213 protein-coding genes and 4 tRNA genes (2 of these 217 running past the window's edge) are annotated in these 225,069 nt (G+C 70.9%); 90 read left to right on the top strand and 127 right to left on the bottom strand.

The window, feature by feature from the left end:
• On the bottom strand, positions 1 to 1,439 hold the 5' portion of the coding sequence (locus tag M3190_RS04535; protein WP_251578732.1) for a helix-turn-helix transcriptional regulator. It extends 34 nt beyond the left edge of the window; only the first 1,439 of its 1,473 coding nucleotides appear in the window; it begins with the start codon at positions 1,437 to 1,439; the stop codon falls past the left edge of the window.
• A gap of 123 nt (positions 1,440 to 1,562) precedes the next feature.
• Here M3190_RS04535 and aceA point away from each other — a divergent pair, with 123 nt between their 5' ends.
• Positions 1,563 to 2,879: an isocitrate lyase gene (gene aceA, locus M3190_RS04530; RefSeq protein WP_251578730.1), complete on the top strand. Its 1,317-nt coding sequence runs from the start codon at positions 1,563 to 1,565 to the stop codon at positions 2,877 to 2,879.
• 43 nt (positions 2,880 to 2,922) lie between these two features.
• A complete protein-coding gene (gene aceB, locus M3190_RS04525) occupies positions 2,923 to 4,554 on the top strand; it encodes a malate synthase A (RefSeq protein ID WP_251578728.1) in 1,632 nt (543 codons plus the stop codon).
• Positions 4,555 to 4,617: 63 nt separating this feature from the next.
• Here the strand turns inward: aceB and M3190_RS04520 are convergent, their stop codons facing one another.
• The 4 genes from M3190_RS04520 to M3190_RS04505 are packed head-to-tail and all read right to left on the bottom strand — an operon-like array spanning position 4,618 to position 8,744.
• On the bottom strand, positions 4,618 to 5,595 hold the full coding sequence (locus M3190_RS04520; protein ID WP_251578726.1) for a glycoside hydrolase family 43 protein: 978 nt from the start codon (positions 5,593 to 5,595) through the stop codon (positions 4,618 to 4,620).
• Positions 5,592 to 6,479: a carbohydrate ABC transporter permease gene (locus tag M3190_RS04515; RefSeq protein WP_251578724.1), complete on the bottom strand. Its 888-nt coding sequence runs from the start codon at positions 6,477 to 6,479 to the stop codon at positions 5,592 to 5,594. The genes M3190_RS04520 and M3190_RS04515 overlap by 4 nt, the downstream gene beginning before the upstream one ends.
• Positions 6,476 to 7,453: a carbohydrate ABC transporter permease gene (locus M3190_RS04510; protein ID WP_251578722.1), complete on the bottom strand. Its 978-nt coding sequence runs from the start codon at positions 7,451 to 7,453 to the stop codon at positions 6,476 to 6,478. The genes M3190_RS04515 and M3190_RS04510 overlap by 4 nt, the downstream gene beginning before the upstream one ends.
• Positions 7,443 to 8,744, bottom strand: a complete 1,302-nt coding sequence (locus M3190_RS04505; protein WP_251578721.1) for an ABC transporter substrate-binding protein — start codon at positions 8,742 to 8,744, stop codon at positions 7,443 to 7,445. Before M3190_RS04505 ends, M3190_RS04510 begins: the two co-directional genes overlap by 11 nt.
• Before the next feature lie 164 nt (positions 8,745 to 8,908).
• Between M3190_RS04505 and M3190_RS04500 the strand changes: the two genes are divergently transcribed.
• A complete protein-coding gene (locus tag M3190_RS04500; RefSeq protein WP_251578719.1) occupies positions 8,909 to 9,928 on the top strand; it encodes a LacI family DNA-binding transcriptional regulator in 1,020 nt (339 codons plus the stop codon).
• Between the two features lie 48 nt (positions 9,929 to 9,976).
• Positions 9,977 to 11,788, top strand: coding sequence for a glycoside hydrolase family 2 protein (locus M3190_RS04495; protein ID WP_251578717.1), 1,812 nt, complete (start codon positions 9,977 to 9,979; stop codon positions 11,786 to 11,788).
• A gap of 168 nt (positions 11,789 to 11,956) precedes the next feature.
• Here M3190_RS04495 and M3190_RS04490 read toward each other — a convergent pair whose 3' ends face one another.
• Positions 11,957 to 13,771, bottom strand: coding sequence for a DEAD/DEAH box helicase (locus M3190_RS04490; RefSeq protein WP_251578716.1), 1,815 nt, complete (start codon positions 13,769 to 13,771; stop codon positions 11,957 to 11,959).
• Between the two features lie 91 nt (positions 13,772 to 13,862).
• On the opposite strand from M3190_RS04490, the gene map reads away from it, so the two are divergent.
• Together map and M3190_RS04480 are read left to right on the top strand one after the other, a co-directional pair.
• Entirely contained in the window at positions 13,863 to 14,636 is a 774-nt protein-coding gene (gene map, locus M3190_RS04485) for a type I methionyl aminopeptidase (RefSeq protein ID WP_251578714.1), read from the top strand.
• Positions 14,637 to 14,685: 49 nt separating this feature from the next.
• A complete protein-coding gene (locus M3190_RS04480) occupies positions 14,686 to 15,885 on the top strand; it encodes a pyridoxal phosphate-dependent aminotransferase (protein WP_251578712.1) in 1,200 nt (399 codons plus the stop codon).
• A 22-nt stretch (positions 15,886 to 15,907) separates the two neighbouring features.
• Here the strand turns inward: M3190_RS04480 and M3190_RS04475 are convergent, their stop codons facing one another.
• Genes M3190_RS04475 through M3190_RS04460 form a run of 4 tightly spaced genes read right to left on the bottom strand, consistent with a single transcriptional unit; the run spans position 15,908 to position 18,739 of the window.
• A complete protein-coding gene (locus tag M3190_RS04475) occupies positions 15,908 to 17,044 on the bottom strand; it encodes a UDP-N-acetylmuramate dehydrogenase (RefSeq protein WP_251578711.1) in 1,137 nt (378 codons plus the stop codon).
• Positions 17,044 to 17,451: a MaoC/PaaZ C-terminal domain-containing protein gene (locus tag M3190_RS04470; protein ID WP_251578709.1), complete on the bottom strand. Its 408-nt coding sequence runs from the start codon at positions 17,449 to 17,451 to the stop codon at positions 17,044 to 17,046. Before M3190_RS04470 ends, M3190_RS04475 begins: the two co-directional genes overlap by 1 nt.
• Complete coding sequence (locus tag M3190_RS04465; RefSeq protein ID WP_251578708.1) at positions 17,448 to 17,894, bottom strand: FAS1-like dehydratase domain-containing protein; 447 nt, start codon at positions 17,892 to 17,894, stop codon at positions 17,448 to 17,450. Before M3190_RS04465 ends, M3190_RS04470 begins: the two co-directional genes overlap by 4 nt.
• Before the next feature lie 38 nt (positions 17,895 to 17,932).
• Complete coding sequence (locus M3190_RS04460; RefSeq protein ID WP_251578706.1) at positions 17,933 to 18,739, bottom strand: sulfite exporter TauE/SafE family protein; 807 nt, start codon at positions 18,737 to 18,739, stop codon at positions 17,933 to 17,935.
• An 84-nt stretch (positions 18,740 to 18,823) separates the two neighbouring features.
• Between M3190_RS04460 and M3190_RS04455 the strand changes: the two genes are divergently transcribed.
• Positions 18,824 to 19,858, top strand: coding sequence for a lactonase family protein (locus M3190_RS04455; RefSeq protein ID WP_251578705.1), 1,035 nt, complete (start codon positions 18,824 to 18,826; stop codon positions 19,856 to 19,858).
• 6 nt (positions 19,859 to 19,864) lie between these two features.
• Here the strand turns inward: M3190_RS04455 and M3190_RS04450 are convergent, their stop codons facing one another.
• From M3190_RS04450 to M3190_RS04440, 3 genes are all read right to left on the bottom strand, one after another.
• On the bottom strand, positions 19,865 to 20,422 hold the full coding sequence (locus tag M3190_RS04450) for an NYN domain-containing protein (RefSeq protein WP_251578703.1): 558 nt from the start codon (positions 20,420 to 20,422) through the stop codon (positions 19,865 to 19,867).
• A gap of 93 nt (positions 20,423 to 20,515) precedes the next feature.
• On the bottom strand, positions 20,516 to 22,243 hold the full coding sequence (locus tag M3190_RS04445) for an ABC1 kinase family protein (RefSeq protein ID WP_251578701.1): 1,728 nt from the start codon (positions 22,241 to 22,243) through the stop codon (positions 20,516 to 20,518).
• 5 nt (positions 22,244 to 22,248) lie between these two features.
• Positions 22,249 to 22,860, bottom strand: a complete 612-nt coding sequence (locus M3190_RS04440) for a PadR family transcriptional regulator (protein ID WP_251578699.1) — start codon at positions 22,858 to 22,860, stop codon at positions 22,249 to 22,251.
• A 246-nt stretch (positions 22,861 to 23,106) separates the two neighbouring features.
• Here M3190_RS04440 and M3190_RS04435 point away from each other — a divergent pair, with 246 nt between their 5' ends.
• The gene (locus M3190_RS04435; protein ID WP_251578697.1) at positions 23,107 to 24,135 is read left to right on the top strand and encodes a hypothetical protein; all 1,029 of its coding nucleotides are present in this window, start codon (positions 23,107 to 23,109) and stop codon (positions 24,133 to 24,135) included.
• A gap of 67 nt (positions 24,136 to 24,202) precedes the next feature.
• Here M3190_RS04435 and M3190_RS04430 read toward each other — a convergent pair whose 3' ends face one another.
• Positions 24,203 to 25,498 carry a M18 family aminopeptidase gene (locus tag M3190_RS04430; protein WP_251578695.1) on the bottom strand — a complete coding sequence of 432 codons (1,296 nt, stop codon included), beginning with the start codon at positions 25,496 to 25,498 and terminating at the stop codon, positions 24,203 to 24,205.
• Between the two features lie 102 nt (positions 25,499 to 25,600).
• On the opposite strand from M3190_RS04430, the gene ligD reads away from it, so the two are divergent.
• The gene (ligD, locus tag M3190_RS04425; protein WP_251578693.1) at positions 25,601 to 26,833 is read left to right on the top strand and encodes a non-homologous end-joining DNA ligase; all 1,233 of its coding nucleotides are present in this window, start codon (positions 25,601 to 25,603) and stop codon (positions 26,831 to 26,833) included.
• On the opposite strand, the gene M3190_RS04420 is transcribed toward ligD, so the two are convergent.
• Complete coding sequence (locus M3190_RS04420; RefSeq protein ID WP_251578691.1) at positions 26,794 to 28,407, bottom strand: DHA2 family efflux MFS transporter permease subunit; 1,614 nt, start codon at positions 28,405 to 28,407, stop codon at positions 26,794 to 26,796. The genes ligD and M3190_RS04420 overlap by 40 nt on opposite strands.
• Before the next feature lie 67 nt (positions 28,408 to 28,474).
• Positions 28,475 to 28,969, bottom strand: a complete 495-nt coding sequence (locus M3190_RS04415; RefSeq protein WP_251578689.1) for a metallophosphoesterase family protein — start codon at positions 28,967 to 28,969, stop codon at positions 28,475 to 28,477.
• Between the two features lie 118 nt (positions 28,970 to 29,087).
• Between M3190_RS04415 and M3190_RS04410 the strand changes: the two genes are divergently transcribed.
• Positions 29,088 to 29,345, top strand: coding sequence for a hypothetical protein (locus M3190_RS04410; RefSeq protein WP_251578687.1), 258 nt, complete (start codon positions 29,088 to 29,090; stop codon positions 29,343 to 29,345).
• Positions 29,346 to 29,434: 89 nt separating this feature from the next.
• On the opposite strand, the gene M3190_RS04405 is transcribed toward M3190_RS04410, so the two are convergent.
• Positions 29,435 to 30,598 (bottom strand): MFS transporter, encoded by a 1,164-nt coding sequence (locus M3190_RS04405; protein ID WP_251578685.1) that lies wholly within the window; start codon positions 30,596 to 30,598, stop codon positions 29,435 to 29,437.
• A 41-nt stretch (positions 30,599 to 30,639) separates the two neighbouring features.
• Between M3190_RS04405 and M3190_RS04400 the strand changes: the two genes are divergently transcribed.
• Positions 30,640 to 31,203 (top strand): TetR/AcrR family transcriptional regulator, encoded by a 564-nt coding sequence (locus M3190_RS04400; RefSeq protein WP_251578684.1) that lies wholly within the window; start codon positions 30,640 to 30,642, stop codon positions 31,201 to 31,203.
• 73 nt (positions 31,204 to 31,276) lie between these two features.
• On the opposite strand, the gene rhaS is transcribed toward M3190_RS04400, so the two are convergent.
• Genes rhaS through M3190_RS04380 form a run of 4 tightly spaced genes read right to left on the bottom strand, consistent with a single transcriptional unit; the run spans position 31,277 to position 35,935 of the window.
• Entirely contained in the window at positions 31,277 to 32,320 is a 1,044-nt protein-coding gene (rhaS, locus tag M3190_RS04395; RefSeq protein WP_251578682.1) for a rhamnose ABC transporter substrate-binding protein, read from the bottom strand.
• A gap of 41 nt (positions 32,321 to 32,361) precedes the next feature.
• Positions 32,362 to 33,441 (bottom strand): ABC transporter permease, encoded by a 1,080-nt coding sequence (locus M3190_RS04390; protein WP_251578680.1) that lies wholly within the window; start codon positions 33,439 to 33,441, stop codon positions 32,362 to 32,364.
• Complete coding sequence (locus M3190_RS04385; protein ID WP_251578678.1) at positions 33,438 to 34,469, bottom strand: ABC transporter permease; 1,032 nt, start codon at positions 34,467 to 34,469, stop codon at positions 33,438 to 33,440. Before M3190_RS04385 ends, M3190_RS04390 begins: the two co-directional genes overlap by 4 nt.
• Positions 34,466 to 35,935, bottom strand: a complete 1,470-nt coding sequence (locus tag M3190_RS04380; RefSeq protein ID WP_251579000.1) for a sugar ABC transporter ATP-binding protein — start codon at positions 35,933 to 35,935, stop codon at positions 34,466 to 34,468. Before M3190_RS04380 ends, M3190_RS04385 begins: the two co-directional genes overlap by 4 nt.
• A 219-nt stretch (positions 35,936 to 36,154) precedes the next feature.
• Here M3190_RS04380 and M3190_RS04375 point away from each other — a divergent pair, with 219 nt between their 5' ends.
• Positions 36,155 to 37,162 (top strand): LacI family DNA-binding transcriptional regulator, encoded by a 1,008-nt coding sequence (locus M3190_RS04375; RefSeq protein ID WP_251578676.1) that lies wholly within the window; start codon positions 36,155 to 36,157, stop codon positions 37,160 to 37,162.
• Between the two features lie 445 nt (positions 37,163 to 37,607).
• Here M3190_RS04375 and M3190_RS04370 read toward each other — a convergent pair whose 3' ends face one another.
• Positions 37,608 to 38,135, bottom strand: a complete 528-nt coding sequence (locus tag M3190_RS04370; protein WP_251578674.1) for a hypothetical protein — start codon at positions 38,133 to 38,135, stop codon at positions 37,608 to 37,610.
• A 253-nt stretch (positions 38,136 to 38,388) separates the two neighbouring features.
• Between M3190_RS04370 and M3190_RS04365 the strand changes: the two genes are divergently transcribed.
• A complete protein-coding gene (locus M3190_RS04365) occupies positions 38,389 to 38,718 on the top strand; it encodes a hypothetical protein (RefSeq protein ID WP_251578672.1) in 330 nt (109 codons plus the stop codon).
• Positions 38,719 to 38,999: 281 nt separating this feature from the next.
• Here M3190_RS04365 and M3190_RS04360 read toward each other — a convergent pair.
• The 4 genes from M3190_RS04360 to M3190_RS04345 form a co-directional block, all read right to left on the bottom strand.
• Positions 39,000 to 39,073: transfer RNA gene (locus M3190_RS04360), tRNA-Met, on the bottom strand.
• A 23-nt stretch (positions 39,074 to 39,096) separates the two neighbouring features.
• A tRNA-Thr gene (locus tag M3190_RS04355) sits at positions 39,097 to 39,168 on the bottom strand.
• 64 nt (positions 39,169 to 39,232) lie between these two features.
• A complete protein-coding gene (locus M3190_RS04350; RefSeq protein ID WP_251578670.1) occupies positions 39,233 to 40,564 on the bottom strand; it encodes a M23 family metallopeptidase in 1,332 nt (443 codons plus the stop codon).
• Between the two features lie 198 nt (positions 40,565 to 40,762).
• A complete protein-coding gene (locus tag M3190_RS04345) occupies positions 40,763 to 41,551 on the bottom strand; it encodes an inositol monophosphatase family protein (RefSeq protein ID WP_251578669.1) in 789 nt (262 codons plus the stop codon).
• Between the two features lie 31 nt (positions 41,552 to 41,582).
• Here M3190_RS04345 and M3190_RS04340 point away from each other — a divergent pair, with 31 nt between their 5' ends.
• Positions 41,583 to 43,148, top strand: coding sequence for a phytoene desaturase family protein (locus M3190_RS04340; protein WP_251578667.1), 1,566 nt, complete (start codon positions 41,583 to 41,585; stop codon positions 43,146 to 43,148).
• Positions 43,149 to 43,151: 3 nt separating this feature from the next.
• Here the strand turns inward: M3190_RS04340 and M3190_RS04335 are convergent, their stop codons facing one another.
• The 6 genes from M3190_RS04335 to M3190_RS04310 form a co-directional block, all read right to left on the bottom strand.
• Positions 43,152 to 44,132 carry a hypothetical protein gene (locus tag M3190_RS04335; protein ID WP_251578666.1) on the bottom strand — a complete coding sequence of 327 codons (981 nt, stop codon included), beginning with the start codon at positions 44,130 to 44,132 and terminating at the stop codon, positions 43,152 to 43,154.
• A 174-nt stretch (positions 44,133 to 44,306) separates the two neighbouring features.
• Positions 44,307 to 45,116 carry an alpha/beta hydrolase gene (locus tag M3190_RS04330; RefSeq protein ID WP_251578664.1) on the bottom strand — a complete coding sequence of 270 codons (810 nt, stop codon included), beginning with the start codon at positions 45,114 to 45,116 and terminating at the stop codon, positions 44,307 to 44,309.
• Positions 45,117 to 45,199: 83 nt separating this feature from the next.
• Positions 45,200 to 45,284: transfer RNA gene (locus M3190_RS04325), tRNA-Tyr, on the bottom strand.
• An 87-nt stretch (positions 45,285 to 45,371) separates the two neighbouring features.
• Complete coding sequence (locus M3190_RS04320; RefSeq protein ID WP_251578662.1) at positions 45,372 to 45,860, bottom strand: FBP domain-containing protein; 489 nt, start codon at positions 45,858 to 45,860, stop codon at positions 45,372 to 45,374.
• 52 nt (positions 45,861 to 45,912) lie between these two features.
• On the bottom strand, positions 45,913 to 46,227 hold the full coding sequence (locus tag M3190_RS04315) for a hypothetical protein (RefSeq protein ID WP_251578660.1): 315 nt from the start codon (positions 46,225 to 46,227) through the stop codon (positions 45,913 to 45,915).
• Between the two features lie 51 nt (positions 46,228 to 46,278).
• Positions 46,279 to 47,124 carry a LysM peptidoglycan-binding domain-containing protein gene (locus tag M3190_RS04310; protein WP_251578658.1) on the bottom strand — a complete coding sequence of 282 codons (846 nt, stop codon included), beginning with the start codon at positions 47,122 to 47,124 and terminating at the stop codon, positions 46,279 to 46,281.
• Between the two features lie 64 nt (positions 47,125 to 47,188).
• Between M3190_RS04310 and M3190_RS04305 the strand changes: the two genes are divergently transcribed.
• The 3 genes from M3190_RS04305 to M3190_RS04295 all read left to right on the top strand — a co-directional run bounded on the left by M3190_RS04305 (position 47,189) and on the right by M3190_RS04295 (position 48,467).
• Entirely contained in the window at positions 47,189 to 47,680 is a 492-nt protein-coding gene (locus M3190_RS04305; RefSeq protein ID WP_217530714.1) for a YajQ family cyclic di-GMP-binding protein, read from the top strand.
• Positions 47,681 to 47,775: 95 nt separating this feature from the next.
• Positions 47,776 to 48,027 (top strand): hypothetical protein, encoded by a 252-nt coding sequence (locus M3190_RS04300; RefSeq protein WP_251578656.1) that lies wholly within the window; start codon positions 47,776 to 47,778, stop codon positions 48,025 to 48,027.
• Positions 48,024 to 48,467, top strand: coding sequence for a BLUF domain-containing protein (locus tag M3190_RS04295; RefSeq protein WP_251578654.1), 444 nt, complete (start codon positions 48,024 to 48,026; stop codon positions 48,465 to 48,467). Before M3190_RS04300 ends, M3190_RS04295 begins: the two co-directional genes overlap by 4 nt.
• Positions 48,468 to 48,525: 58 nt before the next feature.
• On the opposite strand, the gene M3190_RS04290 is transcribed toward M3190_RS04295, so the two are convergent.
• Positions 48,526 to 49,653, bottom strand: a complete 1,128-nt coding sequence (locus M3190_RS04290) for a Gfo/Idh/MocA family protein (RefSeq protein ID WP_251578652.1) — start codon at positions 49,651 to 49,653, stop codon at positions 48,526 to 48,528.
• Positions 49,650 to 50,474 (bottom strand): sugar phosphate isomerase/epimerase family protein, encoded by an 825-nt coding sequence (locus tag M3190_RS04285; protein WP_251578650.1) that lies wholly within the window; start codon positions 50,472 to 50,474, stop codon positions 49,650 to 49,652. Before M3190_RS04285 ends, M3190_RS04290 begins: the two co-directional genes overlap by 4 nt.
• 109 nt (positions 50,475 to 50,583) lie before the next feature.
• Between M3190_RS04285 and M3190_RS04280 the strand changes: the two genes are divergently transcribed.
• On the top strand, positions 50,584 to 51,183 hold the full coding sequence (locus M3190_RS04280) for a TetR/AcrR family transcriptional regulator (protein ID WP_251578648.1): 600 nt from the start codon (positions 50,584 to 50,586) through the stop codon (positions 51,181 to 51,183).
• Positions 51,180 to 52,379, top strand: coding sequence for a multidrug effflux MFS transporter (locus tag M3190_RS04275; protein ID WP_251578646.1), 1,200 nt, complete (start codon positions 51,180 to 51,182; stop codon positions 52,377 to 52,379). The genes M3190_RS04280 and M3190_RS04275 overlap by 4 nt, the downstream gene beginning before the upstream one ends.
• Positions 52,380 to 52,388: 9 nt before the next feature.
• Here M3190_RS04275 and M3190_RS04270 read toward each other — a convergent pair whose 3' ends face one another.
• From M3190_RS04270 to M3190_RS04260, 3 genes are all read right to left on the bottom strand, one after another.
• Entirely contained in the window at positions 52,389 to 53,762 is a 1,374-nt protein-coding gene (locus M3190_RS04270) for an FAD-dependent oxidoreductase (protein WP_251578644.1), read from the bottom strand.
• Positions 53,763 to 53,823: 61 nt separating this feature from the next.
• The gene (locus M3190_RS04265; protein WP_251578642.1) at positions 53,824 to 54,885 is read right to left on the bottom strand and encodes a polyprenyl synthetase family protein; all 1,062 of its coding nucleotides are present in this window, start codon (positions 54,883 to 54,885) and stop codon (positions 53,824 to 53,826) included.
• 23 nt (positions 54,886 to 54,908) lie between these two features.
• Positions 54,909 to 55,655 carry a demethylmenaquinone methyltransferase gene (locus tag M3190_RS04260; RefSeq protein WP_251578640.1) on the bottom strand — a complete coding sequence of 249 codons (747 nt, stop codon included), beginning with the start codon at positions 55,653 to 55,655 and terminating at the stop codon, positions 54,909 to 54,911.
• A 79-nt stretch (positions 55,656 to 55,734) separates the two neighbouring features.
• Between M3190_RS04260 and M3190_RS04255 the strand changes: the two genes are divergently transcribed.
• On the top strand, positions 55,735 to 56,979 hold the full coding sequence (locus M3190_RS04255) for an isochorismate synthase (RefSeq protein WP_251578638.1): 1,245 nt from the start codon (positions 55,735 to 55,737) through the stop codon (positions 56,977 to 56,979).
• Between the two features lie 12 nt (positions 56,980 to 56,991).
• Here the strand turns inward: M3190_RS04255 and M3190_RS04250 are convergent, their stop codons facing one another.
• Genes M3190_RS04250 through M3190_RS04240 form a run of 3 tightly spaced genes read right to left on the bottom strand, consistent with a single transcriptional unit; the run spans position 56,992 to position 59,097 of the window.
• On the bottom strand, positions 56,992 to 57,636 hold the full coding sequence (locus M3190_RS04250) for an alpha/beta fold hydrolase (protein WP_251578636.1): 645 nt from the start codon (positions 57,634 to 57,636) through the stop codon (positions 56,992 to 56,994).
• Positions 57,637 to 57,640: 4 nt separating this feature from the next.
• The gene (locus M3190_RS04245) at positions 57,641 to 58,330 is read right to left on the bottom strand and encodes an esterase/lipase family protein (protein ID WP_251578634.1); all 690 of its coding nucleotides are present in this window, start codon (positions 58,328 to 58,330) and stop codon (positions 57,641 to 57,643) included.
• Positions 58,327 to 59,097, bottom strand: coding sequence for an alpha/beta fold hydrolase (locus M3190_RS04240; RefSeq protein ID WP_251578632.1), 771 nt, complete (start codon positions 59,095 to 59,097; stop codon positions 58,327 to 58,329). The genes M3190_RS04245 and M3190_RS04240 overlap by 4 nt, the downstream gene beginning before the upstream one ends.
• Positions 59,098 to 59,317: 220 nt before the next feature.
• On the opposite strand from M3190_RS04240, the gene M3190_RS04235 reads away from it, so the two are divergent.
• Genes M3190_RS04235 through M3190_RS04225 form a run of 3 tightly spaced genes read left to right on the top strand, consistent with a single transcriptional unit; the run spans position 59,318 to position 61,947 of the window.
• A complete protein-coding gene (locus tag M3190_RS04235; protein ID WP_251578630.1) occupies positions 59,318 to 60,670 on the top strand; it encodes an HNH endonuclease signature motif containing protein in 1,353 nt (450 codons plus the stop codon).
• Positions 60,671 to 60,693: 23 nt separating this feature from the next.
• Positions 60,694 to 61,149, top strand: coding sequence for an NUDIX domain-containing protein (locus M3190_RS04230; RefSeq protein ID WP_251578628.1), 456 nt, complete (start codon positions 60,694 to 60,696; stop codon positions 61,147 to 61,149).
• A 9-nt stretch (positions 61,150 to 61,158) separates the two neighbouring features.
• Positions 61,159 to 61,947 carry an alpha/beta fold hydrolase gene (locus M3190_RS04225; protein ID WP_251578626.1) on the top strand — a complete coding sequence of 263 codons (789 nt, stop codon included), beginning with the start codon at positions 61,159 to 61,161 and terminating at the stop codon, positions 61,945 to 61,947.
• 5 nt (positions 61,948 to 61,952) lie between these two features.
• Here the strand turns inward: M3190_RS04225 and M3190_RS04220 are convergent, their stop codons facing one another.
• The 3 genes from M3190_RS04220 to M3190_RS04210 are packed head-to-tail and all read right to left on the bottom strand — an operon-like array spanning position 61,953 to position 65,043.
• Positions 61,953 to 62,810, bottom strand: coding sequence for a PPK2 family polyphosphate kinase (locus M3190_RS04220; RefSeq protein WP_251578624.1), 858 nt, complete (start codon positions 62,808 to 62,810; stop codon positions 61,953 to 61,955).
• 48 nt (positions 62,811 to 62,858) lie between these two features.
• Positions 62,859 to 64,646 (bottom strand): 2-succinyl-5-enolpyruvyl-6-hydroxy-3-cyclohexene-1-carboxylic-acid synthase, encoded by a 1,788-nt coding sequence (gene menD, locus M3190_RS04215; protein ID WP_251578622.1) that lies wholly within the window; start codon positions 64,644 to 64,646, stop codon positions 62,859 to 62,861.
• A gap of 1 nt (position 64,647) precedes the next feature.
• Entirely contained in the window at positions 64,648 to 65,043 is a 396-nt protein-coding gene (locus tag M3190_RS04210; protein ID WP_251578620.1) for a PLD nuclease N-terminal domain-containing protein, read from the bottom strand.
• A gap of 76 nt (positions 65,044 to 65,119) precedes the next feature.
• Between M3190_RS04210 and M3190_RS04205 the strand changes: the two genes are divergently transcribed.
• Positions 65,120 to 65,377, top strand: a complete 258-nt coding sequence (locus tag M3190_RS04205) for a DUF4229 domain-containing protein (protein ID WP_251578618.1) — start codon at positions 65,120 to 65,122, stop codon at positions 65,375 to 65,377.
• A 3-nt stretch (positions 65,378 to 65,380) separates the two neighbouring features.
• On the opposite strand, the gene M3190_RS04200 is transcribed toward M3190_RS04205, so the two are convergent.
• A complete protein-coding gene (locus M3190_RS04200) occupies positions 65,381 to 66,358 on the bottom strand; it encodes a 1,4-dihydroxy-2-naphthoate polyprenyltransferase (protein WP_251578616.1) in 978 nt (325 codons plus the stop codon).
• A gap of 73 nt (positions 66,359 to 66,431) precedes the next feature.
• Between M3190_RS04200 and M3190_RS04195 the strand changes: the two genes are divergently transcribed.
• Complete coding sequence (locus M3190_RS04195) at positions 66,432 to 66,836, top strand: VOC family protein (RefSeq protein ID WP_251578614.1); 405 nt, start codon at positions 66,432 to 66,434, stop codon at positions 66,834 to 66,836.
• Here the strand turns inward: M3190_RS04195 and M3190_RS04190 are convergent.
• Positions 66,804 to 67,970, bottom strand: coding sequence for an AMP-binding protein (locus M3190_RS04190; protein ID WP_251578612.1), 1,167 nt, complete (start codon positions 67,968 to 67,970; stop codon positions 66,804 to 66,806). The genes M3190_RS04195 and M3190_RS04190 overlap by 33 nt on opposite strands.
• Positions 67,971 to 67,978: 8 nt before the next feature.
• Positions 67,979 to 68,881, bottom strand: coding sequence for a 1,4-dihydroxy-2-naphthoyl-CoA synthase (locus M3190_RS04185; RefSeq protein ID WP_251578610.1), 903 nt, complete (start codon positions 68,879 to 68,881; stop codon positions 67,979 to 67,981).
• Positions 68,882 to 68,973: 92 nt separating this feature from the next.
• Between M3190_RS04185 and M3190_RS04180 the strand changes: the two genes are divergently transcribed.
• The 3 genes from M3190_RS04180 to M3190_RS04170 are packed head-to-tail and all read left to right on the top strand — an operon-like array spanning position 68,974 to position 72,704.
• Positions 68,974 to 69,513 carry a hypothetical protein gene (locus tag M3190_RS04180; RefSeq protein ID WP_251578608.1) on the top strand — a complete coding sequence of 180 codons (540 nt, stop codon included), beginning with the start codon at positions 68,974 to 68,976 and terminating at the stop codon, positions 69,511 to 69,513.
• Positions 69,510 to 72,248, top strand: a complete 2,739-nt coding sequence (locus M3190_RS04175; RefSeq protein WP_251578606.1) for an ATP-binding cassette domain-containing protein — start codon at positions 69,510 to 69,512, stop codon at positions 72,246 to 72,248. Before M3190_RS04180 ends, M3190_RS04175 begins: the two co-directional genes overlap by 4 nt.
• A gap of 42 nt (positions 72,249 to 72,290) precedes the next feature.
• A complete protein-coding gene (locus M3190_RS04170; protein WP_251578603.1) occupies positions 72,291 to 72,704 on the top strand; it encodes a glucose-6-phosphate dehydrogenase in 414 nt (137 codons plus the stop codon).
• A gap of 7 nt (positions 72,705 to 72,711) precedes the next feature.
• Here M3190_RS04170 and M3190_RS04165 read toward each other — a convergent pair whose 3' ends face one another.
• Positions 72,712 to 73,290, bottom strand: coding sequence for a hypothetical protein (locus M3190_RS04165; RefSeq protein ID WP_251578601.1), 579 nt, complete (start codon positions 73,288 to 73,290; stop codon positions 72,712 to 72,714).
• A gap of 218 nt (positions 73,291 to 73,508) precedes the next feature.
• Between M3190_RS04165 and M3190_RS04160 the strand changes: the two genes are divergently transcribed.
• Positions 73,509 to 74,402, top strand: a complete 894-nt coding sequence (locus tag M3190_RS04160) for a zinc-ribbon domain-containing protein (RefSeq protein WP_251578599.1) — start codon at positions 73,509 to 73,511, stop codon at positions 74,400 to 74,402.
• 1 nt (position 74,403) lies between these two features.
• Here the strand turns inward: M3190_RS04160 and M3190_RS04155 are convergent, their stop codons facing one another.
• The 3 genes from M3190_RS04155 to M3190_RS04145 form a co-directional block, all read right to left on the bottom strand.
• Positions 74,404 to 74,949 carry a hypothetical protein gene (locus M3190_RS04155; RefSeq protein ID WP_251578597.1) on the bottom strand — a complete coding sequence of 182 codons (546 nt, stop codon included), beginning with the start codon at positions 74,947 to 74,949 and terminating at the stop codon, positions 74,404 to 74,406.
• A 28-nt stretch (positions 74,950 to 74,977) separates the two neighbouring features.
• The gene (gene arfA, locus M3190_RS04150) at positions 74,978 to 76,489 is read right to left on the bottom strand and encodes an arabinosylfuranosidase ArfA (RefSeq protein ID WP_251578595.1); all 1,512 of its coding nucleotides are present in this window, start codon (positions 76,487 to 76,489) and stop codon (positions 74,978 to 74,980) included.
• A gap of 206 nt (positions 76,490 to 76,695) precedes the next feature.
• Positions 76,696 to 77,697: a LacI family DNA-binding transcriptional regulator gene (locus tag M3190_RS04145; RefSeq protein ID WP_251578593.1), complete on the bottom strand. Its 1,002-nt coding sequence runs from the start codon at positions 77,695 to 77,697 to the stop codon at positions 76,696 to 76,698.
• Between the two features lie 76 nt (positions 77,698 to 77,773).
• On the opposite strand from M3190_RS04145, the gene M3190_RS04140 reads away from it, so the two are divergent.
• Positions 77,774 to 78,586, top strand: coding sequence for a DUF1206 domain-containing protein (locus M3190_RS04140; RefSeq protein WP_251578591.1), 813 nt, complete (start codon positions 77,774 to 77,776; stop codon positions 78,584 to 78,586).
• A gap of 7 nt (positions 78,587 to 78,593) precedes the next feature.
• Here M3190_RS04140 and metH read toward each other — a convergent pair whose 3' ends face one another.
• Positions 78,594 to 82,220 carry a methionine synthase gene (metH, locus tag M3190_RS04135; protein ID WP_251578589.1) on the bottom strand — a complete coding sequence of 1,209 codons (3,627 nt, stop codon included), beginning with the start codon at positions 82,218 to 82,220 and terminating at the stop codon, positions 78,594 to 78,596.
• An 85-nt stretch (positions 82,221 to 82,305) separates the two neighbouring features.
• Here metH and M3190_RS04130 point away from each other — a divergent pair, with 85 nt between their 5' ends.
• Positions 82,306 to 83,292, top strand: coding sequence for an o-succinylbenzoate synthase (locus M3190_RS04130; protein ID WP_251578587.1), 987 nt, complete (start codon positions 82,306 to 82,308; stop codon positions 83,290 to 83,292).
• 3 nt (positions 83,293 to 83,295) lie between these two features.
• Here the strand turns inward: M3190_RS04130 and M3190_RS04125 are convergent, their stop codons facing one another.
• Positions 83,296 to 83,892 (bottom strand): TetR/AcrR family transcriptional regulator, encoded by a 597-nt coding sequence (locus M3190_RS04125; protein ID WP_251578585.1) that lies wholly within the window; start codon positions 83,890 to 83,892, stop codon positions 83,296 to 83,298.
• A gap of 106 nt (positions 83,893 to 83,998) precedes the next feature.
• Here M3190_RS04125 and M3190_RS04120 point away from each other — a divergent pair, with 106 nt between their 5' ends.
• Together M3190_RS04120 and M3190_RS04115 are read left to right on the top strand one after the other, a co-directional pair.
• Positions 83,999 to 86,860 carry an MMPL family transporter gene (locus M3190_RS04120; protein WP_251578583.1) on the top strand — a complete coding sequence of 954 codons (2,862 nt, stop codon included), beginning with the start codon at positions 83,999 to 84,001 and terminating at the stop codon, positions 86,858 to 86,860.
• A complete protein-coding gene (locus M3190_RS04115) occupies positions 86,857 to 89,160 on the top strand; it encodes a YhgE/Pip domain-containing protein (protein ID WP_251578581.1) in 2,304 nt (767 codons plus the stop codon). Before M3190_RS04120 ends, M3190_RS04115 begins: the two co-directional genes overlap by 4 nt.
• Positions 89,161 to 89,196: 36 nt before the next feature.
• On the opposite strand, the gene M3190_RS04110 is transcribed toward M3190_RS04115, so the two are convergent.
• From M3190_RS04110 to M3190_RS04080, 7 genes are read right to left on the bottom strand one after another with little or no spacing between them, the layout of a single operon-like run.
• The gene (locus tag M3190_RS04110; RefSeq protein WP_251578579.1) at positions 89,197 to 90,066 is read right to left on the bottom strand and encodes a metal-dependent hydrolase; all 870 of its coding nucleotides are present in this window, start codon (positions 90,064 to 90,066) and stop codon (positions 89,197 to 89,199) included.
• Positions 90,067 to 90,070: 4 nt separating this feature from the next.
• Positions 90,071 to 91,099, bottom strand: a complete 1,029-nt coding sequence (ccsB, locus tag M3190_RS04105) for a c-type cytochrome biogenesis protein CcsB (RefSeq protein WP_251578577.1) — start codon at positions 91,097 to 91,099, stop codon at positions 90,071 to 90,073.
• A gap of 27 nt (positions 91,100 to 91,126) precedes the next feature.
• Positions 91,127 to 92,872 carry a cytochrome c biogenesis protein ResB gene (resB, locus tag M3190_RS04100; RefSeq protein WP_251578575.1) on the bottom strand — a complete coding sequence of 582 codons (1,746 nt, stop codon included), beginning with the start codon at positions 92,870 to 92,872 and terminating at the stop codon, positions 91,127 to 91,129.
• Positions 92,853 to 93,662 (bottom strand): cytochrome c biogenesis CcdA family protein, encoded by an 810-nt coding sequence (locus M3190_RS04095; protein WP_251578573.1) that lies wholly within the window; start codon positions 93,660 to 93,662, stop codon positions 92,853 to 92,855. The genes resB and M3190_RS04095 overlap by 20 nt, the downstream gene beginning before the upstream one ends.
• The gene (locus M3190_RS04090; RefSeq protein WP_251578571.1) at positions 93,659 to 94,258 is read right to left on the bottom strand and encodes a TlpA family protein disulfide reductase; all 600 of its coding nucleotides are present in this window, start codon (positions 94,256 to 94,258) and stop codon (positions 93,659 to 93,661) included. The genes M3190_RS04095 and M3190_RS04090 overlap by 4 nt, the downstream gene beginning before the upstream one ends.
• On the bottom strand, positions 94,255 to 94,884 hold the full coding sequence (locus tag M3190_RS04085) for a histidine phosphatase family protein (RefSeq protein WP_251578570.1): 630 nt from the start codon (positions 94,882 to 94,884) through the stop codon (positions 94,255 to 94,257). Before M3190_RS04085 ends, M3190_RS04090 begins: the two co-directional genes overlap by 4 nt.
• 24 nt (positions 94,885 to 94,908) lie before the next feature.
• Positions 94,909 to 95,583, bottom strand: a complete 675-nt coding sequence (locus M3190_RS04080) for a DedA family protein (RefSeq protein WP_251578568.1) — start codon at positions 95,581 to 95,583, stop codon at positions 94,909 to 94,911.
• A gap of 111 nt (positions 95,584 to 95,694) precedes the next feature.
• On the opposite strand from M3190_RS04080, the gene aspS reads away from it, so the two are divergent.
• From aspS to M3190_RS04050, 6 genes are all read left to right on the top strand, one after another.
• On the top strand, positions 95,695 to 97,035 hold the full coding sequence (gene aspS, locus M3190_RS04075) for an aspartate--tRNA(Asn) ligase (protein ID WP_251578566.1): 1,341 nt from the start codon (positions 95,695 to 95,697) through the stop codon (positions 97,033 to 97,035).
• 88 nt (positions 97,036 to 97,123) lie between these two features.
• The gene (locus tag M3190_RS04070; protein WP_251578564.1) at positions 97,124 to 98,287 is read left to right on the top strand and encodes a mechanosensitive ion channel family protein; all 1,164 of its coding nucleotides are present in this window, start codon (positions 97,124 to 97,126) and stop codon (positions 98,285 to 98,287) included.
• Positions 98,288 to 98,428: 141 nt separating this feature from the next.
• A complete protein-coding gene (locus M3190_RS04065; protein ID WP_251578562.1) occupies positions 98,429 to 99,565 on the top strand; it encodes an ABC transporter substrate-binding protein in 1,137 nt (378 codons plus the stop codon).
• On the top strand, positions 99,562 to 100,506 hold the full coding sequence (locus tag M3190_RS04060; protein WP_251578560.1) for an ABC transporter permease: 945 nt from the start codon (positions 99,562 to 99,564) through the stop codon (positions 100,504 to 100,506). The genes M3190_RS04065 and M3190_RS04060 overlap by 4 nt, the downstream gene beginning before the upstream one ends.
• Complete coding sequence (locus M3190_RS04055) at positions 100,494 to 101,306, top strand: ABC transporter permease (RefSeq protein WP_439958000.1); 813 nt, start codon at positions 100,494 to 100,496, stop codon at positions 101,304 to 101,306. The genes M3190_RS04060 and M3190_RS04055 overlap by 13 nt, the downstream gene beginning before the upstream one ends.
• Positions 101,303 to 102,409, top strand: a complete 1,107-nt coding sequence (locus tag M3190_RS04050) for an ABC transporter ATP-binding protein (protein WP_251578556.1) — start codon at positions 101,303 to 101,305, stop codon at positions 102,407 to 102,409. The genes M3190_RS04055 and M3190_RS04050 overlap by 4 nt, the downstream gene beginning before the upstream one ends.
• 7 nt (positions 102,410 to 102,416) lie before the next feature.
• Here M3190_RS04050 and M3190_RS04045 read toward each other — a convergent pair whose 3' ends face one another.
• The 5 genes from M3190_RS04045 to M3190_RS04025 all read right to left on the bottom strand — a co-directional run bounded on the left by M3190_RS04045 (position 102,417) and on the right by M3190_RS04025 (position 103,943).
• Complete coding sequence (locus M3190_RS04045; protein WP_251578554.1) at positions 102,417 to 102,716, bottom strand: Dabb family protein; 300 nt, start codon at positions 102,714 to 102,716, stop codon at positions 102,417 to 102,419.
• Positions 102,713 to 102,970 carry a glutaredoxin family protein gene (locus M3190_RS04040; RefSeq protein ID WP_251578552.1) on the bottom strand — a complete coding sequence of 86 codons (258 nt, stop codon included), beginning with the start codon at positions 102,968 to 102,970 and terminating at the stop codon, positions 102,713 to 102,715. The genes M3190_RS04045 and M3190_RS04040 overlap by 4 nt, the downstream gene beginning before the upstream one ends.
• A 96-nt stretch (positions 102,971 to 103,066) precedes the next feature.
• A complete protein-coding gene (locus M3190_RS04035; RefSeq protein WP_003792170.1) occupies positions 103,067 to 103,165 on the bottom strand; it encodes a 30S ribosomal protein bS22 in 99 nt (32 codons plus the stop codon).
• An 81-nt stretch (positions 103,166 to 103,246) separates the two neighbouring features.
• On the bottom strand, positions 103,247 to 103,438 hold the full coding sequence (locus tag M3190_RS04030) for a helix-turn-helix domain-containing protein (RefSeq protein ID WP_018186843.1): 192 nt from the start codon (positions 103,436 to 103,438) through the stop codon (positions 103,247 to 103,249).
• A gap of 100 nt (positions 103,439 to 103,538) precedes the next feature.
• Positions 103,539 to 103,943: an ArsR/SmtB family transcription factor gene (locus tag M3190_RS04025; protein ID WP_251578550.1), complete on the bottom strand. Its 405-nt coding sequence runs from the start codon at positions 103,941 to 103,943 to the stop codon at positions 103,539 to 103,541.
• Between the two features lie 67 nt (positions 103,944 to 104,010).
• Here M3190_RS04025 and M3190_RS04020 point away from each other — a divergent pair, with 67 nt between their 5' ends.
• Both M3190_RS04020 and M3190_RS04015 read left to right on the top strand, forming a co-directional pair.
• Entirely contained in the window at positions 104,011 to 105,453 is a 1,443-nt protein-coding gene (locus tag M3190_RS04020; protein WP_251578548.1) for a TrkH family potassium uptake protein, read from the top strand.
• Positions 105,446 to 106,117 carry a potassium channel family protein gene (locus M3190_RS04015; RefSeq protein ID WP_064003900.1) on the top strand — a complete coding sequence of 224 codons (672 nt, stop codon included), beginning with the start codon at positions 105,446 to 105,448 and terminating at the stop codon, positions 106,115 to 106,117. Before M3190_RS04020 ends, M3190_RS04015 begins: the two co-directional genes overlap by 8 nt.
• A 6-nt stretch (positions 106,118 to 106,123) precedes the next feature.
• Here M3190_RS04015 and M3190_RS04010 read toward each other — a convergent pair whose 3' ends face one another.
• On the bottom strand, positions 106,124 to 106,621 hold the full coding sequence (locus M3190_RS04010; RefSeq protein WP_251578546.1) for a MarR family winged helix-turn-helix transcriptional regulator: 498 nt from the start codon (positions 106,619 to 106,621) through the stop codon (positions 106,124 to 106,126).
• A gap of 64 nt (positions 106,622 to 106,685) precedes the next feature.
• Between M3190_RS04010 and M3190_RS04005 the strand changes: the two genes are divergently transcribed.
• Positions 106,686 to 107,933 (top strand): MFS transporter, encoded by a 1,248-nt coding sequence (locus tag M3190_RS04005; RefSeq protein ID WP_251578544.1) that lies wholly within the window; start codon positions 106,686 to 106,688, stop codon positions 107,931 to 107,933.
• Positions 107,934 to 107,942: 9 nt separating this feature from the next.
• Here the strand turns inward: M3190_RS04005 and proC are convergent, their stop codons facing one another.
• The gene (gene proC / locus M3190_RS04000) at positions 107,943 to 108,776 is read right to left on the bottom strand and encodes a pyrroline-5-carboxylate reductase (protein ID WP_251578542.1); all 834 of its coding nucleotides are present in this window, start codon (positions 108,774 to 108,776) and stop codon (positions 107,943 to 107,945) included.
• Positions 108,777 to 108,819: 43 nt separating this feature from the next.
• Between proC and M3190_RS03995 the strand changes: the two genes are divergently transcribed.
• Positions 108,820 to 109,932, top strand: a complete 1,113-nt coding sequence (locus M3190_RS03995; RefSeq protein ID WP_251578540.1) for an alpha/beta fold hydrolase — start codon at positions 108,820 to 108,822, stop codon at positions 109,930 to 109,932.
• Between the two features lie 8 nt (positions 109,933 to 109,940).
• Here the strand turns inward: M3190_RS03995 and M3190_RS03990 are convergent, their stop codons facing one another.
• Positions 109,941 to 110,369 carry a nucleoside deaminase gene (locus tag M3190_RS03990; protein ID WP_251578999.1) on the bottom strand — a complete coding sequence of 143 codons (429 nt, stop codon included), beginning with the start codon at positions 110,367 to 110,369 and terminating at the stop codon, positions 109,941 to 109,943.
• Between the two features lie 67 nt (positions 110,370 to 110,436).
• Between M3190_RS03990 and upp the strand changes: the two genes are divergently transcribed.
• Complete coding sequence (upp, locus tag M3190_RS03985) at positions 110,437 to 111,069, top strand: uracil phosphoribosyltransferase (RefSeq protein WP_251578538.1); 633 nt, start codon at positions 110,437 to 110,439, stop codon at positions 111,067 to 111,069.
• Here upp and M3190_RS03980 read toward each other — a convergent pair.
• The gene (locus M3190_RS03980) at positions 111,054 to 114,599 is read right to left on the bottom strand and encodes a TM0106 family RecB-like putative nuclease (protein ID WP_251578536.1); all 3,546 of its coding nucleotides are present in this window, start codon (positions 114,597 to 114,599) and stop codon (positions 111,054 to 111,056) included. The two genes, upp and M3190_RS03980, sit on opposite strands and share 16 nt — an antisense overlap.
• A 101-nt stretch (positions 114,600 to 114,700) precedes the next feature.
• On the opposite strand from M3190_RS03980, the gene M3190_RS03975 reads away from it, so the two are divergent.
• The gene (locus tag M3190_RS03975; RefSeq protein ID WP_251578535.1) at positions 114,701 to 116,767 is read left to right on the top strand and encodes an NAD(+) synthase; all 2,067 of its coding nucleotides are present in this window, start codon (positions 114,701 to 114,703) and stop codon (positions 116,765 to 116,767) included.
• Between the two features lie 23 nt (positions 116,768 to 116,790).
• On the top strand, positions 116,791 to 117,348 hold the full coding sequence (locus M3190_RS03970; RefSeq protein WP_251578534.1) for a nucleosidase: 558 nt from the start codon (positions 116,791 to 116,793) through the stop codon (positions 117,346 to 117,348).
• A 25-nt stretch (positions 117,349 to 117,373) separates the two neighbouring features.
• Here the strand turns inward: M3190_RS03970 and M3190_RS03965 are convergent, their stop codons facing one another.
• The 3 genes from M3190_RS03965 to M3190_RS03955 form a co-directional block, all read right to left on the bottom strand.
• Positions 117,374 to 117,553 (bottom strand): hypothetical protein, encoded by a 180-nt coding sequence (locus tag M3190_RS03965; RefSeq protein ID WP_251578533.1) that lies wholly within the window; start codon positions 117,551 to 117,553, stop codon positions 117,374 to 117,376.
• Between the two features lie 41 nt (positions 117,554 to 117,594).
• Complete coding sequence (locus M3190_RS03960) at positions 117,595 to 117,984, bottom strand: hypothetical protein (RefSeq protein WP_251578531.1); 390 nt, start codon at positions 117,982 to 117,984, stop codon at positions 117,595 to 117,597.
• Positions 117,985 to 118,046: 62 nt separating this feature from the next.
• A complete protein-coding gene (locus M3190_RS03955; RefSeq protein WP_251578529.1) occupies positions 118,047 to 119,198 on the bottom strand; it encodes a phosphotransferase in 1,152 nt (383 codons plus the stop codon).
• A gap of 91 nt (positions 119,199 to 119,289) precedes the next feature.
• Here M3190_RS03955 and M3190_RS03950 point away from each other — a divergent pair, with 91 nt between their 5' ends.
• Both M3190_RS03950 and M3190_RS03945 read left to right on the top strand, forming a co-directional pair.
• Entirely contained in the window at positions 119,290 to 120,768 is a 1,479-nt protein-coding gene (locus M3190_RS03950) for a sensor histidine kinase (protein ID WP_251578527.1), read from the top strand.
• A gap of 2 nt (positions 120,769 to 120,770) precedes the next feature.
• Positions 120,771 to 121,430 (top strand): response regulator transcription factor, encoded by a 660-nt coding sequence (locus M3190_RS03945; RefSeq protein ID WP_251578525.1) that lies wholly within the window; start codon positions 120,771 to 120,773, stop codon positions 121,428 to 121,430.
• On the opposite strand, the gene M3190_RS03940 is transcribed toward M3190_RS03945, so the two are convergent.
• The 5 genes from M3190_RS03940 to M3190_RS03920 are packed head-to-tail and all read right to left on the bottom strand — an operon-like array spanning position 121,415 to position 127,769.
• The gene (locus M3190_RS03940) at positions 121,415 to 124,426 is read right to left on the bottom strand and encodes an AAA family ATPase (protein ID WP_251578522.1); all 3,012 of its coding nucleotides are present in this window, start codon (positions 124,424 to 124,426) and stop codon (positions 121,415 to 121,417) included. The genes M3190_RS03945 and M3190_RS03940 overlap by 16 nt on opposite strands.
• The gene (locus M3190_RS03935) at positions 124,423 to 125,571 is read right to left on the bottom strand and encodes an exonuclease SbcCD subunit D (RefSeq protein WP_251578520.1); all 1,149 of its coding nucleotides are present in this window, start codon (positions 125,569 to 125,571) and stop codon (positions 124,423 to 124,425) included. Before M3190_RS03935 ends, M3190_RS03940 begins: the two co-directional genes overlap by 4 nt.
• Before the next feature lie 55 nt (positions 125,572 to 125,626).
• Positions 125,627 to 127,108: an MFS transporter gene (locus tag M3190_RS03930; RefSeq protein ID WP_251578518.1), complete on the bottom strand. Its 1,482-nt coding sequence runs from the start codon at positions 127,106 to 127,108 to the stop codon at positions 125,627 to 125,629.
• Between the two features lie 46 nt (positions 127,109 to 127,154).
• Complete coding sequence (locus M3190_RS03925) at positions 127,155 to 127,472, bottom strand: DUF2277 domain-containing protein (protein WP_251578516.1); 318 nt, start codon at positions 127,470 to 127,472, stop codon at positions 127,155 to 127,157.
• A 39-nt stretch (positions 127,473 to 127,511) separates the two neighbouring features.
• Positions 127,512 to 127,769: a hypothetical protein gene (locus M3190_RS03920; RefSeq protein ID WP_251578514.1), complete on the bottom strand. Its 258-nt coding sequence runs from the start codon at positions 127,767 to 127,769 to the stop codon at positions 127,512 to 127,514.
• A 119-nt stretch (positions 127,770 to 127,888) separates the two neighbouring features.
• Between M3190_RS03920 and M3190_RS03915 the strand changes: the two genes are divergently transcribed.
• Positions 127,889 to 128,221, top strand: coding sequence for a hypothetical protein (locus M3190_RS03915; RefSeq protein WP_251578513.1), 333 nt, complete (start codon positions 127,889 to 127,891; stop codon positions 128,219 to 128,221).
• A gap of 5 nt (positions 128,222 to 128,226) precedes the next feature.
• Here the strand turns inward: M3190_RS03915 and M3190_RS03910 are convergent, their stop codons facing one another.
• Positions 128,227 to 128,526 carry a GNAT family N-acetyltransferase gene (locus M3190_RS03910; protein WP_251578511.1) on the bottom strand — a complete coding sequence of 100 codons (300 nt, stop codon included), beginning with the start codon at positions 128,524 to 128,526 and terminating at the stop codon, positions 128,227 to 128,229.
• Between the two features lie 424 nt (positions 128,527 to 128,950).
• On the opposite strand from M3190_RS03910, the gene M3190_RS03905 reads away from it, so the two are divergent.
• The 3 genes from M3190_RS03905 to M3190_RS03895 are packed head-to-tail and all read left to right on the top strand — an operon-like array spanning position 128,951 to position 130,906.
• Positions 128,951 to 129,676 (top strand): winged helix-turn-helix domain-containing protein, encoded by a 726-nt coding sequence (locus M3190_RS03905; RefSeq protein ID WP_251578509.1) that lies wholly within the window; start codon positions 128,951 to 128,953, stop codon positions 129,674 to 129,676.
• 37 nt (positions 129,677 to 129,713) lie between these two features.
• A complete protein-coding gene (locus M3190_RS03900) occupies positions 129,714 to 130,673 on the top strand; it encodes a DNA-3-methyladenine glycosylase 2 family protein (RefSeq protein WP_251578507.1) in 960 nt (319 codons plus the stop codon).
• A gap of 20 nt (positions 130,674 to 130,693) precedes the next feature.
• Complete coding sequence (locus M3190_RS03895; protein WP_251578505.1) at positions 130,694 to 130,906, top strand: hypothetical protein; 213 nt, start codon at positions 130,694 to 130,696, stop codon at positions 130,904 to 130,906.
• Here the strand turns inward: M3190_RS03895 and M3190_RS03890 are convergent.
• The 4 genes from M3190_RS03890 to M3190_RS03875 are packed head-to-tail and all read right to left on the bottom strand — an operon-like array spanning position 130,903 to position 134,633.
• Positions 130,903 to 131,658, bottom strand: coding sequence for an iron ABC transporter ATP-binding protein (locus M3190_RS03890; protein ID WP_251578503.1), 756 nt, complete (start codon positions 131,656 to 131,658; stop codon positions 130,903 to 130,905). The genes M3190_RS03895 and M3190_RS03890 overlap by 4 nt on opposite strands.
• Positions 131,655 to 132,668: an iron chelate uptake ABC transporter family permease subunit gene (locus M3190_RS03885; RefSeq protein WP_251578501.1), complete on the bottom strand. Its 1,014-nt coding sequence runs from the start codon at positions 132,666 to 132,668 to the stop codon at positions 131,655 to 131,657. The genes M3190_RS03890 and M3190_RS03885 overlap by 4 nt, the downstream gene beginning before the upstream one ends.
• On the bottom strand, positions 132,661 to 133,650 hold the full coding sequence (locus tag M3190_RS03880; RefSeq protein WP_251578499.1) for an ABC transporter permease: 990 nt from the start codon (positions 133,648 to 133,650) through the stop codon (positions 132,661 to 132,663). Before M3190_RS03880 ends, M3190_RS03885 begins: the two co-directional genes overlap by 8 nt.
• Positions 133,647 to 134,633, bottom strand: coding sequence for a siderophore ABC transporter substrate-binding protein (locus M3190_RS03875; RefSeq protein ID WP_251578497.1), 987 nt, complete (start codon positions 134,631 to 134,633; stop codon positions 133,647 to 133,649). The genes M3190_RS03880 and M3190_RS03875 overlap by 4 nt, the downstream gene beginning before the upstream one ends.
• A gap of 110 nt (positions 134,634 to 134,743) precedes the next feature.
• Between M3190_RS03875 and M3190_RS03870 the strand changes: the two genes are divergently transcribed.
• A complete protein-coding gene (locus M3190_RS03870) occupies positions 134,744 to 135,532 on the top strand; it encodes a siderophore-interacting protein (RefSeq protein ID WP_251578495.1) in 789 nt (262 codons plus the stop codon).
• A gap of 8 nt (positions 135,533 to 135,540) precedes the next feature.
• Here M3190_RS03870 and M3190_RS03865 read toward each other — a convergent pair whose 3' ends face one another.
• Positions 135,541 to 136,665 carry a zinc-binding alcohol dehydrogenase family protein gene (locus M3190_RS03865; RefSeq protein ID WP_308222233.1) on the bottom strand — a complete coding sequence of 375 codons (1,125 nt, stop codon included), beginning with the start codon at positions 136,663 to 136,665 and terminating at the stop codon, positions 135,541 to 135,543.
• A gap of 85 nt (positions 136,666 to 136,750) precedes the next feature.
• Between M3190_RS03865 and M3190_RS03860 the strand changes: the two genes are divergently transcribed.
• Positions 136,751 to 137,317: a TetR family transcriptional regulator gene (locus M3190_RS03860; RefSeq protein ID WP_251578493.1), complete on the top strand. Its 567-nt coding sequence runs from the start codon at positions 136,751 to 136,753 to the stop codon at positions 137,315 to 137,317.
• Positions 137,318 to 137,679: 362 nt separating this feature from the next.
• Positions 137,680 to 138,849 carry an RtcB family protein gene (locus M3190_RS03855; protein WP_251578492.1) on the top strand — a complete coding sequence of 390 codons (1,170 nt, stop codon included), beginning with the start codon at positions 137,680 to 137,682 and terminating at the stop codon, positions 138,847 to 138,849.
• A gap of 15 nt (positions 138,850 to 138,864) precedes the next feature.
• Here M3190_RS03855 and M3190_RS03850 read toward each other — a convergent pair whose 3' ends face one another.
• The 14 genes from M3190_RS03850 to M3190_RS03785 form a co-directional block, all read right to left on the bottom strand.
• Entirely contained in the window at positions 138,865 to 139,695 is an 831-nt protein-coding gene (locus tag M3190_RS03850; RefSeq protein ID WP_251578490.1) for an aldo/keto reductase, read from the bottom strand.
• A 4-nt stretch (positions 139,696 to 139,699) separates the two neighbouring features.
• Positions 139,700 to 140,299 (bottom strand): 2-phospho-L-lactate guanylyltransferase, encoded by a 600-nt coding sequence (gene cofC / locus M3190_RS03845; protein ID WP_251578488.1) that lies wholly within the window; start codon positions 140,297 to 140,299, stop codon positions 139,700 to 139,702.
• Positions 140,296 to 141,306, bottom strand: a complete 1,011-nt coding sequence (gene fgd, locus M3190_RS03840) for a glucose-6-phosphate dehydrogenase (coenzyme-F420) (protein ID WP_251578486.1) — start codon at positions 141,304 to 141,306, stop codon at positions 140,296 to 140,298. Before fgd ends, cofC begins: the two co-directional genes overlap by 4 nt.
• Entirely contained in the window at positions 141,303 to 142,772 is a 1,470-nt protein-coding gene (locus tag M3190_RS03835) for a flavin-containing monooxygenase (protein ID WP_251578484.1), read from the bottom strand. The genes fgd and M3190_RS03835 overlap by 4 nt, the downstream gene beginning before the upstream one ends.
• Positions 142,769 to 145,018 carry a 7,8-didemethyl-8-hydroxy-5-deazariboflavin synthase CofG gene (cofG, locus tag M3190_RS03830; RefSeq protein WP_251578482.1) on the bottom strand — a complete coding sequence of 750 codons (2,250 nt, stop codon included), beginning with the start codon at positions 145,016 to 145,018 and terminating at the stop codon, positions 142,769 to 142,771. The genes M3190_RS03835 and cofG overlap by 4 nt, the downstream gene beginning before the upstream one ends.
• Before the next feature lie 10 nt (positions 145,019 to 145,028).
• Complete coding sequence (locus tag M3190_RS03825) at positions 145,029 to 146,537, bottom strand: CoA-acylating methylmalonate-semialdehyde dehydrogenase (RefSeq protein WP_251578480.1); 1,509 nt, start codon at positions 146,535 to 146,537, stop codon at positions 145,029 to 145,031.
• 22 nt (positions 146,538 to 146,559) lie between these two features.
• The gene (locus tag M3190_RS03820) at positions 146,560 to 147,864 is read right to left on the bottom strand and encodes an aspartate aminotransferase family protein (RefSeq protein ID WP_251578478.1); all 1,305 of its coding nucleotides are present in this window, start codon (positions 147,862 to 147,864) and stop codon (positions 146,560 to 146,562) included.
• A gap of 64 nt (positions 147,865 to 147,928) precedes the next feature.
• Positions 147,929 to 149,107: an ABC transporter substrate-binding protein gene (locus M3190_RS03815; RefSeq protein WP_251578477.1), complete on the bottom strand. Its 1,179-nt coding sequence runs from the start codon at positions 149,105 to 149,107 to the stop codon at positions 147,929 to 147,931.
• A 70-nt stretch (positions 149,108 to 149,177) separates the two neighbouring features.
• Positions 149,178 to 149,942, bottom strand: coding sequence for an ABC transporter permease (locus tag M3190_RS03810; protein WP_251578475.1), 765 nt, complete (start codon positions 149,940 to 149,942; stop codon positions 149,178 to 149,180).
• A gap of 7 nt (positions 149,943 to 149,949) precedes the next feature.
• Entirely contained in the window at positions 149,950 to 150,744 is a 795-nt protein-coding gene (locus M3190_RS03805) for an ABC transporter ATP-binding protein (protein ID WP_251578473.1), read from the bottom strand.
• A gap of 31 nt (positions 150,745 to 150,775) precedes the next feature.
• The gene (locus M3190_RS03800) at positions 150,776 to 151,657 is read right to left on the bottom strand and encodes an ABC transporter permease (RefSeq protein ID WP_251578471.1); all 882 of its coding nucleotides are present in this window, start codon (positions 151,655 to 151,657) and stop codon (positions 150,776 to 150,778) included.
• Positions 151,654 to 152,670, bottom strand: a complete 1,017-nt coding sequence (locus M3190_RS03795) for a TIGR03842 family LLM class F420-dependent oxidoreductase (RefSeq protein WP_251578469.1) — start codon at positions 152,668 to 152,670, stop codon at positions 151,654 to 151,656. Before M3190_RS03795 ends, M3190_RS03800 begins: the two co-directional genes overlap by 4 nt.
• Positions 152,671 to 152,693: 23 nt before the next feature.
• Entirely contained in the window at positions 152,694 to 154,130 is a 1,437-nt protein-coding gene (hydA, locus tag M3190_RS03790; protein WP_251578467.1) for a dihydropyrimidinase, read from the bottom strand.
• A 13-nt stretch (positions 154,131 to 154,143) separates the two neighbouring features.
• On the bottom strand, positions 154,144 to 154,992 hold the full coding sequence (locus tag M3190_RS03785) for a nitrilase-related carbon-nitrogen hydrolase (protein ID WP_251578465.1): 849 nt from the start codon (positions 154,990 to 154,992) through the stop codon (positions 154,144 to 154,146).
• A gap of 114 nt (positions 154,993 to 155,106) precedes the next feature.
• Between M3190_RS03785 and M3190_RS03780 the strand changes: the two genes are divergently transcribed.
• The gene (locus M3190_RS03780; protein WP_251578463.1) at positions 155,107 to 156,453 is read left to right on the top strand and encodes an aminotransferase class I/II-fold pyridoxal phosphate-dependent enzyme; all 1,347 of its coding nucleotides are present in this window, start codon (positions 155,107 to 155,109) and stop codon (positions 156,451 to 156,453) included.
• Between the two features lie 10 nt (positions 156,454 to 156,463).
• On the opposite strand, the gene cofD is transcribed toward M3190_RS03780, so the two are convergent.
• Entirely contained in the window at positions 156,464 to 157,441 is a 978-nt protein-coding gene (gene cofD / locus M3190_RS03775; RefSeq protein ID WP_251578461.1) for a 2-phospho-L-lactate transferase, read from the bottom strand.
• A gap of 33 nt (positions 157,442 to 157,474) precedes the next feature.
• On the opposite strand from cofD, the gene cofE reads away from it, so the two are divergent.
• The 4 genes from cofE to M3190_RS03755 all read left to right on the top strand — a co-directional run bounded on the left by cofE (position 157,475) and on the right by M3190_RS03755 (position 161,094).
• Positions 157,475 to 158,245, top strand: a complete 771-nt coding sequence (gene cofE / locus M3190_RS03770) for a coenzyme F420-0:L-glutamate ligase (RefSeq protein WP_251578460.1) — start codon at positions 157,475 to 157,477, stop codon at positions 158,243 to 158,245.
• A gap of 64 nt (positions 158,246 to 158,309) precedes the next feature.
• Positions 158,310 to 159,581, top strand: coding sequence for a sensor histidine kinase (locus M3190_RS03765; RefSeq protein ID WP_251578458.1), 1,272 nt, complete (start codon positions 158,310 to 158,312; stop codon positions 159,579 to 159,581).
• Positions 159,569 to 160,243: a response regulator gene (locus M3190_RS03760; protein WP_251578456.1), complete on the top strand. Its 675-nt coding sequence runs from the start codon at positions 159,569 to 159,571 to the stop codon at positions 160,241 to 160,243. Before M3190_RS03765 ends, M3190_RS03760 begins: the two co-directional genes overlap by 13 nt.
• Complete coding sequence (locus tag M3190_RS03755; protein ID WP_251578454.1) at positions 160,240 to 161,094, top strand: DUF4097 domain-containing protein; 855 nt, start codon at positions 160,240 to 160,242, stop codon at positions 161,092 to 161,094. Before M3190_RS03760 ends, M3190_RS03755 begins: the two co-directional genes overlap by 4 nt.
• A gap of 87 nt (positions 161,095 to 161,181) precedes the next feature.
• Here M3190_RS03755 and aztD read toward each other — a convergent pair whose 3' ends face one another.
• Genes aztD through aztB form a run of 4 tightly spaced genes read right to left on the bottom strand, consistent with a single transcriptional unit; the run spans position 161,182 to position 165,315 of the window.
• Positions 161,182 to 162,369: a zinc metallochaperone AztD gene (gene aztD, locus M3190_RS03750; protein ID WP_251578452.1), complete on the bottom strand. Its 1,188-nt coding sequence runs from the start codon at positions 162,367 to 162,369 to the stop codon at positions 161,182 to 161,184.
• Between the two features lie 23 nt (positions 162,370 to 162,392).
• The gene (locus M3190_RS03745) at positions 162,393 to 163,289 is read right to left on the bottom strand and encodes a metal ABC transporter substrate-binding protein (RefSeq protein ID WP_251578450.1); all 897 of its coding nucleotides are present in this window, start codon (positions 163,287 to 163,289) and stop codon (positions 162,393 to 162,395) included.
• A complete protein-coding gene (locus M3190_RS03740; RefSeq protein WP_251578448.1) occupies positions 163,286 to 164,473 on the bottom strand; it encodes a hypothetical protein in 1,188 nt (395 codons plus the stop codon). The genes M3190_RS03745 and M3190_RS03740 overlap by 4 nt, the downstream gene beginning before the upstream one ends.
• Positions 164,470 to 165,315 (bottom strand): zinc ABC transporter permease AztB, encoded by an 846-nt coding sequence (gene aztB, locus M3190_RS03735; RefSeq protein ID WP_251578446.1) that lies wholly within the window; start codon positions 165,313 to 165,315, stop codon positions 164,470 to 164,472. The genes M3190_RS03740 and aztB overlap by 4 nt, the downstream gene beginning before the upstream one ends.
• Positions 165,316 to 165,369: 54 nt before the next feature.
• On the opposite strand from aztB, the gene aztA reads away from it, so the two are divergent.
• From aztA to M3190_RS03720, 3 genes are all read left to right on the top strand, one after another.
• Entirely contained in the window at positions 165,370 to 166,074 is a 705-nt protein-coding gene (gene aztA / locus M3190_RS03730) for a zinc ABC transporter ATP-binding protein AztA (RefSeq protein ID WP_251578444.1), read from the top strand.
• Positions 166,071 to 167,753 (top strand): glucose-6-phosphate isomerase, encoded by a 1,683-nt coding sequence (gene pgi / locus M3190_RS03725; protein ID WP_251578442.1) that lies wholly within the window; start codon positions 166,071 to 166,073, stop codon positions 167,751 to 167,753. Before aztA ends, pgi begins: the two co-directional genes overlap by 4 nt.
• Positions 167,754 to 167,845: 92 nt before the next feature.
• A complete protein-coding gene (locus M3190_RS03720) occupies positions 167,846 to 168,175 on the top strand; it encodes a DUF6176 family protein (RefSeq protein WP_285875851.1) in 330 nt (109 codons plus the stop codon).
• 85 nt (positions 168,176 to 168,260) lie between these two features.
• Here M3190_RS03720 and M3190_RS03715 read toward each other — a convergent pair whose 3' ends face one another.
• A complete protein-coding gene (locus M3190_RS03715; protein WP_251578437.1) occupies positions 168,261 to 169,493 on the bottom strand; it encodes an HNH endonuclease signature motif containing protein in 1,233 nt (410 codons plus the stop codon).
• A gap of 123 nt (positions 169,494 to 169,616) precedes the next feature.
• On the opposite strand from M3190_RS03715, the gene M3190_RS03710 reads away from it, so the two are divergent.
• Both M3190_RS03710 and M3190_RS03705 read left to right on the top strand, forming a co-directional pair.
• Positions 169,617 to 170,228 carry a hypothetical protein gene (locus tag M3190_RS03710; RefSeq protein ID WP_251578435.1) on the top strand — a complete coding sequence of 204 codons (612 nt, stop codon included), beginning with the start codon at positions 169,617 to 169,619 and terminating at the stop codon, positions 170,226 to 170,228.
• A gap of 61 nt (positions 170,229 to 170,289) precedes the next feature.
• Positions 170,290 to 170,664 carry a VOC family protein gene (locus tag M3190_RS03705; protein WP_251578433.1) on the top strand — a complete coding sequence of 125 codons (375 nt, stop codon included), beginning with the start codon at positions 170,290 to 170,292 and terminating at the stop codon, positions 170,662 to 170,664.
• Positions 170,665 to 170,670: 6 nt separating this feature from the next.
• Here M3190_RS03705 and M3190_RS03700 read toward each other — a convergent pair whose 3' ends face one another.
• Positions 170,671 to 171,252, bottom strand: a complete 582-nt coding sequence (locus M3190_RS03700; RefSeq protein WP_251578431.1) for a hypothetical protein — start codon at positions 171,250 to 171,252, stop codon at positions 170,671 to 170,673.
• 32 nt (positions 171,253 to 171,284) lie between these two features.
• Positions 171,285 to 171,836, bottom strand: a complete 552-nt coding sequence (locus tag M3190_RS03695) for a helix-turn-helix domain-containing protein (RefSeq protein ID WP_251578428.1) — start codon at positions 171,834 to 171,836, stop codon at positions 171,285 to 171,287.
• Between the two features lie 67 nt (positions 171,837 to 171,903).
• Here M3190_RS03695 and M3190_RS03690 point away from each other — a divergent pair, with 67 nt between their 5' ends.
• On the top strand, positions 171,904 to 172,839 hold the full coding sequence (locus M3190_RS03690) for an NAD(P)/FAD-dependent oxidoreductase (RefSeq protein ID WP_251578426.1): 936 nt from the start codon (positions 171,904 to 171,906) through the stop codon (positions 172,837 to 172,839).
• On the opposite strand, the gene M3190_RS03685 is transcribed toward M3190_RS03690, so the two are convergent.
• Complete coding sequence (locus M3190_RS03685) at positions 172,822 to 173,460, bottom strand: YdeI/OmpD-associated family protein (RefSeq protein ID WP_251578424.1); 639 nt, start codon at positions 173,458 to 173,460, stop codon at positions 172,822 to 172,824. The two genes, M3190_RS03690 and M3190_RS03685, sit on opposite strands and share 18 nt — an antisense overlap.
• 33 nt (positions 173,461 to 173,493) lie before the next feature.
• A complete protein-coding gene (locus M3190_RS03680; protein ID WP_251578422.1) occupies positions 173,494 to 174,195 on the bottom strand; it encodes an NRDE family protein in 702 nt (233 codons plus the stop codon).
• 42 nt (positions 174,196 to 174,237) lie between these two features.
• Here M3190_RS03680 and coaBC point away from each other — a divergent pair, with 42 nt between their 5' ends.
• Genes coaBC through M3190_RS03665 form a run of 3 tightly spaced genes read left to right on the top strand, consistent with a single transcriptional unit; the run spans position 174,238 to position 178,236 of the window.
• Positions 174,238 to 175,455 carry a bifunctional phosphopantothenoylcysteine decarboxylase/phosphopantothenate--cysteine ligase CoaBC gene (gene coaBC, locus M3190_RS03675; protein ID WP_251578420.1) on the top strand — a complete coding sequence of 406 codons (1,218 nt, stop codon included), beginning with the start codon at positions 174,238 to 174,240 and terminating at the stop codon, positions 175,453 to 175,455.
• A 59-nt stretch (positions 175,456 to 175,514) separates the two neighbouring features.
• Positions 175,515 to 177,317: an AMP-dependent synthetase/ligase gene (locus M3190_RS03670; protein WP_251578419.1), complete on the top strand. Its 1,803-nt coding sequence runs from the start codon at positions 175,515 to 175,517 to the stop codon at positions 177,315 to 177,317.
• Between the two features lie 19 nt (positions 177,318 to 177,336).
• Positions 177,337 to 178,236, top strand: a complete 900-nt coding sequence (locus M3190_RS03665; RefSeq protein ID WP_251578417.1) for a DUF1295 domain-containing protein — start codon at positions 177,337 to 177,339, stop codon at positions 178,234 to 178,236.
• A 125-nt stretch (positions 178,237 to 178,361) separates the two neighbouring features.
• Here M3190_RS03665 and M3190_RS03660 read toward each other — a convergent pair whose 3' ends face one another.
• Genes M3190_RS03660 through M3190_RS03650 form a run of 3 tightly spaced genes read right to left on the bottom strand, consistent with a single transcriptional unit; the run spans position 178,362 to position 181,933 of the window.
• Positions 178,362 to 180,446 (bottom strand): S9 family peptidase, encoded by a 2,085-nt coding sequence (locus tag M3190_RS03660; RefSeq protein WP_251578415.1) that lies wholly within the window; start codon positions 180,444 to 180,446, stop codon positions 178,362 to 178,364.
• 44 nt (positions 180,447 to 180,490) lie between these two features.
• Positions 180,491 to 181,063, bottom strand: a complete 573-nt coding sequence (locus M3190_RS03655; protein WP_251578413.1) for a cysteine hydrolase family protein — start codon at positions 181,061 to 181,063, stop codon at positions 180,491 to 180,493.
• A 36-nt stretch (positions 181,064 to 181,099) separates the two neighbouring features.
• A complete protein-coding gene (locus tag M3190_RS03650; protein WP_251578411.1) occupies positions 181,100 to 181,933 on the bottom strand; it encodes a DUF72 domain-containing protein in 834 nt (277 codons plus the stop codon).
• Between the two features lie 95 nt (positions 181,934 to 182,028).
• Here M3190_RS03650 and M3190_RS03645 point away from each other — a divergent pair, with 95 nt between their 5' ends.
• A complete protein-coding gene (locus M3190_RS03645) occupies positions 182,029 to 183,678 on the top strand; it encodes a RecQ family ATP-dependent DNA helicase (protein WP_251578409.1) in 1,650 nt (549 codons plus the stop codon).
• A 4-nt stretch (positions 183,679 to 183,682) separates the two neighbouring features.
• Here M3190_RS03645 and M3190_RS03640 read toward each other — a convergent pair whose 3' ends face one another.
• Both M3190_RS03640 and M3190_RS03635 read right to left on the bottom strand, forming a co-directional pair.
• Positions 183,683 to 184,570: an aldo/keto reductase gene (locus tag M3190_RS03640; protein WP_251578407.1), complete on the bottom strand. Its 888-nt coding sequence runs from the start codon at positions 184,568 to 184,570 to the stop codon at positions 183,683 to 183,685.
• Between the two features lie 79 nt (positions 184,571 to 184,649).
• Positions 184,650 to 186,359 carry a long-chain-fatty-acid--CoA ligase gene (locus M3190_RS03635; RefSeq protein WP_251578404.1) on the bottom strand — a complete coding sequence of 570 codons (1,710 nt, stop codon included), beginning with the start codon at positions 186,357 to 186,359 and terminating at the stop codon, positions 184,650 to 184,652.
• 93 nt (positions 186,360 to 186,452) lie between these two features.
• On the opposite strand from M3190_RS03635, the gene M3190_RS03630 reads away from it, so the two are divergent.
• From M3190_RS03630 to M3190_RS03615, 4 genes are all read left to right on the top strand, one after another.
• On the top strand, positions 186,453 to 186,977 hold the full coding sequence (locus M3190_RS03630; RefSeq protein ID WP_251578402.1) for a DUF2087 domain-containing protein: 525 nt from the start codon (positions 186,453 to 186,455) through the stop codon (positions 186,975 to 186,977).
• A gap of 46 nt (positions 186,978 to 187,023) precedes the next feature.
• Positions 187,024 to 188,091, top strand: coding sequence for a sodium:calcium antiporter (locus tag M3190_RS15485; protein WP_251578400.1), 1,068 nt, complete (start codon positions 187,024 to 187,026; stop codon positions 188,089 to 188,091).
• An 88-nt stretch (positions 188,092 to 188,179) separates the two neighbouring features.
• Positions 188,180 to 190,234: a PhoX family protein gene (locus M3190_RS03620; protein WP_285875848.1), complete on the top strand. Its 2,055-nt coding sequence runs from the start codon at positions 188,180 to 188,182 to the stop codon at positions 190,232 to 190,234.
• Positions 190,235 to 190,335: 101 nt separating this feature from the next.
• On the top strand, positions 190,336 to 191,094 hold the full coding sequence (locus M3190_RS03615) for a GNAT family N-acetyltransferase (protein WP_251578396.1): 759 nt from the start codon (positions 190,336 to 190,338) through the stop codon (positions 191,092 to 191,094).
• Between the two features lie 22 nt (positions 191,095 to 191,116).
• On the opposite strand, the gene M3190_RS03610 is transcribed toward M3190_RS03615, so the two are convergent.
• The 3 genes from M3190_RS03610 to M3190_RS03600 form a co-directional block, all read right to left on the bottom strand.
• The gene (locus tag M3190_RS03610; protein ID WP_251578394.1) at positions 191,117 to 191,701 is read right to left on the bottom strand and encodes a TetR/AcrR family transcriptional regulator; all 585 of its coding nucleotides are present in this window, start codon (positions 191,699 to 191,701) and stop codon (positions 191,117 to 191,119) included.
• Positions 191,698 to 192,438, bottom strand: a complete 741-nt coding sequence (locus tag M3190_RS03605) for an SDR family oxidoreductase (protein WP_251578392.1) — start codon at positions 192,436 to 192,438, stop codon at positions 191,698 to 191,700. Before M3190_RS03605 ends, M3190_RS03610 begins: the two co-directional genes overlap by 4 nt.
• A 265-nt stretch (positions 192,439 to 192,703) precedes the next feature.
• On the bottom strand, positions 192,704 to 194,515 hold the full coding sequence (locus M3190_RS03600) for an acid phosphatase (protein ID WP_251578390.1): 1,812 nt from the start codon (positions 194,513 to 194,515) through the stop codon (positions 192,704 to 192,706).
• Between the two features lie 191 nt (positions 194,516 to 194,706).
• Here M3190_RS03600 and M3190_RS03595 point away from each other — a divergent pair, with 191 nt between their 5' ends.
• Positions 194,707 to 195,135 carry a MarR family winged helix-turn-helix transcriptional regulator gene (locus tag M3190_RS03595; RefSeq protein ID WP_251578387.1) on the top strand — a complete coding sequence of 143 codons (429 nt, stop codon included), beginning with the start codon at positions 194,707 to 194,709 and terminating at the stop codon, positions 195,133 to 195,135.
• A gap of 74 nt (positions 195,136 to 195,209) precedes the next feature.
• Here M3190_RS03595 and M3190_RS03590 read toward each other — a convergent pair whose 3' ends face one another.
• Positions 195,210 to 195,659 carry an Hsp20/alpha crystallin family protein gene (locus M3190_RS03590; RefSeq protein ID WP_251578385.1) on the bottom strand — a complete coding sequence of 150 codons (450 nt, stop codon included), beginning with the start codon at positions 195,657 to 195,659 and terminating at the stop codon, positions 195,210 to 195,212.
• A 138-nt stretch (positions 195,660 to 195,797) separates the two neighbouring features.
• Between M3190_RS03590 and M3190_RS03585 the strand changes: the two genes are divergently transcribed.
• Together M3190_RS03585 and M3190_RS03580 are read left to right on the top strand one after the other, a co-directional pair.
• Complete coding sequence (locus M3190_RS03585) at positions 195,798 to 197,849, top strand: prolyl oligopeptidase family serine peptidase (RefSeq protein ID WP_251578383.1); 2,052 nt, start codon at positions 195,798 to 195,800, stop codon at positions 197,847 to 197,849.
• A 45-nt stretch (positions 197,850 to 197,894) separates the two neighbouring features.
• Positions 197,895 to 199,331 (top strand): hypothetical protein, encoded by a 1,437-nt coding sequence (locus tag M3190_RS03580; RefSeq protein ID WP_251578381.1) that lies wholly within the window; start codon positions 197,895 to 197,897, stop codon positions 199,329 to 199,331.
• A 12-nt stretch (positions 199,332 to 199,343) separates the two neighbouring features.
• On the opposite strand, the gene M3190_RS03575 is transcribed toward M3190_RS03580, so the two are convergent.
• From M3190_RS03575 to M3190_RS03545, 7 genes are all read right to left on the bottom strand, one after another.
• A complete protein-coding gene (locus M3190_RS03575) occupies positions 199,344 to 199,766 on the bottom strand; it encodes an organic hydroperoxide resistance protein (protein ID WP_251578378.1) in 423 nt (140 codons plus the stop codon).
• A 13-nt stretch (positions 199,767 to 199,779) separates the two neighbouring features.
• Positions 199,780 to 200,220, bottom strand: a complete 441-nt coding sequence (locus M3190_RS03570) for a MarR family winged helix-turn-helix transcriptional regulator (RefSeq protein ID WP_251578376.1) — start codon at positions 200,218 to 200,220, stop codon at positions 199,780 to 199,782.
• Positions 200,221 to 200,326: 106 nt separating this feature from the next.
• Positions 200,327 to 200,399, bottom strand: a tRNA-Arg gene (locus M3190_RS03565).
• A gap of 62 nt (positions 200,400 to 200,461) precedes the next feature.
• On the bottom strand, positions 200,462 to 201,106 hold the full coding sequence (locus M3190_RS03560) for an asparagine synthase (protein ID WP_251578374.1): 645 nt from the start codon (positions 201,104 to 201,106) through the stop codon (positions 200,462 to 200,464).
• A 39-nt stretch (positions 201,107 to 201,145) separates the two neighbouring features.
• Positions 201,146 to 202,621, bottom strand: coding sequence for a serine hydrolase domain-containing protein (locus M3190_RS03555; RefSeq protein WP_251578372.1), 1,476 nt, complete (start codon positions 202,619 to 202,621; stop codon positions 201,146 to 201,148).
• 29 nt (positions 202,622 to 202,650) lie between these two features.
• Positions 202,651 to 203,604, bottom strand: a complete 954-nt coding sequence (locus tag M3190_RS03550; protein ID WP_251578370.1) for an aldose 1-epimerase family protein — start codon at positions 203,602 to 203,604, stop codon at positions 202,651 to 202,653.
• Positions 203,601 to 204,635: a zinc-binding dehydrogenase gene (locus tag M3190_RS03545; protein ID WP_251578368.1), complete on the bottom strand. Its 1,035-nt coding sequence runs from the start codon at positions 204,633 to 204,635 to the stop codon at positions 203,601 to 203,603. The genes M3190_RS03550 and M3190_RS03545 overlap by 4 nt, the downstream gene beginning before the upstream one ends.
• Positions 204,636 to 204,687: 52 nt before the next feature.
• Between M3190_RS03545 and M3190_RS03540 the strand changes: the two genes are divergently transcribed.
• A complete protein-coding gene (locus tag M3190_RS03540) occupies positions 204,688 to 205,932 on the top strand; it encodes an NAD(P)/FAD-dependent oxidoreductase (RefSeq protein ID WP_251578366.1) in 1,245 nt (414 codons plus the stop codon).
• 3 nt (positions 205,933 to 205,935) lie between these two features.
• Here the strand turns inward: M3190_RS03540 and M3190_RS03535 are convergent, their stop codons facing one another.
• Together M3190_RS03535 and M3190_RS03530 are read right to left on the bottom strand one after the other, a co-directional pair.
• Positions 205,936 to 206,778, bottom strand: coding sequence for a sulfurtransferase (locus tag M3190_RS03535; protein ID WP_251578364.1), 843 nt, complete (start codon positions 206,776 to 206,778; stop codon positions 205,936 to 205,938).
• 180 nt (positions 206,779 to 206,958) lie between these two features.
• Positions 206,959 to 207,567, bottom strand: coding sequence for a hypothetical protein (locus M3190_RS03530; RefSeq protein WP_251578362.1), 609 nt, complete (start codon positions 207,565 to 207,567; stop codon positions 206,959 to 206,961).
• 486 nt (positions 207,568 to 208,053) lie between these two features.
• On the opposite strand from M3190_RS03530, the gene M3190_RS03525 reads away from it, so the two are divergent.
• Genes M3190_RS03525 through M3190_RS03495 form a run of 7 tightly spaced genes read left to right on the top strand, consistent with a single transcriptional unit; the run spans position 208,054 to position 215,635 of the window.
• Entirely contained in the window at positions 208,054 to 209,205 is a 1,152-nt protein-coding gene (locus M3190_RS03525; RefSeq protein ID WP_251578360.1) for an ABC transporter ATP-binding protein, read from the top strand.
• Positions 209,206 to 209,242: 37 nt separating this feature from the next.
• Positions 209,243 to 210,430: a polyamine ABC transporter substrate-binding protein gene (locus M3190_RS03520; RefSeq protein WP_251578358.1), complete on the top strand. Its 1,188-nt coding sequence runs from the start codon at positions 209,243 to 209,245 to the stop codon at positions 210,428 to 210,430.
• Positions 210,423 to 211,307 (top strand): ABC transporter permease, encoded by an 885-nt coding sequence (locus M3190_RS03515; RefSeq protein ID WP_251578356.1) that lies wholly within the window; start codon positions 210,423 to 210,425, stop codon positions 211,305 to 211,307. The genes M3190_RS03520 and M3190_RS03515 overlap by 8 nt, the downstream gene beginning before the upstream one ends.
• The gene (locus M3190_RS03510) at positions 211,304 to 212,215 is read left to right on the top strand and encodes an ABC transporter permease (RefSeq protein ID WP_251578354.1); all 912 of its coding nucleotides are present in this window, start codon (positions 211,304 to 211,306) and stop codon (positions 212,213 to 212,215) included. Before M3190_RS03515 ends, M3190_RS03510 begins: the two co-directional genes overlap by 4 nt.
• A 2-nt stretch (positions 212,216 to 212,217) precedes the next feature.
• The gene (locus M3190_RS03505; protein WP_439957999.1) at positions 212,218 to 213,870 is read left to right on the top strand and encodes an amidohydrolase; all 1,653 of its coding nucleotides are present in this window, start codon (positions 212,218 to 212,220) and stop codon (positions 213,868 to 213,870) included.
• Positions 213,867 to 215,303 (top strand): NAD(P)/FAD-dependent oxidoreductase, encoded by a 1,437-nt coding sequence (locus tag M3190_RS03500; protein WP_251578350.1) that lies wholly within the window; start codon positions 213,867 to 213,869, stop codon positions 215,301 to 215,303. Before M3190_RS03505 ends, M3190_RS03500 begins: the two co-directional genes overlap by 4 nt.
• Complete coding sequence (locus M3190_RS03495) at positions 215,300 to 215,635, top strand: cupin domain-containing protein (RefSeq protein ID WP_251578348.1); 336 nt, start codon at positions 215,300 to 215,302, stop codon at positions 215,633 to 215,635. The genes M3190_RS03500 and M3190_RS03495 overlap by 4 nt, the downstream gene beginning before the upstream one ends.
• Before the next feature lie 7 nt (positions 215,636 to 215,642).
• On the opposite strand, the gene M3190_RS03490 is transcribed toward M3190_RS03495, so the two are convergent.
• Complete coding sequence (locus M3190_RS03490) at positions 215,643 to 217,226, bottom strand: PucR family transcriptional regulator (protein WP_251578347.1); 1,584 nt, start codon at positions 217,224 to 217,226, stop codon at positions 215,643 to 215,645.
• A 137-nt stretch (positions 217,227 to 217,363) separates the two neighbouring features.
• Here M3190_RS03490 and M3190_RS03485 point away from each other — a divergent pair, with 137 nt between their 5' ends.
• Positions 217,364 to 218,710 carry an NAD(P)/FAD-dependent oxidoreductase gene (locus M3190_RS03485; RefSeq protein WP_251578346.1) on the top strand — a complete coding sequence of 449 codons (1,347 nt, stop codon included), beginning with the start codon at positions 217,364 to 217,366 and terminating at the stop codon, positions 218,708 to 218,710.
• 77 nt (positions 218,711 to 218,787) lie between these two features.
• Here the strand turns inward: M3190_RS03485 and M3190_RS03480 are convergent, their stop codons facing one another.
• The gene (locus tag M3190_RS03480; protein ID WP_251578343.1) at positions 218,788 to 219,411 is read right to left on the bottom strand and encodes a TetR/AcrR family transcriptional regulator; all 624 of its coding nucleotides are present in this window, start codon (positions 219,409 to 219,411) and stop codon (positions 218,788 to 218,790) included.
• A 67-nt stretch (positions 219,412 to 219,478) separates the two neighbouring features.
• Here M3190_RS03480 and M3190_RS03475 point away from each other — a divergent pair, with 67 nt between their 5' ends.
• The 4 genes from M3190_RS03475 to M3190_RS03460 are packed head-to-tail and all read left to right on the top strand — an operon-like array spanning position 219,479 to position 225,008.
• Positions 219,479 to 220,513 carry an agmatine deiminase family protein gene (locus tag M3190_RS03475; RefSeq protein ID WP_251578341.1) on the top strand — a complete coding sequence of 345 codons (1,035 nt, stop codon included), beginning with the start codon at positions 219,479 to 219,481 and terminating at the stop codon, positions 220,511 to 220,513.
• Positions 220,510 to 222,222 (top strand): amidase, encoded by a 1,713-nt coding sequence (locus M3190_RS03470; protein ID WP_251578339.1) that lies wholly within the window; start codon positions 220,510 to 220,512, stop codon positions 222,220 to 222,222. Before M3190_RS03475 ends, M3190_RS03470 begins: the two co-directional genes overlap by 4 nt.
• Positions 222,219 to 223,580, top strand: coding sequence for a pyridoxal phosphate-dependent decarboxylase family protein (locus M3190_RS03465; RefSeq protein ID WP_251578337.1), 1,362 nt, complete (start codon positions 222,219 to 222,221; stop codon positions 223,578 to 223,580). The genes M3190_RS03470 and M3190_RS03465 overlap by 4 nt, the downstream gene beginning before the upstream one ends.
• Positions 223,581 to 223,625: 45 nt before the next feature.
• Positions 223,626 to 225,008 (top strand): aspartate aminotransferase family protein, encoded by a 1,383-nt coding sequence (locus tag M3190_RS03460; protein WP_251578335.1) that lies wholly within the window; start codon positions 223,626 to 223,628, stop codon positions 225,006 to 225,008.
• A gap of 15 nt (positions 225,009 to 225,023) precedes the next feature.
• Here the strand turns inward: M3190_RS03460 and M3190_RS03455 are convergent, their stop codons facing one another.
• On the bottom strand, positions 225,024 to 225,069 hold the 3' end of the coding sequence (locus tag M3190_RS03455; protein WP_251578332.1) for an ABC transporter permease. Its footprint extends 2,804 nt past the window's final position; the window shows 46 of its 2,850 coding nt (coding positions 2,805-2,850); its start codon lies beyond the right edge, outside the window — the gene reads right to left on this strand; the stop codon is at positions 225,024 to 225,026.

Below are 225,069 nucleotides of genomic sequence, written 5' to 3'. Positions count from 1 at the left end.
AGGTCCGTCGTGTCGACCCCGGGAAAGGCCCCGGTCGGCAGGGTCGCGAGCAGCGTGCGGGGCGTCCGGACGTTCGGCCAGGCCTGGTCGCGCCAGGTGCGCTCGAGCTCGGCGGGAGGGCGCCGGCAGCAGACGTCGACGCCGTGCCGCGACACCCCGCGGTTCGCTGTCTCGCGCCCGATGAACCACTTCGTGTCGTCGAAGCGCACGCCGACGCTGACCGAGTGGGCGCCGTCGCTCGAGGACTCCACTCGCGCGGTGCACCAGTACGTCCCGTTTCCCGTGTCGGTGTACTGGTAGTACGGATTGAACTTGTCGGGGATGTCGAAGACGACCCGGCTCGTCCACCGACGGCAGCAGAGCTGGCCCTCGATCGACCCGAACCGGTCGGCCGGGAAGTTCACGTCGTCGTTCTCGTACGCCTTCGTGATCGTGCCGGATTCGTGCACCTTCAGGAAGTGGACCGGGATGCCGAGGTGCCGCGTCGCGAGGTTGGTGAAGCGGTGCGCGGCGGTCTCATACGAGACGGAGTATGCGTCGCGCAGGTCCTCGATCGAGATCGCCCGGCGCGACTTCGCGTCCTGGAGGAACGCCGCGGCGTGCGACTCGGGCACCATGAGCGCCCCGACCAGGTAGTTGGTCTCGACGCGCTGCCGCAGGAACTCGGCGTACGAGCGCGGCTCGACGTGCCCGAGGATGCGACCGGCGAGGGCCTGCAGCACGGGGGTGCGCGAATCGCCCCGCCCTGGAATCGTGCTCGAGAGGTACAGCCGCCCCGTGCGGTTGTCGGCGACGGAGCGGGTGGATGCCGGCAGGTCAGACACGTAGTGCAGCGAGTAGCCGAGGTGCGCCGCGATCTCGGACGCGGTCCGCTGCGTGAGCGGTCCGCCGGGGTGGTCGACGGCCGCGAGGATGCGCTCGGCCTGCTCCTCGAGTTCGGCGAAGTAGTTGTCCTGCCGGCGCATGAGGTGCCGGAGCTCGACGTTCGCGCGACGTGCCTCCTCCGGCGTCGCCGACCGCTCGTCGTTCAGCCGCTCGATCTCGCCGTGCAGGGAGAGCAGGGTCTCGAGCACTGCGTCCGGTACGGACTTGCCGATGCGGAACGGCGGGATGCCGAGCGCCTGGAACGTCGGACCCTTCATCGCACGTTCGAGGGCGATCTCGAGGGTCGCGCGCTCGTCGAGGGGCTCGGCGGCAATGAGCGCGTCGATCGTCGTCCCGAGTGCGCGGGCGATCGCCTGCAGCAGCGACAGCTTGGGCTCGCGCTTGCCGGTCTCGATCATCGACAGCTGGCTCGGTGCCCGCGCGACGGCGGCGGCCAGCTCGTCCAGGGTCATGCCGCGGGCGGTGCGCACCTGCCGGATCCGGCGGCCGATGCTCAGCGCGTCGGCTCCGGGCTCCGCGGACGCCGCATCCACCCGATCTTCGTCGATCGTCATGTCCGGGAGTGTGTCACGGGAACAGAAGAACGCGCAATCTTCTCCTCGCCCGCGCCATCGGTAGGGCACGTTCTTCTCGCACAGTGGTGTCACGACCCGCTCCCGACCCCACCGGAGGACACCATGACCTTCCCCACCACACCCGCCGCCCGGCCGATGCGCGCCGGCGACCAGACGCAGACCGCCGCCGACCTGCAGGCGGAATGGGATGCCGACCCGCGCTGGGACGGCATCGAACGCACCTACACCGCCGAGGACGTCATCCGCCTGCGCGGCTCGGTTCGCGAGGAATCGACGCTCGCGCGTCGTGGCGCCGAGAACCTCTGGAACCTGCTGCACACCGAGGACTACATCAACGCGCTCGGCGCCTACACGGGCGGTCAGGCCGTGCAGCAGGTGCGCGCCGGCCTCAAGGCGATCTACCTGTCGGGGTGGCAGGTCGCCGCCGACGGCAATCTGGCAGGGCACACCTACCCCGACCAGAGCCTCTACCCCGCCAACTCGGTGCCCTCGGTGGTCCGACGCATCAACAACGCACTCGCGCGGCAGGACCAGATCGAGCACGCCGAGGGCGGCGCGACCCGCGACTGGCTCGCCCCGATCGTCGCCGACGCCGAGGCGGGCTTCGGCGGACCGCTCAACGCCTACGAGCTGGCGCTGTCGATGATCCAGGCGGGGGCCGCCGGCATCCACTGGGAGGATCAGCTCGCCAGCGAGAAGAAGTGCGGGCACCTGGGCGGCAAGGTGCTCGTGCCGACGCAGCAGCACATCCGCACGCTCAACGCCGCCCGGCTCGCCGCCGACGTCGCCGGCGTGCCGACCGTCATCATCGCCCGCACCGACGCCCTCGCCGCCGATCTGCTCACGAGCGACGTCGACCCGCGCGATCAGGAGTTCACGACCGGCGAGCGCACGAGCGAAGGGTTCTACCGCGTGCGGCCCGGGCTCGACGCCGTCATCAGCCGCGGCCTCGCCTTCGCCCCCTACGCCGATCTGCTGTGGGTCGAGACCGGCGAGCCCGACATCGAACTCGCGCGGGCATTCGCCGAGGCGATCCACGAGCGCTTCCCCGGCAAGCTGCTCGCCTACAACTGCTCGCCGAGCTTCAACTGGAAGCGTCACCTCGACGACCAGCAGATCGCCACCTTCCAGCGCGACCTGGGTGAACTCGGCTACGCCTTCCAGTTCATCACCCTCGCGGGCTTCCACGCCCTCAACCACTCGATGTTCGACCTCGCGAAGGGCTACGCCGAGAGCGGCATGACCGCGTACGTGGCCCTGCAGGAGGCGGAGTTCGCTTCCGAGAACGACGGCTACACCGCCACCAAGCACCAGCGGGAAGCCGGAACCGGCTACTTCGACCTCGTGTCGACGGCGCTCAACCCCGACAGCGCCACCCTCGCCCTGGTCGGATCGACCGAGACGGCGCAGTTCCACTGACATGACCGGATGCCCCGGCATCCCCCTTCCTCAGGAGTACGACATGACCCTCATCGACACCCCTCCCCCGCCCACGACGACGACGACACTGACGGTCCGCGGACCGATCCGCGAACGCTACGACGAGATCCTCACGCCCGGTGCGCTCGATTTCGTCGCGCAGCTGCACGAGCGCTTCGGCGGGCGTCGGCACGACCGCCTCGCCGATCGAATGCGGCGGCGCTTCGAGATCGGCAACGGACAGGATCCGACGTTCCGCTCCGACACGGCGCACATCCGCGAGGACCCGGACTGGCGCGTCGCCGGGTCCGGGCCCGGGCTCGAGGACCGGCGGGTCGAGATCACCGGACCGACCGACCCGAAGATGACGATCAACGCGCTGAACTCCGGCGCGCGGGTCTGGCTCGCCGACCAGGAGGACGCCACGAGCCCCACCTGGCGGAACGTCATCGAGGGCCAGCTGTCGCTGCGCGACGCGATCCGCGGCGAGCTGCGCCACACGAGTCCCGAGGGCAAGGTCTACGAGGTCACCGCCGAGCGGACCCCGACGATCGTCATGCGCCCGCGCGGCTGGCACCTCATGGAGAAGCACATCGACGTCACCGATCGCCGCGGGCGGACCCTCGCGGCATCCGGTTCACTCGTCGACTTCGGGCTCTACTTCTTCCACAACGCCGAGCGCCTCATCGCCGATGGTCGCGGGCCCTACTTCTACCTGCCGAAGATCGAATCGGCCGAAGAGGCGAAGCTGTGGGACGACGTCTTCACCTTCAGCGAGCGGTTCCTCGGGATCCCGCACGGGACGATCCGGGCGACCGTGCTCATCGAGACGCTGCCCGCCGCGTTCGAGATGGAGGAGATCCTGTTCGAACTGCGCGACCACGCCGCGGGACTGAACGCCGGGCGATGGGATTACATCTTCTCGATGATCAAGAACTACCGGGGTCGCGGAGCCCGGTTCGTGCTGCCCGACCGCAGCCAGGTGACGATGACCGTCCCGTTCATGCGGGCCTACACCGAGCTGCTGGTGCAGACCTGCCACAAGCGGGGAGCGTTCGCGATCGGCGGCATGAGCGCCTTCATCCCGAACCGCCGCGACGAAGCCGCGACCCGGAATGCGTTCGAGAAGGTCGCCGCCGACAAGCGGCGCGAGGCGGGCGACGGGTTCGACGGCACGTGGGTCGCGCACCCGGACCTCATCCCCGTCGCGCAGGCCGAATTCGACGCCGTGCTCGGTGAGCGGCCGAACCAGGTCGACCGACGGCGCGAGGACGTCGCCGTCACACCCGCCCAGCTCATCGACTGCCACATCGGCCTGCCGATCACGGCGGCGGGCGTGCACGGGAACGTCTCAGTCGGCATCCGCTACGTCGAGGCATGGCTGCGGGGGCTGGGTGCCGTCGCGATCGACGGACTGATGGAGGATGCCGCGACCGCCGAGATCAGCCGCTCGCAGATCTGGCAGTGGATCCACCAGGACCGCGCGACCGAGGACGGCACCCCGATCACGCGCGACTACGTCGAGGGCCTCATCGCGCAGGTGCTCGGCGAGGTGCCGCGTCACGACCGCGACCGGTTCGACGATGCGGCCGAGGTGTTCCGAGAGGTCGCGCTCGGGGCGGACTACCCGACGTTCCTCACCCTCGGCGCGTACGCGCACTTCCTCGTGGAGTGAGCTCCGACGCGGATCGGTGGGAGGGATGCCCGGCACCCCTCCCACCCCCGCACCGGCCAGGCGTCAGCCGATGTCGACGGTCACCCCGGCCGACCCGATGCGGACCGGCGCGGTGTGCAGACCTCGATAGATGTACTGCTCGTCCCAGCCGTGGAAGACGAGCACATCGCCGTCGGCGGTCGACACGACGTCCTGGCCGCCCGGTCCACGGAACGCTCCGTCGCTGCCGGAGGTCGTGAGGATCGGCTCGGGCTGCTTCTGGTAGGGGCCCTCCAGCTCGTCCGACCAGGCCGCGCCGACGGCGTACGAATCGCCGCCGTAGTCGTTCGCGGAGTAGAGGAGCGCGTAGCCCCCGTCGCGGGCGACCAGGGTGGGTGCTTCGACGAGCGCCCCCTCCCACGGCTGGTCCTGCGTGAGGAGGGCGACGGGCGCGTCGGCCAGCGACAGCCCGTCGGCCGTCAACGGCGCCATCATCAGCCGCGTGTCGAGGGCGCAGCAGTTGCCGTCGGTCTTCCACAGCAGGTAGCGCGTGCCGTCTTCGTCGTCGAACGTGGCGGCGTCGATCGCTCCGCCCTCCTCGACGGGGCACACGAGCGGCTCGTCGGATGCCGGGGTGAACGGCTCGTCGAGGCTGGGTGAGACCGCGACGCCGATGCACTGGCGCCCCGAGGCGGTGTGCTCAGCCGTCACGTACATGACGTACCCGTCGCCGAGCGTCGTCACCTCGGGCGCCCAGGTCCGCCCCGGCGACGCCCACGCCGGGAGCGCGGGAAGGGCGTCGCGCCGGTCGACGGTCCACGCATCGAGGTCCTCGGAGGTCGCGACGCGGATGTTCAGGCCGTGGCTCCCCGTGGCGAACGCGACATAGCCGGCATCCGTCGATACGACGTCGGGGTCGGGGAAGTCCTCGTCGAGCACGAAGCCCGTTCCCGCCGCCGTGCCGGCCGACGGCGTCGACGCGGACTGCGATGCGGCGCCGCATCCGCTCATCGCGAGGACGCCCGTCAGCGCGAGCGCGACCAGCTGAGCCGTGCGTCTCATCCCTTGACCGCCGCCCCGGCGACCGAGTCGACGATCTGCCGCTGCGCGAAAGCGAAGAGGATGAGGACAGGGATCGAGGCGATCGTCGCCCCCGCCATGACGATGCCGAAGTGCGTCCGGAACGCGCCCTGGAGCATCGCGAGGCCCGGCTGCAGGGTCATGTTCTCGGGTGAGAGCAGCACGTACACCGGCCAGAGGAAATCGTTCCAGTTGCCGAGGAACGACAGCACGGCGAGCGTCGCCAGAGCAGGCCTCGCCAGGGGCAGGGCGACCTGGAAGAAGATACGGAAGTCCCCGGCACCGTCGATACGGGCCGCCTCTTCGATCTCGGGCGGGATGCCGAGGAAGAACTGCCGGAGGAAGAACACCCCGAACGCACTGGCTGCTCCGGGGACGGTGATTGCGAGGATCGTGTCGAGCCACCCGAAGTTCTCGACGATGAGGTAGTTCGGGATGAGGAAGACGACCGGCGGCACGAGCAGCGTCGCGATGATCAGTCCGAAGACGATGTTCCTGCCCGCGAACTCCAGCCTGGCCAGAGCGTATGCCGCCATGGACGCGGTGACGAGGATGAGCACGGTCTGCAGGGTCGCGGCGGCGAAGCTGTTCCACAGCCACAGGAAGATCGGCTGCTGGCCGCTCAGCAGGAGGGTTCCGTACGCCTCGAGAGAGGGGGGATCCGGGAGCGCGTACGGGTTGCGGACGGCATCCGCGTCGGTCTTGACGGAGGTGAGCAGCATCCACAGCAGCGGGAAGATCACCACCAGGGCGAGCGCGCCGAGGACGGCGTAGGCGGTGATGTCCCCCGCCCGACGGGGAGACCGACGACGGCCGGGGGCGGTGTCGGCGTCGGTGGACGAAGGGCGAACGGCGGTGTCGGTCATGAGACGGCTTTCTCGCTGCGCTCGCGCTGCAAGCGGAAGTTGACGACGCTGATGATCGCGAGGAAGGCGAACAGGACGTAGCTCATCGCCGAGGCGGGTGCCATGTTGTTCTGCGACAGCCCCTGGTCGGCGATGTACATGATCGCGGTCCGGGTCTCGTTGCCCGGCCCGCCGTTGGTCAACAGGAACGACTGCCCGAACATGTTGGCCGACGCGAGGATCGTCGTCGTCGTGATGAAGATCATGACCGGGCGCAGCCCCGGCAGCGTCACGCTGACGAACGTGCGGGCGGCTCCCGCGCCATCGAGCGCCGCGGCCTCGTAGAGGTCGGTGTTGATGCCTTTGAGACCCGCCAGGAAGATGACGGTGTTGAGCCCCGCGGTCCACCAGACGGTGACGCCGACGAGCGAGACCCAGACCCACGGCGTGTCGACGACCCACGGAGTGTCACGGGGAAGGCCGAGGAGTCCGAGGATGTGGTTGAGGATGCCCGACTGTGTGTCGAAGACGTAGCTCCAGATCACACCGACGATCGCGACACCGAGCACGTACGGGGCGAAGAAGACCGTGCGGAAGAACGTCGCACCGCGCAGCCTGCGGTTGAGCAGGACGGCGATGAACAGCGGCACGATCACCAGGAACGGAACGCTCAGCAGCACGAACAGTCCCGTGGCACGCATCGAGTTCCAGAAGTCGGCCGAGGTCGTCGACCCCGCCGTGAAGAGGTCGAGGTAGTTCTTCAGCCCGACGAAGTCCTGGCTGTCACGGAACGGCGACCAGTTCGTGAGGCTGATCCACACACCGAAGACCGCCGGAACGATGACGAAGGTGACGAACAGCGCCAGGAACGGCGCGAGGAAAAGGTAGGCGATGAGGGTGCGGCGGCGCTGCGCGGGTCGCCGGGCGCGGCCCCCCGGCCGACCGACGGTGCGGTCGGCCGGGACGGCCGTTTCGGCGGCGAGGTCAATCGCCATACTTCTGCTGGTTCTGTTCGATGATGGCGTCCGCCTTCGCCTTGGCGTCGTCGAGCGCGGCCTGAGGAGTCTTCTTGCCCGTCAGCGCCTCGTTGATCGCGGTCGTGATGAGCGCGTTCGCCTCGTTGATGCCGGGAGAGACGGTCTCATAGTGGGCGTAGTCGAGCTGCTCCATGAACGGCTCGAGGTTGGGGTACTCCTCGAGGATCGACGGATCCTCACGGACCGAGTTCGCGGCCGGGAGCTCGCCCGTCTCGGCCCATCCCGCCGAGTTGTCGTTCATCCATTTGACGAAGGTCGCCGCGGCGGAGGTCTCGTCGGCGCTCTGTCCCTTGTTGGCGGGGAAGACCCAGTGCGTCGAGCTCGACCACACGGCCTTCTCGTCACCGATCTGCGGCACGGGCGCGGCGGCCCAGTCGAGGTCACCGAAGGCGGTGTTGGTCGTCTGCCAGACGCCGTTCCAGTTGAACGCGGTGTCGCCGGCGAGGAGAGCCTTGATGTTGCCGTCCTGTGCGACGTTCTTCGGGCTGTAGCCCTTGTCGACGAGGTCGGTCATCCACGTGAGAGCCTTCACCCCTGCGTCGGAGTTGAACGTCGCCTCGGTGACGTCCTCGTTGTAGAGCTCCCCGCCGAACTGCCAGAGCAGGCTCTGGAACTCGAAGGTCCCCGTGAACACGTATCCGTCGACCCACTCACCCTGCACACCGGCGCCCTTGAGCGCCTCGAGCGCGGCGAGATAGCCCTCGCGGTCGGTGGGGATCTCCGTCAGACCCGCCTTCTCCATCACGCCCTTGTTGGCGAACAGACCGAGCGGAGTGACGCTCCACGGCACCGCGTACTGCGCGTCGCGGAAATCGCCCATCTCGAAGACGTCCGGCGGGAAGTCCCCCTCCGCGTAGCCGAGGCCGTCGATGATCTCGTCAGCGGGCTGCAGCAGGTTCTGCGCCGCGTAGGTCGCGAGGTCGTCACCGTGCAGGACCGCGACGTCGGGTCCCTTGCCGGCCTTGACCGCGAGCGGCATCTTCGAAGCGATGTCGGCCCACTCCTGCGGGACGTTCTTCACCGTGATGTTGTCGTGCTCGGCATTGAACTGGTCGATCAGCTTCGGGACGATGGTCGGCGCAGCGCCGCCCGTCCAGCCGTGCCAGAAGGTCACTTCGACGGCGGGACCGTCGTAGTCCTCGCCGGACACTCCGCCCTCCGTGGATCCCGAGGCGCCGCACGCGCTGAGTGTGACGGCGAGCGCCGCCGCGACGCCGAGGCCGAGGCCTCGCGAAAGTCGCGTAGTCATGTGATTGCTCTCCTTTGAGTACTCCCGCCCGGCACCCGAGCGCGCTGTGTGAGTGCGTCGAACTTACAGCGCTAGAAATTTCATGTCAACGGGGTCGGCGGCGTGATGGCGAGGAGCGCGTGTCCCGCGCTGTACTGTGGCCGCGAGCCGTTGAAGGGAGCCACATGCGAGGACCGCGCCTGCAAGACGTGGCCGACCGCGCCGGCGTGTCGATGAAGACCGTCTCCAACGTCGTCCGCAACTACCCGCACGTCTCGGCGGCCATGCGGGAACGTGTCCAGCGCGCGATCGACGAGCTGGGCTACCGGCCGAACGTCATGGCCCGCCGCTTGGCGACCGGCAGGACGGGCTTCGTCGCGGTCGCGTTCGCCGATGTCGCGATCCCCTACTTCGCCGAGCTCGCGCACGTGGCCTCTCGTCGCGCCATGGACTTCGGTTATCGCGTGCTCCTGGAGGAAACCGACGACACCCTCGACGGCGAGCGAGCGCTCATCGCGAGCTCGGAGGCGGGTCTGGTCGACGGGATGCTCTTCCAGCCCTCGAGGATGAGTCCGTCGGAGATCGCTCAGCACCGTTCCGAGATCCCGATCGTCCTCCTCGGCGAGACGCCGGCTCCTCTGACGATGGATCACGTCATGATCGACAACGTCGCGGCTGCGCGCGAGATCACGACGCATCTCCTGGACTCGGGGCGACGCCGCATCGGGTTCGTCGGGCATGAGACGACCGCACTGACCGAGACGTCCCGGCAGCGCATCCTGGGGTACCAGGAGGCTCTCACCGTGGCCGGACTCCGGGGCGATCCGCGGATGCTGGTCGCCACAGCGTCCATCGACGCGGCGGACACGGCGGCCGCGGTCCGCGCCGCCCTCGCCGCCGGCTGGGACGTCGACGCGGTGGTCTGCCGCGACGACCTCGCCGCGATGGGGACGCTGCGGGCACTGCACGAAGCCGGCATCCGCGTACCGGAGGACGTGGCGGTCACCGGATGGGACGACACCCGCCTCAGCGCCGTCACGTTCCCCAGCCTCACCAGTGTCAGCCCCGACGTCGACGCCCTGTTCACCCGCGCGATGGGTCTTCTGCTCGAGCGCATCGCGGGGTACGACGGGGTCGGGCGGCACGAGATCGCTCCGCACCGGATCGTCGTCCGGGAGAGCGCACCTCTCACGCCTCCGGCCTGACGATCATCGTGCGAGGTCCGCGGTTTACAGCGCTGTACGAGATGAGGCATGCTGGACGCCATGATCGATGACGACCACGGCGCCGTGCGTGCCAGCACGCAAGACGGCACATATCCCCGGCCCCAGCTGATGCGGACCGCCTGGGCGGACCTCTGCGGCACCTGGTCCTTCGCGCACGACGATGCCGACAGCGGCATCGAATCGGGATGGCCGGCATCCGGCGTCGCGCAGCGCGACATCCTCGTTCCCTTCCCACCGGAATCCTCGGCGTCGGGCATCGCGGACACCGGAATGCATCGCGTCGTCTGGTACTCCCGCGATCTCACCGACGCCGACCTGACGGCCGCCCGCCACGAATCCGGTCGGCGTCTCCTGCTGCACTTCGGGGCAGTCGACTACCGGTGCCACGTGTGGGTGGACGGCGCGCTCGTCGGCTCGCACGAAGGCGGACACACGCCCTTCACCCTCGACGTCACCCATGTCGCGCGCGCCGGGGCCCGCGTGGTCGTGCGCGTGGAGGACGATCCCCTCGATATCTCGCAGCCTCGCGGAAAGCAGGACTGGCGAGAGGATCCGCACGTCATCTGGTACCACCGCACCACCGGCATCTGGCAGCCGGTCTGGCTCGAGAGCGTTCCGCCCCTCCACGTTCGCGCGCTGCGGTGGACGACGGATCCCCGCGTCGGGACCGTCACGGCCGACATCGAACTGTCGGAGCGGCCGGTGGCCGGCGTGAGCGTCGAGATCGACCTTTCTCTCGACGGTCGTCCGCTCGCTACCGCCCGCGCCGTCGTCACCGAGAGCGAGCTCACCGTCGTCCTCGCCCTCGCGGAACTGCGCAACGGCCAGTCATACGAGGAACTGCTGTGGTCGCCCGAGCACCCGCGCCTCCTCGATGCCGAGGTGCGCGTCGGCGAGGATGCCGTGGCCTCGTACCTCGGCATCCGCACCGCCCACGTCGCCCGTGGACGCTTCTGGCTCAACGACCGGCCGTACTACGTGCGCTCCGTGCTCAACCAGGGGTACTGGCCCGGATCGCACCTCGCCGCGCCGTCGGCGCAGGCCCTGCGCGAGGAGGCGGAGCTGATCCGGGCGATGGGGTTCAACGCGACGCGTGTTCACCAGAAGTTCGAGGATCCGCGTTTCCTGCTCGCCGCCGACCAGCTCGGCCTGCTCATCTGGGGCGAGGCACCCGGAACGTACGCGTTCACGCAGACGGCCATCGAGCGCACGACGCGCGAGTGGCTCGACGTGGTGCGGCGTGATGTGTCGCACCCGTCGATCGTCACGTGGGTTCCGCTCAACGAGAGCTGGGGCGTGCAGCACATCGCGAGCGACCCTCGGATGCAGCACTTCGCGCGCGCGCTCGTCTCGTTGACGAAGGCGCTCGACCCGACTCGCCCGGTGGTCTCGAACGACGGCTGGGAGCAGGTCGACACCGACATCGTCGCGATCCACGACTACGAGTGGCGCCCCGATGTCGTGCAGCGTCGGTATGCGACGGATGCCGACGTCCGCCGCCTCATGGACACGGTCGGCCCCGCGGGGCGGGCACTCATCCTCAGCGGCGACGTGTCGGATGCGCCCGTCATGCTCACCGAGTTCGGCGGCATCTCGTTCGACACCGAGTCCGCGGAGAACGCCTGGGGGTATTCGACCGCGACCTCACCCGACGACTTCGCGGAGCGCTTCGAGGGCCTGATGGCGGCCGTGCACGCGAGCGAGGCCCTCGCGGGCTTCTGCTACACGCAGCTGAGCGACACCCTGCAGGAGACGAACGGGCTCGTGACCGAGGACCGCACCCCGAAGATCCCGCTCGACCGCATCCGTGCGGCGATCACCGGCGAGGCCGCCGGGTAAGGGCATCCTCGAACGCCCCGACGCGAGCGGATGCCGTCAGTCGCGGCATCCGCTCGCCGTCAGCCGATGCAATGCATCCGGGCCGACACGCCGACCGGCCACCACGACCCGCGGCATGTCGCGCCCGATCCCTTGCATCCGCGCACGCGGCGGTGCGAGCGGATGCCGTCAGTCGCGGCCGTGGCGCGGTTTGCGCGCGGGGCGGTCGTCGTACGTGCGCGCGGGGCGGTCGTCGTACGAGCGCTTCGGGCGGTCCTCGAAGGAGCGCTTCGGACGCTCCCCGCCGGGACGGCCGCGGTCGGGACGGATCTCGATGAGCTGGCCCGAGATGCGCGTGCCCTTGAGGCGCTCGAGGACCGAGGCGTCCATCGACGTCGGCAGTTCCACGAGAGAGAAGTCGGGCCGGATCGTGATCGCACCGAAGTCGTCGCGGCCGAGGCCGCCCTCGTTCGCGAGCGCGCCGACGATCTGACGCGGCTCGACGCGCTGGCGGCGGCCGACCGCGATGCGGTACGTCGTGAAGTCGCCCTTGCCGCGCCGCTCGCGCGCGCCGTCGGTGCGCGCGGGCCGGTCCTTGCGGGTGCCCCGTTCGGCGTCCGCGGCGATCGCTTTCGCGAGCTCGTCGCGCTCGGGGTCGAGCAGCAGCGGGGTCTCGCCCTGCGCCACGACGGCGAGCGCGGCGGCGACATCCTGCTCGGGCACGTCGTGGTTGCGGACGTAGTGCGCGATCACGTCGCGGAACGCCGTGATGCGCTCGGTCTCGGCGAGCGCCGTCGTGATGGCGTCGTCGAAGCGCGCCAGACGGGTCGAGTTGATGTCCTCCGTCGTCGGCAGCTGCATCTGCGTGGGCGCCTGACGCGTCGCGCGCTCGATGTGCGCCAGCAGGTAGCGCTCGCGCGGAGTCACGAAGCTGATCGCGTCACCCTTGCGACCGGCGCGACCGGTGCGGCCGATGCGGTGCACGTAGGACTCGGTGTCGGTCGGGATGTCGAAGTTCACGACGTGGCTGATGCGCTCGACGTCGAGACCACGCGCGGCGACGTCGGTCGCGACGAGGATGTCGAGCTTGCCGTCCTTGAGCTGCTGGATGCTCCGCTCGCGCTGCGGCTGCGGGATGTCGCCGTTGATCGGCGCCGCGCTGAAGCCGCGGGCGCGAAGCTTCTCGGCGAGGGTCTCGGTCTCGTTCTTCGTGCGGACGAAGATGATCATCCCGTCGAAGTCCTCGACCTCGAGGATGCGGGTGAGGGCGTCCACCTTCTGCTGGTACGACACGATCAGGTAGCGCTGGGTGATGTTCGTGTTGGTGGAGGTCTTGGTCTTGACCGTGATCTCCTCCGGATCGCGCAGGTACTGCTGCGCGAGGCGGCGGATGGATGCCGGCATGGTCGCCGAGAACAGCGCCACCTGCTTGTCCTCGGGGGTCTGCGCGAGGATCTGCTCGACGTCCTCCGCGAAGCCCATCTTCAGCATCTCGTCGGCCTCGTCGAGGACGAGGTTCTTGAGCGCCGAGAGGTCGAGGGTGCCCTTCTCGAGGTGGTCCATGATGCGACCGGGCGTGCCCACGACGATGTGCACACCGCGGCGGAGCGCCGACAGCTGCACGCCGTAGCCCTGTCCGCCGTACACGGGGAGGACGTGGACGTTCTTCATGCGCGCGGCGTAGGACTCGAACGCCTCGCAGACCTGGAGCGCGAGCTCGCGGGTCGGGGCCAGCACGAGTGCCTGCGGCGTCTTCTGGGTCAGGTCGAGGTTCTCCATGATCGGCAGCGCGAAGGCGGCGGTCTTGCCGGTGCCGGTCTGCGCCATGCCGACGACGTCGCGGCCGCCGAGGAGGACGGGGATGGTCGCGGCCTGGATGGCCGAGGGGGTCTCGTACCCGAGGTCTTTGATGGCGGCGAGGACGGGACCGGTCAGACCCAGCTCGTCGAAGCCGGGGAGGGCGGGGGTGTCTGCGGAATCGGTCGGGGTCTGGGGGTCACTCACCTACCCACCGTAGTGGAGCCGGGCTGGGAACCATCCGGGCAGGCGTAGGATGAGAGGTCGCGCCTGCCGACCGGAACGGACTGCCTGCCTCGTGATCGAGATCCTCACCCCCGAACAGATCGACCGCGCCCGCACCACGGGCGGGCTCGTCGGCGACATCCTCCACGGCATCAAGGAACGCGTGAAGCCGGGGACGAACCTCCTCGAGATCGACGCCTGGGCCAAGGACATGATCCTGGGCGCGGGCGCCGAGTCCTGCTACGTCGACTACGCACCCTCGTTCGGCCGCGGTCCCTTCGGCCACTACATCTGCACCGCCGTCAACGACGCCGTCCTCCACGGCCGGCCCCGCGACCAGCGCGTCGCCGCCGGCGACCTGCTGACCCTCGACCTCGCGATCAAGACGGGCGGCGTCGCCGCCGACGCCGCGATCAGCTTCACCGTCGGCGGAGCACCCCACGCCGAGAACGACGCCCTCGTCCGCGCGACCGAGGAGGCCCTCGCCGCCGGCATCGAGGCCGCCCAGCCCGGTGCCCGGATCGGCGACATCTCCGCCGCGATCGGCGACGTGCTCACCGGCGCCGGCTACCCGGTCAACACCGAGTTCGGCGGGCACGGCATCGGCACGACGATGCACCAGGACCCGCACGTGTCGAACACCGGGCGCACCGGACGCGGCTACCGCCTGCGCCCGGGGCTCATGCTCGCCATCGAGCCGTGGGTCATGGTCGACACCGACGAGCTGAAGATCGACGAGGACGGCTGGACGCTGCGCAGCGCGACCGGATGCCGCACCGCGCACACCGAGCACACGGTGGCCATCCTCGAATCGGGCAACGAGATCCTCACCCGCCCGACGCGCTGACCCCCGACACACCCCTCACCCGCGCGGCGCCCGACGGTACGCTCGGAGGGTGACCGAACGCGCTCCCGTCTCCGCCAAACTCTCCGCCATCGCCGAGTCCGCGACCCTCAAGGTCGACGCCAAGGCCAAGGCCCTGCAGGCCGCCGGACGGCCGGTCGTCTCGTATGCCGCCGGAGAGCCCGACTTCGCGACGCCGCAGTTCATCGTCGATGCCGCCGCCGAGGCCCTGCGCGACCCCGCCAACTTCCGGTACACCCCGGCGGCCGGCCTGCCGGTGCTGCGCGAGGCGATCGCCGCGAAGACGCTGCGCGACTCGGGTCTCGAGGTCGCACCGTCGCAGATCATCGTCACCAACGGCGGCAAGCAGGCCGTCTACCAGGCGTTCCAGGCTGTCGTGAACCCGGGTGACGAGGTCCTGCTGCCCGCACCGTACTGGACCACGTACCCCGAGGCGATCGCCCTCGCCGACGGCGTGCCCGTCGAGGTGTTCGCCGGTGCGGACCAGGAATACAAGGTCACCGTCGAGCAGCTCGAAGCCGCCCGCACCGACAAGACGACCGCCCTGGTGTTCGTGTCGCCCTCGAACCCCACCGGCGCCGTGTACACCGCCGACGAGACGAAGGCGATCGGCGAGTGGGCCCTCGCCCACGGCATCTGGGTGATCACCGATGAGATCTACCAGAACCTCGTCTACGAGGGCGCCCGGGCGGTGTCGATCGTCGAGGCGGTTCCCGAGCTCGCGGGCCAGACGATCCTCGTCAACGGCGTCGCGAAGACCTACGCCATGACCGGGTGGCGCGTGGGCTGGATGGTGGGCCCCGCCGACGCGATGAAGGTCGCCGGCAACCTGCAGTCGCACCTCAGCTCCAACGTCAACAACATCGCCCAGCGCGCAGCCCTCGCCGCCCTGTCGGGCCCGCAGGACGAGGCGGAGAAGATGCGACAGGCGTTCGACCGCCGCCGCGGGCTGATCGTGTCCGAGCTCGCGAAGATCCCGGGCGTCACGGTGCCGAACCCGCTCGGCGCGTTCTACGTCTACCCCGACGTCACGGGTCTGCTGGGCCGCGACTGGGACGGCGTCCGCATCGACACGTCGCTGGAGCTCGCCGACTACATCCTCGAGCGGGCCGAAGTCGCCGTGGTCCCGGGTGAGGCGTTCGGCCCGTCCGGCTACCTGCGCCTGTCGTACGCCCTGGGTGAGGACCAGCTCCTCGAGGGCGTGCAGCGCCTGCAGCGCCTCTTCGGCTGAAGCACGCCGGCTGCGGCCCGGGTCAGAGCTCGACGTCGAAGAGCACCGGCTCGGGCTGCAGCAGCACTCCGAACTCGGACTGCACGCGCTGCTGGATCAGTCGCGCCAGCGCAGCGACCTCCTCCGCGCGGGCCCGTCCGCGGTTGGTGAGCGCGAGCGCGTGCTTCGTCGACAGCGACGCCTGCGAGCCCGGCAGCCGGAATCCCTTGCGCATGCCGGCGTGCTCGATGAGCCACGCGGCGCTGATCTTGACGGGAGCGGGTCCGCCTTCTCGCGGCGGGATGAAGCCGTCGAACCGGTCGAGCGGGATCACGCGGTCGGCCTCCTGCTCCGGCGCCATCGACCAGCGCGGCGCCTCCGGCGGCAGGGTCGCGGCGAACTGCGCCGAGACGATCGGGTTCTGGAAGAAGGACCCGGCGCTCCAGGTGTCGTGATCGGCCTCGTCGAGGACCATGCCCTTGCGACCCCGGATGTCCAGCACCGTCTCACGGATCCACGAGAGCGAGACCGTGGCATCCGCCTCGAGTCCGAGCGCGGAACGCAGCTGCGCACCGCGCACGGGCACGTCGCCGTGACCGACCTGGGCGAGTTCGAGCGTGACCGACAGGACGACGGCGGAACGTTCGGGGACCGACCCCCAGTGCTTCTTCAGCACCGACGTGCGCAGCCCCAGTCCCAGATCGGATGCCGGGACCACCGAGACATCCCCCGTCGCCTCATCGATGAGTTCGACCTCGACGAGCGTCTCGACGATCTCCTGCCCGTAGGCGCCGACGTTCTGGATGGGGGCGGCGCCGGTGGTGCCGGGGATGCCCGACATGGCCTCGATGCCGCTGAGACCTGCGGCCACCGTCTGCGCCACGAGGTCGTCCCAGGGGTGACCCGCCTGGACCTTCAGCCGCACATGCCCCGGGTTCGGGGACGGCAGCCGCTCGACGCCGCTCGTGCGGACGAGGATCACGGTGCCGTCGAACTCGTCGTCGCCGAACAGGAGGTTCGAGCCGCCGCCCAGGACGAGCCAGCGCTCCCCCGCCTCCCACACATCGCGCAGGGCCTCCACGAGCTCCGCCGTCGTCGTCGCCTCGATCATCCGGCGCGGCGCACCGCCGACGCGCAGCGTCGTGAGCTGCGCCAGGGGAACGGGGGCGATCTCGGGCATCAGGATGCCGCGCGGACGCGCACCTGCGCCTTGCCGAGGACCGTGGTGCCGTCGTGCGAGACGGTCAGGTCGACGCGCACGGCCTCGTCGTCCACGGCACCGATCTTCGCGACGACGGTGACGTCGGCGCCGGACTCGGTGTCGACGACGACGGGGCGCGTGAAGCGGACGCCGTAGTCGAGGATGCGGCCGGAGTCGCCGAGCCATTCGACGATCGTCTCGACCGCGAGACCCATGGTCAGCATGCCGTGCGCGAGGACGCCGGGCAGCCCGACGCGTTCGGCGACGGCGTCGTTGTAGTGGATGGGGTTGAAGTCGCCCGACGCACCCGCGTACCGCACGAGCGAGGCACGGGTCAGGTGCACGGTGCGCTCGGCGACGACAGCGCCGATCTCGAGGGTCGTCATTCGTCGCCTCCCACCAGCAGGACGGATGTCGCGGTGACGACGTGGTCCCCCGCGGCATCCGTGATCTCGGCCTCACTCGTCACCATCGCGCCCTTTCCGAATGCGCGGATGCCGGTGACCGTCAGGCGTCCCGTGAGCTCGTCGCCGGCGACGATCGGACGCGTGTACCGGAAGCGCTGCTCGGCGTGGACGACGCGCTCGAGGACGATGCCCGATCCCGGTTCGCTGAGCAGCTGCTGGAGGGTGACGTCCTGGATCACCATGGCGAACGTCGGCGGCGCGACGACATCGGCATAGCCGAGGGCGCGGGCCGCGTCGGGGTCGTCGTGCTGCGGGTCGGTCGCGAAGACGGCGCGGGCGAACTCGCGCACCTTCTCACGTCCGACGAGGTACGGGGTGGTCGGCGGGAAGACGCGACCTTGCAACTCGGGATTCACGGGCACCGGTCGATCCTACCGTCCAGGCCCGCGGCGGGTCCGGGTCAGCGGGTGCGACCGGCGCGGTGGGCGCGGACCGCTTTGATGGCCAGCTGCACGGCGATGAAGGTGAGGTAGACCGCGAACAGCACGTTGGCGGTGAACGGGTCGACGAGGGTCGCGAGCCACGCGCCAAGGGCGGTGGTGGTGCACGCGGCGACACCGATGACGCCCGCGGCGACGAGGTCGACGTTGTGACGGCGGAGGTTGCCGATCGTCCCCGAGATGGCGGTCGGGATCATCATGAGCAGCGAGGTGCCCTTGGCCACGAGGTCGCTCGTGCCGAAGAGGAACATCAGTGCGGGCACGACGATGACGCCGCCGCCGACGCCGAGCAGGCCCGCCATGACACCTGTGAAGACACCGAGCACGGCGAGCCCCGATCCCGTCAGCCACGACAGCGGCAGCTCGGCCTCGCGGGAGGGCACGACGATGAAGAGCATCACGATGACGACCACGAGGAAGGCGATGAAGCCCCAGCGGATCGCGTTCTGCGGCAAGCGGGCGAGCAGCCACGTCCCTATCTGCGCGCCCACGACAGCGGCGGCCGCGAGGATCAGCGCCGGCACCCAGGCGACCGCTCCGACGGAGGCGTATGAGACGACGCCGACGGCGGCGGTCGGGACGATCGCGGCCAGCGACGTGCCCGCCGCGCGCTTCTGATCGAAGACGAGCAGCGTCAGCAGAAGAGGCACGATCACGGTTCCGCCGCCCACGCCGAACATGCCCGACATGAGGCCGGCGAGCAGACCGATGCCCGCCGCGCCGAGGTAGTAGCGGGGGGTGCGGGTGAGGGCGGGTGTCGTGGTCACGAGGAGGGGTCCGACACGAAACGCATGTCTCGACCCTACTCCCGGGCCGCGGAGCGCCCGGCCGGGGCGGCCTACGATCGAGGTATGTCCCCTTCGCTCGTGCTCGTGGCCAATGCCGGTGAATCGTCGATCAGCACGTTCCGTGTGACGGAGGCCGGTCTCGACCGGCTCGCGGTCACCGCCGGGACCACCGGCTGCTCGAACTTCGCCGTCGATCCCGAGAGGGGCCTCGTCTACGCGTCGGTGAAAGCGGATGACGAGAATCCGGATGCCGGCATCCTCACCCTGTCGCTCGATCGTGAGACGGGTGAGCTCACGCCGCTGACGCGGGTGGCACTGCCGGACGGCGCGATGAACTACCTCGCCCTCACGCGCGACGGTTCGGTGCTGCTGGGTGCGGCGTACTCCGGCGGGTACGGGATCGTGTGCGCCGTCGACGCCTACGGAGTGGTCAGCCCGCCCGCCGCCGAGCTCCGCTTCCCGCGGCTGCACTCGGTGCTCGCGAGCGGCGACGGCCGCCACGTCTACTTCGTCTCGCTGGAGAGCGATCTCATCGCGCAGTGCGCCCTGGGCGACGACCTCTCCCTCGCCCCGCTGGACCCGGGTACGGCGGCGGCGCCCACCGGCAGCGGCCCGCGTCACCTCGCGTTCAGCGACGACGAGGAGACCGTGTACGTCCTGACGGAGTTCACCGGCGAGGTGCTGCGCTACCGTCGCGACCCGGCGGCGGGGACACTCGAGCTGCTGTCGTCGACTCCCGCGCACGACCCGGCTGAGAAGCTGCGCCACAGCGTCATCGACGAGGATCCGCGCGAGAACCACTATGTCTGGGGCGCCGACATCCACCTCACCGACGGCGTGGTCTGGGCGTCGGAGCGGACGGCGAGCACGCTGGCGGCCCTCCGCATCGACGCCGACGGCTCGCTCTCGGAGCCGACGGGCTTCGTCGTGACCGAGGATCAGCCTCGTGGGTTCGCCGTCAGCGACGACCGCACGCTGCTCGTCGCAGCCGGCGAGCAGTCGACGTCGGTGTCGCTCTACCGCGTCGACGGCGCCGACCTGCACCTGCAAGGTCGGTACGAGACCGGTCGCGGCGCGAACTGGGTCCGCTTCGCCTGACCACGCTCAGCGCAGGAACTGCTCCGGGTCGAACTCGTCGATCGGGATGATGCGCACGCGGGGCAGCTGCGCATCGAACGCGCCCGCGTCGTACTCGAGATCGAAGAAGCGGATGCCGGGGATCTGCCCGAATCCGGCGTTGCGGAACTCCTCGAACGCGAGCACCCCGATGCGGCGCGACCCGTCGGCGAGGACACCGAGGTCATCGACGAAGTCCCCGTCGTGGCTGACGAGCACGACGTCGTCCCCGTGGTCCTGCAGGGCGCGCAGCGTCCGCTGGATCGCGAGGTCGACGACCTTCTCGTCGGCGTCGCCCGACAGCGGCACGGGCTGGTAGCCCAGGGCGAGGAGGGCCTGCACGAACGACATCGGCAGGTTGGTGGAGGCGTTGAGGAAGAAGAGGCCGCGCGCGTCCTGGTTCCAGCGTTCCGCGACGAAGGAGAGGATCCGGTCCCACCGAGGACGCTCGTCGGGCTGCGGACGCCGTCCGAGGATCGACCCGCCCAGGGTCGCGTCGATGTTCTCGCCGTCGACGAGCACCCAGGTCCTGCGATTGCCGGCCATGCCGCCTCCTCCGCGCGCCGCCGCCGTCCGGCCGGTGCGCCCGACTCATCCTAGGCGGCGACCCGACTCACCAGCCCGGCTCACCGGCGCGGCTCACCAGCGGCGGCCGAACACCCCCGCGAGCACCGCGTGCGCGAGCGGCAGGAGCGACCCCGTCATGAGGACCCCGCCGAGAACCGGATCGTCCGGCCGGATCACGGCGCCTCCGACGAGGAGCCCGGCGAACAGCATGCCCGACAGGGTCCGCCGGCCCAGCTGCTCGAGACGCGCGACGCGACGCTCGAGCGCAGGGTCGGGCAGCGTGATGCGGTGGTCCTCCACCCGGGTGATCAGGTCGTCGACACGGCCGGGCAGGCGCGAGGCGGTGGTGAGGGAGGTGACGGCACGACGCAGCACGTCGGTGACGGCGTTCCGCCCCTCCTCGCGCACGAGGCGGGACGCGTAGGGCTCGACCGCATCCCACAGGTTGAATGCCGGATCCAGCGCGCTGCAGACGCCCGACGTGAGCGACATGGCGCGCACGATGAGGAGGAAGTTCTCCGGCAGCTGGAAGGGCAGCGACCGGACGACGTCCTGGAACTCGATCGCGAAGGCGCGGAACTCACGCGGATCCACCTCTCGCAGCTCGGCGAACCCCATCCCCCCGAACCGGGCGAACAACTGGGTCATGGCGCGTTCGAGCTCGCTCGTGTCGGCGCTCGGCAGCAGGACGCCCACATCGCGGATGCTCTGCACGAGAGCGACGCCGTCCCGTGCTGCGACGGCGATCATCAAGCGACGAAGACCCGCGCGCAGGCTCGGCGGGACCTCGCCCATCATCCCGAAGTCGATGAACGTGAGTCGCCACGGCGGGGTCGCAGGATCCGCGGCATCCGCCGGCTGCATCGGGGTCACGAAGATGTTGCCCGGATGAGGGTCGGCGTGGAAGAACCCGTGCGTGAAGACCTGGTCGAACATGACGGAGGCGAACACCTGCGCCACCTCGGCGGGATCGATGCCCGCAGCCCGGAGAGACTCGTGGTCGGTGATCTTGATCGCGGTGACGTCTTCGAGGGTCAGGGTGCGCCGGGAGGTGCGCTCCCAGACGACGGCCGGGACGCCCACGCGGGGGTCGCCCGCGAAGTCGGCGGCGAATCGTTCGCCGTTCGCTGCCTCGTGCAGGTAGTCGATCTCCTCCAGGCTCGTCTCCGCGAACTCCTCGACGAGCTGCGGGGCGTCGACCCGGTCCGAGACGATGCGCACGTGGCTGAGCCACCGACCGACACGCCTCAGCGCCGCGAGGTCGGTGTCGACGATGTCCTGGATGCCCGGGCGCTGCACCTTCACGACGACCCCGTCCAGGCCGGTGAGCTGAGCGTCCTCCGCGGACAGTCGGGCACGATGCGCCTGGCCGAGGGACGCCGCGGCGACCGGCACCGTCTCCATCGTGGCGAACGCCCGATCGAGGGTGACCCCGAGCTGTTCCTCGGCCTCCGCCGTGATGAGAGGGAACGGCACGGCGGGCACCTCGTCCTGCAGACCCTCGAGCTCCTTGGTGATCTCGGGCGGGAGCACGTCGAGCCGGGACGACATGAACTGGCCGACCTTGATCATGAGGCCGCCCAGGTCGATCGCCAACGCGTGGAACCGCCGGGCGATCCGCTGCATGCGCGCCGATCGGCCGCGCACACCGATCCAGCCGAGGCCGATCCTCGGCAGGAACAGCTCGAACCACCACGTGACGATCAGGGCTCTCGCCGCGAACCGGAGGATGCGTCGATAGCGCGCTCGCGCGTCGCGGCCGTCGGGGAGGTCGTCGCCTCCCCGACGCCGTGCTGCCACGCGGGTCAGCCCTGCGCGAGCAGGGCGTAGAGCCGGCGGCGGGCCTCATCGAGGATCTCGACGGCCTGCGCGACCTGCTCCGGCGAGCCCGAACGCGCGACCTGCGCCGCGGCCTGCGCCAGCTCGACCCCCGCCTTCGGCAGAGCCGACGCGCGGTGCGAGCGCTCCTTCTGCGGCGCCGAGGTCTCCCACGGAGCGGATGCGGCGGCTTCCTCGGCGACCATGCGACCGGCGTCCGTCAGCGAATAGGTCTTCCGCCCGTTCGCCTCTTCGGCGACGATCAGACCCTCGTCGGCGAGCAGCTGCAGGGTCGGGTAGACCGAACCGGCGCTGGGCTTCCATGAACCACCGCTGCGGGTGTCGATCTCCTGGATGATTTGGTAGCCGTGCATGGGCTTCTCTGCGAGGAGGGCGAGCACGGCGGTGCGGACATCGCCGCGGCTCATCCTCGGCGATGCGGGGCGCTGGTCGAACTGGGTGCGGAACTGTTCGAACGCCTCCATGAGATTGGCGCCGAGACCGCTGAGGTCGAAGCCCTGCGCCCCGGATCCGAAACCGCGCCCCCCGGTGCCGAAGCCGCTCGAACCGAAGCCCTGCGAGCCGAATGAGCTGTTCATGCTGTCTCCTTCTGATGGTGACCGATACCCAACGATATATCGTTCAGGGCACGGCGGACCCGGGGTCAGGAAGTTACCAGCGACGTTGATCAGGTCTTTTTCTCCGGCGGCCCGGGCGGGCGTTGCCCAGGTAACGTTCGGGTAACGCTCAGGAACGTCGGCCAGAGTGGGCGACTCGTGCCCGCCCGAACGGTCACGCGCGCTCCGTCGGAGCGTGTTCTCGCTACACGGAACCTTTTTCTCTGCATGCCTACAGACACGTCATCCACCCCCACCCGCCGCTCCATCCGCACCACACGCGCCGCCGCCCGCCGGCTCCGGCGCCGTCCGGTCCTCGTCCTCACGACGTTGACCACCGCGTTCGCCATCGCCGCGAGCGCCACCGCGATGGCCCCGGCACCCGCCACCGCGCAGGCGGAGCCGACGCCGGCGATCGCCCTGGCCTCCTTCACGAAGGCCCTGCCCGATTCGCTGACGGAGGGCGTCGCGACCTCGGTGCCCGCCGCGCAGATCGAGTCGACTCTCGACCGCGCCGACGACGCGGTCGCCGCGTCGAAGAAGGTCACGACCGACATCGCGGCGTCGAAGCTCGACGTCGGCACCAAGGACACGACGGTCGAGACCGATGATCTGGCGCAGGCGGTCTCGGACCTCGAGAGCGTCTCCGCTCTCCCGCTGCTTCTCGACACGCGGGACGCGACTGCCGCCGTCGAGGCGGAGGTCGCCCAGGTGAACGAGCAGACCGGCGCCCTGCAGGGCCGCCTCGATGCGGCGGTCCAGAAGGAGAAGGAGCGCCTGGCCGAGGAGAAGCGCAAGGCAGAGGCTGCCGCCAAGGCCGCCGCTGAGAAGAAGGCCGCCGAGGAGGCCGCCGCCGCCGCCGAGGCGCGTTCGAATTCTTCCAGCTCCTCCTCGAGCTCGTCGAGCTCGTCGAGTTCCGCAGGGACGTCCAAGCGTGCCGCCTCCGGCACGTCCGCGGGCGCCGCGCAGGCGACGGCCCGGAGCATGATCGGCAGCTACGGCTGGGGCGACGACCAGTTCTCGTGCCTCGTCTCGCTCTGGAACAAGGAGTCGCACTGGAACTACCAGGCCTACAACTCCTCGAGCGGCGCCTACGGCATCCCGCAGGCCCTGCCCGGCAGCAAGATGGGCAGCGCCGGCTCCGACTGGAAGACGAACCCCGCCACGCAGATCGCCTGGGGTCTCGGGTACATCGACGGCCGCTACGGCAGCCCCTGCGGCGCGTGGAGCCACTCGCAGTCCAGCGGCTGGTACTGACCCGCCAGCGACCCCGGATGCCGCGGGTCCCCGACACCTCGTCGGCGGACCCGCGGCATCCGTCGTCTCACGCGGTGAACACCGCCTCGGCGACGCGGGCGAGGTCGTGCAGGTCGCTGACGCCGGCGAGCTCCCGCGCCGAGTGCATCGACAGGATGGGGATGCCGACGTCGACCGTGGCGATACCCAGCCGGGTCGCCGTGATCGGCCCGATCGTCGAGCCGCACGGGACGGCGTTGTTCGAGACGAACTCCTGCGAGCCGACTCCGGCGGCGTCGCACCAGCCGTGCCAGGCGGCGGCACCGGCGCCGTCGGTCGCGTACCGCTGGTTGGCGTTGATCTTGAGGATCGGACCCGAGCCGAGTCTCGGCTGGACGACGGGGTCGTGCTTCTCGGCGTAGTTCGGGTGCACGGCATGGCCGACATCGCTCGAGACGCACCACGATGAGGCGAGCGCACGCAGCTGCTGCTCGCGATCGGCGCCCAGACTCAGCTGGACGCGTTCGAGCACGTCGGCCAGGAACGGACCCGCCGCACCCGACCGGGTCGCGGACCCGACCTCCTCGTGGTCGAAGACGGCGAGCATCGCGATGCGCTCCCCGTCGAACGCCTCGGCTGCGCGCGCCAGTGCCACGACACCGGCGTGCACCGAAGCGAGGTCATCGAGGCGGCCCGAGGCGAAGAACGCGTCGTCCTTGCCGAAGACGGCGCCGCGAGCGGCGTCCGCCGTCACGACGTCGTACCCGCGGATGCGGTTCGCATCGACACCGGCCTGCGCAGCGAGCTCGGCGAGCAGGTCGGCGGCTTCGGCGTCGCCGAGCCCCCAGACCGGCTGGGTCTGGCGCTGCCGATCGAGCGCGAGGCCGTCGTTCGCCTCGCGGTCGAGGTGGATCGCGAGCTGCGGGAGGCGCAGCAGCGGGCCGGTCGCCGCGAGGACGCTCGTGCCGTCGTCGAGGACGAGGCGGCCCGCGAGGCGCAATTCGCGGTCGAGCCACGAGTTCAGCAGCGGACCGCCGTAGACCTCGACGCCGGCCTGGAGCCAGCCGTGGCTTCCGGTGGTCGGCCGCGGCTTCAGCTTGAGAGCCGGAGAGTCGCTGTGCGCCCCGAAGACGTGGACGCCGGTCGCGGCATCCGCTCCCGGGGGGACGATCCAGGCGAGGACCGCGCCGTCCCGGACGACGAGGAACCGGCCGCCCGGCTGCGCCGGCCACGCGTCGCGCTCGTCGAGCTCGATGAAGCCGGCCTCGCGCAGCCGACGGGCGACCTCCGCGGCGGCGTGGTAGCTGGACGGCGACGCAGCGACGAAGTCGGCCAGGTCGGCGGCGTGGTCGAGTGCGGCCGTGCCGGACACGGGCGTGGACATGGGACCTCCAGGAAGGATGCCGGACAGGACCTTCCGATCGTAGACACCCCGTCCGGGCGCAACCCCGTGGCGACCCCGCGACCGAACGGGTAGACCGGGCGCATGGCGAAGAAGGACGACGCGGTCACGCTCGAGGTCGACGGACACGAGGTTCGGCTGTCGAGCCCCGACAAGGTGGTCTTCCCCGAACCCGGCATCACGAAGCGGGACCTCGCCGACTACTACCTCGCGGTGGCCGATGGCGCCCTGCGGGGCGCGGCGAATCGGCCGATGGTGCTGAAGCGGTTCGTGAAGGGCATCGGCCAGGAGGCGTTCTTCCAGAAGCGCGTCCCCGAGAATCGCCCGGATTTCGTGTCATCGGCCACGCTGCACTACGCCTCGGGGACGAGCGCCGAAGAAGCGGTGATCCGTGATGCCGCGGGCCTCGTGTGGGCGGTGGGGCTCGGATGCCTCGATCTGAATCCGCATCCGGTCCGCGCGGACGACCTCGACCACCCGGACGAGCTGCGCATCGACCTCGATCCGATGCCCGGCGTGGAGTGGTCGCAGATCGTCGACGTCGCGTTCATCGCACGCGACGTGCTCGCCGACGTGGGACTCGTCGGCTGGCCGAAGACGTCGGGGTCGCGCGGCATCCACATCCTGGTCCGCACCGACCGCGCGCACGACTACCCGCAGGTGCGGCTCGCCGCCCAAGCGTTCGCGCGGGAGGTCGAGAACCGGGCGCCCGGCCTCGCGACCGCGCACTGGTGGAAGGAGGAGCGCGGCGAGAGCGTGTTCGTCGACTTCAACCAGAACGCGAAGGACCGGACCGTGGCGTCGGCGTACTCGGTCCGTCCGCTCCCCGACGCGCGGGTGTCGATGCCGATCGAGTGGGACGAGCTGCGAGACGTCCGCCCCGAGGCCTTCACGGTGCGCACCGTCCCGAGGCTGTTCGCCGAGCGCGGCGACGCGCACGCGGGCATCGACGAAGCCCCGGGATCGCTCGACCGGCTGCTCGACCTGGCCGAACGCCTGGGGCCTGCGGAGAAGGCGCCCCGGGGCGGCGACGGGACGGGGCGGCGGCAGTCGACGATGCCGCTCGTCGAGATCTCGCGCGCCGCCACCAAGGAGGAGGCCCTTGCCGGCCTACACCGGTGGAAGGAGCGGCATCCGGACGTCGTGCGACGCCTCTCCCCCGCCGATGTCCTCGTCGACGGCATGCGCGGGTCGAGTTCGCTCTGGTACCGCGTGCGCGTGAACCTGCAGCACGTGCCCGACCTCGAGCGACCCCCGCAGGAGCCGCTCGAGGTCGACTACGACCCCTGGACGCGCTCCGCCGGCCGCGACTCCTGAGACTCCTCGGGCCTGCGCGCCGAGCCGAGGGCGAACGTGGCACCGAGGCCGACGACGAGGAAGCCTGCGGCGGTCAACGCCGAGGCCCGGGTGCCGTCCGAGAACGCCGTACGCGCGGCATCCGCCACTTGCGCCTGAGACGGGTCGGCGTCGAGCCCCGCGATCGCCGCACCTGCCGAGTCGACGACGGCCGAGACGACCGCATCGGCCTGCGCGGCGGGCACACCGGCATCGTCCAGCGAAGACGCGAGCACGCCGCCGGTCGTCGTGAACAGGACGGTGCCGAGGATGGCGACGCCGAGCGCTGAGCCGACCTGTCGGGCGGTGGACTGCATGCCCGAGCCCTGGCCGGACTTCTCGACCGGGACGTCCTGCAGGATGACGCCCGTGAGCTGTGCGGTCGCGAGGCCGACGCCGAACCCGTAGACGGCGAGCGCGGGGATGAGCCAGCCCCAGGCAGCATCCGGTCCGATGATGAACCCCGCCCAGGCGATGCCGATGATCTCGGCCAGGATGCCGACGCGCACCACGACGACCGCGGGCACCTTGCCGCTGAACGCTCCCGCGGCACCGCTCGCGACGAATGATCCGCCGGCGAGGGCGAGGAGCAGGAACCCGACCTGCAGCGCGTCGAAGCCGAGGACGAACTGCAGCCAGAGGGGCAGCGCGAGGATGAGGCCGAACTCACCGAGCGACACGACGAGGGCGGCGATGTTGCCGTTGCGGAACGACGAGATGCTGAGGAGCGAGAAGTCGATCAACGGGTCCTGTCCGCGGCGGCCGCGGCGGAGGCCCCACCAAACGAACAGCACGAGCGCGATGAGTGTGATCGCGAAGGCGAACGGGATGGGCGAGACGGGCAGCGGCCATTCCCAGCCGCCGATCGTCAGACCGTCCTCGGCCGTCCACCACCCGAAGGTGCGCCCCTCGATGAGACCGAACACGAGCGACCCGAACAGGACCACCGACAACAGGGCGCCGACGCCGTCGATGGATCGCTTCCGCGCCTCACGCGACTCCGCGACGGTCAGCAGGACGCCGATCACGATGATGATCCCGAGCGGCACGTTGATGCCGAACGCCCACCGCCAGGAGAACGCGGTCGTCAGCCAGCCGCCGAGGAGCGGCCCGAGCGCGGCCATGCCGCCGATCGTGGAGCCCCACACCGCGAAGGCGATGCCGCGTTCGCGCCCTCGGAAGGTCGAGTTGATGAGCGAGAGGGTCGTCGGCAGGATCATCGCACCACCGATTCCCTGCACGAAGCGGGCGAGGATCAGCAGCTCGCCGGTGGGGGCGAAGCTCGCCAGCACCGACGAGGCGGCGAAGATCGAGACGCCGAGCAGCATGATGCGCCGCCGACCGAAACGGTCCGCGAAGGCGCCGAACAGGAGCAGGAACGACGCGAACACCAGGGTGTAGACCTCCTGCACCCACTGCACCTCGGTCGAGCTGATCTTCAGCTCCTCAACGATCGAGGGCACGGCGACGTTGACGATCGTCGAGTCGACGATGATGAGCGAGACCGCGACGCTGATGAAGACGAGACCGAACCACCGCCGGGAATCCTTCGCCATGAGATTTACCTCGCTTTTCTAGCAATTCGACAGCGATAGTACTCCTCGGAACGCGAAGGGCAAGCCGTCAGATGCTGTGCAGTCGGACAGAACGGATGCCGCCGTCCGACAGCTCGACCGTCATGAACGTGTGCTCCGGCTGACGCCGGCGATCGGTGGGCGAGCCCGGATTCAGCAGGCGCATGCCGCGCGGCGTCGCCGTGTCCCACGGGATGTGGCTGTGACCGAAGACGAGCAGGTCGGCATCCGGGAATGCGGCGTCCATCCGCTCCTCGCGGCGCTGCTTCTGGCCGGTCTCATGCACGACGGCGATGCGGACGCCCTCGATCTCTCGACGCGCGATCTCCGGCAGGACGGCGCGCAGATCCTCGCCGTCGTTGTTGCCGTACACGCCGAGGACGTCGCCGTGCGTCGCCAGTTCGTCGAGGACGGATGCCGCGACCCAGTCCCCCGCGTGGACGGTGAGGTCGGCGGCATCCGCTGCGCGAAGCACGACGTCGGGAAGGCGCCGGACACGACCGGGGATGTGCGTGTCGGAGATCAGGAGCAGCCGCGTGGTCATCGCGGCAGGGTAGCCGAGGCGCGCAGCGAGCGACAGCCCGTGCGAACGGGCACCGGCTGGGCGCAAGGTGGAGGGTCCGGCGCGACCGTGCCGGGATCTGTGACGGAAGGACCGCGACATGAGCACTCCCGAGACCAGCGACAACGACGGCATCCGCCTCGATCCGGACGACGCGCCGCTCGGTGACACGACCGTCGGCGACACCGCCGCAGCGGACGCGGAGTTCGAGGGCGTCCCGCTCGACGACGCCCCCGCCGAGGATCCTGAAGAGACATATGCCGCGAGCGACATCCAGCCGGAGTCTCAGGGGGAGGATCCGGTGATCGTCGAGATGGGCGAGGACGGCGAGGGCGACCTGTCGCCCGAAGACCTCTGACCCGGTCGCGGATGCAACGGATCCGGCGCGACACGCCGCTTCGAGTCTGGGCTCGACGGCGTGTCGCCTCGAATCCCTTGCATCCGCGCTCACTCCGAACGTCGCGGGGCGGGGCGGGGCGGGGTGAACACGAGCGCTCCCAGGCCGAGACCGGCGGCGACGGCGATCGCCACGCGCAGGTCTGCGAGGTCGGCGACCCATCCGATCAACGGCGAGCCGAGGGCCTGACCGAGGGCGAGCGCGAGGAAGGCGGCGCCGACGCCCGTGGCGGGGCTCTCGACGAAGATCCGCGTGCTCCACACGAGCAGCACCCCCGTGACCGCGATGTAGACCGCGCCGAAGACGCCGCTCCCGAATGCCGCGATCAGGAAGGACGACGGCGCGAACGCGAGCACCGCTGTCGCAGCGGATGCCGCGACCACCAGCATCCGCCAGGTCAGGACGATGCCGGCCCGCCCGATCACTCCTCCCGCGAGGGCGCCGCCGAGCCCGCAGGCGCCGAGGACGATCCACACCACGGCCGCGGCTTGGGCGCTCTGCCCGCCCGTGCCCTGCAGGAGGTCCTGCCCGAAGGTCCATACCGCCCCGGTGCCGAGGCCGACGACGACGGCGGCCGACACCATCGGGGTCGCTCCGGCCGGAACCCGCGGTCGGGCTCGCGGTTCACGCTTCCCGGCGTCCGCAGCCGACGGGACGACCGCGCCGACCCACACCGCGGTGGCGGCGCACAGCACCGCGAATGCCGCCCACGCGAGACGCCACTGGTCGCCCGCGAGGAGGGCGACAGGTCCCGAGACGAGCACTCCCAGGCCCGTGCCGGCGTTGATGATCGTCTGGACGCGGTCGCGGCGCTGCTCGCGGACCCGCCGGGCGACGACCTGCGCGAGGGGCGGTGAGGCCACGCCGGTGCTGGACCCGGCGACCGCGACACCGAGGGCGAGGATGCCGGGGGTCGGCGCCGCGGCGATGAGGGCGCAGCCGATGGCGCCGAGCCCGCCCGCCGAGACGGAGACGAACCGCGCGCCCAGACGAGGTGTCGCGACGGTCGCGTAGAGGATGCCGGCGCCGTAGGCGACGTAGCTCATCGCGGCGATCGCTCCGATGGTGGCGCCGTCGAGCTCGAAGGTGGACCGGAAAGCCGGGACGAACAGCCCATAGGCGAATCGGGCGAGTCCGTAGCAAACGGCGATGAGCGAGATGCCGGCCGCCGACAACGCCACCGTCCGCCGGGCCGTCATCGTGGCGTCACTCATAGGCATCCTTACTTCACAGATCTGTGAAGTAGCCTAGGCGCATGATCAGTGCGTCGGAACCGGCCCCCCTGACGCCCGGAGCAACCAAGATCCTGGATGCCGCGACGCGGCTCTTCTACGCGCGCGGGATCGCGTCGGTCGGCGTCGACACCATCACCGACGAGTCCGGCGTCACGAAGCGCACGCTGTACGACCGGTTCGGGTCGAAGGACGCCCTCGTCGTCGCATACCTGCAGCGCCGTGACACCGCGTGGTGGGCGCGCTGGGAGGAGCGGATCGCCTCGGCATCCGCTCTGCGCACCCTCACCGTGTTCGACGCGTATGCCGAGGATGCCGATCCGTCAGGACAGGGATGCGCGTTCCTCAACGCCGCGGCGGAGTTGCCGCCCGGGCACCCGGGCTGGGAGGTGATCCGCTCGCACAAGGCCCGCGTCGCCCACCGGATTGGCGAGCTCGTGGCATCCGACTTTGGGAGGCCCGCGCCGGACGTCGCCGAACACGTCTTCCTGCTCGTGGAGGGCGCGATCGCGCATCAGCGGCTGGACGGCGACTCGCACCGCCTCGATCGCGCGAAGGATCTCGCGGGGGCGTTGCTCGCGGGCTGAGGCGCTCCCCCGGTCGACGCCCGGGCGACAACGGGGGGCCCTGCGCGAGCAGGACCCCCCGTTGATCGCCGACTCAGAAGTCGAAGTCGCCGATGTTGTCCGCGGTGAAGACGAACGGGTCTCCGAGCAGAACGGTGGCACCGTCCTCCACGGTGAACTCGCCGAGCTTGCCCGCCTCGAAGGTGTCGCCCGCTTCTCCCGCGATGTCGCCCTTCGCGAGCGCATCGGCGGCGTAGGCGGCGAGGTAGCCGAGGTCCGCGGGGTTCCACAGGGCGAACGCGGTCACGGTGCCATCCTCGACGTACTCGCGCATCTGGTTCGGGGTGCCGAGGCCGGTCAGCGCGACCTTGCCCTTGTACTCCGAGTCCGACAGGTAGCGGGCGGCCGCGGCGATGCCGACCGTGGTCGGCGAGACGATACCCTTCAGCTCCGGGTAGGTCTGCAGCAGCGCTGCGGTGCGGTCGAACGAGGTCTGGTCGTCGTCGTCGCCGTAGACGACGTCGACGAGCTCGATGTCGGGGTGACTGGCTTCGAGCTCGGACTTCATCAGCTCGATCCAGGCGTTCTGGTTGGTGGCGTTGGCGGATGCCGACAGCACGGCGATCTGCCCGGCGTCACCGATCTGCTCGGCGATGAGGTCCACCTGGACCTTCGCGATACCTTCCGACGTCGCCTGGTTGATGAACAGGTCGCGGCACTCCGGGTTCGTGTCCGAGTCGAACGTCACGACCTTGACGTCGGCCGACCGCGCTTCGTCCAAGGCGTCGCAGATGGCCTCGGGGTCGTTCGCCGACACGATCAGGGCGCTTGCCCCCTGCTGCGCCGCGGTCTGGATGTACTGCACCTGGGAGGTCGGGCTGGCCTCCGACGGGCCGACCTCCTCAAACGAGGCCTCGAGTTCGTCGGCGGCGGCCTCGGCTCCCGAGGTCGAGGTGTCGAAGTAGGGGTTGCCGAGGTTCTTCGGCAGCATCGTGATCGAGACGTCGCCGCCTTCGCCACCTCCCCCGTTGCCGCCGGTGTTGCCGCCGCCGGCGCTGCAGCCGGCGATCACCAGCGTTGCTCCCAAGGCCAGCGCGGCGACGGCGCCTGCGCGGCGGGTGCGCGTGAATCCGAACATCATTGTTTCCTTCCGTGGTGCGATGGGTGTCGCGGTGGGTGTTACCGGGTTGGGCCTCCGGCGACGCCGTCGTCCGCGCCGCGCCGTCCCGTCCTTCGCCCGAGCGCTGCAGCCCTACTCCGGTGCAGCCAGGCGAGGAAGCTTGCCGACACCACGGAGAGGATGAGGAGCACACCCGTGATGACGTTGATGATGTCGCTCGTCACGCCGGCCAGGCGCAGTGCGCTGCCGAGCGTGCCGATGAGCAGGACGCCCGCGATCACCCCGTGGAGGGCGCCGCGGCCGCCGAAGATCGAGACGCCGCCGAGGAGAACCGCGGCGATGACCTGCAGCTCCATTCCCATGGCGTTGTCGCCGCGGGCGTTGGAGTAGAGGAGCGTGAAGTACACGCCGGCGAAGCCGGAGACCGCGCCCGAGAGGACGAAGAGCGTGAACTTGCTGCGCGCGACGTCGATGCCCGAGAAGTGGGCGGCTTCTTTGTTGAGACCAATGGCGTAGAGCGCACGGCCGAACGGCGTGAAATGCAGCAGCACCGCGAAGACGATGGCGAGCACGATGAACGGCGCGATGATCGCCGGGACGGGTGTGCCCGGGATGTTCGCCTTCGCCAGGTCCGTCCACTCCTCGGGGAAGTCGGTGATCGCCGTCGTCCCGAGCAGACCGACGGCGATGCCGCGGAAGAGGGCGAGCGTACCGATGGTGACCGCGAGCGAGGGCAGCCCGACGACCGTGATTAGGAAGCCGTTCACCGCCCCAGCCACCGTACCGACGAGGATCGCGACGACCGCGGCGAGCGGAAAGGGCAGTCCGGCCTGGGTCAGGATGCCGGTCATGACGCTCGACAGACCGACGATGCTCGCCACCGAGAGGTCGATCTCCTCGGTGATGATGATCAGGGTCATCGGGAGCGCGATCAGGAGGATCGGCGCGATGTCGCGCAGCAGGTAGGTGACCGTCAGCGGGCTGTCGAAGTTGCGGACGGTCCCGAGGGCGACCGCGATGACCAGGACCAGGATGCCGATGATCGCGGCCTCGCGCGTCAGGAGCAGCCGGCGCCACAACGGCCGCGCGTGGTCTCGGTACGTGCGCACCGTTGCGGTGCCGGTCGTGACCGCGGTCATCGGTCGTCCTCCCGTTGTGCGATGAGCCGTCGATGCTGCCGGACCGCGAGGACGCGGTCGAGCACGATCGAGCCGAGGATGAGCACACCGACGACGGCGCGCTGCCAGAAGTCGTCGATGCCGAGGATCGGGAGCGCACGGTTGATGGTCAGGAGCAGGTAGGCGCCGATCGCAGCGCCCCACACGGTCCCCACCCCGCCCGAGATCGCGACGCCGCCGATGACCGCCGCGCCGATGGCCTGGAGCTCCCAGCCGAAGCCGGCGGCCGAACTGACGGTCCCGTACCGGGCGGCGTACAGGACGCCGGCGAGGCCCGAGAGCGCGCCCGAGACGATGAAGGCCGAGATGATGCGTCGGTTGACCTTCAGCCCGTAGAGGTGGGCTGCCGCCGGGTCCGACCCGATCGCGTAGAACTCCCGCCCTCCGCGGATGTTGCGGAGGTACCAGGCTCCCGCGATCAGGACGACGACCGCGATGATCGTGAGGACGGGGATGCCGATGAGTTGCTGCGTGCCGAGTCCCCGGAACTCCCTCGGGAGGTCGGAGGCGTTGATGCGGTCGCTGCCCGCCCACGCGACGTTGATGCCGCGATAGATGTACATCGTGCCGAGCGTGATCACGAGCGCCGGTACCTTCGCCCACGCCACGAGCAGGCCGTTGATGGCCCCGAGGACGCCGCCCAGCACGATGCCGGCCACGAAGACGAGGATGACCGGGGCGCCGTCGATGTCGATGAACAGGCGTCCGGTGAGGTACGCCGTGAGGCCGACCGTCGACCCGACCGAGAGATCGACGTTGCGGGTGATGATGACGATCGCCTGCCCCACCGCGACGAGCAGCAGGAGCGACGGGGTGAGCAGCAGGTCGCGGAACCCGTCCGGCGAGAAGAGGAAGTTGCCGTTGGCCGTCGTCGCCGCGATGACGACGACGATGAGGGCGACGGCGATGCCGCTCTCGCGGGCCGTCGCGACGGAGCGCAGGAAGCCGGATGCGGTGCGCGTCGCGCGCGTGGTCGTCGTCGAGGTCATGCTGCGGCCTCCGCATCCGCCGTCGCGGCGAACATGACCGCTTCCGGTGTCGCCTCATCCCGGGAGAACTCACCGGTCAGGCGGCCTTCGCGCATCACGAGGACGCGGTCGGCCATGCCGAGGACTTCGGGGAGTTCGGACGAGATCATCAGGATGGCGAGGCCCTGCTGTGCGAGCTCGCTCAGCAAGCGATGGACCTCCGACTTCGTGCCCACGTCGATGCCGCGTGTCGGCTCGTCCACGATGAGCACCGTGGGTTCGGTGGCGAGCCACTTGCCGAGGACGACCTTCTGCTGGTTGCCTCCCGAGAGCGTCCCGGTCTCGGCATCCAATGCCGCGGTCTTGACCTCGAGCCGGCTCGACCACACGCGCGCTGCGGCGTTCTCGAGCCCGGTCCAGATCAGGCCCCAGCGCGCGAGCTTGGAACGGATCGCGAGTGTCACGTTGCGGGACACGCCGTCGTCGAGGACGAGCCCCTGCTTGCGCCGGTCCTCGGGAACAAGGGCGATCCCTCGGGCGGTCGCCTTCTGCGGGCTGCCCTTGGGGAGGGAGTCGCCATGCAGCGTGACGGTTCCCGACTCATACGTGTCGACTCCGAAGACCGCCCGGGCGACCTCGCTGCGTCCGGCGCCCACGAGACCGGCGAGACCGACGATCTCGCCGGCCCGCAACTCGAAGCTGATGTCGCGGAAGACGCCACGACGAGTGAGGCCTTCGACGCGGAGGACGACGTCGCCGACGGTCGCGGGGAGCTTCGGGAAGAGCTCGGTGACGTCGCGCCCGACCATCTGGCGCACGAGGTCGTCCACGGTCGTCTCCGCGAGCGGTGTCGTCTCGACGTACGACCCGTCACGCATGACGGTGACCGTGTCGCACAGCGCGAAGACCTCGTCGAAGCGATGCGAGATGAACAGGAGCGCTCGCCCCTCGTCGCGGAGGCTGCGCGCCACGGCGAACAGACGCTCCACCTCCACACCCGACAGGGCGGCCGTCGGTTCGTCCATGATGAGCACGCGCGCGTCGAGGGAGATCGCCTTCGCGATCTCGATGATCTGCTGGTCGGCGATGGACAGCCCCTCCGTCACCCGGTCGGGGTCGAGGGCGACGCCGAGGCGCTGGAAGATGCGCGTCGCCTCGTCGCGCATGGCCTTGCGGTCGATCCGGCCGAGGCGGCTCGTGGGCTGGCGACCCATGAAGATGTTCTCGGTCACCGACAGGTCCGGGAACAGCGTCGGCTCCTGGTAGATAACGGCGATGCCGGCCGCCTTCGATTGCGCGGTGCTCGTGAAATCCACCGCCTCTCCGTTCAAGCGGAACTCCCCCGCATCGCGGCGGTACAGGCCCGCGATGATCTTGACGAGCGTCGACTTGCCGGCGCCGTTCTCGCCGATGAGGGCGTGGATCGAACCCGATTCGAGCACGAGACTGCCGGACCGCAACGCGACGACAGCCCCGAAGGACTTCATGACGCGGGACAGTTCGAGCGCCGGGTGCGCCGTCGGTGGTTCGCCGTCGAGGACCACGGGTTCCTCCTCATCGAGGTCGGCCGAGCAGGTGAATGCCGGTGACGATTGCCTGAATCGATTCAGGATGATTTCACGCTACTGTATGGACATCGACCCGCGCGGGTCAAGCCGAAGTGCCAGAGAGATCGAATCGTGACCCCGGTGGGACAAGGAGGTGCCATGCCGGTCCGCATCCGCGACGTCGCCGAGCGCGCCGGCGTCTCCGTGGGCACCGTCTCGAACGTGCTCAACAGGCCCGAGGAGGTCTCTCCCGACTCGGTCGAACGGGTCACACGCGCGATCGAGGAACTCGGTTACGTCCGCAACGACGCGGCGCGGAAACTGCGGGCGGGAGACTCCCGCACCGTCGGCTTCGTCGTCCTGGACGGGCAGAACCCGTTCTACAACGACGTCGTGCGCGGCGCCGAGGACGAGGCGACCAAGCACGGCATCGCCATCCTCTACGGCAACACCGACGAGGACGTCTCCCGCGAGCGGCTCTACCTCGACCTGTTCCAAGAGCAGCAGGTGCGGGGACTCCTCATCGCGCCGTACGGCGACGTGACCGGACGGCTGCAGCGGCTTCGCGCCAGCGGCATCCCCGCGGTGCTCGTCGACCGCTTCAGCGGGGACGGTCGATTCTCCTCGGTGTCGGTGGACAGCGTCGCGGGCGGGCGCCTCGCCGTCGATCACCTCATCGAGACCGGGCGCCGTCGCATCGCCTTCGTGGGAGGTCCGTTCGACATCCGCCAGGTCACCGATCGCCTCGCGGGGGCGCGCGCCGCCGCTGAGAACGCCGGGGACCACGTCGACCTCGAAGTCGTCGCAACGAACGCGATGACCGTCGACGAGGGCGTCGCCGCGGGGGCGAGGATCCTTTCCCGCCCGCGTCGGGATTGGCCCGACGCGCTCTTCGCCGCGAACGATCTGCTCGCCCTCGGACTGCTGCAGTCGATGACGATGGACGGACGCGCGACGATCCCCGGCGACATCGCGATCATCGGTTTCGACGACACGCCCTTCGCCGCAGCGGCTGCGGTGCCGCTCTCGTCCATCCGTCAACCGAGTCGCATGATCGGCCGCACCGCGCTCCGCGTGCTACTCGAGGAGGCGGAAGATCCGGACAGCATCGCGCGCCAGACGGTGTTCCCGCCGGAGCTCGTCGTCCGGAAGTCGACCGCGGGCTGACCCGGAGACAACGAAACCCCCGAGTGGAGCCGGGGGTTTTGCGTAGCGGGGGGGGCGCGAACCCGCGACCTCACGATTGAGGCCAACTATGTCAGCCACGCCGCTTGGCAGGCTGCACGACGCACCCCATCAGGTCGCTACTGGTCTTCACGGGTTGCACACAGGACCACGAGCGCCCTAAGCGCCCCGACCTGCCCCAAGGTTCAAGAGCTAGCGACGCGGACCGGACGAGTGAATTCTGCACTCTTCCGCATGCCCACCTCTCGCGCGAAACGGCGACTTCACCAGACAGCAGGAGCGGGCGAGATAGGGGGCCGTCATTTGCTAGCGAAGAGCAGCCGCTTGGTGACCAACTCGTCCCTCTCGATCGGCCCGATCTCCCGACCAAAGCCCGAACGACCTACTCCCCCGAAAGGTGGCGGCGAGTCGCGGGCGGTGGCGGTGTTCAGCTGTTGGCGGCGGCAGTGGCGGTCAGTGCCTTCTGGGTGAGGGCGACGGCGTCGTCGGGGCTGATCATGGTGCCGGAGGAGATGACCCAGTACCCGTTGTGGAACGCGTAGGAGAGTCCGTATCCGATGCCCTCCTCGAATGCATACGAGAACGTCATGGCGGGCGGCCCGTCGGGGCCGACGTATCCGTCCTCGCGGGAGGTGTACTTCGAGGACGACTCGAGGGCGGATACGAACGGGCCCTGCACGTCCGGCGCAATGGTGTGGATGGACACGGTGAAGACACCGTCGGAGCCAGGGATCCCCCACGCGCACGCTCGGAGCGTCTCCGACTCGTCTGCGGCCCGCTGCGCGGCGGGACCAGGCAGGCCCGCGCCGCTGAACTCGTACTCGTCCGGTCCGTCGATCTGATCGTGGAAGTTCTCCTGAAGCCATTCGAGGGTGACGATGTCGGTGCACTCTGGTGCGACTGCTGCCTCCGGGACGGGGGTGGCGCTCGGGGTTGGGTCCGCGACTGGCGCCACGGGCGTCCTCGTCGCGTCGGGTGCCGGGGCCGACGGGGTGACCTCAGCCACCGGCGACTCGGGATCTGTTCCAACGAGCCCGCCGTCGGTCTCCCCCTGACTGCACCCGGTGAGCAGCGCAACGCTCAGAACGATGACAGGGACGGCGAGACGTCGATGCATGCGGTCAGCGTATCGACGGGACCGGACGGTCTCGATCTCCATTCGGTATCAACTGAAGCTGGCGCCCCGCCCCCGGGAGGGTCGCCTCCTGATGCTCTTCGAGGCTCGAGTTGTTGCTCGTCGCACTCTGACGACGTGGTGGAGCTTCACGGCCATCGCTCTCGTGACCTCTACGGTTGCGATCTTGGTCAACTCCTGCGACGACCCGGACGCACGAGCGAGGGCTGTCATCGCGACCACCGTCGCCGTGGGAGGCGTGGCCTTCGTCCTCTGCTGGGTGTTCGCGCCCGTTGCATGGCTGCTGGGGCGCGCCCTGAAACGTGCCCCCGGGGCGGCCACCGTCGCAGCGTTCGGAGCACTGGGCTTCGTGGTGTGCTTCGCCCTCGCAATGATCGTGCCCGGCACGGATGTGAACGCGTGACTCCTGCTCCTGTGCACGGTCGCAGGGGTCTGCTGCGCCGTCGGTCGGTGGGACTCGGCCCGCGCGACCGCGCGGCGCCTAGCTACGGAGAAACGAGCGAAGCCTCACGAGCGGCATCGAACACGCGGGCGTTAGTTGTTCTTCTGGCATAACCCGTGACAACCGCTGTCGACGTCCGCGGACACGGACGGCGAGCGGATAATGCCCAATTGTCGGCCGTGAAGGCGATGATGAGCACCTCGCCCACAACAAAACCCCCGGGTGGAGCCGGGGGTTTTGCGTAGCGGGAGCGGGGCTTGAACCCGCGACCTCACGATTATGAGTCGTGCGCTCTCACCAACTGAGCTACCCCGCCACGAGCATCCGAGAGATGCTGCGAGCCCCGAGTCAGGATTGAACTGACGACCCCTTCCTTACCATGGAAGTGCTCTGCCACTGAGCTATCGGGGCGTGCTACCCGCACGCGGGCAACTAGAAGAGGATACCAGAGTCGCGGCATCCTCGATGTCACGAGTCAGCCCTGCGTGTGCTCCTTGAGCCACGGCAGCGGGTCGATCCGGGTCGTGCCGCCCAGGAGCACCTCGAGGTGCAGGTGCGCGCCGGTGGACTTGCCGGTGCTGCCCACACGACCGATGACATCGCCCGCGTCGACCGTCTCACCGGGGGACACGCGGAGCGACCCGTACTGCATGTGACCGTAGCGCGTGGAGACGAGCTGGCCGTCGATGATGTGGTCGATCACCACGGTCACGCCGTAGTCGCCACCGGCCTCGGTCGCGATGCGTACGGTACCCGCGGCGACGGCGTGGACCTCGGCGCCGGCGCCCGGGGTGAAGTCGGTGCCGTGGTGCGCGCGCGAGAACTTCGACAGGTACGACGTCGAGCCGAACTGCGCGGAGATCGGCACACCCACGGGGAAAGGCCACTGCACGTCGGCCGTCTCGTCGTTGACCCAGGTGCCGGCGAATTGCGTGACTCCGGACTCGGCGGCCACGTCGGTCATCGACTCGATGTCGTACTCGCCCGAGCGGGAGAGGATCGTCGCGCCGGCGTCGGAGTTGGCGACGTAGGCCTGGATCTCGGGAGCTTCGGCCTCGGTGGCCTCGGCGGCGAGCGAGATGTCGCCGCTCACGTCCTGACCGAAAGCGCCGACGGCGGTCACGGGGGTGGTCGTGCCGATGGCGAGGAGCCCGACGACACCCACGACGCTGATCGAGAAGGATGCCGCAGCCGCACGCTTCAGCAGGACACGGCCGCGCCGCGGGCGACGGGGCTGCTCGGCCATGCGGACGCGCGTCGTGCGCTGCACGCGTTCCTCGGCGTCGACGGCGGCCCGAGCGACCTGGATCGGCGTCTCACCGGTGAAAGAGAACACCTTCGCGGCCAGCTCGAACTCGTCGATCGTAGGACCCGCGTCCTCCGCAGCGGTGTGCGTCGAGGATGCGGACGGCAGGACGATCGTCTCGTCGAGGAACTCGGGGATGCCGGGAGCCTCGGGAACGGACGAAACGACAGTCGTCGTGCGCGAGGAGCGCGTACGACGACGGAGAGGGAGGGTGGCTGCCGAGGTATCGGAGATCGCCTCGGCGAGGGTCTCTGCGACGACCGACTCGGCGATGGAGGCCGGTGCGGCCTCTGCGCTCGGGATCGTCGACTCGGCGACGGGTGCGACCTCGTCGGCGGCGCTGCGGGAACGACGACGACGCAGGGCCGGAGCCTCGACCGCCTGGACCATCGCGATGACCTCGCCCATCGCGGCTGCCGCCTGCGTGACCGTGACCTCCGTGTCACTCGCCGCGGGAGCCGCCGCGGCGCGACGACGGAGTTCCGCGCGGGTCAACGGCATGGCGTCGGACGCAGCGGGGTGCCGGTCGCGACGCGTTGCGGGCGCGTCGGTCGGGGAGATCTCGAAAGTCAAACTGCGGGCTCTCGGGTAGAGCGGCGGGGGGGCCGCGGGCTTCAAGGTCAGAATCCTCCGCTCGGGCAGCGAAGGTAACGATCAGATAAACACGCTACACGACAGGGCTGAGAATGGCATGTCTGTTCACAGACCGATCGTGGCGACGAGCCTGTGGAAGAGTTCCGGCCCCGCGGCGATCGTCATGTCCCGGCCGGGGAACCCGTCCGGCGCGCCCGCCACCAGCCCGCCGGCCTCGATGACCAGAAGGGCTCCGGCCGCGTGATCCCACGGGTGCAGTCCACGCTCGAAGTAGCCGTCCAGACGTCCGGCCGCGACGTAGGCGAGGTCGAGCGACGCCGCACCCGCTCGACGCAGATCCCGGACGAGCGGCATGACCGCCGCAACGCGCGCCAGGTCGCCCTCGTGGTGCTTCGGGTCGTATCCGAACCCGGTCGCCACGAGACCGCCGGCTTCGCCGACCTGCGACACCGAGAGCCGCTGCTCGCCCCGCCACGCACCACCGCCGCGGACGGCGCGGAACGTCTCGCCGACCGCCGGGTTGTGCACGACACCGGCGAGCGCCGTCCAGGTCGGCGGCGTGGGCTCCCCTGACACCGCGGCGATGCTGACGGCGTAGTGAGGCATCCCGTACGCGTAGTTGACGGTGCCGTCGATCGGGTCGGCCACCCACGTGATGTCCGAGGTCCCGCGCTCGGCGCCGGACTCCTCGCCGAGGAAGCCGTCCTCGGGACGCTCGGCGGCCAGCCGCGCACGGATGAGCGCCTCGACCTCCCGATCGGCCTCCGTGACGATGTCGGCGATCGCGGACTTCGTCGCCGCGATCGCGACCCCCTCCTCGCGACGCCGCCGAGCGAGGTCACCGGCTTCGCGGGCGATGTCGAGGGCGAGGTCGGCGAGCGCAGCGGCATCCATCCCTCCACGCTACGCCGCTAGGTTGAGCATCATGAGCGCCATCCGTGACGTCGTCATCATCGGCGGAGGGCACAACGCCCTCGTCGCCGCCGCCTATCTCGCCCGCGCCGGACGCACCGTCACGGTGCTGGAACGGCAGGACCACGTCGGCGGCGCGGCCGTGTCCGAGAGGCCCTGGGCGGGTGTCGACGCCCGACTGTCGCGCTACTCGTACCTCGTGAGCCTCCTCCCCCGCACCGTCATCGACGATCTGGGCCTGCGCATCCGCCTCGAGCGTCGCCGCTACTCGTCGTACACACCGCTGCCCGAGGACCCGGGCCGCGGCATCCTCATCGACAACGCGGATGCCGCGGCCACGGCGGCGAGCTTCGCCCGGGTCACCAGCGACTCCGACGAGGCGGATCGGTTCGCACGGTTCTACGAAGGGGTCGCCCCGCTCGGCGCGACGCTGTTCCCCACCGTGACCGCACCGCTGTCACGGGAGCACGACGCCCGCGCGGCCGTGGGCGACGACGCGCTGTGGGAGGCGGTCACCGCGCGTCCGCTCGGCGAGCTTCTTCGCGACGACCTGCGGACCGACGTCGCCCGCGGCATCGCCTTCACGGACGGACTCATCGGCACGTTCGCGCGTTCGGACGATGCCACGCTGCGCCAGAACCGGTGCTTCCTGTACCACGTCATCGGCGGCGGCACCGGGGACTGGGACGTCCCGGTCGGCGGCATGGGCGCGGTCAGCGGCGAGCTGGAGCGCGTCGCCAGCGCAGCCGGTGCCGAGCTCCGCACGGGTGCGGAGGTGGTCGCCGTCTCGCCGGACGGCGCGGTCGACCTCGCCGACGGTGAGCGCGTCGGCGCCCGCGTGGTGCTCAGCGGCGTCGGCGCGGCGGTCCTCGATCGCCTCCTCCGCGCGGGCGGCGCCGCAGGCACCGGCGCACCGATTCCCGAAGGCGCACAGATCAAGGTCAACATGCTGCTGTCGCGCCTGCCGCGCCTCCGCGACAGCTCAGTGGACCCTCGCGCCGCGTTCGCGGGGACCTTCCACATCAACGAGACGCTGACGCAGCTGGACGCCGCCTACGACCGGGCCGCGGGCGGCGGCATCCCGGATCCGCTGCCGGCCGAGATCTACTGCCACTCCCTGACGGACCCGTCCATCCTCGGGCCGGAGCTGCGGGCCTCCGGCGCGCAGACGCTGACGCTGTTCGGGCTGCAGGTGCCGCACCGTCTCGTCGCGGACGGGTCCGCCGACCGGGAGGCCCTGTGGCGCGCCGCGCAGCGCTCCCTCGACTCGGTGCTCGCGGAGCCGATCGCCGACGTGCTGTACCGCGCGCCGGACGGGTCACCGTGCGTCGAGGCGCGCACGACGGCTGACCTGGAACGCGACCTCGGGATGCTGGGTGGCGACATCTTCCACGGCGACCTGTCCTGGCCCTGGGCCGCGGACGACGAACCGCTCGAGACCCCCGCGGATCGGTGGGGAGTCTCGAGCGGTGTCGACGGTGTGCTGCTGTGCGGGTCGAGCGCGCGGCGCGGCGGCGCGGTCAGCGGGATCGGCGGCCACAACGCCGCGATGGCGGCGTTGGAGATGCTGGCCGGCTGACCGTCAACGCTGCGGCGGGGCGGGCGGCAAGTCCGGAAGCGGGGGCACCGGCGGGATCGCCGGCTCGGACGCGGCCGGCGCGGACTCCGGCGCCGGAGGAGCCGCGAGCGGTGCCGCCTCGGGTGCCGGAGCCGCATCGGGCGTCGCGGCACCGTACGGCTGCTGCGGGTACGTCGGCCAGCCGGTGTAGTAGGCGTTCCAGTCCGGGCTTCCGTCGGGCATGACGGGCAGCGGCGTCCGTCCGTCCGCGTAGGTCGGCCAGGCCTGCGCGGGCGCGGTGGCCGGTGCCGCGTAGGCGGCGCCGTCGTTCTGCGACGCAGCGGGGTACGCCTGCGAGCCGTACGCCGCAGCGGCCTGCGGCCGTTCCTTCTTCGGGGCGAACAGCGCGTTCACGAGCGGGACGAGGGCGGTGCCCACGGCGGCGAGGATCGCGACCGAGACGAGCACACGCCAGTAGATGTCGCGGAACTCGATGAACTCCTCGAGCATCAGCGGGATGATCAGCATGATCGCGAGGATCACGACGAGTCCCATGGTGACGTAGGTCACGATGCTCGTGAACGTGGTCTGGTAGCGGGCGAACGCCTTCGCATACAGGCGGATGTGAAGAAGCGCCCCCTGCAGGATCAGCAGGATGAGCAGGAACTTGAAGAAGCGTTCGGCCCCGACGCCGTAGTCTCCTGCGGCCTCCGGCATCCAGATCATGAAGGCGCCGATGATGAGCGCGGCGACCCACGAGACGATGCTCGCGAGGGCGAACCACGCGGGTCGACGGCTCGCGAGGGATGCCTCGAGGATCGAGATTCCGGCGAACCCGGCGAGCAACAGGATCGTGAGGAACGCCCGACCGACGATGCCGTTCGAGTCGCCGATCAGGACCCAGACGACACAGACCACAGCCGCGGCGATCAGTGCGCCGATCGCGACCCAGATCGCGGCTCGGAAGATCTTGCTCGAACGGGGGGCGGTGATCGGTTCGCTCATCCTCGACATCCCTTCGGCGGAGTCCTCCCCCGCTCTCGCCCCCATCCTGTCAGACGTGCCGACGAGCACGCCGGTTGTCAGGGGTTGCGGTCGCGGGACCGAGGGGGGTGCGTCAGCCGGAGAGCACGATGACGCGGCGCTTCCCCGGAGGCTACCGACGGGGCATCCGGGCTGTCAGCTGTTCACCGACGAGAGGAATTCGACGAGCGTCTGGGAGATGAGCTCGCGGGCGCGTTCGTTCGAGATCGTCGGGACGCCGTCGCCGTCCTGCGGCCCGTAGGCGCCGAACTGCGCGTGCGAGGCGCCGTCGATGCGGACGAACTCCGCGTCCCGGGGAAGGAGGTCCGCGGCTGCCTCGATCTTGTCCGCCGTGGCGAGCGCGTCCTCGGACCCCGAGACGGTGAGCACCGCGAGGTCGGAGCGGCCGCTCACGTCCTCGCTGCAGTACGACGCGAGGAGGATGAGGGCCGTGACCTCGGGGTCCTGCGCGTAACCGCACGCGCGGACACCGCCCATGCTGTGACCGCCGACCGTCCAGCGTTCGACTCCCGGCACCTCGGCCGTGAAGTCGTCGAAGGCCCGGGTCTCGAGGATCGCGAGGTTCAGCGGCGGCCGCACGATGACGACGGACGAGCCGGCCGCGACCACGTCGGTGAATGTCGCCGCGTAGGCGTCGGGATCGACGCGGGCGCCCGCGAAGAACACGAGTCCGGTGCCGTCGGACTCGCCGCTCGGCGTCATGACCACCAGGTCACCGTCGGTCGCGACGGAGATCCGTTCATCCGCTCGGACCGCCTGCCATGTGGATGCGTCAGCTTGGTAGGCGCTGAGCGCCCAGACGACGAAAGCGACCACCGCGACGACCACGACGGCGCCGAGGCCGCCTCCGACGACCGCCCACACGCGCCGAGCGCGTCGGCGCGGCCGACGCGGGACCGGTGCGTCCGCCCCGTGCTGCGACGCGGCATCCTCGTGCGTGGCCATGGCACCCCCTGATACGGCCACCGTAGGCGACGGCGCGGTGGCGCGGAACGAGAAAGGGCTGCGGAGATCTCCGCAGCCCTTGATGGTGGCGAGTGAGGGATTCGAACCCCCGAATGCAATGCAGTCTGATTTACAGTCAGATCCCTTTGGCCGCTTGGGTAACTCGCCAAGTGCGCACCCGCCCGGCTTGTGCAGTCGACCGGAGGCGCGATCACCTACTCTACCCTCCCCGAGGGCAGGACGAAAACCGCGGCGTCAGGCTGCGGAGGCGACGCGCTCGACGAAGGATTCGAGGCGGTGCCGCGTGCCGTCGATCCGCCGATCCACGCTCGCCCGGATCTCGCTCGGGGCCAGCGGGCCGGCGATGCGGACGTTGTCATGACAGGTCAGATCCGCGCACACGTAGGTACCGACGCTGTCGCCGCGGTCACCGGCATCCCCCGTTCGTCGGGCGGTGAACATCGTGACCTGGTTGCCCGGCTGCATCGTGTGGCAGATGTTGCACATGGCGGAGCGGCCCTGCGCGGCACCGTTCGCGGCGCGCAGCACGATGCCCGTCGGCTGCCCGTCGAGCTCGGCGACGACGTAACCCCGACTGCGCGTCGTCGGGTCGCGCCAGGCGAGGAAGTCGAGGTGGTCCCACTCAAGGAGGGGGAAGTCGTGGGGCGGTTCGAGGCGTTCCCGCTCGTCCTTCGTCGCATTCACCAGCACGTCCCGCAACTGGTCCTCTGTCAGCGGCCGCATCAGCCCATTGTACGAAGGGACGGATGCCGCGGCTCCGCCGCCGTCGCGGCGGTCAGGCGCCGAGCGCCAGGATCAGCGATGACACGCCCACCAGCCCGACGCCGGCCACCGTGCCGATGGCAGGCCAGAGGGAGCCGCGGCGGCGGATCCCGGCGAAGACCAGGCCCACGATGCCCGCCAGCATCCCGGCCGAACCGCCCGCCACGAGCAGGACGAATGTCAAGATCAACAGCCACCCGTACTGCTCATCGACGGTCGCGACGATGAGCAGCACGAAGAGCGTCGGCAGGACCGACAGGACGACGATCACGAGGGCGGCGATGCCCCAGGCTCGCTGAGCGAGCAGGGGTGCGGCGGGCGTGGTCACCCCGCCAGCGTAGGTGGGGCTGCGGCGGGGGCGTGGGTGACGCGCGGGACGTCAGCCCCGCGACGCGATCGTGCGGCTCGTCGGTCGCAGCTGCACGCGATCGCCCGGCTGCAGGATGCGCTCCGGCCCGCCTGCGTCGTTGAACTGCTGCACGGTGATCGCGTCGACGCAGAAGCGGTCGCCGATGCCGCGGTAGGTGTCCCCCGGCTGCACCGTATAGAAGGTGGGCTTGCCGTCGACCTTCTCGACCGACCCCTCGGCGTACTCGCCCTTGCCCGTGTCGACGATCGTTCCCGACATGCTGACCGGGATCCGTCCTTCGGCGTTCGGCTCTGCGAGCGAGATTCGCGCGATGGCGTCGCAGTCCTGGTGCGTGCGGTATCCGCCCTTCGCCGCCTCATTCAGCGCCAGCGCGGTCGGCTGCCCTTCCGCGAGGATCGCGAGGTAGTCGCCTGCGTAGATGTCGCCGGCGCCACCGAAGTTGTTCGCCCTGTTGAAGTCGCCGCTGTTGAGACAGAAGCGCTCCACGATCGCCCAGTACGAGTCGCCCGACACCACGCGGTAGACCGTCGCGAGCCCGTCCGCGTTGGACCGCTCGACGACGCCCGTCGCACCCGGGGAGACGTCCCCGCGATCCTTGCCGGCCGGCACACCCAGGCACTTGCTCTCGCGCTCCGGCGTCGGCGTCGGTGTCGGTGTCGGTGTCGCCGTCGGCACAGCAACCGTCGGGGTCGGGGTGGGCGTCACCGTCCGTTGCGGCGGAGCGGACGTCGGCGGCGCTTCGGCGAACACCTCGTCGGTCGGGATCATCCCGATGACGGCGGGCGCGGCGAGAGCGAGAAGCCCCACCACCGATCCCACGGCGATGCCGACCATGATCTTCCCCCGACGATCCATGACTCGACGCTATCCCGCCCGGGTCACGGGCGCGCAACGATCCTGCGGCGGTACCCTCGAACGCATGGCCAGCGACAGCTCATTCGACATCGTCAGCAAGATCGATCGCCAGGAAGCGGACAACGCTCTCAACCAGGCGCGCAAGGAGGTCGAACAGCGATACGACTTCAAGGGGACCGGCGCCTCCATCGAGTGGAGCGGCGAGTCGATCCTCATCAAGGCGAACAGCGACGAGCGGGCCAAGGCGGTGCTCGACGTCTTCCAGTCCAAGCTGATCAAGCGCGGCATCTCGCTCAAGAGCCTCGACTCCGGCGAGCCCCAGCCTTCCGGCAAGGAGTTCCGCATCGTGTCGACCCTCAAGGAGGGCATCTCCTCCGAGGACGCGAAGAAGATCAGCAAGATGATCCGCGACGAGGGGCCCAAGTCGGTCAAGGCGCAGATCCAGGGCGACGAGCTGCGGGTGCAGTCCAAGTCGCGTGACGACCTGCAGGAAGTGCAGCGGATGCTGAAAGCCGCCGACCTCGACGTCGATCTCCAGTTCGTCAACTACCGCTGACAGAGGCGGTCGCACGGCGGATTGTCAAGCCCAGGCGACCGCCCGGCACCTCACTTAGCGTGGCAGGTCAGCACCACGAACCAGTGAGGAGCCTCGTGCCCCCGCAGCACCACCACACCCCCGGAACGGTCTGGGCGCGCGTCGAGGACGGCTTCCACGTCGGCAGCCGCAACGGAAACTTCCTGGGCTACATCGAGCAGCGCAAGGACGGCCGCTATGTGGCGTTCGACATGCGGTCGGCGATAGTGGGGACCTTCACCGATCTCGTCACCGCGATGCGCACCCTCTCCGCACCCGCCGAGCCGCCCGCGGCGTCCGGGATCTTCACCATCCGGGAGAACCGATGACCGACTCCCCCACCGTCTTCTCCGTCGTCTACTCGAGCACGGCGACCGCGCCGCTCGACGACGCGGCTTTGCGCGAGCTCCTCGAGCAGAGCCGCTCGTCGAACGCCGAGCGCGACGTGACAGGCATGCTGCTGTATCGGGCCGGCCGATTCATCCAGGTCCTCGAGGGCCCCGAAGAGGCGGTTCGCGACACGATGGGCAAGATCGAGCGGGACCCCCGACACGATCACCTGCGTGTTCTGATCGACGAGTTCATCGAAGAGCGCAACTTCGCCGAATGGACCATGGGGTACGAGCCGATCGATGTCCCCGACGGCGCAGCGCCCGAGGGATTCCGCGACACCTTCGACGACCTCGAGGCCCACGGCGACCCGTCGGCCACCTTGCGCGCCGCGCGGGAGCTGAGCCTCTGGTTCCGCGTCCGATCGACTCAGCACTGACCGGACGAATGACGGCCCGGACCCCCTGAGGGATCCGGGCCGTCGTCTTGTCCGCAGGTCAGAGCGTGCGAGCGAACGGGTCGAAGTCGACCGGCACCGGCGGGACGGGCGCGACGGTGCTGTCGATCTCGAGGTACTGGCCGGTCTCGGCCGAGTCCTGCGCCGAGAGCAGCACGTCGAGCACGTGGAAGCCGAGCTCGCCGGTCGCGACGTGGGGCCGGTCCTCGGCCACGGCGCGCACCATGTCGAGCACGCCGAGGCCGCGACCGACGACCGTGCCCTGCTGCTCGACCTCGATCCACTCCTGTTCGGTCTTCATGCCGTCGCGGAAGACGCCGAGCGGCTTCACGTAGGCCGTGCGCCCCTCGAACCGGTTGGGGTCGGGCAGCACGATCGACCCTTCGGTGCCGTGGATCTCCACGACACCGTGACGCTCGAGCGCCGAGTCGAAACTCAGCAGGTGCGTGCCGTGCTGGCCGCCCTCGAAGGTCGAGAGGACCTGCACCGACGAGGGCACCTCGACGGGGAAGGCCTCGCCGGCACGGGGACCGGTGTGGATGTGACGCTCCGTGCGGAAGCGCGACCCGCGCGCGGCGACACCGGCAATCGGGCCCAGGAGGCTGACGAGGGCCGAGAAGTAATAGGGCCCCATGTCGAGAAGCGGACCCGCACCCTTGGCGAAGAGGAAGGCGGGCTCGGGATGCCACAGGTCGGGCCCCTGCGTCTGGAATGCCGTCTGGACGAACAGCGGGGTGCCGATGACGCCCTCGGCGATCGCGCGCTTGGCGGTCTGGAAGCCGGGCCCCAGGATCGTGTCGGGCGCCGAGCCGACGCGGACACCCGCGGCCTCGGCATCCTTCAGCAGGTGGCGGGCACCCTCGCGGTCGAGGCCCAGCGGCTTCTCGGTCCACACGTGCTTTCCGGCCGCGACCGCCTGGGACGACACCGCGATGTGCGATTCGGGGATCGTGAGGTTGACGACGAGCTCGACCTCGGGGTTGGCGAGGACGTCCTCGAGCGTGCCCCAGGACGGCACGCCATGCTCCTCGGCCTTGGCCTTGGCGCGCTCGGGGATGAGGTCGCCGATCGCGACCACCTTCACATCGGGGAACGAGGTGAGATTCTCGAGATAGGTCTGGCTGATGACACCGGCACCGACGATGCCGACTCCGACGGGACCGGTCATGCGATGAAACCGCCGTCCTTCAGGAACGCGTAGGACGCTGCGATGTCCTCGAACACGTCACCCGGGGCCTTGTCGTACTCGATGACGGCGAACTTGATGCCCGTGCCGGCCTGGAGCGATTCCGCGAGCGGGACGTCGCCGGTCCCCGCACGGAGCTGCTCGAGAGAGTCGGAACCGAACGAGTCGGCACCGGGAGCCCATGGGTTGGATGTCGGGGCGATCCCGTCCTTGACGTGCACCGCGACGAGGCGATCGCCGAGGCTCTTCACGAGCGCGGGCACGTCCTGGCCGCCGGTGAGCGCCCAGAACAGGTCGAGCTCGATCTCGACGCGGTCGTCGGTGAGCTCGAGGAAGCGCTCGTAGGCGGTCTGTCCGCCGAAGTCCGCGACGAACTCCTGCGCGTGGTTGTGGTAGCCGACCGTCAGCCCGAACTCCGCGGCCTTCTCGGCGGCGCGGTTCATGCGCTCCGCGATGTCGGCGACGCCCTCCTCCGTGAGCCAGCGCTCGGGGGCGACGAACGGGTCGATGACCGTCGTCATCCCGATCTTCGCGGCGGCTTCGAAGACGACCTCGTTGCCCGGGGTCGGGATCGATCCGTCCGGGGTCCAGAGCTCGTCCGACAGCAGCGGGGCGTGTCCGGTCGGCGAAGCGAGACCGCTGGCGTCGAGCGCCGCGCGGATCTCGTCGGGACGCCGCACGAAGTCGAACGCCTCCACGTTCCGCAGGCCGATCGCGGCCAGCTTGTCGAGCGATCCGGACATGTCCTCGCTGAACTCTTTGGCGAGTGTGTAGAGCTGGACAGAGGCGAGTGGCAGAGCCATGGGCCTTCCTTCGTACGTCGTTGTCGGATGCCGCGGGGCGGCGTGGCCACGACGATAGCAGAAAAACCTCCAGTTGGAGGTTTTTCCTCGACGGCCCTACTCTGTCCCCATGGGTGAGGATGACGATGCCGTGATCGGCCGGCGCGGATCGCAGCCGAAGGGTGTCGCCCGACGCCAAGAAATCCTCGACCGCGCGATCGAGGTCTTCCGCGAACGCGGGGCGCACGGCACCTCCCTGCGCAGGATCGCCGAGTCGATCGGCGTCTCGCACGCCGCCCTGCTGCACTACTTCGACTCGCGCGAGCAGCTGCTGGTCGCTGTCTACAAGCACGCCGAGGAGACCAGGGTCGACTCCCCCGGCTTGCGTCCCGGCATCGACACCATGGTCGAAGCCGCCATCAAGAACGTCGAGGTTCCGGGTCTCGTCACTCTGTACTCCACCCTCCTCGCCGCCTCGCTCGAGGGCGACTCCGGCGTCGGTCGAGACTTCTTCACGGCGCGCTTCACCCGGCTGCGCGCGTCGATGACCGACAGTCTGAGGCGGCAGCAGGCGGAAGGGCTCGTCCGCGACGACGTTTCGGCGGAGCATCTCGCCTCTCTTCTCATCGCGGCCTCCGACGGTCTGCAGATCCAGTGGCTGCTCGATCCCACCGTCGGACTCGAATCGACGTTGCGCACCCTCGGCGCGCTCCTGCGACCGCCGGCATGACGGCGCCGCTCCTGACCCGACGGCTCGTCGTCGTCCTGGGCTTCCTGTCGGCGGTCGGCCCGTTCGCGATTGACATGTACCTCGCGTCGCTGCCGCAGATCGCCCGCGAGCTCGACGCCCGGCCGGCCACCGTGCAACTCACGCTGACGGCCTTCCTGCTCGGCCTCGGCGCCGGGCAGCTGCTGCTCGGTCCGCTCTCGGACATGTGGGGGCGCCGCCGTGTCCTGCTCCTGGCGACCAGCGCCTTCACCCTCACGAGCGTCGCCATGGTGGCCGCCCCCACGATCGAGGTGTTCATCGTCCTGCGGCTCGTCCAGGGACTGTCGGGAGCGGCCGGTGTCGTGATCGCCCGGGCCATCGCCGTCGACCTCAGCACCGGCCGGACCGCCGTCCGGGCTCTCAGCCTCATCGCGACCGTGGGCGGACTCGGTCCTCTCGTCGCCCCTCCCATCGGCGGCCTCGTCGCGTCGTTCTCGGGCTGGCGCGGGGTGCTCACCGCTCTTGCGGTCATCGCCGTCCTGATGCTCCTCCTGGCCTGGCTCGTCGTGCCGGAGTCCCTTCCCCGCGAGCTCCGGCACACCGGCGGACTCGGAGCGATGCGCTCCTCGTTCGCGCACTTCCTGAGGGACCGGATCTACCTCGGATACACCGGCGCCTACGTCTCCGGGTTCGCCGGACTCTTCGCCTACGTCGCGGCATCCCCGTTCGTCGGACAGGTCATCCTCGGGATGCCGCCCTTCCTCTACGGGCTCGGCTTCGCCGGCGGCGGCGTCGCCCTCCTGGTGGCGAACCTGATCAACGCGACGTACGCGCCGCGGATCGGCCCCGAGCGGATGCTGGTGATCGGTGCCTCGCTCGGCGTCGCCGCCGCGGCGGTCATGACGGCGTCGGCGGCGACCGGCATCCTGTCGATCCCGCTCTTCCTCGCCTGCGCCTTCACCACGATGGGCGCCGCCGGGCTCACGTTCGGCAACGCGAACGCGCTCGGGCTCGCCCGCGCGACGTCGAGCAACCGCGGTGCAGGAGCGGCGCTGATGGGCGCCTGCCAGTTCGCGACCGGCGCCCTCGTGACACCCATCGTGGGACTGTGGGGAGAGGAGACCGCGGTGCCCATGGCGTGCGTCATGCTCGCCGGTGCCGTGATCAGTCTGACGCTCGGGCTCGCCTCGAACCGCGCCGCGCACCGCTCGGCGTGACCGCGGGCCTCACTCGCCGCGCGAGACCCGCACCATCTCGTCGCGGTCGACGACCTTGACCCGCTCACGCTCGTGCGGCGCGCCGAGAGCGACCTCGTGCGCGTCGAGCCGGTGCCAGCCGTCGAGGTCGGTCCACGCGACCTGGCGCTCGGCGAGCAGCGAGATGATCGCGTCGTCGGACGGGTCCTCGGGGTTCCACCACGAGGCCTGGTCGTTGATGAGGTGACGGATCGTCTCCATCGCATCGGACTTGGTGTGCCCGATGAGACCGACCGGGCCGCGCTTGATCCAGCCGGTCGCATACACGCCGGGGACACGCTCGTTGGAGCCCTTCTTCAGCACCTGGCCTTCGTGGTTCGGGATCACACCGTGGCGCTTGTCGAAGGGCACGTCCGGGAGCGGCGAGCCGAAATATCCGACGGCGCGGTAGACCTGGCCGACCGGGATCTCGCGGAGCTCGCCCGTGCCCTCGACCCCGCCGGAGCCGTCGGGACGCGTGCGCTCGGTGACGATCGCCGCGACGCGGCCGTCGGCATCCTTCTTGACCTCGACCGGTCGGGCCCAGAAGTGCAGGTGCAGACGGCGGCTGGCCTCACCGCCGGCGTTGTTGACGCTCGGCCGCTGGCGCCACGACTGCAGCACGCGGTCGATCACCATGACCTGCTTGTTCGAGGCGATGGCCGTCTTCGAGGCCTCGTCGTAGTCGAAGTCCTCGTCGTAGACGACCATGTCGACGTCGCGCAGCTCGCCGAGTTCGCGCAGCTCGAGGGGGGTGAACTTCACCTGCGCCGGGCCGCGGCGGCCGAAGACGTGCACGTCGGTGACCGGCGACGCCTTCAGACCCTCGTAGACGTTCGCGGGGATCTCGGTGGGCAGCAGGTCGTCGGCGTGCTTGGCGAGCACGCGCGCGACATCGAGGGCCACGTTGCCGTTGCCGAGGACCGCGACGGATGCCGCGTCCAGCGGCCACTCGCGCGGGAAGTCCGGGTGGCCGTCGTACCAGCTGACGAAATCCGCCGCGCCGAAGGAGCCCTCGGCGTCGATGCCGGGGATGTCGAGGTCGGCGTCCTTGATCGCGCCGGTCGCGAAGATGACGGCGTTGTAGTGCTTCTTCAAGTCGGCGAGGGTGATGTCCACGCCGAACCGGACGTTGCCGAAGATGCGGATGTCACCACGGTCGAGGACGTCGCGCAGGGCGTTGATGATGCCCTTGATGCGCGGGTGGTCGGGTGCGACGCCGTAGCGCACGAGGCCGTAGGGCGCCGGAAGGTGGTCGAAGAGGTCGATCGACACGTCGAACTTGCGCTCCGCCTTCAGGAGGATGTCCGCCGCGTAGATGCCGGCGGGTCCTGCGCCGACGATGGCCAGCCGAAGCTTGGTCATGGGTGTCCTTTCCGAGAGCCCGCGCACGGGCGTGACGAAGAAGCGGCGGTTCCGCCGGTGATCAGCTGGAGCGGTCGACGACGACCTGCGCGAATCGCGTCAGCGCCTCGCGGACGAGTCCGTCCGGCAAGGGCGCGAGGGCGGCCACCGCACGGTCGGACCATTCGTGGGCGAGCCGGCGCGTCGCCTCGGTCGCCGGGTGGTCGCGCAGCTGCGCGAGCGGGGCGTCGAGGATGACGGGGTCGGCGCCGTCCGAGATACGGGCGACACCCTCGTCGATCGTGACCTTGAGCGCGCGCGAGGCCGGGTCGGTCGCTCGGGCGAGGAGCAGATAGGGCATCGTGGGGACGCCGGCGCGCAGATCGGTGCCGGGCACCTTGCCGGTCTCCTCCGCATCGGCCGACAGGTCGATGACGTCGTCGAGCAGCTGGAAGGCGACACCGACGCGCTCACCGAACTCGCGCACGGGAGCGGCGTACTCGTCGGAGGCGTCGGAGAAGACGACGCCGGTCTCGGCGGCCGCGGCGATCAGCGAGCCGGTCTTGTCGCTCAGCACCTGCAGATAGAAGTCCACCGGGTCGTCGCCCGGCTGAGCGCCAACGGTCTCGTGCATCTGACCGAGAACGAGTCGCTCGAAGGTGTCGGCCTGCAACCGGATGGCACGCTCCCCCACCTGGGCCATGAGCTGGCTCGCACGGGAGAACAGCAGGTCACCGGTGAGGATGGCGACGCTGTTGCCCCACACCGCATGGGCACTGGGCACACCGCGGCGACGGTCGGCCTCGTCCATGACGTCGTCGTGGTAAAGCGAGCCGAGGTGGGTCATCTCGAGCGCGGTCGCCCCTGCGAGGACGTCGTCGGTGACCCCGGAGCCGAGCTGCGCCGTGAGGATGGCGAGCATCGGCCGCATCCGCTTGCCGCCCGCCTCGTAGAGGTAGCGCGAGGTGACGTCGGCGAGCGAGTCGCCGACCTTGAGCTCACCGGCGAGGCGGGCTTCGACGAGATCGAGCCCCTCCTCGACCGTGGCGAGCATCTTCCGCATGCGCGGGCCCACGAAGATGCGCTCGGTGACGCCGAGACGGCTCGCGATCTGCGAGCCCGGAGTACCGGGACGGGGGGTCATGCCTCCAGCGTACCCGTCGCGCCTCAGGCCCGGCCCGGGGTTGCGGGCTTGCGCGCACGGTGCAGTGCGACGATGCCGAAGCTCAGGTCGCGCCAGGCGACCTGCTCCCACCCGGCGGCACGGATGCGGCCGGCGAGCGTGCGCTGGTCGGGCCAGTCGCGGATCGACTCGTTGAGGTAGTCGTACGCGTCGGCGTTCGAGCTGAACGCGCGCGCGACGACGGGCAGGACGCGGTCGTTGTAGAAGCGGTAGAGCCCGCGCATGAGCGCTGCCGGCGGGCGCGAGAACTCGCAGATGACGAGCGTGCCGCCGGGCTTGGTGACGCGCAACATCTCGCGCAGGGCCTTGTCGGGGTCGTTGACGTTGCGCAGGCCGAAGGAGATCGTGACGGTGTCGAACTCCTCGTCCGCGAACGGCAGCGCCGTCGCGTCCGCCTCGACGAAGGACAGGTTCGGGATGCCGCCGTGTCGCCGCTTCCCTTCCGCGATCATCCCCGCCGAGAAGTCGCCGGCCACGACCTCCGCGCCGGAGCGGGCGAGCGAGACCGAGCTTGCCCCGGTGCCGGCTGCGAGGTCGAGGATCCGCTGACCGCGGCGCGGCGCGATCGTGCGCGTCGTCGCGATGCGCCACAGCTTGTCGTTGCCGAGACTGAGGATCGTGTTGGTGCGGTCGTAGGCCGCGGCGACCTCGTCGAACATGCCGCTGACCCGCTCGGGGTCCTTGCCGAGGTCCGCGCGGGTGGACGGGGTGCGGGAGGGCTGTTCGGTCACGTGTCGAGCCTAATCGGGGCGGGATGACGCCGGGCTGTGCACGAGACTGGTGCGCCCGCCGCCGGATTAGGCTGACACGGTGACCTCGTCTGCGCTCAGCGCCCCCCGACTGCGGGCCGTCACCCGCCGGATCGAGGCGGTAGAGGACCCCCTCGCCTACGCCTCGCCCGACGACCCGACCGTCTGGTCTCGGCGCGGCGACATGCTCGTCGGCTGGGGTCGCGCCGCGGAGCTGCCGGCGGGCGCATCCGCCGTGGCCTGGTGGCGTGCGGTGTCCGAGGTCGCCGAAGTCGACGACAAGGTGCGGATGCCGGGGTCGGGCCTCGTCGCGTTCGGGGCCCTGCCGTTCGACCCCACCCACAGCTCGTCGAGCGCAACGCTGACGGTGCCGAAGATGATCATCGGCCGTCGGGGCGAGACGAGCTGGGTCACGCATGTCTTCACCGACGGTGAGCCCGAGCGTCCCGAGCCGCAGTCCATCCCCTTCGGGCCGCACTGGTCGGCGGTCGTGGGGCCGGGGGCCTGCACACCCGACGGCTACCAGGCGGAGGTGCGGGCCGGGCTCGAAGCGATCGCCTCGGGCGAGGTCGCCAAGGTGGTGCTGGCGCGCGACCTCGTCGGGTCCGTGCCCGCCGGATCGGATCTGCGACGACTCGTCCGCGCCCTCGCCTCGGCCTACCCGGACACCTGGACCTTCGCCGTCGACGGTGCGATCGGAGCGAGCCCCGAGACCCTCGTCACGGTCTCGGGGGGTACGGTCACGGCGCGTGTGCTGGCCGGGACCGCCGCGCGGGGCGCCGACGCCGACGCCGACACCGCGGCATCCGTCGCCCTGGCGACCAGCGCGAAGGATCTCGACGAGCACCGGTACGCCGTGCAGAGTGTGCTGACGGCGCTGCGCGCGCACACGACGGCGCTGGTCGCCGAGCCCGAGCCCTTCATGCTGAAACTGCCGAACGTGTGGCACCTCGCGACGGACGTCGAGGGCACCCTGTCAGGGCATGCATCCGCACTCGGTCTGGTCGAGGTCCTGCACCCGACGGCGGCTGTGGCGGGGACCCCGACGTCGGCCGCGCTTGAGGTCATCCGGCGGGTCGAGCCGTTCGACCGCGGACGTTACGCGGGCCCGGTCGGCTGGATCGACGCGAACGGCGACGGCGAATGGGCGATCGCGCTGCGCTGCGCGCAGTTCGACGTGCACGGCGACGGCGACATCGCGCTCACCGCCCACGCCGGCGCGGGCATCGTCGCGGGGAGCGACCCGGAGACCGAGATGCTCGAGACCCGCGTGAAGTTCCGTCCCATCGTCGACGCGCTCGCCTGAGCACGGGACGGGTCATTCTCCCGCGAGGAACGCCTCGACCGCCGCGGCGAACTCGGGGTGGTCCTGCGGACGGTGACCGTGCCCCGGCAGGGTAAGACGGCGAGCGCCCTCTCGTTGGAGCACGTCCGCGATCGCGTCGTACTCGGCGTTCCAGCCGCCCGTGACGACGAGGGTGGCGATGCCGCGCAGCATCGCGGCGTCCACGCCGAACCCCCACGGCGGACGCCGCGTGGCGAACCGTTCGGCCCCCGGTCGCTCGGACTCCCACCGCGAGCGGTCGGCCGCCCCACCGAACATCAGCGGGCGCACGATGGACCAATAGCCGAAGAGGTCACCGGCCTCCGCGACACTCTTCGCACGGGAGATCTCACCGATGTGGGCCTCGATCGCGGGGTGACCGCGAGCGATGTCGTAGAGCGCGGGCTCGACGAGGACGAGTGCGCGAGGCGACAGCCGGGCCGCGGCGAGCGCGACGGGGACGGCAGCGGCGGAATGGGCGAACACGACAGCGCCCCGCGGCGCGGCATCCGTCACCGTGAGGGAGAGCTCATCCAACGGGCGGGTGAGATCGAGAGGCAGGTGCTCCGCGTCGGACTGCGCCGAAGACGGCCACGCGGACACCCCGTCGCGGTCGGTGCTGTGAACGTACAGTCGCACGGGTTCAGGGTACGGCCGGCGGCTCTTCGGACAGGCCGATCAGCTCCGCGATGACCCGCGAGTGGGCCAGCACACGGAAGTGACCGCCCGTCTCGAGACGCACGTTCTTCGCGGCGCCGGGGAGCTCGCTGCCCTCAGGGATGTGCGGATCGAACCGGCCGTAGACCGACACGATGCGCGCGTTGACCTCGTGCTCGCGCGACAGCGCGAGGATCGTCGCGCTGCGCGGCGAGAAGATTCGCAGCGATGGAAGGACCATGAGGCGGCCGTAACGCGATCCGCCGAACGGGGTGGCCACGGCGAGCATCGCGCGCACCCGGCCGGTGGGCGCGTCGATAACCATGGCGCGTTTGCCGACCAGTCCGCCCTTGCTGTGCGCGAGCAGCACACAGCCGCGGAGGTCGCGCTCCTCGACGTACTCGACGACCCGGGCGGCGGCCTCGTCGACGGGTCGCCGGTTGCGTCGGAGCACCGGTAGGACGTGTACGGGATGCCCGCGGTCGTGCATCACGCGGATGAGCGGTGTCATGAACCGCCAGGTCTCGTACACGCCGGGGAGGATGACGATGGGTGTGCGGTCGCCGTTCGTGAGCTCTCGCGGATCGAGGCGGGTGAAGGTCGCGGCGACCTGCCAGCGCAGCGCGTAGAGGTAGTCGCGCGCCCACCACACGGCGTTGCGGAGAACGGCGATCATCGCGCGTTCCGCGATCCGCTGAAGGCGACGATCGCGTCGGCGACGATCCGTGGAGCGGTGTCCTGCACGACGTGAGGGCTCCCCGGTATCTCGAGGAGCGCGGCATCCGGTGCAGCCTCCGCCAACCGGCGACACCACTCGGCACCCGCGACCGGATCACGGGAGCCGCGGACGACGAGCAGCGGTCGTGTGAGAAGGCGCGCCCGATCCTCCGTGCGGTACGCGAGCATGTGTCGCAGCTGCCGCAGATACCAACGGATGCCGCATCGCAGGTAGTCGCTGAAGACCATCCCGTTCGCGCGTGGCGATTCGCGGAAGACGTCGATCGCGAGCGCCCGTGCCTGAGCGCCGGGGGTGCGATGACGATCGTCGACGACTGGGCCCATCACGACGACGTGGCTGACCAGATCAGGCCGCTGCACCGCGAGCTCGATGACCCACTGGCTGCCCATCGAATGCCCGACCGCCACGATCGGGGCGAGGTCGAGACGGTCGAGGAGCGCGGCGATCGCCGCGGCCATGGCGGGGACGTCGAGCTGTTCGACGGGCTTCGGAAGCCCGCCGAACCCGGGCAGATCGATCGAGAGGACGTCGTGATCGGGGGCCAGAGAGGTGTGCAGGCGGCGGAGATATCGGTGCGACATGCCGATGCCGTGTACGAGGAGATACGTGCGAGCCGCGTCCACGCGCGGCGATCGGATGACACGGAAGTGCAGGTCTCCGATCGCGACCTCTCGGGTCGACGACTCGTCTCGGTGCTGGGTCACACGGTCCTTTCCTCAGCCTGAGATCTCACGGTAGCGGGGAGGCCGCGGGCCGACGCGGGGCTTGACCAGGAGCGGAACCCGTGTGCCCTGGCGGCTCTGCGAGCGCACCCCATCGCGCTTCCCTCAGATGAGAGGACTCTCACCCTCGAGGTGTGCACAACGGGTGTCCTCGACCGGTTTTGCGAGGGTGGATGTCGGTGGTCGGTGGCAGAGTGCAGGTATGGCGGACGCGACGGAAACCCCCGGTGGCGAGGACTATCTCGCCATCCTGGCCGGCATTGTCGCGGACGTGGACTCCGTCGCTCGGCGGATCGCAGCGGCGCAAATCGAGGAGTTGCGCGTGCTGGCTGCGGCGGGGCGGTTGGCGGAAGCGCAGGTCGCGCAGCGCAACGCGCGCGTGCAGGTGCACGACATGGCCCTCCGGTCGATCGCGGCGGAAGTCGGCGGGGTGATGCGTGTCACCGACCGGACCGTGCAACGCCGCATCGGCGAAGCGCGCACGCTCATCGAAGGGTTCCCCGCGACGGTCGAGGCGTGGGAGGCCGGACGGATCGTGCGCGGGCACGCGTTCCTGATCCTCGAGACCGGGATTGCGCTGCCGGCAGAGCTCTGGGCGGAGTTCGAGCAAGCCGCGATCACCCGGTGCGAACAGGACACCCCCAACCGGGTGCGCGGCGAGCTCGAGATCCTCGCGCACCGGATGCACCCCCGGTCGTTCGCGGAACGACACGAGGAAGCCGCCGCCGGGCGCTGCGTCCGGCTCGTGCCCGGACGAGACGGGATGAGCGACCTGATCGCCACACTCCCGACCGTGATCGCCGAGGGGATCCACGACCGGCTCACGCAGCAAGCGCGAGCGATCATCGACACCCGCGACGAACGCACTGCCGCGCACGCCGGGAACGCCGACGCCGCCGTGATCGCGACCGACACCCGCTCCACCGACCAGGTGCGTGCGGACGTGTTCGCCGACCTGCTCCTGGCTGGAACGCCCGCGCTCGATGACACCCGTGACACCGCCGCCGGTCCTCTCGGCGCGGTCCGCGCACGCGTGCAGATCCTCGTCCCCGCGGCGACGTTGACGGGTGAGGATGACGGGCCGTGTGATCTCGCCGGCCGCTCCCCCATCGACGCCGGCGCCGCGCGACAACTGGCCGGGAACACTCACATCTGGGAGCGGCTGTTCCACGACCCGGTCACCGGGGTCACGGCCGCGACCGACTCGTACCGGGTCCCGTCGGGAATGCGACGGTTCCTGCAAGCCCGTGACCAGCACTGCCGGTTCCCCGGATGCCGCACCGCCGCGATCCGCTGCGAGATCGACCACACCCACGACCACGCCCTCGGCGGACGAACCGAACTTTCGAATCTCGCGCACCTGTGCCAACGGCACCACTCGATGAAGCAGTTCACCGCCTGGCGGGTCCGACAACTCACGGGTGGCGTCCTCGAATGGACCTCACCCCTCGGCAGAACCTACAGAGAAGACGCACCCACCCCGGCCGTCGCCTTCAGCCCTGCCGCACCACCACCACCGCCACCGCCCGCCGCGGCAGAACCTGCGCCGTTCTGAGGCCCCCTGCCTACACTCGACGGATGCCGATGTCCGACTACGTCGCCTCCCTCCGTTCGCGCATCGGCACGGACTTCCTCCTCCTGCCGGGCGTGACAGCCGTCATCAGGGACGGGCAGAACTTCCTCCTCGCCCGCCATCGCCATTCCGGCCTCTGGAGCCTGATCGGTGGAGGCGTCGAGCCCGGAGAGGAGCCTGCCGAGTCCCTCGCGCGGGAAGTACACGAAGAAACGGGCGCCCGCGTCCGCATCCGTCGCATCGTCGGGGTCTATGCAGGCGAACCGATGATGGTGACCTACCCCAACGGTGATCGGGTCGGATACGTCACGACCGCCTACGACTGCGAGCTCACGACCGACGCCGCGGCCGACGGTGACGAGCTGCTCGAGCTCGCGTGGTTCCCCCGCGACGCGATCTTTTCTCTTCCGCGCCGCGGCTGGATCGACCGCGTCATCGGCGACGTCCGCGACGATCTGTAGGGTGCCGCCATGACCACCGACACCCACGGCGATCAGACCGTCGTCCTTCTGCACGGGTGGCCGGGTCTCCCCTCGGACTACGACGCGGTCATCGACGGCCTGCCGGGGGTCAGCGTCATCACGCCCGACCTGCTCGGCTTGGGCGCCGGCTTCGACGGCATCCCCAGCGCCGAGGCATCCACCGCCGATGCACACGCCGAGCACGTCCTCGCACGGCTCGATGACGCCGGAATCGCCGGCAACGTCGTCATCGCCGGGTACGACATCGGCAGCCGGATCGCCCAGGCGACGCTCCGCATCAACCCCGAACGGTTCGACGGCGCGGTGCTGACGCCGGGCTATCCGGGCATCGGCGACCGCGCCGCATCCCCTGCCCTCGCGTCGGTCTTCTGGTATCAGCACTTCCACCGCGATCCGGTCGCGGCGCAGCTCATCGACGGCGACGAACGCGCCGTCCGCACCTACCTGACCCGCGTCTGGGACTCGTGGCGCGCCGATCCCGCTCCTCCTCCGCATCTCGACGACATCATCGCCGCCTACGCGCGGCCCGGCGCGTTCGCGGCCAGCCTGCAGTGGTACGTCGCCAACCGCGGCTACGCCGGCGAGACCCCACGCATCACCGTTCCGACGACGATGCTGTGGCCGGGGGCAGACCCGCTGTTCCCCGTCGAATGGAGCGACGCCCTGAACGACCACTTCGTCGACGCCCGCCTCGACGTGATCGACGGATGCGGGCACTTCATCCCCGTCGAACGCCCCGACGCCATGGTCCGGGCGATCCGGTCACACCTTCGCTGACCGCATCAGGTGGCCGCGAGGCGCGCCTTTTCGGCCTCCACATCGAAATCCGCGGCCGGCCACTGCGGATCGATGCGCTCCAACTCGTCGATGAGCAACGCCTGCACCGCCAACCGCGCGTACCACTTGTGATCGGCCGGCACGACGAACCACGGTGCCTGCTCCGTCGAGGTGCGATCGAACACAGCCTGGTACGCGTCCATGTACGCCGGCCACAGCTCACGCTCGTCGACGTCACCCGGGTTGTATTTCCAGTGCTTGTCGGGCCGCTCCAGGCGCTCGCTCAAGCGCGCCTTCTGCTCGCCGCCGGAGATGTGCAGCATCACCTTCACGATGTGCACACCCCGCTCCGCCAGGCCCGCCTCGAAGTCGACGATCGCCCCGTACCGACGCTCGATCTCCTCGGGAGGAGCGAGCCGGCGCACCCGACCGATCAGCACGTCCTCGTAGTGCGAGCGGTCGAACACGCCGATGTAACCCGGCTCTGGGACCTCTCGCTCGATCCGCCAGAGGAAGTCATGCGCGAGCTCTTCGGACGTCGGCTTCTTGAACGCCTTCAGGTGCACGCCCTGCGGATCGGTCGCCCCGATCACGTGCCGCACGATCCCCCCCTTGCCCGCCGAGTCCATCGCCTGCAGCACCAGCAGCACCGCCGGCGAATCCGGCTGCGTGCGGCTCTGCGCGTAGAGCCGCTCCTGCAACTGGTCGAACTGCTCAGCCGCCGCGGCGAGATCCGCCTTCCCCGACTTCTTGCCGCCCTCATACCCCGGCGTCGATGCGGGGTCGACGTCGGCGAGACGGAATCCCGGCCCGACGCGCAGCAGCGTCGAGGGCGAACCGGTCCAGTGATCTCCAGCACTCATGCGGCACATCCTGCCGCGTCGCGGTCGCCCGCGCGACGGGCTTGCGGACTATCGCGTCAGCGGGACCTCGATGATCTGCCGACCACCCGCGGGCGAGGTCAACGCCTGGTCGAGCGCACCCCGCGTGGTCACACGCTGGTACTCCCACCCGTACGCACGCGCGATCTCCTCGATCCGCGCGGTCTGCGGCGTGAACTGCACCCGGTCGAACGCCTCGGCACCCGCGATCCCCGCCACCTCGAGACCGTCGAAGATCGTCCCTCCGCCATCGTTGCCGACGATCACCTGAACCCGCGGCTCGTTCTCGGCCGACGGAAGCAGCAGCGCTCCGACATCGTGCAGGAACGCGAGATCGCCGAGGAGCACGCGGGTGACGCCCGGTGTGGCGCCGCGCTGCGATGCGGCAGCGATACCCAGCCCTGTCGCGACTGTGCCGTCGATGCCGGCCAGGCCGCGATTGGCGTGCACTGGCACCTTCTTGCCGCCGAGCACCTCGTCGGCCACCCGTACGAGTCGCGACGATCCGAACAGCAACCGGTCGTGCGGCCATGTCGCCCGCCAGACGGCATCCACGAGCACCGTCCGGTCCACCGGCGCGCGGATCGCCCCCAGCTCAGCCGAGATCGCGCCGAGGCGCTCCGCCGGCACAGCCGACGACAGCGCGTCGGCATCCGGCGCAGCGGGGCTGAGATCGACGACCTGCTCCCGCGACGCCCGCATCCACGCCCGGAGCCACTCGCGGTCCGCAGCGCCGGAGGGCGCGGACACGCCGTCCACGGCGACCGTCGTGCCGTTGAGATTCACCTGCTCACCCGGACCCCGCACCGCCAGCACCTCGACGTCCCCGCGACTCAGCAGGCGCGCGACCTCCCGGCTCAGCGTGGGATGCCCGAACACGACGACCCGTTCGACCCGTCCCCCGAGGTCCGGGTCCGCGAGCAGTCGCCGATACCCGTGGACCAGATGCCGCCCGAACCGTGCGCCGCTGATGATCTCCGCGATCAGCGGGTACCCGCCCGCGTGCGCCAGCTGCTCGGCATCCGCTCCGGCATCCGCCCCCGCGACGACGATCGTACGCGGTCCCGGCTCGAGGGCCACCGGCTCCGCCTCGACCACCTCGAGCGCCGCACCGACGCCACCGCCGCCCTGATAATGCGCACCCCAGTCCGCCTCGGCGGTCTCATCGGCGGGTTCCGCAGGGTCGGATGCCGCGACCACACCGCTCGACGACGGCAGCCACTCCGGCAGCTCACCCGCCAGCGGCTCGCGGAACGGGACGTTGAGGTGCACGGGGCCGGCGACACGCGAACCCGCACCCACCGCGGCATCCCACCCCTCGTCGGCGGCGGCGCGGAACGGGGCGACCTCGTCGCCGTCGACCGCCCCCGCGAGCGCCTCGGCGACCGGCAGGTCGGACTCGAGTCGGACGAAGCCCGAGAACATCCCCGGCTGTCGCGTCGCCTGGTTCGCACCGACGCCGCGGAGCTCGGGCGGTCGGTCGGCGGTCAGCAGCAGCAGCGGCACACCGGAATGGTGCGCTTCGAGGACGGCGGGGAGGAGGTTCGCGACCGCGGTGCCGGAGGTGCAGATGACGGCCGCCGGCATCCGATCCTCACGACCGATGCCGAGAGCGGTGAAGCCCGCCACGCGTTCGTCGACGCGCACGTGCAGCCGGATGACGCCTCGCGCCTCGAGTTCCGCCGCCACGAGGGCCAGCGCCTGCGACCGCGATCCCGGCGAGAGCACGACGTGCCGAAGACCCCTCTCGATCAGTCGGCTCAGCAGCGCGGCCGCGGCGTCGGTCGCGGGGGCGCGACCGGATCGGTCGAGGGTCATGTCAGGAACGCGACCCGCGCGACTGCTCGTCGGAGTCGTCGTCCGCCGGCGGGTCGATCGGACGATCACGCGGGTCGGGAGCCTCGGAGTCGAGCGCTGCGAGCTCCTCCTCGAGACGGCGGATGCGCTCGTCCTGGTCGCTGGTGGTGTTCAGGCGTCCGAGGAACTCCGGGTCGTCGTCGGGGGCGCGGAAGGCGACACGGCTCGACGAGGCGCGAGCACGGCCGATGACGAACCAGAGGATGCCGCCCACGACCGGCAGCAGGATGACGATCAGCAGCCAGATCGGCTTGCTGACCCCGCGGTGACGGGTCGGAGACTGGACGGCGCAATCGACGACGCTGTAGACCCAGAACGCGGCCAGCAGCAGCGCCAGAACGAGGTACACGCGCGCCATTCCTCCATCCTAGGCGCGCGTTCGCACCCCGAGGCTGCCGGGCGACGGCACGAGGGCACGGTCGTAGAATGGGGATATGCGTGCCCGCTCAGCCCTCGTCTTCGCGTTGCTGCGGCTGCTCGCCTTCTTCGTCCCGTTCGGCATCATGATGCTCTTCCCGGTCCTGCGCGAGCAGTACTGGCTCGCCGCCATCTTCGCCGCCCTCATCGGTCTCAGCCTCTCGATGCTGTTCCTCCGTCGTCCGCTGGACGAGGTCTCGGCCGGCATCGCCGAGACCCGCGCGGCGCGTAAGCGGGCCGAGAGTGACGAAGCGGTCGAGGACGCGGCGAACTGACGCTCAGGCGACGAACGCCCAGAGGATGAACGCGCTCCACGCGAGCGATGCCAGCGAGCTCAGCTGCAGCGCGACGATGAGTTCGCGCGGCGTGCGGTAGGTCCAGACGATGAGCGTGGCCGAGAGGGTCGCGAGCAGGACGATCAGCGAAAGCCACGCCACCGGGTAGAAGACCGCCAGGATCGGCACGATCGCGAACGGCACGAGCATGAACACGGTGTAGAGAACCTGGGACGCGCGCTTGCCGATGAGGACCGTGAGGGTGCGCTTGCCCGCGACACGGTCCTGATCGATGTCGCGCAGGTTGTTCGTCACCAGCACGCCGCACGCGAGGGCGCCGACGGCGATCGACGGGATCCAGGACTCCTGCGGCACGGACCCCGCCTGCACGAAGGTCGTGCCGATGACCGCGACGGGCCCGAAGAAAACGAACACGAAGAGCTCGCCGAGACCGAAGTAGCCGTAGGGTCGCTTGCCACCGGTGTAGAACCACGCCGCGACGATGCAGACGGCCCCGACCGCGAGCAGCCACCAGAACTGGGTGCGGATGACGATCGCGAGGCCCGTGACCGCCGCGATGCCGAAGAAGATGAGGGCGGCGATCAGGACCGCGCGGGGCGCGACGCGTCCCGACGCGGTCAGGCGGGTCGGTCCCACGCGGTGGTCGTCGGTTCCCCGCACGCCGTCGCTGTAGTCGTTGGCGAAGTTGACCGCGATCTGAAGAGACACCGCGACGACGAGGCAGCAGAGGGCGAGAACCCAGTGGAAGCCCGCTCCGACGGCGATCGCGGCGCCGGTTCCGACGAGGATCGGGCTGATGGCGAGGGGGAGGGTGCGCAGCCGCGCGGCACCGATCCAGTCGCGCGCCGTCACCGGGGCGGGCTTGGACGGCGCGGACGAGACGCGCGTCTTCGCCGGGTTGCCGCGCGAACCGGAGCGCTTCGCGGCGGGCTTGCGTGAGGTTTTTCGGGATGCGGCCACGACCAAGAATCCTATCCGCGCTCCCCCGCGCCACCCCCTCCCGCGTACGGCGCCGCAGGCGGAGACTGGGCGCATGCTGCACATCGGGAACATCGTGCTCACCGTCGAGGACATCGATCGCGCCATCACGTTCTGGACGCAGGCACTCGGCTACACCGCCCGCAAGACCGACGTCGACTGGGCTCTCCTCGACTCGCCCGAGAAGACCCGATGGAGCGACCCGCTGCCGAGCCTCGCCCTCTCAGTCACCGGCTACCCGCAGCACTACCCGCCGCGGATCCATCTCGACCTCTACGCCGAGGATCAGGGCGAGGAGGTCGCCCGACTGCTCGCCCTCGGCGCGCGCGAGGTGGACTGGGACGGGTACCCGGACGATGCGGACTGGATCGTCCTCGAGGACACCGAAGGCAACCGGTTCTGCGTCGTGCAGACCGGTCCGTTCGCATCAGGCGCCGGGGACGGCGTCCTCCGCGAGTAGTCGCCGGAGCAGCGCGCGGTCGGGTTTGCCGCTCGCGGTCAGCGGCACGGCATCGAGCACGAGCAGCTCCCGCGGACGCGCCGGCGCACCGATGGCGGCCGCGACGACCCGGCGCACCTCCTCGAGCACGTCGGGCTCACCCCGGCCGGCGAGCGCTGCCCGTGAGAGGACGACGACGGATGCCGCACCCCACCGCTCGTCCGTCGTCGGCACGACCACGGCACCCTCGAGTCCCGTCACGGTCCGTGTGGCCTGCTCTACCCGGTCGAGCGAGACGTTCACACCACCCGAGACGATGACGTTGTCGCGGCGACCCGTGACCCGCAGCACGCCGTCGTCGAAGGACCCGGAGTCGCCCGTGCGGTACCAGCGCGCCCCGTCCTCGTCCCGGACGAACGCCTCGGCGGTGAGCTCGGGATCGCCGAGATAGCCGTCGGCGAGCGTCGGGCCACTCAGCTGCACCTCGCCGTCGGCGATCCGCACGCGCACACCCTCGAGCGGTCGGCCGTCGTAGACGCAGCCTCCGCTCGTCTCGGTCGATCCGTAGGTGCGGACGATCCGCGCACCGAGCGCGAGGGCGCGCTCGGCGAGAGCGGGCGGGAGCGCCTGCCCGCCGACGAGCACAGCCTCGAACGACACGAACGCACGCGCGACCGCGGCATCCGTCTCCCCCGCCTCGACCACTGTCTGCACCTGCGCAGGCACGAGCGACGTGTACGTCGGGATCCGGCGCCCGCCCTCGCTCGCGGCCATCGCCGACGCCGCCGCGGTGAAGGTCTGCGCCGTGAACGACCCCGCCAGGATCGCCGGGTCGCGCCCGGCGACGAGCGCCCGCACCATGACCTGGACGCCGGCGACATAGGTGGCGGGCAGGGCGAGGAGCCAGCTGCCGCTGCCGATGCGGTCGGCGGTCGCGAGCGCCGACGACGTCAGCGCCGACCGGCTGAGCGCGACGGACTTCGGGTACCCCGTCGACCCGCTCGTCGTGACGACGACGGCCGTGCCCGCCGCGACCTCGCCCGGCAGGCCCTCCGCGCCGCCGAGCGCCACCGCGGGCCCCGCGCCCAGCACGGCCGCCCGCAGCGCCCGCAGGACGTCACGAGGATCGGCGGAGTCGAGGCGGCGCAGCTGCATCGCCGGACTCAGAAGTGGTACGGGTAGGGCGACCAGTCCGGGTCGCGCTTCTCGAGGAACGCGTCGCGGCCCTCGACGGCCTCGTCGGTGCCGTAGGCGAGCCGGGTCGCCTCGCCGGCGAACACCTGCTGGCCGACCATGCCGTCGTCGATCGCGTTGAACGCGAACTTCAGCATGCGGATCGCGGTCGGAGACTTGCCGAGGATGGTCCGCGCCATGTCGAGGGCCTGGCGCTCGAGGTCGGCGTGCGGCACGACGCGGTTGACCGCGCCCATCTCGTACGCGCGCTGCGCCGAGTACTCCTCGGCGAGGAAGAACACCTCGCGCGCCACCTTCTGCCCCACCTGGCGCGCCATGTACGCCGAGCCGTACCCGGCGTCGAACGATCCGACATCCGCGTCGGTCTGCTTGAACCTGCCGTGCTCGGCGCTCGCGATGGACAGGTCGCACACGATGTGCAGCGAGTGTCCGCCGCCCGCAGCCCATCCCGGGATCACCGCGATGACGACCTTCGGCATGAAGCGGATGAGGCGCTGCACCTCGAGGATGTGCAGCCGCCCCGCCCGCGCCGGATCGTGGACCGCGCTCTCGTCGTCGGAGTACTTGTACCCGTCGCGTCCGCGGATGCGCTGGTCGCCGCCGGAGCAGAACGCCCACCCGCCGTCCTTCGGGCTCGGTCCGTTGCCGGTGAGGAGGACGACACCGACCTTCGGGTCCTGCCGCGCGATGTCGAGCGCCCGGTACAGCTCGTCGACGGTGTGCGGGCGGAAGGCGTTGCGGACCTCGGGCCGGTCGAACGCGATCCGCGCGACCCGCCCGTCCGTCGAGACGTGCGCGGTGATGTCGGTGTAGCCCTCGGCGCCGGGCGCCGGGGTCCACTCCGCCGGGTCGAAGAGCTCGGAGACGGTCACCGGGCCAGCCTACGCGCGGGGCCGAGTCGAGCGGATGCCGCACAGTGTCACACTCGCCGTCGCGAGGAGCCGCGCGCCCCTACCCTGGAGCGGTGACGTCCCGCGCTCTCCCCTCCCTCGCCGCCGCCGTGCTGGCGCTCGCCCTCTCCGCCTGTGCGCCTGCCGCCCCGAACGCCGACCCCGGCCCGTCGTCGCCGGCACCGTCCGCCGCGACGTGCACCGCCGACTCCGGGGTGACGGTCATCGTCGACGGCGGCGATCTGCCGGGCGCGGACGAGGTCGCACTCGACACGTGCGTCGCCGCCGATGAGCCGATCGCGGCGACCGACGCCCTCGCCGCCGCCGGCGTGGAGCTCGAAGGGACGACCGAGTACGGAGACGCGATCGTCTGCCGCGTGAACGGACAGCCCACCGCCGACGAACCCGTCGGATCGACCGAGGATCCCGACTACGTCGAGACCTGCGAGAGCATGCCCGCCGGCTTCGCCTACTGGGGCCTGTGGGTGCGACCGTCCGCCGACGCGGATTGGGGCTTCGCGCAGGAGGGAATCGAGACCCTGCAGCTCGCACCCGGCGAGAGCCTCGAGCTGCTCTTCTCGCTCGACGGCGAACCGGCGGCTCCGACGTCGTGACCTTCCGCCCCGGACCGCTGCGGGCCGCGGCCGCCGTCGCGGTCGGGTTCGTCGTCGTCCGGGTGCTCTACCGCGTCCTCTTCGGGGGCGCGGACGGCGACGGTGCGGTCCTCCTCGATCTGCCCTCGTGGCGCCTGCCCGCCCCCTTCGCGCACGTCGCGGTGCTCGGCCCCGTGACCTCCGACGGACTCGTGGATGCCGCGGCATCCGCTCTGCCGATCGCGGTGCCGCTGCTGATCGTCGGAGCGCTCGTCGCGGTGATCGACGTGCCGCGCCTGCTCGCGCGCGCGGCGCGGCGCGGTCCTCTGCAGGGGCTCGCGCGTGCGCTCGCCCTCGCATGGGCGACCCTGCCCGCACTGGCCGACGCCGTGCGCGTCGTGCGGCGGGCCGCGCGGCTGCGCGGTGAGCGCCCCGGGGTGCGACTGCTCGCGCCGGTCCTCGAGCGCACCCTGCAGCGCGCTGTCGCCCTCGGGACGGCGCTCGAACTGCGCGGGTACGCCGGGGCGGGCGAGGTCCTCCGGGCCGATCCCGTCGTGCACCTGGACGGCGCGGCGTGGGGGTACGGGGACCGCACCGTCGCGGCCGTCGACCGGCTCGGCCTGGCCGCGGGGACGCTCACCCTCGTCGTCGGCCCCACCGGCGCGGGCAAGACCACCGTGCTGCGGGGCCTCGCAGGACTCCACACCACCACGGACGGCGGATGGATCGCCGGCACGATCGACGTGGTCGGGATGCCGCGCGACGCGCGGCTGCCCCGCGACACCGCCCGGTCGGTCGGGGCCGTGCTGCAGGACCCCCGCCAGGGGTTCGCCGCCGAGCGGGTGCGCGACGAGATCGCCCTCGCGCTCGAGCTGCGGGGCGCGGCGGGCGGGGAAGTCGACGCGCGGGTCGCCGAGAGCGCGGAGCGGGTCGGGGTGACGCACCTGCTGGACCGTCGAGTCGGGGAGCTGTCGGCGGGTGAGGCGACACTCGTGGCGATCGCCGCGGCGATCGTCGACGGCCCCGCCCTCCTGCTGGTCGACGAACCCCTCGCGGATCTCGACACGGCATCCCGCGCCCGGATCGTCGCATTGCTGGCCGATCTCGCGCACGGGTCGGGGGTCTGCGTCGTGGTCGCGGAGCATCGCGCCGGTGAGTTCGCCGCTGTCGTCGATGACGTCGTGAGCGTCGGCGGGCGGGACGAGGCAGCGCTGCCCGAGCCGCCGGCCAGGGCGATCGGCGCGAGGGTCCTCGAGGCACGCGGGGTGACCGTGCGGCACGGCTCGCGGACCGCGGTCGACGGCGCGGACCTGCGCGTCGCGGCCGGCGAGATCGTCGCGGTGCGAGGGCCGAACGGCGCCGGCAAGTCGAGCCTGCTGACCGCGATCGCGCTGGGCGCGCCGGGTGTTCGGGCGACGGGCGACGTCGCCCTGGTCCCGGACGCCTCGGACGATCTCTTCGTCCGCGACACCGTCGAGGCCGAGTGCCGTCACGCCGATCGGCGCGCACGGACAACCGGCACAGCCACCCTGTTCCTCGACCTGCTCGGCATTGCGGCCGACTCCCCCGCGGCAGACGCGCTGCATCAGCGGCATCCGCTGGACCTGTCAGCCGGCCAGCGACGGTGCCTCGCGATCGCGATCCAGTGCTCACAGCGACCCGCCGCGCTGCTCGTCGACGAGCCGACGCGTAGCCTCGACCCCGCCGCCCGCGCGCTCGTCGCGACCGCGCTCGTGCGCACGGCGGAGACCGGGACCGCAGTCGTCTTCGCGACGCACGACGCGGGGCTCGCTGGTGCCCTGGCAGATCGCACGGTGCGCATCGAGGCCGGGGTGCTGCGCCCGGGCGGTCTGCCGTCGGATCCGGCGATCGTCACCGGATCCGGATCGATCGCGCCCGCGGCATCCGAATCCCGCGACACCGTCCGGATCCGCGAACAGCCGGATGCCGTACCGCGCAGCCCTCGCTCGCGCGGACTCGTGCTGCTCGCCGCGAACCTGCTCGCCGCCGGTGCGTTCGCCTGGCCGCTCGTGGCGGCCGCGCTGCCGTCGCAGGCGCAGGCTGCGGCGCCCGTCATCGCCCTGGCACTCGCTCCGCTCGCCGTCGTGCTCGTCGCGACCACCGTCGACGCGTCGATCCGCTCGGCCCACACACTCGCCCTGCTGGCGACGCTGGCCGCGATCGGCGGCGCCATCCGGCTCGCATCGACGGGTGTCGGCGGTGTCGAGGCGCTGTTCGTCCTGCTGATCCTGGCCGGCCGCGCCTACGGAGCACGGTTCGGGATGCTGCTCGGCGCCGCGTCACTGCTGCTGTCGTCGCTCGTGTGGGGTGGTGTGGGGCCCTGGCTGCCGTTCCAGATGTTCGCCTGCGGGTGGGTGGCCGCCGGCGCCGCGCTCCTGCCGACGAGGGTGCGCGGGCGGGGCGAGATCGTGATGCTCGCGCTTCACGGCGCCGTGGCGTCGTACCTTTTCGGTCTCGTCATGAACCTCTGGTTCTGGCCGTTCGCGGTCGGCGCCGGAACGACGATCTCGTACACGCCCGGGGCACCCCTGACCGAGAACCTCGCGAGCTTCCTGCTCTACTCGCTCGTCACTTCGACGGCGGGATGGGACACCGTGCGCGCGGTCACCACCGTCGTCGGGATCGCGCTCGTAGGACGCCCCCTGCTGCGCTCGCTGCGCCGCGTGAAGCCGGTCTCGGTCCCCGTCGCAGTGCCCGGGACGCCCGAACCCGTCGCCGTCGTGCGAAGCTTGTAGGGCGGCCCTCACCCCCGACGAGCGCCGCGGAAGGACCCCCGCATGAAGATCACGAGATCATCCGATTGGCGGGATGCTCTTCCGTTCGAGACGCCCGTGCTCGCCGCCGACGCTGTGCCCGGCGAACCGACCCGTTGCGTGAGCTGCCCCGCCGGCAGCGAGCCGCGCGAGCGCACCGAACTGTGGGTCGTGAAGCACCGGCATCCCAACAATCACGCGGGCTTCGTGCGGTATTACTGCGCCGAGCACGCCCCGAAGACCGCGCCGCCGCCCGCGCCGTCCGTCGCCCGCCCGGGCAAGGCCCGTGGCACCGCGCCGAAGCCGCGTCCGGAGCGCACGGTCGCTCCGAAGCGCCCTGCGGCGTCGCTCGACGTCGTGCGCGCGATGTGCCCGGACTGCTTCGTCGAGGTCTCCGCGACCGGCGTCTGCGGGATGTGCGGCCAGCAGGTCGCCTGATCGCGGATCAGGGTTCGTCCGGTGCGTCCGCGACGTTCGCGAGCCACCAGCCTTCGAGGTGATCGATCGCCGCGGCGGGGAGGAGCCCCGAACCCGTCGAGAGGCCGGTCGTCCCGCCCCCTCCTGGCGTCTGCAGGCTGCGCAGGAGCAAAACCGATGTGCCGAGGACGGTCACTCGCACGTGTGGCTTTTCACCTTCGCGGACCTCGTATCGCAAGACGCCCCCGTCCGTCCGCTCGGTGACGCCGTCGCACGACGCGATGAGGCCCACGAGCGGTGCAGCGGCAGCCTGCGTGGCTGATCCGAATCGCCAGACGGATGCCGCATAGGCGAACCCGACAGCGGCTTCGGTCTCTCCACTGACACGCGCGGACGTCTGGTCGATCGCACCCGCGGCGAACATGTCGTCGGCGGGCTCGGAGTAGGCGGGGGTGTCGCCGACGGCCACGGTGCACGCCGCCGCCGGATAGCCCGGCTCCGTCCTGGCCGGGGCGCATGCGCCGTCACCTCGCAGGTGACGCGCCGCCGTCCACTGCATCGTCGACACGTCGTCGATCCCCGGCATCCCGTCCACGGAGTTGCCCACGCGGAGGTCCTCACTCGCCTCCACCGTGCACGCGCGGGCCTCGTCGGGTGACGATACGACCGTGCGTGACGGCGTTGGAGTCGGCATTTCCTCGGACTCGATACTGGCCGTGGACACGCAGCCCGCAAGAGCGATCGCGGGGAGCAGCACGGCGGCGAGTCGGAGGGGACGCACCCTCGCAGTATGCCGTGTCCGAGCCCTCGCCTACCGTCGGCACGGTGACGGAACCCGTGCGGTGGTGGTGGCAGCGACGCCAGTTCTCGCGCGGCGTCGAGGTGCCCTACCCCGTCGGCACCTACCGATCGGCGTGGGCGGCCTACCCCGAGCTCGTCCGGCAGTACCACCCCGACCTCAACGAGGGCATCTCGCTGTCGCAGATCCCGCCGGCGGCCGACGTGCTGCTGTGCTGGGAGTGCACGGCCGGCCACCGGTTCGCCGCGACGCCCACCGAGCAGCGCGAGCGGCCGGGGCGGGTCCGGCGGCGGTCCGCCTGGTGTCCCGAATGCTCCGCCCTCGCCGCGCCGCGACCGGTGAAGGTCATCGAGCGGGTGGATGCCGCGCAGGTGCTGGCTGCGGTCGACCGTGCGAAGGCGGTGCGGATGCCGGTGGCCCCCGCTCCGGCGCCGCGACCGACGCGCACGGCGCCCGCGATCTGCGAGAAGACCCCCGACGTCCCCGTCGGCGAGCCGTTCGTCAGCGCGTGCGCTCCCCGGCCGGCATCCGCTGCCGAAGGGCGACTGCGACAAGGGCTCTCGCAGGCGCTCCTGTTCACCGAGGGGATGACGGCGGTGCGGGTGAGCCGGCCGTTCTTCCGGCACCGGGAGGTGTGGCCCGACATCCTGCTTCCCGAGCTGCGGGTCGCGATCGAGTACGACACCCCGGGGCGTCACGGGCTCGAGCACGTGGGGCGGCGAGAGGCATCCGATCGACGGAAGGACGCGCTGCTGCGCAGCGCGGGCTGGGAGGTCGTCCGGATCCGCACGGGCGGGCTCGAGCCCCTCGGCCCGCACGACGTCGTGCTGCGGACGGCGGGGGCGAGGACCGTCCCGGCGATCCTCGACGCGCTGCGCGGCATCCGCGGCGATCTCGTCGTCGACGCCTACCGTCGCTGAGTCAGAACGGCTCTTCCCAACCGATCACCGTGGCGTTCCCGAGGGGTACCGCCCCCGGCGCGAGCACGTGCGGGATGCCGTGGAACCATGCTCCGCTCACGCCGCGACGCACCATCTCCTCGAGCCACGCGCGGTTCGCCGGCGGGATTTCCGTCGCCGTCTCGAAGGACGCCGGGTCGAAGGGCGCCACCTCCGACGGGTGGATCGGGTCCCCGGTCGCCGTGATCGTCCGGTCGAGGACGACGGTCCCCGCGGGCAGGTCTCCTGCGGGGATCGCCCAGAACTCCGCGCGCGGAAGCTCCTTGCCGCGCACCTCACGCCAGGCGCGCCAGATCGCGTGCGGGTGCACCGGGCTGAGGAAGACGACCTCCGTCCACGACCTCCCCGTGCCGGGGATCGCGGTGTCCCGCAGCCGGCGCCGTTCCGGAGTGTCGTCGTACTTCGCGATGGCGCGCGCGTGCGCGGTCAGGTCGAGCGCCGCCAGCTCGGATGCCGGGAGGAGCGCATCGCCCACGAGATCGACCCGCTGGTGGAAGACGAACCTCACATCACCACCGTACGGCGACCCATCCGTCTCAGCCGAGCGCGACCGCCGTCCACGACACCGGCGGCAGCGTGATCGTCAACGTGTCGCCGTCGAGCACAGCGGACTCGTTCGCTCGCGGCGCGACGCGCTCCCGGTCGGCGAGAGTGTTCTTCGCGTAGACGTCGTCGTCCGAGAGCGTGTGCGTCTCGGCGATCGAGGTGGCGCCCAGGCCCGACACGTCCACCGTGATCTCGATCGCATCGGTCGTGCTGCGGTTGACGAGGAAGACCGCGCTGCGGCCGGTCGCGGCGTCGCGCGTGGCGACGGCGTCGACGAGCGGGACCTCGCCGAAGACGGCCGTCTCGTACGACGGCGCGTCGACGAGCACTCGCATCGCGTTCCCCTGCGCGAGGCGCGAGGTGATCGAGAACGGGAAGAACGTCGTCTGGCGCCATGCCGGTCCGCCCGGCTCGGTCATGATCGGCGCGATGACGTTCACGAGCTGCGCGAGCGAGGCGCTCGCGACCCGGTCGGCGTGCTTGAGCAGCGAGATCATGAGGCTGCCGAAGACCACGGCATCCACCACCGAGTACACGTCCTCGAGCAGACGCGGCGCGACCGGCCAGTTGTCGATGCCGTCGATCTTCTCGACGTTCTCCCACCGCGACAGGTACCAGACGTTCCACTCGTCGAACGAGATGTCGATATTCTTGGTGGACCGCTTGACGGCGGCGACATGGTCGGCGGTCGCGACGACCGTCTCGATGAAGCGGTCCATGTCGACCGCCGAGGCGAGGAAGCTGTCGATGTCGCCGTCCTTCTCCTCGTAGTACGCGTGACACGAGATGAGGTCGACGTCGTCGTAGGTGTGGGTGAGGACGACCCGCTCCCACTCGCCGAAGGTCGGCATCGTCGCGCCGGACGAACCGCACACGACGAGCTGGATCGACGGGTCGAGCTGGCGCATCCCCTTCGCCGTGCGGGATGCGAGCTTGCCGTAGTCCTCCGCCGAGCGGTGGCCGAGCTGCCACGGTCCGTCCATCTCGTTGCCGAGACACCACATGCGCACGTCGAAAGGCTCCGTCGCGCCGTTCGCGACGCGCTGGTCGCTGAGCGTCGTCCCCGACCGGATGTTGCAGTACTCGAGCAGGTCGATCGCCTCGAGCGTGCCGCGCGTGCCGAGGTTCACTGCCATCATCAGGTCGCTGCCGACCTTGTCGAGCCACGACGAGAACTCGTGCAGGCCGACCTCGTTCGTCTCGGTGGAGTGCCACGCCAGGTCGAGGCGACGCGGGCGCTCGGCGACGGGCCCGACCGAGTCCTCCCAGCGGAAGCCCGACACGAAGTTGCCGCCGGGGTAGCGGATCGTGTCGACCCCGAGCTCCTTGACGAGGTCGATCACGTCGGTGCGGAACCCCTCGGCATCCGCCGTGTCGTGACCGGGCTCGAAGATGCCGTCGTAGATGTGCCGGCCGAGGTGCTCGACGAAGCCGCCGAAGATCTTGCGACGGACCTCGCCGATGGGGGCTGCGGCGTCGACAATGAGGCGTGCGGAGGTCATGTAGGGCTTTCTTGGTCAAACCGGTAAACGTTGTAATTCATGATGGCGGCGCGAATGCCGGTCGTCAAGCGTCAGCGGACGCAATGGATCCGCGACGGCACGCCGTCGAGGCGGGCGCGAACGCGGCGTGTCGCGCGGGGTCCATCGCATCCGCGAACACGGCACGAGCGGATGCCGCAGGCAGACCGCCGAGCGGATGCCGCAGGTCAGTGCGCCGGCGCCGATTCCCGCACGCGCAGCTCGAACGGCGCCGACACCACACCCGCAGGGCCGGCGGCATCCGCCACCCGGGCGAGGAGAGTGTCGACCGCGGTCTGCGCGATCCACCGGCGTCCCGGATCGATCGTCGTGAGGGACGGGATCGCATACTCCGCCTCGTCGAGGTCGTCGAAGCCGACGACGGCCACCTCGTCGGGGACGCGGCGTCCGGCCTCCTGCAGCGCGCGGATCGCCCCGAGCGCGAGGGTGTCGTTCAACCCGAACACGGCGTCGAATCCCGCTCCCCGAGCGAGGAGGCCCCGGACCGCGTCCGCGCCGCCCGCACGGTCCCAGAACCGGGTCTCGACGATGAGCTCGGGATCGAGGGCGATGCCGGCGTCGGCGAGTGCGGCCCGATATCCCCGGAGACGCAGCCCGGCGGCGCCGTCGTCATCGTGCGCGCCGAGGACGGCGATGCGCCGGCGGCCCGCGGCCAGCAGGTGCGCCGTCGCCGCCTGCGCCGCCTCGGCGTTGCGCATGGTCACGTGATCGATGGCGGCGTCGTACACCCGCTCGCCCAGCAGCACCGCGGGATAGGCCCGCGGGCGGTCGGCGAGATCCGAGGCCTGCAGGCCGAGCGGACTGAGGATGAGCCCGTCGGTCAGCCCGAGTCGCGGGCTCCGCAGCAACTCGCGTTCCCGCTCGCGTTCCCCGCCGGTCTGCTCGACCAGCACGACGACGCCGCGCTCCTCGGCGCGGGCGATGACCATCCCGGCAAGCTCGGCGAAGTAGCTGAACGACAGATCCGGCACGGCGAGCGCAATCACCCCGGTCCGCCCGTTGCGCAGGTTCCGCGCCGTCAGGTTCGGGGTGTACCCGAGCTCCGCGATCGCCTGCTGCACCCTCTGCCGCGTCGACGCCCGCACATGAGGGTGGCCGTTGATGACGTTCGACACCGTCTTGATCGAGACGCCGGCCAGCCGCGCCACATCGTGCACCGTCGGTGTCATCGGCCCTCCCGCGCGTCACTGTACAGCGGAGCGCAACCCCCACGTCCCCACCGGGCACCGTCCCTAGGCTGACGCCATGACCTCCACAGCCAAGAGCGCCGCTCACGATGCGAAGAACAGCCGGGCGGTCCACGTCCTCGCACGGGCAGGGTTCGCCGCGAGCGGTCTCGTCCACATCCTCATCGGCGTCATCGCGATCTCGATCGCCGTCGGTGGCGGCGGCGGGCAGGAGGCCGACCAGTCCGGCGCACTCGCCCAGCTCGCGGCAGCACCCGGCGGCGTCTTCCTGCTGTGGGCGGTCACGGTCGGGCTCGCAGCGCTCGGAGTGTGGCACCTGCTGAGCGCCGTCCTCGACCGCAGCGCGGAGTCCGGCAAGGACAGGGTCGTGCACATCGTCAAGAACGGCGCGAAGGGTGTCGTCTATCTGGCGATCGCCGTCACCGCGGGCACGTTCGCCGCGGGCGGGTCCTCGAGCTCGTCCGGGTCGACGACCTCGCTCACCGCCGGGCTCCTCTCGACCCCGGGTGGGGTCTTCCTCGTCGTGGCCGTCGGGATCGTGCTGATCGCCATCGCGGGATACCTCGTGTTCAAGGGCGTCACGCGTCGGTTCGAGCGCGACCTCAGCATGCCGAGTGGGACCGCCGGCCGCGGCGTGCGGCTCCTCGGCACGGTCGGCTACATCGCGCGCGGCGTGGCGATGGCGGGTGTGGGCGTCCTCTTCCTCGTCGCAGCCGTCACCAACGACCCCGAGAAATCCAGCGGCCTCGACGGCGCCCTGCGGACCATCGCCGATCTACCCGCCGGCAAGATCCTCCTGGTCCTCGTCGGCGCGGGGTGGATCGCCTACGGCGTCTACGCCTTCTTCCGGGCGCGCTACACGCGGCTCTGACCGGCCCTCACACCGAGAAGTACTTCGCTTCGGGGTGGTGGAAGACGAAAGCATCCGTCGACTGCTCGGGGTGCAGCTGCAGCTCGTCGCTGAGCTCGACCCCCATCCGCTCCGGCCGCAGCAGCTCCACGACTTTTCTGCGGTCCTCCATGTCGGGGCACGCCGGGTAGCCGAGCGAGAACCGGGCGCCCCGGTACTCGAGCTTGAACAGCCCCGCAGTGTCGGTCGGGTCCTCGCCCGCGAAACCGAGCTCGGCGCGGACGCGGGCGTGCCAGAACTCGGCGAGCGCCTCGGTCAGCTGCATCACGAGACCGTTGAGCTCGAAGTAGTCCCGGTACCGGTTCTCGGCGAACAGCTTCGCGGTGACCTGGTCGATGCGCGCGCCGGCCGTCACGAGCTGCACGGGAAGCACGTCCACCTGCCCCGACTCGCGTGACCGCACGAAGTCGGCGAGGCACAGGTGGCGGTCGCGTCGCTGCCGCGGGAACGAGAACCGCAGCCGCTCGGCGCCGACCTCGCCCCCGGAACCGCCGTCGGGCGCGAGCAGCCCCGGCACGCCGAGGCGCCCGGCGGCATCCGCCCCGTGATGAAGCACCACGACGTCGTCGCCCTCGCTCACGACCGGGAAGTAGCCGTAGGCGACGGACGCGTCGAGCATGCCTTCTGCGAGGATGCGGTCGAGCCAGTACCGCAGCCGCGGGCGCCCCTCGGTCTCGACGAGCTGCTCGTAGCTGAGACCGTCCTCGCCGCGGCCGGGCTTGAGGCCCCACTGCCCCATGAACGTCGCGCGCTCGTCGAGGAAGGCGGCGTAGTCGGCGAGCGCGACGCCGCGGACGATCCGGGTGCCCCAGAAGGGCGGCGCGGGAACAGGGTTGTCGGATGCCACGTCCGACCGCCCGGGCATCGCTTCGGGCTCGGTCAGGGTGAGCTTGGACCCCGCGGAGTGGATGCGCTTCTTCAGCGCAGGGAGACCGACCGATCCCGGGTCCGCCCCGCGCGCGATCTTCACGAGGGGCTCCATGAGCGCCAGGCCCTCGAAGGCGTCCTTCGCGTATCGGACCTCGCCGGGGAAGATCCCCGCGAGATCGTCTTCGACGTACGCACGGGTGAGGGCCGCACCGCCGAGGATCACGGGCCAGCGGCCCGCGAGGCCGCGGGAGGCGAGCTCCTCGAGGTTCTCCTTCATGACGACGGTGGACTTCACGAGCAGGCCGCTCATGCCGATGACATCGGCGTCGTGCTCTTCGGCGGCCGCGATGATGTCGGCGATGGGCTGCTTGATGCCGAGGTTCACGACGGTGTAGCCGTTGTTCGTCAGGATGATGTCGACGAGGTTCTTGCCGATGTCGTGGACGTCGCCGCGGACGGTCGCGAGGACGATCGTGCCCTTGCCCGACGCGCCGGTGCGCTCCATGTGGGGTTCGAGGAGCGCGACCGCCGTCTTCATGACCTCGGCGGACTGCAGCACGAACGGCAGCTGCATCTGGCCCGCACCGAACCGCTCGCCGACGACGTTCATGCCTTCGAGCAGGTGGTCGTTGATGATGTCGAGCGGGGCGACGCCGTTCTCGCGCGCGAGGTCGAGGTCGGCCTCGAGGCCCTTCAGCTCGCCGTCGATGATGCGACGCTCCAACCGCTCCCCCACGGGCAGCGCGGCGAGCTCAGCAGCGCGCTGGTCGCGGAGCGCTGCGGTGTCGACGCCCGCGAACATGTCGAGCATGACGGCGAGCGGATCGTAGGTGACGTTCCCCTCGGCATCCGTCTCGCGCCGGTCCCACACCAGGTCGAGCGCGACTTTCCGCTGCCCCTCGGGGATCGAGGCGAGCGGCACGATCTTGGCCGCGTCGACGATCGCCGAGGTGAGCCCGGCCTGCGTCGCCTCGTGCAGGAAGACGGAGTTCAGGACCGACCGTGCCGCGGGGTTCAGACCGAACGAGACGTTCGAGACGCCCAGGGTCGTGTTGATGCCCGGGTATTTCGCGACGAGTGCGCGGATCGCCTCGATCGTCTCGATCGCGTCGCGACGGGTCTCCTCCTGCCCGGTCGCGATCGGGAAGGTGAGACAGTCGACGACGATGTCCGAGACCCGCATCCCCCACACCCCGACGAGTTCGTCGACCAGCCGTGAGGCGATCCGCAGCTTGTCGGCGGCGGTGCGCGCCTGGCCCTGCTCGTCGATCGTGAGCGCGATGACGGCGCTGCCGTGCTCCTTGACCAACGGCATGATGCGGCCGAATCGGCTCGCGGGGCCGTCGCCGTCCTCGTAGTTGACCGAGTTCACGACGGGGCGCCCGCCGATGAGCTCGAGGCCCGCCTGCAGGACGGCGGGTTCGGTGGAGTCGATGACGAGCGGGAGAGTGGATGCCGAGGCGAACCGCGACACGATCTCGCGCACGTCGGCGACCCCGTCGCGACCGACGTAGTCGACGCACACGTCGAGCAGGTGCGCGCCGACGCGGATCTGGTTCCGCGCGATCTCGACGCAGTCGTCCCAGCGCCCGTCGAGCATCGCCTCGCGGAACGCCTTCGACCCGTTCGCGTTGGTGCGCTCCCCGATGGCGAGGTACGCCGTGTCCTGGTCGAACGGCACGTGCTGGTAGAGCGAGGCGACCCCCGGCTCGATCATCGGCGAGCGCGGAGCCGGTGCGGCGACCGGGCGGAGCCGCTCGACGACGGCCGACATGTGCTCCGGGGTCGTGCCGCAGCATCCGCCGACCAGGCCCAGTCCGAACTCGCGCACGAACTGCTCGTGCGCGGTCGCGAGCTCGTCGGGCGTCAGCGGGTAGTGCGCACCGGCGGCCGTGAGCACCGGCAGCCCCGCGTTCGGCATGCAGACGACCGGCACCGTCGCGTGCTTCGAGAGGTGGCGCAGGTGCTCGCTCATCTCGGTGGGGCCGGTTGCGCAGTTCAAGCCGATCGCGTCGACGCCGAGCGGTTCGAGGGCGGTCAGCGCCGCACCGATCTCGGACCCCATGAGCATCGTCCCCGTCGTCTCGACGGTCACCTCGACGAAGATCGGCAGACGGATGCCGCGGTGCACGATCGCCTGCTTGCATCCGTTGACGGCGGCCTTGGTCTGCAGCAGGTCCTGGGAGGTCTCGATGAGGAGGGCGTCCGCGCCGCCGTCGATGAGGCCCTCGGCCTGCAGGGCGAAGGTCTCCTTGAGGTGCTCGTAGGTGGTGTGCCCGAGGCTCGGGAGCTTCGTGCCTGGCCCCAGGGAACCGAGCACCCAGCGGATGCGGCCGTCCGCGGCTTCAGCCGCGTCGACGCGCTCACGGGCGATGCGGGCGCCGGCGGCGGCGAGTTCGTGGATGCGGTCGTCGATGCCGTAGTCCGAGAGGTTCGACCAGTTCGCCCCGAACGTGTTCGTCTCGATCGCGTCGATCCCGGTGGCGAGGTACTCGTCGTGGATGGCGGCGATCATGTCGGGCCGCGAGACGTTGAGGATCTCGTTGCACCCCTCGAGCTGCTGGTAGTCCTCGAGCGTCGGGTCGTGGCGCTGCAGCATGGTGCCCATCGCGCCGTCGGCGATCACGACCCGTTCAGCGAGCGCGTCCAGGAGCGCCTGCGCTCGCGCCGTGCGGGGGACGGATTCGACGTCGAGGGGGAAGCGGAGGGCGAGGGTGCTGCTCACCCGCGCGAGTCTACTTCCGGGGCGTCGTCGCGGACCCGCCCGCCGACCGCGGACGTCACGCGCCGTGGCGGGCCAGGATGGGGGCATGCACCTGCCCTCACTGACCGACCTGCGCGCGAGCGCGCGGGTGGTCTCCCTTCCGCTGCACACCCGGTTCCGCGGCATCCTCGTCCGCGAGGCCATGCTGCTCGAGGGCCCCGAGGGGTGGGCGGAGTTCTCACCCTTCACCGAGTACGCCGACGCCGAGGCTGCTGCCTGGCTCGCCGCCGCGATCGAGTACGGGTGGGAGGGCACGCCCGCCCCCGCGCGCGAGGCGATACCGGTGAACGCGACGGTGCCGGCGGTGGCCGCGGCATCCGTCCCCGACGTCCTCGCCCGCTTCGACGGATGCCGCACCGCGAAGGTCAAGGTCGCCGAACCCGGGCAGACCCTCGCCGACGACGTCGCCCGCGTACGGGCGGTCCGCGCGGCGATGGGTCCGCAGGGCCGCATCCGCGTCGACGCGAACGGCGCCTGGAACGTCGACGAGGCCGAGCACGCCGTCCACGCCCTGGCGGAGTTCGACCTCGAGTACGTCGAACAGCCGTGCGCCACGGTGCCCGAGCTCGCAGAGCTGCGCACCCGCATCCGCTACATGGACATCCCCATCGCCGCCGACGAGAGCGTCCGGAAGGCCGAGGACCCCGTCGCCGTCGCCCGCGCCGGCGCGGCCGACCTGCTCGTCGTCAAGGTGCAGCCGCTCGGCGGCGTGCGGCGCGCACTCGCGGTCGTGGCCGAGGCGGGACTGCCCGCCGTCGTCTCGAGCGCGCTCGACACCTCCGTCGGCCTCGCGATGGGCACCGCCCTCGCCGCGGCTCTGCCCGACCTCGCGTTCGACTGCGGGCTGGGGACGGCGTCGCTGCTCGCCGCCGATGTCACGGCGGAGTCGCTTCGACCACGCTCCGGCGAGCTCCCGGTGGGGCGAATCGCCCCCGACACGGCGCTGCTCGAAACCCACGCCGCGGCGCCGGAACGGCGGGACTGGTGGCTCGCGCGCCTCGAGCGCTGTCACGCGCTCCTCTCAGCGAGCTGACGCTCAGGGCTCGCCGACGAGGAGCGGCACGAGCTGCTCCAGACGGGACTGCATCGCGCGGTTCGCCTGCCGCTCCGAGAGCCGCTCCAGAGCCGCCTGCACGCTGCACTGCTCCGACACGTCCAGCAGCAGCGCGGCCGCGTCGGCCACCGGCATCCGCAGCGGCAGGGAGTGGAGGTCGCTCACGTCGCGGACGATCGTCTCGATACGCCCCAGCATCTGCGCCCGCCACGCCAGGAACGCCTCCGCCAGCCGCGGGTCGCGGAGCGCCTGCGTGCGGACCTCACTGAGAAGCTGCGGCTCCATCCGCTCCGCGAGCGACATGTCGGCGACCTGCCGGACGAGATCGACCGGACTGTCGGTTCCCGAGAGCCCTTTCACCCGCACGGACACCTCGTCGAGCTTGTCCTCCGACAGCTGACGGATGAGGGCGAGGAAGAGCTCGTCCTTGGACTCGAAGTTCGAGTAGAACGCGCCGCGCGTGAATCCGGCGCGCTCGCAGATCGCCTCGACGGAGGCGGCGTCGAGGCCGACCTCGGCGAAGACCTCGTGCGCGGCCTCGAGCAGGCGTGCCCGCGTGTTCTCGCGACTGCGCGCCATCTCACACCCACCCCTCAGACTCGGCACCCTCGTGCGGGTCTACGATACACATGTGTATCGGATACAGCGCTGTATCGAACCCGTCCGACTCTGACCAGGAGCGCCCGTGTCCACCATCCTCTTCACACTCGGCCGATGGGCCTACCGCCACTCGTGGCGCGTGCTCATCGCCTGGATCGTCCTGCTCGGCATCGTCGGCGGCGGCGTCGCCCTCTTCGCCAAGAGCACGGACAACTCGTTCGGGATCCCCGGCACCGAGGCGCAGCAGGGCATCGAGCTGCTGAATCGCACCTTCCCGCAGGCCAGCGGGGCGAGCGCGCAGCTCATCGTCGTCGCGCCTGAGGGCGAGACCGTCGAGGATCAGCCGCTCCGGGGCGAGATCGATGACGTCGTGAAGGCACTCGGAGACGTCGACGGCGTCACCTCGGCCACCTCGCCGTTCGACGAGATGGTCGAGGGTCTGGTCTCCGACGACGAACGCGCGGCCCTCATCCAGATGCAGTTCGACGGTCAGTCGACGGAGGTGTCCGACGCGACGATCGCAGCGGTCGAGAAGGCCGCAGCCGACTTCCACGACCAGCTGCCCGCCGGGGCGCAGTCGGCGCTCGGCGGCGACCTGTTCGCGGCGTCGATCCCCGCCCTGTCGATCGTCGAGGTGATCGGCGTGCTCGTCGCGCTGTTCGTCCTCATCGTGACGTTCCGCTCGTTTGCCGTCGCCTGGTTCCCGCTCGTCAGCGCGCTGATCGGCGTGGCCCTCGCGATCGCCCTCATCTTCCTCTCGACCGCCGTCGCGTCGATCTCGTCCACGACGCCGATGCTGGCGGTGATGCTCGGCCTCGCCGTCGGCATCGACTACGCGCTGTTCATCGTGTCGAGACACCAGGATCAGGTGCGTGCGGGCATGGATCCCGAGGAGTCCGCCGCCCGCGCCGTGGGCACCGCGGGCTCCGCCGTTCTCTTCGCCGGCGTCACAGTCATGATCGCGCTCGTGGGCCTCAGCATCGCGAACATCCCGTTCCTGTCCACGATGGGCATCGCCGCCGCGGTCGCGGTCGCCGTGGCCGTCGCGGTCGCGGTCAGCCTGACACCCGCCCTCCTCGGGTTCGCGAAGGGTCGCGTGGTCGGCTGGGGCGGACGGATGCTGCAGCGCGGCGTCCCGACCCGCCGTCGCACGGCGGATGCCGCCGACGACGAGAGCGAGAGCACCGCGGATGCCGCGCCCGCCGCGCCGACGGCCCTGCGGCCGAACCGCTGGGTCATGCTCGTCACGCGGCATCCGGTCATCGCCACCGTCGCCGTCATCGTCGGCCTCGGGGTCATGGCGATCCCGTCCGCGAGCCTGCACCTCGCCCTGCCGAACGCGGGCGTCCAGCCCCCCTCGAGCCAGGCGCGCCAGGCTTACGACCTGAACGCCGAGTACTTCGGCGCGGGGTCGAACGGCCCCCTCGTCATGACCGGGACGATCGTCACCTCCACCGATCCGCTCGGCCTCATGGCGGACCTCAAGGAAGAGGTCGAGGCGATCCCCGGCGTCGAGCGGGTCGCGCTCGCGACGCCGAACGAGACCGCCGACACCGGCCTCATCCAGATCGTTCCGACGACGGCTCCCGACGACCCCGCGACCGCGGACCTCGTGCGCGAGCTGCGGTCTCATCACGACGAGTGGGAGGACGAGTACGGCGTCGACCTGAAGGTGACCGGCTACACCGCCGTCGGCATCGACGTCTCCGACCGGCTGGGCGCGGCCCTGCTCCCCTTCGGGATCTTCGTCGTCGGTCTCTCCTTCGTCCTCCTGATGATCGTCTTCCGGTCCATCTGGGTGCCACTCAAGGCGACCCTCGGCTACCTGTTGTCGATCCTCGCCGCCTTCGGCGCGGTCGCCGCCGTGTTCGAGTGGGGCTGGCTCGCCGACCTCCTCCACGTCACGCGCACGGGCCCCGTCATCAGCTTCATGCCGATCATCCTCATGGGCGTGCTCTTCGGCCTGGCCATGGACTACGAGGTCTTCCTCGTCTCGCGTATGCGCGAGGACTTCGTCCACGCCGTGCGCGCCCGCGCCGGGCGGTCGGACCGCGAGACCGCCGTCGCCGCGGTCCGGAGCGGCTTCACCGCCTCGGCCCGTGTCGTCGTCGCTGCGGCGGTCATCATGTTCGCCGTCTTCGCCGCGTTCGTCCCCGAAGGCGACAGCTCCATCAAACCCATCGCTCTCGGCCTCGCCGTGGGCATCGCCGTCGACGCGTTCCTCGTCCGCATGACGCTCACCCCGGCGGTGATGGCCCTGCTGGGCGACAAGGCGTGGTGGATGCCGCGGTGGCTCGAACGCCTGCTCCCGAAGGTCGACATCGAGGGCGAGGCCGTCGAGCACGAACGCAGCCACGCCGACTGGCCGGAACCCGATTACCGCGGCGCGCTGGCGGCCGACGACCTCGAGGTCCGCGCCGAGACCGCCGACGGCGACGTGGTGCTCTTCTCGGGTGCGAGCGTCCGTCTCGCCGAGGGCGGCACGCTCCTCGTGACGGCCGACGATCCGCACGTCTCGCGTGCGTTCCTGCTGACCGTCGCCGGTCGGATCGAGCCCACCGACGGACTCCTGCGGGTGTCGGGTCACCTGCTGCCCGGTCGCGCCGCCTGGGTCCGCGCCCACGTGTCGATCGCCGAGCTCGCGGGTGCCGACGCCCCCCTGACCGAGTTGCGGCGCGCCCTCGCCGGCCGCACACGCTTCATCGTGATCGCGGGGCTCGACACCCTGACCGGAGCGTCCCGCGACCAGGCGGCAGCCCTCCTGCGCGACGCCGCGAACGCGGTCGCCGCGAAGGCGGGCGAGCTGACGGTCGTCGCGTCCGCGCGCGATCTCGACGCGGCTCGCGGCCTGCTCGCGGACGCGTATCGGCCGAGACCCGAGACGCTGCGACTCACCGTCCCTGCTCCCCGCACGACCGACGCCGACACCCAGGTGATCCCCTCATGACTCTCCCCATCGAACGCGCACAGACCCGACGACCCGTCTCCTGGCTCACGCTCCTCGGCGTGCTCCTGCTGCCGGCGGTGATCGGCGGCATCCTCGTGGCGGCGCTCTACAACCCGACCGAACGGCTCGACGCGATGAACACCGCGATCGTGAACAACGACGAGCCGGTGGAGGTCAACGGTCAGACGACGCCGCTCGGCCGCCTCCTCACGGCCGGGCTGGTCGAGGGCTCGGACGACCTCGACAGCAACCTGACGTGGACCATCTCCAACACGGAGGACGCCACGCAGGGCCTCGAGGACGGCACCTACGACGCGATCGTCACCATCCCGAAGAACTTCTCGGCTGCGGCCACCTCGACCGCCCCCGGTGGCACCCCGGAACGCGCGACCATCGAGCTGACCCCCTCCCCCGACGCGCGCATCGTCGACGACGCCATCACCAACCAGGTGACCTCCACCGCGGCATCCGTCCTCGGTGAGCAGCTCACGACGACCTACCTCGAGAACGTCTTCCTCGGGTTCACGACCCTGAACGAACAGCTGGGTGAGGCCGCCGACGGGGCGACCCAGCTCGCGGACGGCGCGACCAGCGCAGCCGACGGCGCCGCGCAGCTGGCCGACGGCGCGTCGACCGCCGCCGACGGCGGGTACTCACTCGCCGACGGTGTGCGGCAGCTGCAGTCCGGCGCCTCGGGCGTCGCGTCCGGAGCGGGATCGCTCGCCACCGGCGCGAGCGGCATCGCCGACGGCGCGCGGGGCCTCGCCGACGGGGCCGGCACGGCCGCGGACGGCATCGACCAGCTCGCGGACGGCGCAGACCAGCTCGCCGAGGGCGCCGCCCAGACCTCCCAGGGACTCGACGAGTGGGCGGCGGGCGCTCGCCCGATCGCCGACGGCACGCAGCAGCTCGCCGACGGCCTGACGCAGGCCGCGCAGCAGACCGCCGCGATCCCCGCCATCCCGAGCGACCTCGTCGACGGGATCAAGGCGCTCACCTCCGACGGCGCGCAGAACCGCGAGGCGGTGACCGCGGCTGTGCAGGCGATCTCCGCGGCCGCGGCGGCCTGCGACCCCGAGGTCGCGGGCGCGGAGCTGTGCGATTCATTGACGGATGCCGCGGCGCAAGCCGCCGCCGCCCTCCCCGGCCTGCAGGACACCGTCGGCGACGCGGAGCAGCTCGCGGAGGACATCGACACGCTCGCGAACTTCGGCCCCACCCTGACGCAGGGACTGCAGACCTCCGCCGCGGCTGCGCAGCAGCTCGCGACCGGGATGGACCAGCTCGCCGACGGCGCCGATCAGCTCGCCGGCGGGGCGGGTCAGCTGTCCACGGGCGCCGCAGGTCTTGCGGACGGTGCCGGACAAGCCGCGACGGGGGTACGCCGGCTCGCGGGCGGTGCCGATCAGCTCGCCGATGGTGCGGACCAGCTCGCGTCGGGTGCCGGGCAGCTCTCGACGGGAGCCCAGGCCCTCGCCACGGGCGCCGGTACGGCCGCCGACGGCACCGACCAGCTGGCGGACGGCGTCGGCGCACTGGCGACCGGCGCCGGCGACCTGTCGACGGGTGTCGGCCAGCTCGCCGACGGGACCGGCGACCTCGCGAGCGGCCTCGGGAAGGCGGTCGACGGGGTGCCGACCTACACCGACTCGCAGGCGAAGGACCTCGCGGCCGTCGTCGCCGAACCCGTCGTCGCCGACGGCACCGGGACGTCGCTCTTCGGGGCGTCCGCTGTGCCGCTCCTGGCGACCCTCGCACTCTGGTTCGGCGGCCTCGCGTCGTTCGTGGTGCTGCAGGCGATCCCGCGCACGGCGCTCTCGTCCCGGCGCTCGTCCGCGGGCCTCGCGCTGCGCGCACTGGCGCCGGGCGCCGCGGTCGGCGCGCTGCAGGGTGTGCTCGTCGCGGTCGTCGTCCAGCTCGCCGCCGGCTACGACGTGGGCGCATGGGCGCTCTTCGCGGCGATGTGCGTGCTCGCCGGCATCGCCTTCGCGGCGGTGAACCACGCGCTCGTCGCCCTGTTCGGCGGCATCGGGCGCTGGATCTCGGTGCTCGTGGGAGTCCTGGCGGTCGCGACGGGAATCGTCTCGACCGTTCCGGGCACGCTTCTCGACATCGCGGGGCTCCTGCCGACGGCCCCGGCTTACACCGCGATGCTGGCCTCGCTGACGGATGCCGGGGGCGGCGCCCCCGCTGCCATCGCCCTCGTCATCTGGACGGTCCTGGCCGTCGCGGCGAGCATCCTGGCCGTCGCGCGACACCGCTCCACCTCCGCCCGCGCGGTGCTCTCGCAGCCCGCCTGATCCGCCTACGACCCGCGCCGCGGATGCCGGCGCGGGTCAGGGCGCGAGGCGGATGCCGGTGGTCATCGTCAGCTCGACGCCGCCGGGCACCTCGACCGCCTCGACTGCGACCGTGATCGCCTCGATCTCCGCGAGCGAGGTGAGGTGGGTGCCGCCGCACGGCAGCTCGACGGTCCCCTCGGGGAGCTCGCAGCGCCACGTGCGACGCCCGGCGAGTGTGTGATCCTCGCGATGGATGCCGATGGCTCCCGGTGATCCCGCCCAGCCGGCCAGCACGGCGTTCGCACGCTCCTCGACGGCGCGCAGGTCATCGAGCGCGGCGGGGTCGAAGCCCTTCCGGCGCAGCGACTTGCCGATGCGGTACACGTCGGTAGAGCCGTACTCCGTGATGCGGGAGGTCTGGATCGCCAGCATGTCGAACGCGGGGTGACCCGCGGCATCCGTCGGCACGTCCTTCTTCCAGGCGTCCGAGAGCGCGGCGTCCAAGGCGAGCGAGGCGAGGTGGCACGCGGTGTGCCCGGCCGACAGCGCGGCGCGCAGCCGTCCGTCGACATGCGCGTCCACGGCGGTTCCGACCTTCGGCCCGGCGCCGTCGAGGACATGGACGACGACGAAGGTCCACCCCTCCGTTCCCATGCGGACGGGCAGATCGTGTCCGACGACGAGATCGCCCTCGTGCACTCCCCCGGTGACGACGGTTGCGACGCGCACATCCCCGTCGGGGGTCCGCAGGAGGCCGGTGTCGGCGGGCTGGTCGGGCCACGCCGTGTCGACCGGGTGGAAGGGGGTGGTCTCGAGCACGACCCCTGTCCGCCCGTCCCCGAGGACGGTGACGTGGGTAACGGTGGACGAGCCGGTGAGCGCGCCGTCGGGGTAGGTGACGACGGTCGGAGCGAGTTCGGTCACGCGATCAGCTGGGCAGGCCGCTGTACGAGTGCAGGCCCTGGAAGAACTGGTTCACGATCGTGAAGTTGAACAGCACCGCCGTGAAGCCGACGATCGACAGCCAAGCCGATCGCGTGCCGCGCCAGCCGCGCGTCGCGCGGGCGTGGATGTACCCGGCGTACACGACCCAGATCACGAAGGTCCAGACCTCCTTCGTGTCGAAGCCCCAGTAGCGGCCCCACGCGTCGTTGGCCCAGATGGCGCCGGCGATGAGCGTGAACGTCCACAGCACGAAGCCGATGATGGCGAAGCGGTAGGCGAGGGACTCGAGCACGTCGGCGCTCGGGAGGGTCCGCAGGAACGGCAGTCGGGTGCGCGGCGCGGCATCCGTCCCCACCGCGGCCAGCGCGAGCCGTTCCCGGCGCGACTGCAGGAGCTGCACGACCGAGAGGGCGAAGGCGATCGCCAGGAACGCCGAGGCGAGCGAGGCGACGAAGACGTGGATGACGAGCCAGACGCTCTTGAGCGGGTCGGACAGCGGCACGACCTCGACGTAGTACGCGAGCGCCGCGCCGCCGAGGAGGACGACGATCAGTCCGTTGATGAACGCGCCGAGGAAGCGCAGGTCGTACTTGACGAGCACGCCCAGGAAGACGGCGACGACCAGAAGCGTGCCGGTGAGCGCGAACTCGTAGTTGTTCGACCACGGCACCCGGCCGGCGGCGATGCCGCGGGTGACGTCGGCACCGAGGTGGAACAGCCAGGCGATCGTCGTCAGCACGACGCCGAGTCGGGCGAACAGGAACCGCCCCCGCTGCGAGGGCGCCGCCTCGAGCGCGACCTTGGCCGCGGCCTCCTCGGCGCGTATCTCGTCGATCGTCTGCCCGCCGCCGGCGGCGACGAGTGTGCGCGCCTGCGCCTGAGCCTTGGCGTCCTGCGCGACGATCGCGAGCTCCGAGCGGCGCGCGAGGTCGACGGTGAAGGCGAGGAAGCCGAGCGTGTAGACCGCGATCGCGGTCCACAACAGCAGGACGGAGATGTCATCGAACGACATGGGGTCCTCCGGAGGAGATGGGTGGTTTCAGTCTACGTTCGCCGGGCTGACCGGGGCGGATGCCGGTTCCTCGCCGAGCGTGTCAGCGTGGCGTCGGGCGAGGTCGGCGACCGCGACGGCGATCGCGGGGTCCTCGCCGCGGGCCAGGCCCGCGTACTCGATCCGCACCTCGTCGCCGTCGGGAGTCGCCTTCACCCACATGCGACGGCGCGGCACGAACAACGCCGTGAACAGCCCGAGCATGGCGAGGATCGCGAACACGAGCACCCACGTCGCACTCGAGTCGTTGTGGATCGACAGCGAGATGTAGCGCTTGACGGACTCGGGGGCGCCGGCGCTCCGCTCGTCCTCGAAGGTCACCGTGCCGCGGCCGCCGGGCAGGTCGACCGTCTGGCCCGGCGAGAGCTCGAGCGACGGGGCGTCGGCGTTGCGTCCCGCGATCTCGGTCATGCCGTCGGTGTCGAGGGCGTACACCGAGCGCGGCGTGCCGTCGTCGATGCCGAGGTCGCCCTCGTAGACGAAGAAGGTCAGGCGGGGGTCGAGCAGATCCCCGTAGGCGGAGGTCAGCGCACCCGTGTCGAGCTCGGCGACCGTCGGGTAGAAGAAGCCGACCATGCCGAGCTGCTCGCCGCCGGTGTCGGGGATCTTGACGACGCCCTGCGAGGTCATCGTCGCGCTCTGCGGCAGGAACGGGACGGACTCGCTGAACACCACGTCACCGGCGCCGTTGCGCACCGTGATCGTCGGAGCGTAGCCGTTGCCCATGAGGTACACGCGGTCGCCGGCCATCGTGATGGGGTGGTTCACCTCGATCACCTGATCCTCGGGATCCTGGCCCGGGAAGCGGGTGGTCACGTGCGCGGCGAAATCGCCCGCCTGACCCGAGCCCGGCGCGTAGGTCACATCGAACCGGTCGAGGGTGATGGAGTACGGCGTCAGCGCCTCGGTGTCGACGAAGCGGCCCGGGTTGAAGGACGTGTAGCCGAGACCCAGGGAGTTCACGAAGCCGTCGCCCTCGGTGATGACGGTCTGGCCGGTATAGGTGAAGCCGCCGCCGATGCCCACCGACAGCAGCACGCCGACCAGCGCGCCGTGGAAGACCAGGTTCCCCGTCTCGCGCAGATAGCCGCGCTCGGCCGAGACCGAGGCGACGCCGTTCCGGTCGTAGCGCTCGACCCGGTAGCGCGCCGAGCGGAGCTGCGCCTCGGCGAGGTCGACGGCGTGCGCGGCGTGGCCCGCGGCATCCTCCCCCTCGGGGACCGGGACCGTGGTCTCGGCGTGGTCGGCCAGCCGCGACAGCCGCGCGGGGGTCCGCGGCGGGCGCGCGCGCAGCGCCTTCCAGTGGTGCTTCGTCCGCGGCAGGACGCAGCCGATCAGCGAGATGAACAGCAGGATGTAGATCGCCGAGAACCACACCGAGGTGTAGACGTCGAACAGCTGGAGCGCGTCGAACGTCGGGTACAGATCGGGGTTGGTGGCCCGCCACTGCGTGACGCCGTTCGGGTCGGCGCTGCGCTGCGGGACGAGTGAGCCCGGGATGGCGGCGATCGCGAGCAGCAGCAGCAGGACGAGGGCCGTCCGCATGCTCGTCAGCTGACGCCAGCCCCAGCGCAGCCATCCGACGAACCCGAGCGCCGGCTGGGCGACGCCGTCCGACTGGTCGCGCTCGCGCGCTGCCGTGTCGAGGCGGTCCTCGGTGCGATCGAGGTGGTCGCCGGGGCGGAGCGGACCGTCGACGACGTCCGCGCGGGGGTCAGAGGAACGTCGGGACACCGGCCACCACCCCCTGGAACGAGGCCATGAGCGAGGTCCACAGACCCGTCACCATGAGGACGCCGAGGAGCACGAGCATGGCACCGCCGATGATGTTCACGGCGCGGATGTGCCGGCGGATGAACGCGACCGACCGCGTCGCCCACGACGCGCCGACCGCGAGCAGGATGAAGGGCACACCGAGGCCCAGCGAGTACGCGACGGCGAGGAGACCCGCGCGCGTCGGATCGGCCTGGCTGTACGCCATGCTTAGGATCGTCGCGAGGGTCGGGCCGATGCAGGGCGCCCAGCCGACACCCATCGCGACGCCGAGCAGGGGCGCCCCCACCAGGCCCAGGTTCTGCGTGAGCTGCGGCCGGTACGTGCGCTGCGCGAGGCCGAACACACCCACGAAGACCAGCCCCATGACGATGACGACGGCGCCGAGCACCCGCGTGATGATCTCCTCGTACTGCAGGAAGAGCCGTCCAAGGCTTCCGGCGAACACCCCCATCGACAGGAAGACGACGGTGAAGCCGGCGATGAACAGCAGCACCCCGATCAGGAGCCGACCGCGTCCCACGGCGGGACGGGTCGCGGTCGCCGTGGCGACGCCGGCACCGGATGCCGCAGCCCGGGCCACCGGCATCCGTCGCCCGTCGCGGGGGGTCATGGCGCCGCCGAGGAATCCGAGGTAGCCCGGGACGAGCGGGAGGACGCAGGGAGAGAGGAACGAGACGAGACCGGCGAGCGCGGCGATCGGGATCGCGATCCAGAGCGCCCCGTCCGCGACGACCGCGCCGGGGTTCACTGCTTCTCCGCCAGGGTGTCCTCGACGAGGTCGCGGAGGGTCGTGGCATCCGGCAGCTGGCCGAACAGGCGCGCGGCGACCCGACCCTCACGGTCCACGACGAGTGTCGTCGGCGCCGCCTGGAGCGAGGTCCAGTCCGCGAACGCGAGCTTCAGGTCGACGTCGCCGCGGGCGAGGATCGAGGGGTAGGTGATCCCATAGGTCTCGTCGAACGAGGTCGCCTGCTCGGGTCCGTCGTAGATGTTGACGCCGAGGAACTGCGCGCCGTCCGCCTTCGTGTCCTGGAACGTCTCCTCGAGGACAGGCGCCTCGGCACGGCACGGACCGCAGGCGGCGTACCAGAAGTTCAGGACGACGACGTCACCGGCGAAGTCGGCGCTCGAGACGGTCGACCCGTCGACGGCGGTCCCGGTGAACGAGAGGGCCTCGCCGCGCTTCGCCGCGGGGATCGTCTCGACGCGCCCGTCACTCGAGATGAAGCCCTGGGTGTTGCCCTCGCGGTACAGGTTCGCGAGATCGTCGTTCTGGCCCGAGCACGCGGCGAGGCCGGCGACGAGCGTCACGGCCGCGAGAGCACCGAGGATGCGGCGCCTCATACCGCCCCCACGTCCACCGCGCCGGCGGTTGCGGCCGGCTCGGCATAGTCGACCTCACGCCACACGTCGCCCGAGAGCTCGAAGCTCGTGATGCTGGAGAGTTCGCAGCGACGACGGCGCGGGTCGTGTCGCAGCGGCAGCCCCGCGACGGAGAGGTGCGTGATCCAGATCGGCAGCTGATGCGAGACGATCACCGCGTCACCGGAGGGCGTGCGGTTCCACGCGTCGCGCATCGCCGCCTGCATCCGCTCGACGACCTCGAGGTAGGCCTCGCCCCAGCTCGGCAGGGCAGGGGTGCGCAGGTGCCACCAGTTGAGCGGGTTGCGCAGAGCGCTCCGCATCCGCTTGCCTTCGAAGACATTGGTCGGCTCGAGCACCCGGGCGTCGATGACGGGGGTGAGGCCGAAGACCTCCGCGATGGGGGCGGCGGACTCGCGCGCGCGTTCGAGTGGAGAGGAGACGAGCGACTTCACCGGTCGCCCCTGCGCCTTGAGGTGCTCCGCGGCGGCGCGGGCCATGCCACGGCCGTCATCGCTCAGATGGAAGCCGGGGAGGCGTCCGTACAGCACGCGCTCGGGGTTATGGACCTCCCCGTGGCGCACGAGATGGAGGCGGGCGGCGGGCACCCCTCCAGTCTACGTGCGGGCCTCCTATGCAGGGCCTGAGCGCCGGTCACGCACGGCGGCGCGGATGCGGACGAAGAGGAACCACGCCACCAGGAGGACGACGATCACGATGACGATGTTCTGGAACACCCCCGCGTACTCCTCGACGATGTGCCAGTTCTCGCCGAGGAAGTAGCCCGCGAGCACGAAGATCGAGTTCCAGATGAGGCTTCCTGCCGTCGTCAGCAGCCCGAACTTCCACCAGTGCATCTTCGAGACCCCGGCCGGGATCGAGATGAGGCTCCGGAACAGGGGCACCATCCGACCGAAGAAGACGGCCACGGAGCCGTGTCGCTCGAACCAGGCGACCGTCTTCGTGACGTCCTCCCCCTTCATCAGGGGCATCTTCTCTGCGACGCGGGTGAGCCGGTCGGCCCCGAGCACACGGCCGAGCACGTAGAGGATGTAGGCGCCGAAGACCGACCCGAAGGTCGTCCAGCCGATCGCCTCGGCGAGGGTGAACGATCCACGCGATGCCGCGAGCCCCGCGAGCGGCAGGACGACCTCGCTCGGGATCGGCGGGAAGAGGTTGTCGAGGCCGACGGCCACCGCGGCTCCGGGCGGACCGATGACGTCCATCAGCTTCACGACCCAGTCGGCCAAGGCGGACAGCCACGACCCGTCGCCGGAGCCGGACGCGGCGTGGAACAGATCGGTCATCGGGTGCTCTCTCGCGCTCGGTGATCGGATGCCCGGCCGGGCCCCCTGTGTCGCTCCAGCCTAGGCCGATCCGACTCGGCGTCTCCTGGGCGCCGCGTAGACTCGTCCCTCGTGAGTGAACGCACCCTCGTCCAGCAGCTGCAGTCCCGTGAAGACGGCCCCGTCTCGGTCTCCGGATGGGTCGAGACCGTCCGCGATCAGAAGAAGGTGCAGTTCGTCATCCTCCGCGATGAGACCGGCGCGGTGCAGCTCGTGAACCCCGCGACGCGTCCGGCCGAGGACGGGAGCGAGCAGGATGCCGCCGCTCTGTCGCTCACCGACCTGATCTCGAACCTCTCCACCGGCACGTTCCTCACGGCCACCGGCGAGCTCAAGCACGACGAGCGGGTGAAGCTCGGCGGCGTCGAGATCAAGATCAGCGGGCTCGACATCGCCGCAGCCGCGCTGCCCGAGACGCCGATCGCCGCCGACTCCGGTCTCGACAAGCGGATGGACTGGCGCTTCATCGACCTGCGTCAGCGCCGCAACAACCTCATCTTCCGCGTGCAGACCACCCTCGAGCACGCGATGCGCAGCTACTGGATCGAGCGCGACTACATCGAGGTCCACTCGCCGAAGCTGATGGCGTCGCCCTCCGAGTCGAACGCCGAGCTGTTCGAGGTGCCCTACTTCGAGGAGAAGACGGCGTACCTCGCACAGAGCCCGCAGTTCTTCAAGCAGATGGCCCAGGTCGCCGGCTTCGGGAAGATCTTCGAGATCGCGCCCGCCTTCCGCGCCGACCCCTCCTTCACCTCGCGCCACGCGACCGAGTTCACCTCGATCGACGCCGAGATCAGCTGGATCGACTCGCACGAGGACGTCGCGCGCATGCAGGAGGAACTCCTGCAGACCGCGATCCGAGCCGTCGCCGAGAAGCACGGCGACGAGATCAAGGCCCTCTTCGACGTAGACGTCGTGGTCCCCGAGCTTCCGTTCCCGCGCATCCCGCTCGCCGAGGCGCGCGAGATCGTGGGCGCTCGCGGATACGAGATCCCCCGCACCGACGGCGACCTCGACCCCGAGGGCGAGCGCCAGATCGCCGCGCACGTCCAGGAGACGTACGGTCACCAGTTCGTCTTCATCACCGATTACCACCCGGAGATCCGCGCGTTCTATCACATGCGCGACGAGGAGACCGGGCTCACGAAGTCGTACGACCTGCTGTTCAACGGTGTGGAGATCACGACCGGCGCCCAGCGCGAGCACCGGGTCGACGTCCTCATCGAGCAGGCGAAGGAGAAGGGACTCGACCCCGAGCACCTCGACTTCTACCTCGACTTCTTCCGCTTCGGCGCGCCGCCCCACGGCGGCTTCGGCATGGGCCTGGCCCGCGTGCTGATGCTGCTGCTCGGGCAGGACTCGATCCGCGAGGTCACCTACCTCTTCCGCGGACCGACCCGCCTGGCCCCCTAACACGGCACCCGGCACGTTCGGCAAGCGCTCGGTTTCGGCCGGGCGTTCGCCGTATCGTGGCTGACTCCCCGACCGGAAGGAGCAGCCCGTGTGGGATCTTTGGACGCAGTTCGGTGTCGCGGTCCTCATCGCCGTCGCCGCAGGCGTCGTCGTCGCTGTGATCGCGACGATCGTGCTGGCGATCGTCGCGCGACGTCGGCGGTGGGCCGGCGTCCTCAGCCGGCACTCGCGCGCCCCGTTCCGGATGCTTCTGCTCGTCGCGGGGCTCTGGGTCGCCGTCCGGGTGGCGTTCCCCGACGAGACGTGGGGCAGCATCCTCACCCAGATCCTCACCATCGCGATCATCGCGGCGAGCGCCTGGCTGCTCGCCTCGCTCGTGGTCGTCGCCACCGACATCGCGCTCGGCCGCTACCGGATCGACGTGCCCGACAACCGGGTGGCCCGCCGCATCCGCACGCAGACGCTCGTCGTCCGGCGCCTCGCGATCGCCATCATCGTCATCATCGGGATCGGGGCCGTGCTGCTGACCTTCGACTCGGTGCGCGCGGTCGGCGCGAGCGTGCTCGCCTCGGCCGGCATCGCCTCGGTCGTCGCCGGACTCGCGGCGCAGTCCGTTCTCGCCAATGTGTTCGCGGGGCTCCAGATCGTCTTCAGCGACTCGCTGCGGGTCGATGACGTGGTCGTGGCGGACGGCGAATGGGGCCGCGTCGGCGAGATCACCCTGAGCTACGTCGTCCTCGACCTCTGGGACGACCGCCGCCTCGTCCTGCCGTGCACGTACTTCACGACCACCCCGTTCGAGAACTGGACCCGACGAGGGTCCGAGCTGCTCGGCGCCGTCGAGATGGACCTCGACTGGAACGTCTCGCCCGAGCGGATGCGGGAGCACCTGCACGACGTCGTGGCGGGGACCGACCTGTGGGACGGACGCACCGCCGTGCTGCAGGTGACCGACGCGATCGCCGGCTACGTGCGCGTCCGCATCCTCGTGACCGCGAAGGACGCGCCCACGCTCTTCGACCTGCGTTGCCTCGTCCGTGAGGCGATGGTGACCTGGGTGCAGCGCACCATGCCCGACGCGGTCCCCGTTCAGCGTGTGCGGATGACGGATGCCGCGGGTGCCGCGCCGGCGCAGGACACCGAGACCCGCCGTCACGACGGCCTCTTCACGGGGAGCGTCGAGGCCGAACGCCGCGCCTCGACCTTCACCAACGCGATCCCGGTCGTCCGCGAACCCGACACGGAGCGCTGAGCGGCCGACCACCCGTCCCCCGACGGTCACCGGCCGTTCACCGGCCGGGGGCCGGCGGTCCATCCGGCGGTCGTAGCTTCCCCTCGTCCCCCCTGCATGCAGCGCTCGTCCGCACGCGCAGGACCACCCGAGAGGAATCGCATGTCCCGTCTGTTCCCGCGCCGCGCGTCCGTCGCTGTCGGCCTCACCACCATCGCCGCCTTGTCGCTGGCGGCCTGCGCAGGCAGCCCCGACGCCGAGAACGCCGCCGGCGAGGGCCCCGCGGCGGCCACCGCGACGAGCGTCGCCGACTTCGGCTCGTTCGCCGACCTCGAGGCCGCCGCCAAGGCCGAGGGCAACCTCAACGTCATCGCGCTCCCCCGCGACTGGGCCAACTACGGCGAGATCCTCGACCTGTTCGCCGAGCGCTACCCCGAGATCACGATCAACGAGCAGTCGCCCGACATCTCGAGCGCCGAGGAGATCACCGCCGCCGAGACGAACGAGGGCCTCGACACCGCCCCCGATGTCTTCGACCTCGGTCTCACCGTCGCCCTGCAGAACACCGACCGTTTCGCCGCCTACAAGGTGCAGACCTGGGACGAGATCCCCGAGGCGCTGAAGGAGCCGACGGGCCTGTTCGTGGGCGACTACGGCGGCTACATGTCCGTCGGCTACGACTCTGCGAAGTTCGACGCGCCCGCCGAGCTGGACGATCTGCTCGGCGACGAGTTCCGCGGTTCGGTCGCCATCAACGGCGACCCGACCCAGGCGGGCGCCGCCTTCGCCGCCGTCGGACTGGCCGCCGTGCAGTCGGGCGGGACGCTCGACAACTTCCAGCCCGGCGTCGACTTCTTCAGCGAGCTGAACAAGGCCGGCAACATGCTCAAGCTCGACGTCACGAGCGCGACGGTCGCGAGCGGGGAGACCCCCGTCGTCTTCGACTGGGACTACCTCAACGCGGCCCACAAGGCGGACGTGCCCACCTGGGAGACGGTCGTCTTCGACGGCGTCGGCTACGCCGGGTACTACAACCAGGCCATCAACGTCGACGCGCCGAACCCGGCCGCGGCGCGGCTCTGGCAGGAGTTCCTGTACAGCGACGAGGTGCAGAACCTGTGGCTGAAGGGCGGGGCTCGGCCCGTCCGCATGGAGGCGATGACCGAGGCCGGCACGATCGACGCCGACCTCGCGGCGGCGCTCCCCGAGGCTCCGGCCGAGACGGTGGTGCCCACCGAGGCGCAGTCGACCGCCGCGGGCGAGCTGCTCGGCGCGAACTGGGCCGCCGCGGTCCAGTGACGACGACGGCACCGGTGGGGAGCCCGGCGACGGGCACCCCGCTCGGCGCGCCCGGGGGGTCGGAGCGGCATGCTCCGGCCCCCCGCGGGGGGCGCCGCATCGATTGGTCGTGGCTCGGGCTCGCGCCTTTCGCCGGTTACCTGGCCCTGTTCCTCGTCCTGCCCACCGTCCTCGCTCTCGCGACCGGGTTCGTCGACGGGTCGGGAGCCCTCACGGGTGAGAACATCGCAGCGCTCGTCGATCCGGTCGTCCTCACCACCTTCGCGAACTCCACCGGGGTCTCTCTGCTGACCGCCGCGATCGGCGCGGTGCTGGGGGCCCTCGTCTGCGTCGCGATGCTCGGCCTTCCCGAGACCGGCATCGTCCGCACGACGGTCGATGCGGCATCCGGGGTTCTCGCGCAGTTCGGCGGTGTGATGCTCGCTTTCGTCCTCATCGCGACCATCGGGACGCAGGGGGTCGTGACGCGTCTGCTCGGCGATCTGCTCGACGTGCAGATCTTCGCCGGCGGCGCCTGGATCTACGCGCTGCCGGGACTCATCCCCGCCTACGTCATCTTCCAGGTGCCGCTCATGGTCATCACCTTCATGCCGGCGCTGTCGGCCCTCAAGCCTCAGTGGCTCGAGGCGCACCTGACGCTCGGCGGGACGGTGCGTGGCTTCTGGCCGCAGATCGGGATGCCGGTGCTCGCCCCCTCGTTCCTCGCGAGCTTCCTGCTGCTGTTCGCCAACGCCTTCTCCTCCTACGCGACGGCGGCCGCGCTCGCCAGCCAGGGATCCCAGATCGTGCCCCTGCAGATCCGCACCGCCCTCACGAGCGAGACCGTCCTCGGCCGCGAGAACCTCGCCGGTGCGCTCGCGCTCGGGATGATCGTCGTCGTCGCCGTCGTGATGGTCGCGTATGCCCTCATCCAGCGGCGTGCCGCCCGGTGGCAGTCGTGAGCCCCGCATCGCTCGCCCCCTCAGCGGCGACGCGCTGGACGATCGGGCTCCTCATCGGTGTGGTCTTCGCCGTCCCCTTCCTGGCCACGGCACTGTTCACGCTCACCGCCCCCGACGGATCCCTCACCCTCGAGCGCTGGGCGGCACTGTTCGACCCGGCACTGTCGGCGAAGTATCGCCCCGTGTGGACAGGCCTGGTCAACTCGCTCATCCTCGCGCTGGTGACGGTGGCGATCGTCCTGTTCGTCTTCGCGCCCACGATGGTCCTGGTGAATCTCCGGTTCCCCCGGCTGCGCCGCGCCTTCGAGTTCCTCGCGCTGCTGCCCATCACGATCCCCGCGATCGTCCTCGTCGTGGGCCTCGCCCCCATCTACCTGCAGATCGGCCGCACCGTCGGAACCGGCGCGTGGACCCTCGCCTTCGCCTACGGCGTGCTCGTCCTGCCCTTCGCCTACCGCTCCATCCAGGCGGCGATCGACGCGGTCGACCTCGCGACGCTGACCGAAGCGGCCCGCACCCTCGGCGCGGGGTGGGCCAGCGTGCTGCTGCGCGTGGTCGCGCCGAACCTTCGTCAGGGGCTGCTCGCGGCATCCCTCATCTCGGTCGCCGTCGTCCTCGGCGAGTTCACCATCGCGTCGCTCCTGAACCGTCAGGTGCTGCAGACGGGCCTCGTCGTCATCAACAAGCAGGATGCCTGGGCCTCGGCGATCTTCACCCTGCTGGCGCTGGCCTTCGCGTTCGTCCTGCTCCTCGTCATCGGCCGCGCGGGACGCGTCGGCACCGGAAGGAAGACCTCGTGACCCTCGAATCCACCCCCACCGCACGGGTGCTCCCGCGCACCGCCGACAACGCCCTCCTCGCCGGCGCGAACGAGGGGACCCGGGTTGAGTTGCGGGCCATCGTGAAGGATTACGGCCCGACGCGCGTGCTGCACGGCGTCGACCTCGACGTCGCGCCCGGCGAGTTCGTGTCGCTGCTCGGTCCGTCCGGATGCGGCAAGACCACCGCCTTGCGCGTCATCGCCGGCTTGGAGGCCGCGACCGGAGGGACCGTCGCCTTCGGCGGGACGGACGTCTCGCGCACGCCGACGAACAAGCGCGACATCGGGATGGTGTTCCAGGCCTACTCGCTGTTCCCGCATCTGCGCGTCATCGACAACGTGGCCTTCGGCCTGCGCCGCCGCCGCGTGGACACCTCCACTGCACGGCGCCGGTCGGGGGAAGCCCTCGACCTGGTCGGCCTGGGCCACCTCGCCGACCGGTTCCCCCACCAGCTCTCGGGAGGCCAGCAGCAGCGCGTCGCGCTCGCCCGCGCCCTCGTGACCGAGCCGCGTGTGCTGCTCCTGGACGAGCCGCTCTCGGCGCTCGACGCCAAGGTGCGCGTTCAGCTGCGCGACGAGATCCGCCGCATCCAACTGCGTCTGGGGATCACGACGATCTTCGTCACCCACGACCAGGAGGAGGCGCTTGCGGTGTCCGACCGCATCGCCGTGATGGCAGCCGGCCGCATCGCGCAGATCGGGACGCCCGAGGACCTCTACCTGCGACCGGCCACGCCCGACGTCGCCGGATTCGTCGGGCTGTCCAGCGCCCTCCCGGGCGTCGCCTCGGCCGGTGCCGTCGAGATCTGGGGCACCTCCGTCCCGATTCACTCCGGTGCGCTCGAGGGGCCCGTCGAGGCACTCGTCCGACCCGAGAACGTCCGTCTCGTCGGCGCCGGGGAAGGCATCGGCGCCGTCGTGGAGGAGAGCACGTTCCTGGGCAGCATCCGTCGCACCCTCGTCCGCACGGACGACGGCGCCCTGGTGCGGCTGCAGCATCCCGCGGACGACCGGCTGGAGTACGGCGAGCGGGTGCGCGTCGCGGTGGCACCGGTTCCGGTGTCGGTGAGGACGCGCGAGTGAGCGCCGGTCAGACCTCGAAGTCGACGGCCATCCGGCCGCCGGTGACGCTGCGGATGTATGCCGCGACCTCCTGGTGGGCGGGGTGCATCTGGTAGGCCTCGAGCGCGTCGAGGTCGTCGACGTCCATGACCAGCGACACGTCGGCGTTCGCTTCGGGGACCGCGACGTTGGTCCCGACGCTCAGCGATCGGATCACCGGCACCGCGGTCTCGAGACCGCGCAGGAGCCGCACCACCTCGGCGGCGTGCTCGGCGCGCGTATGCGCGTCCTCGGCGGCCATCTTCCAGACCACGACGTGACGGATCATGCGGATTCCTTCCGGGTCAGCGCGGAGCGCAGGCGATCGGCGGACAGACGCCAGTGCGCGTGCACCTCGCCGTCGATGAGGACGACCGGGATCTTCTCCCACCACGTCGCGTAGAGCGCCGGATCGTCCGCGATCGAGAGCTCCTCGACGTCGACCCGCCCCTCGGGCAGGTCCGCCACCACCGTGTCGACGATCTCGCGCGCGACGTCGCAGAGGTGGCAGTCCGGTTTGGAGATGAGGGTGAGTGCGGTCACGGCATCCATTCTCTCCCGCTCATCCACGTCGCGGACGCAACACGAAGCGCCCCGACGACCGGCGGACCGGACGGGGGCGCTTGTGTGCGATGCCGCTTACTTCTTGTTGCGGCGCTGGTGGCGAGTCTTGCGAAGCAGCTTGCGGTGCTTCTTCTTCGCCATGCGCTTGCGGCGCTTCTTGATGACTGAACCCACGGTAAACCTCACTAAGTCGGGGTCTGGACGCGCGGTGTCGGCGTCCGGGAACGGCAAGACGGAAAAATGCCTCGGATCAGTCTAGCCGACGTCGGCGATGGGACGTTGCAGTGCTGCGGTGACGGCCGTCTCGGGGACGCGATAGCTGCGGCCGAAGCGCACGGCGGGAAGCTCGCCGGAGTGCACGAGGCGGTAGACGGTCATCTTCGAGACGCGCATGAGATCCGCGACCTCCGCGACCGTGAGAAAGCGCACATCCGAGATGTCCGACATTGGTGTCCCCTTTATGGTTTTCAACCCCCGTGAATTCCTCCACATTAGGGGGTGGCTGGGACGTGTGTAAACCGGTGTGACTCGTGTGGCAGAGCGCCGGTCACCGGCCCGGCAGCTTGTGGAACACGCTCGCCACGGCATGCTTCGCCGATGCCGCTGCGCGACCCACGACCTCGGCGGCATGCGCCGCGCCGTCCGGCAGCGCGGGCGCCGACGGCAGGTCGTCGTCGTCCACCGCGAAGAACGGGAACAGCCAGTCGTCCACGACATCCAGAGGTGCCGGAGACAGGCTGTAGTACCGGTGCTGGCCCTCCTCCCGGACGGAGACGAGGGATGCCTCTCGCAGCACCTTCAGATGCTTGGAGACCGTCGGCTGGCTCACGCCCAGGGCGGAGACGATCTGCGAGACGCTCGTCCCCTTCTCCCCCGACGCCCCTCGCTCGCGCAGCAGCTGGAGGATGTCCCGACGGGTGCCGTCGGCGATCACGTCGAAGATGTCCGCCATGGCATTAGGTTAGCCCGCCCGTGCGCGGGAGTACCATGACATCGATCCGAATGAGAAAGGGGCGCGAATGACGGGCCTTGCCGTCGACGAGCGCGCGCCCCGGCGCGGACCGGCGTGGCATCGACGGGTGTTCTCCGCGATGCGCGACCTGGCCACAGCGTCACCGTCGCGATTCGCCGTCCTCATCTTCTCGGCCCTCATCCTGTTGTTCACCGCGATCTTCTCGCTGCCGGTGATGGCCTCGGACGGCCGCGTGACGCCGCTCCCCGACGCGCTGTTCACGGCCGTGTCCACCATCTGCGTGACCGGCCTCGCCACCGTCGATATGGCGACCCACTGGTCGCCGCTCGGGCACGTCGTCGTCTTCATTGGCGTCAACGTCGGCGCTCTCGGCGTCCTCACGCTCGCCTCGATCCTGGGCCTGGTCATCTCCAAGCGCCTGGGCCTGCGGGCCAAGCTGCTCGCAGCCGGCGACAGCAACCCCATGCGGGCCCACGGCGGCCCCGTGAACGAGGGCCAGGCCGTCCGCCTCGGCGAGGTGGGCCAGCTGCTGGCGACCGTCGCGCTGTCGACGCTCGTGATCGAGGCCGCGCTCGCCGTGCTTCTCTACCCGATGCTGCTGGCCAGCGGCATCGACCCGCTGACGGCGCTCTGGGAGGCGCCGTACTACGCGGCCATGGCCTTCACGAACACGGGGTTCGCCCCGAACGCCGAAGGGCTGACGCCGTTCGCGCAGAACTACCTGCTCCTCACCGTCCTCATGGCAGGCGTGTTCCTCGGCTCCATCGGATTCCCCGTCATCTACGCCCTCTGGAAGCACCACTGGCACGTCCGCCGCTGGTCGATCCACGTCAAGCTGACCCTGATCACGACCATCGTGCTGTTCTTCGCCGGCGCGATCGCGTTCGTGATCCTGGAGTACGGCAACCCCAAGACCTTCGGGACGATGGATGCGTGGGACACGACGTTCCAGGCCCTGTTCCTGTCGGCGATGACCCGCTCCGGCGGCTTCTCGGTCATCGACATCGGCGAACTGCACGAGTCCTCCATCGTCGTGGGTTCGATGCTCATGTTCGTCGGCGGCGGGTCCGCCTCCACCGCGGGAGGGATCAAGGTCACCACCCTGGCTGTGCTCGCCCTCGCGGTGTGGTCGGAGGCGAAGGGCCGCCCCAGCGTGTCGGCGTTCGGCCGCCGTATCCCGAGCGACGTGCAGCGCGTCGCCCTGTCGGTCGTCGCGTGGGGCGCGACGATCGTCGCGCTGTCGACGATCACCATCGCGCATCTCACGAAGGCGCCCCTCGACGAGGTGCTCTTCGACGTCGTGTCGGGCTTCGCGACCGTGGGCCTGTCGACGGGACTCACGCAGGAGCTGCCCGACCCCGCCGTCTTCGTCATGGCCCTCACGATGTTCATGGGCCGCGTTGGTACAGTGACACTCGCCGCGGCGGTGGCCGCGACCAGCCGAACGCAGCATTATGCGCTGCCCGTGGAAAGGCCCATCGTTGGTTGAGCAGTTGCGCAGCGATTCGCCCGTCCTCGTCATCGGACTCGGTCGCTTCGGCGCCGCGTGCGCGGGCGAACTCGACCGCCTGGACCGGGATGTCCTCGCGATCGACGACAACCTGGATCTCGTGCAGAAGTGGTCCGAGCGCGTCACCCACGCCGTGCAGGCGGACGCGCGCAACATCGAGGCCCTGAAGCAGATCGGTGCGCAGGACTTCCAGGTCGCCGTCGTCGCCGTCGGCTCCTCGATCGAGGCATCCGTCCTCATCACCGCCAACCTCGTCGATCTCAAGGTCCCGCAGATCTGGGCGAAGGCGGTCTCGCAGTCGCACGGCAAGATCCTCGCTCGCGTCGGCGCCAACCACGTCATCTACCCCGAGCGCGAGGCCGGCGAGCGCGTGGCGCACCTCGTCAGCGGGCGGATGCTGGACTTCATCCGCTTCGACGACGACTTCGTCCTCGCCAAGATGTACCCGCCGCGGTTCATCCGCGGTGTCGGGCTCAACGAGTCGGGTGTCCGGTCGAAGTACAACGTGACCGTCGTCGGGGTGAAGAGCCCCGGCAAGCCGTTCCGCTACGCCGAGGCGACGACCGTCGTGACCAACCACGACCTCATCATCGTGTCGGGCACGAACTCCGACATCGAGCGCTTCGCGTCGCTGGACCGCTGACCGGGCTCAGGCCTCGCGCTGCGCGTTCGCGAGCAGCCGCGCGAGGAGCTCTGCGAGGGTCTGCCGCTCGGCGGCGCTGAGCCCGTCGAGGAGCCGCTCGTCGTGGGCGAGCGCGCGCGGCATCTCGCGCTCGACGAGGGCACGACCGGCATCCGTCAGCGAGAGCTGCACCGCGCGTCCGTCGCGGTCCGACCGCTCGCGGCGCAGGAGCCCCGCGGACTCGAGGCGCGTCGTGAGTTTGGTCGTCGCCGCGCCGCTCAGCATCGTCTCGGCGGTCACCTCGCTGGCACGCAGCGGGCGTCCGGTGCGTGCCAGGGCGCAGAGGACGTCGAACTCGGAGCGGGTGACACCGCTGTCGGTGAGCAGCCGTTCGATCTGCGCCGTCGCCAGCACGGAGGCGCGGTTCAGCCTTCCCCAGACGTCGACGGGCGACGTGTCCATGGTGGGCATCTCCGCCGCCCAGGCGGCGCGGATCCGATCGATGAAGTCGGCGCGCTCGGTCACAGCTCCACTGTAGCGATGCATCCGATTTAGTTTACCGGTGAATTATCGGTGTACAATTGGACGAATGACCGCTGTCGACACCGGAACCCGCCCCGTCGCACCCGCACCTCGCCTGCTCTCCCAGCCGCCCGCGGTGTGGGCGATCGCCTTCGCCGCGATGATCGCCTTCATGGGCATCGGCCTCGTCGGTCCGATCCTCCCGACCGTCGCCGCACAGCTCCACGCCGCCCCCGTCGAGACATCGTTCCTGTTCACGAGCTACCTCGCCGTGACCGCCTCGGCGATGTTCTTCACGAGCTGGCTGTCGACCCGCATCGGCACCCGTGCCGTCATGATCCTCGGGCTGAGCGTCATCGCGCTGGCGGCCGTCGGCTGCGCCCTCTCGCCGAGCATCGGCGCGCTCATCGCCTTCCGCGCCGTGTGGGGGCTCGGCAACGCGCTGTTCCTGTCGACCGCGCTGGCGTCGATCGTCTCCGCCTCGGGCGGCCGCAGCGAGCACGCCGTCATCTTCTACGAGGCCGCTCTCGGCATCGGCCTGGCCGCCGGCCCCCTCCTGGGCGGACTGCTCGGCGAGATCGGCTGGTTCGCGGCGTTCTGGGGGACCGCCTCCCTCCTGGCGGTCGGCGTCGTCGCCCTGCTGTCCCTCGTGCGCGACCCCGGCCACGCCGCACAGCGCAGCACGGTGAGCGCGCCCTTCCGCGCGTTCGCGGACCGCGGCCTGCTGGCCATCAGCGTCGTCGCCTTCCTCTACAACGCGGGCTTCTTCGTGACCCTCTCGTACACGCCTTACGCCCTGGAGCTGCCGGCGATCGGCATCGGCCTGGTCATGATGGGCTTCGGCGTCGGGCTCGCGATCGCGGGCGTCGTGATCGCTCCCCAGCTGACACGGCGCTTCTCGGTCGTCTCGGTGCTGTTCTGGTTCCTCGTCGCATTCGCCGTGACGCACGTGCTCGCCGCACTCAGCGCGGGGTCCCGGCCGCTGCTGATCGTCTGCGTCGTGCTGCTGGGCATCGAGATCGGGGCGGTGAACACCATCTTGACGGAGGCGGCTATGGAGGCGACCACCCTGCCGCGCGCCGTCGCCAGCTCGGCGTACTCGGGCTTCCGCTTCTTCGGCGGCGCCATCGGGGCCCCCGTGGGTACCGCGCTGGCGGTCTTCGGCGTCGGAGCGCCCTACGCCGCTGCCGCGATCTCGGCCGCGATCGGCGCCGCCCTCCTGTTCGCGCTGCGCCGCCTCATCGGCCGCGCGGACCACACCGCGCGACTGAGCGAGCGGGCGACGGCAGAGGATCTCACCCTCGGCGACGCCTGAGCGGATGCGTCAGACGCCGCTCGCGAGCTCACGAGCGCGGGCGAGCGCGGCATCCGTCGCCTGCGAGAAGAGTCCGTCGAGGTTCGCCGTCTGCAGGACGCCGATGGCGCGCTCGGTTGTGCCCTTCGGGCTCGTGACCCGGCGGCGCAGCTCCGCCGGATCGTCGCCGGTCGCCTCGAGCAGAGCCGCCGCGCCGATGAAGGTCTGTTCCGCCATGAGTCGCGCGTCGTCCTCGTCGAAGCCCTTTCCGCGTGCGGCCTCGGTGAGCGCCTCGACCAGCAGGAACACGTACGCCGGCCCCGATCCCGAGACGGTGGACAGCGCGTCGATCTGCGCTTCGGGCACCTCGATCACGACACCGCACGTCTCGAAGAGCGCGCGCACGAGCGCGATGTGCTCCGCCGTCGCCGTCGACCCGGCCGCGAGCCCGGTGACGGCCTTGCCGACCACGGCCGGAGTGTTCGGCATCGAGCGGATGACGGGGATCTCGGGCCCGACGATCGACTCGAACGTCTCGATGGTGACACCCGCCGCCAGGCTCACGACGATCGTCCCGGGGCGCAGCGAGCCGGCGATCTCGCGGAGCACGTCGGGGACCATCGCGGGCTTGACGCCGACGAGCACGATGTCCGCGGATGCCGCGGCATCCGCATTCGCCGTCGGAACGTCCGCGAGGGCGAGGCTCGTCACGCCCGTCAGCCCCTCGAGCTCGCTCGCCTTGGCGGCCGTGCGGTTGGTCACCACGACCGACGCGGCCTGACCCGAGCGGGAGATGCCCTGCGCGATCGCACCCCCCATCGAACCGGCTCCGAGGATGGCGACGGGCGGGAGGTGGTGCGTCATGCGTTCCATCCTGTCATCCACCCCCGCGGCTTATCATCGCCTCATGACCCTCCTCGACGGAATCACGTCCCGCATCATCGACACGGACCGGCTGAGCGTCAACATCCTCGAGCGCGTCGGCGACACCGCCGACGCCGATCCCGAGCGCACCGTCGTCCTCCTGCACGGCGCCCTGTCGTCCGCCCTCGTCTGGCAGGAGCTCATGCAGGATCTGCCCGCCGAGTTCCGGGTGGTCGCCGTCGATCTGCGCGGTTTCGGGGGCACGGAGCACATGCCGGTCGACGCCTCCCGCGGCGTCCGCGACCTCAGCGACGACGTGGCCGCCACCCTGGCGGAACTCGGCATCGAGGCACCGCACCTCGTCGGGTGGGATCTCGGTGGTGCCGTCGCGCTGCAGTTCGCTCTCGATCACCCGGTGCGCACGATCCTGCTCGAGTCGCCCGTCTCGCCCTTCGGCCTGGGCGGCACCCGGCTCGACGGGTCCCGGCTGACCGATGACGACGCGGGCTGCGGGGCGGGCACCGCCAACCCGGAGTTCGTCCGTCGGCTGACCGCGCGCGAGACCGGCGCCGACGCGTCCACGTCACCGCGGAGCGTCTTCCGAGCGAGCTTCGTCGCCGAGGGCTTCCGGACCGAGCGCGAGGACCTCTGGATCGAGGCCATGCTCTCCACCTCGACCGCCACGGGCAACTACCCGGGCGAGTCCGTGACGAGCCCGCACTGGCCGGGCTACGCGCCCGGCCGGGTCGGCGTGCTCAACGCCCTGGCGCCCGGCAACTTCGACGTCTCGGGCATCGTCGATCTGCCCGAGAAGCCCTCGATCCTCTGGGTGCGCGGCGTGCTCGACCCGGTCGTCTCCGACACGTCCTTCTCCGACCCGAACCACCTCGGCGCGCTGGGGATCATCCCCGACTGGCCGGGCGCCGACGTCGCCCCGGCCCAGCCGATGGTGGCGCAGACCCGCGAGGTGCTGCGGCGGTACACGGATGCCGGGGGCATCGCCACCGAGCTCGCACTGCCCGGCGTCGGTCACACCCCGCACCTCGAGCGCCCCGCGGTCTTCCGACGCGCGCTCCTGGAGCTGACCGGCTACATCGGATCGCCGGCATCCCCCGCACCGCCGACCGAGGCCATCATCCTCAGCTCGTCGGACTGACGGGTCGCTCAGCGCCTCTCGTCGAAGAAGTTCCGCAGCAGGTCCGCCGCGTCCGCCGCGCGGACCCCGCCGAGCACCTCCGCCCGGTGCGGCATGCGTCGGTCCCGCAGCAGGTCGTGCACCGATCCCGCGGCTCCCGCTTTCTCGTCCCATGCGCCGAACACGACGCGCGCGACCCGGGTCTGCAGGATCGCCCCCGCGCACATGACGCACGGCTCGAGCGTGACCACGAGCGTGCAGTCGTCGAGGTTCCAGGAACCGAGAGCGGATGCCGCGGCCCGCAGCGCGACGATCTCCGCGTGCGCGAGCGGATCGCCGTCGCGTTCGCGCAGGTTGCGTCCCTCGCCGACGATCAACCCCGCACGCGTCACCACCGCCCCGACCGGCACGTCACCGTGGCCGGCCGCCAGGGCGGCGAGGTCGAGCGCTCGCGCCATCGCCGTATCGTCGGCGGCGGGGACGGGCAGACTCACGTCGTCAGCGTAGCCCCGGTAGCCTGGACGCATGCGTGTGCACGTCGCCGACCACCCCCTCATCACCCACAAGCTCACGGTGCTGCGCGACAAGCGCACGACCTCGCCGGTGTTCCGTCAGCTGACGGCGGAGCTCATCACCCTCCTCGCCTACGAGGCGACCCGCGGCGTGCGCGTCGAGGAGATCGAGATCGAGACCCCGGTCACCCGCACGACGGGGCTGAAGATCAGCGAGCCGCGCCCGCTCGTCGTCCCGATCCTGCGCGCGGGCCTCGGCATGCTCGACGGCATGACGACCCTGCTCCCGACCGCCGAGGTCGGCTTCCTCGGGATGGCGCGCAACGAGGAGACCTTCGAGCCGTACACGTACGCCGAACGTCTCCCCGACGACCTGAGCGACCGCCAGTGCTTCGTCCTCGACCCGATGCTCGCCACAGGCGGCTCGCTGGGTGCCGCGATCGACTTCCTCTTCGCCCGCGGCGCGCAGGACGTCACCGCGGTCTGCATCCTGGCCGCGCCGGAGGGCCTCGCCGCGATCGAGAAACAGGTCGGCGACCGCGATGTCACGCTCGTCCTGGGTGCCCTCGACGAGCGTCTCAACGAGAAGGGCTACATCGTGCCCGGACTCGGCGACGCGGGCGACCGCCTTTACGGGACGGTCTGAGGCGACACCCTTCTGTCGCCGTCCGTGGCGGCGTGCGACGGGAGACCGCCCGCGCCGACCAGGCGTGCGAAGGCGCTCAGTCGGGTGACGCCGTCGGGCGTGCGGGGAAGGTCGTCGAGCAGGCCCGTGCCGTAGACCACGAACGCCGTGTGCATGGCACGGGAGACGGCGACATTGATGCGGTTCTGCAGCAGCAGGAATTCGAGCCCGCGCGGGGCGTCCCGACCGGAGGACGCCGCGAGCGAGACCACGACGACGGCCGCCTCCTGGCCCTGGAACCGGTCGACGGTCCCGACGCGGACGCCCGGGAAGCCGGCCCCGGTCAGTGTCTCCTCCACCAGCACCTGCTGGGCGTTGTAGGGAGTCACGACGATGACGTCCTCCGCCTCCAGCGGACGGGTGATTCCCGCGTCCGTCCAGGGCGCCCCCACGAGATCGCGGACGATGCGCACGACCTCGTCGGCCTCTTCGGGAGACTGCGTCGCGTTGCGCGTGTGCGCGAGGGGGACGGGGACGACGCCGGCGGGAACGCCGTCGAGTGCGCGCAGCGCCGTGTCGGGGTGCGCCTCCAGCTGCCCCTCGTAGGCCAACTGGGAGACCGGCTCGGCGACCTCGGGACGCATCCGACGGGTCCGAGCGAGGAAGTAGCCGCGGTCGGCGGGGATCACGGCGTGATCGTCCATGACCCACCCGAGTGCAGACGTGTCGACCGGTTCCGGGTGCGTTCCCTGACTGACCTGGGGCAGCTGCTGCGGGTCGCCGAGGAGCAGCAGTCGACGGGCTGAGGCCGAGACCGCGATGGTGGAGGCGAGCGAGAACTGCCCCGCCTCGTCGATGACCAGCAGGTCGAGGGACCGGCGCGCGACCCGCCCGGTGTGGGTCAGATCCCACGCCGTACCGCCCACGACGAATCCGGCGGGCTGCGACTCGATGTAGCCCGCCAGCTGGTTCTTCGCGATCACGGTGAACCGCTCGTCCCCGGTCGCAGCACCCTTCGGTGCCTTCGCGACCAGTGCCGGATCGAGCCCCGCGGCGACGATCCGGTCGAGCATGTGTTCGACGACGTTGTGCGACTGCGCGACCACGCCGACACGGAAGCCCTTCTCACGGACCAGACGCGCCACCACGTGCGATCCGACGTAGGTCTTGCCCGTGCCGGGCGGGCCCTGCACCGCGAGGTAGCCGTCGTCCAGGCCGACGAGCGCGGCCGCGATGTCGGCGACGTCGTCGCCGGTGCGCGGGAGCGGCCCCTCGTGTCGCGGCGGCCGGCGCAGCAGGAGGTCGGTGGCCGGGTCGGCGGGGAGGGTGGGGGATGCCGCCAGCACGGCGTCCGCCCACTCGTCGATCGCGGCCTGCTGGCTTCCGGCGCGCGGCGGCGCCGGCGGGGTCAGGGCGACGGGGAGCTCCTGCCATGTGAAGCCCTGGTAGGCGTTCTCCTCGATCACGACCCCGTCGTCGAGGACGTCGACGACGGAGACGGAGCGCGCGGCGTGGATCCAACGCGGGCTGGTCTCGATCGGGAAGGGGGCCGGCAGTTCGTAGACGGCGTACGGACTCTGACCGACGGTCAGGCGCGTGCCAGGGGCGAACTCGCCGCGGATCTCGACGACGCGGCGCACCGCGGTGAGACCTTCCGGTCGATGCCAGTCGGTCAGCACGCGACAGCGGTCGCGGTCGACCACCACGACGTCGCGCGTGTCCTCCCAGACGGACACCGGCTCGCGCAGTCGCAGGAAGTGCGTGGCCCAGAAGGTCTTCGCCTCGCGTGGGTAGTAGTCGATGGCCGCCGCTCCGAGGCGCAGCGCCTGGGCGACGACCTCGTCCGCGGCATCCACCGCGAAGCGGGCGAGCGCTTCTGCGCGCGGCGACGGCTCGTACACCGCCTCCCCCGCTTCGGGCTCACGCGAGGGCACCAGCTTCGCCTCTCGGGCACGGTCGACGAGCCAGTCGCGCAGGCGACGAGTCGACACGCAGTCGTAGCGGTTGTAGTCGGCGAGGTCGTCGAGGATGAGGCGGGCCGCCGCATCGTCACCGGCGTCCTCGAGCGCGCGTGCCTCGACGTAGCGGACGATCGAGTCATCCCCTCGCTGGACGTCGCTCGTCCGGACCTCGTCGCCCATGTAGAGGGGCTCGAGCTTCTTGATGGAGTAGGACCGAGACCCGACGCGGAGGGCGCGACGGACGATCGGGTAGAGGTCGACGAAGACGCCGTCGCGGAGCAGCCGGTCGACCGCAGCCTCGCCCACCCCGTGCCTCGCCGCCATCGCGAGCAGGTGCGTCGGCTCGTACGGGGCGTAGTGGTAGATGTGCATGCCGGGATGCGTGCGGCGGCGGACCGCGACGAACTCGAGGAACTCCTCGAGCGCCCGCTTCTCGTCGGCGAAGGAATGGGCCCACAGGGCGGAGTACTGCTCGGTCTCGTCGACCCAGCCGAAGAGGTAGTCGATCCCCCACTGCACCGCCGCGCCCTCGGTGTAGAGGGGGTCGCCCTCGAAATCGAAGAACAGATCTCCGTGGTCGGGACGCGGGAGGGCGCCGAGCGCCTTCGGGAAGACGACGTCGAAGGTGGGGATCGCAGGTCCCGCCGGAGCGATGCCCGTCGGCACCGGGGCGTCGTCGACGCCGCCGGCCGGGCTCTCGAGCTGCAGCCTCGCTTGCGTGCGCAGCCCCGAGAAGGTGTCCCACGACATCCGCGGCGGGGCCTCGCGGGACGCTGCCAGGGCGTCGATGGTCGCGACCCCCGCTGCCCGCAGGCGGTCGCGCTGAACGGGTCGCATACCGGCGACCAGCAGCAGGTCGCGGTGCGCGACGACCTCGAGGTCGCACGTCGCGCATCGCCCGCAGGCGACGACGCGGAGCTCGCCTCGGTCGTCGCCCCACGGGATCGGCGATCCCGAGGACCCCGCGGGCACGTCGCGGTCCGCGATGAGCGCGCGGAGCCTGTCGCGACGGAGTCCGAACACCGGCATCAGGTCGCGCACGGCGTGGGTGGAGACGGTGCCGTCGCCGAGCAGCAGCTGCACCTCGTCGGCGCGCGTGACGCCGAGGCGGTCGAGCTGATCGACGTATGCCGCCAGCTGCATCAGTGCGGTGACGCGAGCGTGTCGGGCGAGCTTGGTGTCCTGCACGATCCAGCGGCCGTCGGCGGCACGCACGAGGAAATCGGCGAACCCGACGAACTCGTCGGTGGAGAACGCCGCCTGATAGACGACCCGCACGTCGGGGTCGGCGAGCGCCGCGTCGGTCGCGGCCACCGCGGCGGCGAGGCCTGCCGCATCCGACGACCGGGTCTCGGCGATCTCGACCACGGCTCCGGGGTGCGCGTCGCGATAGGCCTCGAACACCCGGCGCTCGTGCTGGGTGCCGAGACGTCCCGCGCGCTCGAGCGTGAGGTCCTCGGGGTCCTCGACCGCCGCGATCCGGCCGAGCTTCGCGTCGATCGCCCGCAGCCAGGCGAATTCGCACTCGGCCGCGGCTTTCAGGTCGCTCGCGCTCCAGACGATCCGGCCGTCGTCTTCGATGTATCGCATGATCCCCTCTCGGGAACCGACACTATCCGCGACCACCGACATGCTTCCCGAGCACGCACAAGCCCCATGGCGGGCGGGCAGGCACCTGACAGACTGGACCCGTGACCCAGGAGCTGCCTTTCGAGAACCCGTACCGGCACGGATACGCCCGCGTCGCCGCGTGCACGGTGCCGGTGGCCATCGCCGATCCCGCCGCCAACGCCGAGTCGATCCTGGCGAGCGCGCACGCCTGTCACGACGACGGTGTCGCCGTCGCGGTCTTCCCCGAGCTGGGGCTGACCGGGTACGCGATCGAAGACCTCGTGATGCAGGACGTCGTCCTGGATGCCGTCCTCGTCGCGATCGACCGCCTGGTCGCGGCATCCGCCGACCTCACCCCTCTGCTGATCGTCGGCGCTCCCCTGCGGATCGAGAACCGGCTCTACAACTGCGCCGTCGTCATCCACCGCGGCAGCGTCCTCGGCGTCGCGCCGAAGTCCCACCTCCCCACGTACCGCGAGTTCTACGAGTCGCGCTGGTACGCCCGCGGCGACGACGCGCCGAGCCACATGGCCCTCGCCGGCGCGGAGGTGCCGGTGGGCACCGACCTGCTGTTCGAGGCGACGGACGTGCCGGGACTCGTCGTGCACGCCGAGATCTGCGAGGACTTCTGGGTGCCCGTGCCGCCGTCCTCGCACGCCGCGCTCGCGGGCGCGACGGTGCTCGCGAATCTGTCGGGGAGCCCCATCACCATCGCCCGCGCCGAGGACCGCCGCATCCTCGCGCAGTCGCAGTCCTTCCGGTGTCTCGCTGCCTACGTCTACGCCGCCGCAGGACAGGGTGAGTCGACCAACGACGTCTCGTGGGACGGGCAGACGATCATCTACGAGAACGGCACCCTCCTCGCCGAGACCGAGCGCTTTCCCGACGGTCCGCGCCGGGCGGTCGCCGACGTCGATCTCGACCGGCTGCGCCAGGACCGGCTGCGCCAGGGCACCTTCGAGGACAACGCGCGCAGCGTCGGGGTGCCCGTGCGCCGCATCCCGTTCACCGTCGCCGCGGCGGCATCCGTCCGCGGACTCCGGCGACCGCTCGACCGGTTCCCGTTCGTCCCCGACGACCCGGCCCGTCTCGACCTCGACTGCTACGAGGCGTTCAACATCCAGGTCTCCGGTCTCGAGCAGCGCCTGCGCGCGATCGGACAGCCGAAGCCGGTCATCGGCGTCTCGGGCGGCCTCGACTCGACGCACGCTCTGCTGGTCGTCGCCCGCGCGATGGACCGGATGGGCAGGCCCCGCAGCGACATCCTCGCGTTCACGATGCCGGGCTTCGCCACCGGCGACCACACGAAGTCGAACGCGATCGCCCTCGCCGAGGCGATCGGAGCGACGATCGAGACGATCGACATCCGGCCGATGGCCACCGAGCTGCTGACGGGACTCGGACACCCGTTCGCCGAGGGCGAGCCGGTGTACGACGTCACGTTCGAGAACGTCCAGGCGGGCGCACGCACCGACTTCCTCTTCCGCCTCGCGAACCAGCGCGGCGGCATCGTCATCGGCACCTCCGACCTGTCCGAACTCGCCCTCGGCTGGGCGACCTACGGCGTCGGCGACCACATGGCGCACTACGGCGTCAACGCGGGCGTCCCCAAGACCCTCATCCAGCACCTCATCCGGTGGGTGATCGCGCACAGCGACGAGTCGGGGACGACCCTCACCGACCGCGCGAAAGAGGTGCTCCAGGCAGTGCTCGACACCGAGATCAGCCCCGAGCTGGTGCCGGCGGGCGCGGACGGCAAGGTGCAGTCGACCGAGAGCACGATCGGCCCGTACGCGCTGCACGACTTCACGCTCTTCCACGTGCTGCGCTACGGTTTCCGCCCGTCGAAGATCGTGTTCCTGGCCGAGCAGGCATGGGCGGACGCGGATGCCGGGGCGTGGCCCCCCGGCTTCCCGGAGGACGAGCGGTACGCCTTCGACCGCGAGACGATCGTGCGGTGGCTGCGGGTGTTCCTGCAGCGCTACTTCGGATTCGCGCAGTTCAAGCGCAGCGCCGTGCCCAACGCCCCGAAGGTCTCGCCCGCGGGCTCGCTCTCGCCCCGGGGCGACTGGCGCGCACCCTCCGACGGCAATGCCGCGGCCTGGCTCGCCGATCTCGACGCCGCCTTCCCCCGCCCGACGCACTGACGTGCGGGTGCGATGATGGATCGGTGAAGCTCCTCGTCGCCGCCCTCGACTCCGAACTGGTCGCCTTCCCGGAGGAGCTTCCCGGCTTCGACCGTCTCGTGACGGGTCCCGGCAAGCTGCAGGCGACGTACGCACTCACCCGCGCGCTCGACCGCGGGGAGTACGAGGAGATCGTGGTGGTCGGCACCGCAGGCTCGGTCGATCCCGAGGCGACCGGCGTCCACGACGTGACCACCGCGCTGCAGCACGACGTCTCGGACGTCGACGGCATCGCCGGTCAGCACGTGTCGCTGCCGGCGACCGTGTCGATCGCGGGACGTGACGGCACGATCATCGCGACCGGCGACCACTTCGTGGACGACGCCGGAACCGTGGAGGCCATCCGCGCACTCGGCGGCACCCTCGTGGACATGGAGGCGTACGCCTACATCTGGGTGGCGCAGCAGTTCGGCGTGCCCATCCGTGTGCTGAAGGCCGTCTCCGACAGCGCGCAGGACGACGCGATCACCGATTGGCGCGACGCGGTCGCCGCCTGCAGCGTGCAGCTGCGCGGACGGATCACCGAGCTCTACGGCGTCTGAGCGCGACCCGTGGGCGCCGTGGGACTCAGGCGTCGCGACGGGCGAAGAGCGACCGGAGGACGAAGAACACGATCAGCGCGACGATTGCGACGACGACCAGCTTCGCAGCGAAGAAGACGAGCTTCAGCACGACATCCACGACGATCCACGCGATGACGATCGCGATGATGACACCCAGGATCGTCCAGATCATGCCCTTCTTCATGCGTCCAGCCTAGGGCCCGCGGCGGCCGCGGGGATCCGGGGTCAGTTCGACGGCGCGGATGCCGCGCTCGCGGGCGTCGCCGGCGTCGCGGGCGTCACCGGCGACGGGGGCGTGAGCGGCGACGGCGGCGTGGCCTGCGTCACCGGGGTCGGCGTCGTGACCGGGGTCGTCGCGGAGGGCGGGGTGACGGGGCTCGGCGTCGGGGTCACGGCCGTGACGACCTTCGCCGTGTCGTTCGTCACGTCCACCGTCACCGGGGTGGAGCCGTCGAGGGTCGGCGTCGACGTGCCGGTCAGCTGGCCGCCCGGAAGGGTCGTCCCCTCCGGGTCACGCAGGTCCATGGCGGCCGCGGCGGCGGTCGCACCGCCGGCGATGAGGCCCAGACCGACGACGCCGGTCACTCCGTACGCGATCCACTTCTTGGTCTTCATGATCCTGTCTCCTGATCGAAGGGGCGGGTGCTCGCCCGATGGCATCAGCCTGACCGACGGGGCTAAGCCAACTCGAAGGCGTTCATGAGAGCGCCCTTATGTTCGCCTCGTCCGTCGCACAGGGCGGCCGCCACCCGCAGCAGCCCACGGGCTCGTGCCCGGTCGCCGGCATCGACCGCGGCCAGCGCGTGGCCGATGAGGTGCGCCGCCGACAGGGGGGCGCTGTCGGGGACATCCCGCCAGCGTGCCGCGGCGGCATCCGCCACGTCCCACAGCGCGGTGGATGCATCCGCCCCCGACAGCGTCGCACTCGCGATCGTGTGGCCCAGGAAGGCCGCCACGTCGTCCGCGGGGTGCCCGACACCCGCGGTGTCGACGTCGATCAGACCGGTCACCTGTCCGCCGGCGTCGACGAAGATCTGACCGAGGTGCAGGTCGCCGTGCACACCCACGGATGCCGAGGTGGTGGGGCCGCCGTCGCGGGGGATCTCGTCGAGCAGGACGTCGATGCCGGTGTCGATGCCGCGCAGGCGGGATTCGTACCAGCCCCGTCTCGTCGCGATCGACGTACGCGCGCTGCCCTCGAACGGCGCGGCGGCGATCCGCGCGCGCAGCTCGTCCACCCGGTCCAGGAGCAGCTCGGGGGCGAGCGCGCCGGTCGCGGCCGCGTCGATGGCCGGAGTCCCGGAGGCGTGCGCCGTCACGAGGATGCCGTCGGGCGCCCACCCTGTGACCCCGGGCACCGGAAGGCCGGCCGAACGGAACGCGGTGTGCAGCTCCACGATGCGCTCGACGCGCCGCGGGCGGACGACCTTGACCCAGACCGGCTCGCCGTCGCCCGCCGCACGCACGACGGCACGGCGGCCCGGCCGGTAGGCGACCAGGACCGGGGTGCCGCCGCTGTGAACGCCGAGCCGCGCCAGGAGGATCGACAACGCCTCGCCGAACGCGACGGGAGCGAGCGCGGGGAGGTGCGGGTCGGCCGGGTGCATCCAGATGCGCGCGACCCCTTCCAGCGCGAGACCGGTCTCCTCCCGGACGGGCAGGAGTGACGTGTCCACGTAGGCGTACGCCTCGGCCTCACCCGGCAGCCGGAAGCCGGCGACGGTCCCCTCGCCGAGCGGCTCCCGGCCGATCGGGGCCAGCTGCGACTCCTCGAGGTCGAGGGCGTCCGCGAGCAGGGCGGCCTCGGGTGTCACGGTGGGCGCTGGCATGTGTCGATCCCACCACGATCAGCACGGCGGAGGGCGTGAGACCTTTCTTAGGGTGACGTCGCGGCGGCGCGACGTCGCGATACTGGAGGGCATGGATGCCGCCCCCCGCCGCCGCTTGCTGGTGTCGGTGCGCACACGCATCGTCGTGGCGATCACTCTCGTCGCCGCGATCGGGCTCGCCTCGGTGGGCCTGACCGTCTACGTCGTCGAACGCACGACGAACCTGCAGAGCATCGAGGACCGCCTCAGCGACAACCTCGAATCGGCTCGCTACATCGTCGCGGCGGGCAACAACGACACCGGGGGGTGGACGAGTGCCGAGGAGGCGCTGCGGCAGGTCGTCCAGCGCATGAGCCCCGACGACAACACGGGGGCCGTCGGGATCATGGCAGGCAACGCCCGCTTCACCCCCGGCATCCGGTTGGACGTCGACCCGAGCAGGGACAGCGACTTCGTCTCCGCCGCTGCCGAGGCGGGGGCAGGCGGCGCCCCCGTCGTCCGCACGTACAGCGGGAACGGGGTCACGTGGCGCTACCTCGCGGTCCCGATCGCCATCGAGGGCGACACGACACCCGGGGACGTCGTGTTCGCCCTCGTGTACGACGTGGAGGCCGAGCTCGCCGAGATGGACGGACCGGCGCGGGCCTACCTCCTCGCGAGTGCCATCGCGTTGATGATCATCACCGCCGTCGCCTTCATCGTGTCGACGCGACTGCTGCGCCCGCTGCGGCGGATGCGCGAGACGGCGGAACGGGTCTCGGGCCAGTCGCTGTCCGAGCGGCTCCCCGTCGAGGGCGAGGACGATGTCTCCGAACTCGCCGCGACGATGAACGCCATGCTCGACCGGCTCGACGAGGCCCTCGACTCGCAGCGACGCCTGCTGAGCGACGTCGGGCACGAGCTGAAGACCCCCATCACGATCGTCCGCGGGCACCTCGAGGTGATGGACCCGCGCGATGTCGCCGATGTGGAGAGCTCCAGGGACCTGGCCGTCGACGAGCTCGACCGGATGCACAACCTCGTGCACGACCTCGGTGCCGCCGCCGCTCTGCACGGTCCGCGGCCGGTGACCCTCTCCCCCGTCGACACGGCGGACCTGCTGACGCAGGTCGTCCGCAAGGCCGGCGCTCTCGCCGATGCGTCCGTGACGGCGGGACCGGCGGTCGACGTCGTCATCGCGGCCGATGCTGAGCGGCTCACCCAGGCGCTCCTGCAGCTCGCGCAGAACGCCGTCACACACGGGGGCGGCGACATCGTCCTGAGCAGCAGGCTGACGGAAGACGCGGTGGAGTTCCGCGTGCGCGACCACGGTCCCGGTGTCCCCGACGACCAGAAGCCGTTCGTGTTCGATCGATTCCACCGGGGAACGGATGACGGTCGCGGAAGCGGGCTGGGTCTCAACATCGTCCAGGTCATCGCGAAGGCGCACGGCGGTTCCGCGCGGGTGGCGGATGCCGAGGGCGGCGGCGCGGTCTTCATCCTGTCCATCCCGCACGAGGGTGCGGTGGCCGACGACGATAGGCTGCCGGATCGACCGCCGACACCCGTCACCATCTCCGAGGAGCGCTGAGCGTGGCATCCATCCTGATCGCCGAGGACGAGGCGCGCATCGCCGGTTTCGTGGAGAAGGGGCTGCGCGCTGCGGGGTACGCGACGCAGATCGCGGCGACCGGCACTGACGCCCTCCACCTGGCGCAGACCGACGAATTCGACCTGCTGGTACTGGACGTGAACCTGCCGGGCATGGACGGATTCCAGGTTCTGGAGCAGCTGCGCGGCAGCGGGTCGCGGATGCCGATCATCATGCTGACGGCCCGTGTCGAGCTTCAGGACACAGTGGCAGGCCTCGAGGGCGGGGCGGACGACTACCTCGGCAAGCCGTTCCGGTTCGACGAACTGCTCGCACGGATCCGGCTGCGGATGCGCAAGGACGACGACAGCGGTGGCGCCCCCGCCCTCTCGCACCGCGACCTGACCCTCGACATCCGGACGCGCGAGGCCCGGGTGGCGGGAACCCGCGTCGAGCTCTCGGCGCGCGAGTTCGCCCTCGCGGAGGAGTTCGTCCGCAACGCGGGCCACGTGCTCAGCCGCGAGCAACTGCTGAGCCGCGTGTGGGGGTACGACTTCGATCCGGGCTCGAACGTCGCCGACGTCTACGTCGGGTACCTCCGGCAGAAGCTCGGGTCGGATCGCATCGAGACGGTCCGCGGCGTCGGCTACCGGATGGTGTGACCCGCGGGGCTCAGCGCCTCCTGCCGCACGACGCTCGGTCCCTCCGGTGTCGCCTCGACGACGAGCTGAGCCGGGATCTGGTCCTTCATCGCCTCGACGTGACTGATGACCCCGACGACCCGCCCGCCGGCGCGCAGCTCGTCCAGGGTGCGCATGGCGAGTTCGAGCGTCTCGGGATCGAGCGAGCCGAAGCCCTCGTCGATGAACAGCGTGTCGAGCCGGATGCCACCGGCCCGGGACGTGACCACCTCGGCGAGGCCGAGGGCGAGCGCCAATGAGGCGAGGAACGTCTCTCCGCCCGAGAGGGACTGCGGCGACCGGAGCCGCCCGGTGTGCGCATCGAGGACCTCGATGGACAGACCGGATGCCGCGCCGCGAGCCTGCCGCGCATCGGAATGACGAAGCGTGTACCGGCCCGACGACATCTCCGACAGCCGGAGGTTGGCGGCGGCGACGATCTCCTCGAGCTCGGCGGCGAGGACGAAGGTCTCGAGATCCATCTTCATCGTGTTCGGCGCTCGGCCGGCGACCGTGTCGGCGAGACGGGTGACGGCAGCGGCATCCTCCGCCTGCGTCGCCACGGCCTCAGCCGCCGTCTCGATGCGGGCGAGGAGGTCGCGGAGTCCGGCAGCGGCGCTCGCCGCGTCGGCCTCGGCTGCGATGGCCGCGGTGCGTGCGTCGTCGGCGGCCGTCGCCGCATCCGCCGCTGCGGCGACGGCATCGAGGTCGAGGGTCTCGTCGACGGAGGCGAGCTCGAGCTCGAGGGTGCGCGCCTGCGCGGCCGCCAGGCCGGCGGCATGCGCCTCGATCCGCTCGGCGAGCCGGGTCGCCTCGTCCGCCGGCAGGAGCGCGTCGAGCACGTCCGCGGGAGCGTCGAACACCGAGGCTTCGAGGCGCTCGTCACGGTCGCGCTGCGCCAGGTGGGCGGCCTCGCGTCGTGTGCGCTCGGTGCGCCGGAGGTCGAGCAGGCGCGTCGCGAGGAGCCGGTGCTCCTCGTCCGCGGCGATCCGCGCGGCGACGCTCTCATGCTCACCGCGGGCGGCCGCCACCGCCCGTTGAGCGGTCTCGAGCACCGTCTCGGCGGCGGCGATCTCCTCGCGCAGCGCGCCGGCACGCCGGCGAAGCTGCGTCGCCTCGCCGAGAGCGGCGGCCTCGAGCGCGTCGATGTGCTCGACGGCCCTCGTGAGTCCGTCGAGCCGGTCGCGCGCGGCGCGGGCCGCAGCGAGCTCCGCGTCGAGGCCCTCGAGCGCCGTCACGAGGTCGTCGACGTCCCGGCCACCCGACGATGCGGTCGCGGCGGCGACGGCCTCGCGGGCGGCTGCGGCCGCCTTCGCCGCATCCCGCTCCGCGACGGCGGCGGTGTCTCGGGCGCGTTCGGCGGCGGCGAGATCGTCGTCGGTGACGTGCGCGGTGTCGTGCGTCGCGGGACGGGGGTGCGCCGTCGCACCGCAGACGGCGCACGGCTCGCCGTCGACGAGGGATGCCGCAAGCTCCCCCGCGTAGCCGCGAAGGCGCCGCCGGAGGAGCTCACCCACGTGCGCCGAGGCCGAGGCGGAGCGGGCGTTCGCCTCCGCGTAGGCGGCCTCCGCTGCCGCTGCGGCCGGGGTCAGTCGCTCGAGGGAACGCGCCGCATCCAGGCGGGGCGCCAGATCCCCCCGCGCGGTGGAGAGGTCGTCATGCCGATCCGCGACCGCGCGGGTCTGCGCCAGGTCGGCCGCCGCCTGGCGGCGCCGCTCGGGCACGGCAGCCAGGGCGGCATCGAGATCCCGGAGGGCGTCCTCGACCTTTTCGAGCTCCTCCCGGCGCAGGCGCTGGGCGTCGGTCAGTGTCGCGGCTGAGCGCTCCGCCTCGGCGGCGTCCTGAGCGCGCGCGATGCGGCCCGTGAGGTCCTCGATCACGGCGTCCAGGTCGTCCGCGGCGGACCCGCCGGCGGCGACCCACTCGTCCTCCGCCGTCTGACGCGTCTGCTGCGCGACCGTCCACTCACCGGCGGCGCGGGCGGCGGTCTCGACGGGAGCGCGCAGCGCCTCAGCGGCGCGAGCGCGTCCGACCTGTGCGCGGAGGACGTCGATCTCCGGAGCCTGCGCCTCTCGGGCAGCGAGGTCGCCGCGCGCCGTCTGCAGGTCGGCGAGGCGCTGGGCGACCTCCAGGAGACGCCGATGCTCGGAGACGGCGACCTCGGCGCGGGTCGTCGCGAGCGCGCGCTCGTTGCCGCGAGCCTCCACCCGATACTCGGCGCGCGCGACGGCGCGCTCGACGGCGGCTTTCCTCCCGAGAAGGTCCGCGTCGACCGGGGCGTCGCCGCCGTCGGCCGGATGGAGAGCGTGCGCGGTGATCTCGCGCTCCGCGACGTCGAGCAGCGTGCGCACGCGCGCGCCGCTGTCGTCGAGTCGCTTCTGCGCCTCACGCCGACGGTCCTCGAGCGCATCCTTATACCCCTCGAAGCGGCGCGTGCCGAACAGCGTCCGCAGCAGCTGCTGCCGCTCCGCGTTCCCGGCCAGGAGGAATCGGGAGAACTTGTTCTGCGCGAGCAGGATCACCTGCTGGAACTGCTGGGCGCTGAGGCCGAGGACCTCATCGAGAGCGATCCCGACCTCACGCTGCTTGGCGGCCCGCCCGATCCAGGCATCGTCGACCCACTCCTCGAGTTCCGCCCGCGCGGGCTCGAGGGTGAGTCCGCCCCCGCGTTTCGCCGGACGCTCGTACTCCGGCGCACGGGTCACCCGCCAGCGCGTGCCGCCGACCGTGAACTCCAGGCGCACCTCGGTCGGGTCGGTCAGGAAGCTGTGGTCGCTGCGCAGCCGACGGTCGCCCCCCTCATAGCGCGGAACCGACCCGTAGAGCGCGAAGCTCACCCCGTCGAGGATGCTGGACTTCCCGGCGCCCGTGCGCCCTGAGATGAGGAACAGACCGTCGTCGTCGAACGCGTCGAAGTCGACGGTCTGGCGCTCGCGGAACGGGCCGAATCCCGTGAGTTCGAGGCGGTGCAGCTTCACGCGAGCGCCTCCTGGCGCACCCGCTCGTCGAGCACGTCGTCGAGGACCTCCGCCTCGCGCTCGGACGGCCCCTGCCCCTCTCGCACGTGCGCGAGGAAGGCTTCGACGAGCTCGCGGTCGGTACGCGCCGCCCGCACCCGCTCGACGTAGCTGCGCCGGTCCCCCGCGCGCACGACGGCGGGCGCGTGCACGACCTTCGCGCAGAACGGGAACCGCTGCTGCAGGCGGCGCAGCGGGTCGGCCTCGGGCAGGTCGTCGGTGTACTCGACGCACACCCAGGCCTCCGCGGCGGTCTCGTACTGCTCGCCCTCGAGGATCTCGGCGAAGGAGCCGCGCAGCGTCATGAGTCGCCGTGGCACCGGGAGCTCGAGCCATTCCACGGATGTCAGGCCCGCGGCGTCCAGGTCGATCAGCCACGACCCGCGCGGCTTGTCACCCTCGCCGAAGCTGTAGTGCAGCGGCGCGCCGGCATACCGGACGTTCTCGGCCAGCCGCTGGCGCCCGTGGATGTGCCCGAGGGCCATGTAGTCGACACCGTCGAAGGTCGACAGCGGGACGACGTCGAGGCCGCCCTGCTGGATGTCGCGCTCGAGGTGGGGGGTGGGCTCGACACCCGCGGCGAAGCAGTGCGCGATCGCGACCGACCGCCCGCGCCGCTCGGCGAGGTCCGCGCGGACGAGGTCCATGGCACGACCGAGCACCGCGGCCTGGGTGCGGACGCCCTCCCACCGGTGACGCAGAAGGGCGGGCTCGAGGTACGGGATGCCGTAGAAGTGGACCGGACCATGGTCGTCGTCGATCGTGAGCGGGGTGCCGACGGCATCCGGATCGGTCAGGACGTGGATGCCGTCGCGCAGCAGCCCCGCCTGGAAACCCAACCGGGCCGCGGAGTCGTGATTGCCGCTCGTCACGACGACCCGCGCGCCCGCGTCGGCGATGCCGCGGAGCGCGTCGGAGAGCAGCGTGTAGCACGCGGCGGCGGGGGTCGCGGAGTCGAAGACGTCGCCCGCGACGATCACGACGTCGACGCCGTGCGCGCGCACCTGCGCGGTCAGCTCGTCGAGCACGCCGCGGAGCGCGTCGAGCGTGGAGTGACCGTGGAAGGTCCGCCCGATGTGCCAGTCGGAGGTGTGCAGGATGCGCATGCTGACACGGTAGATCGGGTCCCCGACATCGCCGCCGAGGCGTGCCGGGGCCGCGTCAGTCCGCAGCGGGAACGACGGTGCCGCGGCGGCGCAGGCCGATGAGGTCGATCACCGAGACGAGGGTCGCGATGGCGAGGAAGACCCCGACCGCGGCCATCCCGTAGGCGTAGGCGTCGTGGTAGACCGCGAGCGAGTCGAGCCCGGCATCCTTCTCGCGGTAGATCGACGCGTAGAACAGCGACAGTCCGATCGCGGTTCCGACCGCTGTCCCCACGCGCTGCCCGAGCTGGCCGACGGAGCCCGCGAGGCCGCCCTCGCGCACGGCGATCTCGGAGAGGGTCAGCGTCTGGTTGGGTGAGACGACGAGGCCACCTCCCGCGCCGGCGACCAGCAGTGCCGCGGCCATCCCGTAGGCGACCGTCTCGCGGGGCATCGTGAAGGCGACGATCGTGAGCGCGACCACGCTGACCAGCACGGTCACGAGGCCGATCGTCACGAGCTGGCGACCGAGGCGGTTGACGAGGAGTCCGCCGTAGTACGAGCTCGCCGCACTCGCGACGGCGAACCCGATGGAGACCATGCCCGCGAACACCGGCTCGAGCCCGACGCCCAGCTGGAGGAAGAGCGTGCCGAGCAGGAACATCGGCGGGATCGCGGTGAAGTAGGCGACGACGACCAGCGTGCCGTTGCGGAAGGAGCGGATGCGGAACATCCGGAACGGGATGAGCGGCTGACGACCGGATGCCGCATACCGCCGCTCCCACCAGAAGAAGAGCGCCGCGAAGAGGACGAAGGCGGTCAGCAGCCACCAGCGGTTCGGGTCGTCGTCCGGCGAGCCCGTCGTGAACAGGAACGGCCACATCAGCGAGACGATCATCAGGCCGAAGAGAACGATGCCGACCGGGTCGAGCTGCAGGGGGCGGCCGCTGGCCTGACGGGTCTGCGGCAGGATCCAGATCACGCCGGCGAGCACGAGGAGGCACAGCGGCACGTTGAACCAGAAGATGCCGCGCCAGCCGTCGGTCGGACCGCCGAGCGCGATCATCAGACCTCCGAGGGTCGGGCCGAACGCGGTGGCGATGCCGATCGTCGCGCCGAACAGACCGAATGCGCGGCCGCGCTCCTTGCCCGTGAACAGCTGCTGGATCGTGCCCATGACCTGCGGCATCTGGATACCGGCGGCGATGCCCTGGACGAGTCGGGCCGCCATCAGCACCTCGATGGTGGGCGCGAGGGCACACACCGCGCTCATGACGGTGAACAGGCTCAGCCCGACGATGAACAGCACCTTGCGGGAGCGCTGGTCGCCGAGCCGGCCGAAGGGCACGAGCGCAAGGCCGAAGGTGAGGATGTAACCCGACACGACGAGCTGCAGCTGGGTCGAGGTCGCGTCGAGGGACGCCTCGATCGCCGGGAGACCGACATTGACCTTGCTGAGGTCGAGGATCGTGAACGCCGCCACCGAGACGCACACCCAGAAGGCCCGCCAACGCTGCGAGGAGGACAGGGGGATGCTGGCGGTGGCAGGGGATGTCATGACCGTCCCACGCTACCGGCCCCGCGGCGACCCGAGGCGGACGGGCTCAGGATGCCGCGGCTCGCTCGGCCTTCTTGCGCTCCTGGAACTCGCGCAGGGCCTCGTACCGATCGGCCGATCGCGCGCGTCGCTTCTCGGCCTCCTCATCGCGGTCCTTCGGCGGCACGGCGGACACCAGATCGTCGAGCAGCTGACGCGTCGCCGCGGCGATCTGCTCGACGGCGAGGTCGAACGCCTCCTGATTGGCGCGCGACGGTCTCGTCATGCCGCTGATCTTGCGGACGTACTGCAGGGCGGCGTCGTGGCACTCGGCGTCCGTCGCGGCGGGCTCGAAGTTGTGGAGCGGCACGATGTTGCGGCACATGGCCGCCACGGTACGCCGCCTCGCAGGGCGCCGCCAGGGTCACTCGGCGCGACGCTCCGCCTGCTCGTCGGTCAGCACGTCGGGATCGAGACCCTGCTGGATCTCGGCACTCTCGACGAACGGATCGGGAGCGGCGTCCGGCATCGGGGCGCCCTCGCCGCGACCGCGGTCGGCGGCATCCTGCTGCTCCTTCTCCTCATTCGTCACCGCACCCGAGGCGATGATCGAGGACTCGTCCTCCGACCAGCCGCCGGCGGGTGCGGCCTCGCTCGTCCGGTCGTTCTCGTCGTGATCCATGGCCGTCTCCTCGCGCCTCGTCGTCCGCCCATCGTTCACCGCGCCGCGCCGAGGGTCGACGGGCTTGACCGCACCGGGCCATCGCGACTACGAACGAGAGGCGAGGGGAAGAGACCAGGATGTCGGGACACGGGCGGGACACCGCGGGAGCACCGTTCGTGGTGACCCTCGTCGTCGACCTGCCGATCGCCAAGCCCGACGCCCTCGAGACGATCGCGTTCGCGTGCGACGGGGTCGTCGAGCACGCGCGGACCGCCTACCCGCGCGTCAGCCTCTCCCCCGGCGCATGGGCCGAGGTGCAGATACCCAAGTTCGGTGACCCGCCGCCGCTGGCGGTCGACGTGTGCTCGGACGGATCGATCGAGGTCGCGCGCGCAGCGGCCGAGCGCCTGCGGGGCGCGCTCGAGCGGCTCGGCTGGCGGATACGCGATCCCCGGCCGGGCGAGGCCTGACCGGGTCAGGCGGTGCGCCGCTCCTGCAGCAGCGCCTCGTGCCCGGGATTCGCCTCGAACCAGTCGGCGACGTACCAGCACACCGGGATGACCCGTCGGTCACCGCGTCGCTCGAGGTCGGCGACCGCGCGTCGGACGAGCTCACCGGCGTAGCCCGACCCGCGGAACGTCGGGATCGTATAGGCACGGGTGAGCGCAACGGTGCGACCGTCGTCGTTGTAGTCGAGGACGCTGACGAGGTCTTTGCCGCGATGCAGGGTGTAGCGCGCGGCATCCTTCTCATCCGTGAACATCAGCTCGCTCATGCGATCACGGTACGCCGATCGGGCGCTCGCATGGACGATGCCCAGCGGATTGAGCAATCTGTCACATTCCGTCATGCGGACGTTGCCGAGGGGCGGCGGTTTGACACATGGCGACGCGCTTCGTCATAATCGGCCACATGACTGACTTCGCACGCACTCTGTCCGCCCGGGAGGCGAACGGAACTGCCGGCATCATGATGCCGCAGCGTGCTGTCATGTGTTGCCGAATGTGTCGCTGACACGGTGATCCCCGCCGGGTCGCGCCGCCGTTTCTGAACACGGTGTCGTCCGACCCCCGAGGCTCCGGCTCCTCCGCCCACAACGCGGATGCCGGTGGCCTCGCACATCGGCCCCAGTGAGGCCATCCGCGCAACACTCCCGAACCCGCGTCCCGCTCCGGGTTCCCCCTTCGAAGGACATCGCCATGTCGACCTCCGCTCTCCTCTCCGCTCCCACCGCCCCCCGCCACCTCCGCGCCGTCGAGGACATCGCTCCTCCCCGTCCCGTCGCGCCGCGCCCCGCGCCGTCGTCGAGCGGACTCCCTGCCGGCACCGCACCGCGCGGGTTCGCCCTCTACGTCGGCCTCGACGAGCTGAAGGCCGCCGCCGACGGTGTCAGCCTCTCGGTCATCGTCGACGCCCTGCGTCGCACCATCGCCGAGCTGGCCCCCTCCGCCGAGACGCACGCGACCGTGGCTCTCGCCCCGGTCGGCGCAGGCGGCCGTGACGTCGACGTCGTCCGGCTGGCCCTGCACGAGCCCGCCGCCGTCGCCCGCACCAAGCCCGAGGAACCCCTCGACGAGCACGTCCCCGGCGGCGTCACCATCGACATCTCCCGTCGCCGCGTCCACATCGACGGCGAGACCGCGTCGCTGACGTTCAAGGAGTTCGAGCTGCTGCAGTACCTCGTCCTGCGCGAGGGCCGCACGATCGAGCGCACCGAGCTCGTCTCGTCGCTGTGGAGCCACGCCGACGGCGACGACGCTCCCGGCGAGCGCACGATCGACGTGCACGTGCGCCGCCTGCGCTCGAAGCTCGGCCGCTACGAGGACATCGTCCGCACGGTGCGCGGCATCGGCTACCGGTTCGACCGTCACGCCGACGTCGTCATCCGCTACGGCCACGGCACCCCCTCGCCCGACCGCTTCTGATCAGCCGGCTGTCGGCCCCCGGACGTAGGGTGTCGGCATGAGGACGGTACTGCGCGAACGGATGCCGCGACCCGCGGCACCCTCGTCGCTCAAGCCCCTCGAGGCCGAGTACCGACCCCGCGTCCCCGTCGACGTGATGGGTGCGGTCCGCTACCAGCAGCGCGGCGCGCACGACCCGTCGCAGACCACGGCCGACGGCGTGATCTGGCGCGCGACGCGGACGCCGGAGGGTGTGGCCACGATCGCGATCCGCCCGGGCCTGCGCACCGTCCGTGCGGCCGCGTGGGGACCCGGCGCGGCCTGGTCACTCGATCAGCTGCCACGGCTGTGCGGGGCGGGCGACGACCCCGACGGCTTCGACGCGTCGCGGCATCCGGTCATCGCCGCCACGCATCATCGGCGGCCAGACCTGCGCATCGGCGCGACCGACCTCGTCTTCGACGCCCTCGCGAGCAGCGTCTTCGAGCAGAAGGTGACGGGCCTGCAGGCGTTCGGTGCGTGGCGCTGGATCCTCACCCATCACGGCGAGCCCGCACCCGGCCCCACGCCCCGGCCGATGTACGCTCCGCCGGCGGATTGGCGGATGATCCCGAGCTGGTCATGGCATCGCGCAGGCCTCGAGCCGCCTCAGTCACGCACCATCACGGACGCCGCGCGGCGACGCGCCTCCATCGAGCGTGCCGCCGTCGCCGCGACGACGGGTGACGAGCGCGACCGCGTCTTCACGAGCCTGCCGGGCGTCGGGATCTGGACGAGCGCCGAGACCCGCATCCGGGCGTTCGGCGACCCCGATGCCGTGAGCTTCGGCGACTATCACGTCGCGCACCGCGTCGGATACGCCCTCACCGGGTCGCGCGTCGACGACGACGGGATGCGCGAGCTGCTGGAGCCGTGGAAGGGGCACCGACAGCGTGTCATCCGCCTCATCGAGGTGTGCGGGGTGGTCGAGCCGCGGCGCGGCCCGCGGCTCGCACCGGAGGATCACCGCCGCCGCTGAGCGCCGCTTAGGCTTGCGGCATGGCTCAGCGACAGCGGGGACGCGGATTCTGGTTGCTCGGCACGGTAGTGCTGTTCGTCGGCGGCATCCTGTTCGGACTGGTGCTGCAGAACGTGTGGGTCGGGCTCGTGCTGGCCGCGGCCATCTCCATCGGCTGGCTCATCGCGTACGAATCGCGCCGCGGACGCAACGAGGGCATCTACGACCGCGACGACGACGGCGCGCAGCTCTAGTAGTAGACCGCCAGGGGGCCGCGCGGACCGTCGACGACGTCCACCGGGGTCTCGAAGATGTCGGTGAGCACGTCGGCGCGGATGATCTCGCCCGGCGTGCCGAAGGCGGCGACCCGACCGTCCTTCATCGCGCAGACGCGGTCGGCGTAGTGACCGGCGAAGTTGATGTCATGCAGGACGACCACGATCGTCCGTCCGAGCTCCGTCGCCGCCCGCTGGAGGTGGCTCATCATCTGCACGGCGTGCTGGATGTCGAGGTTGTTGAGCGGCTCGTCGAGCAGGACGTACTCCGTGTCCTGGGCGAGGACCATCGCGACGTACGCGCGCTGCCGCTGGCCGCCCGAGAGCTCGTCGAGATACCTGCCCTCCAGCCCGCGGAGGCCGAGGAAGTCGATCGACCGGTCGATGATCTCCTCGTCCGCGACAGTGAGACGGCCCTGCGAGTGCGGGTAGCGTCCGAATCCCACGAGCTGACGCACCGTCAGGCGGGTGACGAAATGGTTCTCCTGCCGCAGGATCGCGATGACCTTCGCGAGCTCGCGGGACTTCGTCGCCGTGACGTCGTGACCTCCCACCGAGATCGATCCCCTGTCCGCGGCGAGGAGACGTCCGACCATCGTGAGGAGCGTCGACTTGCCGGCGCCGTTGGGCCCGATCAGTGCGGTGATGCCGCCGGCGGGCAGGTCGAGGGTGACCGGACCGATCGCGACCTCGGTGCTGTAGCGCTTCTCGACGGCGGTGAGCGAGATCACAGGCGTCCCTTTCGGAGCAGGTGGATGAGGAAGAGGGAACCACCGACGATCTCGACGATGATCCCGACCGACCCGGCGGCGTAGAAGACGTGCTTCAGGACGAGGTAGGCACCGCCGAGCACCACGAAACCCACGAGGGCCGAGAGCGCGAACATGCGCCGATGGTCGAAGGTGTCGGCGAGCTGGTAGGTGAGCATCGCGACGAGGAACCCGAAGAACGTCATCGGCCCGATGAGCGAGGTCGACACGGCCATGAGCACCGACACCAGCAGCAGGGCGAGGATCGAGTCGCGGCGCTGCGACGACCCGAGACTCAGCGCGACCTCGCGACCCAGCCCGAGGAGGTTCAGCCGTCCGCTGCCGAGGACCAGGAGGCCCGCCGCGACGACGACGAGCGGGATCGCGATCGGCAGGTAGGTCGCGTCGGCGTTCGCGACGCTGCCGATGAGTCGCGCCGTCAGCAGATCGAACTCGGTGGGCGTCAGCAGCCGCTGCAGGAAAGTCGAGAACGCGGCGAGCGCGCCGCCGAGGATGATGCCCACGAGGAGCATGATCTGGACGTTGGCGTACCGCCCCGACAACAACCATCCGTACAGGGCTCCCGAGAAGGCGAGCATGGCCGCGACCTGCAGCAGATATGGACCGGGCCCCTGCACCAGCAGGACACCGGCGGCACCGAAGAAGAAGATCGCCGCCGTGGAGATGGCGGTGTAGAGCGACTCGAAGCCCATGATCGACGGTGTCACGATGCGGTTGGCGGTGACGGTCTGGAAGGTGATGGTGGCCATCCCCTGGCAGACCGCGACGATCACGATCACGATCACGCTCGTCGCGCGCAGCTGCGCGATGCGCCAGAACCCGTCGCTGCCGGCGGGAGCGGGGTTGTCCCAGAGCAGGATGCCGGACGCCACCGCGACCGCGACCGCACCGAGTACCGCGACGGTCACGGCATAGCGGCGCGCGCGGGTCGCCGTCGGGAAGGGCCCGGAGAGCGCGAGGACGTCAGCCACGGCGGCGCTGCCTGAGGAGAAGGCCGATGAACACGACCGCCCCGATCATCGCGAGGATGAGCGACACCGGCACCTCGAAAGGTGCGTTGACGATGCGGGCGAGGATGTCGCAGACAGTGATCAGTGCGATGCCGCCGAGCGCCACCCACGGCAGATTGGACCGCAGATCATCACCCCGGATCAGCGAGACGACGTTCGGGACGATGAGTCCGAGGAACGGCAGGTTGCCCACGACGACCGTCACGACACCGGCAGCGAGAGCGATCAGCACCGTGCCCAACAGCACGATGCGCCGATAGTCCAGTCCGACATTGGTCGCGACGTCCTCGCCGAGCCCGGCGATCGTGAAGCGGTCGGCCGCGACGAAGACGGCGATGACGACGAGGAGCACGATCCACAGCGGTTCGTACTGCCCGCGCAACACCGAGGTGAACGAGCCCGTGAACCAGATCGCCATGCTCTGCAGCAGGTTCGTCGACAGCGCGATGAAGGTCGAGATCGCCCCCACGACAGCGCCGAGCATCATCCCGACGATCGGCACGATGATCGACGAGGTCAGCATGACCCGGCGCAGGAACAGGAAGAAGAGCATGGTCCCGACGAAGGCCATGCCGACCGCGCCGATCATGCGCACGACGAGGGGCGCATCGGGGACGAGCAGCATGACCAGGAGCAGCCCGAGACCCGCCCACTCGGTGGTCCCGGTGGTGGTCGGCTCCACGAAGCGGTTCTGCGTCAGCAGCTGCATGACCAGGCCGCACATGGCGAGCGCTGCGCCGGCGAGGACGAGGCCGGCCGTTCGCGGGATGCGCGTGATCGCGAACATCTCCGCCCCGTCGGCCTCCCCGATCACGTCGTAGACGCCGACGAAGAGGGAGAGCGCCACGAGGCCGGCGACGACGACAGCGCCGAGCAGAAGCGGCCAGGTGAACAGGCGCCCGCGCGGGCGCCTGTTCACCGGGTGCTCGAGAGTGAGGGTCACCGGCTCTCGAGGGCGTCCGCGAGGTCCTCGAAGAACGTCGTGTACGTCTCGATCCCCTCGTTCAGGTAGGTGCCCTGCGGCATGTAGACGATGTTGCCCTCGCGGACCGCGGTCACGTTCTGCAGCGCCTCGGATCCGGCGATGACGTCGTTCGCGGGCGTATACGCCTCATCGGTGTTGACGCTGACCGCGGCATCCCGGTCCATCACCAGGAACCAGTCGGGGTCGGCTGCGGCCAGCGCCTCGACGGAGATGTCGTCGCCCTGGTGATCGGTCGAGCCATCGGACTTCAGTGACGGCGTCAGCCCGAGGATGTCGTAGACGGGTCCGAGCGTGCGGCCGGTGGTCGGCGCGGCGTAGTTGATCTCGCCACCGGAGGTGATGACGCCCATGACGGTCTCCGTGTCGTCGTAGGCGGCGCGGACCCGCTCGATCGCGGCATCGAAGTCGGCGACGAGCGCCGCTGCCTCGTCCTGCTTCCCGAAGATCTCGCCCAGGGACGTGACCTGGCGACGCAGCTCCTCGTCGAGGGGCTCACCTTCGCGCGGGTCGAACTCGACGATGGCGGCGTCGGGGACGAGAGTCCGGAAATCGGCGTAGTAGCTCGAGAAGCGCTGCCCGTTGACGATGAGGTCCGGATCGGCGGCGACGACCGCCTCGAGGTCGGGTTCGTTGTGGTTGCCGAGGTTGGCGACGGCGGGGTCGTCCTTGAACGAGAGTCCGTCCGGGAAGATGTCGAGCGGCGCCCCGACGATGTCGATCCCCCAGGCGTCGAGCATGGCGATCGTCCGGTTGTCGGTCGCGACGACCCGCTGCGGCGGCGTCGTGACGGTCTGCTCGCCGTGATTGTCCTCGACGGCGACGGTCTCGGTCTCGGTCTCGGCGACCGATTCGGCGTCGGGTGCCGGGCCGGCGCACCCGGCGAGGGCGAGCGCCGCGAGGGCGACGAGCGGGGTGGCGGTCAGGGGACGGATGCTGCGCATGTGACTGCTCCTGTCGTCGACGGAGCGGGCGTGTATGAGCACGCTGGCGCCGTCGGTCGGTAGGGGATCGCGGGCGATTGCCCGGCGGTTTTTAGGTTAGCCTTACCTGTGTGAGCTTCGTCAAATCCGCCCCCTCCTTCCGGCTGGACCGACAGCCGCTCGACCTCCGCTTCCGCCGCGCCGTCCTCGCGGCACGGACCTGGGAGACGCCCACCTTCGTGCGCGTCCGCCTCGAAGGCGACGACCTGCGCGGCTTCACATCCCTGGGCAGCGACGACCACATGCGCCTGTTCTTCCCCGACGACCCCGCCGCCGACCTCGACGCGATCCGACAGTCGCCGAGCCGCGAGTACACGCCGCTGGCCTGGGATGCTGAGGCCGGCTGGCTCGAGGTCGAGTTCGCCGTGCACGGCGATCAGGGCGTCGCGGCACCGTGGGCGGCATCCGCTCCCCTCGGCTCGACGATCGGGGTCGGTGGCCCTCGCGGCTCGATGCTCGTGTCGGGTCGCCCCGACGCCTGGTTCCTCGCCGGCGACGAGACCGCCGTGCCGGCTATCCGCCGGTTCGCCGGACTGATGGATGAGGACGCGGTCGGCCGCATCCTCATCGAGGTGACGGATGCCGCGCACGAGCTGCCCATCCCCGCGCCGCGCGGAGTGGACGTCAGCTCCGTCCACCGCGGCGCGGCCCTCCCCGGCACGGCGCTGGCCGCCGCGCTCGATGCGCTGTCGCCGGCGAATCGCCCCGAGGGCGACGTGTTCGGCTTCGTCGCGGCCGAGCAAGGCGTCGTCAAGTCGGGGCGGCGCCTGCTGCTGGAGCGGTGGGCCCTGGCATCCGATCAGATCGTCGTGAAGGGTTACTGGAAGAGCGGCGAGGCCGAGTACCACGCACCGCACTGAGCGTGGCGTCAGAGCGTGACGACGACCTTCTGCGCCGAGACACCGGCGCGCTGACGATCGAGCGCGTCCTGCATCGCCTCGAGGCCGTGCCCGGTCACGAGCGGCTCGGGCGACGGGCGCACCGTGCCGTCGGCGAGCCACTGCGGGAGCAATCCGCCCCAGAGCCGGTCGCCGAGGCCGTCGTCGCGGAGGCTCGTGCCCCAGACGAAGCCGGCGCGGATGCCCGCCCATCGGGCGCGCAGCATCAGCGCCACCATGCGGAGCCCGAGCCTCGTGAAGACCGGCACCATCGCGGGGAAGAGGCGACGACGCCCGGCGAGATCTGCCAGCGACACCGGCGTGCTCGCCATCACGAGAACCGATCCGCCGGTGCGCCGGAGGACCTCGATGCAGGGGGCCGCCGAGGTCTCGCCGAACGCGACCGCGCCGAGGACCGGACGGCCACCGATGCCTGCAACGAGGTCGTCGACCGCGGTGGACGACCCGTGATCGGCGACGACGTCAGCGCCGAGCGAGCGCACCAGGTTGGCATTCCGCGGCGAGGCGGTGCCCACGACGTCGTACCCGGCGGCGCGCGCCAGCTGGATCGCGTTCATGCCGACGCTCGTCGACCCGCCCCAGATCACGACGACGCCGCGGGCGGTGCGGGGCTCGGCCGGGTCGTGGACGGCGAGGCCGAGGTGTTGCGGCTGGAAGAGCGCGCACGCCGCGGTCGACACCCCCAGCGGGAGGACGGCGGCCTGCGCGTCGCTGATCGCGTCCGGGATCGGGGCGGTGAGCCGCTCGAGGAGCGCCGTGTAGTGCTGGAATGCGCCCTCGTGGCGGGAGTCGCGCCCCTTGTCGGTGCCTGTCGCCAGCCCGACCACCCGATCCCCGACGTGGAATCGGGTCACCTGCGAACCGACCGCGACGACCTCTCCCGCGACGTCGGAGCCGAGCACGGCAGGAGCGGGCAGCCACCGATAGGTGACCGCGCCGGTGCCCTGGATGACCCAGTCGACCGGGTTGACCGCGACGGCGCGGACGCGCACGATCACTTCGTCGGCCGCCGGCTCGGGCATCGGCATCCGCTCCACCGTCAATCGGGCACGCGGTGCGCGCATGAGTGCGGCGGTGTTCTGTGGATCGGTCACGGCGGCTCTTTCGGTCGATGATGTCACGGGGTGTCATCACTGTACGCTCTTTCATGACACCTGGTGCCATCACTAGGCTGTGAGCATGGCCAGATGGGCGCCGGACACCCGGGAACGACTGCGCGCCGCGGCCCTCGCCCTCTTCGAAGAGCGGGGTTATGCCGCGACGACCGTCCCCGACATCGTCGCGCGAGCCGGCGTGACACGGCGTACGTTCTTCCGCCACTTCGCCGACAAGCGAGAGGTGTTCTTCGACGGCGACGAGATCCCCGAGCTCGCCGCTCGGATGATCGCCACCGCACCCGCACACCTCGCGCCCATGACCGTCGTCGTCCAGGGGTTGCACTCGCTCGCCCGCGAACGTTTCGAGCCCCGCCGTGCCGAGATCCGCTTCGCCCGCAGTGTCATCGCCGCGGAGCCGGCGCTTCGCGAACGCGATCTGCGCAAACAGGCGGACCTCCGCGACGCCATCCGACGCGGCTTCACCGCGCGGGGCGAAGACGAGCGCACGGCCGCGGCGGTGGCCGGCATCACGGTGGAGGCTCTGCAGAGCGCCTTGGATGCCTGGGCGTCAGACGTCGACGAGGTGCCGCTCACCGATCACCTCGACGCCGCGTTCGATCGGATGCGGGCCGTGCTGCGCGTCGGGTGACGCCACCCCCGGAACGTGTCAGCCGACGCCGGAGTTGCGAAGACCGCGAGGGCGATGAGCCCTGCCACACGCAGAGCCCCACCGCACGGCCTCTCGTTGACGCGACACGCCCGGGCCGCTAACGTGGCAAAGCTGTGCCGACCGGCACGGCGAGAACCCGGAGGACGCCATGACCACGCAGAAGCGTGATCTGCTCCAGCGGAACGAGACCCAGCGCCCGTTCCGCTACGAGCCGTACCCTCCGGCGCGCGCCGTCTGACGCCATCACCGTCCGACGCCCCGCACCGCACAGGTCCGGGGCGTCTTCTCGTGTGTTCCTCTCCACACGTGGGCTCCCGGGCCCTCCACGAAGGAAAGGAACCATGGAGAAGCTCTCGAACAGGCTCATGTCCTGGGCGAGCATCATCGACGAGAAGACCGTCGAGCAGGCTCGCACCTCGGCGCGGATGCCGTTCATCTACCCGCACCTGGCGCTCATGCCGGATGCGCACCTCGGCAAGGGGGCGACCGTCGGATCGGTCATCCCGACGCTGGGTGCGATCATGCCGGCTGCCGTCGGCGTCGACATCGGATGCGGCATGATCGCCGTTCGCACGCAGTTCACGAAGACGCAGCTCGTCGCACGCGAGCTCGCTGGTCTTCGGGAGCAGATCGAGCGGGCGATCCCGCTGTCGGCGGGCCACGCCAACCGGAAGATCGTCGCGACCGCCGAGCCGCGCGTCGCCGAGCTGGAGGAGCTCGCGACGAAGAACGGGTTCGACCCGGCGTCGTACGCGGGGCACTGGCGTAACCAGCTCGGCTCGCTCGGATCGGGGAACCACTTCATCGAGATCTCGGTCGACGAGACGGATGCGGTGTGGATGTTCCTCCACTCCGGGTCCCGGGGTGTCGGCAACAAGATCGCCACCCACCACATCGGTGTCGCTCAGCGGCTCGCGAAGCAGTGGTGGATCGACCTGCCCGATCCCGACCTCGCGTACCTCGTCGAGGGGACGGAGGAGTTCTGGACGTACATCCGGCACCTGCGGTGGGCGCAGCACTTCGCCCTCCTGAACCGGGAGGAGATGATGGACCGGGTCGCGCGGCAGCTGTCCGAGACGATGGGCGAGGACGTCGTGGAGCACGAGCGGATCAACTGCCACCACAACTTCACCGAGCGGGAGAAGCACTTCGGCAAGGAGGTGTGGGTGTCGCGGAAGGGCGCCATCCAGGCGGACACGGGCCGGCCCGGCCTCATCCCGGGATCGATGGGAACGGCCTCCTACGTCGTGGCCGGACTCGGGAACCCGGTGTCGCTGAACTCCTCCCCGCACGGTGCGGGACGGGAGTACTCCCGGTCCGCGGCTCGGCGGACCTTCACGCACGAGCAGCTGCGGGAGGCCATGGCGGGCATCGAGTTCCGTGACACGGACGCCTTCATCGACGAGATCCCGCAGGCCTACAAGCCGATCGACCGGGTCATGGCAGATGCCTCGGACCTCGTCGAGATCCGGCACACACTGCGCCAGCTCGTCAACGTGAAGGGCGACTGACGCGGGCGGCGGCCCTCACATCTCCTCGTGGGTGTCGGGGTCGCCGTCCCACAGGCGGCCGCGCTCGAGGGCGGAGATCGCGGCGACCTCGTCGTCGGTCAGCGAGAACTCGAACACGTCGGCGTTCTCGGCCTGACGTGCCGGGTCGGCGGACTTCGGGATCGGGGTGCTGCCCAGCTGCACGTGCCAGCGGAGCACCACCTGCGTCGGCGTCACACCGTGCGCGGCGGCGGTGTCCGCCACCACCTCCTCGCTCAGCAGTTCGGAACGACGCGCGAGCGGGCTCCAACTCTCGGTGCGGATGCCCTGCGACGCGTGGAACGCCCGCAGGTGCGCCTGGAGGAAATACGGGTGCAGCTCGACCTGGTTCACCGCGGGGACGACGCCGGTCGCCTCGATGATGCGGGCGAGCATCGGCTCGGTGAAGTTCGAGACGCCGACCGAACCGACGCGCCCCTCCTTCTGCAGGTCGACCATCGCACGGTAGGTGTCGACGTACTTGTCGACGCTCGGGTTCGGCCAGTGGATCAGGTACAGGTCGATGCGATCGAGCCCGAGTCGCTCGAGCGACCCCTCGGCGCTGCGCCGAGTCTCGTCGTAGCCGTGGTCTCGCCCGGGGACCTTCGTCGTCACGAGAAGCTCGTCGCGGATGCCGCTGCGCCGCACGGCCTCGCCGACCTCGCGCTCGTTCTCGTAGTTGACCGCGGAATCGAGCAGGCGGTACCCGCCCTCGATGGCGGCGACGATCGCCTGCGTACCCTCCTCGTCACGCAGGTTGTACGTGCCGAGACCGAGCTGGGGGAAGGCGGTGCCGTCGTTCAGGGAGACGGTGGGGATGGTGACCATGTGCTCACGCTACGCCCCGCAACCGCTCCCCCGCTCGCGGCAGGAGTCGCGCCAGATCGTCCGGCGTGTCGAGGTCCCACCGCAGTCCCGAGGTCGCGCGCACCGGCAACGGCCGACAGCCGAGCGCGACGTGGCGCGAGAACGAATCGGGACCGTACGCCGATGCCCATGCCGTGCCTGCGCGCGCGGTGACGAGGGTCGAGCCGTCACCGACGGCATCCGGGATCACCGCGCGCGACACCATCGCGGCCATCGCCAGCGCCGCCGCCAGCTCTCCGGGGGCGAGGGCGGCGAGATCGGCGGGCAGCGACGCTCGGTGGCGGCGCAGACCGACCCGAGCGGATGCGGCGGCGAGGGCTGCGTCGATGCCCACCGCCGTACGTTCGCGGATCAGTTCGACGCCGCCGGGAAGCAGATCGGCGAGCGCCGCATCGGCCGTGACGACCAGTACGCGCGCCACCCCCGGGGTGCGCGTCGCGACGTCGACCGTGTCCAGCGCCAGTGCGCGGGCGATGTCACCGCGCGGCACGTCGTCGCCGAGCCGCGACTTCGCGTCGACGGCCGGTTTGACCGGGATCATCACGGCCCAGCCACGCTCCCTCACCCGAACCTCCTGCGCAATCGCGGCAGGATGTCGTCGGCGTACCGCTGGAGGAACGCCGACTGGTCCGCCCCCGGGTCATGGAAGACGAGGTGCCGGAAGCCCATCTCGACGTACTCCGCGATCCGCTCAACGTGCTCGTCGGGATCGTCGGACACGATGAAGCGGGACGCCGCGCGCTCGATCGGCAGCGCCGCCGCTCTCCGCTGCATCTCGCGCGGATCGTGGATGCCCATCTTCTCCTCGGCCGAGAGCGCGAGCGGAGCCCAGAAGCGGGTGCGCTCGCGCGCCTTCTCGAGGTCCGGGTGGTACGACACCTTGACCTCGATCATGCGGTCGACCTCCTCGGCATCCCGCTCCCCCTTGGCGACCCCGTCGGCGACGGCGGGCAGCAGAGTGTCGGTGTAGAGGGCGCGGTCCTTTCCGCTCGTCGTGATGAACCCCTCCGCGATGCGCCCGGCCAGCCGCGCCGCCGCGGGGCCGGCGGCGCCGATGTAGACCGGGACCGGCCGGTCGGGGCGGTCGTAGACGGTGGCGTCCTCGACCTTCCAGAACGTTCCGTCGAACGTGACCCGCTCGTGTTCCCACAGTTCGCGCATGAGCGCGATCGACTCCTTGAGCCGCTGGAAACGCTCCGGGGGTTCCGGCCAGTCGAGGCCCAGCGTCACCTCGTTGAGTGCCTCACCGGTGCCGACGCCGAGGACGATGCGTCCGGGGTTCAGCACCGCGAGGGTGGCGATCGACTGCGCCACGACGGCGGGGTGGTAGCGGAACGTCGGGGTGAGGACGGAGGTGCCCATCAGGATGCGGCAGGTGCGGGCGCCGAGCGCACCCAGCCAGGGCAGGGCGGCCGGAGCGTGACCGCCGTCGTGCATCCACGGCTGGAAGTGGTCGGAGATGAAGACGCTGTCGAAGCCGGCGTCCTCGGCGGCCACCGCGTAGTCGAGGAGCTCCTGCGGGCCGAACTGCTCCGCCGATGCCTTGTATCCGAATCGGATCGGGATGCTCATCGGGATCCTCCTGTCAGCACGGATCGCTCGGTCCGTGACACTGCGCTGCGTTCGGCATCCGCCATCGCGGCCGCCATGTCGGCCACCGTGCCGGGCCACAGGACACCGACCCCGCCGGATCGGTCGTCGAGGTACCAGCTCCCGCAGCCGGCGAGCCACGCCGTGCCGGCCGCGCGTGCGGCGACATCGGCGCTCGCGCGCGCCTCGGCATCCGCGTCGACCCGGACGACGACGCCGCCGCCGATCATCCGGCGGATGAACGCAGCCTGCTGCTCGAGGACGAGCAGCGAGGAGGCGTGCGGGAGAGCGGAATGAGGGCCGTTCATGACGAAGAGATTGGGGAAGCCGGCGACGAGGGTCGAGGCGACGGCGCTCATGCCGTCCTTCCAGTGCTCCGCGAGGGTCAGTCCGCCCTCGCCGCGCACGATGTCGGCGTACGCCTGGCGGGTCGTCTCGAACCCGGTGGCGAGGACGATCCGATCGATCCTGTCGTGGACCCCACCGGAGGCTCCGACGAGTCGGCGCCCGGCGACGGACGCGAGCGCAGAGGCCTCGAGCGTCACGGCATCCCCCGCAACGGTCGGGTAGAACGTGTCCGAGAGCACGACGCGCTTGCAGCCGAAGGCGTACGCCGGAGTCAGCGCACGACGGAGGGCGCGATCGGGCACCCCCGCCGCCAGGTGCGCGAGCGCCGCCCGCCGTGCCCGAGCGGATGCCGTCCCTCGCCCAGACCGCGCCGCGAATCGCTCGTCGTCGCCCGCCGCCAGCCTCGCTCTCTCGCGGGCGACCGCGCCGGGCACCGCGAACCGCTCGGCGTCACGCGCGTCGTACGGGCGATCGCCGCGCGGGAGCACCCACGCCGGCGACCTCTGGAAGAGGACGACCTCAGCGCCGGACCGGACGAGCTCGGGGACGAGCTGAGCGGCACTGGATCCTGTGCCGACGACGGCGATGCGGGAACCGGCGACCGGCTCGGTCTCATCCCATCGTGCTGTATGACCGACCGGACCCGGGAACGACGAGAGCCCGGGGACATCCGGGATGCGCGGCTGCGACAACCGCCCGCAGCCGAGGACCAGCGCGTCGGCCGTGTCGGGTCCGCCGCCCGAGAATGCGAGGCGCCACCGCTGGGAGACCGGGTCCCAGGCGGCATCCGTCATCTCCGTCCCGAAACGGATCGCGTCGCGCAGACCCTCGCGGTCGACGACGGCGTCGAGGTAGGCGGCGATCTCCGCGCCCGGGGCGAACTCGGCCGACCATGCGGGGTTCGGGTGTCGCTCCAGGCTGTAGAGGTGCGAGGGCACGTCGCACGCGACACCCGGGTAGACGTTCTCGCGCCAGGTCCCCCCGACCCGGTCGGCCCGCTCCACCACGACGACCTCGTGCCCGGCCTCGCGCAGCTCGATCGCCGCCAGGACACCGGCGAAGCCCGCACCGACGACGACGACCTCGGCGTGACCGCTCATGCGGCCGCCTCGGCCGGTGTGCCGTAGACGGTCGTGCGCTCGCGCAGTCGGCGACGCAGCGAACCCGCCAGCCGCGATGCGTCGGCGAAGGGCAGTTCGAGTCCCTGTTCGACCCCGGCGTCGGGGCGTACGCGCCCGTCGAGGAGGGTGCCGCCGAGGTCGTCGCCGCCGCTGCGCAGCAGCTCTGCGGTGACGGCACGGCCATGACGGGTCCAGGGGATCTGGATGTGGCGGATGCCGTCGTTCAGCAGCAATCGCGCGACGGCGACCATCGCGCGGTGCTCGTCCAGCTCCGACCGGTCGGCGACGCGTGCTCCCCCGCCGGGGAGCGGAATGGGGACGAACTCCGTGAACCCACCGGTCTCGTCCTGCAGACCGCGGAGGGTCAGCAGATGCGCGACCCGATCCGCGGCCGACTCGACGTGTCCGTAGAAGAGGACCGAGCTCGTGCGCATGCCCAGCGTGTGCTCGGTGCGGACGATCTCGAGCCACCGGTCGACCTCGAGGTCCTCGGGGGCGATACGACGTCGGATGTCGTCGTCGAGGACTTTCACACCGGTGCCCGGCATCGTGCCCACGCCGGCGTCGCGAAGTGCCGCGACGGCATGTCGGACCCCGATGGTCGTCCGGTCCGCCAGGTCGGCGACGTCCTGCGGTCGGAACGCGTGCAGGTGCAGCGACGGCGCAGCCGCACGCACGGCGCGCACGAGGTCGACGTAGAGCGCGGGGTCCTCGGTGTGATCGAGGCGACCCTGGATGCAGAGCTCCGTCGCGCCGAGCGACGCGGCATCCCACGCGATCGCCCCGGCGTCGGCGAGATCGAACGCGCCCGGTCCGACCGGCAGACGGTGGAGGCCGGACGAGGCGAGGTTGCGGTTGACGACGAGACTGACGGTGTCGCCGATCGTCGTCCGCCGGACGTCGTCGGCGGTGCGCACAAGACGTTCCAGGTCGTCGCCGGTCGCCGTGAGCAGGTGCTCCCAGTCGGCGGCATCCAGCTCGCGGGGGGTGGATGCCGCGGTCTCGAGGAGCACCGTGCCGCGACGACGACGGGAGGGAACGACTCCCGTCTGGCGGGCCAGACCCGTCGACGGGTCGGCGAGCTGTGCGACGGCGGCGTGGAGGGCGGGATCGATCCATCCCTCTCGTGACCGCAGGTACTCGGGGTGGGCGGTCAATCGCTCGACGAGCTCGAAGCCCGCCGCCGCCGTGTGGGCGGCGAGGTCGTCGACGTGCGGCCACGGTCGCTCCGGGTTGACGTGGTCGGCGGTCAGGGGCGAGACACCGCCCCAGTCGTCGATCCCCGCGGCGAGGAGCGAGGCGAGCTCGCCCGGGTCGGAGAGGTTCGGCGGCGCCTGGATGCGCATGTCGGGTCCGAGGACGAGTCGGGCGACGGCGATGGCCGCGAGGTACGCGTCGCGGCCCGCATCCGGCTTCCCCTGCATGGCCGTGCTCGGCTTCGCGCGGAAATTCTGGACGATGACCTCCTGCACGTGACCGTGCCGCGCGTGGGAGTCGCGGAGCGCGAACAGGGAAGCCGCACGATCGGCACGGGTCTCGCCGATGCCGACGAGGATGCCGGTCGTGAACGGGATGCGGGCGCGCCCGGCGTCCTCGATCACGGCGAGGCGGAGCTCGGGGTCCTTGTCGGGCGAACCGAAGTGCGCGGCGCCCGGTGTCTCGAAGAGGGCACGCGAGGTGGTCTCGAGCATCATCCCCATCGACGGCGAGACCGGGCGGAGCGCCGCGAGCTCGTCGGCCGACATGACCCCCGGATTCGCATGGGCGAGGAGGCCGGTCTCTGCCGTCACGAGGCGTGCCGCGTGGGCGACGTAGTCGATCGTCGAGGCGAAGCCGTGCGCGTCGAGCCACGCGCGAGCCTCAGGCCAGCGGTCCTCGGGGCGGTCGCCGAGGGTGAGCAGCGCCTCCTTGCAGCCCTGCGCGGCCCCCGCCCGGGCGATGCGGAGGATCTGAGCGTCGTCGAGGTAAGCGGGCGCCTTCTTGCGGAGCAGCTGCGCCGGGGTGTCGACGAAGGCGCAGTAGTGACACCGATCGCGGCAGAGCGTCGTGAGCGGCAGGAACACCTTGCGCGAGTACGTCACGACGCCGGGACGGCCCGCCGCGGCGAGGCCGGCGTCGCGCATCGCCGCCGCTCGGGTCAGGAGGGCGTCGAGCTCCCGCCCGGTCGCGGCGAGCAGGCGCTCGGCCTCGACCGGGTCGGTGAGGGTGTCGTCGAGCTGGGGCATGGCGAGCCTCTCAGTCGTGCTGTGGGAAGCCCAGGTTGAGGCCGCCGTGCGACGGGTCCAGCCAGCGCGAGGTCACCGCCTTCTCGCGGGTGAAGAACGCGAACCCCTGCGGTCCGTACGCCTTCGCGTCGCCGAACAGCGACGCCTTCCAGCCGCCGAACGAGTGGTAGGCGACCGGCACCGGGATCGGCACGTTGACGCCGACCATGCCGACGCTCACCTCGCGCTGGAATCGGCGGGCGGCTCCCCCGTCGTTCGTGAAGATCGCGGTGCCGTTGCCATAGGGGCTCGCCTCGATGAGGCCGAGCCCCTCCTCGTATCCGCTGACACGGACGACCGAGAGGACCGGCCCGAAGATCTCGTCGGTGTAGACGGCGGACGAGGTCGGCACCTTGTCGATGAGGGTGGGACCGAGCCAGAAGCCGTCGCCGTCGGCATCCGGGACCACGTCGCGACCGTCGACGACGATGTCGGCGCCGTCGGTCTCGGCGATCGCGAGGTAGCCGGCGACCTTGTCGCGGTGTTCGCGGGTGATCAGCGGGCCCATGTCGCAGCCGCGCGTGCCGTCGCCGGTGCGGAGGGTCGCCACGCGCTCGGCGATCTTCGCGACGAGCCTGTCGGCGATCGCCTCGGTCGCCAGCAGCACGGAGATCGCCATACACCGCTCCCCCGCCGAGCCGAAGCCCGCGTTGACGGCGGCGTCGGCGGCGAGGTCGAGGTCGGCATCCGGGAGCACCAGCATGTGGTTCTTGGCCCCGCCCAGGGCCTGCACGCGCTTGCCCTGTGCACTCGCGCGCTCGTAGATGTAGCGCGCGATGGGGGTCGAGCCGACGAACGAGACCGCGCCGATCGTGGGGTGGTCGAGGATCGCATCGACGGCCTCCTTGTCGCCGTGGACGACGTTGAGGACGCCGGCCGGCAGACCCGCCTCCACGAACGCGCGGGCGATCCAGTCCGATGCGCTGGGGTCCTTCTCGCTCGGCTTGAGCACGACGGTGTTGCCCGCCACGAGCGCGATGGGGAGGAACCAGAGCGGCACCATCGCGGGGAAGTTGAACGGACTGATGACGCCGACCACCCCGACCGGCTGCTTCAGCGTGTAGACGTCGACCCCGGTCGACACGTTCTCGGAGTACTCGCCCTTCAGGAGGTGACCGGATCCGCACGCGAACTCGACGACCTCGAGGCCCCGGGCGATCTCGCCGAGCGCGTCGGAGAGGACCTTGCCGTGCTCGGCGGTGAGGATCGCGGCGAGTTCCTCCTTGCGCTCGTTGAGGATCTCGCGGAAGGAGAACATGACACCCTGACGCTTCGCGATGCTGGCATCGCGCCAGGCGGGGAGCGCTGCGGCGGCGCGCTCGACGGCGACACCGACGTCCGCCGTGCTCGCCAGGCGCACCTGACCGCTGACGCGGCCGGTGGCGGGGTTGTGGATCGGGCCGGTGCGGCCCGAGTCGCCGCTCCAGGCAGCGCCGTCGACCCAGTGCTCGAGCACGGTCGCAGAAGTCTGTTCGGTCATGGTTCCTCCGGGGAAGGGTGGGTCAGAGCGCGGCGAACGCGGCGTCGTAGATGTCGAGGGCGCGGCGCACCTCGTCGTCGGTGACGACACAGGGCGGGACGACGTGGATGCGGTTGTCGGCGGTGAAGGGCAGCAGGCCGCGGGCCATGAGGTCCTTCTTCAACGCCCCGATCACCGCCGGCGCGACCGGTTCCCGCGTGACGGGGTCGGCGACCAGTTCGAGGGCCCAGAACACGCCCTCCCCGCGGACCTCGCCGATGATCGGATGCTTCTGTCCGAGGGCGTGCAGCCCCGGCCCGAGGACGGTCTCCCCGATCCGGCGGGCGTTGTCCACGATCCCCTCGTCCCGCATCGCATCCAACGCCGCGACCACCGACGCTGCCGCGAGAGGATGCCCCGAGTAGGTGAGGCCGCCGGGGAACACCCGCTCGTCGAACGTCGCCGCGATCTCGTCCGAGATGATCACCCCGCCGATCGGGATGTACCCGGAGTTCACGCCCTTCGCGAAGGTGATCAGGTCCGGGACCACATCGTGCCCCTCGAACGCGAACCACCGACCCGTGCGACCGAACCCGCTCATCACCTCATCCAGGATCAACACGATCCCGAACTCGTCCGCCAATCGGCGCACCCCCGCGAGATACCCCGCCGGCGGCACCATGATGCCTGCCGTCCCCGGCACCGACTCCAGCAGGATCGCCGCGATCGAGGACGGACCCTCCGCCTCGATCACCCGGCGCAGGTGGTGCAGCGCACGCTCGCATTCCTCCTCGGGCGTCGACGCCCAGAACTCCGACCGGTACAGATACGGGCCGAAGAAGTGCACGTGGCCGCGGGCGTACTCGTTCGGGATCCGACGCCAATCCCCCGTCGCGACGATCGCCGCACCCGTGTTGCCGTGATAGCTCCGGTACCGCGACAACACCTTGTCCCGTCCCGTGTGCAGCCGCGCCATCCGGATGGCGTTCTCATTCGCATCGGCGCCGCCGTTCGTGAAGAACACCTTCGAGAACCCATCGGGAGCCAGATCGACGATCCGCTTCGCCGCCTCGCCGCGCGCGAGGTTCGCGGTCGACGGCGCGACGGTCGTGAGCAGGTCCGCCTGCGCCTTGATGGCGTCGACGACGGCCGGATGCTGGTGGCCGATGTTGACGTTCACGAGCTGGCTCGAGAAGTCCAGCATCCGGTGGCCGGCGTGATCCCAGACGGTCGACCCCGAACCGCCGGCGAGCGGGAACGGGTCGATGAGCGCCTGCGCCGACCACGAGTGGAAGACGTGGGCGCGGTCGAGTTCGCGGGTGCGGAGGTCGAGGTCGTCGGAGGTCATCTGAGGTGCTCTCTGTCGGGGGCGGTCCCGGGGCTCGCGCCCCGGGACCGCCGGGATGGTGCTCTTACTGTCCGCCCTCGGTGAGGGTCACGTCGATAGGCGTGTACTCCCCGTCGAGGCTGACGCCCTCGTCCTCCAGCTCGGCGATCGCCTTCTCGATGTACTCGTTCGAGAATGCGGATGCGGGCGGTTCCTGCGTGATCAGGTTCATGCCGTCCTGGTTCACCGCGGCGAGGGCGCCGTCGACCGTCTGATCCCACTTGTCCTGCTCGACGGTGCCGAAAGGCGCGTCGGTCCAGATCAGCTTGTTGACCTCGTTGAGCTGCCACAGCTGGTGGACCGGCCCGACGGGGAAGGCCGCTTCGGCGTTCGAGGCGACGTCCCAGACGAGCGAGGCGGAGTCCTCGACGTTGTCACGGGCATAGAGCCACCCCTTGGCGACCGCCTTCAGGAAGCGCACCGCGGCATCGGCGTACGCCGGGTCCTCGTCGAGGCGCTGGGTGTCGGCCCAGATGGCGTCCTGCAGCATGGCTCCCTCGGTGTCCTCGTAGTAGATGACGTCGAGGTCGTCGAGCGTGTACAGCTCTCCAGTGTCGGGGTTCACCACCTCGAGCACCTGGGCGAGCTCGTTGTAGGTCATCGCCTGCGCGGCATCCACGTCGCCGTCGAGCAGCGCGTTCATCGAGAAGTCCTGCGTCGTGATCGACACGGTCGAGGCGTCGAGGTCGTCCGCCGCCATCGCGGCGAAGATCTCCCATTCGTTGCCGAAGCCCCAGGAGCCGATGCGCTTGCCCTCGAAGCCGGCGACGTCGGTGATGCCGTCGCCCTTCCACGAGACCTGCGTCGTGCCCGAACGCTGGAAGACCTGAGCGATGTCGGTGAGTTCGACGCCCGTGGACTCGATCGTCCCGAGCACCTTGGGCACCCAGGCGACGGCGAAGTCGACATCGCCGGCGGCCAGGGCGTCCTGCGGGACGATGTCTCCGCCCGAGGGCACGATCTCGACGTTGTCGAATCCCTCCTCCTCGAAGTAGCCCATCTCCTGAGCGACGTAGTAGCCGGCGAACTGGGCCTGCGGAAGCCACTGCAGCTGCAGCTTGATGTCCGTGATCGGCGTGAAGTCCGTGTCCTCACCGCCGGCGGTGGGGGTGGTGCTCGTGGTGCCCGCGCACGCGGACAGGGCGAGTGCGCCGGCGGTCAGGGTCGTGACGACCGCCGACCGGCGTCGGGTGCTGTGACGCATGGTGTTCCTTTCGGGTTCGGATGGTGCGGGTGGTGCGATGGGTGGGTGGAGCGGACCGGTCCGACGGGTGTCAGGCCGGCCTCCGCCTGGTCACGACGCGTTCGATGAGCACCGTGACGAGGAAGAAGACGAGACCGACGCCGATCGCGGCACCGACGTAGGTCCACGCGACGGCGGCGTTGCCGGTCTTGGCGTAGCTCGCGATCGCCGTGCCGAGGCCGTCGGTGGGCCCGCCGAAGTACTCCGCGACGAGCGCGGAGATGACAGCGACCGAGCTGGCGATGCGGATGCCGGTGACGAGGTATGGGAGGGCGACCGGCAGGGTCAGCCCACGAAAGAGCTGCCCGGGGGTCGCGGCGTAGGCGAGGAAGAGGTCGCGCTGGACGGGTCGCGACTGACGCAGACCGCGCAACACGTTCACGAAGACCGGGACGAACGCGGCGACGCCGGCGACCATCTGCCGTCCCGTCTGCGCCGACGCGCCGAACATCGTGTTGAGCAGCGGCGTCAGGGCGACGATGGGGACGACCGCGATGGCGGCGACGAGCGGCGCGACCATCCCGTCCACGGGGCGCAGCCACGCTGCGAGCGCCGCGAGTGCGACGCCGAGGACCGTGCCGGCGACGAGACCCACGAGCGTGTTCCCTCCGGTCACGAGCGCGTCCTCGACGACGACGTCGCCGATCCGCCCAGCTGTCTCGGCGACGTCGGCCGGGGCGGGGATGAGCGCCAGCCGGCCGATCTTGACACCCGACAGCACCTGCCACAGGAGAAGGAGCAGGATTCCGGTGGCCACCGGCGCGGCGATGCGGGAGATCCGCTCGGTCGTGGTCACGGCGCGCTCACCGTTCGTTCGCTCGGGCGACGGGGGCGCCGTGGAGCGCTTCGCGCACCTCGGTGACCTTCTCGAAGAACTCCGGCGACTCACGGAGCAGATCGGGGCGATCGTGCCCGAACGGGACCTCGACGAGGTCGGTGATGCGTCCCGGTCGCGGTGACATGACGACGACGCGATCGGAGAGGTAGACGGCCTCGGGGATCGAGTGGGTGACGAAGACGACGGCTGCGCCGGTCTCGCCGGTGATGCGGGTGAGCTCGGTCTGCATCCGTTCGCGGGTCATCTCGTCGAGCGCCCCGAAGGGCTCGTCCATCAGGAGGAGCTTCGGCCGGGCGGCGAGGGCGCGAGCGATGGCGACGCGCTGCTGCATCCCGCCCGACAGTTCATCGGGGTACCTCCGTCCGAAGTCGGTGAGGCCGACGAGCTCGGCGAGTTCGGCCGCCCGGGCCCGTCGCTCGGCCCCGCCGACGCCGTGCAGCTCGAGGGGCAGCACGATGTTCTCGAGCACGGTCCGCCAGGGCAGCAGTCCTGCCTGCTGGAAGGCGATGCCGTAGTCCTGATCGAGGCGCGCCTTCTTGGGGGTCTTCCCGAAGACCTCGAGCGACCCCGCGGTGGGCTGGTCGAGGTCGGCGATCAGTCGCATGAGGGTCGACTTGCCGCATCCGGACGGACCGATGAGCGACACGAACTCGCCCGCGGCGATCTCGAGGTCGACCCCGGTCAGGGCGTGGACCTCGGTCGTGCGGCGGCCTCCGAAGGTGCGGCCGACACCGGTGGCGCGGACGGCGATCTCGCTCATGCGGACGTTCCTCTCGGGTGAGGGCGGGGGATCATGCGGATGCCTCTCCGCGGCGGTACCGGCTCAGGCCGGCGCCGAGCAGGGCCACGACGCCGGCGACGACGAGGCCGAGCAGGACGGCGCCGAAGATCGGCCCCCACGGCAGGGCGGGGTCGGCGGAGGCGGACTGCGCCGCCTGCAGCAGCATCCGTCCGAGGCCGCCGCGCATACCGATCGAGACCTCGGCGACGATCGCGCCGACGACGGCGTTCGCCGCGGCGAGGCGGGCGGCGGGGATCAGGTACGGCACCGCGGCGGGGAACCGCAGCCGGCGGAGGGTCTGACCGTAACCCGCGGCGTAACTGCGCATGAGGTCGAGGTGGATCGCGTCGGGCGACGACAGCCCCTTCAGCGCACCGATCGAGACCGGGAAGAAGGCGAGGTAGGACGCGATGACGGCCACCGACAGCCACTCCGGCCAGGGCACGCCGGCGCGGTCGATCTGCGATCCGATACGGGCCACGAGCGGCGCGAAGGCGATGAGCGGCACGGTCTGCGAGACCACGATCCAGGGCAGGAGGCCCCGTTCGACGATGCGCCAGCGCTGCATGAGGAGGGCGAAAGCGACCCCGACGACGACACCGATCACCCAGCCGACGAGCGCGATGCCGAGGGTGAGCAGGCCGGCGCTCGCGACGGTCGCCCACAGCGGCGGGGTGGCGGCTCCGCTGGTCGGATCGAACAGCCGCGCGATCATGTCGGCGACGTGGGGCATCGCACGGTCGTGGGTGCGCGGCAGGACCCGCACCCCATCCTCACCGCCGAGGACGAGACCGTCGGCGGGGCCGAGCCATTTATACGCCTCCCACAGCGCGACGAGGGCCAGGACGCCGACGACGCCCCACCCCCACGCGGCTGCCGTGCGTCGGGTCATGACTTGGCCGTGATGTGGTCGGAGAGGGCGGGCATCACGGTCTCGCCGTAGACCCGCATGGTCTCCTCTTTGTTGTCGTGCTGCAGGTAGCCGGCGAACTGCGTCACCCCGAGCGCCTTGAGCTGTTCGAGCTTCGCGATGTGATCCTCGGCCGTACCGAGCAGGCAGAACCGATCGACGATCTCGTCGGGGACGAAGTCGACATGGTCGTTGTCGCTCTTGCCGTGACTGTTGTAGTCGTACCCGGTCCGGCCCGCGATGTAGTCCGTGAGCGCCTGCGGCACATCGCCTTCGGTGCCGTACTTCGACACGATGTCGGCGACGTGGTTGCCGACCATCCCGCCGAACCACCGGCACTGGTCGCGCATGTGCTCCCAATCGTCGCCGATGTACATGGGGGCGGCGACGCAGAATGCGATCGAATCGGGGTCGCGCCCGGCGGCTTCGGCGGCATCCCGCACCACCTTGATCATCCAGGCGGCGATGTCGACGTCCGCCAGCTGCAGGATGAACCCGTCGCCCACCTCCCCGGTGAGCTTCAGAGCCATCGGGCCGTAGGCGGCGACCCACACGTCGAGCTCCGATCCCCGGCTCCAGGGGAACTGGAGCGTCGCACCCTTGTACTCGACGGGTCGCGAGTTGGCGAGTTCTCGGATGACGTGGATCGACTCGCGCAGCTCCCGCATCGTCACCGGCTTGCCGTTGGTCACGCGCACCGCCGAGTCGCCGCGGCCGATGCCGCAGATCGTGCGGTTGCCGTACATCTCGTTGAGCGTCGCGAAGACGGATGCCGTGACGGTCCAGTCGCGGGTGGCCGGGTTCGTCACGAACGGTCCCACCGTGATCCGCTTTGTGGCGTTAAGGATCGCGGAGTGCACGACGTACGGCTCCTCCCACAGCAGGTGCGAGTCGAAGGTCCAGACATGGCTGAAGCCGTGCGCCTCGGCCAGCTGCGACAGCTGTACGGTCCGCGAGGCGGGCGGATTCGTCTGCAGGACGACGCCGAAGTCCATGGGTCCTCTTTCGTGGGTTCGGGTCAGATGAGGTACTGGCTGAGGCCGCGCTTGACGAAGCGGCCGTCGCCCTTGCGTCCGAGGTAGGCGCCGTCGTCGACGATGACCTTGCCCCGCGAGAGAACGGTGTCGACGTGCCCGTCGATCTCGAAGCCCTCCCACGCGGAGTGGTCCATGTTCATGTGATGGGTCTTCTCGTACCCGATCGAGGTGTGACCGTTCGGGTCGTAGATGACGACGTCTCCGTCGGCGCCCGGGGCGATGACGCCTTTCTTGCCGTACATGCCGAACATGCGCGCGGGCGTCGTGCTCGTGAGCTCGACCCAGCGCTCGAGGGTGATCTCGCCCGTGACGACCCCCTGGTACATGAGGTCGATGCGGTGCTCGACCGACCCGATGCCGTTCGGGATCGCCCGGAAGTCGCCCTTGCCGAGCTCCTTCTGGTCCTTCATGCAGAACGGGCAGTGGTCGGTGGACACCATCTGGAGGTCGTTGGTGCGGAGCGCCTGCCACATGTGGTCCTGGTGGCCCTCGGCGCGGGAGCGAAGCGGCGTCGAGCACACGTACTTGGCACCCTCGAACGACCCCCACTCCTCGCTCCTGGCGCCCAGGTGCTCCTCGAGCGAGAGGTAGAGGTACTGCGGGCAGGTCTCGCCGAAGACGTTCTGGCCCCTGTCGCGCGCCCAGGCGAGCTGCTCGACGGCCTGCTTCGCGCTCACGTGCACGACGTAGAGCGGCGCCCCGGTGATGTTCGAGAGCATGATCGCGCGGTGGGTCGCCTCCTCCTCCGCCTGCCAGACGCGTGCCTTGCCGTGGAAGTACGGGTCGGTGTTGCCGGCGCGGACGAGCTGTTCGGCGAGGACGTCGATGACGGGCCCGTTCTCGGCGTGCATCATCGTGAGGAGCCCTGTGTCGGCCGACACCTGCATCGCCCTGAGGATCTGCGCGTCGTCGGCGTAGAAGACCCCGGGGTAGGCCATGAACATCTTGAAGCTCGTGATGCCCTCATCGATCAGGGTGGGGAGCGCGGCGAGCGAGTGCTCGTCCACCCCGCCGATGATCTGGTGGAACCCGTAGTCGACCGCGCACTCCCCCGCGGCGAGCGCATGCCAGGCGGCAAGGCCGTCCTCGACCCGCTCGCCCTGGCGCTGCACGGCGAAGTCCACGATCGTGGTCGTCCCGCCCCAGGCGGCGGCGCGGGTGCCGGTCTCGAAGGTGTCGGAGGCGCTGGTCCCGCCGAAGGGCAGCTGCATGTGCGTGTGGGCGTCGATGCCGCCGGGGATCACGTACTTCCCCGTGGCGTCGATGACCGTGTCGACGGATGCCGCGAGGTCGTGCCCGAGCAGGGTGGAGCCGGACGTCAGCACGGCGACGATCGTCTCGCCGTCGATGAGGACGTCGGCGGGGCCGCGGCCGGTCGACGAGACGACGGTGCCGCCGGTGATGAGCGTGGTGGGCATGGTTCCGCTCTCCTTACGGGGCGACGATCTCGGCGTACGAGTCGGGGCGGCGGTCGCGGTAGAACTGCCAGTCGTCACGCATCTCGCGGACGAGGTCCATGTCGAGGTCGCGGATGAGGATCTCCTCGTCGGTGCCGGAACCGAGCTCGCCGACGTAGTTGCCGCGCGGGTCGACGATCTGGCTGGTGCCGTAGAAGGTGACCGCCTCGTCGCCGTATTCGTTGTCCTCGCGGCCGACGCGGTTGGGGGCGAGGACGAAGTAACCGTTCGCGACGGCGGCGGCGGGCTGCTCGACCTCCCACAGCCGGTTCGACAGGCCGGGCTTGGTGGCGTTCGGGTTGAAGGCGAGGTGCGCGCCGTTCAGCCCCAGCTCGCGCCACGCCTCGGGGAAGTGCCGGTCGTAGCAGATGATGACGCCGACCTTGCCGACCGCGGTGTCGAAGACGGGGTAGCCGAGGTTCCCCGGACGGAAGTAGAACTTCTCCCAGAACTTCTCGACGTGCGGGATGTGATGTTTGCGGTACGAGCCGAGGATCGTGCCGTCGGCATCCACCACCACGGCCGTGTTGTAGTACACACCGGTCTGCGCCTCTTCGTAGATGGGCAGGACCATGACCATGCTCAGCTCCTTCGCGAGCGCGGCGAAGCGCTGCACGATGGGGCCGTCGACCGGTTCGGCGTAGCGGTAGTACTTCTTCTCCTGCGTGATGCCGAAGTACGGACCGTAGAACAGCTCCTGGAAGCAGATGACCTGCGCGCCCTGCGCTGCGGCCTCGCGAGCGAACTGCTCATGCTTGTCGAGCATCGACTCCTTGTCGCCCGTCCAGGTCGTCTGCGTGATCGCCGCCCTCACCGTTGCCATCTCGGCCTCCCTTCCCTCGGTTCTGTTACTGTCCTGCTTGAACATTTCTCGACAGTTTCCGGATGTGTCGCGGTCGTTAATCCTCCGGACACCTCCCGCACGAGAGGACGACGGATGCTGCGCCCCGATTCGCTCCAGTCCCGCACCCCCCTCGGCATGGCGGGCGAGATCGCGCGGCTCGTCGCCGACGGCACCCTCGAGCGGGGGGAGCGCCTGCCGACGGTGCGGGAGCTGTCCGCGGCTCTCGGCGTCTCCGCGGGGACGGTCGCCGCGGCGTGGCGGGCGCTGTCGGACGCGGGCACGATCGTCTCGCGCGGCCGCGCAGGCAGCTTCGTGCGCGACGAGCCACGGGAATGGCTGAGTCCTCGAGTGCAAGGGCTGGCCGGTTCCTCGCAGCCCGTCCGGCTCGACCTCTCGCACGGCACCCCGGACCCGGCCATGCTGCCGGCTCTCGAGGGCGCGTTCTCACGCGTCGCGCCGAGGGCCGACACGGGCCGCTATCACGACCTTCCCGTGCTGCCCGAGCTGCACGCGCACATCGCCGAGACCTGGCCGGCGCCCGGTGTCGAGACCTTCACGGTCGTCGACGGGGCGCTCGACGGCATCTCGCGCACCCTCGAGCAGGTCGTACGGTTCGGCGACCGCGTCGCGATCGAGTCCCCCGGGTTCCCCTACTTCTTCGACCTGCTCGAAGCCCTCGGCGCCGAGCCGATCCCGCTCGCCCTGGACCGCGACGGCGTGACGCCGGCATCGCTCTCACGGGCGCTCGCGCGCCGACCCGCGGCGGTCGTCCTGCAGCCGCGGGCACAGAACCCGACCGGGATCTCGATGAGCGTGGAGCGCGCCCGTGTGCTGGCGCAACTCATCATGAACGCGCCTGACGGGCGTCGCGTGACCGTCGTGGAGGACGACCACTCCGCCCTCATCTGCTCGGCACCCGACGTCACCCTGGCGCGGTGGATCCCCGGCCAGGTCGTCCACGTCCGCAGCTTCTCGAAGTCGCACGGCCCCGACCTGCGCATCGCCGCCCTCGGCGGCCCCGCGCGCGTGGTCGACCGGCTCGTGGCACGGCGGATGCTGGGACCCGGATGGACCTCACGACTGCTGCAGACCGTCCTCCTCGGCCTGCTGACCGATCCGGGATCGGTCGCCCGTGTGCGCACGGCACGCCTGATCTACCGCGACCGCCTCGACCGGATGGCGACCGCGCTCCGCAAACTCGGGGTCGACGTGGGCGACCCGGACGGCATCAACCTGTGGCTGCCGGTCGTCGACGAGCGGGCGGCGCGGACCCGGCTGGCTGCTGCCGGAATCGCCGTGTCGGCGGGCGCTCCGTATGCAGCGCCCGGCGACCGAGCCGCGACCCCGCACGTCCGCGTGACGGCCGGTGTCATCACCGCCAACGTGCGCCTCGTCGCGGAGGAGCTGGCAGGCGCGTCCTCGGCCGCTCCATTCGCCTGACGAACGCGTCTCAGAGGCCGACGGCGCGCAGCGCGGCGACGGCGAGTGCGCGGGTGCGCGCGGCATCCGTCATCCACAGGGGCTCGACGTGCGCCGCGATCCCCAGGGCGGCGACGGATGCCGCAGCCTTCGCGTCCTCCTCGGCGATGAGCCACGCGTCGAGCACGCCACCGTCTCCGCGCGCACCGTAGTGCGCCGCGACCCCGGCGGTCGTGCAGGGGACGCCGGCGACGCGCAGGCACACGTCGGCCATGCCGCGAACGGGGGCGTCGCCGATGATCGGCGAGACGCCCGCGACCGGAGCGGCAGCCGTCTGGAGCGCGTCGGCCAGGCCCGGGACGGCGAGGATCGGACCGATCGAGACGATGGGGTTCGACGGGGCGACGAGGATCGCGTCGGCCCCCGCGATCGCCTCGAGCACGCCCGGCGCGGGAGCGGATGCCTCGATGCCGGGATTCTCGAAGCGGACCGGTTCGAGGCGGGCGCGGTGACGGGTCCACCACTCCTGGAAGTGCAGGCGGTGCCCCGCGGCATCCAGGATCACGTGGGTGTCGACCTCGGTGTCGGTCATCGGCAGGAGGGTCGCGCCGAGGTCCCACCGCGACTGCAGCCGCGCGACGGCCTCGGTCGGGTTCAGCCCCTCGCGCAGCCAGGACGTCCGGGCGATGTGCGCGCCGAGGTCGAGGTCGCCGAGCAGGAACCACTCCCACCCGACTCCCCAGGCGGCAAGCTCGTCCGCCACGCGGCGCGAGTCTCCCGCGCGACCCCACCCCTGCGCGAGGTCCTTCACCCCGGCGAGCGCGTAGAGCATCGAGTCGACGTCGGGCTGCAGACGCAGGCCGTTCAACCAGAGGTCGTCACCGGTGTTGCACACGACGGCGAGCTCGCCGCCACGCTCGGCCAGCTCGTCGCGGAGGCCGGTGGCGAAGGTGGATCCGCCGACGCCGCCGGCGAGCAGGACGACACGGGGAGCGGGGGTCGAGGTCACTCCTCCAGCGTAGGGTCGCCGTATCCTGGGCCGATGCCCGACGCTCCCGCACCGCTGACCGTCTGGCCGCTCACCGGGATCGGCGAGATAGGCCCCGGCACCGACCTGGTCGAGGAGATCGTGGCGGCCTCGGCCGGAACCCTCCGGGACGGCGACATCCTGGTCGTCACCAGCAAGATCGTTTCCAAGGCCGAGGGCCGTTACCGCCCGGCGGCGGACCGCGATGCGGCGATCGCCGAGGAGAGCGTGCGCGTCGTCGCCGAGAACGAAGCGGGCACGGTCCGGATCGTCGAGAGCCGCTTGGGCATCGTCGCCGCGGCCGCAGGAGTCGATGCGAGTAACACCCCCGAGGGTCTGATCCTGCTGCTGCCCGAGGATCCCGATGCGTCGGCGCGCGCCCTGGCCGTCGGCATCCGCGAACGGACCGCCGCCCGCATCGGCGTGATCGTGTCCGACACGCTCGGCCGCGCGTGGCGCGAGGGCCAGACCGACTGCGCGATCGGCGCGGCGGGGGTCGTCGTCATCGAGGACCTGCGCGGGGCGACGGATGCCTCGGGCCGGCCCCTCGCCGTCACGCTGCCCTGCGTCGCCGACGAGCTCGCCGGCGCCGCCGACCTCGTCAAGCGCAAGTCGAGCGGGATGCCGGTGGCCGTCGTCCGCGGCCGTGGGGACCTCGTGGGGGACCTCGACCTCCCCGGGGCGCGTTCGATCGTCCGGCCGGCCGAGCGCGACCTGTTCGGCGAGGGGACGCGCGAGGCGTACGCCCGCGGCTTCTCCGACGGCGCCACGACGTCCGGGGGATAACCCGAACGGAGGTCTCCGGTCGGCCCGGATGTGGCCCGCGCACCCCACCCCTAGCGTGGGGAACATGACATCCGACACCTCCGCGCCGCCTCGGCGGCTGCGCCCGATGCGGCGCCTCGGCGCGCTCGCACAGCTCGCCGCGGTCGCCGTGGCGGGCACCGGCATCCTCACCACCGTCGTCACCCTGTTCAGCACGGGGATCGGGACGATCCTCATCCTGGGTGTCGGTGCCCTCTTCCTCGTCGCCGCGCTCTACCTCGCGTGGGCCGCGTCGTGGCTCGAGCACGAGCGCGCTGAGGGCCTGTACCGTCACGGCATCCCGCAGCTGCGGATCCGCACGAGCGGGGAGCCGGGATTCCGCGGACTGATGCGCACCCTGTGGCTCCAGCTCATCGACGGCGGGATGTGGCGCGGCATCGGCAGCCTCGCGATCGCCACCGTGCTCGGATGGATCGTCATCGCGGCGACGTGGGCGGTGATTACCTCGATCGGTCTCGCCTTCTCACCGCTGTCGGGCCGGTCGGACGGCACCCTGCCCCTCGCCGGGATCGCCGTCTCGGACGGCTGGGCCGTCGCCGGCGGTGTCATCGCGGCCCTCGTCAGCCTCGGTGTCCTCTTCGGCGTCTCGCTCCTCGACGACCTCCTCACGCGGTCGATCCTCGTGCCCTCGCGCGAGGCGATCCTCGCCGAGCAGGCGCGGACGGCGGGCGTGCAGCGGGCGGGCGCGGTCCGCGCCAGCGAGGTCGAGCGCACCCGCATCGAGCGCGATCTGCACGACGGCGTCCAGCCCCGGCTCGTCTCGGTCGGGATGACCCTCGGCATGGCGCAGCAGAAGATCGACTCCGACCCGGTCGCCGCGAAAGCGCTCATCGACGAGGCGCACACCTCGACGAAGGCCGCCATCACCGAGCTGCGCCAACTGGCCCGCGGTATCCACGCCTCCGTCCTCGACGACCGCGGACTGGATGCCGCCCTCTCGGCCCTCGCGGCACGGTCCCACGTCCCCGTCGCGCTCGACGTCCGCCTCGACGAGCGCTGCAGCGCAACCGCGGAGGCCGCCGCCTACTTCGTCATCGCCGAGTCGCTGACGAACGCCGCCAAGCACGCTCGCGCCACCGAGGTGCGCGTCGTGGTCCGCAGCCGCGGCGACGCCCAGACCGGTCGTCTCATCTGGGCGCGCGTCGAGGACAACGGCATCGGCGGAGCCCGCGTGCTCCCCGGCGGCGGTCTCGACGGGATCATGAACCGGGTGCTCGCCGCCGGCGGCACCGCGACGCTCGACAGCCCGGCCGGCGGGCCGACGGCTCTGGAGGTGACGGTCCCGTGCGCATCCTGATCTGCGAGGATTCGACGCTGCTGCGCGAGGGTTTGGTGCGCGTCCTCGAGGACGCCGGTCACTCCGTCGTCGCGGCGCTCCCGAACGCCGACGGCATCGTCGAGCAGGTCACCGAGACCGAGCCGGAGCTGTGCATCCTCGACGTGCGGCTGCCCCCTACCTTCACCGACGAGGGCATCCGGGCCGCGCTGGCGCTGCGGGCGCAGCATCCGTCCCTGCCCGTCCTGGTGCTCAGCCAGTACGTCGAGGAGCGGTACGCGAGCGACCTCATCACCGGGCAGAACGCCGCCCTCGGGTACCTGCTCAAGGACCGCGTCGCCGACGTGCGGGACTTCCTCGACTCGATCGACCGGATCGCCGCCGGCGCCACGGTCCTCGACCCCGAGGTCGTCGCGCAGCTGCTGACGCGCCGGGCGCGGGACGAGCGGATGTCGCGCCTCACCGACCGGGAACGCTCGGTGCTCGCGCTCATCGCCGAGGGCAAGAGCAACGCGGCCATCGCGGGTGCGCTGTTCGTCTCGGAGGCGAGCGTCGAGAAGTACATCACCTCCCTCTTCCAGAAGCTCGGCCTCGAACAGGACGAGCACGGCAACCGGCGGGTGCTCGCGGCGCTCGTCCATCTCGAACACGGCCGACCCGACCAGAACGGAACGAACCGATGAGCATCGACCTCACTCCCCCGCCCACCGCCGCGCCCCCGGCCGGTCCGCAGCCGCCGCGGCAGACGCGGCCGTCGGCACAGATCGTCGCGATCATCGCGATCTGCCTCGGCGGGCTCCTGCTCCTCGGCGCCCTCCTGTCGGGGATCGGCTCGATCGCGTACGCGGCGTCGCGCGGCAGCGACGGCGGGACGGCGGACACCAGCGGTGTCGAGGCGCTGTCGCTCGACGTCTCGGCGGGACACGTCGTCGTCCAGTACGCCGATGTCGACGGGGCGATCCTCGAGGTCGCCGGCGGCGACGGCAACTGGCGGCTCGAGCGCCGCGGCGACACCCTGGCCGTCACCAACAACCGCCCCTGGTGGGCCCTCCAGGGCGGGTTCAGCTGGAACGACAACCGCGCCACGCTGACGTTGCCCGCCGAGATGGCCGAGCAGAAGCTCGAGGCGGACTTCGACGTCGCCGCGGGCTCGCTCACCGCCGACGGCACCTACGGCCGGCTCGACCTGCACGTCGGAGCGGGCGACGCGGATGTCTCGGGCAGCGCCGACGACCTGCGCGTCGACGTGAGCGCCGGTGAGGCCGACGTCCGTATCGACGGCGCCCAGCAGGCGAGCATGACCATCGGCGCCGGGCAGATCATCGCCGACGTGACGGGGACCTCGCTCGACAGCGTCCGGGTGGACGTCAGCGCCGGCACCCTGGTCGGCACCCTCCCCGACGGCACGTACGACGTGACGTCCGAGGTCTCGGCGGGCTCGTTCGACAACCAGCTCGAGACCGCCGACGGCGCCGCCCGCACCGTCGACGTGCAGGTCTCCGCCGGCTCCGTCACCCTCCGCCCCGCCGACTGACCTCTCACGCGCCGCGAGCCGACGCGAAGTGCGCTCCACAGATGGTGGAGACAGCACTTCGCGTCGGCTCGACGCCGTGTGGGGAGGTCAGCCCACGACGGCGATCTCGTTGGGGATGTGGTCGAGGGCGACGGTGTGGACGATCTCGTCGGTCTCCAGGTCGATCACGACGAGCTCGCTGTCGGCGGGGTCGGTCACGTAGGCCAAGGAGCCCGCGACCTTGACCGAGGGGTGGGGGTCCTGCCACTCGGCCGGACCCTCCCACGGGTCGACGACCGGAAGGGATGCCGTGATCTCGCCGGTGGCCGGGTCGATCGTGTGCAGGTTGCCGTCGGTGCCGATGAGCACGGCCTCGTCGTCCGGGCCGCGACCGACGCCGCGGTAGGTGTACTCGACGCCGTCGGGCAGCGCGATCTTCTCGAGCGTCCCCGCGGCCGTGTCTACGAGGGCGATGTTGCGGAGGAGGTAGCCCTCGGCATCCGGGTCGTCCTTGTAGTCCATGACGACGAGCGGGCTGTCATCGGAGACGTAGGCGTTGCCGATCCGGCCGTACTCGTCGGGCGAGGTGAGCTTCGTGATCTCGCCGTCCTTCACGACGAGGGCGCCGTTCTCGCAGCCGAAGACGACAGCCTCGTCCTTCGCGGTGCCCTCACCGTGGACGCCGGGGCACTCGTCGTTCGACGCCACGTCGTTCCGGTCGGCATCGAGGACACGGATGCCGGTGCGCCCCGACTCGTCGCCGACCGTCGTCAGCAGGGTGCCGTCCTCCAGCTCGACCGAGACGCCGTGATGCGCCGTGACGCCCGGGATCACCTCGGCCTCGGGCAGCTCGCCGTCGGTCTCGGCGAGTGCGGCGGAGTCGAAGATGGTCGTGTCGCTGGTGGCGTCGTCGTAGAGCACGGTCGTGCCCGCGTGGGAGACGACGTGCCCCGCGGCCGCGGCCGGCACGACGAGGTCGGTGAGTTCGGGCTCCTGCGCGTCGAGGAGCTGGAAGCCCTTCGACGTCGTCACCATCACATGGCGGCCGTCGCCGGCGGCGTTCAGGCGGATGAAGTCCTCGGAGGCGAACTCTCCGAGGTTGTCGTAGTCCTCGCCGCCGAGGACGAGCACCCCGCCCTCGTAAGCGACGGCGACGCGGGGACCGTCCGCCGGCGTACCGCTCTGCGGGGGCTCCGAGGCGCCCGGTGCGGATGCGGGCGCGCCGGCGGACGCGCAGCCCGCCAGCACGAGGGCAGCGGCGCCGGCCAGGGCGCCGAACTGCAGGGTCTTCTTCATGGGTTTCCTTTCCAGGGAATGCCTCATCGGGTGAGGCCGTCGGAGATGCTCTGCAGGTTGCGTCGCATCATGTCGAGGTAGGTGCCGCCCGGGGAGCCTTCCGGGGCGAGGGATTCGGTGAAGAGCGAGACGACGTCGACGTCGCGGCCGGCTTCGTCGGCCAGCACCTGCATGAGCCGGTCGGGCTGCGACGAGTCGGCGAAGATCGTCGTCACGCCGGCCTCGTCGATCGCGTCGACGAGGTCCTGCAGGTCGGCGGCGCTGGGGGCCGCGAGCGTCGTGCCCCCGGGGATCGCAGCCCCGAGGATGCGCACGTCGTACCGCCGTGCGAGGTACCCGAACACGTGATGGTTGGTCACGAGGGCGCGGTGCTCCGCGGGGATCGCGCCGAGGGTGTCGGCCATCTCGGCATCCAGCGCGGCCAGCTCGTCGAGGTACGCGACGGCGGCCTCGTCGATGACGGATGCCTCCACCCCGTCGACCTGCGCGAGTTCCGGCACGAGCGCCTCGACGACCCGGGCCGTCTGGGTGGGGTCGGTCCAGAAGTGCGGGTCGACGACGTCGGCGTCCGCGTAGTCGAGAGGATCGATATGGTCTCCCGCGACGAACGAGACGGCGCCGTCGGCGACGGCGGCGTCGACGTGGTGCTGCACGCCCTCTTCGAGCCCGAGGCCGTTGGACACGAGCAGGTCGGCGGTGCGCAGGGTCGCCGCCTCGCGCGCCGACAACTCGAACGAGTGCGGGTCGCTTCCGCGCGGCATGAGCGTGACGACCTCGATCTGGTCACCGACGAGGTTCGCGGTGATGTCGCCGAGCAGGTCGGTCGTGACGACGACGGTCGCCCGGTCGGGAGCAGCTGCGGCGCAGCCCGAGAGCGCGGCGAGCGCGGCGACGGCGATCGCCGCGAACGCGCGCCTCATCGGCCGGTCTCCGCAAAGAAGGCCGGCGCGTCCGTCGTCGCGAAGGTGCGCGCGATCCGCGCGGCGTCGGCGTAGTCGATCTCGACGAGCGCGTTCTCGGCGGGGCCGTTCAGGTAGACGCGGTTCGCGTCCACCTGCAGCGTGACACCCGCGGCGACGTCCGGATCGCTGAGGGATGCCGAGACGAGCGGCTCGGTGCGACCGAGGGCCCTCCCGGTCGCGCCGTCGACCACGAGCACCTCCCCCGCCGTCGTGAGGGCGACGACGTGCTGGTCGACGTCGTCGACCGCGCTCACGCGGGCGAGGGGCTCGCCCGCGTCGATGCGGCTCCACGCGCGCTCACGGGTGTCGAGCAGCCAGAACGCGTCGCCCCCGGTGGGTCCGGCGACGGTCGGGCGCCCTTCGCGTGCCGAGAACGAGAGCGCCCGGTCGGTGGCGCCGTCGGGGTATGGGATGCGCTCGAATGTCGTGCCGTCGGCATCCGTCACGGCCAGGACCGCGCCGTCCGTGCAGCCGACCACGACGCCCACGTTCGTGGCGATCGAGCCGGCGGGCTCGTCGCACGGGACGGTCCGCTGCGTCGCGCCCTCCGCATCGACGTGCCGGAGACCGTCGGCATCCGTCACCAGCGCTCCGGTCGGGAGGGGGACGACCATGCCGGCACCGGCAAGCGCGTCGAGGCGGAAGCGCTCCACGACGCGTCCGTCCTTCAGGGCGTCGAGGTCGAGGAGGACGGCTTCTCCCCCGTCGAAGTGGACTCCGGCACCGAGGTCGCTCGCGACCACGGTCGGCTCGCCGTCGCCGGCGAGGTCGGCGAGGACGGCGGCGGGGGCCTCGTAGTAGTGGAAGTGGTCGACGTGGTTCCAGGTCCACACGCCGCTGTCGACGATCGAGACGCCGCCGTCTCGGCCGGCGTAGAGGAAGCGCCCGTCGGTCTCGAGCGAGGTCGGCGCCGCGATCTCCCCGAGCGGCTCGACCTGTTCGTCGAGCAGGTCGAGGTGGTGGACCGCGCCGGTGGGCGAGACGCTCGTGAGGTGCAAGGCGGGTTCGGCGAACTCGGTGGCGCCCGCGATGGCGCCGTGGTCGTCCTCCTCCGGGGCGGAGTCGGGCACGGGGGTGGACTGGCACGCAGCGAGAGTCAGGACGAGAACGGGCAGGAGGGCGATCGGGACGCAGCGGTTCATGCGGTCCTTTCGTCGGGGGTGGAGCGGGTGAGAGGAATGAGTGAGCGGATGCCGGTGGACGCCGCACCGGAGCAGATCGCGGTGAACGCGACGGTGGCCCCGGCCGCGGTGCCCAGGTGCCACGACAGGACGAGCCCGACCGCGACGGCGACGATGCCGATGACGGCGGCGAGCGTCATCGTGGGGACGATGCGTCGGGTCCAGGCGCCGGCGGCGACGGCGGGCCCGAGCAGCATGCCGACCACCAGGAGCGAGCCGACGGCCTGGTAGGCCGAGACGACCGCCAGCGTCACGAGCCCCACGAGGAGGACGTGCGCGAGACGGGGACGAAGACCCAGCAGCTGCGCCTGCCGCGGATCGACCGCGAGGGCGACGAACGCGCGGTGTCCCGCGGCGGCGGCGAGCAGGGTGACGATCGCGGCGATCGCGAGCAGCACGAGGTCGCTCTCTTCGACGGCGAGGATGTCGCCGAAGAGGATCGCCGACGCGTCCGTCGCGAAGCTGCGGGAGGCGGAGATGACGATGACGCCGAGCGACAGACTCGCGACGAAGAGCAGGCCGATGCTGGTGTCGGCCGACAGCCGTCCGCGACGCTGGAGCGCGCCGACACCGAGCGACATCGCGGCGGCGCTGACGGCGGCGCCGGCGACGGGCGGGAACCCGGTGAGGGTCGCGAGGGCGATGCCGGGCAGCATCCCGTGCGCCATCGCCTCGCCGAGGAACGCCATGCCTCGGAGCACGACCCATGTCCCGACGACCGCGCAGACGACGGCGACGAGCGCACCGCCGACGAGGGCGCGCTGGACGAACGCGACGGCGAACGGGTCGAGGAGGGCGGACACGCTGCCTGACTGTACACGTAATTGAGAACGGTTTTCATTTGCAATAATGGCGGGATGCCGCCTCCCGCTGAGCCCGTCGTCCGTCTCCGTGACGTCCGTGTCGACCTCGAGGGTCACCGTGCACTCGATGGTGTCGACCTCGACATCCACGCCGGACGGTTGACGGCCGTGGTGGGGGCGAACGGATCGGGGAAGTCGACGCTCGTCTCGGTGCTCGCCGGGTTCCGCGCGCCGACGTCCGGCACCGCGGAGCTGCGCGCCGGTACCGCGGTCGCGCTCGTCGCACAGCACACGGCGGACGCCGCGCGGCTCCCGCTGTCGGTGACCGATCTCGTGTCGATGGGCCGGTGGCGGGAGCGAGGAGCCTTTCGGCCGTTGCGGCGGAGTGATCGCGCGACCGTCTCAGAGGCGATCGATGCGGTCGGGTTGACCCCGCTCGCGTCGCGGCCGCTCGGCGCACTGTCCGGTGGTCAGCGTCAGCGCGCGTTCGTCGCGCAGGCCCTCGCACAGGACGCGGATCTGCTGCTGCTCGACGAGCCGACGAGCGGTCTCGACGACGTGTCGCGGCGGGCCGCGGCATCCGCTCTCCGGGTCGCGACGAGCCGCGGCGCGGCGGTCGTCGTCGTGACGCACGACCTCGGCGAACTCGGGGACGTCGATGAGGTGGTGACGCTGGCGGACGGGCGCATCAGCGACCGCCGGGGCCGGTCCGTCATGCGTGGACGGACCCTCGAGAACGTCGGTACCGTTGAGGGGTGACCAACGCTCCGATCGACGCCACCACCACCTCCGCCTGGGCTGAACTCGAGTCGCTGAAGGCGGGCTTCACGCCCGATCTGCGCGGCTGGTTCGCGTCGGACCCGGAGCGCGTCGCGAAGCTCACGCACGACGTCGCCGACCTGCACGTCGACCTGTCGAAGAACCTCGTGACCGATGAGATCGTCGCCGCGCTGGTCCGCCTCGCGGAGCAGACCGGAGTCGCCGAGCGGTATGCCGCGATGCTCGCGGGTGAGCACATAAACACGACGGAGGACCGCGCGGTGCTGCACACGGCGCTGCGCCGTCCGGCCGACGCCGTGCCCTCGCTGACGGTCGACGGCAAGGACGTGGATGCCGACGTGCAGGGCGTGCTCGACGCGATGGCGGAGTTCGCCGGACGGGTGCGCTCAGGCGAGTTCACCGGCGTCACGGGCAAGAAGGTCGAGACGGTCGTCAACATCGGCATCGGCGGCTCGGACCTCGGGCCCGTCATGATCTCGGCGGCGCTGGAGCCCTACGCGGATGCCGGCATCTCGGCACGGTTCGTCTCGAACATCGACCCGTTCGACATCGCGTCGAAGACGAAGGACCTCGACCCCGAGACGACGCTCTTCATCGTCGCGTCGAAGACGTTCACGACGCTCGAGACCCTGACGAACGCGCGTCTGGCACGCGACTGGCTGTGGGAGGGCCTCGCGTCGGCAGGGGCGATCGACGGCAGCGACGAGCAGAAGAAGGATGCCGTCGCCCACCACTTCGTCGCGGTCTCGACGGCGCTCGACAAGGTCGCCGAGTTCGGCATCGACACCGCGAACGCGTTCGGCTTCTGGGACTGGGTCGGCGGCCGGTACTCGGTCGATTCGGCGATCGGGCTGTCGCTCGTGATCGAGTTCGGACCCGACACGTTCCGCGAGCTGCTCGCCGGCTTCCACGCCGTGGACGAGCACGTCCGGACCACGCCGCTGGCGGAGAACGTCCCCGTTCTGATGGGTCTGCTGAACGTCTGGTACACGAACTTCCTGGGCGCGCAGTCGCACGCCGTGCTGCCGTACGCGCAGCAGCTCAGCCGGTTCGCCGCGTACCTGCAGCAGCTGACGATGGAGTCGAACGGCAAGTCGGTGCGCTGGGACGGGTCTCCCGTCACGACGGACACCGGCGAGGTGTTCTGGGGCGAGCCGGGGACGAACGGGCAGCACGCGTTCTACCAGCTGATCCACCAGGGCACTCGATTGATCCCGGCGGACTTCATCGCATTCGCGAACCCGGCCTATGCGTTGACGGACGGCGACCGCGACGTGCACGGCCTGTTCCTGGCCAACTTCCTCGCGCAGACGAAGGCGCTCGCGTTCGGTAAGACGGCCGAGGAGGTCGAGGCCGAGGGCACGAAGGGTGCTCTCGTCGCGGCACGCACGTTCCCCGGCAACCGTCCGACGACGTCGATCTTCGCCCCGGCGCTGACGCCGAAGGTTCTGGGCGAGCTCGTCGCGCTGTACGAGCACATCACCTTCACGCAGGGTGCGATCTGGGGCATCAACTCGTTCGACCAGTGGGGTGTGGAGCTCGGCAAGCAGCTGGCCCTGCAGATCGCGCCGGCGATCGAGGGTGACACCGAGGCGCTCGAGGCTCAGGATGCCTCGACGAAGGCGCTGCTCGAGTACTACCGCGACCACCGCGCCTGAGGCTCGTGCGTCGAGTTCCTGTTCACGCCTCGCAGCCCAGCTCGAGCGCGTCCCTCGACGCGTGCCGCTTCCGGTCTCGTTGATCTCGTGCTCTGATCCATCTCGTCGCTCGGCGCCTTCGCCCTGATCATCGCGATCGAGTCATCGACTGGTTGCGAGAGCTCGATGGTCCTCGTCGCGCCGAGGCGCTGGAATCTCTCACGGCCGAGGGCATCGATCATGAGACGGCGATGGTGATCGATACGAGTGAGGGCCCGATCATCGTCTACGCGATGCAGACGGATGATCTCGAGCGCTCCCGGGCGGTCGCGGACGAGTCACCACGCCCCGTGGACGCAGAGCATCGCTCTGTGATGCGCGCCGCGGACGACGGCCCGGCGACCGGCGAGATCGTCCTCGATCTGCGCTCGGATGGACGCTAGTCGAGCTTGCAAGATCTCGATCCGACTCGGATCTTCGCAGACGAAAGCGGTAGGACGGGTGATGGCGTGCGTCCGTATCGGGTGCTCAGAACGGTGGTGGTCCGGGTGGGTCGACGGTGAAGGTCGGGATGCGGCGTTCGGGGTGGACGAGGTAGACGCGTCCGGCGGGTGAGGTCCATTCGAGCGCGCCGCCGGGTCTGGCTCGGACCTGCCAGTCGGTCTGGTGTTTGAGGGTGTGGTGCCCGCGGCACAGCGGGGCGAGGTTGCTCGCGGCGGTGGTTCCGCCGTGGTGCCAGTCGGTGGTGTGGTCGATGTCGCACCGGTCGGCGGGGATCCCGCATCCGGGGGCCATGCATCGTGCGGCCCGCCACACGACCAGCCGGCGGAGGTCTGCGGGTGGCCGGTAGGTGTCGCGTCCGACGGAGAGGACGACCCCGGTCTCTGGGTGGGTGAGCACTCGCATCCACCCGGCTGCTGCCCCGCACAACTCCCGCGCCTTCTCGACCGGGATCGGTCCGATCCCGTCGAGCTGCGCCGCGGGCCCCTCGCCGGTGAGGAGCGTGAGGGCGGGAACCGTGACCGTCACGGTCGGACGGATGCCTCGTGCCTTCGCCGGCAGCGACTCGGTCTCTCCGTCGATCAGGAGATCCCCGAACACGTCCGCGCGCTTCTGATCCAGGGACCGGTCATCGTCGAGAGTTTTCGCGATCGCGGTGATCCGGCCGAGGATCGCGTGCGCTTCCACCGCGGGCAGGTGCGCGGTCAACCACGCCATCCCATCCACACCCGCGTCCACCCGGACGTGCCGGTAGGCGACCGCCGCGGCGTGCTGCTGCGCGAGGGCCGCTTCCTGTTCCCGGTCGACGATGCGTTTCACCGCCCGCCGGAACGGACCCGTCGACTGTTCCTCCGCCAGGCTCAGCACCTCGTGGATGAGCCCTGCGGTCACGTTCTCGACCTGGTCGAGGCCGTCGACGATGATCGTCGCGTGGGTCTCGGTGATCACCGCGCGGCTCATCGCCTCCCACACCTGCGGGTACCGGCGCATCAGCGCATGACCGACGCCCATGAGACGTCCCGCGGCGTGCTCCGTGATCCGCAACGCAGCCGCGACCTCGAGCCGCACCGACCGTTCCACGAACGCGACCGGTTCCTCCCGCCGCCGCGCATCGGCGATCGCGTCATCCCACAACTCGACGATGCACGCATACCGTTGCGCCGCATGCACCGTCGCCATGTCGGCGCACATCACCACCCAGTCCAGCGCGGTCGGGATCCCCTCGGGGACCTCGTCGCGAGCATCGGGCGAACTGGACATAGTCCCAGACTAGGAGGGGGTTCCGACATCCCCTCCGGCACCGCGGGGCGCCCTGATCCACCTCGGTCTCACACTCGGCATCCCCGCACCCGCGCGCCTCACCCCACCCGCTAGCGTGCTGACATGCGCGGACGCAGACTCACGTGGACGATCGGCGGCATCGGTCTCATCGCATCAGGCGTCGCCGGCATCCTGCTCAGCGCGACGCTGGGGTCGTCTCTCACCGACTTCCTCGGCTTCCTCGTCGACATCCTGTGGGCGGGCGCGTGCCTGGTCTTCGCCATCGGTGGGTCAACGCGCGACAGCGTCACCGCCCGCAGACCGCTCGGGACGACGACACTCGTCCTGCTCGCCCTCTGGTCTCTCGCGATGCGCGTCGTCGGCCTCTTCCAGGACCCGATGAACCCGACCCCCCTCATCCCGTGGGAGGTCTCCACATTCGTCCCTCTCGCGCTCGGCATCGTCGCTGTCGTGCAGATCGCACGCGCCGGTGTCGTTCCGCGCCGTTGGCGGTGGACGCCCGCCATCGCCCTCGGCGTGCAGGTGGCGTCTGTCGCGCTCGGCCAGCTCCTGATGATGGATCCGGCCACCGCCATGCAGGCGATCGGTCTCGCATCGGCGCTCGGGATGCTCGGGTTCCTCGCCGGGACCGTCGGGCTCGGCATCATCGCGCTCGTCGCGGTCGCGTCGGAGCGCCCGGCATCCGTCGCGGTCTACTCGTCGCCCACCGAATGACCCTGGACAACTCCCTCCCGCAGCGGGACCCTGGTCGCATACCCGGACGAAGGAGACGGCCATGTTCCAGGTCGACGGCGCCTACAGCGGATTCGCGGTCGACGACCTCGACGCGGCGAGGACGTTCTATGCCGAAACGCTCGGCCTCGAGGTCGCCACGCTCGACAACGGCTTCCTTCAGCTGCGCCTCGCATCGGGCGCGTCCGTTTTGGTTTACGGCAAGCCGAACCATGAGCCCGCCGGCTTCACGATCCTCAATTTCCCCGTCGATGACGTCGACGCCGCCGTCGACGAGCTCAACGCGAAAGGCGTCGTGACCTCGATCTACGACGACATGCCCACCGACTCCAAGGGCATCATGCGCGAGACGGACGGCCCGGTGATCGCGTGGTTCCGCGACCCTGCCGGCAACGTGCTCTCGGTCCACGAGCGCTGACGAGCGTCAGGGCTCCCAGTACCCCACCGCGCACAGCAGTCGCGTCTCGTCGTCCGCATCCGCGGGCGGCTCGATCGCCGGAGGGAAGACACCCCACTGGCGCCATTCATCGGCATGCGGCACGACGTGCTCGTTCAATCCCGCGATCAGCTCCGGCGACAGGCGGAACGGGATGCCGAGACGCTTCGCGATGAGCCACGCCTGGAACGCGCGGTAGGTCGCCATGTGCGCATAGCCCTCTTCCGCCGGGTAGTCGCCGTACTGGAAGCGGAACACCGTGCCCGGCGCGACCCCGTCGCGCACCGCGGCTGTCGCCGTGTCGTTCAGCCGGTCGTAGGATCCGATCGGGTCGTCGCCAAGCAGATCCGCATGCCGGAACTCGTCGCCGTCCGCGATGGACTTCCCCGCCAGCACGCCGGGGATCCACGCCTCGTCGTACGCGTGCGCGAAGACGATGTCACGGAAGGTCGGGTCAGGGGTGGTCGTCCACTCCTGCGGCGCCGGCTTGGAGAGATCGGCCGGATCGATGCGATCGATGACGGACCGCAACGCGGCATCCGCCTGGAGGAACAGCTCATCGGCTCTCATGTCGACACCGTACGGCCCGCCCCCGACATCCGTCATGACCCGTGGACGTGGATACGCTCCCCCGATGCGCTGAAGATGCTCACCACCTCGGCCGGGCCCTCCGACGTGGCGCTGATGCTGTGCGGCAGTCGTGTGTCGAACTCCGCCGCCTCGCCCGCACCGATGCGGTGCTCCTGTCCGTCCAGGACGAGGCGGATGGTGCCGCTCAGCACGTAGAACCACTCCACGCCCTCGTGCACCTTCGGCGCGGGCGCCTCGTCCGAGGCGGGGAAACGGATCTTGTACGTCTGCACCGGCGAGTGCTCGAGAGTGAGCGGAGCGACGACCATGCCGTGCCGCCGCTCGGTCGCCCGCCGCACCCGCGGGTCGGCAGGCTCACCCCGCACGAGGTCGTCGAGGCGCAGCTCGAGCACCGACACGAGCGGCAGCAGCAGCTCGAGGGATGCCTGGCGTCGCCCGGACTCCAGCCGCGACAGCGTGCTCATCGACATCCCTGCCTTCGCCGCCAGATCGGCCAGCGTCCAGCCGCGTTGCTGCCGGGCGGCGCGCAACCGGGGGCCGACACGGGTGAGATCCATCGCCATGAGGTCCAGTTTGCCATTTCGGCAAGATCATTTGCCCCACACGTTCGTCTCGCCGCAGGCTGGAGCCATGACAGACACCCTCTACGACGCCGTCATCGTCGGCGGCGGCGCCGCCGGCCTCAGCGCCGCTCAGATGCTCGGCCGCGCCCGCCGACGCACGCTCGTCATCGACGCGGGAGCACCCCGCAACCGCTTCGCCGCACACATGCACGGCGTGCTCGGGCACGACGGCCGATCCCCCGCGGAGCTCGTCGAGATGGGCCGAGCCGATGCCCGGGCCTATGGCGTCGAGTTCCTCGAGGCGAGTGTCTTCTCCGTCGCGGACAGCGGCGACCGTCTCACCGTCGCACACGAGCACGGCTCGGTCTCCGCCCGCGGGATCGTGATCACGACCGGTGTCGTCGACGACCTCCCCGACGTCCCAGGAGTGCGCGAGCAGTGGGGTCGCGGGGTCTTCCACTGCCCCTACTGCCACGGGTACGAGGTCGCTGGGCGCCGCCTCGGTGTGCTCACCACGTCGCCGGCGAGCCTGCATCAGATCGAACTCATCCGGCAATGGACCGACGACGTCACGGCATTCACGGCAGCGATGGGTGAGCTCGACGCGACGATCGCGGGACGACTCACGGCGCGCGGCATCCGCCTCGTCACCGCCCCGGTCTCGCGCCTGCGGATCGAGGAAGACGACATCGTCGCCGCGATCACCGCGGACGGCGCCGAGCATTCGATCGACGCGCTGCTCACCGCGCCGACACCCCGGCTCCACCTCGGCTTCGCCGAGAACCTGTCACTGGCCGTCTCGGACAACCCGGGCGAGGGACTCCGCGTCGACATGCGAGGCGCCACGAGCCACCCGCGCGTGTTCGCCGCAGGCAACGTCGTCAGCCCCTTCGGCAACGTCCCCCTCTCGATGGGTCAGGGATCGATGGCAGGCGCCGGCCTCAACGCCGCACTCGTCACCGAGGACGCGGACCGCGCGGCCCGGTCACTCGCGCGCAGCTGACGCGGCGGCGGCTGCACGCGCGAGCCACGCGGGCGGCTCACCGTACCGCTGGAACGGCACGAGCCGCCCGGCCGCGGAGTCCTCGACGAGGGTGGCGAGCCGATCGGCGCGCGTCTGCTCGCGCTTCGCGCTCTGCACCCAGTTCGCGACCGCTCGTCGGTAGGACGGCGTCGCCGCATCCCAGAACGCCTGCGCCGCGGGGTTCGCGGCGAGGGACGCCGCCTGCTCGGTCGTCAGCTCGTTGCGCTGCTCGTGCGAATAGACGCCGGTGCGGTCGGCCGTGCGCTTCTCGTAGGCGGCCAGTCCGGCCGGATGCATCCGCCCCTCGGCCTGCAGGCGTTCGACGTGCGCGATGTTGACGGCGCTCCACACCGAGCGCGGCCCTCGCGGCGTCCAGCGCTGGATCCGCGCGCCGTCGCCGATGCTGCGGTTGGCCGAGTCGATCCACCCGAAGCGCAGCGCCTCGGGGACGGCGTCGGCCCACGTCAGACCCTGACGCGGATCGCCCTTCCGGTAGAACACCGTCCACACCTCAGCGGCGGTCGTGTGATTCGCCTCGAGCCAGTCGCCGAACTCCGCCGACGACGCGAAGAAGATCGGATCGGATGCCGGTTCCGCCATGCCCGCGAAGCTACCACCGCCATCCGACACTGGTCAGCGCAGCTGCAGACTGTTCCAGGCGCCCGGCTCGTCGAGCTCGCCGTAGACGACCTCGGCAGCGGTCTCGGAGACGGATGCCGCGCACACGAGCAGTGACAGGGTCGGGTATCCGTGCGGCCGGTTGTCGCGGATGATCGCGCGGTCGTCCGTCGGCGGCAGCGCCGTCGTGCGCTCGAGGGCGGCGAGCCACTCCGTCACCCAGTCCTCTCCCGACGGCGCGGCGAAGGCGTCGTGCCACGCGGCGATGCGGGCCGTCTTCGGGTCGTCGACGTCGTCGTGCGCGATCATGTGCACGCCCGGCGCCAGGTCGACGGTGCGGACGGCCTCGCCGTCCCACATCGACACGCGGGCGCGTCCGGGCGTCACCGTCAGGAGATTGAACCCGTGCGTCGCCGGCGAGTCCGGCAGGTCCCGCCCGGATGCCGCGTCGAGCACGATGTGCCCCCGAGACCCGGTCGCCCGCGAGTCGTCGATGAGATCGGCCCGGTTGAGGACGACCGCCAGCCGAGCGCCAGCGGGGTCGGCCGCGAGCCACGCCCCGCCGGCGCGGGTGTCGCGCACACCGATGACCCCGGGCAGCTCGGGCCACCACGGCCCCAGCGGGTCCCACGCCCGCAGCGGATCCTCGTCGCGGACCGCGAGCACACGGATCGCCGCCGCGGGATCCTCGGGGACGTGGACGATGACGGTGCACATCGTTCCGGCCTTTCGCGTCCGGCCCCGTGGGAGGATCGGACCATGTTCGTCGTCGTGGGCGTCTCGGGCGGCATCGCCGCGTACAAGACGGTGCAGGTGGTGCGTGCGCTGGTGACCAACGGGCACGAGGTGCACGTTGTTCCCACCGAGGACTCGCTCCGCTTCGTGGGGACCGCCACCTGGGAGGCGATCAGCCGCCATCCTGTCACGACGAGTGTGCACGACGACGTCGCCGAGGTGCGCCACGTCGCGCTCGGCACCCAGGCCGACCTCGTGATCGTCGCGCCCGCCACCGCGAACACGCTGGCCAAGATGGCTGCCGGGATCTCGGACAACCTCCTCGGCGTCACGCTCCTTGCCACGACCGCGCCGGTCGTCGTCGCCCCCGCGATGCACACCGCCATGTGGGACCACGCCGCGACGCAGGCGAACATCACCACCCTCCGCGACCGCGGCGTATACGTCGTCGGTCCCGCCGACGGACCGTTGACCGGCGGCGACAGCGGACCCGGCCGGATGGCGGAGCCGGACGAGATCGTCGCCGAGGCCCTAGCCCTCGTCGAGCGCGAGCCGGAGGCGCCGGCGGGCGACCTCGCCGGTCTGACGGTCGTCGTGTCGACCGGCGGCACGCGCGAGCCGATCGACCCGGTCCGCTACATCGGCAATCGCTCGAGCGGCAAGCAGGGCGTCGCCGTCGCGCTCGCGGCCGCCGACCGCGGCGCGTACGTGCACCTCGTCGCCGCCCACGTCGACGGCAGCGTGCTCGACACCGCCCTGCACCACCCCAGGATCGCCGTCGAACGGGCTCTCACGGCGGCGGAGATGGATACCGCGATGCGCGCCGCGGCCGGCGGATCCGACGTCGTCGTCATGGCCGCCGCCGTCGCCGATTTCTCCGTGCCCGAGGTCTCAGACGTCAAGATCCGCAAAGAGGACGGCACCGTCACGCTCGACCTGATCGAGAACCCCGACATCCTCATCGGACTGGTGCGGGAGCGTGGCGCGGGACAGACGATCGTCGGCTTCGCGGCCGAGACCGCCGCTGACGAGGCGGAGCTGCAGGAGCGCGGCATCCGCAAACGTGCCCGGAAAGGCGTCGACCTGCTCGCTGTGAACCGCGTCGGCTGGCAGCAGGGCTTCGAGTCGGCTCGCAACGCCGTGCTGTTCGTCGACACGTCCGACCAGGTCACCGCTCGCGCGGAGGGCTCGAAGCGCGCCGTCGCCGACGCCCTGTGGGACGCGGTCCTGCGCCTGCGCTGAACCGTGCCAGGGCGCGGAGCCCGAGGCATCCGATCCGCTGATCGCTCCGAACCATCTGCGTGCCGCAGATACACACTCCCCTTCTCGCGCCCGCGGACGGGTACCGCAACGTCACCGACCTGCTCGTCCGGCGGGCGCAGCACGCCCCCGACCACGCCGCGTTCGACGTCCCCGTGGGCGACGGCTCGTGGCAGCAGGTCTCGACGGAACAGTTCCTCGCCGACGTCCGCCGGCTCGCAAAGGGTTTCGTGGCCGCGGGAGTCGCCCCCGGTGACAGCCTCGCGATCCTCGCCTCGACCCGCTACGAGTGGGCGGTCACCGACCTCGCCGCGTGGTTCGCCGGGGCGGTCGTCGTCCCCGTCTACGAGACGTCGTCGCCCGTCCAGGTCGCCGGCATCGTGCGCGACGCGGGCGTCGTGCTGGGAGTCGGCGGGACCGAGGCGCAGACGAAGCTGCTCACCGACGGGTTCGCCGAGACCGGTACCGGCCGACTCGGCGCCTACGCGATGGACCCCCGCAACCGGGTGACCGGCGGCATCCCGGTTCTCGACGACCTGCGAAAGCGCGTCGACGAGGTGACGGATGCCGACCTCGAGCAGCGTCGCACCGTCGCCGACCGCGACTCGCCCGCGACGATCGTCTACACCTCGGGCACGACGGGCGAACCCAAGGGCGCCGTCCTGACCCATGCCAACTTCCTGGGGCAGGTCCTGAACATCGCCGCGGCGTACGGAGAGGTCGTGCACGAGCGCGGGAACACCATCATCTTCCTGCCCCTCGCGCACGTCCTGGCACGCGGCCTCCAGCTCATCTGCCTCGCGAACGGGATGCGCATCGCTCACCTCAGCGAGCCGAGCACCGTCGTCGAGACCCTGCCCGTCCTGCGGCCGACCTTCCTCGTCGTCGTGCCGCGCGTGCTGGAGCGCATCCAGGCGGCCGCCGGGCAGAAGGCCGACGCGGCACGACTCGCCCGCGTCTGGCGCGCGGCGGTCGTCACCGCTGTCGCGGCCGGCCGCGAGGCCGAGCGGAGCGCGGACGGGAAGGCACCGGCATCCGTGCGGCATCGTCTGTTCGACGTGCTGTTCTACCGCCGACTCCGTGCCGTCATGGGTGGGCGCGTGGACTACATCCTGTCGGGCGGGGCGCGGCTGGACCCCGAGGTGTCGCTCTTCTTCCGCGGCCTCGGCGTCCCGGTGATCGAGGGGTACGGGCTCACCGAGACGACCGCGCCGCTCACCGGCAACCTGCCGGGCGACATCCGCGCCGGCACCGTCGGTCGGCCGCTGCCCGGATCCACCGTGCGCATCGACGAGAACGGTGAGATCCTCGCGCAGGGGATCGGTGTCTTCCGCGGCTACCGCGACCCCGCGCACGACGCCGACGCGTTCGTCGACGGGTTCTTCCGCACCGGCGACCTCGGACGGTTCGACGACGACGGACGGCTCATCATCGAGGGGCGCGCCAAGGACGTCATCGTGACCTCCACCGGAAAGACCGTCGTTCCGGCGCCGTGGGAGTTCGCCGTCGAAGCGGACCCGCTCATCTCGCATGCCGTCATGGTCGGCGAGGGGCGCTCCTACCTCTCGGCGCTCATCCTCCTCGACCCCGAAGAGGCAGCCTCCCGCGGCGGGGTGCCTGTCCCCGGCGCGCTGCGGGAGGTCGCCGACGAGGAGCTCCGCAGCCGCATCCAACGCACCGTGGACGCCGCCAACGCCCTCGTGTCACGCAGCGAGCAGGTCCGGCAGTTCGTCCTCCTCGCCGCCGACCTCACCGACACGACCATCGTCACCCCGACGCTCAAGATCAAGCGTCGCAACCTGCTCGAGCGCGGCTCCGACGTCGTCGCCGCCCTCTACCGCTGACTTCACCCGAAAGGCCCCCATGTCTGCGCAGAACCGTTCCGCCCTGATCACCGTGGTCGTGGGGCTCGTCATCGGCGCTCTGGTCGCGCTGGCCGGAAGTCAGGGCGGCGCCACGGTCGGCGGCGTGCCCGTCTTCGCGATCGCCGTCGCGGCCGCCTTCGCCGTCCAGGTGCTGGTCTACATCCCGTCGGCGATCGCCCGCACGGAGCGGTTCTTCGACGCGACGGGCAGCGCGACATTCATCCTCGTGACGGTCGGCGTCCTGCTGCTGTCACCGACGCCGGACGCACGCGCGATCGCGCTCGCGCTCATGGTGATCGTCTGGGCGGTGCGGCTGGGTTCGTTCCTGTTCATCCGCATCCACCGTTCCGGCAGCGACGACCGCTTCGACGACATCAAGGTGAACCCGCTCTCGTTCCTGCGCGTCTGGATCATGCAGGGCCTGTGGGTCAGCATCACCGCCGCGGCGGCGTGGATCGCGATCGCCTCGGGCGACCGGAGCGGACTCGACGTCTTCGCGGTGATGGGCATCGTCGTCTGGATCGTCGGAATGCTGATCGAGGTCGTCGCCGACGCGCAGAAGACCGCGTTCACGGCCGATCCCGCGAACAGGGGCCGCTTCATCCGGACCGGGCTGTGGTCGCGGTCGCGGCATCCCAACTACTTCGGCGAGATCCTCGCCTGGGTCGGCGTCGCGATCGTGGCCGCCCCCGTCTTCGAGGGCTGGCAGTGGATCGGCCTGCTGTCGCCGGTGTTCGTGATCCTGCTCCTCACCCGCGTCAGCGGCGTGCCGCTGCTCGAGAAGAAGGCCGACAAGCGATGGGGCGGCGACGCCGATTACGAGGCCTACAAGACCGCGACGCCGGTGCTCGTGCCGACCATCGTGCGGCCGAAGGCAGCCAAGGCCGCAGCGCGCTGACGCGCTGGCGCTTTCACCGACGACCGGGGCTCGGGCGCCCCGGGGGACGCCGCGCACGGGTGTGTGCGCCGGGGTCCGGAGAGCGGGTACGTGGGGGCGTACCCGCTCTTCCGAGTAAGCCCGGGTCAGCCGAGCCCGGCGACCTTCGGTGCGGGTTCGCCGTGCACGTGCTCGCCGAGGAAGCCGAACACGGTCTCGTACCAGACGACCGCGTGCTGGGGCTTGAGCACCCAGTGGTTCTCGTCGGGGAAGTACAGGAACCGGTGGACGGTCGACCCGTCGTCCTCGCCGAAGTGCTCGTTCAGCTCCGACCACAGCCGCAGGCTCTCGCCGATCGGCACGCGGTAGTCGCGGTCGCCGTGGATGACCAGGAGCGGCGTCGAGATGTCCTCGACGTAGCGGTGGGGCGAGTTCTCGATCATCGCCTCGGGCGTGAAGATCTCCTGCCAGTACGACGAGCTGTCGGTCGTCCCGGCGAACTGGTCGAGCGACCACAGGCTCGCGTGCGTCACGATCGCGCGGAACCGGTCGGTGTGCCCGGCGACCCAGTTCGCCATGTACCCGCCGAACGAGCCGCCCATCGCGGCGGTCTTCGTTTCGTCGACGTCGGCGCGCGCGACGACCTCATCGGTGATCGACATGAGGTCGGTGTAGGGCTTGCCGCCCCAGCTGTTCCAGCCGCGCGCGATGAAGTCGAGTCCGTACCCGGTCGACAGGGCCGGGTCGGGCAGCAGCACGGCGTAGCCGCGGGCGAGGGCGAGCTGCGGGTTCCACCGCCAGCTCCACGCGTTCCAGCTGTTCAGCGGCCCGCCGTGGATCCACAGGAGCAGGGGTGCGGGGGATGCCGCATCCGCCCCCTCGGGCAGGAGCAGCCAGCCGCGCACCCGCGCGCCGTCCTCGGCCGTCGTCTCGACCTCCGTCATCGTGCCCGCAGGCGTCGGCAGCGGAGCCGGGGTCACGAGGGGCGTCACGGCGCCGTCCGGGTCGATGCGGACCGGATGCGGCGGCACCATCCACGACGAGCGCAGCGCGACGAGCGCACCCGTCGCACGGTCGACGGACACGTTCGAGTAGGCGTGCTCGTCCGTCGTCAGCTGCTCCGGAGCGCCGCCGTCCAGCGGGACGCGGAACACCGGACCGCGGCCGTCCTGGTCGGCGGTCACGATGAGTGCCGCGTCGTCGTGGGCGAACGCGAGTCCCGTCGGCCAGCGGTCCCAGCCCTCGGCGAGACGGCGGGGTGAGGTTCCGTCGATCCCGGCGACCCACAGTTCCTGGTCGGCAGGTCCCGTCGGGTCGGAGAACGCCGCCCGGATGTAGGCGACGCGCGTGCCGTCGTGGCTGACGACGGGTGATTCGAAGTACGTCGAGCGCTCCTCGAAGAGGGTCGTCCGCTCCCCCGACGCGACGTCGATCGAGACGATCGCGAACCGCTCGGCACGCCCCTGCGGGAACCGCATCGCGGCGATGAGCGTGCGCCCGTCGGGCGTGAGGGCGGCGCCGGCGGCGTCGGCCGTGCGACCCGGCGCGGGTGTCAGGTCGCGCGGGCGCGGGAGGGACGCGGGATACGGCGTCGTGGCATCCGGTTCGTCCTCCGCCGCGTCGGAGGCGGCGAACGACCGGACCGAGTCGGAGAGGTCGCCGAGCTCGAGGGCCATCAGGTGCGGCTCGGCGGGGCCGAGGTCGTGGTCCCAGAACCGCACCGGGTAGGTGGTGTGCAGGATCGCCGACAGCTTGCGCTTCTTGCGTTCGGCGCGCAGCTTCGCGTCGGCCTCGACCGAGTCGGCGGACGGCAGCAGGTCTGCTGAGAGGACGGCGACGGATGCCGCTTCCGCGACGGCGGCGAGGCCCGAGACTCCCCCGGCCAGGCGTGTGATCGCCCGCGCCTCCCCACCGGCGGCCGGCAGCAGCCACAGCTGCGCCGCCTCGTCCTCGCCGTCGCCTTCCGCGTCGGGGCGCGCGCTCACGAAGAGCAGGTCGCCGTCCGCGGTGAATGCGGCACCCTGCTCGCCCTTCGCCGACCGGGTGAGGCGGCGAGCCGTCCCACCGCCGGTCGCCGGGACCTCCCACAGCGCGCGGTCGTAGCCGGTCTTGTCCGCGGTCAGAGTCGCGACGGTGAGCACCGCGCGGGTGCCGTCCGGCGAGAGGGCGACGGCGTCGATGCGGGGCAGGGCGATGTAGTCCTCGAGCGAGGCGAAGGGAGTCTGGGGCATCCCTCCACGCTAACCGCGGACCCCGCCGCGGCGACAGGATCGGTTCAGCGGAGCAGGTCGGCGGTGGAGACGACGGTCGCGAACTCGCCGTCGAGGTTGGTGGCCGTGACCGCCGCCAGCGTCTCGGCAGAGACGACCGAGCCGTCGGGCGCGGTGCGGTCGAACGAGTGGGTCGCGTCGAGGGCGACGTACACGTCGTACCCGAGGTTGCCGCCGACGCGCGCGGTGGTCTCGCAGCAGTGGTTGGTCGAGATGCCGGTCACGACGAACTGCCGGACACCGCTCTCTCGCAACCACGCGTCGAGATCCGGCGCGCCGTGGAACGACGAGTTCACGCTCTTGGTGACGAGCAGGTCGGGGATGCCGGTGATCTCAGGCTTGAGGTCGTTGCCGGGCTGCCCCGGTCGCAAGGGCGACACCTCGGACGTCGAGTCGTGCCGGACGAACACGACCGGCCAGCCGCGCCCCCGCCACCGCTCGATGAGCGCGGCGATGTTCGCTTCGCAGGCGGGGTTGTCGCGTCGTCCCCAGTACGCGACGTCGTCGAAGCCCCGCTGCACGTCGACGACGAGAAGGGCGGCACGGTCGAGCGTGACCTCACGCGGCGGGATCTGCACGGTCCGAGCCTGACACGTCGCACGTCCCGGCGGCTGTCACGGAACGGAGGGATCCTGCCGAACCCGCTCCCCCAACGCGACGGCGTCGTGCGGCGCGAAGCCGCGCGCATCGTTGTCGAAGTAGACGAACACGTCGCGGGCGGGTTCGCCTCCCGCCCACCCGCGGATACGTTCCGCCCACGCGTCCAGCTGCTCCGGCGTGTACCCGCTCGCGTACAGATCCTCGGCGCCGTGCAGCCGGACGTAGGTGAAGGATGCCGTCTGCTCCCCGAACGCCGGGAACCGCCCGGCGGTGTCGGCGACCACCAGGGCCACATCGTGTTCCCGCAGGATCGCGGCGGCACCCGGATCCTCGTACGACGGCGAGCGCGGCTCGAGGGCGTAGCGGATCGGACGGTGGGCGTCGATCTGCAGCCAGGCACGGCCGTCGACACGGGCGTCGTGCCGGCGCGCGAGGGCGAGGGCCTCTCCCGTCGTGCGCGGAAGCCCGCGCAGGAAGGCGTCGAGGGCCTCGGGGTCGAACGCGAGCCGCTCAGGCAGCTGCCAGAGCACCGGCCCGAGCTTCGCTCCGAGGGCGAGGACGCCCGACGCGAAGAAGTTCGCGAGCGCCGTCTCGACTCCCCGCAGTCGCAGCATGTGCGAGACGTAGCGCGATCCCTTGACCGCGAAGACGAAGTCGTCGGGGGTCTCATCGCGCCAGCGCGTATAGCTGGTGGGACGCTGCAGGGAGTAGAACGAGCCGTTGAGTTCGACCGTCGGCATCCGCTCGGCGACGTAGGCGAGCTCGCGCCGCTGCACGAGGCCGCGTGGGTAGAAGTCGCCGCGCCAGCGCGGGTAGCGCCACCCTGAGATCCCGACCCTCACCGTCATCGTCATCGCTCCTTCCCGTCCGCCTGACCCTGTGCCGCCGCGGGGTCGGTGTCAAGGGTGTCCGCGGATGCCGCTTCGTCGGCGACCGTGGATGCATGCCAGGCCGCTCCACCTCTGCACCGTTCACCCCCGATCGCGCCGAGGTCGAGCGCGTCGCCGCCGAACGGTTCGGGCTGACGCAGCTGCGTCCCGCGCAGCTCGACGCGATCGAGGCGGCCGCCGCGGGGCGCGACGTGATGGTGGTGTGGGCGACGGGGTCCGGCAAATCGGCTGTCTACCAGGTCGCCGCGGCGCTGCGCCCGGGGGTCACCGTCGTGGTGTCGCCGCTCATCGCCCTGCAGGAGGACCAGCTCGCCGGTCTCGAGCACGCCCCCGACGCCCCGGTCGCGGTCGCACTGAACTCCGGCCGCGGCGAGCGCGCGCGGGACGAGGCGTGGCGCCGGCTTCGGGACGGCGAGGCGACCTACGTCCTGCTCGCACCGGAACAGCTCGCGAACGACGAGGTGGTGGCCGAGCTCGCGGAGCTCGACATCGCTCTTCTCGCTGTCGACGAGGCGCATTGCATCGCCTCGTGGGGGCACGACTTCCGCCCCGACTATCTGGGGCTCGGTGAGGTCGCTGCGCGGCTCGGACGGCCCCCGATCCTCGCACTGACCGCGACGGCATCCACTCCCGTGCGCGAGGAGATCTCCGCCCGCCTCGGCCTCGATGACCCGTCCGTGCACATCGGCGATGTCGACCGTCCGTCGATCAGCCTCGGTGTACGTCGACACGGCGACGACCGCGAGAAGCGCGCCGCCGTCATCGACGAGGTCGCCTCCCTCCCCGTGCCGGGGCTGCTCTACACGTCCACGCGACGGTCGGCGGAGCTGTACGCGGAGGAGCTGATCGAACGCGGCCGACGGGCGCGGGCGTACCACGCGGGCCTCCCGGCGAGAGAGCGCGCCGAGGTGCACCGGCAGTTCCTCTGCGACGAGCTCGACGTCGTCGTGGCGACGAGCGCCTTCGGGATGGGGATCGACAAGGAGAACGTGCGGTTCGTCATCCACGCCGACGTCCCCGAGTCGATCGACGCCTACTTCCAAGAGCTCGGCCGGGCCGGCCGCGACGGAGAGGAGGCGCACGGCACCCTGCACTACCGCTCCGAGGACCTCGCCCTACGGCGCTACTTCGCGACGAAGAACCCGGATGCCGCCGAGCTGAGCACCCTCATGCGCGCCATGTCGACACGGGCGCGCACGAAGTCCGCCCTCGCGAAGGATTCCGGGCTCTCACCTCGGCGCGTCACCGGCCTGCTCACCCTGCTCGTCGACACCGGGTCCGCCCGCACGTCGAAGTCAGGCGTCTCGCTGCGCCGGAACCTCGATGAGCGTGCCGCGGTGAAGGCCGCGCTCGAACGGGTCGAGGAACGCGAGCGCATCGAGCGCTCGCGCATCGAGACGATGCGCGAGTATGCCGAGACGCGGCGCTGCCGCCGTCAGGTGCTGCTCGGCTACTTCGGGCAGGAGCTCGACGAGCCGTGCGGCAACTGCGACACGTGCGCGAGCGGTTCGGCCGAGGCGGGCGCGCGAGCCGCGGCGTCGGCCCCCTTCGACGTCGACGAGAAGGTCTCGCACCGCGAGTGGGGCGCAGGCACGGTCGTCTCGATCGATGACGACCGGATGCGGGTGTTCTTCGAGAGCGAGGGCTACAAGGTGCTCTCGCTCGAGATCGTCGAGCGAGAGCACCTTCTGAAGGCGGGCTGACGCGTCAGATGTCGATGCCGACGGCGGCCGAGCAGCGGGCCAGCTCGTCGGCGGAGAGCTCGAGGTTCCGCGCCTGGAACGAGTCGGTGATGGATGCCGGGCGGCTCGCCCCCGGAATGGGGATGACGGTCTCGCCGAGCGACAGCTCCCACGCGAGGACGACCTGCTGCGGGCTGACGCCGTGGGCCTCGCCGATCTCGGCGAACGCGGTGAAGCGTTCCCCGACGGACCCGGCGCCGCCGATGCCGCCGAGCGGGCTCCACGGCAGGAAGGCGATGCCGTGCTCGACGCAGTGCTTCAGCTCGCCGTAGCTGCCGGGATGCCGCGGCGAGAACTCGTTCTGCACGCTCGTCAGGCCGCCCTCGCCGAGGACCTCCTGCGCGATCTGGATCTCCTCCACGCTCGCGTTCGAGATGCCGACGGTGCGCACGAGGCCCTCGTCCTGCAGGGTCTTCAGGTTCTGCATGATCTCGCCGTAGACCATCCAGCGGTCCGGGCGGTGGTACTGGTACAGGTCGATGACGTCGACCTTCAGGTTCTGCAGCGACTTCTGCACGGCGCTGCGGAGGTAGGAGAGCGACCCGTCGCGGCCGAAGTCCTTCTCCTCGCTGCGCGTGATGCCGCCCTTGGTCGCGACGACGATCGACGAGCGGTCGCCGTCCCACCCGGCGAGCGCGTCGGCGACGATCCGCTCGTTGTGGCCCATGGTGTCCCAGCTGGGTGCGTAGATGTCGGCGGTGTCGATGAGGGTGACGCCGGCGTCGAGCGCCGCGCGGACGGTCGCGACCGCGTCCTCGTGCGACGGGATGCCGTTGCTGTTCATGGACACCGGCATGGCGCCGAGTCCGATGGCCGAGACGGTGAACGGTCCGAGGGTGCGCTGCGACGACATGGGTCTCCTTCGACGGGGTGGTGCGGTCCGGCATCCACCCTGCCACCGGTCCAGCCCCGCGGCGACGACCCTTGACAGATCAGCGGGCGGTCAGCTGCTCCCGGACCTGTCGCCGCAGCACCTTGCCGATCTGCGAGCGCGGCAGGTCGTTGAGCTGCACGACCTTGCGCGGCACCTTGTACGGGGCGAGGTGCGAGCGGGCGAAGTCCTTGAGGGCGGATGCCTCGAACGCGGTCCCCGCCTTCATCACGACGGCCGCGACAACGTCCTCCCCGCCGGTCGGCCGAGGCACGCCCACGACCGCGGCGGACTCGACGTCGGGGTGCAGAGTCAGCACCTGCTCGACCTCGCTGGGACTGACGTTGAAGCCGCCCGTGATGATGAGCTCCTTCACGCGGTCGACCACCGTCACGAACCCGTCGTCCGAGACCGTCACGATGTCGCCGGTGCGCAGCCACCCGCCGTCGAGGAGGACGGCGGCGGTCTCCTCCGGCCGGCGCCAGTACCCCTGGAACACCTGCGGCCCGCGGATCAGCAGCTCGCCGGCCTCGCCGGCAGGTCGGTCGACGCTCGGGTCGTCGGGATCGACCACGCGGATCTCGGTGCTGGGGAACGGCACGCCGACCGTGCCCGGTCGACGCGTCGGCCCGATGGGGTTGCCGAGCGCGACGGGCGAGGTCTCGGTCATGCCGTAGCCCTCGACGAGCAGGCCGCCGGTGGCCTCCTCCCAGCGCGTCACGGTCGGCACCGGCAGGCTCATGGCGCCGGAGATCGCGAACCGGATGGTCGAGAGGTCGACGCCCTTGCGGGTGCTCGCCCGCGACAGGGCGTCGTAGATCGGCGGGACACCCGGCAGGAACGTCGGCGGCGACTTCTTCAGCGCGCCGACGACGAGGTCGACGTCGAACTTCGGGAACAGCACGATCCGCGCGCCGATCGACACCGCGAACGTGAGGCAGAGGGTGAGCCCATAGGCATGGAACATGGGCAGGACGGCGTAGAAGGTCTCCTCGCCCTCGCGCAGCCCCGGCACCCACGCGCGCCCCTGCGCCGCGTTCGAGCGCAGATTGCGATGGGACAGGATGGCGGCCTTCGGCATCCCGGTCGTCCCGCTCGTCAGCTGCAGGAGCGCCGTGTCGTCGAGGCCGGGTGCGGGGTACTTGGCGCGCAGCCGCCGCGCTTTCACGAACTGGGACCAGCGGATGACGCCTCGGGCGGTCGGCTTCGAGGTCATCGCTTCGCGGCGTTCGCGCAGCGCGGGGACGGGCAGCCGCAGGGCGGCGCGCATCGCCCACGGCAGCGCGTCGGACATGTCGACCGCGACGATCGCGGCAGGGGCGACGTCGCTCGGGAACTCCGCGACGATGTCGGCGACCTTGTCCCAGACGATGGCCACGACCGCCTCGTGCACCTCGAACTGGTGGCGCAGCTCGCGCGCGGTGTAGGTGGGGTTGTGCTCGACGACGATCGCGCCGATCCGCAGCGCGGCGTAGAACGCGACGATGTGCTGGGGGCAGTTGGGCAGCACGAGCGCGACCCGGTCCCCCGCGCTCACGCCCAGCCTGCGCAGCGCGTTCGCCGCCCGGGAGACCTGCTCGCCGAGCTCGGCGTACGTCGTCTCGGAACCGAAGAACTCCGTCGCGACCTTGCTGCCATAGCGCTCGACGGCGTGATCGAGGAGGTCGACGAGCGTCTCGTCGACGGGATCGATGTCGGTCGGGACGCCGGGCGCGTAGGCGGCCAGCCAGGGGCGGTCGTGCAGGGCGGATGCCGGGGGTGTCGGGCTCATGGTGGGGGGTCCTCCTCGGTGTCCCGTCAGCGTAAGCGGGGTGGGTGATGCGTCCGCTGTGGGTTGACGTGGGCGACGAGTAGCGTTTCGGGGATGACGATCCGCACGAGCGAGCACTGGCGGCCGGTCATCGCCGCTCTCGCGAACGACCGGGCTCGCGAGGTCTTCGCGCGACTGACCGTCGGCGAGACGGTCGACGCCGCTCTGGAAGGACTCTCGCCGTCGCGGCGGCGGCACGTCGTCGAGACCCTGCGCGCAGCGGGCCTGGTGACCGGCGACGTCGATGACCTGCGGGCGGACGGCGGCGTGTTCGCGCGCATCCTGGCCGCGGCGCCGGCTGCCCCGCGGCCGACCGGCCCCGAGCGGTTCCTCTCCCCCGCCGGGCGCCTGCAGCGGTACCCGGCACAAGCCGGTGAGCGTCGGGCCCTGCTCGCACTCATCGCCGGCCGCATCCTCCAGCCCGGCGAGGTCGTCGACGAGCGTGCGATCAACGAACGCCTCGCCGCGGTGACCGACGACGTCGCGGTCCTGCGCCGCTACCTCGTCGACCACGGGCTCCTCGAGCGCACCCGCTCGGGCGGGGAGTACGCGCTCGTCCCCGACGCGCCGACGGCCTGACACGCACCTCCTTCCGCATCGGCCCGACAGGGTGTGCACTGGGGCGGTGACCTCTCTCCCGTTCTGGCTCGTCGTGGTGATCTTCGTCGCGGCCGCCGCCGTCGTCTGGATCGCCGGCATCCAGCTGTCGAAGACCACCGATGTGCTGGATGCGCGCTGGCACATCGGCAGCGCGTTCGGCGGGCTCATCATCCTCGCGGTCGCGACGAACCTTCCCGAGATCGCGATCACCGTCAGTGCCGCGGCCGCCGGCAACCTCGGCGTGGCCGTCGGCAACATCCTCGGCGGTATCGCGCTGCAGACCGTCGTGCTCGTCGTCCTCGATGCGTTCGGGCGACGCGGGCGCGGGGTGAAGCCGTTGACCTATCGGGCGGCATCCCTCGTCCTCGTGCTCGAGGGCATCGTGGTCGTCGCGGTCCTCGCCGCCGTCGTCGCCGGCAGCCAGTTGCCCGAGGGACTCGTGTTCGCCCGACTGACACCCGACGTCGTGCTGATCACGGCGCTCTGGATCGTGGGCCTGCTCCTGGTGCAGCGCGCCGGTCGCCACCTCCCCTGGCACCGCAACGGGTCGGCGGAGGACGCGTCGCCGCACACCCCCGGCCACCGCCGCGCGAAACCGCAGCATCCGCACAAGGCACGGCCGACGTGGGCGGTCGTGACGATCTTCCTGATCGCCGCCGGTGCGACGCTCGGCTCCGGCGTCGTGCTGGAACGCGCCGGAGACGCCATCGCCGAGGACATCGGACTGTCGGGTGTGCTCTTCGGCGCGACCTTCCTGGCACTCGCGACCGCGCTGCCCGAGATCTCGACCGGACTGCAGGCCATCCGACAGGGAGACGACAATCTCGCGATGAGCGACATCTTCGGGGGGAACGCCTTCCTTCCGGTGCTGTTCCTGATCGCGACAGTGATCTCGGGACAGGCGGTGCTGCCGCGGGCGGGCGCGACGGACGTCTACCTGACCGCCCTGGCGGCGCTCCTGACCCTCGTCTACGTCGTCGGGCTCGTGTTCCGCCCGTCGCGGCGTGTGCTCGGGATGGGTCTCGATTCGCTGACCGTGCTCGTGCTCTACGGCGTCGGGATCGCGGGCCTCTTCGCCGTCGCCTCGGGCTGACCTCGGGCACCCGTCGACGGTCACCCGGAGTTCATGCGCGGTTCACCCCGCCGCAGGAACGGCGACGGATGCTGGATCGGTGACGACCTTGGAACCCCCCACCACCCGTACGCCCCTCCCCCTCGCCGCGCACGCGGTCGGCAAGCGGTCGGCCGTGACCTGCCGGTTCAAGTGTGCGAACGCGTGCCTCGGCCCGGAGTGCAACGGATCCGACAACCCGACGTTCCGCAGCATCGCCGAACTCGCCCTCTCGCGCCGCACGCTGATCGGCGCAGCGGCGGCCGGTGCCGTCGTGGCGGCGACCGATGCGTTCGGTCTCGCGAACCCCGCATCAGCGTCCGCCACCCCGGGTGGACTGCTCGAGGCGACGCGCGGGCACGGCGGACACGGCCTGCCGTTCCAGCCGATCGCACCGGTCCCGGCATCCGTCGACGCGCTCACCGTGCCGAAGGGGTACACCTGGTCGCCGATCATCCGCTGGGGCGACCCGCTGTTCTCGGACGCGCCGACGTTCTCGCTCGAGGGGCAGAGCCGCGCCGCGCAGGAGCGGCAGTTCGGCTACAACAGCGACTACCTCGACATCCTCGCCGATCGCTCCGGCAAGACCGGCGTCCTCGTCAACAACCACGAATACGTGAACCCGAACATCATGTTCCCGCCGTCGACGGATGCCGCCGAACTCCGCCGTCGCGGTGAGGTGTTCAAGGCGGCCCAGGGCATGTCCGTCGTCGAGATCACGCGCCGCCGGCGCGGCACGCCGTGGCGCTACGTCGTCGACGGACGCCGCAACCGCCGCATCACCGTCGAGACGGTGTTCGAGCTGACCGGCCCCGCGGCCGGATCGGACCTCGTGACCACCGCCGCCGACCCCGAGGGCCGCTGGGTCAAAGGCACGCTCGGCAACTGCGCCGGCGGCACGACGCCGTGGGGCACCATCCTCTCGGGCGAGGAGAACTTCAACGGGTACTTCGCGTGGGCGGCCGACACGCCGGGGCAGAAGCGCTACCAGGCGAGCGCCTCGCGGACCACGTCGACCGGGTGGGAGAAGTACGACCCGCGGTTCGACGCCTTCGACGCCGGCTACGTCAACGAGCCCAACCGGTTCGGCTACATCGTCGAGATCGACCCGGAGGACCCGACCTCGACTCCCAAGAAGCACACCGCCATGGGACGCTTCAAGCACGAGGGGGCGAACGTCATCGTCGCCGAGGACCGCCGGGTCGTGGCCTACATGGGCGACGACGAGCGCAACGACTACCTCTACAAGTTCGTCTCGAAGAACCGCATCAGCGGGTCGCGCAAGAAGAACATGACGCTGCTTTCGGAGGGCGACCTGTTCGTCGCCCGGTTCCGCGGGGACTCCCCCGCCGGGCAGATCGACGGCTCGGGCGCACTGCCGGCGGACGGCACGTTCGACGGCACGGGTGAGTGGGTCGCGCTCACGCGGAACGGGAAGAGCGTCGTGCCGGGGATGACGACGGAAGAGGTGCTCGTCTACACGCGACTGGCCGCCGACAAGATGGGCGCGACGAAGATGGACCGCCCCGAGGACGTGCAGCCGAGCCCGCGCACCGGCAAGGTCTACGTCGCACTGACGAACAACTCCGACCGCGGCAAGACCTCGATGGTGGATGAGGCGAACCCCCGCACCGGCAACCGCTACGGTCACGTGATCGAGCTCACCGAGCGCCGTGGGCAGGCCGGGACGAGCTTCGGTTGGAACATCCTGCTCCAGTGCGGCAACCCGTCCGACCCGAGCACCTACTTCGCCGGGTACCCGAAGGAGAAGGTGTCGCCGATCTCCTGCCCCGACAACCTCGCGTTCGACGAGGACGGCACGCTGTGGATCTCCACCGACGGCGCTCCCAGCACGATCGGGTTCAACGACGGCCTGTTCCGGGTCCCCCTCACGGGCCGGGAGCGCGGGCACGTGCAGCAATTCCTCTCGGTGCCCCGCGAGGCCGAGACGTGCGGTCCCGTCATCCACGCCCGCGAGAAGCTCGTGTTCGTCGCGGTGCAGCACCCCGGTGAGAACGGCACGGTGGCCTCCCCGACCTCGCTGTTCCCTGATTACGGGTCGACGCGGCCGGGCGACGTCCCGAACGCTCCGCGACCGTCGGTCGTGCAGGTGTACCCGGCCTGAGCCGTCTCGTTCCTCGTCGAGGGTCCGCTCCCGCGGGACGGGCCCTCGACGGCGTCGGGGGACACTCGTAGGCTCCCGGTGACGTACACCGAGGAGGAACGATGTGGATCGAGTGCTTCGAGGGTGACGAGCGCGTCGAGGGGGCGGATGCCGACGCCCTGGTCGAGGCGATGTTCGGGCACATCCGGGCCGCGCACGATGTCGAGCTGCCCGATGACGAGATCCGGCTGTGGGCCCGGAACTTCGCGGATGCCTCGGCGCGCGAGGACGGTCCGGTCGAACGGCTCGACACGATCGGGGCGATCGACGTCGTGCCGGTGACCGAGGATCGCATCGACGACTGGCTGACGTTCTTCGACCGTGATGCGTTCCCCGACAACCCCGACTGGGGATCCTGCTATTGCCTGCACCCTCACACCGGTGACGGACCCGAGCGTCCCTGGCGCGATCTGCGCGCCGACATGGTGGAGCGGCTCCGGGCGGGGGCCACCGTCGGGTACCTCGCCTACATCGACGGTCGCGTCGGCGGCTGGGTCAACGCGTCGCTGCGATCGACGTACCGCAAGTACGACGGGCTCGATCCGGAGGGTCCGGCACCCGACACCGTGGTGGGGGTGTCGTGCTTCGTCGTGGCACCGCCCTACCGCCGGCACGGGGTCTCGAACGCGCTCCTCGGGCGGGTCGTCGCCGACAGCGCCGGCCGCGGCGCTCGCTTCGTCGAGGGCTACCCGCGCAACGCCGCCGACGGCGGGGATGCGGACGCCTTCTGCGGCCCGCGGTCCCTCTTCGACGCGCACCGCTTCACCCCAGCCCGCGATGAAGGACGCTTCACCGTCATGCGCCGGGACGCGCGAGCCTGATCCGCGGTCGCCCCCTCGTCGCTCAGTGGACGCCGGGCCACCATTCCGGCATGAGGCGGAAGATGCGGGCCTCCGCGGCAGCGGCATCCGTGTCATCCTCGCGGATCCAGACGTCCATGACGCCGACGAGACCGCCGGCGATGAACGCGGCGGCCTCCTCGCGGTCACGCGCGGATCGCGGCGCGCCCGAGATGCCCGCCTCGGCGAGCTGCTGCAGAGCGATGTGGGCGCGCCGGCGCAGCACATCGCCCAGCGCGGAACGGAGCGCGCCCCGGGCCGAAGAGTCCAAGAGCGCGCGATACAGGTCGCGCTGACCGGCCAGCCACTCCAGCAGGCGGCGCGTCACGGCATGGTAGACGCGCGCCGCATCCGCCTCCGAGATCACGTCCGTGTCGATCGCGGCGATGGTGTCGATCTCCTCCGTCAACATGGCGACGGCGAACTCGTCCACGCCGGCGGCGTGTTTGTAGAAGGTGGTGCGGTGCACGCCCGCCTCGCGGCAGAGTTCCGCAACCGAGACCGCCGCAAGGGGGCGATCAGCCAGCAGGCGCACCAGCGCCGCGCGCAGGGCGGCGCTGGTGCGAGCCTGCCGAGGGTCGATCGTCACGCCCCGTAGTGTGCCAGACCGGCCGTCTCGCCACCGTCGGCGACGAACTCGGCCCCCGTCGAGAAGCTCGACTCGTCGCTGGCCAGGAACAGCACGAGCCGCGACAGCTCGACGGCTTCACCCATGCGGTGCAGGGCGACGTGGTTCTGCGAGGCGTCCAGGCCCTCGGTCATCGGGGTGCGGATCGCGCCCGGGTGCACCGAGTTGACACGGATGTTGTAGCGCCCGAGGTCGAGGGCGGCGTTCTTCGTGAGGCCGCGCACCCCGAACTTCGACGCGTTGTAGCCGGGGAGCGCTTCGTACCCCTGCAGTCCCGCCGTCGACGACACGTTGATGATGGAGCCGGCACCGCTGCGCTTGAGCGGCTCGATCGCCGCCTTGATGCCGTAGAAGACGCCCGTCAGGTTGATCGCGATGATCTGATCCCACTGCTCGAGGGAGTACTCCTCGATCGTCGCGAAGTTCGCGATCCCGGCGTTGTTCACGACGATGTCGAGCCGGCCGAACTCCTGCTCGGCCACGGCGACGGCCTTCTCCCAGTCCGCATATGCCGTCACATCCAGGTGCACATAACGGGCGGCGTCGCCCAGCTCGGCGGCGAGCGCTTCGCCCGCCTCGTCCAGAAGATCGCCGATGACGACCTTCGCGCCCTCCTGCACGAACAGCTTCGCGTGCTCGGCGCCCATGCCGCGCGCGCCTCCGCTGATGAGTGCGACCTTCCCGGTGATTCGTCCCATGGTGGAACTCCTTTCGATCCGCCTCTAATCTACACCTGTCGATTAGCGCCGGATCGGGTTCGCGTCGGCCTCAGCGCACCCCTCGATGGCGCATCACAAATTGATAACAAGAAACCCTTGCCACCGTTACCTCGCCGTTATACATTCATTGCACGGTAGATGTTTTGCTGTGGCAGCTACCGACATGTGATTGCAGGACACTCTTGGTGCAAAGGGACAAGGGCCGGCTGGATGCCTCTCCAGCCGGCCCTTACTGCGTGACGCGTCAGACGGTCGCACTCCGGCGACGACGCATGATCAGCACCACGCCGAGACCGAGCAGCGCCGCCCCGGCACCGCCCGCGACCCACAGCGGGGCGGACTGACCACCCGTCGACGCGAGCTCGTCGTCGACAGCTGCGGGCTCACTGTTCCCGATCGTCACGGCGGCCCAGCCGACGAGTTCACCCGACTCGTCGACGACGGCGACACGGTGCGCACCCTCGTCGAGGTCGGCCGGCAGCGCGAAGCTCGCCGAGCCGGCGGCATCCGCGGTCGTCCCACCCAGCGCCGTCGGCGTCGAATAGATGAACCCGTAGTAGCGGTCATCGGCGGTCAGACCCGAGACCACGACACGGTCGCCGCGGACGGATGCCTGGATGCGGCCCTCCGCCGCCGCCGGCAGGTCGTCGCCGTTCGCGACGGGAGCGCTCGGCGAGCCGCCGGTCGAGGGCAGCGAGGGCTGCGGCGCCGGGGTCGCCTCGGGGCTGGGGGTCGGCTCCGGGGCCGGGGTGGGCTCAGGGGTGGGGATCGGCTCGGGAGCCGGGGTCGGCTCGGGGGTCGGCGTCGGCTCCGGGGTCGGGGTGGGCTCGCCACCGGCATCCCCGATGACGATCGAGCCGTCGTCCTTCACGGTGACCTCCGCGGCCATCGCCGCAGCGAGGTTCATGCGCTGCCAGCTCTCCTGCTCACCCACGTCGAGCGGATGACCGGAATCCGCCGCCGTCAGGGCGAGCAGCTGCCGACGCTGTTCGGGCGTCAGGTCGGGCTGGGTCGAGACCAGCAGCTCCTCGGCACCCTCGGGCACGACGACGGGGGCACCCTCGGGTCCGACGTCGGGGAAGCCGTACCCGAGGCGCTCCTCGTAGTAGGCCAGGGCGTCTTCCGTGGACATGTAGGGGGCGTCCTCGGCGATGCAATTCTCGAGCGTGTCACCGCACCCGGCTTCGAGGACGTCGCGGATCTCCTGACCCGCCTCCTCGACGAGAGCGCGCATCTCGGGGTCGGCGAGGCGCAGCGCGATGATCTTCTGGCCCATCATCCGACCGCTGATGACGTCGAGCGCGTAGTGCGCCGCCATGACGATGCGGTTGTCGGACGCCTCGGCCGTGCGAGCGAGGATCTGCGGCGCGAGCTCGGGCAGCATCTCGGCCAGCGCCGTGCCCTGCCAGTAGGCCTGCGACGTGTGTCCCGACGGATACGACCCGCTCGTCGAGCCCCACGCGTCGCCGCCCTCCCTGTCGCGGTACTCGAGCTGTGTCGTCGTGTCGAGTCGCAGGTACGGGCGGTCGTAATCGAAGTAGTTCTTCGGTGGGTTGCTCGACGAGGTCGAACCGAGCTTCCCGCTCTCCTTGCTCAGCAGCCATGTGGTCTTCGGCAGCTCTCCTGCCACAGCAGCCTCGGTGTAGATCGCGCCGAGCTTCTCGCCGAACGCGTCGGCCATGCTGATCGACATGTCCTCGTACTGGTCGACGATCGCCCGCTGCACCTGCTCGTCGGACGCGGTGAGGTTGATCCGGCTGGTGATCTCGTCGTTGTAGTCCATGACGGCGGCGTTGCCGCCCTCGCCGCGGTCGGTGCGCAGGTCGTCGAAGACGTCCACCATCCGCACCGACCAGTTGTCGGCACTGGGTGAGCTCGAGTCTCCCGTCGAGGCGGTCGCGTCCGACGTGTACGTCGCGTTCTTCTGCTCCTCGGTGAAGCCGGTGGCGGCGAAGGCCGGTCCGGCGGTCAGGGTGCAGGCGACGAGGACACCGAGTCCGCTGATCGCCGCGCCGACGCGGACGCCGGTTCTGCCTGTGTGTTTCTTCACGCTCACGGGCGCGCCTCACTTCCGTTGGTTGCGGGGTTGGTCGCAGACTACCGAGGCACGCATTACTTGTCAGGACATAGCAACAAGGGCCTGCATGAGAATCCTCTCCTCAACGGGAGAACGGAGCGTGGCGGCGTGATTGCCAGGGGGTGTCGAGCCGTCGGGGCGGCGTCGACGGCGACGCTACAGTTGACGCCATGACAGACCGCCGCCTCGCCATCGCCGCCTGGGAGAGTCTCTTCCGCGCGCAGCACGAGGTGCTGGCGGAGATCGGGCAGGACTTCGAAGGGCACGAGCTGTCGAGCGGCGAGTACGACGTGCTGCTCACGGTCACCCGCGGCGAGGACCACACCGCCCGACTGCGCGACGTGACGGCGAACATGCTCATCAGTCAGCCGAGCGTCTCGCGGCTGGTGGACCGGATGGTGACGCGCGGCCTGGTGTCCAAGTGTCCCGACCCTCAGGACGGGCGCGGCGCCCTCATCCGAGCCACGGAGAAGGGTGCGACGATGTTCCGCCGCCTCGCGACGACGCACGGGCGCACGATCGCCGAGCGGATGTCGGTGCTCACCGACGACGAACTGGCTCAGCTCGAGAAGCTGACCGCACGCCTGCGCGGCGTCTGACGAGACGAGAATCGCCCCGCACCCGAGACGGGGTGCGGGGCGATCGTCATCTCATCGCCCTGACGGCGGGTCGATCACTGGTCGATCGGCTGCGGCTCGCTCTCGCGCGCCGAGATGGTCGGAGCCGAACCGTCGGCGACCACCTCGACCTTGCGCGGCTTGGCCTTCTCGCTCACCGGGATGGTGACGGTCAGGACGCCGTTGTTGTAGGTCGCGGTGATGGCGTCGGTGTCGATGCCCTGCCCGAGGTTGAGCTGGCGGAGGAAGCTCGCGGTCTCACGCTCGCGCGTGATCCACTTGACCCCCTCGCCGGACGACAGCGTGCGCTCGGCGCGGATGGTCAGCAGCTGACCGTCGACGTCGATGTCGACCGAGCCCGGGTCGATGCCGGGAAGGTCGGCGTTCAGGACGTAGTGGTCGCCGTCGCGGTACAGGTCCATCGGCATCCGTCGCGGGCCGCGGCGCGTGTCGAAGAGCGTCGACGCCAGGCGGTCGATCTCACGGAACGGGTCGTAGGTCGCCATGATTCTCTCCTTTGTCGTGTGGTCTGAAAGTTGAGCCCCAGCGGCTCAAGTAGGTCCAGATTAGCACTCTCCCTACACGAGTGCCAATGGTTCTCGGACGGCGAACGAGCCTCGTCGAGGTCCCCGTAGGCTGACGTCATGAGCGCCGCCGAGACCGCCCCCGAGCCCGCCGACCCCTTCCTCTGGCTGGAGGAGATCGACGGCCCCGCGGCCCTCGCGTGGGCCTCGGCACGCACTGCGGAAACCGAGGCCGTCTATGCCGGCGCGGCGAGGGACGCGCTCGAGAGCCGACTGACCGGCATCCTGCAGGACCCCGATCGACTCGTCGTGCCGAGCCGGCACGGCGACCTCATGTACGACCTGTGGCGGGATGCCGACAACCCGCGCGGCCTCTGGCGCCGGACATCCCTCGCCGACTTCGCGGCGGGCTCCCCCACGTGGGATGTGCTGCTCGACATCGACGCGCTCGGCCGCGACGAGGGCGCATCCTGGGCCTTCGCCGGCGCGACCCACGGCCCCGCCGGCAGCGGACGTGCGCTGGTCCGGCTCAGCCCCGACGGCGGTGACGCGGCCGTCGTCCGGGAGTTCGACCTCGAGTCCCGGCGATTCGTCGAAGACGCCCCCTTCATCCTCGGCGCCGACAAGCACCGCGTCTCGTGGATCGATCGGGACACCCTGCTCGTCGCGACGGCGCTGCACGGCGGCGACACCACCGACTCGGGCTACCCGATCAGCGCACGCGCGTGGCGGCGCGGCGAAGGGCTCGATGACGCTCCCCCGATCGTCACCGGCGAGCCGTCGGACGTCGGCGTGTTCGTGCACGTCGACCGCACGGCGGGCACGGCGACACCGATCGTCGTCGTCGCGCACGACTTCTTCCACTCCGAGGCGTGGGTCTGGGACGGCGGCGAGCCGCGTCTGATCGCCGTGCCGCAGGATGCCCACGCCGATGTGCACGGCGACCTCGTCGCCGTGCGGACGACGACCCCGTGGCGCATCGGAGATACGACGCATCCGTCGGGCACCCTCCTCATCGGTCCCCTGGAGACCGTGACGAGCGGCGACGGATCCGACCTGCGCGTGGCCTTCACTCCGACGGCCACCGCGGTGCTGGAGTCCTGGACCTGGACGAAGACCCGCCTCGTCCTGTCGGTCCTGGATCGGGTGCAGAGCAGGCTGGTGTCGCTCGACCCCGTGACGCTGACCGGTGACGACCTCGATCTGGGCCTCGGCGACGACGACCTCTTCAGCGCCAACGTCGCGACGGCGGACGCCGACGAGGACGACCAGCTCTGGGTCGTGGCACGCGGATTCCTGACGCCGCCGACCCTGCTCGTACTCGACCCGGGAGCGGCGCCGCGAGTGGTCGACCGGAGTCGGGCGACCTTCGACACGACCGGGCTCGTCGCCGAGCAGCACTGGGCGACGTCGGCCGACGGCACCCGCGTGCCGTACTTCGAAGTCGGCCCGCGCGAGCGCCGCGGCGCCCTGCCCGTGCTGATGAACGGGTACGGCGGCTTCGAGCACGCCCTCACGCCCGAGTATCCGACGATCGTGGGACCGGCGTGGCTCGAACGGGGCCGCGTCTACGTCGTCGCGAACATCCGCGGCGGAGGCGAGTTCGGTCCGGAGTGGCATCTCGCCGCGCTTCGCGAGAACCGGCACCGCGCCTACGAGGACTTCGCCGCCGTCTCCCGCGACCTCGTCGCGCGCGGCGTGTCGACACCGGACCGCATCGCCTGCCACGGGCGCAGCAACGGCGGGCTGCTCGTCGGCAACATGCTGACGCAGTACCCCGACGATTTCGGCGCGATCGTCTGCGGGGTCCCCCTCCTCGACATGCGCCGGTACACGCGCCTCTCCGCCGGCGCCAGTTGGATCGCCGAGTACGGCGACCCCGACGATCCAAGCGACTGGGAGTTCGTGAAGACCTTCTCGCCGTACCACCTGATCGAGTCCGGGCGGCGGTACCCGGCATCCCTCATCTACGCCGCGGCCAGCGACGACCGGGTAGGGCCCGTGCAGGCGCGCAAGATGGCGGCCCGGTTGGCGGGCGAGACGGAGGCCGAGGTGCACTACCTCGAGCCCGTCGAAGGCGGCCACGCGGGGACGATCGATGCCGCGGCGACGGCCGCCCTGCACGCGACGATCCACGCCTTCCTCGACAGCACGGTGGGCCGCGCCGACTGAGGGGCGGCGCGGCGCCCTCTACGCTGGGGGCGGGAGGTCCACCGCATGAGCACCCTGGGGGACGTCGAGGACGAACTCGCGGCCACGCTGGCCGCCGTCGCGCACCGCACGCGCGTCGACGATGCCGCAGCTGACCGCATCCGCCGGCATGTTCCCGATCTCCAGGCCGCCCTCGCGCGCCGGTCCGAGGCGGCATCGACGCTGCTCACCGACCTCGCGACGGCGGCGGTCATCGCCGCCAACAGTCGCTCCCTCGACCTGAAGGTCCACGGCGAGCAGCGCGCAGCGCACGCGGCGAGCGCGCGGTCGCGCTTCGCGCTCGGCGCGGCGTGCTACGCCGACCGCTACGCCGGCAACCTCGCCGGGCTGCGCGAAGAGATCCCCCGGCTGCGCGATTTCGGCGTCACCGTGCTCCACGTCCAGTCGCCGTTCGCGCGCCGCGAGGACGGCACGGTGGACCTGCGTCGCGGCGACCCCGGGCTCGGCTCCATCGACAGGCTGACGGACCTCGCCGCAGACCTGCGCCTGTCGGGAATCTCCCTCGCCGTCGACGTCGCTCCCGATGGCTCCGTGAGCACCTTCGTCGATGATCTGCTCTTCCTCGCCGGCCGCGGTGTCGAGGTCTTCCTCGTCGCCGACCGCGAGATCGCGGAGATCGCCGCCCCGGTCCTGGCGATCGGCGCGCCCGGCGTCGAGGTGCTGGCCGCCGCCCCGGAATCGTCTGCCCTCTGGCAGGCGTTCGCCACCGGAGACGCCGCCCCGCTGCGGCGGGCGGTGGAGCAGCGCGACGGCAGGGGCGACGTCGTCGCCGTCCGCGACGCCGACGCGATGAGATGGGCGACGGATGCCGCCGAGCTCACCGCGCGCTACACCGACGGCCGCTCCTTCGCCCGGGGCATCGAGACGGACGGCGGCGTCGCCGGGACGACCGCCTCGCTGGCCGGTGTCGAAGCGGGTGACCCGCTCGGCGAAGCGCGCGTTGCTCTCGCACACGCGATCCTCTTCAGCGTGCCGGGCCTGCCGATGCTGTGGCTCGGCGACGAGGTCGGCCAACTCAACGACCCGACGTTCCGCGACGATCCGGAGCGACGGGACGACCCGCGGTGGGCGCACCGGGGACAGAAGCCGCGGGATCGCTACGCGCAGATGACGGATGCCGCCACCTCGGCCGGCCGCATCCATCGCGACATCACGAAACTCATCGCCGTGCGTCACACGACGCCGGAGCTCGACGGCTCCCGGCTGATCGCCTTCGATGTGCCGGTGCCGTCCGTCGCGGGATATCAGCGACCGGGCCACCACGCCGTCGTGCTGGTGCTGGCGAACACCGCCACCGAGCCGGCGCACGTGCCCGCCGTCACCCTGTCGGGCTTCGCCGCGACGGCGCTCGACCTGATCGAAGGGATCGAGGTCGGAATCGACGAAGGGCTCACGCTGCCCGCCTGCGGTTTCCGCTGGCTGCGCGTGAGCCCTGTCGCCTGAGTCCGGCGGAGGTCAGTCCTCGACGACCGTGACGGTGACCTCGATGTTGCCGCGGGTGGCGTTCGAGTAGGGGCACACCTGGTGCGCGGCATCCGCGAGCGCCTGCGCCTCGTCGTGCGGCAGGTTCGGGATGACGACCTCGAGCTCGACGGCGAGCTGGAACCCGCCCTCGCCGTTGGAGCCGATGTGGACGCGCGAGCCGACGCTCGTGTCCTCGAGCGTCACCTTCTGGCTGCGCGCGACGGCCTGCAGCGCGCCGTGGAAGCACGCGGCGTAACCGGCCGCGAAGAGGAGCTCGGGGTTGGGGGCTCCGCCGGATCCGCCCATCTCCTTCGGCACGCGGACGTCGGTGTCGAGGATCCCGTCCACGGTGCGGACGTGGCCGTTGCGGCCGCCTCCGGTCGCGAGGGCCTCTGCGGTGTAGATGGCTTCCATGGGGGTCCTTTCGTCAGGAGGCGATCGCCTCGTCGGTGGTGCGCATGACGCGGTTCAGGTCGTGGACCACGTCGAGCAGCATCCGCGCCTTCTCCTCGGTCAGTCCGGTGCAGCGCGCGATCTCCGCACCAACGACGGACAGCTCCGAGCGAAGCGTGCGGCCGTCGTCCGTCAGCGCGACCTCGACGACGCGTTCGTCGTGCGGATTGCGCGTGCGGGAGACGATGCCGCGCGCCTCGAGGCGGCGGATGAGCGGCGACAGCGTGCCCGAGTCGAGGAAGAGCTCTTCACCCAGCTCCTTGACCGACCGGGGATCCTGGTCGCCGAGAGCGACGATGACGAGGTACTGCGGGTACGTCAGCTTCCACGGTGCGAGCACGCGTCGATACGCCTGCGTGAACGCGTGGCTGGCCGAGTACACCCCGAAGCACACCATCTGCTCGATCGCTCTCATGTGATCATGGTTGCACGCAACTGAATTGTGCACAACTTATTCAGTCGACCGAAACACGAAAGGCCCCGCCGAAGCGGGGCCTTTCCTGGACTGTCTCAACACAGTGTGCGCCCGAAGGGACTCGAACCCCTAACCTTCTGATCCGTAGTCAGATGCTCTATCCATTGAGCTACGGGCGCATGGCCTGTTTCCGGGCCGAGGAACAGCATACGTCACGGCGGCCCGCATCCGAAATCGGGGCCTACTCGAGCTCGCCCGGATCGACGCCGGCGGGACCGGACTCGAGGATCGGTTCCGGTTCGGCGCCGTCGTCGCGCAGCGCCTGCTGCTTGGCGACGCTGCGGCGGTGGGCGCGGAGCTTGGGCAGATCGACCAGGCGCAGCGCCTGCATGCGAGCCACCCTCATCCGGTCGTAATCGGCGTCGAGGTCGGGGCGTGCCGCCGTGATGCGCAGCGACCGGTCGATGTTCTTCGACACCTCTGCCCAGGCCGCGTCCCGCGCGTCGGTGATCAATTTACGGAGCTCTTCCTGGTCCTCCGCCCGCGCCCTCAGCTCCTTCGCGACGTGCAGCGACTGCTTGCGGCGACGACGGAGGTTGCGGACGTCGCGACTGCGGTAGTCGTGCGTGCCGCTCGAGTCGGAGTAGCGGGTGCGCGCCGCCTTGCGCTCGCGATCGGTGCGGGCGGCATCCGCTTCGGCCTCTTCAGCGAGCGAGACGAGGATGTCGCGGGCGTCGGCGACGAACCGCTCCGGATCGAAGTCGTCGCCGTCGACGAGGATGTCGACGAGGATGCGATTTTTCAACGCCAAACGCGTCGCCGCGGACGCGATGTAGAGCCCCTCGGCGACGACATCCCGGGTCCTGACCCGTTCCTTGTCCGTCACGCTCACCCCTCGCGACCAGTCTACCGAGGGGGATGCCGCTCAGCCGAGCGACGGCAGGGCGTGACCGGCAGGCCCGTCGCCGCGCAGCGGCGGGAACCGCCACGCGATCGATGCGGCACCGCCCGGCGCGATGTCGACTCGCAGAAGGTGCGGCGTCTGGATCATGCGCAGCTGCGCGTGCCACGTTCCGTCGGCGCCGACGCCCGCAGCCGCACGGAACGGAACCGCGTCGAGGCCGGCGGCCGGCGCAGGCCACTCCCCCGCCGCCCAGGCGCCGCGACCGACGGGGAGCGACACCTCCAGCCCGTCCCCGACGAACCGGATGGTCCAGCCTTCGTCCGTCTCCGCCACCTCCACGCGCTGAACGCCGGGCACGGCCTCGCCGAACGAGAACGGACCGACGATCGGGGTGCTCACGTCGGCGTCGAACGTGCCTGAGAATCCCGCACCGCTGTCGTCCGGCAACGGCAGCGCCAGCGCGGTCAGCCGCGCACCGAGCGACGCGTCGGCCTCCGCCGTGCCCGCGCCGGTCATGGCGGGGTGCAGGTGCTCCGTGATGAGGCCCAGCAGCTCCTGCATGTCGATCGTCTCGCCGGTGGTCACGATGACCGCGTCCTCCTCCGGCCATACGATGATGAACTGCCCGTACGCCCCGTCGCCGCGGAAACCGTGCCGGTTCATCCAGTACTGGAAGCCGTAGCCCTGCTGCCAGTCGATGGGCTCGGGGGCGCCGGGACCGCGGTGTGCCGTGTCGTTCGCGACCTGCGGCGAGGTGGCCGTCGCGACCCACTCGGGGTCGAGGACCTGCTCGCCCCTCCAGCGCCCGCCGTCGAGGACGAGCTGCCCCGTCTTGGCGAGCGACTCGGTGAAGACGTGGATGCCGCTGAAACCCATCTCGACGTCGCCGAGCATCATCCACTGCGCTTCGTGGATGCCGAGCGGCTCGAGCAGACGCGGTCGCAGATAATCGAGGATCGTGCCGCCGGTGGTCTTCGCGACGAGGCGTCCGACGCCGTAGATGGTCGGCTGGTTGTACGCGAACACGGTGCCCGGCTCACGCTCCGGCGGAACACGGAAGAAGCCGCCGAGGACGTCGCCGCCGACCTCTCCTGCGGCGGCCGCAGCGCGGTCGAGCGCCTCGTGCTCATGCCCGCTCGACATCGTGAGCGCGTGGCGCACGAGGTAGCGACGGTACTTCTCGTCGACGTCCTCCGGCACGAGCTCGGGGAAGTGGTCGATCATGACGTCGTCGAGTCCGAACCGCCCCTCGGCGACCGCGAGACCGGCAGCAGCGGAGGTGAACGTCTTCGACAACGAGTAGACGAGGTGCTTCAGGTCCGGCGCGAACGGCTCCCACCAGCCCTCGGCGATGACGGCGCCGTGGCGGAGCACCATGATGCTGTGCATCTCGGCCTCGGTCTGCGCGACCGCGTCGAGCAGTCGCTCGACACCGGCGGCGTCCACCCCCTGCGCGGACGGAGTGGACCGGGGCAGGGAAGAGGACGTCGACGTCATGTCGCCATCCTAGGGATGCCGGCGGGTGCTCAGATCGCGGCGATACGCCACGACGCCGAGAACTCGGCGCCGGGTTCGAGAACCAGCAGCCCCGCGTCGTAGTCGTACGCCGACGCGTTGAACGCATCGGGCGCGCAGGTCATCGGCTCGACCGCGACGCCGTTGCGGTGCGCGGGGTTCGCCGGCCCGTCGGGCTTGTCGCCCGTGTAGACCTGCACCCACGGGCACTCGGCTCCCCACGTGACCTCGACGCCGACTCCCGAGGGATCGGTCAGACGCAGGACGGCGGTGCCGTCGGCATCCGTCTCGAGGTCGGTGAAGGCGTGGTCCAGCTGCACGTCGCCAAGAGGCCGCGGCGCGCGTCGGTCGAATCGATCGGGATCATGCTCGGCGACGGGGTGGAGCGCCACGGGGCTGAGCCGGTCGGGGGTGACCTCGAGGACGGATGCCGCGGGCAGTGCGAGCGTCCATTCGTCGAGCGGCGCCGGGCCCGCCGTCAGGTACGGATGGGGGCCGGTGCCGAACGGTGCGGGACGGTCGCTGAGGTTCCGCGCACGGACCGTCTGCGTGAGACCGTCCACCCCGAGCGCGTACGTCGTCTCGATGCGGATGCGCCAGGGGTACCCCGACTGGGGGACGACGGTGGCGCCGAGGGTGACGGTGCTGTCGCTGCCGGCGACCTTCTCGAAGTCCGTCCACGACAGCAGGCCGTGCAGCGCCTGCGAGCGTTCGGGTTCGGTCAGGGCCGTCACGAGCTCCTGCCCGTCGAACGTGTACGTGCCGTCCACGATGCGGTTCGGCCACGGGGCAAGAGTGGTGCCGCGGTAGTCGGGGCGCACCTCGTCGGCGTCGAACGCGACGATGAGGTCGCGGTCGTCGTGGCGCAGGACGCGCAACGATGCGCCGGTCGAGGCGATCACGGCCTCGTAGGAGCCGAGGCGCAGGGTGTGCTGGGTGCCGGAGAGCGGCGGAGCGGAGGTCACGGGCGGAGCATCACTTTCAGGGCGGCGCGGTCATCCATCAGGCGGTAGCCGTCGGCGGCTTCGCCGAGGCTCAGTTCGCGATCGAAGACGGCCCCGGGGTCGACTGTACCGTCGAGGACGCCCGGCAGGAGGTCGTCGATGTACGCCCGCACCGGAGCGACCCCGCCGGTGACGGTGATGTTGCGTTCGAACTGCCGCCGCTGTAGCGGAGCGTCGGCGTACTGCGGTACACCGACGCGGGTGACGGTGCCACCGGCGCGCACGGCGCCGAGCGCCTGCTCGTACGCCGGCAGGTGGCCGACCGCGTCGATGACGACGTGCGCACCGAGACCATCGGTGAGTTCGCGGACGTTCGCGACGCCCTCCTCGCCGCGCTCGGCGACGACCTCGGTCGCGCCGTACCGGCGGCCCAGATCCGTGCGCGCCTCGTGCCGGCCCATGAGGATGATCCGCTCGGCACCGAGCTGCCGCGCTGAGAGGACGGCGAGCAGGCCGACCGCGCCGTCGCCGATGACGACGACGTCCGCCCCGGGTGCGACACCGCCGGTCACGGCGGCATGCCAACCCGTGCCGTACACATCGCTCAGCGTCAGCAGACCCGGCATCCGCTCGTCGCCCTCGGCGACGTCGACGCGGTAGAGCGTGCCGTCGGCGAACGGAGCGCGCCGGCGCTCGGCCTGCGCGCCGCCCGCGCCGGTCGGGACGGAGATGCCGGCGAAGCGGCAGGAGGTCTGCAGTCCTGCCCGGCAGAACTCGCATTCGCCGCACGAGAAGACGAACGGCACGATGACGACGTCGCCGGGCGACACGGTGCGGACCTCGGCGCCGACCTCCTCCACGACCCCGATCATCTCGTGACCCATCGACCGCCCGCTCTCGCTCGAGGTCATCGAGTGGTACGGATGCAGGTCGCTGCCGCACACGCAGGCGACGACCGTGCGGAGGACGGCGTCGGTGGGCTGTTCGATCCGAGGCTCGGGGACGTCGATCACGCGGACGTCGCCGGGGCCGTACATATACGCAGCTCGCATCCCTGAATTCAACTACGGATGCGGGGAGGTGTGGCTGTGCGAGGCTGTCGCCATGGCCGCTCTCCACGATGTCGTCGTCATCGGCGCGGGCCTCGCCGGGCTGCGCTGCGCGACGCTGCTCGCGCGGGAAGGACGCGACGTCGTCCTCCTGGACGCAGCCGATGAGGTCGGCGGCCGGCAACGCACCGACCGCGTCGACGGATTCCTGCTCGATCGGGGGTTCCAGGTCGTCAACCCGCGCTACGACGCGCTCGCCCGGGCGATCGACCCGGGCGACCTCGACCTGCGGGCATTCCCGGTCGGCGTGCGGGTCGTGCGCGGCGGCAGGTCCCACGTCCTCGCGCACCCGCTGCGTCACCCCGAGCTGCTGCCCGCGACCGTCGCGGGCGCGCTGTCGGGACTCGCCCCGATGCGCGACCTCGCGGCCGCCGCCCGGTGGCTGCGGCCCGCGCTCATGGATCCCTCGTCGGCCGCGGCCGGATCCGACGAGACGTTGCATGAGGCGTGGGAGCGCACCGGCTTGACTGGGCCGCTGCGTCGCTCGGTGCTCGAGCCGTTCCTGACGGGTGTGCTCGCCGATGACGGTGGCGCGACGTCCGCGAACTACGCGACGCTGCTCGCGCGCCTGTTCGCACTGGGGCGGCCGGGCGTGCCCGCAGCGGGCGTCGCGGCGCTTCCCCGGCGTCTCGCCGAACTCGCTCGGGAGGCCGGTGCGCAGGTCCGCCTCTCGCATGCCGTCACCGGCGTGGACGAGAGGGACGACCGCGTCGAGGTGGCGGTCAGCGACGCGGAGACGATCGCGGCACGCGACGTGGTCGTCGCCGTGGGCGGCGAGGCGGTCTCGAGGCTCACCGACCTTCCCACGCCGCCGATGCGCGGGCTGCAGACGTGGTGGTTCGGCACGGATGGCGGGGCACCGGCATCCGCTCTGCTGACCGTCGACGGCGACCGGTCGGGGCCGATCGTCAACAGCGTGGTGATATCGCGCACGGCACCGGCCTACGCCCCGCCGGGGCGCCACCTCGTCTCCGCGAGCTGCCTGCTGGGCAGCGATGCCGACGAGCAGGACGTGCGCCGGCAGCTGGAGCGGATGTGGGGCGGCGAGGCGCGCGGCTGGGAGCTGCTGCGGCGGGACGACATCCCGCACGCGCTGCCCGCGCTGCACCCACCGATGCGCCACCCCTCGCCCGCACGTCTGTCGGAGCGAGTGGTCGTCGCCGGGGACCACCGGGAGACCCCGTCGATCGCCGGCGCGCTCGTCTCGGGAGAGCGCGCGGCACGGGCCGTCCTGCGCTGAGGACTACGGGCGGTCGCCCGTGGCGACGGGCCGCTCCGGGTGGTTCGACCACTGGCTCCACGACCCGCCGTAGAGCGCCGCGTCGATGCCGGCGAGGCTCAGCGCGAACGCGGCCTGGGCGGCCGAGACCCCCGAGCCGCAGCTCACGCCGACCGCCGTGCCGGCCGTGACGCCGAGCGCCTCGTAACGCTCGCGCAGTTCGTCGGGCGATCGGAAGCGGCCGCGCTCGTCGACGTTCCCACCCGTCGGAGCGTTGACCGCACCGGGGATGTGACCGGCGCGCGGATCCATCGGCTCGACGTCTCCGCGGTACCGCTCGGGCGCGCGCACGTCGAAGAGGATCCCGGATCCCGGGAGCGCCGCGGCCTCGTCGATGTCGAGACGCGGAAGGTGTCCCGGTGTCAGCGCGACGTCACCGCGGGCAGCGTGCACGGCGCCGGATTCGAGCGCCAGCCCGGCGTCGCGCCAGGCCTGCAGCCCGCCGTCGAGGACCCGGACGTCGGACACACCGGCATCCGTCAACACCCACCAGGCGCGGGCGGCACCGAAGGTCTGCCAGTCGTCGTAGACGACGACGGTGTCGCCGGTGTCGACGCCCCACCGTCGCGCTGCCGCCTGCAGGTCGGCGACCTCCGGCAGCGGATGCCGGCCGTCCTCCGGCGCGCCGTGGGCGGCGAGCTCGTCGTCGAGGCTCACGTACACCGCGCCGGGCACGTGACCGGCTTCGTGGTCGGCCCGGCCGTCGGGCCGGTCGAGGCGCCACCGGACGTCGAGAACCGTCAGTGGCGCGGCATCCCGGATCAGTCGGTCGAGTTCCTGGGGAGCGATCAGTCGCGCGCGTGCCATGGCTCGACCCTACGACCGCGCGCCGCGCTGCGCCGAGCCGACGCGATGTGTCGGCATCCGCTTGCGACGGCGGCAGTTCGCGTCGGCTCGACGGGCCTCGCGACGCAACGGGGCCCCGAGCCGGAAAGCTCGGGGCCCCGTTGACGCGGGTGCGGGGCGGTGCGCCCTGCCCGCGGGCGGTCAGTCGCCCAGGATGCCGTCGACGAGGTCGTTCACGTCGGACGACACGTCGCCGACGGTGCTGTCGACGTCGCCCGTGATGCCGTCGACGAGGTCACCGGTCGTGTTGGTGATGTCGCTCGTGATGTCGCCGGTCTCGGTGGTGACATCGTTCGTGACGTCGCCCACCTCACCGCTCACGTCAGGCGAGACGTCCGTGTCGGTCTCGGGCGAGATGTCGGTGTTCGGCGAGACATCCGTGTCGTTGCCCGAACCCACCTCGTTGCCGCTGCCGACCTCGTTGCCCGAACCGATCGGAGCATCGATCGACGTCTCATTGCCCGAGCCGAGCGGTGCGTCGACGCTGTTGCCGGAGCCGACGGGTGCGTCATTGCCGGAGCCGATGTCGCCCGTCGAGATGTCGCCGACGGACACGAGGTCGCCGCCGCCGATCGATCCGCCCAGCAGGTCGTTGATGTTGAGGACGTCGGTGAAAGCCTCCGTCGCCGTCGTGGTGGTGGTGTCCTCGCTCTCGGCCGCGTTGGCGGGCAGAGCGAATCCGGCGGTCAGGGCGACCGCGGCGAGTCCGGTGGAACCGAGGACGAGGGTCCGCTTCAGGTTGGTACGCATGTGTCTGTTTTCCTTCCTTCAGTGCGGCTTTCGCACGATCGGTCATCCGGGGGCCACCGTGGATCGGATTGGCGCAGAACGACCGGATCGGCGTCGGCGCCATCGCGAGCGCTCGTGAGAGCCGCGTGTTTCCGGGGCTGTCGTGGAAACCTGAAAACTCCTTATGCGACGTGATGATCCGTCGCGGGCGGCCGACCGCGCGATCGCGAGGAGCCGTCGCAGATGGTCGCTTTCCGAGACCGTCGAGGACCATCCGGGACGGGTCACTGCGGAGCGCGGGGACCGGATGCCGAGACAGCGGATCGACCGCTGCGAGAAGAGTCTGTTACCGACGGGTGAACGACTCCCGGACAATCTGTCAGCCCGCGTGCTCGACCGTCCGGATCCGTCCGATTCCCTCCGGAGACGATTGCACGGGGTCGATCCGGACGTATTGAATGACGCGAAATGCGCCCCACCCGGCGCAGGAGCGGAGAACCCGTGACGATGGCACCCGAAGCCTCCCTGCAGGACGCGACCCGGACGAGCGTCCGAGAAGGCTCCGTCGTGCTGACCGATGTCACCAAGCGCTACGGCGATCAGACGGCCGTCGATCGGCTCTCGCTCACCATCGAGCCCGGCGAGTTCATCTCGCTGCTCGGCCCGTCGGGCTGCGGCAAGACGACCACCCTGCGCATGATCGCCGGTTTCGAACACCCGGATGCCGGGCTCATCTCCATCTCCGGGGCCGATGTGCGCGGCACGCCGCCCAACAGGCGCGACGTCAACACGGTCTTCCAGGCCTACGCGCTCTTCCCCCACATGTCCGTCGCCGAGAACGTCGCCTACGGGCTGACGCAGCGGCGGACCCCGAAGTCCGAGGTGCAGGAGCGTGTGACGGCCGCCCTCGACATGGTGCAGATGCGCCGCTTCGCCGCTCGACGTCCCACCCAGCTCTCCGGCGGTCAGCAGCAGCGCATCGCCCTCGCCCGAGCGCTCGTCAACCGGCCGTCCGTCCTTCTCCTGGACGAACCGCTCGGCGCCCTCGACCGGCAGCTGCGCGAGGAGATGCAGCTGGAGCTCAAGCTGCTGCAGTCACGCCTGGGCATCACCTTCGTCTTCGTCACGCACGACCAGGGTGAAGCCCTGTCGATGAGCGATCGCATCGCGATCATGCGCGACGGGCGGATCGAACAGCTCGCCGACGCCGACACGGTCTATTCGCGGCCGGCGACGGCCTACGTCGCCGCGTTCGTCGGGCAGCAGAACTTCTTCCGCGGCACGGTGACCGACGGCGGCGCGGGCATCGACACGGCCCACGTGCGCGTCCGGTCGTCCGCCGGCGCGCTCCCGTCCGGCACCGGCAGCGCCGCGGTACGCCCCGAGAACGTCACGATCGAGGGCGACACGGATGCCGCGGCGCAGCCGAACGAGGTGCGCGGGGAGCTCCTCGGCGTCTCGCACCTCGGCGAGACCATGCAGTACCTCGTCCGGCTCGGCGACGATCAGAGCCTGATCGTCCGCCGCCCGACGCCGCAGGCTCCGCGGCTCGCTCTCGGCGACGCCGTGGTCTGCCGCTGGCGGCCGCAGGACGTGCTGCTGTTCCCCTCGGATGACGCCGCCCTCGAGGCGGGTTACGTCGCCCCTCCCACCGAATGACCCCTGCACCGCACCACCACCGACCCGGAGGCACCCGATGACCGAGCCGAACCCGATCCGCGTCCTCGCCCACGCCGATGCGATCCCCTTCATCCGTCGCGAGATCTCACGTCGTCAGGTCCTCAGCCTCGCGGCGCTCGGCGGAGCGGCTGCCCTCCTGGCCGCGTGCGCGCCCGGCGGCGGCTCGAGCACCGGACCGCAGGCGCAGGCGAGCGGTGGCGCTCTGGAAGACGCGCTCTCGGTGTACACGTGGGGCGACTACGACTCCCCCGACGTCGTCTCCGGCTTCACGTCGTCGCTCGGCCCGAAGGTCTCGCTCGACTCGTACAGCTCGAACGAGGAGCTCATCGCGAAGCTCGTCGCGGCGAAGGGCACCAGCGGTTACGACATCGTGGTCCCCACCGGTGTCTTCATCCCGCAGATGATCGAGAACGGGCTGCTCACGAAGCTGAACAAGGACCTCCTGCCGAACCTGTCGAACCTCGACCCGTCCTCGCTCGGCCGCGCCTGGGACCCCGAGAACGAGTACTCGGTCTGCAAGGCGTGGGGCACGACCGGCTTCGTCTACGACAAGACCGTCATCACCCGCGAACTGACCACCTGGTCGGACTTCTTCGACGCCGCGCAGAACGAGGCCAGCGGCCGCACCAGCATGTCGGATGACCCTGCGGGCATCATCGGTGCCTACTTCTGGGCGAACGACCTGGACTGGAACACCCAGGACGCCGACCAGCTCGAGGCGTGCCGGGCGTTCCTCGTGAACGAGATCGCGCCCCACATCTCTGCGTTCGACTCCTACCCCGGAACGAACGCGATCCCGCAGGGCACGCAGGCGCTGATGCAGGCGTGGAACGGCGATGCTCGACTCGGCCTGCTCGAATCCAGCGAGCCCGACCGCTGGCAGTGGGTCCTCCCCGGCCCCGTCACCGAGCTGTGGATGGACAACTGGGCGATCGCAGCGGGTGCCCCGCACCCCGAAGCCGCGCACGCGTTCATCAACTACTCGCTCACACCCGAATCGCTCATGCTGTCGCTCGACTACATCGGCTACAACGTCGGCGGCAAGGACATGCAGTCCGAGGCGGAGGGCGCCGGCATGGAGCTGACCGACCTCATCTTCTTCACCGAGTCCCAGCTCGCGACGATGCACGAGCAGCAGCTCAACGACTCGCAGACGACGCGTGTCGAGATCTGGAACGAGATGAAGGCCGCTGCGGGTGCGTAGACGCTCGCTCGGCGGCCTGCTCGCCCTGCCCGCCTGGGCGTGGCTGGTGGCCTTCTTCGTCGCCCCGGTGCTGCTGGTCGTGTGGTTCAGCTTCGGTTACAAGCCGGGGATCTTCGGGACGCACGCGAACGACGTGCTCTCGTTCGACCGCTATGTCGAGGCCCTGTCGCCGACCTTCTTCACGACCTTCCAGAACACCCTCTGGGTCGGCGTGCTCGGCACCGTACTGTGCTTCCTCATCGGCGCACCCGTGGCGTACTGGATGGCGTTCAAGGTGCGACCGCAGCGCCGCGGCATCCTGCTGGCCCTCATCCTCATCCCGTTCTGGACGAACTTCCTCGTCCGCACCATCGGGTGGCAGGTCATCATCGCGCCGGAGGGATGGCTGTCGTCCACCTTGCAGCAACTCGGCCTGCTGGACGGGCCGCTCGACCTGCTCTACACACGGGGCGCGGTCCTGCTGGGCGTCGTCTACAACTACCTGCCGCTCATGATCCTGCCGCTGTTCGTGGCCTTCGACCGTGTCGGCCCGCTGGTGCGAGAGGCATCGAAGGACCTCGGCGCCGGCAAGCTCGCCACGTTCGCCCGGGTGACGCTGCCGCTCTCGCGACCCGGCATCGTGGCGGGCGTCCTGCTCGTGTACATCCCGCTCATGGGCGACTACATCACCGCCACCGTCCTCGGCGGCGCCCAGGGGAACATGGTCGGCCAGCTCGTCGCGAGTCAGTTCCAGACCGCCCAGAACTGGGCGCTCGGCTCGGCGATGGCCGTCGTCCTCATGCTCGTCATCGCGCTGAGCATCGGCGTCGCCGCCGCCCTCGTGTGGCTCGTCCTGCTGCCGATGCGGCTGCGGAACCGTCTGGAGATCCCGGCATGAGCGTGACCACCAAGACCGAGGCGATCCTGCGCCGCAGCGAGGGCACGCTGCCCGGCAGCGACCGCCGGGCCCACCGCTCCTGGAGCGATCTCACCCTCAACGTGTGGGGCATCCTCGTCGTGCTCTTCCTGTTCGCCCCGATCATCGTGATCGTCGTCTACTCGTTCAACACCGGACGGCTGCTCGTGTCCTGGGACGGATTCGGACTCGATGCCTTCGCGACGATCCTCGAGAAGCCCGCGGTGCAGAACGCCGTGCGGGTGTCGATCGTGACGGCGGCCTTCTCCGCCGCGATCGCGACGGTCCTCGGAACACTCGCGGGCATCGCGATGGCGCGCCACCCCGGCAGATGGGTGTGGTGGTTCCTGGGGCTGCTGCTGTTCGTCTCGGTCACACCCGAGATCGTCGACGCCGTCGCCCTGCTCCCCTGGTTCGTCATGCTCGGGCAGGATGCCGGTATGGCCGTCTTCAACGACGGCATCGTGCGCCTGTCGATCGGCGCCTCGCTCTTCTCGACCGCCGTCGTCTCGTACCTCGTCCGCGCCCGTCTGGTAGGGCAGGAGGCGAACCTCGAGGAGGCCTCGAGCGACCTCTACGCCTCGCCGCTGACGACCTTCCGTCGCGTGACCCTGCCGTTGGCCGCACCCGCGGTCTTCGCCGGCTTCCTGCTCTCGTTCACCCTCGGCCTCGACAACACGGTCATCGCCGCCTTCGTGCAGGTGTCGGGATCGACGCCCTGGCCGGTCTACGTCCTCAGCGCCGTGCGGTCGGGGCTGCGCCCCGAGATCGCGGCGGTGTCGACCGTCATGCTGCTGCTGACCCTCGTCGCCCTCGCCGTCGTCGCGATCGTCCTGCGTCGGGCGGGCGACTCGGCCACCGACATCGCCCGCACCATGGGAGGAGGATGACCGTGGCATCCGCTGACCTCGTCTTCACGGGCGGTCCCGTGTTCACCGCCGACACCGTCCGATCACGCGCGTCCGCCGTCGCCGTGTCCGGCGGGCGCATCGTCGCCGTCGGACACGACCTGACCGACCTCATCGGAGCGCGCACCGAGGTGGTCGATCTCGCCGGTCGCCTGCTCGTGCCGGGCTTCCAGGACGCCCACGTGCACCCCGTGTCGGGCGGACTGGAGCTGCTCCGCTGCGACCTCGGCGAGGGCACGACCGAGGCGGACTACCTCGCGACGATCGCGGAGTACGCGGCCTCCCATCCCGACGAGGAGTGGATCCTCGGCGGAGGGTGGGCGATGTCGGCCTTCCCGGGCGGGACACCCACCGCGGCGGTGCTCGACCGGGTGCTGCCGGACCGCCCCGCCTTCCTCCCGAACCGCGACGGGCACGGCGCCTGGGTGAACTCCGCCGCGCTCCGCCTCGCCGGCATCGACCGAGACACCCCCGACCCGGACGACGGACGGATCGAGCGGGATGCCGACGGCCACCCGACCGGCACGCTCCACGAGGGGGCGATGTCGCTCGTGAACCGGCTGATCGACGACCCCTCGCCCGCCTTCCTGCGCGAGGCGCTGTTCGCCGGCCAGCGGTATCTGCACTCGTTCGGGATCACGGCGTGGCAGGACGCGATCGTCGGCACCTACAGCGACCTCGTCGACCAGGGCGAGACGTACCGGGAAGCTGCCCGCGACGGTTCGCTCACGGGCAAGGTGGTGGGCGCGCTCTGGTGGGACCGGACGGCGGGGCTCGAGCAGATCCCCTCGCTCGTCGACCGCCGGGACCGCTTCAGCCACGGCCGCTTCCAGGCGACGAGCATCAAGATCATGCAGGACGGCGTCGCCGAGAACTTCACCGCCTCGATGCTCGCGCCGTACCACGACGGTCACGGCCATCCCACCGACAACTCGGGGATCTCGTTCGTCGACCCCGAGATCCTCGACGAGGCAGTCCCGCAGCTGGACGCGCTCGGCTTCCAAGTGCACTTCCACGCGATCGGCGACCGTGCCGTGCGTCAGTGCCTCGACGCCGTCGAGCACGCGATCGCCCGCAACGGTCGCACCGACGGCAGGCACCACATCGCGCACCTGCAGGTGATCCACCCCGACGACGTCGCACGATTCCGGGAGCTCGGCGTCGCCGCCAACATGCAGTCGCTCTGGGCGACCTACGAGCCGCAGATGATCGACCTCACGCTGCCTTTCCTCGGCGAGCCGCGGATCGCCTGGCAGTATCCCTTCGGCGACCTCCTCCGCGCCGGGGCGGTCCTCGCGGCGGGCAGCGACTGGTCCGTGTCGACACCCGACCCGCTCGCGGCCATCCACACGGCGGTGAACCGCAAGGCCGCACCAGGACACGAGGAGGGCGAGTACGAGGCGTTCCTGCCCGAGCAGGCCATCGACCTCGCCACCTCGCTCACGGCCTACACGGCGGGGTCGGCCTGGGTGAACCACCTCGACGAGACGACCGGGACGATCGAGGTCGGCAAAGCCGCCGACCTCGCCGTCCTCGACCGTGATCCGTTCGCCGGCCCCGCCGACCGGATCGGGGCCACGCGCGTGCTGCAGACCTTCGTCGACGGGTCCCGGGTCTACGCGTCGGAGGACGCGTGAGCGCCCATACGACGGTCTTCGAGCGGCAGCCACCGGCGGCATCCGTCATCGACCACGGCCTCGACGGCAGCCGTCATGCGGTGTTCTGGACGGAGGACGTGCCCCGCGCCCTGCGCCCCGACCGGCCGCCGCTGCACGGCACGCACCGCGCCGACCTCGTGGTGGTCGGTGCGGGGTACACCGGCCTGTGGACGGCGTTGCTCGCCGTCACCCGGGATCCTGGCCTGCGCGTGCTCGTTCTGGAGGCGAACCGCGTCGGGTGGGCGGCGTCGGGGCGCAACGGCGGGTTCTGCGAGGCGAGTCTCACCCATGGCCCCGAGAACGGACAGGCGCGCTGGCCCGATGAGATGCCGATGCTCGACCGACTCGGCCGCGAGAACCTCGACGCGATCGCGGCTGCCGAAGGCGACTACGGCATCGACATCCAGTTCGAGCGGACGGGGCAACTCGCCCCCGCCGTCGAGGAGCACCAAGTCGCCTGGCTCGAGGAGTGGGCCGCCGACGACCCGCACGTGACACTGCTGGACGAGGCGGCCGCCCGACGCGAGGTCGACTCGCCGACGTATCTCGGCGCCGTCTGGGAGAAGGACACGACGGCGCTCGTGCACCCCGGCCTGATGGCGGCCGAGCTCGCCCGCGCCTGCGAGGAGCGCGGGGTCGTGATCGCCGAGCGGACCCACGTCCGGTCTGTTGAGACCCCGCCCGCGGGAGGCGTCTCGGTCGTCACCGACGACGGCCGGGTGGATGCCGCGCACGCCGCCCTTGCGACGAACGTGTTCCCCTCGCTGCTGCGCCGCAACCGCCTCATGACCGTGCCGGTCTACGACTACGTCCTGATGACGGAGCCGCTCAGCGAGGCTCAGTGGGACGCGATCGGATGGCGGAACCGCCAAGGCATCGGCGACATGGCGAACCAGTTCCACTACTACCGGCCGACCCGGGACGGGCGGATCCTCTTCGGCGGCTACGACGCCGTCTACCACTACGGCCGGCGGGTCGACCCGCGCTACGAGGATCGTCCGGAGTCGTGGCGCCGGCTCGCGAGTCACTTCTTCACGACGTTCCCGCAGCTCGAGGGGCTGCGCTTCTCGCACCGCTGGGCCGGCGCGATCGACACCTCGACCCAGTTCACGGCGTTCTTCGGCACCGCCCGACGCGGACGGGTCGCGTACGCCGCCGGGTTCACCGGCCTGGGTGTGGGGTCGACTCGATTCGCCGCCGAGGTGATGCTCGACCTGCTCGACGGCCGGGATACCGAACGCACGGCACTCGAGATGGTGCGCAAGCGCCCCCTCCCGTTCCCGCCCGAGCCGGTGGCCGCGATCGGGATCGAAGCGACCCGGTGGTCGCTCGACCGCGCCGACCACCGCCGCGGTCGGCGCAACGCCCTCCTGCGGACCCTGGACGCGCTCGGTCTCGGGTTCGACTCGTGAGCGTCCTCGAGCCGCAGACGGAGCAGGATGCCGCATCCCTCGTCATCCCGCTCACACCCGTGCCCGCGGACCAGATCGTCGACGGCGCACCCGAGGCGGGCTTCATCGAGCTGACCGCCGTGGTCGGCGTGTGGGAGCACACCCCCGGCACGTCGACCGACGTCGAGGACGACGAGGTGTTCGTCGTCCTCTCGGGTCGCGCGACGGTGCGGTGGGCAGGCGGCGAGCTGACGCTCCGCCCCGGCACCGTCGGCCGTCTCAGCGCCGGCACCGAGACGATCTGGACGGTCACCGAGACACTGCGCAAGGTCTACGTGACGGGCGGCGCGTGACGTGCCCTCAGCCCACCGTCGCACGACGCACGAGCAGCGCGAGGTGCAGCGCGGTCTGCACCTCGCCGTCGTCCAGATCGGCGCCCAGCAGTTCCTGGATGAGCGCGATCCGCTGGTAGAACACCGAGCGCGACAGGTGCGACGCGGATGCCGCGGCGGTGCGGTTGCCGGGATGGGCGAGCATCGCCTCGAGCACATCCAACAGGTCCCCCGACCGGGCGAGGTCGTAGTCGATGAGGGGCGCGAGCATCCGCTCGCCGTGCTCGATGACGCGATGGTCGTCCCGCAGAGCGGTGATGAGCCGCGCGAGGGGACGATCCTCCGCTCGCCGCACATGCGGACCGCCGGCGTACGGCGCCGATGCTCCGCGGGCGAGGTCGATCGCCTCCTGCAACGACGCGAGACCGGCGTCCAGCCCGGTCGCCGCGGAGCCGACGGACAGGACGATCCGATCCGGATCCCCGCCGAGACCGGCGGCGAACGCGCGGGCGGTGTCGTCGTCGAACCCGTCACGGGTCGGCAACGAGAGGAGCATCGCGACGCCGCTGCCGGCCGGCGATCCGGCGAGCGCTCGGCCGCCGAGACGGCGCGCCGCTTCGTCGGCGACCTGCGGGTCGGGTGCGACACCGGTCGCGACCACCCCGCGAAGCTGGGCTCCCTCGACGGGCAGCCCCGCCGCCTCGACCCGCGCGGTCACGGGCCCGCGGGCGCCGAAGCGACCTCGGACCAGTCGGTCGAGGAGCTGACTGCGGCCGATGCGACCCCACTCCGCCGCGCCGCCCTCCGTGAGCCGACCGAACGAGAGCGCCAGCGCTCCCTGTTCGACGACGTTGACACGTCCCGCAGCGTGGGGCGGACCGGGCAGGGCGATGAGGTGCCCCCACCGGGTTCCACGTGCTTCCACCGGCACGATGAGCCAATCCTGCTCGCCCGCTCCGCGGTGTGCGAGCCGGGAGCGCACCTCCCACCGGGTGAGCGTCTCCTCCTCGATCGCGGCCGGCACCTCGGCGACGACGACATCGTGCGCGAGTGTCTCGAGGACGACGGGCGCCGACAGGACGTGCGCGACCTGCGCGACGATGTCGTCGGCGGGCGCGCCGCGCAGGGCGAGTGCCGTGAACCGCGACCGCACCTCCTCCCGCACCCGCAGGGCCGCGGACTGATCGTCGATGATCCGGCGATGCACCGCCTCGGTGATCGCGACGAACTTCACCTCGCGGTGCAGGGCGATCACCGCCAGACCGGCGTCCCGGCTGGTTTCGACGACCGCGTCCGGCACCTGCGCATGATGGGTGCCGAGTTCGAGGACGAGGCACGAGAGCCCCGCGCGCGCGAGCTCCCCGACGAACTCGCTCAAGCGGCCGGGGTCGTCGGGCCATGCCGAGCCCGTCGACAGCAGCAGCTCGCCGCCGTTCAGCAGCCGAGCGACACCGGGACTGTCGGAGACGTGCACCCACCGCACGAGCGCGTCGAGGGGCGGTCCCCCGACCAGCACCTCCGGGCGGCCGGACTGCACGGCGCTCAGCGCGAGCACCTCCCGCACCCGGGGCAGGCTGACGGCGCCGTCCGGACGTTCGGTCCGCTGCGGCATCCGATCATCGTCGGGGTGGGGCATCGACACTCGCCGTTCGGGTCCAGGGAGCACAGGTGGGCTCAGCCTAACCGTTCCGGACGATCCGTCCGGAGGACTGCCGCAGCGTCCCGCGGCACCGCAGAGAAGGAGCATCTGTGACCACCGTCTCGCACTGGTGGCGTGACCACGGATCGATTCCGGCGCGCGCGCCTCTCCCCGGTGATCTCGACGTCGACGTCGCGATCGTCGGTGCCGGGTACACGGGGCTATGGACCGCCTACTACCTCGCCGAGAGCCGGCCCGAGCTGCGCATCGCCGTGCTCGAGCGCCGCTTCGCCGGGTTCGGAGCCTCCGGCCGCAACGGCGGATGGCTGACGAACTCGGTCACCGGTGGTCGCGAGCGGTACGGACGGGACGGCGGCATCCGCCAGCAGCGCGCCATGAACGACACCGTCGACGAGGTGATCCGCGTCGCGACGGCCGAGGGCATCGACGCGGACATCCGCAAGGGCGGCGAGCTGACGGTCGCGCGCAGCGCCGCGCAGCTCGCGCGCCTCGACGCGCTGTTCACGGCCGAGTCGGCGTGGCCCGGCACCGACGTGGAGCGGTGGGATGCCGCGCGCACCGCGGAGCACGTGCGGGTCGCGGGCACGCTCGGCGCCGTGTGGCATCCGCACTGCGCCCGCATCCATCCGGTGAAGCTCCTGACCGGACTGGCTGCCGCCGTCGAGCGACGCGGTGTCACGATCTTCGAGGACACCGCGGTCGCCGAGATCCTGCCCGGACGGGCCGTGACCGACCGGGGCGTCGTGCGCGCGAGCGCCGTGATCCGCGCCACGGAGGGCTTCACGACCGACCTGCGCGGCGAGCATCGCACCTGGCTGCCGATGAACTCGTCGATGATCGTGACCGCGCCGCTGCCGGAGGCGGCGTGGGAGCAGATCGGATGGACGGATGCTGCGACCCTCGGCGACGCCGCGCACGTCTACATGTACGCGCAGCGCACCGCCGACGGCCGCATCGCGTTCGGCGGACGCGGTGTGCCGTACCGGTACGGCTCTCGCATCGACACCGACGGGGCGACGCCGGGCAGGACCGTGGCGTCGCTGACCGAGCTGCTGCGCCGATTCTTCCCCGCGGCATCCGATGTCCCCGTCGAGGACGCCTGGTCGGGGGTCCTCGGCGTGCCGCGGGACTGGGCGGCGACGGTGGGCTTCGACCGCGCGGCGGGCGTGGGATGGGCGGGGGGCTACGTCGGGACCGGTGTCGCGACCACCAACCTCGCAGGTCGCACGCTCGCCGACCTCGTGCTCGGCGAGGACTCCGACCTCGTATCGCTGCCCTGGGTCGGGCACCGCGCCCGGCGTTGGGAGCCCGAGCCGCTGCGCTGGCTCGCCGTCCACGGGATCTACGGCGCGTACCGGTTCGCCGACGCGCGCGAGGACCGCGGCGGCGGCACCTCACCCGTCGCCCGCATCGCCGACCTCATCGCCGGCCGATGACCCGCCGACCCGACGCGAACGGCATCGGTTCCGGCGGGATGAGCGCAGTTCGCGTCGGCTCGAGAGGTCGGCGACGGTCAGGCGCGCAGCGCGTCGGCGGGGACGCCGAGCAGCGCCGCGAGCGCGCGGCGCGTGAGGTCGGTGCGAGACGGGTCGGCGCGCCAGCGGACGAGCCCCTGGGCGCCGAGGCCGTCGATGATCGCAAGCAGGTGCCAGGCGATCGCGTCGGCGTCGACGGCGCCGAACTCGCCGCGTTCGCGACCGCGCTCGATCTCAGCGGCGAGCGCCCGTTGCCACGCGTCCATCTCGGCCCGCACGCGCACGGCGAGCTCCTCGTTGCGGGTGGCGAGCGCCCACCCCTGGACCCACACGAGCGTGACGGCGCTCGGCTCGTCCCCGAGGACCGTGTCGAGCAGGATGCCGAGACGTGCGGTCGCAGCATCCGTCGCCCGCATGGCGGCACGCACCGCCCGCAGCTCCTCCGCGACGACGGCGCCGAAGGCCTCGGCCACGAGCACGTCCATCCCATCGGCGTGGTGGGCGACGAGTCCGGGCGCCACGCCGACACGGGCGGCCACCGCGCGCAGGGTGACGGCGTCCAGGCCGTCCTCGAGCGCGATCCGGCGTGCCGCGGCAGCGATCTCGTCGCGGCGCTCGGCCGGGCTCTTCCGCATCCGGCGGACGGTTGACGTCTGTGTCATGGACTCGGTAGCCTCCCCCTTGTTGATCAAACGATCAATAAGGTACCCGACACCTGAGGGAGACGCCATGGCCTGGCGGATGCCGAGCGAGACCGCCCCGCACGAGCGCACCTGGATGGCGTTCCCCCGCGAAGGCCTCACCCTCGGCGAGACCGACGCCGAGCGCGCGGAGGGGTACGCCACGTGGGCAGCCGTCGCCACGGCCGTCGCCCGGTTCGAGCCCGTCACGATGGTCGTCGACCCGACCGAGACGGCCCGCGCACGCAGCATGCTGCCGGGCGAGGTCACGCTGCTCGAGGCTCCCGTCGACGAGTACTGGATGCGGGACCACGGCCCCACCTTCGTCGTCGACGACGAGCGCCCCGGCGTCCTGGGCGCCGTGGACTGGATCTTCAACGGCTGGGGCGCCCCCGAGTGGGCGCGGTGGCGGGACTCCGCCGCGCACGCCCGCCTCGTCGCCGGCGAGGTCGGCGCCGAGCTGGTCTCGTCGATGCTGGTGAACGAGGGCGGCGGCATCCACGTCGACGGCGAGGGCACGGTGCTGCTCACCGAGACCGTTCAGCTCGACCCGCGCCGCAACCCGTTCGCCGACCGCGCGCGCGTCGAGGCCGAGATGGCCCGCACCCTCGGCGCCACGAACGCCGTGTGGCTGAGCCGCGGCCTGACCCGCGACTACGACGACTTCGGTACGAACGGACACGTCGACATCGTCGCGACGATCCCCTCGCCCGGCCGCATCCTGCTCCACGACCAGCGCGACCCCGCGCATCCCGACCACGCCGTCACCGCGCAACTCCGCACCGAGCTCGAGGGTCAGACGGATGCCGCCGGTCGCCGTTTCGAGATCGTCGGCCTCCCCGCACCCGAGGCCCTGACCGACGCCCACGGCCCGGTGGACTGGAGCTACGTCAACCACCTCGTCGTCAACGGCGGGGTCATCGCCTGCGGCTTCGGTGAGGAGAAGGCTGATGCGCAGGCCCGGGCGATCCTGGCGGACGCCTACCCCGGCCGAGAGGTCGTGACGGTGGACGCACGCCCCCTCTTCGCCCGCGGCGGCGGCATCCACTGCATCACGCAGCAGCAGCCGGCGGTGAGCCGATGATCGACGTCGTCGAGGCGACCATCGCCGAGCTGCGCGCTGCGCTGGAGTCGGGCGAGGCGACGGCCGTCGAGCTCGTCGACGCGTACCTCGCCCGGATCGACGCGTACGACGGCCCCGGCACCACGACCGCGCTGAACGCCGTCGTCGTGCGCAACCCCGATGCGCGGGCGGAGGCCGCGGCATCCGACGAGCGTCGTGCTCGCGGTGAGACCCTCGGCCCGCTCGACGGCATCCCGTACACGGCCAAGGACAGCTACCTCGTGCGGGGGCTGACGGCCGCCGCCGGGTCGCCGGCCTTCGCGGACCTCGTCGCACAGCGCGACGCGTTCACGATCGAGCGCCTGCGCGCCGGCGGGGCGATCTGCCTCGGCCTCACGAACATGCCCCCGATGGCCAACGGCGGCATGCAGCGCGGCGTGTACGGCCGCGCCGAGAGCCCGTACAACGCCGAGTGGCTCACCGCGCCGTTCGCCAGCGGATCCTCGAACGGATCCGGCACGGCGACCGCCGCGAGCTTCGCCGCGTTCGGCCTCGGCGAGGAGACCTGGTCCTCGGGTCGGGGTCCCGCCTCGAACAACGCGCTCTGCGCCTACACGCCGTCGCGCGGCGTCATCTCGGTGCGCGGCAACTGGCCGCTGGTCCCGACGATGGACGTCGTCGTCCCGCACACCCGCACCATGGCCGACCTCCTGGAGGTCCTCGAGGTCATCGTCGCCGACGACACCGAGACCCGTGGGGACTTCTGGCGCGCGCAGCCGTGGGTGGAACTGCCCGCGGCGTCGGCGGTGCGCCCGAGGTCCTATGCCGCCCTCGCGGACGGCGCGACGCTCGCGGACGTGCGTCTGGGCATCCCGCGCATGTACATCAACGCCGACCCGGATGCCGGGACCGGCACCGGCATCGGCGGCCCGACCGGCCGGCGCATCGAGACCCGGGAGTCGGTGCTCGAGCTGTGGCGCGCGGCACGGTCGGACCTCGAGGCGGCGGGAGCCACCGTCGTCGACGTCGACTTCCCGGTCGTGAGCGACTACGAGGGCGACCGGACGGGCGCATCGACCATCCACCAGCGCGTTCCCGAGGGCTACCTGCAGCGCGAGATCGTCGACCTGTCGGCGTGGGCGTGGGACGACTTCCTCGCCGCCAACGGAGACCCCGCCCTCTCGACGCTCGCCGGTGTCGACGGCGCCGCGATCTTCCCGCACCCGCCGGGCGCCCTCCCCGACCGCTACACCGGCTTCGACGACGACATCGCCGAGTACCCGGAGTGGGTGCGCGCCCATCCCGGCGCGGGCATGGACGACATGCCCGAACTCGAGGAGGGACTGCGCGCGCTCGAGCTCATCCGCCGCACCGACCTCGAGGAGTGGATGGATGCCGCCGGTCTCGACGCGGTCGTCTTCCCCGCCGTCGCCGATGTCGGCCCGGCCGACATGGACGTGAATCCCGCCTCGGCGGACCTCGGATGGCGCAACGGCGTCTGGATCGCCAACGGCAACCTCGCGATCCGGCACCTCGGCATCCCGACCCTCACCGTGCCGATGGGCACGATGACCGACACCGGGATGCCGGTGGGCCTCACGATCGCCGGGCGCGCGTACGACGACGCCGTGCTGCTGCGCCTCGGCGTAGCCTTCGAACGTCTGGGCGCCCGCCGGACCCGACCGCCGCGCACCCCCGCACTCCCCCGCACCACCCCGGAGAACCGATGACCCAGCCCGCCCGCATGCACGACGTGACCGACGAGACCCGTCAGATCGTCGACCTCGTCCTCGACTACTCGCGCCAGCGTCTGCTCACCGACGACAACCCGCTCGACAAGCCGCTGCCGCCGGCCGAGCTCGCCCGCCTCGCGGGTGTCACCATCAGCGAGCAGGGCATCGGGGCGCGCAAGGCGCTCGGGGTCTTCGAGCACGTGCTCGCGCCGGCCTGCATCACGACCGACGATCCGCGCTACCTGTCGTTCATCCCGAGCGCACCGTCGAAGGCGGCCGCAGCGTTCGACCTCGTCGTCTCGGCGAGCGCGCTCTACGGCGGGTCGTGGCTCGAGGGCGCCGGAGCCGTCCACGCCGAGAACGAGGTGCTGCGCTGGCTCGCCGGCGAGTTCGGGCTGCCCGCGACCGCCGGCGGCGTCTTCGTTCAGGGCGGCACCCTCGGCAACCTGTCGGCGCTCGTGGCCGCACGCGAGACAGCCCGGGACCGCGGCATCCGTCCGGACCGCTGGCGCGTCGTGTGCTCCGCCGAGGCGCACTCCTCGATCGCGTCCGCAGCGCGGGTCATGGATGTCGAGGTCGTTCCCGTGGCGCCCGATGCCGGTGGGGTCCTTCACGGAGATGCGGTGCGCGCGGCGCTCGACGCGCACGGAGACAGCGTCTTCGCCGTCGTCGCGACGGCCGGATCGACGAACTTCGGGATCGTCGACGACATCGCCTCCGTCGCCGAGGTCACCCGTGAGCACGGCGTGTGGCTGCACGTCGACGGCGCCTACGGTCTCGCCGCCGCGCTGTCCCCCGACGCGCGGCACTACTTCGCGGGGTTGGAGCACGCCGACTCGCTCATCGTCGACCCGCACAAGTGGCTGTTCGCCCCGTTCGACGCCTGCGCCCTGCTGTACCGCGACCCCGAGCTCGGCCGCCGGGCGCACACGCAGCACGCGGAGTACCTCGACACCCTCACGGAGACGAGCGACTGGAGCCCGTCGGACTTCGCTGCCCACCTCACCCGGCGGGCCCGCGGACTGCCGCTGTGGTTCTCGCTCGCGACGTACGGCGCCGAGGTCTACCGCGAAGCCATCACGTGCTCGATCTCGCTCGCCGAGCGGATCGCCGCCGAGATCGAGTCGCGCGAGGAGCTCGAGCTCGTGCGGCGTCCGCAGTTGAGCGTCGTGGTGTTCGAGCGCCGCGGGTGGACGAAGGACGACTACACCGCCTGGTCGAACCGCCTGCTCGACGACCAGCACGCCTTCGTCACGCCGTCCAGCCACGCCGGGCGCACGAACGCGCGCTTCGCGATCTTGAACCCCCGCACGACGTTCGAGGACCTCGTCGGAATCCTGGACACGATGCGCTGACACCCGGCATCCGCCCCACCCACCCACGACGCACCGGAGGAACCCATGGCACCATCCGAGACCGACCTGCAGGCGAAGGCCCGTGATCACCTGTGGCTGCACTTCGCACGGCAGTCGTCGATGACCGAGGGGTCCGGCGTGCCGATCATCGTGAAGGGCGACGGTCACCACATCTGGGATGCGAGCGGCAAGAAGTACATCGACGGGCTCTCGGGCCTGTTCGTCGTCGCCGCCGGACACGGCAGGTCCCGCCTCGCGCAGGCGGCGGCCCGGCAGGCCGAGGAGCTCGCGTTCTTCCCGATCTGGTCGTACGCGCACCCGTCCGCGATCGAGCTCGCGGACCGGCTCGCCCACCTGGCCCCCGGCGACCTCAACCGGGTCTTCTTCTCGACCGGCGGCGGCGAGGCGGTCGAGACCGCGTTCAAGCTCGCCAAGCAGTACTGGCGGCTGCAGGGCAAGCCGACGAAGCACAAAGTAATCTCGCGCTTCATCGCGTATCACGGCACACCGCAGGGCGCGCTCGCGATCACCGGACTGCCGGGCATGAAATCGATGTTCGAGCCGGTGACGCCGGGCGGCTTCCGCGTCCCGAACACGAACTGGTACCGCGCGGCCGAGCAGGGCTTCACCGGTGCGACCCCCGAGGAGTACGGGAAGTGGGCCGCCGACCGCATCGAGGAGGCGATCCTCTTCGAGGGCGCCGACACGGTCGCGGCGGTCTTCCTCGAGCCGGTGCAGAACTCGGGCGGATGCTTCCCGCCGCCTCCCGGCTACTTCCAGCGCGTCCGCGAGATCTGCGACCGTCACGACGTGCTGCTGGTCTCGGACGAGGTCATCTGCGCCTTCGGCCGTCTCGGCGAGTGGTTCGGCGCGGACCGCTACGGCTACCAGCCCGACATGATCACCTTCGCCAAGGCGGTCACGAGCGGGTACTCGCCGCTGGGCGGCACGATCATCAGCGACCGCATCCACGAGCCCTTCGCCCACGGGACGACGTCGTTCCCGCACGGGTACACGTTCGGCGGGCACCCGGTGTCGACGGCGGTGGCGATGGAGAACCTCGACATCTTCGAGGAGGAAGGTCTGCTGCAGAACGTGCGCGAGAACTCGCCCGCCTTCCGCGCGTCGCTCGAGCGCCTCCTCGATCTGCCGATCGTCGGCGACGTGCGCGGCGACGGCTATTTCTTCGGCATCGAGCTCGTGAAGGACAAGGCGACGAAGGAGACGTTCGACGACGCCGAGTCCGAGCGTCTGCTGCGCGGCTTCCTCTCGAAGGCGCTGTTCGACGCCGGCCTCTACTGCCGCGCCGACGACCGCGGCGACCCCGTCATCCAGCTCGCGCCGCCGCTGACGATGGGGCCGGCGGACTTCGATGAGATCGAGGGGATCCTGCGGAGCGTCCTCACCGAGGCATCCGCTCGCCTGTGACACGGCCTCCCGCGCTCACGCGATGACGTTCCGTCGCGTGAGCTCGGGCTCGCGCGGCGGC

Origin of the sequence: Microbacterium oleivorans, assembly GCF_023715745.1 — a bacterium.
Lineage (GTDB): Bacteria > Actinomycetota > Actinomycetes > Actinomycetales > Microbacteriaceae > Microbacterium > Microbacterium oleivorans_D.
This window is presented reverse-complemented; position numbering and strand designations above follow the sequence as displayed.

What these genes read in the sequence shown, in the direction of transcription:
- M3190_RS04210 (WP_251578620.1), bottom strand. Translation starts at nt 65,043, where the DNA reads ATGGCGCGCGTGTACCTCGTTCTGGCGCTGCTGCTGGCCGCGTTCTGG.
- M3190_RS03590 (WP_251578385.1), bottom strand. Translation starts at nt 195,659, where the DNA reads ATGGCGACCTACGACCCGTTCCGTGAGATCGACCGCCTGGCGTCGACG.
- M3190_RS04145 (WP_251578593.1), bottom strand. Translation starts at nt 77,697, where the DNA reads ATGACACCGACGGTGCACGATGTGGCGCGGCTGGCCGGCGTCTCGATC.
- M3190_RS04280 (WP_251578648.1), top strand. Translation starts at nt 50,584, where the DNA reads ATGGGTGAGGATGACGATGCCGTGATCGGCCGGCGCGGATCGCAGCCG.
- fgd (WP_251578486.1), bottom strand. Translation starts at nt 141,306, where the DNA reads ATGAGCATCCCGATCCGATTCGGATACAAGGCATCGGCGGAGCAGTTC.
- M3190_RS04400 (WP_251578684.1), top strand. Translation starts at nt 30,640, where the DNA reads ATGATCAGTGCGTCGGAACCGGCCCCCCTGACGCCCGGAGCAACCAAG.
- M3190_RS03525 (WP_251578360.1), top strand. Translation starts at nt 208,054, where the DNA reads ATGGCACCCGAAGCCTCCCTGCAGGACGCGACCCGGACGAGCGTCCGA.
- M3190_RS04475 (WP_251578711.1), bottom strand. Translation starts at nt 17,044, where the DNA reads ATGCCCGAGATCGCCCCCGTTCCCCTGGCGCAGCTCACGACGCTGCGC.
- M3190_RS04440 (WP_251578699.1), bottom strand. Translation starts at nt 22,860, where the DNA reads ATGAACAGCTCATTCGGCTCGCAGGGCTTCGGTTCGAGCGGCTTCGGC.
- M3190_RS04045 (WP_251578554.1), bottom strand. Translation starts at nt 102,716, where the DNA reads ATGATCCGTCACGTCGTGGTCTGGAAGATGGCCGCCGAGGACGCGCAT.
- M3190_RS03995 (WP_251578540.1), top strand. Translation starts at nt 108,820, where the DNA reads ATGACCCTCCTCGACGGAATCACGTCCCGCATCATCGACACGGACCGG.
- M3190_RS04065 (WP_251578562.1), top strand. Translation starts at nt 98,429, where the DNA reads ATGTCCCGTCTGTTCCCGCGCCGCGCGTCCGTCGCTGTCGGCCTCACC.
- M3190_RS03915 (WP_251578513.1), top strand. Translation starts at nt 127,889, where the DNA reads ATGTCGGGACACGGGCGGGACACCGCGGGAGCACCGTTCGTGGTGACC.
- M3190_RS04245 (WP_251578634.1), bottom strand. Translation starts at nt 58,330, where the DNA reads ATGATCGCCGTTCTCCGCAACGCCGTGTGGTGGGCGCGCGACTACCTC.
- M3190_RS04080 (WP_251578568.1), bottom strand. Translation starts at nt 95,583, where the DNA reads ATGACCGATCTGTTCCACGCCGCGTCCGGCTCCGGCGACGGGTCGTGG.
- M3190_RS03820 (WP_251578478.1), bottom strand. Translation starts at nt 147,864, where the DNA reads ATGACCTCCGACGACCTCGACCTCCGCACCCGCGAACTCGACCGCGCC.
- M3190_RS04285 (WP_251578650.1), bottom strand. Translation starts at nt 50,474, where the DNA reads ATGGCTCTGCCACTCGCCTCTGTCCAGCTCTACACACTCGCCAAAGAG.
- M3190_RS04310 (WP_251578658.1), bottom strand. Translation starts at nt 47,124, where the DNA reads ATGGATCGTCGGGGGAAGATCATGGTCGGCATCGCCGTGGGATCGGTG.
- aztA (WP_251578444.1), top strand. Translation starts at nt 165,370, where the DNA reads ATGCCGCCTCCCGCTGAGCCCGTCGTCCGTCTCCGTGACGTCCGTGTC.
- M3190_RS03540 (WP_251578366.1), top strand. Translation starts at nt 204,688, where the DNA reads ATGGCCGCTCTCCACGATGTCGTCGTCATCGGCGCGGGCCTCGCCGGG.
- M3190_RS04295 (WP_251578654.1), top strand. Translation starts at nt 48,024, where the DNA reads ATGACCGACTCCCCCACCGTCTTCTCCGTCGTCTACTCGAGCACGGCG.
- M3190_RS03640 (WP_251578407.1), bottom strand. Translation starts at nt 184,570, where the DNA reads ATGTCGTCGCAGCGCACCCTCGGACCGTTCACCGTCTCGGCCATCGGA.
- M3190_RS03795 (WP_251578469.1), bottom strand. Translation starts at nt 152,670, where the DNA reads ATGGACTTCGGCGTCGTCCTGCAGACGAATCCGCCCGCCTCGCGGACC.
- M3190_RS04365 (WP_251578672.1), top strand. Translation starts at nt 38,389, where the DNA reads ATGCTCTTCGAGGCTCGAGTTGTTGCTCGTCGCACTCTGACGACGTGG.
- M3190_RS04225 (WP_251578626.1), top strand. Translation starts at nt 61,159, where the DNA reads ATGACCACCGACACCCACGGCGATCAGACCGTCGTCCTTCTGCACGGG.
- M3190_RS03595 (WP_251578387.1), top strand. Translation starts at nt 194,707, where the DNA reads ATGACAGACCGCCGCCTCGCCATCGCCGCCTGGGAGAGTCTCTTCCGC.
- arfA (WP_251578595.1), bottom strand. Translation starts at nt 76,489, where the DNA reads ATGACCTCCGCACGCCTCATTGTCGACGCCGCAGCCCCCATCGGCGAG.
- M3190_RS04385 (WP_251578678.1), bottom strand. Translation starts at nt 34,469, where the DNA reads ATGACCTCGACGACGACCACGCGCGCGACGCGCACCGCATCCGGCTTC.
- M3190_RS04520 (WP_251578726.1), bottom strand. Translation starts at nt 5,595, where the DNA reads ATGAGACGCACGGCTCAGCTGGTCGCGCTCGCGCTGACGGGCGTCCTC.
- M3190_RS04140 (WP_251578591.1), top strand. Translation starts at nt 77,774, where the DNA reads ATGACCTCCACAGCCAAGAGCGCCGCTCACGATGCGAAGAACAGCCGG.
- M3190_RS04265 (WP_251578642.1), bottom strand. Translation starts at nt 54,885, where the DNA reads ATGACCCCCCGTCCCGGTACTCCGGGCTCGCAGATCGCGAGCCGTCTC.
- rhaS (WP_251578682.1), bottom strand. Translation starts at nt 32,320, where the DNA reads ATGTTCGGATTCACGCGCACCCGCCGCGCAGGCGCCGTCGCCGCGCTG.
- M3190_RS03930 (WP_251578518.1), bottom strand. Translation starts at nt 127,108, where the DNA reads ATGACATCCCCTGCCACCGCCAGCATCCCCCTGTCCTCCTCGCAGCGT.
- M3190_RS03650 (WP_251578411.1), bottom strand. Translation starts at nt 181,933, where the DNA reads ATGACGGTGAGGGTCGGGATCTCAGGGTGGCGCTACCCGCGCTGGCGC.
- M3190_RS04450 (WP_251578703.1), bottom strand. Translation starts at nt 20,422, where the DNA reads ATGGCCGGCAATCGCAGGACCTGGGTGCTCGTCGACGGCGAGAACATC.
- M3190_RS03980 (WP_251578536.1), bottom strand. Translation starts at nt 114,599, where the DNA reads ATGCGATACATCGAAGACGACGGCCGGATCGTCTGGAGCGCGAGCGAC.
- aceB (WP_251578728.1), top strand. Translation starts at nt 2,923, where the DNA reads ATGACCCTCATCGACACCCCTCCCCCGCCCACGACGACGACGACACTG.
- M3190_RS03690 (WP_251578426.1), top strand. Translation starts at nt 171,904, where the DNA reads ATGACAGACACCCTCTACGACGCCGTCATCGTCGGCGGCGGCGCCGCC.
- M3190_RS03645 (WP_251578409.1), top strand. Translation starts at nt 182,029, where the DNA reads ATGCCAGGCCGCTCCACCTCTGCACCGTTCACCCCCGATCGCGCCGAG.
- M3190_RS03965 (WP_251578533.1), bottom strand. Translation starts at nt 117,553, where the DNA reads ATGAAGAAGGGCATGATCTGGACGATCCTGGGTGTCATCATCGCGATC.
- M3190_RS03470 (WP_251578339.1), top strand. Translation starts at nt 220,510, where the DNA reads ATGATCGACGTCGTCGAGGCGACCATCGCCGAGCTGCGCGCTGCGCTG.
- M3190_RS04130 (WP_251578587.1), top strand. Translation starts at nt 82,306, where the DNA reads ATGCACCTGCCCTCACTGACCGACCTGCGCGCGAGCGCGCGGGTGGTC.
- M3190_RS04205 (WP_251578618.1), top strand. Translation starts at nt 65,120, where the DNA reads ATGCGTGCCCGCTCAGCCCTCGTCTTCGCGTTGCTGCGGCTGCTCGCC.
- upp (WP_251578538.1), top strand. Translation starts at nt 110,437, where the DNA reads ATGCGTGTGCACGTCGCCGACCACCCCCTCATCACCCACAAGCTCACG.
- M3190_RS04430 (WP_251578695.1), bottom strand. Translation starts at nt 25,498, where the DNA reads ATGTCCACGCCCGTGTCCGGCACGGCCGCACTCGACCACGCCGCCGAC.
- M3190_RS04270 (WP_251578644.1), bottom strand. Translation starts at nt 53,762, where the DNA reads ATGACCAAGCTTCGGCTGGCCATCGTCGGCGCAGGACCCGCCGGCATC.
- M3190_RS04005 (WP_251578544.1), top strand. Translation starts at nt 106,686, where the DNA reads ATGACCGCTGTCGACACCGGAACCCGCCCCGTCGCACCCGCACCTCGC.
- M3190_RS04375 (WP_251578676.1), top strand. Translation starts at nt 36,155, where the DNA reads ATGCCGGTCCGCATCCGCGACGTCGCCGAGCGCGCCGGCGTCTCCGTG.
- M3190_RS04320 (WP_251578662.1), bottom strand. Translation starts at nt 45,860, where the DNA reads ATGCGGCCGCTGACAGAGGACCAGTTGCGGGACGTGCTGGTGAATGCG.
- proC (WP_251578542.1), bottom strand. Translation starts at nt 108,776, where the DNA reads ATGACGCACCACCTCCCGCCCGTCGCCATCCTCGGAGCCGGTTCGATG.
- M3190_RS03925 (WP_251578516.1), bottom strand. Translation starts at nt 127,472, where the DNA reads ATGTGCCGCAACATCGTGCCGCTCCACAACTTCGAGCCCGCCGCGACG.
- M3190_RS04335 (WP_251578666.1), bottom strand. Translation starts at nt 44,132, where the DNA reads ATGAGCGAACCGATCACCGCCCCCCGTTCGAGCAAGATCTTCCGAGCC.
- aceA (WP_251578730.1), top strand. Translation starts at nt 1,563, where the DNA reads ATGACCTTCCCCACCACACCCGCCGCCCGGCCGATGCGCGCCGGCGAC.
- M3190_RS03570 (WP_251578376.1), bottom strand. Translation starts at nt 200,220, where the DNA reads ATGAGAGCGATCGAGCAGATGGTGTGCTTCGGGGTGTACTCGGCCAGC.
- M3190_RS03635 (WP_251578404.1), bottom strand. Translation starts at nt 186,359, where the DNA reads ATGAGCCCGACACCCCCGGCATCCGCCCTGCACGACCGCCCCTGGCTG.
- M3190_RS04305 (WP_217530714.1), top strand. Translation starts at nt 47,189, where the DNA reads ATGGCCAGCGACAGCTCATTCGACATCGTCAGCAAGATCGATCGCCAG.
- M3190_RS03700 (WP_251578431.1), bottom strand. Translation starts at nt 171,252, where the DNA reads ATGAGAGCCGATGAGCTGTTCCTCCAGGCGGATGCCGCGTTGCGGTCC.
- M3190_RS03490 (WP_251578347.1), bottom strand. Translation starts at nt 217,226, where the DNA reads ATGCCGCAGCGGACCGAACGTCCGGACGGCGCCGTCAGCCTGCCCCGG.
- M3190_RS03800 (WP_251578471.1), bottom strand. Translation starts at nt 151,657, where the DNA reads ATGACCCGACGCACGGCAGCCGCGTGGGGGTGGGGCGTCGTCGGCGTC.
- M3190_RS03705 (WP_251578433.1), top strand. Translation starts at nt 170,290, where the DNA reads ATGTTCCAGGTCGACGGCGCCTACAGCGGATTCGCGGTCGACGACCTC.
- M3190_RS04405 (WP_251578685.1), bottom strand. Translation starts at nt 30,598, where the DNA reads ATGAGTGACGCCACGATGACGGCCCGGCGGACGGTGGCGTTGTCGGCG.
- M3190_RS03535 (WP_251578364.1), bottom strand. Translation starts at nt 206,778, where the DNA reads ATGGCACGCGCGCGACTGATCGCTCCCCAGGAACTCGACCGACTGATC.
- ligD (WP_251578693.1), top strand. Translation starts at nt 25,601, where the DNA reads ATGGCGAAGAAGGACGACGCGGTCACGCTCGAGGTCGACGGACACGAG.
- M3190_RS04350 (WP_251578670.1), bottom strand. Translation starts at nt 40,564, where the DNA reads ATGCCGTTGACCCGCGCGGAACTCCGTCGTCGCGCCGCGGCGGCTCCC.
- M3190_RS04020 (WP_251578548.1), top strand. Translation starts at nt 104,011, where the DNA reads ATGACGGGCCTTGCCGTCGACGAGCGCGCGCCCCGGCGCGGACCGGCG.
- M3190_RS03805 (WP_251578473.1), bottom strand. Translation starts at nt 150,744, where the DNA reads ATGAGCGAGATCGCCGTCCGCGCCACCGGTGTCGGCCGCACCTTCGGA.
- M3190_RS03715 (WP_251578437.1), bottom strand. Translation starts at nt 169,493, where the DNA reads ATGTCCAGTTCGCCCGATGCTCGCGACGAGGTCCCCGAGGGGATCCCG.
- M3190_RS03630 (WP_251578402.1), top strand. Translation starts at nt 186,453, where the DNA reads ATGACGATCCGCACGAGCGAGCACTGGCGGCCGGTCATCGCCGCTCTC.
- M3190_RS03680 (WP_251578422.1), bottom strand. Translation starts at nt 174,195, where the DNA reads ATGTGCACCGTCATCGTCCACGTCCCCGAGGATCCCGCGGCGGCGATC.
- M3190_RS04330 (WP_251578664.1), bottom strand. Translation starts at nt 45,116, where the DNA reads ATGGCCACGCACGAGGATGCCGCGTCGCAGCACGGGGCGGACGCACCG.
- M3190_RS03745 (WP_251578450.1), bottom strand. Translation starts at nt 163,289, where the DNA reads ATGAGGCGCGCGTTCGCGGCGATCGCCGTCGCCGCGCTCGCCGCGCTC.
- M3190_RS04090 (WP_251578571.1), bottom strand. Translation starts at nt 94,258, where the DNA reads ATGAGGCGCCGCATCCTCGGTGCTCTCGCGGCCGTGACGCTCGTCGCC.
- M3190_RS03710 (WP_251578435.1), top strand. Translation starts at nt 169,617, where the DNA reads ATGCGCGGACGCAGACTCACGTGGACGATCGGCGGCATCGGTCTCATC.
- M3190_RS04455 (WP_251578705.1), top strand. Translation starts at nt 18,824, where the DNA reads ATGTCCCCTTCGCTCGTGCTCGTGGCCAATGCCGGTGAATCGTCGATC.
- M3190_RS04190 (WP_251578612.1), bottom strand. Translation starts at nt 67,970, where the DNA reads ATGCAGCTGCGCCGCCTCGACTCCGCCGATCCTCGTGACGTCCTGCGG.
- M3190_RS04170 (WP_251578603.1), top strand. Translation starts at nt 72,291, where the DNA reads ATGAAGATCACGAGATCATCCGATTGGCGGGATGCTCTTCCGTTCGAG.
- M3190_RS03685 (WP_251578424.1), bottom strand. Translation starts at nt 173,460, where the DNA reads ATGGCGGAACCGGCATCCGATCCGATCTTCTTCGCGTCGTCGGCGGAG.
- M3190_RS03910 (WP_251578511.1), bottom strand. Translation starts at nt 128,526, where the DNA reads ATGAGCGAGCTGATGTTCACGGATGAGAAGGATGCCGCGCGCTACACC.
- M3190_RS03510 (WP_251578354.1), top strand. Translation starts at nt 211,304, where the DNA reads ATGAGCGTGACCACCAAGACCGAGGCGATCCTGCGCCGCAGCGAGGGC.
- M3190_RS03695 (WP_251578428.1), bottom strand. Translation starts at nt 171,836, where the DNA reads ATGGCGATGGATCTCACCCGTGTCGGCCCCCGGTTGCGCGCCGCCCGG.
- M3190_RS03460 (WP_251578335.1), top strand. Translation starts at nt 223,626, where the DNA reads ATGGCACCATCCGAGACCGACCTGCAGGCGAAGGCCCGTGATCACCTG.
- M3190_RS03660 (WP_251578415.1), bottom strand. Translation starts at nt 180,446, where the DNA reads ATGCCCCAGACTCCCTTCGCCTCGCTCGAGGACTACATCGCCCTGCCC.
- menD (WP_251578622.1), bottom strand. Translation starts at nt 64,646, where the DNA reads ATGACCCTCGACCGATCCGGTCGCGCCCCCGCGACCGACGCCGCGGCC.
- M3190_RS04510 (WP_251578722.1), bottom strand. Translation starts at nt 7,453, where the DNA reads ATGGCGATTGACCTCGCCGCCGAAACGGCCGTCCCGGCCGACCGCACC.
- M3190_RS03990 (WP_251578999.1), bottom strand. Translation starts at nt 110,369, where the DNA reads ATGGCGCGAGCGCTCGACCTCGCCGCCCTGGCGGCCGGCCACGGTGAC.
- M3190_RS04290 (WP_251578652.1), bottom strand. Translation starts at nt 49,653, where the DNA reads ATGACCGGTCCCGTCGGAGTCGGCATCGTCGGTGCCGGTGTCATCAGC.
- M3190_RS03785 (WP_251578465.1), bottom strand. Translation starts at nt 154,992, where the DNA reads ATGGCAACGGTGAGGGCGGCGATCACGCAGACGACCTGGACGGGCGAC.
- M3190_RS04125 (WP_251578585.1), bottom strand. Translation starts at nt 83,892, where the DNA reads ATGGCGCGCAGTCGCGAGAACACGCGGGCACGCCTGCTCGAGGCCGCG.
- M3190_RS03900 (WP_251578507.1), top strand. Translation starts at nt 129,714, where the DNA reads ATGAGGACGGTACTGCGCGAACGGATGCCGCGACCCGCGGCACCCTCG.
- cofG (WP_251578482.1), bottom strand. Translation starts at nt 145,018, where the DNA reads ATGCCCCAGCTCGACGACACCCTCACCGACCCGGTCGAGGCCGAGCGC.
- M3190_RS03740 (WP_251578448.1), bottom strand. Translation starts at nt 164,473, where the DNA reads ATGAACCGCTGCGTCCCGATCGCCCTCCTGCCCGTTCTCGTCCTGACT.
- M3190_RS03955 (WP_251578529.1), bottom strand. Translation starts at nt 119,198, where the DNA reads ATGCCAGCGCCCACCGTGACACCCGAGGCCGCCCTGCTCGCGGACGCC.
- M3190_RS03895 (WP_251578505.1), top strand. Translation starts at nt 130,694, where the DNA reads ATGGCTCAGCGACAGCGGGGACGCGGATTCTGGTTGCTCGGCACGGTA.
- M3190_RS03480 (WP_251578343.1), bottom strand. Translation starts at nt 219,411, where the DNA reads ATGACACAGACGTCAACCGTCCGCCGGATGCGGAAGAGCCCGGCCGAG.
- M3190_RS03545 (WP_251578368.1), bottom strand. Translation starts at nt 204,635, where the DNA reads ATGCGAGCTGCGTATATGTACGGCCCCGGCGACGTCCGCGTGATCGAC.
- M3190_RS03935 (WP_251578520.1), bottom strand. Translation starts at nt 125,571, where the DNA reads ATGCGCATCCTGCACACCTCCGACTGGCACATCGGGCGGACCTTCCAC.
- M3190_RS03875 (WP_251578497.1), bottom strand. Translation starts at nt 134,633, where the DNA reads ATGCGCAGCATCCGTCCCCTGACCGCCACCCCGCTCGTCGCCCTCGCG.
- M3190_RS03850 (WP_251578490.1), bottom strand. Translation starts at nt 139,695, where the DNA reads ATGGTCACCATCCCCACCGTCTCCCTGAACGACGGCACCGCCTTCCCC.
- M3190_RS04220 (WP_251578624.1), bottom strand. Translation starts at nt 62,810, where the DNA reads ATGAGTGCTGGAGATCACTGGACCGGTTCGCCCTCGACGCTGCTGCGC.
- M3190_RS03825 (WP_251578480.1), bottom strand. Translation starts at nt 146,537, where the DNA reads ATGACCGAACAGACTTCTGCGACCGTGCTCGAGCACTGGGTCGACGGC.
- M3190_RS04345 (WP_251578669.1), bottom strand. Translation starts at nt 41,551, where the DNA reads ATGGATGCCGCTGCGCTCGCCGACCTCGCCCTCGACATCGCCCGCGAA.
- M3190_RS04470 (WP_251578709.1), bottom strand. Translation starts at nt 17,451, where the DNA reads ATGACGACCCTCGAGATCGGCGCTGTCGTCGCCGAGCGCACCGTGCAC.
- M3190_RS03575 (WP_251578378.1), bottom strand. Translation starts at nt 199,766, where the DNA reads ATGGAAGCCATCTACACCGCAGAGGCCCTCGCGACCGGAGGCGGCCGC.
- coaBC (WP_251578420.1), top strand. Translation starts at nt 174,238, where the DNA reads ATGTTCGTCGTCGTGGGCGTCTCGGGCGGCATCGCCGCGTACAAGACG.
- M3190_RS03520 (WP_251578358.1), top strand. Translation starts at nt 209,243, where the DNA reads ATGACCGAGCCGAACCCGATCCGCGTCCTCGCCCACGCCGATGCGATC.
- M3190_RS03920 (WP_251578514.1), bottom strand. Translation starts at nt 127,769, where the DNA reads ATGGATCACGACGAGAACGACCGGACGAGCGAGGCCGCACCCGCCGGC.
- M3190_RS04495 (WP_251578717.1), top strand. Translation starts at nt 9,977, where the DNA reads ATGCTGGACGCCATGATCGATGACGACCACGGCGCCGTGCGTGCCAGC.
- M3190_RS04505 (WP_251578721.1), bottom strand. Translation starts at nt 8,744, where the DNA reads ATGACTACGCGACTTTCGCGAGGCCTCGGCCTCGGCGTCGCGGCGGCG.
- M3190_RS04030 (WP_018186843.1), bottom strand. Translation starts at nt 103,438, where the DNA reads ATGTCGGACATCTCGGATGTGCGCTTTCTCACGGTCGCGGAGGTCGCG.
- M3190_RS03465 (WP_251578337.1), top strand. Translation starts at nt 222,219, where the DNA reads ATGACCCAGCCCGCCCGCATGCACGACGTGACCGACGAGACCCGTCAG.
- M3190_RS03580 (WP_251578381.1), top strand. Translation starts at nt 197,895, where the DNA reads ATGAGCACCCTGGGGGACGTCGAGGACGAACTCGCGGCCACGCTGGCC.
- M3190_RS04275 (WP_251578646.1), top strand. Translation starts at nt 51,180, where the DNA reads ATGACGGCGCCGCTCCTGACCCGACGGCTCGTCGTCGTCCTGGGCTTC.
- hydA (WP_251578467.1), bottom strand. Translation starts at nt 154,130, where the DNA reads ATGCCCACCACGCTCATCACCGGCGGCACCGTCGTCTCGTCGACCGGC.
- M3190_RS04420 (WP_251578691.1), bottom strand. Translation starts at nt 28,407, where the DNA reads ATGGCGAAGGATTCCCGGCGGTGGTTCGGTCTCGTCTTCATCAGCGTC.
- M3190_RS03475 (WP_251578341.1), top strand. Translation starts at nt 219,479, where the DNA reads ATGGCCTGGCGGATGCCGAGCGAGACCGCCCCGCACGAGCGCACCTGG.
- M3190_RS03860 (WP_251578493.1), top strand. Translation starts at nt 136,751, where the DNA reads ATGGCCAGATGGGCGCCGGACACCCGGGAACGACTGCGCGCCGCGGCC.
- M3190_RS03555 (WP_251578372.1), bottom strand. Translation starts at nt 202,621, where the DNA reads ATGACGTCGACGTCCTCTTCCCTGCCCCGGTCCACTCCGTCCGCGCAG.
- M3190_RS03605 (WP_251578392.1), bottom strand. Translation starts at nt 192,438, where the DNA reads ATGGGACGAATCACCGGGAAGGTCGCACTCATCAGCGGAGGCGCGCGC.
- M3190_RS04195 (WP_251578614.1), top strand. Translation starts at nt 66,432, where the DNA reads ATGCTGCACATCGGGAACATCGTGCTCACCGTCGAGGACATCGATCGC.
- M3190_RS04230 (WP_251578628.1), top strand. Translation starts at nt 60,694, where the DNA reads ATGCCGATGTCCGACTACGTCGCCTCCCTCCGTTCGCGCATCGGCACG.
- M3190_RS04235 (WP_251578630.1), top strand. Translation starts at nt 59,318, where the DNA reads ATGGCGGACGCGACGGAAACCCCCGGTGGCGAGGACTATCTCGCCATC.
- aztD (WP_251578452.1), bottom strand. Translation starts at nt 162,369, where the DNA reads ATGAAGAAGACCCTGCAGTTCGGCGCCCTGGCCGGCGCCGCTGCCCTC.
- M3190_RS04500 (WP_251578719.1), top strand. Translation starts at nt 8,909, where the DNA reads ATGCGAGGACCGCGCCTGCAAGACGTGGCCGACCGCGCCGGCGTGTCG.
- M3190_RS04115 (WP_251578581.1), top strand. Translation starts at nt 86,857, where the DNA reads ATGACTCTCCCCATCGAACGCGCACAGACCCGACGACCCGTCTCCTGG.
- M3190_RS03765 (WP_251578458.1), top strand. Translation starts at nt 158,310, where the DNA reads ATGACATCCGACACCTCCGCGCCGCCTCGGCGGCTGCGCCCGATGCGG.
- M3190_RS03855 (WP_251578492.1), top strand. Translation starts at nt 137,680, where the DNA reads ATGGAGAAGCTCTCGAACAGGCTCATGTCCTGGGCGAGCATCATCGAC.
- M3190_RS04435 (WP_251578697.1), top strand. Translation starts at nt 23,107, where the DNA reads ATGCCTACAGACACGTCATCCACCCCCACCCGCCGCTCCATCCGCACC.
- M3190_RS03755 (WP_251578454.1), top strand. Translation starts at nt 160,240, where the DNA reads ATGAGCATCGACCTCACTCCCCCGCCCACCGCCGCGCCCCCGGCCGGT.
- M3190_RS04390 (WP_251578680.1), bottom strand. Translation starts at nt 33,441, where the DNA reads ATGACCGCGGTCACGACCGGCACCGCAACGGTGCGCACGTACCGAGAC.
- M3190_RS03530 (WP_251578362.1), bottom strand. Translation starts at nt 207,567, where the DNA reads ATGCGTACCAACCTGAAGCGGACCCTCGTCCTCGGTTCCACCGGACTC.
- M3190_RS03615 (WP_251578396.1), top strand. Translation starts at nt 190,336, where the DNA reads ATGTGGATCGAGTGCTTCGAGGGTGACGAGCGCGTCGAGGGGGCGGAT.
- M3190_RS04410 (WP_251578687.1), top strand. Translation starts at nt 29,088, where the DNA reads ATGAGCACTCCCGAGACCAGCGACAACGACGGCATCCGCCTCGATCCG.
- cofE (WP_251578460.1), top strand. Translation starts at nt 157,475, where the DNA reads ATGCCCGACGCTCCCGCACCGCTGACCGTCTGGCCGCTCACCGGGATC.
- M3190_RS04415 (WP_251578689.1), bottom strand. Translation starts at nt 28,969, where the DNA reads ATGACCACGCGGCTGCTCCTGATCTCCGACACGCACATCCCCGGTCGT.
- M3190_RS04340 (WP_251578667.1), top strand. Translation starts at nt 41,583, where the DNA reads ATGAGCGCCATCCGTGACGTCGTCATCATCGGCGGAGGGCACAACGCC.
- M3190_RS03960 (WP_251578531.1), bottom strand. Translation starts at nt 117,984, where the DNA reads ATGAAGACCAAGAAGTGGATCGCGTACGGAGTGACCGGCGTCGTCGGT.
- M3190_RS04380 (WP_251579000.1), bottom strand. Translation starts at nt 35,935, where the DNA reads ATGAAGTCCTTCGGGGCTGTCGTCGCGTTGCGGTCCGGCAGTCTCGTG.
- M3190_RS03835 (WP_251578484.1), bottom strand. Translation starts at nt 142,772, where the DNA reads ATGAGCGGTCACGCCGAGGTCGTCGTCGTCGGTGCGGGCTTCGCCGGT.
- M3190_RS04515 (WP_251578724.1), bottom strand. Translation starts at nt 6,479, where the DNA reads ATGACCGACACCGCCGTTCGCCCTTCGTCCACCGACGCCGACACCGCC.
- ccsB (WP_251578577.1), bottom strand. Translation starts at nt 91,099, where the DNA reads ATGTCGTTCGATGACATCTCCGTCCTGCTGTTGTGGACCGCGATCGCG.
- M3190_RS03780 (WP_251578463.1), top strand. Translation starts at nt 155,107, where the DNA reads ATGCTGCGCCCCGATTCGCTCCAGTCCCGCACCCCCCTCGGCATGGCG.
- M3190_RS03665 (WP_251578417.1), top strand. Translation starts at nt 177,337, where the DNA reads ATGTCTGCGCAGAACCGTTCCGCCCTGATCACCGTGGTCGTGGGGCTC.
- M3190_RS03585 (WP_251578383.1), top strand. Translation starts at nt 195,798, where the DNA reads ATGAGCGCCGCCGAGACCGCCCCCGAGCCCGCCGACCCCTTCCTCTGG.
- M3190_RS03950 (WP_251578527.1), top strand. Translation starts at nt 119,290, where the DNA reads ATGGATGCCGCCCCCCGCCGCCGCTTGCTGGTGTCGGTGCGCACACGC.
- M3190_RS03815 (WP_251578477.1), bottom strand. Translation starts at nt 149,107, where the DNA reads ATGCGTCACAGCACCCGACGCCGGTCGGCGGTCGTCACGACCCTGACC.
- M3190_RS04025 (WP_251578550.1), bottom strand. Translation starts at nt 103,943, where the DNA reads ATGGCGGACATCTTCGACGTGATCGCCGACGGCACCCGTCGGGACATC.
- M3190_RS03905 (WP_251578509.1), top strand. Translation starts at nt 128,951, where the DNA reads ATGTCGACCTCCGCTCTCCTCTCCGCTCCCACCGCCCCCCGCCACCTC.